210 protein-coding genes and 2 pseudogenes (2 of these 212 only partly in view) are annotated in these 226,771 nt (G+C 70.8%); 103 read left to right on the forward strand and 109 right to left on the reverse strand.

Annotated elements, in window-relative coordinates; translation table 11 throughout:
• Window positions 1–423 carry the start of a phosphotransferase family protein gene (locus tag FHR33_RS34610; protein WP_183656863.1) on the reverse strand. 609 nt of this gene lie to the left of the window's left edge, so the window shows 423 of its 1,032 coding nt (coding positions 1–423); its start codon is at window positions 421–423; its stop codon lies off the left edge, out of view.
• 165 nt (window positions 424–588) lie between these two features.
• On the opposite strand from FHR33_RS34610, the gene FHR33_RS34615 reads away from it, so the two are divergent.
• Both FHR33_RS34615 and FHR33_RS34620 read left to right on the forward strand, forming a co-directional pair.
• Window positions 589–1,671 (forward strand): GNAT family N-acetyltransferase, encoded by a 1,083-nt coding sequence (locus FHR33_RS34615; protein WP_183656866.1) that lies wholly within the window; start codon window positions 589–591, stop codon window positions 1,669–1,671.
• Window positions 1,668–2,783 carry a DegT/DnrJ/EryC1/StrS family aminotransferase gene (locus FHR33_RS34620; protein ID WP_183656869.1) on the forward strand — a complete coding sequence of 372 codons (1,116 nt, stop codon included), beginning with the start codon at window positions 1,668–1,670 and terminating at the stop codon, window positions 2,781–2,783. Before FHR33_RS34615 ends, FHR33_RS34620 begins: the two co-directional genes overlap by 4 nt.
• Window positions 2,784–2,796: 13 nt before the next feature.
• Here FHR33_RS34620 and FHR33_RS34625 read toward each other — a convergent pair whose 3' ends face one another.
• The 13 genes from FHR33_RS34625 to FHR33_RS34680 all read right to left on the reverse strand — a co-directional run bounded on the left by FHR33_RS34625 (window position 2,797) and on the right by FHR33_RS34680 (window position 18,418).
• Entirely contained in the window at window positions 2,797–3,603 is an 807-nt protein-coding gene (locus FHR33_RS34625) for an SDR family NAD(P)-dependent oxidoreductase (RefSeq protein ID WP_183656872.1), read from the reverse strand.
• Window positions 3,604–3,653: 50 nt separating this feature from the next.
• Window positions 3,654–4,841 carry a DUF418 domain-containing protein gene (locus tag FHR33_RS34630; protein ID WP_183660470.1) on the reverse strand — a complete coding sequence of 396 codons (1,188 nt, stop codon included), beginning with the start codon at window positions 4,839–4,841 and terminating at the stop codon, window positions 3,654–3,656.
• Window positions 4,842–4,890: 49 nt separating this feature from the next.
• Entirely contained in the window at window positions 4,891–8,307 is a 3,417-nt protein-coding gene (locus FHR33_RS34635) for an ICP22 family protein (protein ID WP_183656875.1), read from the reverse strand.
• Between the two features lie 32 nt (window positions 8,308–8,339).
• The gene (locus FHR33_RS34640; RefSeq protein WP_183656877.1) at window positions 8,340–9,662 is read right to left on the reverse strand and encodes a lipopolysaccharide biosynthesis protein; all 1,323 of its coding nucleotides are present in this window, start codon (window positions 9,660–9,662) and stop codon (window positions 8,340–8,342) included.
• Complete coding sequence (locus FHR33_RS34645) at window positions 9,655–10,458, reverse strand: polysaccharide deacetylase family protein (protein ID WP_183656880.1); 804 nt, start codon at window positions 10,456–10,458, stop codon at window positions 9,655–9,657. Before FHR33_RS34645 ends, FHR33_RS34640 begins: the two co-directional genes overlap by 8 nt.
• Complete coding sequence (locus tag FHR33_RS34650; protein WP_183656883.1) at window positions 10,455–11,396, reverse strand: glycosyltransferase family 2 protein; 942 nt, start codon at window positions 11,394–11,396, stop codon at window positions 10,455–10,457. The genes FHR33_RS34645 and FHR33_RS34650 overlap by 4 nt, the downstream gene beginning before the upstream one ends.
• Window positions 11,397–11,407: 11 nt before the next feature.
• Complete coding sequence (locus FHR33_RS50835; protein WP_246452276.1) at window positions 11,408–11,581, reverse strand: hypothetical protein; 174 nt, start codon at window positions 11,579–11,581, stop codon at window positions 11,408–11,410.
• A complete protein-coding gene (locus FHR33_RS34655; RefSeq protein WP_246452277.1) occupies window positions 11,538–12,245 on the reverse strand; it encodes a glycosyltransferase family 2 protein in 708 nt (235 codons plus the stop codon). The genes FHR33_RS50835 and FHR33_RS34655 overlap by 44 nt, the downstream gene beginning before the upstream one ends.
• Window positions 12,246–12,434: 189 nt before the next feature.
• Window positions 12,435–13,565 (reverse strand): GNAT family N-acetyltransferase, encoded by a 1,131-nt coding sequence (locus FHR33_RS34660; RefSeq protein ID WP_183656885.1) that lies wholly within the window; start codon window positions 13,563–13,565, stop codon window positions 12,435–12,437.
• Entirely contained in the window at window positions 13,562–13,930 is a 369-nt protein-coding gene (locus FHR33_RS34665) for a hypothetical protein (protein WP_183656887.1), read from the reverse strand. The genes FHR33_RS34660 and FHR33_RS34665 overlap by 4 nt, the downstream gene beginning before the upstream one ends.
• 264 nt (window positions 13,931–14,194) lie before the next feature.
• The gene (locus tag FHR33_RS34670; RefSeq protein WP_183656889.1) at window positions 14,195–15,778 is read right to left on the reverse strand and encodes an RNA polymerase sigma factor; all 1,584 of its coding nucleotides are present in this window, start codon (window positions 15,776–15,778) and stop codon (window positions 14,195–14,197) included.
• Between the two features lie 114 nt (window positions 15,779–15,892).
• A complete protein-coding gene (locus tag FHR33_RS34675) occupies window positions 15,893–17,647 on the reverse strand; it encodes a substrate-binding domain-containing protein (RefSeq protein ID WP_312895848.1) in 1,755 nt (584 codons plus the stop codon).
• A gap of 132 nt (window positions 17,648–17,779) precedes the next feature.
• Window positions 17,780–18,418: a cation diffusion facilitator family transporter gene (locus tag FHR33_RS34680; RefSeq protein ID WP_183656891.1), complete on the reverse strand. Its 639-nt coding sequence runs from the start codon at window positions 18,416–18,418 to the stop codon at window positions 17,780–17,782.
• Window positions 18,419–18,531: 113 nt separating this feature from the next.
• Between FHR33_RS34680 and FHR33_RS34685 the strand changes: the two genes are divergently transcribed.
• Window positions 18,532–19,284: a DUF4184 family protein gene (locus tag FHR33_RS34685; RefSeq protein WP_183656893.1), complete on the forward strand. Its 753-nt coding sequence runs from the start codon at window positions 18,532–18,534 to the stop codon at window positions 19,282–19,284.
• On the forward strand, window positions 19,277–20,116 hold the full coding sequence (locus FHR33_RS34690) for a TrmH family RNA methyltransferase (RefSeq protein ID WP_312895849.1): 840 nt from the start codon (window positions 19,277–19,279) through the stop codon (window positions 20,114–20,116). The genes FHR33_RS34685 and FHR33_RS34690 overlap by 8 nt, the downstream gene beginning before the upstream one ends.
• Here the strand turns inward: FHR33_RS34690 and FHR33_RS34695 are convergent.
• Window positions 20,113–20,889 carry a TetR family transcriptional regulator gene (locus tag FHR33_RS34695; protein ID WP_183656895.1) on the reverse strand — a complete coding sequence of 259 codons (777 nt, stop codon included), beginning with the start codon at window positions 20,887–20,889 and terminating at the stop codon, window positions 20,113–20,115. The genes FHR33_RS34690 and FHR33_RS34695 overlap by 4 nt on opposite strands.
• 85 nt (window positions 20,890–20,974) lie before the next feature.
• On the opposite strand from FHR33_RS34695, the gene FHR33_RS34700 reads away from it, so the two are divergent.
• Window positions 20,975–21,865: an alpha/beta hydrolase gene (locus tag FHR33_RS34700; protein ID WP_183656898.1), complete on the forward strand. Its 891-nt coding sequence runs from the start codon at window positions 20,975–20,977 to the stop codon at window positions 21,863–21,865.
• Between the two features lie 39 nt (window positions 21,866–21,904).
• On the opposite strand, the gene FHR33_RS34705 is transcribed toward FHR33_RS34700, so the two are convergent.
• Together FHR33_RS34705 and FHR33_RS34710 are read right to left on the reverse strand one after the other, a co-directional pair.
• Entirely contained in the window at window positions 21,905–22,591 is a 687-nt protein-coding gene (locus FHR33_RS34705) for a hypothetical protein (protein ID WP_183656901.1), read from the reverse strand.
• Between the two features lie 433 nt (window positions 22,592–23,024).
• On the reverse strand, window positions 23,025–23,882 hold the full coding sequence (locus FHR33_RS34710; protein WP_246452278.1) for a D-alanyl-D-alanine carboxypeptidase family protein: 858 nt from the start codon (window positions 23,880–23,882) through the stop codon (window positions 23,025–23,027).
• A 119-nt stretch (window positions 23,883–24,001) separates the two neighbouring features.
• Between FHR33_RS34710 and FHR33_RS34715 the strand changes: the two genes are divergently transcribed.
• Complete coding sequence (locus FHR33_RS34715) at window positions 24,002–24,193, forward strand: YegP family protein (protein WP_183656907.1); 192 nt, start codon at window positions 24,002–24,004, stop codon at window positions 24,191–24,193.
• 28 nt (window positions 24,194–24,221) lie between these two features.
• Here the strand turns inward: FHR33_RS34715 and FHR33_RS34720 are convergent, their stop codons facing one another.
• On the reverse strand, window positions 24,222–24,740 hold the full coding sequence (locus FHR33_RS34720; RefSeq protein WP_183656910.1) for a DedA family protein: 519 nt from the start codon (window positions 24,738–24,740) through the stop codon (window positions 24,222–24,224).
• 234 nt (window positions 24,741–24,974) lie between these two features.
• Here FHR33_RS34720 and FHR33_RS34725 point away from each other — a divergent pair, with 234 nt between their 5' ends.
• Complete coding sequence (locus FHR33_RS34725; RefSeq protein ID WP_183656912.1) at window positions 24,975–25,511, forward strand: hypothetical protein; 537 nt, start codon at window positions 24,975–24,977, stop codon at window positions 25,509–25,511.
• Here FHR33_RS34725 and FHR33_RS34730 read toward each other — a convergent pair.
• The 3 genes from FHR33_RS34730 to FHR33_RS34740 form a co-directional block, all read right to left on the reverse strand.
• Window positions 25,480–28,923 carry an ATP-binding protein gene (locus FHR33_RS34730; RefSeq protein ID WP_183656915.1) on the reverse strand — a complete coding sequence of 1,148 codons (3,444 nt, stop codon included), beginning with the start codon at window positions 28,921–28,923 and terminating at the stop codon, window positions 25,480–25,482. The two genes, FHR33_RS34725 and FHR33_RS34730, sit on opposite strands and share 32 nt — an antisense overlap.
• 63 nt (window positions 28,924–28,986) lie before the next feature.
• Window positions 28,987–30,030, reverse strand: a complete 1,044-nt coding sequence (locus FHR33_RS34735) for a lysylphosphatidylglycerol synthase domain-containing protein (protein ID WP_183656918.1) — start codon at window positions 30,028–30,030, stop codon at window positions 28,987–28,989.
• A gap of 64 nt (window positions 30,031–30,094) precedes the next feature.
• Window positions 30,095–30,907, reverse strand: coding sequence for a PIG-L deacetylase family protein (locus tag FHR33_RS34740; RefSeq protein WP_312895850.1), 813 nt, complete (start codon window positions 30,905–30,907; stop codon window positions 30,095–30,097).
• Between the two features lie 76 nt (window positions 30,908–30,983).
• Between FHR33_RS34740 and FHR33_RS34745 the strand changes: the two genes are divergently transcribed.
• Window positions 30,984–32,126, forward strand: coding sequence for a glycosyltransferase family 4 protein (locus FHR33_RS34745; protein WP_183656921.1), 1,143 nt, complete (start codon window positions 30,984–30,986; stop codon window positions 32,124–32,126).
• A 13-nt stretch (window positions 32,127–32,139) separates the two neighbouring features.
• Here the strand turns inward: FHR33_RS34745 and FHR33_RS34750 are convergent, their stop codons facing one another.
• Window positions 32,140–33,567 carry a DUF2079 domain-containing protein gene (locus FHR33_RS34750; RefSeq protein WP_221241375.1) on the reverse strand — a complete coding sequence of 476 codons (1,428 nt, stop codon included), beginning with the start codon at window positions 33,565–33,567 and terminating at the stop codon, window positions 32,140–32,142.
• Window positions 33,568–33,667: 100 nt separating this feature from the next.
• On the reverse strand, window positions 33,668–34,045 hold the full coding sequence (locus tag FHR33_RS34755; RefSeq protein WP_183656924.1) for a DUF8711 family protein: 378 nt from the start codon (window positions 34,043–34,045) through the stop codon (window positions 33,668–33,670).
• Between the two features lie 139 nt (window positions 34,046–34,184).
• On the opposite strand from FHR33_RS34755, the gene FHR33_RS34760 reads away from it, so the two are divergent.
• Window positions 34,185–35,507 (forward strand): APC family permease, encoded by a 1,323-nt coding sequence (locus tag FHR33_RS34760; protein ID WP_246452279.1) that lies wholly within the window; start codon window positions 34,185–34,187, stop codon window positions 35,505–35,507.
• 18 nt (window positions 35,508–35,525) lie between these two features.
• Here the strand turns inward: FHR33_RS34760 and FHR33_RS34765 are convergent, their stop codons facing one another.
• The gene (locus FHR33_RS34765) at window positions 35,526–36,119 is read right to left on the reverse strand and encodes a DUF1707 SHOCT-like domain-containing protein (protein WP_246452280.1); all 594 of its coding nucleotides are present in this window, start codon (window positions 36,117–36,119) and stop codon (window positions 35,526–35,528) included.
• A 204-nt stretch (window positions 36,120–36,323) separates the two neighbouring features.
• Here FHR33_RS34765 and FHR33_RS34770 point away from each other — a divergent pair, with 204 nt between their 5' ends.
• Entirely contained in the window at window positions 36,324–37,238 is a 915-nt protein-coding gene (locus tag FHR33_RS34770; RefSeq protein ID WP_183656930.1) for an anti-sigma factor RsbA family regulatory protein, read from the forward strand.
• A 146-nt stretch (window positions 37,239–37,384) separates the two neighbouring features.
• Here the strand turns inward: FHR33_RS34770 and FHR33_RS34775 are convergent, their stop codons facing one another.
• Genes FHR33_RS34775 through FHR33_RS34785 form a run of 3 tightly spaced genes read right to left on the reverse strand, consistent with a single transcriptional unit; the run spans window position 37,385 to window position 39,703 of the window.
• Window positions 37,385–38,500 (reverse strand): sensor histidine kinase, encoded by a 1,116-nt coding sequence (locus FHR33_RS34775; protein ID WP_183656934.1) that lies wholly within the window; start codon window positions 38,498–38,500, stop codon window positions 37,385–37,387.
• 55 nt (window positions 38,501–38,555) lie between these two features.
• On the reverse strand, window positions 38,556–39,491 hold the full coding sequence (locus FHR33_RS34780) for an aldo/keto reductase (protein WP_183656937.1): 936 nt from the start codon (window positions 39,489–39,491) through the stop codon (window positions 38,556–38,558).
• Window positions 39,488–39,703: a MerR family transcriptional regulator gene (locus FHR33_RS34785; protein WP_183656940.1), complete on the reverse strand. Its 216-nt coding sequence runs from the start codon at window positions 39,701–39,703 to the stop codon at window positions 39,488–39,490. Before FHR33_RS34785 ends, FHR33_RS34780 begins: the two co-directional genes overlap by 4 nt.
• A gap of 214 nt (window positions 39,704–39,917) precedes the next feature.
• Here FHR33_RS34785 and FHR33_RS34790 point away from each other — a divergent pair, with 214 nt between their 5' ends.
• Both FHR33_RS34790 and FHR33_RS34795 read left to right on the forward strand, forming a co-directional pair.
• Complete coding sequence (locus FHR33_RS34790; RefSeq protein ID WP_183656943.1) at window positions 39,918–40,604, forward strand: DUF998 domain-containing protein; 687 nt, start codon at window positions 39,918–39,920, stop codon at window positions 40,602–40,604.
• A gap of 57 nt (window positions 40,605–40,661) precedes the next feature.
• The gene (locus FHR33_RS34795; RefSeq protein ID WP_183643426.1) at window positions 40,662–41,576 is read left to right on the forward strand and encodes an IS982 family transposase; all 915 of its coding nucleotides are present in this window, start codon (window positions 40,662–40,664) and stop codon (window positions 41,574–41,576) included.
• Window positions 41,577–41,615: 39 nt separating this feature from the next.
• On the opposite strand, the gene FHR33_RS34800 is transcribed toward FHR33_RS34795, so the two are convergent.
• Complete coding sequence (locus FHR33_RS34800) at window positions 41,616–41,981, reverse strand: hypothetical protein (RefSeq protein WP_183656946.1); 366 nt, start codon at window positions 41,979–41,981, stop codon at window positions 41,616–41,618.
• A gap of 101 nt (window positions 41,982–42,082) precedes the next feature.
• Here FHR33_RS34800 and FHR33_RS34805 point away from each other — a divergent pair, with 101 nt between their 5' ends.
• On the forward strand, window positions 42,083–42,562 hold the full coding sequence (locus FHR33_RS34805; protein ID WP_183656949.1) for a universal stress protein: 480 nt from the start codon (window positions 42,083–42,085) through the stop codon (window positions 42,560–42,562).
• Between the two features lie 94 nt (window positions 42,563–42,656).
• A complete protein-coding gene (locus tag FHR33_RS34810) occupies window positions 42,657–43,913 on the forward strand; it encodes an APC family permease (RefSeq protein ID WP_183656952.1) in 1,257 nt (418 codons plus the stop codon).
• A 58-nt stretch (window positions 43,914–43,971) separates the two neighbouring features.
• On the opposite strand, the gene FHR33_RS50840 is transcribed toward FHR33_RS34810, so the two are convergent.
• Entirely contained in the window at window positions 43,972–46,227 is a 2,256-nt protein-coding gene (locus tag FHR33_RS50840) for a glycoside hydrolase family 6 protein (RefSeq protein WP_183656955.1), read from the reverse strand.
• Between the two features lie 232 nt (window positions 46,228–46,459).
• Between FHR33_RS50840 and FHR33_RS34820 the strand changes: the two genes are divergently transcribed.
• The 4 genes from FHR33_RS34820 to FHR33_RS34835 are packed head-to-tail and all read left to right on the forward strand — an operon-like array spanning window position 46,460 to window position 50,186.
• On the forward strand, window positions 46,460–47,845 hold the full coding sequence (locus tag FHR33_RS34820; protein WP_183656958.1) for a methionine--tRNA ligase: 1,386 nt from the start codon (window positions 46,460–46,462) through the stop codon (window positions 47,843–47,845).
• A gap of 43 nt (window positions 47,846–47,888) precedes the next feature.
• Window positions 47,889–48,866 (forward strand): phosphotriesterase family protein, encoded by a 978-nt coding sequence (locus FHR33_RS34825; protein WP_183656962.1) that lies wholly within the window; start codon window positions 47,889–47,891, stop codon window positions 48,864–48,866.
• Window positions 48,867–48,908: 42 nt separating this feature from the next.
• The gene (locus tag FHR33_RS34830; protein ID WP_183656965.1) at window positions 48,909–49,295 is read left to right on the forward strand and encodes an STAS domain-containing protein; all 387 of its coding nucleotides are present in this window, start codon (window positions 48,909–48,911) and stop codon (window positions 49,293–49,295) included.
• A gap of 9 nt (window positions 49,296–49,304) precedes the next feature.
• Window positions 49,305–50,186 carry a sigma-70 family RNA polymerase sigma factor gene (locus FHR33_RS34835; protein WP_183656968.1) on the forward strand — a complete coding sequence of 294 codons (882 nt, stop codon included), beginning with the start codon at window positions 49,305–49,307 and terminating at the stop codon, window positions 50,184–50,186.
• A 30-nt stretch (window positions 50,187–50,216) separates the two neighbouring features.
• Here the strand turns inward: FHR33_RS34835 and FHR33_RS34840 are convergent, their stop codons facing one another.
• Window positions 50,217–50,546, reverse strand: a complete 330-nt coding sequence (locus FHR33_RS34840; RefSeq protein ID WP_183656970.1) for a hypothetical protein — start codon at window positions 50,544–50,546, stop codon at window positions 50,217–50,219.
• On the opposite strand from FHR33_RS34840, the gene FHR33_RS34845 reads away from it, so the two are divergent.
• Window positions 50,539–50,784: a hypothetical protein gene (locus FHR33_RS34845; RefSeq protein ID WP_183656973.1), complete on the forward strand. Its 246-nt coding sequence runs from the start codon at window positions 50,539–50,541 to the stop codon at window positions 50,782–50,784. The genes FHR33_RS34840 and FHR33_RS34845 overlap by 8 nt on opposite strands.
• A 226-nt stretch (window positions 50,785–51,010) precedes the next feature.
• On the opposite strand, the gene FHR33_RS34850 is transcribed toward FHR33_RS34845, so the two are convergent.
• The 4 genes from FHR33_RS34850 to FHR33_RS34865 form a co-directional block, all read right to left on the reverse strand.
• Window positions 51,011–52,231 carry a hypothetical protein gene (locus tag FHR33_RS34850; protein WP_183656976.1) on the reverse strand — a complete coding sequence of 407 codons (1,221 nt, stop codon included), beginning with the start codon at window positions 52,229–52,231 and terminating at the stop codon, window positions 51,011–51,013.
• A 175-nt stretch (window positions 52,232–52,406) separates the two neighbouring features.
• A complete protein-coding gene (locus FHR33_RS34855) occupies window positions 52,407–55,007 on the reverse strand; it encodes a Tex family protein (RefSeq protein ID WP_183656979.1) in 2,601 nt (866 codons plus the stop codon).
• A gap of 685 nt (window positions 55,008–55,692) precedes the next feature.
• Complete coding sequence (locus FHR33_RS34860) at window positions 55,693–56,010, reverse strand: hypothetical protein (RefSeq protein ID WP_183656982.1); 318 nt, start codon at window positions 56,008–56,010, stop codon at window positions 55,693–55,695.
• A gap of 72 nt (window positions 56,011–56,082) precedes the next feature.
• A complete protein-coding gene (locus tag FHR33_RS34865; RefSeq protein WP_183656984.1) occupies window positions 56,083–57,012 on the reverse strand; it encodes an AraC family transcriptional regulator in 930 nt (309 codons plus the stop codon).
• Between the two features lie 221 nt (window positions 57,013–57,233).
• On the opposite strand from FHR33_RS34865, the gene FHR33_RS34870 reads away from it, so the two are divergent.
• From FHR33_RS34870 to FHR33_RS34895, 6 genes are all read left to right on the forward strand, one after another.
• Complete coding sequence (locus FHR33_RS34870; protein ID WP_183656986.1) at window positions 57,234–57,701, forward strand: anthrone oxygenase family protein; 468 nt, start codon at window positions 57,234–57,236, stop codon at window positions 57,699–57,701.
• Between the two features lie 97 nt (window positions 57,702–57,798).
• Complete coding sequence (locus FHR33_RS34875; protein ID WP_183656988.1) at window positions 57,799–59,430, forward strand: ABC transporter substrate-binding protein; 1,632 nt, start codon at window positions 57,799–57,801, stop codon at window positions 59,428–59,430.
• Window positions 59,427–60,443, forward strand: coding sequence for an ABC transporter permease (locus FHR33_RS34880; RefSeq protein WP_183656990.1), 1,017 nt, complete (start codon window positions 59,427–59,429; stop codon window positions 60,441–60,443). Before FHR33_RS34875 ends, FHR33_RS34880 begins: the two co-directional genes overlap by 4 nt.
• A complete protein-coding gene (locus FHR33_RS34885) occupies window positions 60,440–61,288 on the forward strand; it encodes an ABC transporter permease (RefSeq protein ID WP_183656992.1) in 849 nt (282 codons plus the stop codon). The genes FHR33_RS34880 and FHR33_RS34885 overlap by 4 nt, the downstream gene beginning before the upstream one ends.
• Window positions 61,285–62,091, forward strand: coding sequence for an ATP-binding cassette domain-containing protein (locus FHR33_RS34890; protein WP_183656994.1), 807 nt, complete (start codon window positions 61,285–61,287; stop codon window positions 62,089–62,091). Before FHR33_RS34885 ends, FHR33_RS34890 begins: the two co-directional genes overlap by 4 nt.
• A complete protein-coding gene (locus FHR33_RS34895; RefSeq protein ID WP_183656996.1) occupies window positions 62,088–62,951 on the forward strand; it encodes an ABC transporter ATP-binding protein in 864 nt (287 codons plus the stop codon). Before FHR33_RS34890 ends, FHR33_RS34895 begins: the two co-directional genes overlap by 4 nt.
• A gap of 64 nt (window positions 62,952–63,015) precedes the next feature.
• On the opposite strand, the gene FHR33_RS34900 is transcribed toward FHR33_RS34895, so the two are convergent.
• Both FHR33_RS34900 and FHR33_RS34905 read right to left on the reverse strand, forming a co-directional pair.
• Window positions 63,016–63,372 carry a DUF742 domain-containing protein gene (locus FHR33_RS34900; RefSeq protein ID WP_183656999.1) on the reverse strand — a complete coding sequence of 119 codons (357 nt, stop codon included), beginning with the start codon at window positions 63,370–63,372 and terminating at the stop codon, window positions 63,016–63,018.
• The gene (locus tag FHR33_RS34905) at window positions 63,365–65,287 is read right to left on the reverse strand and encodes a sensor histidine kinase (RefSeq protein ID WP_183657002.1); all 1,923 of its coding nucleotides are present in this window, start codon (window positions 65,285–65,287) and stop codon (window positions 63,365–63,367) included. The genes FHR33_RS34900 and FHR33_RS34905 overlap by 8 nt, the downstream gene beginning before the upstream one ends.
• Before the next feature lie 160 nt (window positions 65,288–65,447).
• Between FHR33_RS34905 and FHR33_RS34910 the strand changes: the two genes are divergently transcribed.
• Window positions 65,448–67,019 (forward strand): ABC transporter substrate-binding protein, encoded by a 1,572-nt coding sequence (locus FHR33_RS34910; protein ID WP_183657005.1) that lies wholly within the window; start codon window positions 65,448–65,450, stop codon window positions 67,017–67,019.
• A gap of 174 nt (window positions 67,020–67,193) precedes the next feature.
• Here FHR33_RS34910 and FHR33_RS34915 read toward each other — a convergent pair whose 3' ends face one another.
• A complete protein-coding gene (locus FHR33_RS34915) occupies window positions 67,194–67,358 on the reverse strand; it encodes a hypothetical protein (protein WP_183657008.1) in 165 nt (54 codons plus the stop codon).
• A 20-nt stretch (window positions 67,359–67,378) separates the two neighbouring features.
• Between FHR33_RS34915 and FHR33_RS34920 the strand changes: the two genes are divergently transcribed.
• Window positions 67,379–68,020: a hypothetical protein gene (locus FHR33_RS34920; protein WP_221242287.1), complete on the forward strand. Its 642-nt coding sequence runs from the start codon at window positions 67,379–67,381 to the stop codon at window positions 68,018–68,020.
• A gap of 342 nt (window positions 68,021–68,362) precedes the next feature.
• A complete protein-coding gene (locus tag FHR33_RS34925; RefSeq protein WP_183657024.1) occupies window positions 68,363–69,241 on the forward strand; it encodes an SGNH/GDSL hydrolase family protein in 879 nt (292 codons plus the stop codon).
• Here the strand turns inward: FHR33_RS34925 and FHR33_RS34930 are convergent.
• The 7 genes from FHR33_RS34930 to FHR33_RS52900 all read right to left on the reverse strand — a co-directional run bounded on the left by FHR33_RS34930 (window position 69,238) and on the right by FHR33_RS52900 (window position 76,529).
• A complete protein-coding gene (locus tag FHR33_RS34930; protein WP_183657027.1) occupies window positions 69,238–70,323 on the reverse strand; it encodes an ABC transporter permease in 1,086 nt (361 codons plus the stop codon). The genes FHR33_RS34925 and FHR33_RS34930 overlap by 4 nt on opposite strands.
• Entirely contained in the window at window positions 70,320–71,300 is a 981-nt protein-coding gene (locus FHR33_RS34935) for an ABC transporter permease (protein ID WP_183657030.1), read from the reverse strand. Before FHR33_RS34935 ends, FHR33_RS34930 begins: the two co-directional genes overlap by 4 nt.
• A 2-nt stretch (window positions 71,301–71,302) precedes the next feature.
• Complete coding sequence (locus tag FHR33_RS34940; RefSeq protein ID WP_183657033.1) at window positions 71,303–72,019, reverse strand: ABC transporter ATP-binding protein; 717 nt, start codon at window positions 72,017–72,019, stop codon at window positions 71,303–71,305.
• On the reverse strand, window positions 72,016–72,720 hold the full coding sequence (locus tag FHR33_RS34945) for a hypothetical protein (protein WP_183657036.1): 705 nt from the start codon (window positions 72,718–72,720) through the stop codon (window positions 72,016–72,018). Before FHR33_RS34945 ends, FHR33_RS34940 begins: the two co-directional genes overlap by 4 nt.
• Window positions 72,717–73,577 (reverse strand): ATP-binding cassette domain-containing protein, encoded by an 861-nt coding sequence (locus FHR33_RS34950; RefSeq protein ID WP_183657039.1) that lies wholly within the window; start codon window positions 73,575–73,577, stop codon window positions 72,717–72,719. Before FHR33_RS34950 ends, FHR33_RS34945 begins: the two co-directional genes overlap by 4 nt.
• The gene (locus FHR33_RS34955; RefSeq protein ID WP_183657042.1) at window positions 73,574–73,927 is read right to left on the reverse strand and encodes a GntR family transcriptional regulator; all 354 of its coding nucleotides are present in this window, start codon (window positions 73,925–73,927) and stop codon (window positions 73,574–73,576) included. Before FHR33_RS34955 ends, FHR33_RS34950 begins: the two co-directional genes overlap by 4 nt.
• Window positions 73,928–74,009: 82 nt before the next feature.
• A complete protein-coding gene (locus FHR33_RS52900) occupies window positions 74,010–76,529 on the reverse strand; it encodes a LuxR C-terminal-related transcriptional regulator (RefSeq protein WP_183657045.1) in 2,520 nt (839 codons plus the stop codon).
• A gap of 65 nt (window positions 76,530–76,594) precedes the next feature.
• On the opposite strand from FHR33_RS52900, the gene FHR33_RS34965 reads away from it, so the two are divergent.
• The 7 genes from FHR33_RS34965 to FHR33_RS34995 all read left to right on the forward strand — a co-directional run bounded on the left by FHR33_RS34965 (window position 76,595) and on the right by FHR33_RS34995 (window position 84,265).
• Window positions 76,595–77,638, forward strand: coding sequence for a phosphotransferase (locus FHR33_RS34965; RefSeq protein WP_183657048.1), 1,044 nt, complete (start codon window positions 76,595–76,597; stop codon window positions 77,636–77,638).
• A gap of 126 nt (window positions 77,639–77,764) precedes the next feature.
• The gene (locus FHR33_RS34970) at window positions 77,765–78,838 is read left to right on the forward strand and encodes a Gfo/Idh/MocA family protein (RefSeq protein ID WP_183657050.1); all 1,074 of its coding nucleotides are present in this window, start codon (window positions 77,765–77,767) and stop codon (window positions 78,836–78,838) included.
• A gap of 2 nt (window positions 78,839–78,840) precedes the next feature.
• The gene (locus FHR33_RS34975; RefSeq protein ID WP_221242289.1) at window positions 78,841–80,271 is read left to right on the forward strand and encodes a sugar ABC transporter ATP-binding protein; all 1,431 of its coding nucleotides are present in this window, start codon (window positions 78,841–78,843) and stop codon (window positions 80,269–80,271) included.
• Window positions 80,268–81,308, forward strand: a complete 1,041-nt coding sequence (locus FHR33_RS34980; RefSeq protein ID WP_183657052.1) for an ABC transporter permease — start codon at window positions 80,268–80,270, stop codon at window positions 81,306–81,308. Before FHR33_RS34975 ends, FHR33_RS34980 begins: the two co-directional genes overlap by 4 nt.
• Window positions 81,305–82,243: an ABC transporter permease gene (locus FHR33_RS34985; protein ID WP_183657053.1), complete on the forward strand. Its 939-nt coding sequence runs from the start codon at window positions 81,305–81,307 to the stop codon at window positions 82,241–82,243. The genes FHR33_RS34980 and FHR33_RS34985 overlap by 4 nt, the downstream gene beginning before the upstream one ends.
• On the forward strand, window positions 82,230–83,453 hold the full coding sequence (locus FHR33_RS34990; protein WP_183657054.1) for an ABC transporter substrate-binding protein: 1,224 nt from the start codon (window positions 82,230–82,232) through the stop codon (window positions 83,451–83,453). Before FHR33_RS34985 ends, FHR33_RS34990 begins: the two co-directional genes overlap by 14 nt.
• Window positions 83,405–84,265: a sugar phosphate isomerase/epimerase family protein gene (locus tag FHR33_RS34995; RefSeq protein WP_183657055.1), complete on the forward strand. Its 861-nt coding sequence runs from the start codon at window positions 83,405–83,407 to the stop codon at window positions 84,263–84,265. Before FHR33_RS34990 ends, FHR33_RS34995 begins: the two co-directional genes overlap by 49 nt.
• Before the next feature lie 194 nt (window positions 84,266–84,459).
• Here FHR33_RS34995 and FHR33_RS35000 read toward each other — a convergent pair whose 3' ends face one another.
• Window positions 84,460–84,873, reverse strand: a complete 414-nt coding sequence (locus tag FHR33_RS35000) for a DUF1664 domain-containing protein (RefSeq protein ID WP_183657056.1) — start codon at window positions 84,871–84,873, stop codon at window positions 84,460–84,462.
• Window positions 84,874–85,091: 218 nt separating this feature from the next.
• Here FHR33_RS35000 and FHR33_RS35005 point away from each other — a divergent pair, with 218 nt between their 5' ends.
• On the forward strand, window positions 85,092–85,682 hold the full coding sequence (locus tag FHR33_RS35005) for a cysteine hydrolase family protein (protein WP_183657058.1): 591 nt from the start codon (window positions 85,092–85,094) through the stop codon (window positions 85,680–85,682).
• Window positions 85,682–86,425, forward strand: coding sequence for an SDR family NAD(P)-dependent oxidoreductase (locus FHR33_RS35010; RefSeq protein ID WP_183657061.1), 744 nt, complete (start codon window positions 85,682–85,684; stop codon window positions 86,423–86,425). The genes FHR33_RS35005 and FHR33_RS35010 overlap by 1 nt, the downstream gene beginning before the upstream one ends.
• Window positions 86,426–86,427: 2 nt before the next feature.
• Here the strand turns inward: FHR33_RS35010 and FHR33_RS35015 are convergent, their stop codons facing one another.
• A complete protein-coding gene (locus FHR33_RS35015) occupies window positions 86,428–87,549 on the reverse strand; it encodes a serine hydrolase domain-containing protein (RefSeq protein ID WP_183660476.1) in 1,122 nt (373 codons plus the stop codon).
• 31 nt (window positions 87,550–87,580) lie between these two features.
• On the opposite strand from FHR33_RS35015, the gene FHR33_RS35020 reads away from it, so the two are divergent.
• Window positions 87,581–88,483, forward strand: a complete 903-nt coding sequence (locus FHR33_RS35020; protein ID WP_183657064.1) for a cyclase family protein — start codon at window positions 87,581–87,583, stop codon at window positions 88,481–88,483.
• Here the strand turns inward: FHR33_RS35020 and FHR33_RS35025 are convergent.
• Genes FHR33_RS35025 through FHR33_RS35035 form a run of 3 tightly spaced genes read right to left on the reverse strand, consistent with a single transcriptional unit; the run spans window position 88,461 to window position 90,974 of the window.
• On the reverse strand, window positions 88,461–89,060 hold the full coding sequence (locus FHR33_RS35025; RefSeq protein ID WP_183657067.1) for a TetR/AcrR family transcriptional regulator: 600 nt from the start codon (window positions 89,058–89,060) through the stop codon (window positions 88,461–88,463). The two genes, FHR33_RS35020 and FHR33_RS35025, sit on opposite strands and share 23 nt — an antisense overlap.
• A 39-nt stretch (window positions 89,061–89,099) precedes the next feature.
• On the reverse strand, window positions 89,100–90,512 hold the full coding sequence (locus FHR33_RS35030; RefSeq protein WP_183657070.1) for a glycosyltransferase family 39 protein: 1,413 nt from the start codon (window positions 90,510–90,512) through the stop codon (window positions 89,100–89,102).
• Between the two features lie 6 nt (window positions 90,513–90,518).
• Window positions 90,519–90,974: a MarR family transcriptional regulator gene (locus FHR33_RS35035; protein WP_312895852.1), complete on the reverse strand. Its 456-nt coding sequence runs from the start codon at window positions 90,972–90,974 to the stop codon at window positions 90,519–90,521.
• Window positions 90,975–91,153: 179 nt separating this feature from the next.
• Here FHR33_RS35035 and FHR33_RS52060 point away from each other — a divergent pair, with 179 nt between their 5' ends.
• Entirely contained in the window at window positions 91,154–91,279 is a 126-nt protein-coding gene (locus FHR33_RS52060) for a hypothetical protein (RefSeq protein ID WP_281388201.1), read from the forward strand.
• A 219-nt stretch (window positions 91,280–91,498) separates the two neighbouring features.
• Here the strand turns inward: FHR33_RS52060 and FHR33_RS35040 are convergent, their stop codons facing one another.
• Both FHR33_RS35040 and FHR33_RS35045 read right to left on the reverse strand, forming a co-directional pair.
• Window positions 91,499–92,968 carry an AMP-binding protein gene (locus tag FHR33_RS35040; RefSeq protein ID WP_183657073.1) on the reverse strand — a complete coding sequence of 490 codons (1,470 nt, stop codon included), beginning with the start codon at window positions 92,966–92,968 and terminating at the stop codon, window positions 91,499–91,501.
• Window positions 92,968–94,014: an LLM class flavin-dependent oxidoreductase gene (locus tag FHR33_RS35045; RefSeq protein ID WP_183657076.1), complete on the reverse strand. Its 1,047-nt coding sequence runs from the start codon at window positions 94,012–94,014 to the stop codon at window positions 92,968–92,970. The genes FHR33_RS35040 and FHR33_RS35045 overlap by 1 nt, the downstream gene beginning before the upstream one ends.
• 34 nt (window positions 94,015–94,048) lie before the next feature.
• Here FHR33_RS35045 and FHR33_RS35050 point away from each other — a divergent pair, with 34 nt between their 5' ends.
• On the forward strand, window positions 94,049–94,405 hold the full coding sequence (locus FHR33_RS35050; RefSeq protein ID WP_246452281.1) for a nuclear transport factor 2 family protein: 357 nt from the start codon (window positions 94,049–94,051) through the stop codon (window positions 94,403–94,405).
• Between the two features lie 16 nt (window positions 94,406–94,421).
• On the opposite strand, the gene FHR33_RS35055 is transcribed toward FHR33_RS35050, so the two are convergent.
• From FHR33_RS35055 to FHR33_RS35075, 5 genes and pseudogenes are all read right to left on the reverse strand, one after another.
• Entirely contained in the window at window positions 94,422–95,285 is an 864-nt protein-coding gene (locus FHR33_RS35055) for a haloalkane dehalogenase (RefSeq protein WP_183657081.1), read from the reverse strand.
• A gap of 12 nt (window positions 95,286–95,297) precedes the next feature.
• Entirely contained in the window at window positions 95,298–95,687 is a 390-nt protein-coding gene (locus tag FHR33_RS35060) for a pyridoxamine 5'-phosphate oxidase family protein (RefSeq protein WP_183657084.1), read from the reverse strand.
• A complete protein-coding gene (locus FHR33_RS35065) occupies window positions 95,684–96,499 on the reverse strand; it encodes an SDR family oxidoreductase (protein WP_183657087.1) in 816 nt (271 codons plus the stop codon). Before FHR33_RS35065 ends, FHR33_RS35060 begins: the two co-directional genes overlap by 4 nt.
• A 103-nt stretch (window positions 96,500–96,602) precedes the next feature.
• Window positions 96,603–97,389 (reverse strand): annotated as a pseudogene (locus tag FHR33_RS53445) (SAM-dependent methyltransferase).
• 306 nt (window positions 97,390–97,695) lie between these two features.
• A complete protein-coding gene (locus tag FHR33_RS35075) occupies window positions 97,696–98,325 on the reverse strand; it encodes an NAD(P)-dependent oxidoreductase (RefSeq protein WP_183657090.1) in 630 nt (209 codons plus the stop codon).
• 242 nt (window positions 98,326–98,567) lie between these two features.
• Between FHR33_RS35075 and FHR33_RS35080 the strand changes: the two genes are divergently transcribed.
• Together FHR33_RS35080 and FHR33_RS35085 are read left to right on the forward strand one after the other, a co-directional pair.
• Window positions 98,568–99,149 carry a TetR/AcrR family transcriptional regulator gene (locus FHR33_RS35080; RefSeq protein ID WP_183657092.1) on the forward strand — a complete coding sequence of 194 codons (582 nt, stop codon included), beginning with the start codon at window positions 98,568–98,570 and terminating at the stop codon, window positions 99,147–99,149.
• A 386-nt stretch (window positions 99,150–99,535) separates the two neighbouring features.
• Window positions 99,536–99,982: a GNAT family N-acetyltransferase gene (locus tag FHR33_RS35085; protein ID WP_183657095.1), complete on the forward strand. Its 447-nt coding sequence runs from the start codon at window positions 99,536–99,538 to the stop codon at window positions 99,980–99,982.
• A gap of 134 nt (window positions 99,983–100,116) precedes the next feature.
• On the opposite strand, the gene FHR33_RS35090 is transcribed toward FHR33_RS35085, so the two are convergent.
• The 7 genes from FHR33_RS35090 to FHR33_RS35120 all read right to left on the reverse strand — a co-directional run bounded on the left by FHR33_RS35090 (window position 100,117) and on the right by FHR33_RS35120 (window position 107,242).
• Window positions 100,117–101,535 carry an ATP-binding protein gene (locus FHR33_RS35090; protein ID WP_183657098.1) on the reverse strand — a complete coding sequence of 473 codons (1,419 nt, stop codon included), beginning with the start codon at window positions 101,533–101,535 and terminating at the stop codon, window positions 100,117–100,119.
• Window positions 101,532–103,181: an NAD(P)/FAD-dependent oxidoreductase gene (locus FHR33_RS35095; protein ID WP_183657101.1), complete on the reverse strand. Its 1,650-nt coding sequence runs from the start codon at window positions 103,179–103,181 to the stop codon at window positions 101,532–101,534. Before FHR33_RS35095 ends, FHR33_RS35090 begins: the two co-directional genes overlap by 4 nt.
• Before the next feature lie 73 nt (window positions 103,182–103,254).
• Window positions 103,255–103,992, reverse strand: a complete 738-nt coding sequence (locus tag FHR33_RS35100; protein ID WP_183657104.1) for an SDR family oxidoreductase — start codon at window positions 103,990–103,992, stop codon at window positions 103,255–103,257.
• Window positions 103,993–104,002: 10 nt separating this feature from the next.
• Window positions 104,003–105,049, reverse strand: a complete 1,047-nt coding sequence (locus tag FHR33_RS35105) for a serine hydrolase domain-containing protein (protein WP_183657107.1) — start codon at window positions 105,047–105,049, stop codon at window positions 104,003–104,005.
• Window positions 105,050–105,099: 50 nt separating this feature from the next.
• The gene (locus FHR33_RS35110) at window positions 105,100–105,972 is read right to left on the reverse strand and encodes an RNA polymerase sigma-70 factor (RefSeq protein WP_183657110.1); all 873 of its coding nucleotides are present in this window, start codon (window positions 105,970–105,972) and stop codon (window positions 105,100–105,102) included.
• Window positions 105,959–106,825, reverse strand: coding sequence for an NAD-dependent epimerase/dehydratase family protein (locus tag FHR33_RS35115; RefSeq protein WP_183657112.1), 867 nt, complete (start codon window positions 106,823–106,825; stop codon window positions 105,959–105,961). The genes FHR33_RS35110 and FHR33_RS35115 overlap by 14 nt, the downstream gene beginning before the upstream one ends.
• 45 nt (window positions 106,826–106,870) lie before the next feature.
• On the reverse strand, window positions 106,871–107,242 hold the full coding sequence (locus FHR33_RS35120) for an SSI family serine proteinase inhibitor (protein ID WP_183657114.1): 372 nt from the start codon (window positions 107,240–107,242) through the stop codon (window positions 106,871–106,873).
• Window positions 107,243–107,317: 75 nt separating this feature from the next.
• Between FHR33_RS35120 and FHR33_RS35125 the strand changes: the two genes are divergently transcribed.
• Complete coding sequence (locus FHR33_RS35125) at window positions 107,318–107,959, forward strand: ThuA domain-containing protein (protein WP_183657116.1); 642 nt, start codon at window positions 107,318–107,320, stop codon at window positions 107,957–107,959.
• On the opposite strand, the gene FHR33_RS35130 is transcribed toward FHR33_RS35125, so the two are convergent.
• From FHR33_RS35130 to FHR33_RS35175, 10 genes are read right to left on the reverse strand one after another with little or no spacing between them, the layout of a single operon-like run.
• Window positions 107,931–108,575, reverse strand: a complete 645-nt coding sequence (locus FHR33_RS35130; RefSeq protein WP_183657118.1) for a MerR family transcriptional regulator — start codon at window positions 108,573–108,575, stop codon at window positions 107,931–107,933. The two genes, FHR33_RS35125 and FHR33_RS35130, sit on opposite strands and share 29 nt — an antisense overlap.
• A 15-nt stretch (window positions 108,576–108,590) precedes the next feature.
• A complete protein-coding gene (locus FHR33_RS35135) occupies window positions 108,591–108,740 on the reverse strand; it encodes a hypothetical protein (protein WP_183657120.1) in 150 nt (49 codons plus the stop codon).
• A 27-nt stretch (window positions 108,741–108,767) separates the two neighbouring features.
• The gene (locus tag FHR33_RS35140; RefSeq protein WP_183657122.1) at window positions 108,768–110,546 is read right to left on the reverse strand and encodes a non-ribosomal peptide synthetase; all 1,779 of its coding nucleotides are present in this window, start codon (window positions 110,544–110,546) and stop codon (window positions 108,768–108,770) included.
• A 4-nt stretch (window positions 110,547–110,550) separates the two neighbouring features.
• The gene (locus FHR33_RS35145) at window positions 110,551–115,845 is read right to left on the reverse strand and encodes a type I polyketide synthase (protein ID WP_312895853.1); all 5,295 of its coding nucleotides are present in this window, start codon (window positions 115,843–115,845) and stop codon (window positions 110,551–110,553) included.
• On the reverse strand, window positions 115,842–119,252 hold the full coding sequence (locus tag FHR33_RS35150) for a non-ribosomal peptide synthetase (RefSeq protein ID WP_183657124.1): 3,411 nt from the start codon (window positions 119,250–119,252) through the stop codon (window positions 115,842–115,844). The genes FHR33_RS35145 and FHR33_RS35150 overlap by 4 nt, the downstream gene beginning before the upstream one ends.
• Window positions 119,249–121,543 (reverse strand): lantibiotic dehydratase, encoded by a 2,295-nt coding sequence (locus FHR33_RS35155; RefSeq protein ID WP_183657135.1) that lies wholly within the window; start codon window positions 121,541–121,543, stop codon window positions 119,249–119,251. The genes FHR33_RS35150 and FHR33_RS35155 overlap by 4 nt, the downstream gene beginning before the upstream one ends.
• Window positions 121,540–122,271, reverse strand: coding sequence for a thioesterase II family protein (locus FHR33_RS35160; protein ID WP_183657138.1), 732 nt, complete (start codon window positions 122,269–122,271; stop codon window positions 121,540–121,542). The genes FHR33_RS35155 and FHR33_RS35160 overlap by 4 nt, the downstream gene beginning before the upstream one ends.
• A gap of 2 nt (window positions 122,272–122,273) precedes the next feature.
• A complete protein-coding gene (locus FHR33_RS35165) occupies window positions 122,274–123,902 on the reverse strand; it encodes a beta-ketoacyl synthase N-terminal-like domain-containing protein (protein WP_183657141.1) in 1,629 nt (542 codons plus the stop codon).
• Window positions 123,902–125,236, reverse strand: coding sequence for a DUF6002 family protein (locus FHR33_RS35170; RefSeq protein ID WP_183657144.1), 1,335 nt, complete (start codon window positions 125,234–125,236; stop codon window positions 123,902–123,904). Before FHR33_RS35170 ends, FHR33_RS35165 begins: the two co-directional genes overlap by 1 nt.
• Before the next feature lie 16 nt (window positions 125,237–125,252).
• A complete protein-coding gene (locus FHR33_RS35175; protein WP_183657147.1) occupies window positions 125,253–126,302 on the reverse strand; it encodes a Rossmann-fold NAD(P)-binding domain-containing protein in 1,050 nt (349 codons plus the stop codon).
• Between the two features lie 507 nt (window positions 126,303–126,809).
• Here FHR33_RS35175 and FHR33_RS35180 point away from each other — a divergent pair.
• From FHR33_RS35180 to FHR33_RS35220, 9 genes are all read left to right on the forward strand, one after another.
• Entirely contained in the window at window positions 126,810–127,013 is a 204-nt protein-coding gene (locus FHR33_RS35180; RefSeq protein ID WP_183660479.1) for an MbtH family protein, read from the forward strand.
• Window positions 127,010–136,219 carry a non-ribosomal peptide synthetase gene (locus tag FHR33_RS52905; RefSeq protein ID WP_312895855.1) on the forward strand — a complete coding sequence of 3,070 codons (9,210 nt, stop codon included), beginning with the start codon at window positions 127,010–127,012 and terminating at the stop codon, window positions 136,217–136,219. The genes FHR33_RS35180 and FHR33_RS52905 overlap by 4 nt, the downstream gene beginning before the upstream one ends.
• Complete coding sequence (locus FHR33_RS35190) at window positions 136,216–140,097, forward strand: non-ribosomal peptide synthetase (RefSeq protein ID WP_183657151.1); 3,882 nt, start codon at window positions 136,216–136,218, stop codon at window positions 140,095–140,097. Before FHR33_RS52905 ends, FHR33_RS35190 begins: the two co-directional genes overlap by 4 nt.
• The gene (locus tag FHR33_RS35195) at window positions 140,069–141,343 is read left to right on the forward strand and encodes an MFS transporter (protein ID WP_183657153.1); all 1,275 of its coding nucleotides are present in this window, start codon (window positions 140,069–140,071) and stop codon (window positions 141,341–141,343) included. Before FHR33_RS35190 ends, FHR33_RS35195 begins: the two co-directional genes overlap by 29 nt.
• A gap of 1 nt (window position 141,344) precedes the next feature.
• The gene (locus tag FHR33_RS35200) at window positions 141,345–142,250 is read left to right on the forward strand and encodes a TauD/TfdA family dioxygenase (RefSeq protein WP_183657155.1); all 906 of its coding nucleotides are present in this window, start codon (window positions 141,345–141,347) and stop codon (window positions 142,248–142,250) included.
• Between the two features lie 287 nt (window positions 142,251–142,537).
• Window positions 142,538–143,599, forward strand: a complete 1,062-nt coding sequence (locus tag FHR33_RS35205) for a thiolase C-terminal domain-containing protein (RefSeq protein ID WP_183657156.1) — start codon at window positions 142,538–142,540, stop codon at window positions 143,597–143,599.
• 118 nt (window positions 143,600–143,717) lie between these two features.
• Window positions 143,718–144,674, forward strand: coding sequence for a hypothetical protein (locus FHR33_RS35210; RefSeq protein ID WP_183657157.1), 957 nt, complete (start codon window positions 143,718–143,720; stop codon window positions 144,672–144,674).
• 336 nt (window positions 144,675–145,010) lie between these two features.
• A complete protein-coding gene (locus FHR33_RS35215) occupies window positions 145,011–145,550 on the forward strand; it encodes an RNA polymerase sigma factor (protein ID WP_183657159.1) in 540 nt (179 codons plus the stop codon).
• Window positions 145,547–146,449 (forward strand): hypothetical protein, encoded by a 903-nt coding sequence (locus FHR33_RS35220; protein WP_183657161.1) that lies wholly within the window; start codon window positions 145,547–145,549, stop codon window positions 146,447–146,449. Before FHR33_RS35215 ends, FHR33_RS35220 begins: the two co-directional genes overlap by 4 nt.
• Here the strand turns inward: FHR33_RS35220 and FHR33_RS35225 are convergent.
• Window positions 146,446–147,591, reverse strand: a complete 1,146-nt coding sequence (locus FHR33_RS35225; RefSeq protein WP_183657163.1) for an N-acetylglucosamine kinase — start codon at window positions 147,589–147,591, stop codon at window positions 146,446–146,448. The two genes, FHR33_RS35220 and FHR33_RS35225, sit on opposite strands and share 4 nt — an antisense overlap.
• Before the next feature lie 60 nt (window positions 147,592–147,651).
• Here FHR33_RS35225 and FHR33_RS35230 point away from each other — a divergent pair, with 60 nt between their 5' ends.
• The 6 genes from FHR33_RS35230 to FHR33_RS35255 all read left to right on the forward strand — a co-directional run bounded on the left by FHR33_RS35230 (window position 147,652) and on the right by FHR33_RS35255 (window position 153,742).
• The gene (locus FHR33_RS35230) at window positions 147,652–148,521 is read left to right on the forward strand and encodes a MurR/RpiR family transcriptional regulator (RefSeq protein ID WP_183657165.1); all 870 of its coding nucleotides are present in this window, start codon (window positions 147,652–147,654) and stop codon (window positions 148,519–148,521) included.
• Window positions 148,518–149,258, forward strand: a complete 741-nt coding sequence (locus FHR33_RS35235; protein ID WP_312895856.1) for a sugar isomerase domain-containing protein — start codon at window positions 148,518–148,520, stop codon at window positions 149,256–149,258. Before FHR33_RS35230 ends, FHR33_RS35235 begins: the two co-directional genes overlap by 4 nt.
• 18 nt (window positions 149,259–149,276) lie before the next feature.
• On the forward strand, window positions 149,277–150,599 hold the full coding sequence (locus tag FHR33_RS35240; protein ID WP_183657167.1) for a cellulose binding domain-containing protein: 1,323 nt from the start codon (window positions 149,277–149,279) through the stop codon (window positions 150,597–150,599).
• 49 nt (window positions 150,600–150,648) lie between these two features.
• A complete protein-coding gene (locus FHR33_RS35245; protein WP_183657170.1) occupies window positions 150,649–151,899 on the forward strand; it encodes an extracellular solute-binding protein in 1,251 nt (416 codons plus the stop codon).
• Window positions 151,900–151,988: 89 nt separating this feature from the next.
• Window positions 151,989–152,924, forward strand: a complete 936-nt coding sequence (locus FHR33_RS35250; protein WP_183657173.1) for a carbohydrate ABC transporter permease — start codon at window positions 151,989–151,991, stop codon at window positions 152,922–152,924.
• Window positions 152,924–153,742 (forward strand): carbohydrate ABC transporter permease, encoded by an 819-nt coding sequence (locus tag FHR33_RS35255; RefSeq protein ID WP_183657175.1) that lies wholly within the window; start codon window positions 152,924–152,926, stop codon window positions 153,740–153,742. Before FHR33_RS35250 ends, FHR33_RS35255 begins: the two co-directional genes overlap by 1 nt.
• On the opposite strand, the gene FHR33_RS35260 is transcribed toward FHR33_RS35255, so the two are convergent.
• Window positions 153,743–154,693 carry an N-acetylglucosamine kinase gene (locus FHR33_RS35260; RefSeq protein ID WP_183657178.1) on the reverse strand — a complete coding sequence of 317 codons (951 nt, stop codon included), beginning with the start codon at window positions 154,691–154,693 and terminating at the stop codon, window positions 153,743–153,745.
• Window positions 154,694–154,936: 243 nt separating this feature from the next.
• On the opposite strand from FHR33_RS35260, the gene FHR33_RS52910 reads away from it, so the two are divergent.
• Genes FHR33_RS52910 through FHR33_RS35280 form a run of 4 tightly spaced genes read left to right on the forward strand, consistent with a single transcriptional unit; the run spans window position 154,937 to window position 159,004 of the window.
• Window positions 154,937–155,800 carry a MurR/RpiR family transcriptional regulator gene (locus FHR33_RS52910; protein WP_312895857.1) on the forward strand — a complete coding sequence of 288 codons (864 nt, stop codon included), beginning with the start codon at window positions 154,937–154,939 and terminating at the stop codon, window positions 155,798–155,800.
• Window positions 155,801–155,802: 2 nt separating this feature from the next.
• Window positions 155,803–157,293, forward strand: coding sequence for an N-acetylglucosamine/diacetylchitobiose ABC transporter substrate-binding protein (gene ngcE, locus FHR33_RS35270; RefSeq protein WP_246452282.1), 1,491 nt, complete (start codon window positions 155,803–155,805; stop codon window positions 157,291–157,293).
• On the forward strand, window positions 157,224–158,120 hold the full coding sequence (locus FHR33_RS35275) for a carbohydrate ABC transporter permease (protein ID WP_183657181.1): 897 nt from the start codon (window positions 157,224–157,226) through the stop codon (window positions 158,118–158,120). The genes ngcE and FHR33_RS35275 overlap by 70 nt, the downstream gene beginning before the upstream one ends.
• On the forward strand, window positions 158,120–159,004 hold the full coding sequence (locus tag FHR33_RS35280; RefSeq protein ID WP_183657184.1) for a carbohydrate ABC transporter permease: 885 nt from the start codon (window positions 158,120–158,122) through the stop codon (window positions 159,002–159,004). Before FHR33_RS35275 ends, FHR33_RS35280 begins: the two co-directional genes overlap by 1 nt.
• 52 nt (window positions 159,005–159,056) lie before the next feature.
• Here FHR33_RS35280 and FHR33_RS35285 read toward each other — a convergent pair whose 3' ends face one another.
• The 4 genes from FHR33_RS35285 to FHR33_RS35300 all read right to left on the reverse strand — a co-directional run bounded on the left by FHR33_RS35285 (window position 159,057) and on the right by FHR33_RS35300 (window position 161,903).
• Complete coding sequence (locus tag FHR33_RS35285) at window positions 159,057–159,335, reverse strand: hypothetical protein (protein ID WP_183657187.1); 279 nt, start codon at window positions 159,333–159,335, stop codon at window positions 159,057–159,059.
• A 119-nt stretch (window positions 159,336–159,454) separates the two neighbouring features.
• Window positions 159,455–160,330: a hypothetical protein gene (locus FHR33_RS35290; protein WP_183657189.1), complete on the reverse strand. Its 876-nt coding sequence runs from the start codon at window positions 160,328–160,330 to the stop codon at window positions 159,455–159,457.
• Window positions 160,327–160,878 carry an RNA polymerase sigma factor gene (locus FHR33_RS35295; RefSeq protein WP_183657192.1) on the reverse strand — a complete coding sequence of 184 codons (552 nt, stop codon included), beginning with the start codon at window positions 160,876–160,878 and terminating at the stop codon, window positions 160,327–160,329. Before FHR33_RS35295 ends, FHR33_RS35290 begins: the two co-directional genes overlap by 4 nt.
• Window positions 160,879–160,961: 83 nt before the next feature.
• On the reverse strand, window positions 160,962–161,903 hold the full coding sequence (locus FHR33_RS35300; RefSeq protein ID WP_312895858.1) for a LysR family transcriptional regulator: 942 nt from the start codon (window positions 161,901–161,903) through the stop codon (window positions 160,962–160,964).
• Between the two features lie 191 nt (window positions 161,904–162,094).
• Here FHR33_RS35300 and FHR33_RS35305 point away from each other — a divergent pair, with 191 nt between their 5' ends.
• Window positions 162,095–164,002 (forward strand): HelD family protein, encoded by a 1,908-nt coding sequence (locus tag FHR33_RS35305; protein ID WP_183657198.1) that lies wholly within the window; start codon window positions 162,095–162,097, stop codon window positions 164,000–164,002.
• Here the strand turns inward: FHR33_RS35305 and metE are convergent.
• Window positions 163,965–166,085, reverse strand: a complete 2,121-nt coding sequence (gene metE / locus FHR33_RS35310; protein ID WP_183657200.1) for a 5-methyltetrahydropteroyltriglutamate--homocysteine S-methyltransferase — start codon at window positions 166,083–166,085, stop codon at window positions 163,965–163,967. The genes FHR33_RS35305 and metE overlap by 38 nt on opposite strands.
• A gap of 46 nt (window positions 166,086–166,131) precedes the next feature.
• Between metE and FHR33_RS35315 the strand changes: the two genes are divergently transcribed.
• Complete coding sequence (locus FHR33_RS35315; RefSeq protein WP_183657203.1) at window positions 166,132–166,965, forward strand: LysR family transcriptional regulator; 834 nt, start codon at window positions 166,132–166,134, stop codon at window positions 166,963–166,965.
• Here FHR33_RS35315 and FHR33_RS35320 read toward each other — a convergent pair.
• Together FHR33_RS35320 and FHR33_RS35325 are read right to left on the reverse strand one after the other, a co-directional pair.
• Entirely contained in the window at window positions 166,907–167,632 is a 726-nt protein-coding gene (locus FHR33_RS35320; protein ID WP_183657207.1) for a DNA alkylation repair protein, read from the reverse strand. The two genes, FHR33_RS35315 and FHR33_RS35320, sit on opposite strands and share 59 nt — an antisense overlap.
• The gene (locus tag FHR33_RS35325) at window positions 167,629–168,294 is read right to left on the reverse strand and encodes a TetR-type transcription factor C-terminal domain-containing protein (protein WP_183657210.1); all 666 of its coding nucleotides are present in this window, start codon (window positions 168,292–168,294) and stop codon (window positions 167,629–167,631) included. The genes FHR33_RS35320 and FHR33_RS35325 overlap by 4 nt, the downstream gene beginning before the upstream one ends.
• A 98-nt stretch (window positions 168,295–168,392) precedes the next feature.
• Here FHR33_RS35325 and FHR33_RS35330 point away from each other — a divergent pair, with 98 nt between their 5' ends.
• Together FHR33_RS35330 and FHR33_RS52915 are read left to right on the forward strand one after the other, a co-directional pair.
• Window positions 168,393–169,529, forward strand: a complete 1,137-nt coding sequence (locus tag FHR33_RS35330; RefSeq protein WP_183657211.1) for an acetyl-CoA C-acetyltransferase — start codon at window positions 168,393–168,395, stop codon at window positions 169,527–169,529.
• Window positions 169,530–169,594: 65 nt separating this feature from the next.
• Window positions 169,595–171,475: a beta-galactosidase gene (locus FHR33_RS52915; protein ID WP_312895859.1), complete on the forward strand. Its 1,881-nt coding sequence runs from the start codon at window positions 169,595–169,597 to the stop codon at window positions 171,473–171,475.
• Between the two features lie 17 nt (window positions 171,476–171,492).
• Here FHR33_RS52915 and FHR33_RS35340 read toward each other — a convergent pair whose 3' ends face one another.
• The gene (locus FHR33_RS35340; RefSeq protein ID WP_183657214.1) at window positions 171,493–172,107 is read right to left on the reverse strand and encodes a hypothetical protein; all 615 of its coding nucleotides are present in this window, start codon (window positions 172,105–172,107) and stop codon (window positions 171,493–171,495) included.
• An 89-nt stretch (window positions 172,108–172,196) separates the two neighbouring features.
• Window positions 172,197–172,658 (reverse strand): MarR family winged helix-turn-helix transcriptional regulator, encoded by a 462-nt coding sequence (locus tag FHR33_RS35345; protein WP_183657226.1) that lies wholly within the window; start codon window positions 172,656–172,658, stop codon window positions 172,197–172,199.
• A gap of 80 nt (window positions 172,659–172,738) precedes the next feature.
• On the opposite strand from FHR33_RS35345, the gene FHR33_RS35350 reads away from it, so the two are divergent.
• From FHR33_RS35350 to FHR33_RS35365, 4 genes are read left to right on the forward strand one after another with little or no spacing between them, the layout of a single operon-like run.
• Window positions 172,739–173,152 carry a DoxX family protein gene (locus FHR33_RS35350; protein ID WP_183657230.1) on the forward strand — a complete coding sequence of 138 codons (414 nt, stop codon included), beginning with the start codon at window positions 172,739–172,741 and terminating at the stop codon, window positions 173,150–173,152.
• 13 nt (window positions 173,153–173,165) lie between these two features.
• Window positions 173,166–174,467, forward strand: coding sequence for an alkaline phosphatase D family protein (locus tag FHR33_RS35355; RefSeq protein WP_183657232.1), 1,302 nt, complete (start codon window positions 173,166–173,168; stop codon window positions 174,465–174,467).
• Between the two features lie 44 nt (window positions 174,468–174,511).
• Window positions 174,512–176,017: a glycoside hydrolase family 3 protein gene (locus FHR33_RS35360; protein ID WP_183657235.1), complete on the forward strand. Its 1,506-nt coding sequence runs from the start codon at window positions 174,512–174,514 to the stop codon at window positions 176,015–176,017.
• A gap of 4 nt (window positions 176,018–176,021) precedes the next feature.
• A complete protein-coding gene (locus FHR33_RS35365) occupies window positions 176,022–176,693 on the forward strand; it encodes a pentapeptide repeat-containing protein (RefSeq protein ID WP_183657238.1) in 672 nt (223 codons plus the stop codon).
• On the opposite strand, the gene FHR33_RS35370 is transcribed toward FHR33_RS35365, so the two are convergent.
• From FHR33_RS35370 to FHR33_RS35385, 4 genes are read right to left on the reverse strand one after another with little or no spacing between them, the layout of a single operon-like run.
• Complete coding sequence (locus FHR33_RS35370; protein WP_183657242.1) at window positions 176,680–177,708, reverse strand: NAD(P)H-dependent flavin oxidoreductase; 1,029 nt, start codon at window positions 177,706–177,708, stop codon at window positions 176,680–176,682. The genes FHR33_RS35365 and FHR33_RS35370 overlap by 14 nt on opposite strands.
• A complete protein-coding gene (locus FHR33_RS35375) occupies window positions 177,705–178,385 on the reverse strand; it encodes a CoA-transferase subunit beta (RefSeq protein ID WP_183657245.1) in 681 nt (226 codons plus the stop codon). The genes FHR33_RS35370 and FHR33_RS35375 overlap by 4 nt, the downstream gene beginning before the upstream one ends.
• Window positions 178,372–179,145, reverse strand: a complete 774-nt coding sequence (locus tag FHR33_RS35380) for a CoA transferase subunit A (protein WP_183660482.1) — start codon at window positions 179,143–179,145, stop codon at window positions 178,372–178,374. The genes FHR33_RS35375 and FHR33_RS35380 overlap by 14 nt, the downstream gene beginning before the upstream one ends.
• Window positions 179,146–179,153: 8 nt before the next feature.
• Window positions 179,154–179,885: an enoyl-CoA hydratase family protein gene (locus FHR33_RS35385; RefSeq protein ID WP_183657248.1), complete on the reverse strand. Its 732-nt coding sequence runs from the start codon at window positions 179,883–179,885 to the stop codon at window positions 179,154–179,156.
• Between the two features lie 45 nt (window positions 179,886–179,930).
• On the opposite strand from FHR33_RS35385, the gene FHR33_RS35390 reads away from it, so the two are divergent.
• From FHR33_RS35390 to FHR33_RS35415, 6 genes are all read left to right on the forward strand, one after another.
• Window positions 179,931–180,719: an SDR family oxidoreductase gene (locus FHR33_RS35390; protein ID WP_183657251.1), complete on the forward strand. Its 789-nt coding sequence runs from the start codon at window positions 179,931–179,933 to the stop codon at window positions 180,717–180,719.
• Window positions 180,720–180,738: 19 nt separating this feature from the next.
• Window positions 180,739–181,665 (forward strand): SDR family oxidoreductase, encoded by a 927-nt coding sequence (locus FHR33_RS35395; protein ID WP_183657254.1) that lies wholly within the window; start codon window positions 180,739–180,741, stop codon window positions 181,663–181,665.
• Between the two features lie 156 nt (window positions 181,666–181,821).
• On the forward strand, window positions 181,822–182,079 hold the full coding sequence (locus tag FHR33_RS35400; protein WP_183657256.1) for a hypothetical protein: 258 nt from the start codon (window positions 181,822–181,824) through the stop codon (window positions 182,077–182,079).
• Between the two features lie 87 nt (window positions 182,080–182,166).
• The gene (locus FHR33_RS35405; RefSeq protein ID WP_183657259.1) at window positions 182,167–182,427 is read left to right on the forward strand and encodes a hypothetical protein; all 261 of its coding nucleotides are present in this window, start codon (window positions 182,167–182,169) and stop codon (window positions 182,425–182,427) included.
• Between the two features lie 78 nt (window positions 182,428–182,505).
• On the forward strand, window positions 182,506–183,321 hold the full coding sequence (locus tag FHR33_RS35410; RefSeq protein ID WP_183657262.1) for an ATP-grasp domain-containing protein: 816 nt from the start codon (window positions 182,506–182,508) through the stop codon (window positions 183,319–183,321).
• Window positions 183,322–183,530: 209 nt separating this feature from the next.
• Complete coding sequence (locus FHR33_RS35415; protein WP_246452283.1) at window positions 183,531–183,872, forward strand: RNHCP domain-containing protein; 342 nt, start codon at window positions 183,531–183,533, stop codon at window positions 183,870–183,872.
• 7 nt (window positions 183,873–183,879) lie between these two features.
• Here FHR33_RS35415 and FHR33_RS35420 read toward each other — a convergent pair whose 3' ends face one another.
• Genes FHR33_RS35420 through FHR33_RS35450 form a run of 7 tightly spaced genes read right to left on the reverse strand, consistent with a single transcriptional unit; the run spans window position 183,880 to window position 189,855 of the window.
• Entirely contained in the window at window positions 183,880–184,626 is a 747-nt protein-coding gene (locus FHR33_RS35420; RefSeq protein ID WP_183657265.1) for an SDR family oxidoreductase, read from the reverse strand.
• Window positions 184,627–184,677: 51 nt separating this feature from the next.
• Window positions 184,678–185,979 (reverse strand): DUF2252 domain-containing protein, encoded by a 1,302-nt coding sequence (locus FHR33_RS35425; RefSeq protein WP_183657268.1) that lies wholly within the window; start codon window positions 185,977–185,979, stop codon window positions 184,678–184,680.
• Window positions 185,980–186,013: 34 nt separating this feature from the next.
• Window positions 186,014–187,054 (reverse strand): hypothetical protein, encoded by a 1,041-nt coding sequence (locus FHR33_RS35430; RefSeq protein WP_183657270.1) that lies wholly within the window; start codon window positions 187,052–187,054, stop codon window positions 186,014–186,016.
• On the reverse strand, window positions 187,051–187,407 hold the full coding sequence (locus FHR33_RS35435) for a PadR family transcriptional regulator (RefSeq protein WP_246452284.1): 357 nt from the start codon (window positions 187,405–187,407) through the stop codon (window positions 187,051–187,053). The genes FHR33_RS35430 and FHR33_RS35435 overlap by 4 nt, the downstream gene beginning before the upstream one ends.
• Window positions 187,408–187,436: 29 nt before the next feature.
• Window positions 187,437–188,216 carry an SDR family oxidoreductase gene (locus FHR33_RS35440; RefSeq protein WP_183657272.1) on the reverse strand — a complete coding sequence of 260 codons (780 nt, stop codon included), beginning with the start codon at window positions 188,214–188,216 and terminating at the stop codon, window positions 187,437–187,439.
• On the reverse strand, window positions 188,213–189,334 hold the full coding sequence (locus FHR33_RS35445; RefSeq protein WP_183657274.1) for an acyl-CoA dehydrogenase family protein: 1,122 nt from the start codon (window positions 189,332–189,334) through the stop codon (window positions 188,213–188,215). The genes FHR33_RS35440 and FHR33_RS35445 overlap by 4 nt, the downstream gene beginning before the upstream one ends.
• Window positions 189,331–189,855 (reverse strand): flavin reductase family protein, encoded by a 525-nt coding sequence (locus FHR33_RS35450; protein WP_221242297.1) that lies wholly within the window; start codon window positions 189,853–189,855, stop codon window positions 189,331–189,333. The genes FHR33_RS35445 and FHR33_RS35450 overlap by 4 nt, the downstream gene beginning before the upstream one ends.
• A gap of 171 nt (window positions 189,856–190,026) precedes the next feature.
• Here FHR33_RS35450 and FHR33_RS35455 point away from each other — a divergent pair, with 171 nt between their 5' ends.
• Both FHR33_RS35455 and FHR33_RS35460 read left to right on the forward strand, forming a co-directional pair.
• Complete coding sequence (locus FHR33_RS35455) at window positions 190,027–191,166, forward strand: thiolase C-terminal domain-containing protein (RefSeq protein ID WP_312895860.1); 1,140 nt, start codon at window positions 190,027–190,029, stop codon at window positions 191,164–191,166.
• Between the two features lie 3 nt (window positions 191,167–191,169).
• Entirely contained in the window at window positions 191,170–191,538 is a 369-nt protein-coding gene (locus tag FHR33_RS35460; protein ID WP_183657276.1) for a Zn-ribbon domain-containing OB-fold protein, read from the forward strand.
• A gap of 99 nt (window positions 191,539–191,637) precedes the next feature.
• Here the strand turns inward: FHR33_RS35460 and FHR33_RS35465 are convergent, their stop codons facing one another.
• On the reverse strand, window positions 191,638–191,988 hold the full coding sequence (locus FHR33_RS35465) for a hypothetical protein (RefSeq protein ID WP_183657278.1): 351 nt from the start codon (window positions 191,986–191,988) through the stop codon (window positions 191,638–191,640).
• Window positions 191,989–192,153: 165 nt separating this feature from the next.
• Between FHR33_RS35465 and FHR33_RS35470 the strand changes: the two genes are divergently transcribed.
• The 3 genes from FHR33_RS35470 (at window position 192,154) to FHR33_RS35480 (ending at window position 194,393) form a co-directional block, all read left to right on the forward strand.
• Window positions 192,154–192,876 carry a GntR family transcriptional regulator gene (locus FHR33_RS35470; RefSeq protein WP_312895861.1) on the forward strand — a complete coding sequence of 241 codons (723 nt, stop codon included), beginning with the start codon at window positions 192,154–192,156 and terminating at the stop codon, window positions 192,874–192,876.
• A gap of 186 nt (window positions 192,877–193,062) precedes the next feature.
• Entirely contained in the window at window positions 193,063–193,641 is a 579-nt protein-coding gene (locus FHR33_RS35475) for a GNAT family N-acetyltransferase (protein ID WP_183657282.1), read from the forward strand.
• A gap of 74 nt (window positions 193,642–193,715) precedes the next feature.
• Entirely contained in the window at window positions 193,716–194,393 is a 678-nt protein-coding gene (locus tag FHR33_RS35480; protein WP_183657285.1) for a copper homeostasis protein CutC, read from the forward strand.
• A gap of 6 nt (window positions 194,394–194,399) precedes the next feature.
• Here the strand turns inward: FHR33_RS35480 and FHR33_RS35485 are convergent, their stop codons facing one another.
• The 7 genes and pseudogenes from FHR33_RS35485 to FHR33_RS35510 form a co-directional block, all read right to left on the reverse strand.
• Window positions 194,400–195,545 carry a DUF6986 family protein gene (locus FHR33_RS35485; RefSeq protein ID WP_183657288.1) on the reverse strand — a complete coding sequence of 382 codons (1,146 nt, stop codon included), beginning with the start codon at window positions 195,543–195,545 and terminating at the stop codon, window positions 194,400–194,402.
• Between the two features lie 32 nt (window positions 195,546–195,577).
• A complete protein-coding gene (locus FHR33_RS35490; protein ID WP_183657292.1) occupies window positions 195,578–196,888 on the reverse strand; it encodes an FAD-dependent oxidoreductase in 1,311 nt (436 codons plus the stop codon).
• A 21-nt stretch (window positions 196,889–196,909) separates the two neighbouring features.
• A complete protein-coding gene (locus tag FHR33_RS35495) occupies window positions 196,910–198,100 on the reverse strand; it encodes a class I adenylate-forming enzyme family protein (protein WP_183657295.1) in 1,191 nt (396 codons plus the stop codon).
• A gap of 32 nt (window positions 198,101–198,132) precedes the next feature.
• Window positions 198,133–198,942: an AMP-binding protein gene (locus FHR33_RS50860; protein WP_246452285.1), complete on the reverse strand. Its 810-nt coding sequence runs from the start codon at window positions 198,940–198,942 to the stop codon at window positions 198,133–198,135.
• A gap of 16 nt (window positions 198,943–198,958) precedes the next feature.
• Window positions 198,959–199,594 (reverse strand): annotated as a pseudogene (locus FHR33_RS50865) (AMP-binding protein); the annotation flags it as partial.
• A 9-nt stretch (window positions 199,595–199,603) separates the two neighbouring features.
• Window positions 199,604–200,584 carry a phenylacetate--CoA ligase family protein gene (locus tag FHR33_RS35505; RefSeq protein WP_183657298.1) on the reverse strand — a complete coding sequence of 327 codons (981 nt, stop codon included), beginning with the start codon at window positions 200,582–200,584 and terminating at the stop codon, window positions 199,604–199,606.
• Entirely contained in the window at window positions 200,581–201,627 is a 1,047-nt protein-coding gene (locus FHR33_RS35510; protein WP_183657301.1) for an LLM class flavin-dependent oxidoreductase, read from the reverse strand. Before FHR33_RS35510 ends, FHR33_RS35505 begins: the two co-directional genes overlap by 4 nt.
• Before the next feature lie 160 nt (window positions 201,628–201,787).
• Here FHR33_RS35510 and FHR33_RS35515 point away from each other — a divergent pair, with 160 nt between their 5' ends.
• Complete coding sequence (locus FHR33_RS35515) at window positions 201,788–202,237, forward strand: hypothetical protein (RefSeq protein ID WP_246452286.1); 450 nt, start codon at window positions 201,788–201,790, stop codon at window positions 202,235–202,237.
• Here the strand turns inward: FHR33_RS35515 and FHR33_RS35520 are convergent.
• Window positions 202,234–203,154, reverse strand: a complete 921-nt coding sequence (locus tag FHR33_RS35520) for an acyl-CoA dehydrogenase family protein (RefSeq protein ID WP_183657304.1) — start codon at window positions 203,152–203,154, stop codon at window positions 202,234–202,236. The genes FHR33_RS35515 and FHR33_RS35520 overlap by 4 nt on opposite strands.
• A gap of 101 nt (window positions 203,155–203,255) precedes the next feature.
• Between FHR33_RS35520 and FHR33_RS35525 the strand changes: the two genes are divergently transcribed.
• The 3 genes from FHR33_RS35525 to FHR33_RS35535 all read left to right on the forward strand — a co-directional run bounded on the left by FHR33_RS35525 (window position 203,256) and on the right by FHR33_RS35535 (window position 206,652).
• Window positions 203,256–203,891, forward strand: coding sequence for a hypothetical protein (locus FHR33_RS35525; protein WP_183657307.1), 636 nt, complete (start codon window positions 203,256–203,258; stop codon window positions 203,889–203,891).
• A 57-nt stretch (window positions 203,892–203,948) separates the two neighbouring features.
• On the forward strand, window positions 203,949–205,688 hold the full coding sequence (locus tag FHR33_RS35530) for a proline--tRNA ligase (RefSeq protein WP_183657310.1): 1,740 nt from the start codon (window positions 203,949–203,951) through the stop codon (window positions 205,686–205,688).
• Window positions 205,689–205,779: 91 nt separating this feature from the next.
• Window positions 205,780–206,652, forward strand: a complete 873-nt coding sequence (locus FHR33_RS35535; RefSeq protein ID WP_183657312.1) for an alpha/beta fold hydrolase — start codon at window positions 205,780–205,782, stop codon at window positions 206,650–206,652.
• Here the strand turns inward: FHR33_RS35535 and FHR33_RS35540 are convergent.
• The 4 genes from FHR33_RS35540 to FHR33_RS35555 form a co-directional block, all read right to left on the reverse strand.
• Window positions 206,643–206,846, reverse strand: a complete 204-nt coding sequence (locus FHR33_RS35540) for a DUF4236 domain-containing protein (protein WP_183657315.1) — start codon at window positions 206,844–206,846, stop codon at window positions 206,643–206,645. The two genes, FHR33_RS35535 and FHR33_RS35540, sit on opposite strands and share 10 nt — an antisense overlap.
• Before the next feature lie 65 nt (window positions 206,847–206,911).
• Window positions 206,912–207,106 carry a DUF4236 domain-containing protein gene (locus FHR33_RS35545; RefSeq protein WP_183657318.1) on the reverse strand — a complete coding sequence of 65 codons (195 nt, stop codon included), beginning with the start codon at window positions 207,104–207,106 and terminating at the stop codon, window positions 206,912–206,914.
• 82 nt (window positions 207,107–207,188) lie between these two features.
• Window positions 207,189–207,650: a ferritin-like domain-containing protein gene (locus FHR33_RS35550; protein ID WP_183657321.1), complete on the reverse strand. Its 462-nt coding sequence runs from the start codon at window positions 207,648–207,650 to the stop codon at window positions 207,189–207,191.
• A 97-nt stretch (window positions 207,651–207,747) separates the two neighbouring features.
• Window positions 207,748–208,230, reverse strand: coding sequence for a hypothetical protein (locus tag FHR33_RS35555; protein ID WP_183657324.1), 483 nt, complete (start codon window positions 208,228–208,230; stop codon window positions 207,748–207,750).
• 239 nt (window positions 208,231–208,469) lie between these two features.
• Between FHR33_RS35555 and rimP the strand changes: the two genes are divergently transcribed.
• The 8 genes from rimP to truB all read left to right on the forward strand — a co-directional run bounded on the left by rimP (window position 208,470) and on the right by truB (window position 216,515).
• Entirely contained in the window at window positions 208,470–208,973 is a 504-nt protein-coding gene (rimP, locus tag FHR33_RS35560; protein WP_183657327.1) for a ribosome maturation factor RimP, read from the forward strand.
• A gap of 12 nt (window positions 208,974–208,985) precedes the next feature.
• Window positions 208,986–209,990 carry a transcription termination factor NusA gene (nusA, locus tag FHR33_RS35565; RefSeq protein ID WP_183657330.1) on the forward strand — a complete coding sequence of 335 codons (1,005 nt, stop codon included), beginning with the start codon at window positions 208,986–208,988 and terminating at the stop codon, window positions 209,988–209,990.
• Window positions 209,974–210,288 carry a YlxR family protein gene (locus FHR33_RS35570; RefSeq protein WP_183657333.1) on the forward strand — a complete coding sequence of 105 codons (315 nt, stop codon included), beginning with the start codon at window positions 209,974–209,976 and terminating at the stop codon, window positions 210,286–210,288. The genes nusA and FHR33_RS35570 overlap by 17 nt, the downstream gene beginning before the upstream one ends.
• Window positions 210,289–210,400: 112 nt before the next feature.
• Window positions 210,401–213,547: a translation initiation factor IF-2 gene (infB, locus tag FHR33_RS35575; protein ID WP_183657336.1), complete on the forward strand. Its 3,147-nt coding sequence runs from the start codon at window positions 210,401–210,403 to the stop codon at window positions 213,545–213,547.
• A gap of 281 nt (window positions 213,548–213,828) precedes the next feature.
• A complete protein-coding gene (locus tag FHR33_RS35580; RefSeq protein ID WP_183657340.1) occupies window positions 213,829–214,125 on the forward strand; it encodes a DUF503 domain-containing protein in 297 nt (98 codons plus the stop codon).
• 22 nt (window positions 214,126–214,147) lie between these two features.
• Window positions 214,148–214,618, forward strand: a complete 471-nt coding sequence (rbfA, locus tag FHR33_RS35585; protein ID WP_183657343.1) for a 30S ribosome-binding factor RbfA — start codon at window positions 214,148–214,150, stop codon at window positions 214,616–214,618.
• Window positions 214,615–215,658, forward strand: coding sequence for a DHH family phosphoesterase (locus FHR33_RS35590; protein WP_312895864.1), 1,044 nt, complete (start codon window positions 214,615–214,617; stop codon window positions 215,656–215,658). Before rbfA ends, FHR33_RS35590 begins: the two co-directional genes overlap by 4 nt.
• Window positions 215,655–216,515, forward strand: coding sequence for a tRNA pseudouridine(55) synthase TruB (gene truB / locus FHR33_RS35595; RefSeq protein WP_183657346.1), 861 nt, complete (start codon window positions 215,655–215,657; stop codon window positions 216,513–216,515). Before FHR33_RS35590 ends, truB begins: the two co-directional genes overlap by 4 nt.
• Window positions 216,516–216,518: 3 nt before the next feature.
• On the opposite strand, the gene FHR33_RS35600 is transcribed toward truB, so the two are convergent.
• Window positions 216,519–217,505 (reverse strand): TRM11 family SAM-dependent methyltransferase, encoded by a 987-nt coding sequence (locus FHR33_RS35600; RefSeq protein ID WP_183657349.1) that lies wholly within the window; start codon window positions 217,503–217,505, stop codon window positions 216,519–216,521.
• Window positions 217,506–217,630: 125 nt separating this feature from the next.
• Between FHR33_RS35600 and FHR33_RS35605 the strand changes: the two genes are divergently transcribed.
• From FHR33_RS35605 to FHR33_RS35650, 10 genes are all read left to right on the forward strand, one after another.
• On the forward strand, window positions 217,631–218,596 hold the full coding sequence (locus FHR33_RS35605) for a bifunctional riboflavin kinase/FAD synthetase (protein WP_221242308.1): 966 nt from the start codon (window positions 217,631–217,633) through the stop codon (window positions 218,594–218,596).
• A gap of 32 nt (window positions 218,597–218,628) precedes the next feature.
• Entirely contained in the window at window positions 218,629–219,186 is a 558-nt protein-coding gene (locus tag FHR33_RS35610; protein ID WP_183657353.1) for a DUF3841 domain-containing protein, read from the forward strand.
• Between the two features lie 160 nt (window positions 219,187–219,346).
• Entirely contained in the window at window positions 219,347–220,138 is a 792-nt protein-coding gene (locus FHR33_RS35615; protein ID WP_312895865.1) for a pentapeptide repeat-containing protein, read from the forward strand.
• Window positions 220,139–220,340: 202 nt separating this feature from the next.
• Window positions 220,341–220,610 carry a 30S ribosomal protein S15 gene (gene rpsO / locus FHR33_RS35620; protein ID WP_183657365.1) on the forward strand — a complete coding sequence of 90 codons (270 nt, stop codon included), beginning with the start codon at window positions 220,341–220,343 and terminating at the stop codon, window positions 220,608–220,610.
• Window positions 220,611–220,876: 266 nt separating this feature from the next.
• Window positions 220,877–223,222 (forward strand): polyribonucleotide nucleotidyltransferase, encoded by a 2,346-nt coding sequence (locus FHR33_RS35625; protein WP_183657378.1) that lies wholly within the window; start codon window positions 220,877–220,879, stop codon window positions 223,220–223,222.
• Window positions 223,219–224,529, forward strand: coding sequence for a M16 family metallopeptidase (locus tag FHR33_RS35630; RefSeq protein ID WP_183657379.1), 1,311 nt, complete (start codon window positions 223,219–223,221; stop codon window positions 224,527–224,529). Before FHR33_RS35625 ends, FHR33_RS35630 begins: the two co-directional genes overlap by 4 nt.
• Window positions 224,530–224,748: 219 nt before the next feature.
• Window positions 224,749–225,486: a 4-hydroxy-tetrahydrodipicolinate reductase gene (gene dapB, locus FHR33_RS35635; protein WP_312895866.1), complete on the forward strand. Its 738-nt coding sequence runs from the start codon at window positions 224,749–224,751 to the stop codon at window positions 225,484–225,486.
• 120 nt (window positions 225,487–225,606) lie between these two features.
• A complete protein-coding gene (locus FHR33_RS35640; protein ID WP_183657384.1) occupies window positions 225,607–226,080 on the forward strand; it encodes a GNAT family N-acetyltransferase in 474 nt (157 codons plus the stop codon).
• Window positions 226,077–226,736 carry a thiaminase II gene (tenA, locus tag FHR33_RS35645; protein ID WP_312895867.1) on the forward strand — a complete coding sequence of 220 codons (660 nt, stop codon included), beginning with the start codon at window positions 226,077–226,079 and terminating at the stop codon, window positions 226,734–226,736. The genes FHR33_RS35640 and tenA overlap by 4 nt, the downstream gene beginning before the upstream one ends.
• On the forward strand, window positions 226,727–226,771 hold the start of the coding sequence (locus FHR33_RS35650) for a PucR family transcriptional regulator (RefSeq protein WP_183657387.1). 1,608 nt of this gene lie beyond the right edge of the window; only the first 45 of its 1,653 coding nucleotides appear in the window; the start codon lies at window positions 226,727–226,729; its stop codon lies off the right edge, out of view. The genes tenA and FHR33_RS35650 overlap by 10 nt, the downstream gene beginning before the upstream one ends.

Here is a 226,771-nt window from a genome sequence, read left to right on the forward strand (position 1 = left end):
GGCGTGGATCTCGGCCAGCACCTCGGCCAGGCGCTGCGACAGCCGCCGCGTCTCCTCGGGCCCCGGGGTGGACAGTTCCTGCCTGTTGCGGACGGCGGCGCCCTCGACGTACCCCATGAGGTAGAACGGGGCGCCGATCACCTCCTCCTCGGCACAGAAGGCCACCGGCTCGGGGACCGGCACGGGGGTGCCGTGCAGGGCGGAGATCACGCGCCACTCGCGGCGCATGTCGTGCGCGGTGGGCAGCACGTGGCCGAGCGGAGGGCGGCGAAGGACCACGCTCCGCCGCGCCGTCTCCACCAGATACGTGAGGTTCGATCTGCCACCGGAGATCAGCGACACCGAGACCGGCTCGCCCGCCGAGGGGACATGCTCGCCCATCCACGCGACCAGCCGCGGCCAGTCAATGCCAGGTACCGTCATGGGACCCCATTAGAACTCGATTCGGTTCTCGCTGCCAAAAATTAGAGTTCCCTAAATTTGCACCGCATCGTGATCCCCCACCTCCATCCATCCTTTAACGTTGCTGTACATCGCCGTTTCCATGCTGACCGGCGATCGGGGAACCGCACACCCCAGTAGGAGCTCATGCGCATCACACTTGTACAACCCCGTGACCTGGGGCAGCCGGAAGTGACCCGGTGGCGGGCGTTGCAGGAGGCGGACGCCGCGTTCGACAATCCCTTCCTCTCGCCCGAGTTCACGATCACGGTAGGCGAGTTGCGCGAGCAGACCCGCGTGGCCGTCGTCGAGGACGGCGGCGAGCTGGTGGGCTTCTTCCCCTTCGAGCGCCATCCCCTCGGCATCGGCAAGCCGGTGGCCGCGGGGCTGACCGACGCCCAGGGTCTGGTCCACGCCAAGGACGCGGAGATCGACCCGCAGGCCCTGATCAGGGCCTGCGGCCTCAGCGTCTTCGAGTTCGACCACCTGGTGGCGGGGCAGCCCCTGCTGGCCGAGCGGCACACCCTCTACCCCTCGCCGATCATCGACCTGAGCGACGGCTGGGCCGCCTACACCGAGTTCCTCAAGGCCAACTCCGGCAAGACGTACAAGAGCACGCTGGCCAAGTCGCGCAAGCTGCAGCGCGACGTGGGCCCGCTGCGCCACGACTACGCCACCACCGACCCCGAGCCGCTGCGCGCGCTGCTGGGGTGGAAGACCGACCAGTACCGCCGCACCGGCCGCACCGACAGGTTCGCCATCAGGTGGATCGTCGAGCTGGTCGAGCGCCTGCTGGCCACCCAGACCGAAAGCTTCGCCGGCGTGCTCGACATGGTCCACGTCGACGGCGCCCCGGTGGCGGGCCACTTCGGCCTGCGCACCCGCACCACGCTGGTCGGCTGGTTCCCCGCCTACGACACCGCCTACGCGAAGTTCTCCCCAGGGCTGATCCACCACCTAGCGATGGCCGAGGCCGCCTCGGCCGCCGGCATCCAGATGATCGACATGGGCAGGGGAGACAAGGAGTACAAGGAGAAGCTCAAGACGGGCGAGCTCCAGGTCGCCGAGGGACGGGTGGCCAGGGCCAGCGCGGGCGCGGGCGTCCACTGGATGCTCAGGGTCCCCGTGCGCAAGGCGCGTGGCGCGGTCATGGCCAACCCGTTGCTGCTCAAGACGGCCGACAGGGCGCTGAAGACCTACGGCCGGCTCCGCACGGCGTTGTCGGCGTGAGCCCAGAACGGGCGTTCGCGGCACGCACCGGCTGTCACTGCCTGCTGCTTCCCTCCAACAGGCTCGGGCTCTACCTCGCGCTACGCCATTTCTGTTCGCCTGGGCAGCGGCTGCTCATGTCGCCGATCTCGGCAGACGAGATCCTCTTCCTGGTGCTCGCGGCGGGCCTGCGCCCGGTCATCGCGCCGGTGTCGCGCCGTACCGGCAACATCGACCCCTCACTGGTCGATCTCTCCACCGTCGACGCCGTCCTGACCACCAACCTGTACGGCCTGCCCGACGACGTCGAGGCGTTCGCCGGCAAGGTCCTCATCGAGGACGTCGCCCACGCGATGGAGACCACGGTGGCGGGCCGCCCGCTCGGCACGTTCGGCCAGGCGGCGGTCTTCAGCCTGTCCAAGCACCCAGGCGCGGGCTCGGGCGGCGTGCTCGCCCTCCAGGACGCCGCCGCCGCCAAGGCGGTGAAGCAGGACCTCGAGCGGCTGCTGCGGCCCGGCGCGCTGCGCGCCGAGCTGCTGAGCGTGGCCACCTCGATGGCGCGTCAGGTGGCGCTGCGCCTCGACCTGGTCCGTCCCGCGCTCGCGCTCGCGCGCCTGCTCGGCATGGAGGAGGAACGCGAGGGCTACCGCATCAAGCTCCGCGCCGCCGAGCTGGCCGCCGCCACGGCCCAGGCGCCCTCGCTGCCGCCCTTCGACCCATGGGTCCGCGCCGACCTGCACTCCTACAGGACCGCCAAGGGCCCCCTCGCCCGCTGGTACCAGTCACGCAGGGTGGCCAAGGTCGAGGGCGAGAGGCCCAGGCGGCTGCAGGGCGTGCGAAGCCTCGCCGCGCTGCCCAGCGTGGCGGAGGGCGTGCTCGACCAGCTGGACCAGCCGCTGTTCAGGGTGCCGCTGCTGGTGAAGGAGCGCGACCGGGCCATCGCCGCCCTCGAAAGGCGTGGCGTGGCCACCGGCTATCTGTACGACCCGCCCTACGACGACTACGCGCCCTCCTTCACCCAGCCCTCACCCTCGCCCTCCGCGGCCAGGTGGTGGGCGGGGCACGTGCTGCCCGTCGATCCGGTCTACGCCCACAGGGCGCTGCCGGTCCTGAAGGAGCTCACCCCCGCCTGACGGCCTCCGACGCTCAGATGCCCTTGAGGAACCCGCCGTCGACCGCGAACTCCGAGCCCGTCGTGCTCGCCGAGCGCGGCGAGGCCAGCAGGGCGATCACGTCGGCGACCTCCTGCGGCTCGACCAGCCGTCCGGTGGACAGGTTCATCATCTGCGGTGCCACCGTGTCCATCACGCTGTCCCTGTCGGAGCCCGTGGCCCCCGCGAGGATGTCGGCCGCGCCGCCCTCCTCGGTCCACCAGGCCGTCCTGACGGGGCCGGGGCTGACGGTGTTGACCCTGATGCCCTGCGGCGCGTACTCCTCCGACAGCGCCTTGGAGACGTTCAGCAGGGCCGCCTTCGCCGCCTGGTAGTCCACGTTCATCGGGCCGGGCTGGCGGACCATGCCGGTGGTGACGTTGACGATCGACCCGCCGCCGCGCGCCAGCAGGTGCGGGATGGCCGCCCGTACGGCCCGCACGACCGCGAACAGGTTGAACTCGAACATCGTCAGCCAGTCGGCGTCCGTCGGGGTGAGGAAGGCGAAGCGGGGCAGCTTCACGCCGGGCGGAGGGCCACCGGCGTTGTTCACGAGGATGTCGAGCCCGCCGTAGACCTCCACGGCGCGCTCCACCGCCGCCGCCGGGCCCTCGGGGTCCATCAGGTCCACGGCGGCGTGCGTGAGCCTCGGCCCCGCCAGCGCGTCGAGCTCAGGGCTGCTCTTGCGCGAGACGGCCACGACGGCGGCGCCCTCCTCCAGCAGGGTGGCGACGGTGGCGAGACCGATCCCCTTCGAGGCGCCGGTGACGACCGCGACGCGGCCGGAAAGCTGCAGGTCCATGGGAGAGCCTTTCAGTGTGTGCTGTGTGCACCTCTGAAACACCGCTCGCCTCAGGTCGGTTGCACCTGTTTCGCCGGAAGCCGCCCATGGGTGAGCGCCCTGAGGAACCACTCGACGGGGCCGTAGCGATGGCGGCGCAGCCACCAGTGGCTGAAGGCGGCCTGCGCGGCGAAGACGGCGAGCGCGACGAGCAGCTCGAGCGGCGGGCTCACCTTGTCCACGAGCGCCAGGCCGTACCCCGTGAAGATCAGCGAGCAGATCAGCGACTGGCCGAGGTAGTTGGTCAGCGCCATGCGCCCAGGGGGCGCGAGCATCCGGCCGAGCGGCGTGATCCTGGGCAGCAGGCGCAGGAGGGTGGCGGCGTAGGCGGCGGCCAGCAGCGGCGCCGTGACCAGGTCGACCGCCTGGCCCAGCAGGCGCAGCACGACGCCCGAGCCGCTCCACGCCGAGTAGGAGTGGAGCGCCTGTCCCGCGATGCCCACCGTGAAGCCCGCCCACTGCAGCGTGCGCAGCATCCGCGGGTCGGGTCGCTTCAGCGTCGCCCGCTTGCCGAGGGCCAGCCCCACCAGACACGCCGCCAGGACGGCGGGCACCTGGAACAGCACCCGCAGCACGACGATGACCGACAGCTCGTGCAGGTGCTCACTGACGATCGTGGCGGGCCCGCCGCGCAGCAGGATGTCCGCGCCGAGAGCCTGTGCCAGGCCGCCCGACGTGGCGCCGGGCACCCGCAGACCCAGCACGGCGGCCCCCGCGGCGGCGACGAAGGCCAGAGCGAGCACCGCGGTCAGCGCGACGGCCAGCATCAGGGCCGCCTTCGGGGTGATTCCGCGCAGCACCAGCAGCGCGAGCCCGACCACCGCGTAGGTGGTGAGGATGTCGCCGGGGAAGAGGAACACCGCGTGCGCGAGCCCGAGCAGGAACAGCCCCGCCAGCCGCCGCAGGAACATCGGCACGAACGCCGCGCCGCGTCTGGCGGCCGAGTCGAGCTGGAGGGTGAAGCTGTAGCCGAACAGGAAGGAGAACAGCAGGTAGAACTTGTTCTCCATGAACATGGTCACGAACCAGCGCACGCCCCAGTCGAGCCCGCTGTCGAACCCGGGCTCGGGCAGCCCGCTCATGCGGTAGCCCGAGGCGAGGAAGGCGATGTTGACCATCAGGATGCCGAGGAGGGCGAAGCCCCGCAGCGCGTCCACTGCGGCGATCCTGTCCTCGGGGGCGCGGGATGGTGACCACATCAAGAGGACATCATCCCGCACCCTGAGTGTTTCCTGTGACTTTCGCGACCTACTGGAACATGTTCAGACCGATGTAGAGGAAGCGCTCCACGATCACACCGACCGCGAGCAGGAAGGCGGGCACCGCCACCATCAGCAAGCGCCTGCGGGCCCTCGGCGCCTTGTTCCTGCCGTGCAGGCGGATCACCTCGTAGGCGAAGAGCGTCAGCCAGGTGACGCCGAGCGCGAGGACGCCGACCAGGTCCCACGGTGAGCCAGGATCACCCGGACCGCCGCTGACGTAGCGAGGGTCGGGGATCTCGGAGCCCTTGACGAACTTCTTCCACGTGTAGAGCGCCGCGTCGTCGTTGGAGTAAACCTTCTTGATCTCCTTGGACCTGTCGAGGGCGGCGACGAACCTGTCGTACCAGTCGGCGGGGAAGCCCTCGTTCAGCTGGAGATAGGCGGCCTGACCCCGCGTGACGGCGAGGAAGGTGTTGCGCTCGCCGGCCTTGAGCGTCGCGACCGCGTGGGTGATGTTGGCGGGGTCCTTGTGGACCAGCGCCTGCTGCGTGAAGTCGACCTTCTCGAAGTCCTTCTCGCCCCACGGCAGGATCGGCGTCGTTTCCGGGCCCACCTTGGGCACCAGGTAGAGCACTCTCGCGCTCGGCTTGTCGTGCGCGTAGACGTAGCGCATCGCGGCGACCTCGCCCGTGGTCACCCGCTCGAACTTCTCGTTGCCGTAGCGGGCGACGAGGAAGGCCATCGACAGCGCGAGCGCGACACACGCGGCCAGGACGATCGAGACGATCTTGGTGACCCGCGGGTTGAACCTGACGTTGCGCTGGCGGAAGGGGACCGTCTCCTCGCTGGCGTCCTCGCTGTCGGCCGGCAGGTTGGGGAAGAAGGCGTAGGCGGCCAGCAGGCAGGCGCCGGGCAGCATGAACATGTAGACCCGCAGGCCCATCTCGCCGCCGTAGCTCTGCAGGCCCATGGCCAGCACGGGGACGCACAGCAGCACCAGCGCGGCCCTGTCGAAGACGCCGCGCCGCAGCCGCCTGAGCAGTCCCACGGCGGCCAGCAGCAGGACCGTGGCGCAGATGCCGAGACGCGTCTGCAGCACCAGGGCGTGGATCGGGTCGCTGCCCTGGATACGGTCGCCGGTGCCGCGCTGGAGGTTCTCCAGCAGCCTGCCGATGCCGCCGAAGATGGACTCCATGTTGCCCTGCCAGAACCCCACGGTCTGGTAGCTGATCCACGCCAGCACCACCAGCCCGAAGAAGAACGGCAGCGCCCACGTCAGGGAGGTCCGCTTGACCAGCAGGAAGGCGGTCAGGACGCCCAGCATCATGAAGGGCGTGATCTGGTGCGAGGCCGTCGCGGCGAACAGCAGCGCGATCAGCATCAGCAGCATCAGCAGCTTGTCGGCCCTGAAGGTGCCGGTGATGGCCAGCTCGCCCGGCAGCATCGAGTCGAGCCTGGCCAGCAGTTTGCGGACGCGGCCCTTGTCGGGCATCGGCTTCGTGCGCGGATCGACCTTGCCGAACCAGCGCAGCAGGATCGCCACGAACGCCAGGTAGAGGGCGAAGGTGAAGCCCTGAGGGGAGAAGTAGTCCTGGCCGATCCACTGCACGAGGATGAACAGCAGCGCGGCGAACCACCTGGCCCGCGTGGTCGCCACCACCTGGCGCAGGATGAGCACGAACGGCAGCAGGTAGAGCAGGTTCGACAGCAGCGGCGTCCAGTTGAGGATCGTCGTGAAGTCGGTGATGCCCGCGGCCTTGCCCACGAAGGCGAACAGCGCGAAGAAGCCGGGCCACGCCATGCGGGCGTCGAGCATCGGCGCGGTCTCGCCGGTTCTCGAGATGAAGTCGACGAAGCCCGCGTGCACGTAGGCGGTGGGGAAGCGCGGCACGTCGGCCACGATCGCCCCCGCTCCATGAAGGGCGAAGGTGATCGCGGCGATCTGGAACAGCAGCAGGAACTTGCGGTCGGTGCTCTGGGTGACCGTGACGAAGAACGAGACGATCATGATGACGATCGCGAAGAACGCGCTCAGCGGCATCGCGGAGATCAGCCCGAGGCCGCCGATGTCGGCGGGGTCCACCCCGCGCAGCGGGCCGGGGGAGACTCGCAGCGCCAGGACGTACATGAGCAGGCCCTCGAGGACCAGCACGACAGGTAGCCAGCGCGGCGCCCCTCGCACCAGCGACGCCAGGCGCGTCTGCTTCCCCTGGGGCGCGGCCTGCTGCGGCCCCCTGGCGGGTACGGCGGGCGCCTCGGGGGCGTGACCGACCTTCACGGAGGCGGAGGGCAGCCGGAGCGCGACAGTGGTGTCAGCGACTCCCGGCGCCTCCTCGGCCTTGTCCTCGTCGCCTGTGGTGCTGCCGGCCTTCGGCGGCGTGGGAAGGCGTACGGCCGTGGTGATCTCCGTGACGTCCTCACCCGCGGCCGAGAAGTCGGGCAGACGCAGCGCGGGGTTGGTGTCCTCGTCGTCCACCTCGTACGACGCGCCGACTGCGGGCTTCTCCCCGCTCTCGGACGCTTCCTCGGCGGGCTCGGCGGGCTCGGCGGGCTCGGCGGGCTCGGCGGGCTCGGACTCTTTCTCGGCGGGCTCGGTGTGCTCCCGTGCGGCCGAGTCGGAGGCCGGCTCAGCGGTCAGGGGCCGGCTCGGAGGGAAGGCCAGCTCGGTCGTCTCGGCCTCGGCATAGGTCGTCCCGGCAGCCTGCGGCTCATCCGTCGTGGAGTCCGCCTCGGGGTGGTCCGGTGAGGAGTCAGCCTCGGGCTCCTCCAGTGAGAAGGCTGCCTCCTCCGAGGTGGAAGCCGCCTCTGGCTCACGTGTGGAGGAGGTCGCTTCGGGCTCATCCGGTGAGGAGGACGCTTCGGCCGGGTCGGGGGCCGCTTCGGCGGCCGTCTCGGGCTCGTTCGCAGCTGAGGTCTCCGCCGTCGCCTCGGACCCGGCCGGACTCTCGGCCAGACCCTCGTCCGAGCCGACCGAATCCTCGCCCTGCTCGGCAGGGTCCTCGGTCGGGTCGGCTGAATCCTCGGGCGGCGCTTCCGGGCCGGAGCTCTCGGAGGCGCCGGGGCGGGCCTCGTCGGAGGCCACCGGCTCAGAGCCCGTCGCCTCAGGACCTGTCTCGTCAGAGCCGGTCTCCGAGGCTTCGGTCTCCGCGGATTCGGTCTCCGCGGATTCGGTCTCCGCGGTGCCGGTCTCCGTAGTGCCGGTCTCCGTGGTGCCGGTCTCCTCGGAGTCCGTCGCGTCGGAGTCCGGCCGCTCGGAACCGGGTGCGTCCTGGTCGGTCGCGGCGGAGCCGGACTCTTCCTCGTCGGCGCTGGTGCTGGGGTCGGCCCCGGTGCCCACGGGCAGTGTGATCTTCGGGATCACACCGGTGGCTTCGGGGTCGAAGTCGGGGTCCACAGGCTCCTCGACCTCCTCCACATCCGAAGCACTGGAAGCCTCGGACGTGCCCGTCGTCTCCGTTGTCATCTCATCGCCCGCCGGTTGCCTCACGTTGACCATCATGCGGCCTCAGACGACCGCTGGGTGACACGATGCCGCCCGGTTTCGCCACCTTTGAGAACTTTACGGAGACTTCTGAAGATCAAAAGTGCGACCAAAAGTTCGCTGAAGAGCAGGCCGTACCCCACTGCATTCACGCCCACGAAGGGGAAGAGGGCCATGATCGACGCCAGCACCAGCGCGGCCAGTCCGATCTGCACCACGGCCAGCTTCCTCGCCTCGCCCAGCGCACGCAGCGAGCTGAGGTAGACCTCGATCAGCACCCTCGGCAGGACGGCCAGCGCCATCAGCCGCAGCAGCGTCGTGCCCTCGGTGGCGAATTCGGAGCCGAAGACGGCCAGGATGAGGGGGGCGGCGAGGCAGGCCACGCCGATGATCGGCGTGATGATCAGCAGGGCCCGTTTCAGCGCCTGCCTGGCGTTGGCGGCCAGCCGCGAGCGGTCGAAGGAGCCCTCGACGGTGAGCGAGATCGCCATGTTCATGGCCAGCAGCTCGATCATGCAGCCCAGCGTGTGGGCCATGGAGAAGCGTCCGAAGGTGGCCTCGCCCACCCTGGCGGCGATCAGCACGGGCACCAGGTAGACGATCGCCAGCATCGACAGCGTGCCGGGGAAGTCGCCGGCCAGGAACCTGCCCATCTCGCGCAGCCCTGGCGGCCTCGCCTCGCCCGCGGTCTCGCGGACGTGTTTGGGCACCTGGAGGCCGAAGATCAGGAAGTTGACGGGGATGAGCGCGATCGCCGTCGGGATCACCCAGGAGACGAAGATGCCGCCCTCGGGGAGCGAGCCCGCCAGCGCCACCAGTAGGCCCATCTTGACCAGGCCGAACACCAGGTTGTTCACCGGAACCCAGACGGCCTGGCGCAGGCCGGTGAGCGCGACGTCCTGCAGCGTGAACACCGACCAGACCAGCACCGCGCCCAGGAAGAACAGGCCGTGGCCGAGCCCGCCGAGCACGGAGTAGATCTCGCCCCACATGGGCAGCGTCAGCAGGAAGCCGATCGCGGCGACGCCGCCGGTCGCGGCGGCCATGCCGTACCCGCGCAGGATGACGTCGGCGGTGCGGCGCCCGGCGATCGGGATGTACCTGGCCAGCGCCCCCACGAAGCCCAGCGCGGTCAGGGAGGCGAACAGGCGCATCGCGGTGATGAGCGCCTGACCGCTGCCGAACTCCTCGGGGGTGTAGAAGCGGGTGGCAAGCAGCCAGTAGCCCATGCCGAGGACGGCGGTGATCCCCGTGTTCGCCATGAGCGCGTAGCCGTTGCGGAAGAGGGGGTTGCGCAGGTCTCGCAGGATCTTCTGCAGGACCGATCGGTCAGACATTCCCTCGTACCCGCCGCAATCCGTACCTCGTCCTTCTGACGACCGCGTAGCCCTTGGTGAGCGCGCGTTCCCGCAGGTAGATCAGCGGGATCGCGCTGCCCTCGACCGCGCGTCTGAACATGCTCATGGTGGTGTGGCGGCCGATGGTGAGGCGGGGGATGGCCAGCAGGTCGTGGCGGTCGGCCGCGAGGGTGTTGTTCACCGCGCACGCCGCCCAGTAGCCGGCCTTGCGCACCTCGCGGCGCACCCGCGCGCTGGAGTAGCCGTAGGGGTAGGCCATCGTGGCGACAGGTGCGCCGATCCGCTCCTCCAGCAGGCCCTTGTTCTTGCGCAGCTCCTGGCGGAGCTCGGCGTCGGGCAGCTGGTCGAGCTGGGGGTGGCTGTGACTGTGGCCGCCGATCTCGATGCCGGTCTGCGCGATCTCGCGGGCCTGGCCCCAGCTGAGCATGTCGTCCAGCGGCTTGCCCGCGGCGTCCCTGCCCGCGTCGGAGACCCATCCGCTGGTCAGGAAGACCGTGGCGGGGAAGGTGTACTGCTCGAGCAGGGGCAGCGCGTGGGTGTGGAAGTCGGCGTAGCCGTCGTCGAAGGTCACCACGACGGGCTTGTCGGGCAGTGACCTGCCGTTGTTCTTGTGCACGGAGGCGACCAGGTCGGCGACCGTCAGGGGGGTGAAACCGTTGGTGGACAGGTAGTCGATCTGCTCGGCGAAGTCGCTCGTGCGCACCGCGTGCGGCCTGGTGTCCTGGTTGGGCCTGTCGGTGATCGAGTGGTACATGAGAATCGGCACACGGATCATGAACGCACCAGCTTCAGCCGTACGGAACCCACCACGTAACCCCAGGTCGTCCAGGCGAGCCCGACGACGATCGCGAAGGCTCTGCCGAGCCCCGAGACGTCGCCGCGCACCGCCTCGCCGAGCCCGCGCAGCGCGCCGAGCGGCAGCGCCTTCAGCGCGTGGGCCCGCTCGCTCTTCAGCCCGTCCTGGGTACCCACGCTCTGCGTGACCAGGGCCTTGGACAGACCCTCGGCGTAGCAGCGGGAGCGGAAGTAGCCGAAGGTGGCGCGCTGGGCGGGCACCTTGTGCCCGATGAGCGCGGCCGGCTCGAACAGCATGACCGCGCCCGGCTTGCGCTGGGAGAGCCTGATGCAGAACTCGGTCTCCTCGCAGCCCAGCGGACGGCTCTTGCGCCCCTGGACGCTACGGCCGATGCCGCTGTGGAAACCGCCGACCTCGCCCACCGCCGTACGCCTGAAGGCGGCGTTGCCGCCCATGACGTTGCGGATCGGCGAGCGTACGGCGGGCATGCCGCGGTAGCTGCACCCCACGGTCCAGTCGAACTCGTAGGGGAACCACCGGGGCCGTCGCCCCGTCTGCCACAGCGGCTCGGTCCTGCCTCCGACGCCGACCACGGCGGGATCCTGGAAGCCCTCCTCCAAAGCCTCCAGCCATCCGGGGTCGGCCACGGCGTCGTCGTCGAGGTAGGCGACGATGTCGCCCGTCGCCACGTCGGCACCGGTGTTCTTGCCCCCCGACAGCCCCTTGTCATGGGTGTTCTCGACCACGACGACCCGCGGGTAGGCCTGCTTGAGCCTGAGCATCAGGTCCTGGTTGTAGTCGACGACCAGGATGATCTCGTGCGCGGGGCGCCGCTGGAGCTCGACGGACTCGACGGCCTGCCTGATGTCCTCCCAGCGGTCCTCGGTGTAGACGCAGATGACGACCGAACTCTTCATGACCGACCTTTTTACGCCACACCCCGGTCGGCCGCGGGGCGGCTGGCCAGCTCGGGAACGGGCTGCGTGGGACGGCGGCGCCGCTCGCGCAGGATTGTCTTGAGCACGCGGATGCCGTCGCGGACGGCGTGCAGGTTGCTCTCACCGTGGATGCGGCAGCGCTCGTGGCTCGGCACCTCGTGCACGCGCAGGCCCTGCCTTGGCGGCGCGCACGTTCATCAGCGTCTCCACCTCGAAACCGTCGCAGTCGAGGTCGAGCACGGGCAGGTGGCGGGCCCAGAAGGCGTTGTAGCCGTAGCAGAGGTCGGTGTACTTCGTCCGGTAGAAGACGTTCACCAGCGTCGTGAGGACCTTGTTGCCGAAGTAGCGGCTGAAGGTCAGGTCGTCGCTGCCGCCACCGGAGATGTAGCGCGAGCCCTTGACGAAGTCGGCGCCGGTGACCAGCGCGCCCACGAAGGAGATGATCTCGTGGCCGTCGGTGGAGCCGTCAGCGTCGATCATGACGATGATGTCGCCCGTGCAGGCGGCGAAGCCGGCGGCCAGCGCGTCGCCCTTGCCCTTGCCGGTCTGCGTTACGATCTTGACGTTGGGCCTGAGCTTGCGCGCCACGGCGACGGTGTCGTCGACGGAGTTTCCGTCGACGAGGATGATCTCGTCGATCCACTGGGGGATGGTGGCGAACACGTGCGGCAGGTTCTCCGCCTCGTTCATGGCCGGGACCACCACGCTGACCGTCGGCGAAATGGCCAGATGAGGTGTGAGGGGGGTGAACCGCTCGATCGGCGGCATAGATCGCAGGCCGGAGCCATTGATCTTGTGACCGTTGGTCTTGGTGATCTCGGGACTCATGGTGTGACAAATCCTTCCGGGACCTGGTGCTGCCGAACGGACCCGGGACCATCCGCGATCCTATGGATCATCAGGGATGGCAGAAGTGACGAACGGTGCATGAAGGGTCCAGTGGGGTGAGGGTGCCAATGGATGGTGCTGTGCTGCCTTGGTGCCGGGTGATGCTGCTGGTGCGAGGGGTGGAGCGCGTTACCGCGCTCCTGAGGGTTCCTTGACGACGGTGTCGGGCGGCGAATCGGACTGCAGAGTCGTGCGCACTCGCCCGAAGCCCTTCAGCACGCGATCGGCCACCTTATAGAGAGACGGTCGAGCCAGGACGATTGTTCGCGCCTTGTTGACAGGAGTCCTGCCGATCCAGTGGACGGCGGCCGTCGCGGACGGTCGGGAGACACGTCCTTCGGCGACGTAGAGGACGCCGCTCTTCAGCCAGTCCTTGTACTCCTTGCCGCCCTTGCCCATGTCGACGGCGTGCAGCCCGGCCTTCGCCGCGTGCTCGGCCATCTGCAGGTGGTGCACGATGCCGGGCGAGTACCGCGCGAACTCGGTGTCGTAGGCCGGGAACCAGCCGACCAGCGTCGTGGCCGTGCGCAGACCGAAGTGGCCCGCTACCGGAACGTCACCGGCGTAGAGCATGGTGAGGACACCCGCGAAGTCGTCAGAGCGCTCGGCATGCATGAGGTCGATGAGCTCGACGATCCACGGCTGGGCGAACCTGTCGACCCTGCCGGTCCTGCGGTACTGGTCGGACTTCCAGTTCAGCAGGGTGCGCAGCACGGCGGGGTCGGGCGAGGCGTACTCGAAGCGCAGCTGGCCCTGTTCCCTGCCGAGCTTGCGCTCCTTGTAGCGCACGGTCTTCAGGTTCTTGGGAGAGTTCGCCTTCACCTGCTCGAGCCAGGAGTCGAACCCCGCGGTCAGGTCCATGATCGGAGCGGGCCTGACATCGGTCTCGAACGCCGCGAACGTCGGCTGACCCGCGACCATGTGATCGAAGTCGAAGACGCTGAGCTTCGCGGCCCTGAGCAGGGCCTTCGTGTCGATCTTCAGCTCGGGAGCCGAGATCAGGCCATGACACGTGGTGAGAAAGCCGCCCAGCGGCTTGCCGATGCCGAAGCTGTGGCGCTCGTAGGGGAAGAAGCCCGCGATCGAGTCGCCGTCGTGGACGACGGCCACCCGCACGTAGTCGCGCAAGCGGTCCATGGCCACCGCGAACTCGACAGAGAGAAAGGGGTTGTCCAGCGAGGGATCCGCCTTCTGCAACGCCCGCCATCGAGACCGCTCGGAGTCTCCCAGCTCGCCTGGGCGAACAATCGAGATGTTCACCGTGGCCCCGCCCCCTGTTCGCTCTGCATGCTCTTCCCCCGATACAACACGCGCAGTACGTACATGAACCCAGCGAGCACGGCGACTGTCGCAACGCCGGCCCTGGGGGACCATGCGTCGAACAGAAGCATGGCTTGGGCAAGGAGAACGTTAAGAACGAGACTTGCCGCGGCACCTACTGATAGTGCGGCAAGAGGATCACGATCCCGCAACAGTCCGACTACCGCTGCCCCAGGAACGACCAGAAGGAACAGAGAGATCAGAAGCGGGCGCAACGGCGTCTGGATGTCGGCGAGCGCGATCACCGCCCCCGCGATGCACGCTGCCGCGAGCGCCCACGTGAGCGCCCTCCACTTGCTGCCCATCTCCCTGACTCCTGGCTACTCGCTGGCAAAGGCCGGTTGATCGCCGTATTCATGGGATCAACCCCGCCATGGGCCCGTCAATGCCGACGTCTGGCGACCACTCCAGGTTTACCGGGCATGACGAGATTCCCATGTGTTATTCAACACATAGTCAAGAGCATGCCACGGGGAGCGTCCCCAAGCCATCTAGCTTGCCCTATGGCGGAGGGTCAGCGAGGCCTAAAGTCCGGTTTGTCCGATCTTGTCACCAAAATGAGTTCTTAATCATCTTGCGTCTCGTGCGAGGTTGTGCTGCTCGCCACACCTGGCACCGGCGTCTCGGACGGGTCCTGCGAGGAAGGCGGGTCGTCGGTGGGCTCGGGCTCGTGACCGCCCTGGCCGTCCCAGGACAGGGCGCACGAACCGCCGCCGGCGTTGGAGCTGATCGTCACCGTTCCCGCGCCCGAGGAGCCGGGGTCGTTGACCGTCACCCAGACCGACGCGGACTGGCCGGCCTTGATCGAACCGGCGGAGGGGAAGACGTCGAGGCCGTCGGAGGCCCCCCGCGCTCCAGGAGATCGCGGCGTTGCGGGCGGCCAGCCGTACGGTGCCCGCGCCGGCGACGCCACCGGGGCAGGTGACCGAGAGCCGCGCCGCGGGCGCGGCGGGCCGCGTGCGGCTGGCGGTGGGCGTGGGCCTGGTGGTCGAGGGCTGCGAGGCGGGGCTCTGCACGGGCCTGGCCGCGGGCCGCGTCTGCGGCGCCTGCCCCGTACGGCTCGGCGCGCCCGTCGGCTCGGCGCTCTCCTCGATGTCGTTCTGCAGCTCGGGCTCGGTAGAGGGGTCGGTCAGGGAATCGGTCGAGGGGTCGGGCTGAGCCAGAGCGGGCTCGGAGACGCTGGGCGAGGCGGAGGGGGCCATCCGCAGCGCGGCGGGCTCGGACTCTCCGTTCATCACGATCATCGCGCCGGTGGCGGCGAGCACGCAGGCGCCGATGGTGAAGACCGGCGCGAGGCGTCGCGGGCGCCTGCGCGAGCGGCGCTCGACCATCACGGGGAAGCCGGTCCTGTCGAAACTGTCGCCCCGTTCGGTGATCAGCGTGCGGGTCTGGTCGCGCTCGGGGCTGGTGCAGGTCTCGACGACGCGACGGCGCAGCGAGATCGGCGGGAAGGCGACGGGCACCATGTCGAGCAGCCTGCTCGCGGAGACGTGGCGGTGACGGCCCTCGGTGCAGACCTCGCACCCGCCGATGTGTCCGGAAAGGCGCCTGCGCAGGATCGGGGTGAGGGGGCCCTCCCACGAGTCGACCATCGCCGACAGGTCGGGGCAGTGCGCCCGGCCCGTTCTGGCCAGGATCACCGCGGCGGCGGCGTTCTCCACGTGGTCGCGCGCCCTGCCGAGCCTGGTGGTCGCCTGGCGTGAGGTGAGCCCGAGCACCGCGCCGACCTCGGAGGGGGTAAGCCCGTGTCGCAGCGACAGTTCGAGCACCTCCCGCTCGCCCTTGCTCAGCTCGCCGAGCGCCTCGTGCACCAGCTCGGCCAGCTCGGGGTCCTCCGGATCATCGAGGACGGGAGGCGGGACACCCGGCGTCTTGGGCGTCTTGGCGATGCTCTGGAACCTGGTCAGCGCGTACAGCCACGCGCGCAGCCTGGAGCTCTCCTTGAGCTGGTCGGTACGGCCCTGCGCGGTCACCAGCGCGTCGTGCACGGCGTCGGCCGCGGCGTCGCGGTCGCCGGTCAGCGAACAGGCGTAGTCGTGCAGCCGTTCGGCGTAGGCGTCGTAGAGCCTGGCGGGGGCGTCGGTGTCGGCATGGCGCAGCGCCTCCACCAGTTGATGATCGTCGGCGCGGTCGACAGTAGGCCATCCGGGCACGGATCTTCCTCCCCGCAGCGAGCTCGTGTTGTCACAGCCCCACGCGGGTAGGACGCCCCCTTACGAAAAGGGGTTGTCCCGGCATAACGACCGGGTATCGCTCAGCGCCTCAGGTCAGCAGTTGGGCGCGCACAGGCGCCGCTTCATGCCCTGGACGAAGAACTTGCGCACGTCGAGGATGTTCGCCGCGATGTAAGCCTCACCGCCGCTGGCCTCGGCCATCGCGTCCATCTGCTTCTTGCCCTTGGGCGCGTCGGGTCCGAACGCGATGATCAGGAGGTTGACCGGCCGCTTGGGGTCGTACTCCTTCTTCAGGAACTCCACCATCTGCGCATTGGTGACCTTGCCCGTCGGGTCGTCGTTGCCCGCGCCGTCGGTGAGGATCAGGATCGTGTTGATCTTGTCGCGCTCGTAGGTGGACTTCATCTCCGCGTAGGCGGCCATCAACGTGTCGTTGAGCCCGGTGTCGCCGGTGGCCTTGGGCTGGACGGTGGCCAGCTCCTGGCCGAGGATCTGCTTGCGCGGGACGCCGTCGACCATCTCGCTCAGCGGGCCGACCGAGATCAGCTCCTTGTAGTCCTTCTGGCCGTCGAGCAGCGTGGAGAAGCTCCAGACGCCGATCTCGCTGTCGGCCTCGAACAGGGCGAGCCCCTCGCCCGCGATCTTGGTGATGGCCTGCATGCGGGTCATGCCGGTGCCGGGCACGGGATAGGCCATCGTGCCGGAGACGTCGAGCAGCGCGAGCATCCTGGTGCCGAGGTTCAGCCTCGACCACATCTGGGCCATGCTCGCGACGTTCTTGACGTCGGGCGAGGGCAGCGCCTGGGGCGCCGCCGCCGCGAAGCCCTTGTCCTCGGCCAGGGCGCTGCCGCCCTTGCCGTCGGGCGTGCGGAAACCGTGTTCGCGCAGCGTCTTCTGGGCGGCCTCGGTTCCGAGCTCCTGCTGGAAGGCGGCGGCCGCCCTCTGCTTGACAGGGTCCTTCGAGGTGATCACGACGGGGTAGTCCAGGCTCAGCGTGCCGTCCTCCGGATAGAGGGGCACGACGGGCGAGGCGGACTTCTTGGCGTTGTGCGCCCAGACGCTCTGCTCGGAGGAGACGCCGACGGGCACCTTGCTACCCGACTTGACGGTCAGGCTGGCCAGCAGGGCGGCGGGGTCGGCGGCGATCTGCTCGGAGAGCTTCTTCAACGCGCCGACCAGCTGCTCGTCACCGAGGCCCGCCTCCTTGGCGGCGCCGGCGGCGGCCACCAGCGCGCCCAGGCCCGCGGAGTTCTTGGCGGGGTCGAGCGCCAGCACGCGGACCTTCTTGCCCGGGCCGTCGGCGTTGGCCACGTTGGCCACGCTGATCAGGCCCTGCCAGCTGGGCTGCAGGCTCTTGGCGAGGTTGGCCGCCGCGCTCTTGGCGGCGACCAGGACGATGGGGGAGGTGGCGATCGAGCCCGACGGCGCGGGCAGCCCCGCTCCCGCCTCGCCCGCGCGCAGCCTGCCGACCATGAGGCTGGAGTCGGCGATCCACATGTCGGCGTCGAGCTTGCCGTTCACCAGGCTGTTGGCCGATTTGGCGGCCGACTCCCTGACGATCGTCACCGCGAGGCAGTGGCCGTCCACGGCCTTGCCCGTCTTGTTGAACGAGCCCGCGACCTTGTTCAGCGCGGGCGACAGGTCGGGGGTGGCGACCACGCGCAGCGCGAGCGGATCGCCCGTGCAGCCGCGTTCCCTGTTGAAGATGACGAAGGCGGCGACACCCAGCAGGATGGCAAGGGCGAGCGCGCCGGCCAACGGGACCAGCACCCTGCCGCGGCCGCTGCTGCTGCGTCGGCGGGGGGCGTGATAGCCGTCATCGAGCTCGTCTGTACGGTGTCGCCCCACGTTGCCCTCTTTGGTGTCGATACGTTCGGGTCACCATACCGGGGAGATACTCCGCGGTGCTCAGGAACGATACTGGGTGCGCTTGGTGTGGCAAAACCATTGATTTGGTGCAGTGATTACCCAGAGTGGCTGTCAATGGCAGCAGCCGTGACCGCGCCACGCCCGGGCGCCCTCACGCACGGCGACCCCCGCGAGCGCCAGCGCCACGGCCGGATCGACCCACCACCATCCGAGGGTGTTGAGCCACAGTCCGGCCAGCACGCCGCCCGCCATCGCCGCGCAGATGAGGTTCTGCGCCCCTTCGCCCCGGGTGGCAGCCGAGCCGAGCCGCGCGCCGATGCGCCGCTTGGCCATGCCCAGCAGCGGCATGCTCGCCAGACTGATGGCGGTGACCGCGATGCCGAGCGCGGTCGGCGCCGCGCGGTGCCCCGCGTCGAGGTCGTGCAGCACGTGCACGACCAGATAGGGGGCCAGCAGCCAGAAGCTCACCGCCACGGCCCGCTGGGCCTTCTCCTCCGCGTGGGAGGACAGCGTGCGCGCGCCGGTGAAGCGCCAGACCACGATCAGGCTGGCCAGCGCCTCGACGAGGGCGGACAGGCCCCAGCCGATCAGCGCGACCGAGTGCGCGGAGAACCCCGCCGCCAGGCCGAGCGTGCTCTCCAGCCCGAGCCATACCAGGGTGATCAGGGACAGCGCGCGAGCTGTGGCGGCGTCCTTGAGCCAGGTGGCCGACGCGGCCGGATGTGCGTGAACCTGCTGGTCAGACACCATGACCCGAACCACACCTCCCGGCTGACGACAGCGATCCGTATCTTAGTAGTCACAGAGAGTTATCTGGCTGTTTCTGTGCAAAGCTCAGCCAAACAAGACCAAGGGGAGGGTCCATGCCGTTCACGCTCAGCCATGTCGCCGCAGTCGTGCCGCTGCGCAGGCTCACCTGGCTGGACCCGTGGGCGCTCGCGGTCGGGGCGATGGTGCCCGACCTGCCGATCTTCCTGCCGTTCCTGCCGGACTACGCGCACTGGCACTCGCCGATCGGGGTGGTCACCATTGATCTCTTCTCGGCGCTCGTCCTGCTGGCCGCCTTCCACCTGGTCTTCAGGCTGCCGCTCGTCGCGCTGCTCCCCGAGCACCTGGCGGGAAGGGCCGCCACGCTGACCCCTTCCCCCAGGATCCTGCCCGTGGTGGCGGGCGCGGCCGTGGGCGCGGCCACCCATGTGCTCTGGGACTCCTTCACCCACTCCTACGCCAGCGGCGTGTGGGGCTGGAGCTGGCTGGATCACGAGGTGCTCGGCGTGATCCCGGTCTTCAGGGTCCTGCAGTACACCTCGTCGGTGCTCGGGCTGGCGTTCGTGGCCTGGTGGGCATGGCGCGGGCTGAGGAGGATGGCGGACGCGCCGGCGCCCGAGGGCCTGCCGCTCGCCGACGGCGTACGGCGGGCGGTGCTGTGGACGGCGGCCGTCGGCGCGGTGGTGGGCGCGGCGCTCTGGCCGGTGCTCGACCCGCCGGTGCCGGGCGCCGCCGGGATGATCACCAGGGTCGGGGCGGGCACCGTCGTCGGGCTGGTCGCGGTGCTGGTGGTCTACGCCGGGATCTGGCAGTTCAGGCGGCTCGTGGCAGGATTCGAGCGTGCCTGAGTACGTGACCGACGCCGATGACCCCCGCCTCGCCGACTTCACCGGGCTGCGCGACGTGGAACTGCGCAAGAGCCTGGAGAGCGAGCGGGGCCTGTTCGTCGCCGAGGGCGAGAAGGTGATCAGAAGGGCCGTCGGCGCCGGGTATCCGGTGCGCGCGGTGCTCACGACCGAGCGCTGGCTGGCCTCGCTGGCCGACGTGCTGGGCGACGCGCCCGTGTACGTGGTCTCGGAGGAGGTCATGCAGGGCGTCGCGGGCTTCCAGGTGCACAGGGGAGCGCTGGCCTCGATGGAACGCCTGCCGGTGCCCCCGGTGGCGAAGGTCCTGGAGGGCGGTTCTCGCATCGTGGTCCTGGAAGATCTGGTCGACCACGGAAACGTCGGCGCGATCTTCCGGTGCGCCGCCGCTCTCGGAGTCGACGGGATCATCCTGTCGCCGCGTTGCGCCGACCCTCTCTACAGGCGGTCGGTCAAGGTGTCGATGGGTGCGATCTTCGCGATCCCCTATGCCCGCATGGACAACTGGTACGACGGGCTGGAGGAGATCAGGGCGGCGGGCTTCCAGACGCTGGCGCTGACTCCCGATCAGAGCGTCATCCCGCTGGACACCGTCGAGATGAGTGACCGGGTGGCGCTGCTGCTCGGGTCCGAAGGGGACGGCCTGTCCTCGCGCTGGCTGCGGGAGGCCGACGAGCAGGTGTGCATCCAAATGAGCCCCACCGCGATGGAGGCGGGCGTGGACTCCCTCAACGTGGTGGCCGCCGCCGCGATCGCCTGCCACGGGCTCATGCGCGGCGCTGCGGATCCTGTTTCGAAACCTATATCTCAAAACTAGTTTTTGAGAACGCGATAGACGGTGGCCCTGGAGACGCCGAACCGCTCCGCGATCTCGTCGACCGCGTGGCCCTCGCCGTACAGCCGCCTGACCGTGACCGACTGCTCGTCGCTCAGCGCGGGCGGTCGCCCGCCCTCCCTGCCCCGGCTCCTGCCCCGCCTCCCCCCTGCCGGCGATCCCGTACGGCCGGCGGCCTCCTCGAGGCCGCCGCCGCCGCTCGGCCAGCCCCCGCCGCGGTCGTCGAGCAGGGCGTGGGCGCCGCCGAGGATGAGCTCGCGGAGCACGGCCACCGGCGCGTCGGGGAAGAGGACGACGGGATCGCCCAGCGAGGCGACGGTCTGGGCCGCGCGGACCCGCTGCTCGAGCCGCCGGTCAGGGCCGCAGACCAGGTCGTTGGCCAAGGCGATGACGGCCTTGAACCGTTCGCCCACCGGCGCCTGCACCAGCAGCGTCATGTCGCGCACCAGCAGGAGGAGCGCCTCCCTGTGGCGCAGGCAGACGTCCACGTACCCCTCGATCGCCGACCAGCGCACCCGCTCGGGGTCGTCGTGCGCCTCCGCCTGCTCCAGCGCGCCCTCCAACTCCTCGAGCAGCGGCTCGGTGAGCCTGTGCAGGAGGTCGTCCTTGGCGGAGAAGTGGTAGTAGAGCGCCGCCTTCGTGATGCCCACCTGCTCGGCGATGGCGTTCATCGACGTGGCCCGGTAGCCGCGGGTGGCGAACAGCGCTCCCGCCGCCGCCAATATCCGCTGAGGAGTCGCTTCCTCGTCGCGCATGACACTCCTGAGGGTTTTACCGTGAGTCAGCTCCAATGCTAGGTTACTGACCGACGGTCAGTATTCGTTCGAAGGAGTGGCGACCATGACGGAGCGGCGCAAGATCTCGTTCGAGTCCGGCGGCACCCGGTGCGTGGGCTACCTCCATCTGCCGGAGAACCTCGTGGAGAAGGTCCCCTGTGTGGTGCTGTGCCACGGGTTCAGCGGCACCATGGACCGGCTGTACCCCCATGCCGAGCGCTTCGCCGCCGCGGGTCTGGCGGCGCTGGTGTTCGACTACCGCAACTTCGGCGAGAGCGGTGGGCAGCCGCGCCAGTTCGTCGACGTCGGCGGCCAGCAGGACGACCTGCGCGGCGCCATCGGCTTCGCCCGCTCCGCCCAGGAGATCGACGCGGACCGCATCATGCTGTGGGGCAACTCGCTCGGCGGAGGACACGTCATCTCCGTGGCGGCCGACGATCCGGGCGTCACCGCCGTGGTGGCGCAGATTCCCTTCAACGGATTCGCGAAGGTGCGCGAGCGGTCCGCCTCCTCGACGCGCAAGCTGCAGGCCGTGATCCTCTGGGACGCCCTCCTCGGCAGGCTCGGCCTGCCACCCCACTACATCCCCATGGTCGGCGCACCGGGTCAGCTCGCCGTCACCGCCACTGCCGAGGCGGAGCAGCACATCAAGACGCTCAGCGGCGCCGGAGGGCTCTGGCGCAACAGCGTCGCGCCCCGCTCCCTCCTGACCATGGCGCGCTACCGGCCCGGCGACGCCGCCGCCAGGCTCCGCATGCCGCTGCTCGTCTGCATCGCCGCCGACGACACGGAGACGCCGGCGGAGACGACCACCAGCCTGGCCGAGCGGGCGCCACGCGGCGAGCTGAAGGTCTATCCGGGCACCCACTTCACCTTCTACAACGATCCTGAGCTGCGCGAGCGCGTGCTCGACGACCAGATCGCCTTCTTCCGCCGCCACCTCCCGCCTGCCTGATCGGCTCACCGCCCCTGGCTTGAGGGCCGGGCTCGTTCGTCATGCCTGTGGGGGCTCGGGCTCTTCGGATGCGCTTCCCGACGTCACGTCCGCAGCGACCGCGGTGGTGGCGGCCAACCCGGCCACGAAGACGGCCCAGAGGAAGGGCTGCCACCCGGGGAAGGCGTAGGTGTTCCCCATGAGGTGAACGGACCACGCTGCCAGCTCGACGATGATGCCGAGAGCGCAGGCCCCCGTCAGGGCGAGAGCGAAGCATCGCGCCACGTCCGGCAGGCCCATCTCGCCCGAGACCAGTTCGCCGGCGACGCGGGCGCACGCGTAACAGGTGAAGAGAAAGGCCATGAGGCAGCCGGCTGCCAGGAGGAGTCCGAGAACGGCTGTGGTCCAGGGACTCACGGCCGCGTCGGCGAGCCACGGCCACGCTGTCCGAACCCACCAGGCCGCGGTCGAATCCATGGCGGCGAAGACGAACACGCGACTGACGGGCGCCGCCACCGCGATGCCGAAGACGACCAGAAGATAGACGATCACCTTGAGGGGGCCGTGCGGACCGAGCGCCCAGAACAGGATCAGGAGCATGAAGGCCAGAAGCGACTGGTCAATCCACGGAGCCAGGTTCGTCTTCATGACCAGAGGCGGCGGAAGATAAAGAAGTGGCAGGAGGTCTTTCTCGCCGCGAAAGTACGGTATGAATCCCTGTGGGTTGCTCTGGTAGATCTCCCACATCTTCCACACCACATTGGTGACGTAGAGAAAGACGATGCCCCGGGCGAGTCGCGCACGCCGTGAAGACCGTCCTCGTGGAATCCACAAGAATCTGAAGGGCCATGCCGCGAAATCGACAATGAACGCTGATCGCAGCCGTCCCCGCCCCCTGGCGCGGGACGAACTGCTCCTGCCGCCCCAGCCCTTGCTTCCCTGCCATGAGGGCGACCGCTTACCCAGAGCCGACTTGACCACTCCCTCCGGCCGGGTCTCCAGGGCTCCGGTGTCACGCACGTGAGCCATTTCCAGAGTATTGCCTCAAGCGCGTGTGCGGGCAGGGACATTTGGGGTGGCTGCGCCATTCGGAATGTCGGTATATCGAAAAACGGTCAAGCGTGAAACATATTCATGGGGCAACGGAGAGGCGAAGTGAATCGACGTCGGGTCGTAGGTCTCACGGTGTGGTCGTGGCGATCTGCTCCTCGGCGAAGTCGAGCAGTCGGGTCGCGGTGGTGAAGCGGCGGGCGTCCTGGTCGCCGAGCAGGACGCCGACGACCCGACGTCCGTTCCTCTCCGCCGCGAACGCCAGGCAGAAGCCCGCCTTGGTGGTGAACCCGGTCTTCACCCCGAGCACGCCGTCCGCCTTGCCGAGCAGCTTGTTGGTGTTGGTCCAGGTGTGGGCTCGGTGGACCGCGCTCTTGGCCACCCGGTACGTCCGCTTGGAGACCACGGTGCCGAACGTCTCGTCCTTGAGGGCGATCCCCACGAGCCTGGCCTGGTCGGCGGCGGTCGAGTAGCCGCCGTTGCGGGGCGAGGGCAGGCCGTCGGCGTTGGTGTAGAGGGTGTCGCGCAGGCCGAGCGAGCGCGCGGCGGCGTTCATCTTGGCGACGAAGGCGCTCTTGCCGGGGCCGTACGTGCGGGCCAGCGCGTTGGCCGCGTCGGCGCCCGAGGGAAGCATCAGCCCGTAGAGCAGGTCACGGGTGGTGACCTGCTCGCCCGCGCGCAGCGCCGCGCTGGTGGCGCCGTTGTCGGCGGCGTGCCGCACATCGGCCTTGGTGACGGTGACGACGTCGCCGAGGTCGCCGTCGCGCAGGACCACGTAGGCGGTCATGACCTTGACCAGGCTGGCCACCGGGACCCTGCGGGTCTCCCTCTTGCCGAAGTGGACCGTTCCCTTCGAGTCGACGACGTACGCCGAGCGCGCGCCGACGTCCGGTGTCGTATCCCTTTCGGCCTGGACCGACGGCGAGAACCCCACGACGAGGGCGAACGCCGCGATGCCGGTAAGTAGCCGAATACCCCCTATACGCATGCCAGACATCGTGACAGGTGATCAACCGTTGATATGCGGAACTTGACCCTATGGCGGGGAAAACGTCCTCTTGGGCCGGGTAAATGATCACTACGACCGTCATATCGGGGGAGATCGCCATGGCAGGCAAGTTCGTCATCACCAAGGACAGGCGCGGAGAGTTCCGCTTCAAGCTGGTCGCGAGCAACGGTCAGACCATCGCGATCAGCGAGGGTTACACCACCAAGGCGGCGTGTGTGAACGGGATCGACTCGGTGCGCAAGAACGCGCCGGGGGCGGCGGTGGAGGACGACACGCTCGCGGCCGTCTGAGCCGGGAAGCCGATCGGCCGGGCCCTCGTCAGGTGACGAGGGCCTTCTCGCTCTTCCTGCGCCTGCGCCACACCACGAAGGCGGCGACGCCGCTGATCAGGATCACCGCGGCGACGGCGGCGGCGAGCGGCGAGTGCGCGGCCAGCTGGAGCCAGCCCCAGAGCACCGAGTAGAGCGCGAACGAGGTCACCGGCACCCAGGTCAGGCAGCCGAGCGCGCTGGCCACGACGTACCAGGGGTAGGAGATGCGCAGCGCCCCCGCCACCCACGGCAGCGTGTGCCGCAGGACGGGCACCCAGAAGCAGGCGTAGACGGCCAGCGCGCCCCACTTCTCCACGACCCGTTCGACGGAGCGGATGCGCTCGCGCGGGAGCTTCCTGCCGAACCTCGACTCGTAGAGGGTGTCGCCGAGCTTGTGGCCGATCCAGTAGTAGGCCTGGAAGGCGCCGAAGAGGGCGACCGCTCCGACCGCCACGATCAGCCAGTACGGCAGGCCGAACAGAGAGGCGCGCGTCGGGTCGGGGATGACGATCGCAAGATGCCGCATAACGGACATCACCCCCCAACCAAAACATTAGGCCAGCCTTACCTTATTTGATGGGCCTCTGTCGCGCCACCGTGCCCCACGCTACCGCCGAGCTCGGCAGGTGGTGTGTGCGGGAGGGCGATCCGGGTAGTGGGGCGGACATCTCGGCGATATCGCCCTGAACTGCAAGTAGGCATCAAGTGGACCTCAACCCCTTCCTTCTACAAATGGGGTGAACGAAGAGGGGTACAGATCATGACGAGAAGCGCAGCGGTCATCGGAACCGGTTCGGCCACGGCCGCCAAGCTGCTGGTGGGGGCCCTCGCCTTCACCACCGCCTATGTGGGCGTCTCGGCTTACAGCACCGCCAACTCCGCCCCCTCGGCCGCGGCTGAGGAGCAGGCGGCCGAGGAGCAGGCTGCCACGCAGACCGTCGCCCTGTCGGCGGCCGCCGTCCCGCTCACCGAGCAGACCGAGCCCGAGGCCGGCGCGATCGCCGTGAGCGCGCTGCCGGGCAGGGGCACCTGCGAGCAGACGTTCATGGCCCGTACCGTCGTGCTCAACCCGGAGGCGAGCAGCACCCTGCTCTACAGCTGGCGCCTGGTCAGGTGGAGCTCGGTCAGCAGGTCGTGGAAGACCTACCAGACCGAGTACGCCGGCTTCATGGGAGCGCGCAGGAACGTCAAGTGGGAGCTGAGCGTGCGCGACAACCCCGGGTGGTACCGCATCGAGCTGACCGTCGGCGGCGCCAAGAAGCCGATCAAGTCTGATCGACTCCTGGTGAGTTGCTGACCGCCCGCTGCGCCGCCTCGACCCAGCGCTGCACCCCCACCCGCCGCGCCACTTCGAGCGCCTTGTGGTAGTGGTCGCGGGCGGCCGCGGGCTGGTCGAGCCTGATCGCCAGGTCGCCGAGGGTCAGCGCCACCGGCCACAGCGCGACCACGCCGGTGCCCGCGCCCGCGATGCGGTCGGTGAAGGGCTTGAGCTTGTCGTAGCAGTCGACCATCCGCTCGCGGTCGTCGAGCAGCATGCCCGCCAGCGCCCGCCACGTCATCGCCAGCTCGTAGAGGAAGTCGGGCCGCACCGGCGGCCTGGTGGCGGCCACCGCCTTGGCGTCCTTGAGATGCCCCGCGGAGGCCAGCGCCAGGGCGTAGGCGTCGAGGGTCCACTTCGCGCCGCGCTGGTGCGCCTCGGCCAGCACGTCGACCATCTGCGCCGCCCTGCCGTCGACCAGGTGCAGGCAGAACGTCGTGATGAGCGGCAGGTCCTGGCGGCCCTCCAGCATGCCGGCCCTCGCGGTCATCCTGGCCGCGTCGCGGTAGGTGCGCTCGGCTCCCGCGTAGTCGCCGGCGATCATCAGCCGCTGCCCGTCGTACCAGGCGCAGACCGCGGCGGGGGCCGACAGGTCGTACTGCTTGGCCAGCCGTTCGGCCGCCCTCGCGTGCTCGTCGGAGACGGCGAACTCGCCGCGCGCCGCCGCGCACTCCAGCAGCACCAGGTGGGCCAGCGCCTGCACCGCCATCTGCCCCGAGCGCTGGGCCACCTCCAGCAGCTCGCGTCCGATGCTCTCGCGGGTGTCGACGGCGGGGATGTCGTAGGACTGGCGCAGCCTGCCGCTCAGCGCCACCGCCAGCAGCGTGGGGTCGCCGCTCTGCCTGGCCAGCTCCAGCGCCTCCAGCGAGGCCTGCCGTCCGCGCTCGGGCGAGGAGGAGCCCTCGAGCTCGAGCGCCAGTGTGGTGAGCAGGCTCGCGCGCAGCGTCTGCTCGCCCTCGGGCAGCTCGATCAGCGCCCGCTCGGCCACGTCGACGATCTCCCACGCGGTGTGGGTGAAGTCACGGGCGATGCCCTTGTGCGGTACGGCCAGCGCCGCCGCCACCCTCGCGGTCAGCACCGGGTTGTTCAGCGGGAGCGCCAAATCCATCGCCTCGCGCCGCTTCAACCTGGCCGCCGTCATGTCGCCGCACAGCGCCAGCGCCTTGATCTGGGCCAGCATCAGCTTGAGCCGCTCGGCGCTGTCGCCGCCCGTGCGGTCGAAGGCGGCCAGGGCCTGCGCCCACAGCGCCGCCGCCTCGCGGTGGGCGAACCTGCGCTCGGCCTGCTCGGCGGCGAGCCCCGCGTAGTGGACGGCCTTCTCCGCGGCGTCGGCGGCGAAGAAGTGGTGCGCGAGCGCGGCCACCTCGGCGGGCCGCCGCTGCTCGATGACCGCCGCCACCGCCGCGTGCAGCCTCGTACGGCGCAGCCTGGAGGCGTCGGAGTAGATCGTGTCGCGCACGAGGTCGTGGTCGAAGCGGAGCATGCCGGGCCCCGGCTCGGTCACCAGCCCCGCCAGCAGCGCCGCCTCGACGGCGTCGACCACCTCGTCGGTGCTGTCGACGCGTCCGTGACGCGGGTCGCCCGCCTCGCCCTCCCACCTCGAGCTCCTGCGCTCGATGCTGCCCGCCACCTCGACCAGCACGTCGACGTCGACGTCACGGCCGATCACGGCGGCCTGCAGGAGGATCTGCTGGGCCCGCTCGGGCAGGCGGGAGATGCGCCTGCGCAGCACGTCGCGCACCCCCGACGGCACCTGCGAGGCCACCTCGGCCGCGGTGGCGCGGTCGCCGCCGACCGCCTCGGCGTCGAGCAGCCGCACGGTCTCGCGGACGAAGAACGGGTTGCCCCTGGTGCGCTCCACGATCGACTCGACCGCGTCCTCGTCCACCTCGCGCATGCAGGTGGCCCGCACCAGCTCGGCGACCGCCTTCGGGTCGAGGCCCGACAGGCCCACCCGCACGGGGCCGAGCCTGGCCAGCGCGGCGAGCACGTCGGACTGCTTGTCGTCGAGCTCGCTGTCGCGGCAGGTCACCACCAGCAGCACCCTGCTGGTGGCCAGCAGGCTCGGCAGCGCCCTCAGCAGGGCGAGGGTCTGGTCGTCGGCCCAGTGGAGGTCTTCGAGCGTGAGGAGCACGGGGGACCTGCGTGCCACCCCCGCGATGTAGCCGCCGACCGCCCTGTGCAGGCGGAAGCCGCCGGAGACCTCGTCGTCGTCGGGGTCGGGATCGGCGTCGTCGAGCAGCGGGGCGAGCAGCTGGCCGTACTCACCCGCTCCTGTGACGCCCACCAGCGTGCGCAGGATCTCCACCCACGCCCAGCCCGGCGGGGTGGCGCTGGAGTCGGGACAGGCGCCCGAGGAGGCGATCCAGCCGTCGCCTGTCAGCCTGCTCTCCAGCTGGCGAAGCAGCGTGGTCTTGCCGGCGCCGGCGTCGCCGGTGACGATCGCCACCTCGAACCGTGCGGTCCTGGCGGCGGCCGTGGTGAGCCTGGCCAGCTCGGCGTCGCGGCCGACGAAGGGCTCGGGCTCGAGTGGCGGAGGCTCGACCGGGGTGGTCGCCCTCGGCGGCCAGGTGTCGGCGACGGTCTGCTGCGGCCTGGACTGGCGCGGCGCGGCGGCCAGTTCGAGTTCAGGCGACTGGGCCAGGATGTCGGACTCCAGCTTGCGCAGCGCGGGGCCGGGGTCGATGCCGAGCTCGTCGGCCAGGATGCCTCTGGCCCTGCGCAGTGCGGCGAGCGCGTCGCCCTGCCGTCCGCACCGGTAGAGGCCGAGGGCGAGCAGCCGCCAGCCCTCCTCGCGCAGCGGGTGCTCGGTGGTCAGCGCCTCGAGGTCGGGGACGGTCTCGGCGGGCATCCCCAGGCGCAGGCCGGTGTCGGCGTGGCGCTCGCGCGCCACCAGCCGCAGCTCGGTGAGCCTGTTGACCTCCGCCTCGGCCCACGGCTGGTCGGCGAAGTCGGAGTACGGCGTGCCGCGCCACAGACCGAGCGCCTTGCCCAGCCTGGCGCGCGCCGACTGCGGGTCGTCGCCTTCGAGATGTTCGCCTGCCGCCCGCACCAACTGCTCGAAGCGGAGCGCGTCGACCTGGTCGGGCGCCACGCGCAGCGCGTAGCCGGAGGCGACGGTCACCAGCAGTCTGTTGGGGCCGCCGCGGGGCCTGCCGGGCTCGAGGACCCTGCGCAGACGGGAGATGTAGACCTGCAGACCCGACTGCGCGCCCTTGGCCGCGTCGTCGTCCCACAGGTCGTAGAGCAGGGTGTCGACGGGAACGACCTGCCCTCGGGCAACGAGAAGCCGGGCGAGGACGGCCCGCTGCCGCAACCCGCCGAGGTCGAGTTCGTCGTCGCTGTCGCTTTCGTACGCCTCGACTGGCCCCAGAACCCGGAACGCCACCATGTCAGCCGCCACGCTATGCGTGCTTCCGAATCACGCACAAGGTCTTTGTTGGGTTCGCGATGGTCACGGCTGGGTTTCCAAGCTCTTACGTCGGGTCCTACGGTTCTTGCTCAGCAGCGCCCACCCGCCGAGAGCCAGGCCCCCGAAAGGGATCTCCACAGTGTAGGTCCAGAAGCCGAACAGCAGGGCCGTGGCCGTGGCGGCGGCGGTGTCGACGCCGAACGCGCTCGTCAGCAGCAGCACCACGCCGCCCTCCATCAGCCCTGCCCCGCTCGGCGTGACCACGACCGCGGTGAGCACCCTCGACAGGGCGAAGACGGCGATCGACTGCGCCAGGCCCGGATAGGCGCCGGTGGCCTGCATGCAGCAGTACATGATCAGCCACTGCAGTCCGAGGAAGCCGATCATCCCCGCCGACAGCCCCGCCCACCTGGCTCTGACGATCTCGGCGGTGTCCTTGCGGAGCCTGTCCAGCGCCTCCGAGACGGAGAACTTCAGCCGGACCAGCCTGGCCAGCGCGTCGAGGCCGCGGCCGAGCAGCGCGGCGGCGCGGTCCCAGTAGAGGGCGGCCGCGACGACGGCGACCAGCGCCAGGATCGACAGCGCGCCCGCCCAGCCCGCGCTCGCCACGGTGCGGTTGGGCACCTGGCCCGCCATCAGCAGCGCGATGATGCCCACGGCGGGCAGGACGAACCTGAACAGCGTGTTCCACACACCGCTGACCAGCGTCATCACCACGATGGGACGGTTGGCGAAGCCCCAGCTCCTGGCCATCGCGAACGTCAGCGCCACCCCCGCAGCGCCGCCGAAGGGCAGCAGGTTGCTGACCGCGCTGCCCGCCGCGTTGAGCGTGAGTCCCTGCAGGTTGTTCAGGCCAGGCAGCGAGTTGGTCAGCACGAAGGTGTAGGCGAGCAGGCTGGCCAGCCACACCGCGGTCATCAGCGCGATCATCCCCGGGCTCATGGCCGAGAACTCCGCGCCGATCTCCGCCCACGAGACCTTCTTGCCGGTGAGGGCCTGGACGATCTGCGGCAGGTAGACGACCAGCGTCACCGCCAGCGCGAGCGAGAGGACCGACAGGGTGATCTGGAGCCATTTGTTCTTCATCGCCACCAGCCTGCCCCGGCCGGAGCGTGTGGCGCCTCGTTCTGAGGGAGGAAAGCGTTCGTCATCACGGCGCCTCGTCGAAGGGATGTCGCAGGCGGGTGCCCGGCGGCAGGTCGCGCCGGACGTACCACTCGGTGCCGAAGACCAGGCGGTAGAGCGGGCCGGGGATCTTCAGCAGGACGGCCAGCGTCCTGTCGCCCTCGCCGCCGCTGGCCTGGGAGACATGGGCGGACATGCTGGCGCGCTTCTGCCATGCGTACTTCCTGACGTTCACCCTGTGGGTGATCTGGTCGCCCGCGGTGTAGGCGCTCTCGAACGTCCTGAGGTCGAACTCGGGCGGGAACCTGTAGAACCTGCCCGCGATCCGCAACGCCCTGATCAGCGGGTCCCTGTTGACCGTCGCCTCCAGCACGATCGGGGTGCCCGCGATCTGCGCGGCCCGCCTGCCCACCCTGTGCACCTGCACGTGGTCGGGGTGGCCGTAGCCGCCCGCGGGGTCGTAGATCGTCAGCAGGTCGGCCCGCTCCTCGTCGAGCACGGCGGCCAGCGCCTTGGCCGCCTCCTCCGAGTCGGCGTCGATGAAGGCGTTGTCGGGCCGCTCCTCGGCCACCCCTCCCGAAGGGCTCAGCCCGGAGTCGCCGTAGTCGAGGCACACCACGCGCGCGCAGCCGAGCGCCGCCGCCGACTTGTACAGCTCTCTCATCCTGGCTTCGCCGAGCGCCTCGCCCTTCTCCATCTCGGCCAGGCCGCGCTCGCCCGCGGTGGCCACGACCAGCACCACCCTGTGGCCCTCGGCCGCGAGCATCGCCATCGTGCCCGCCGTCAGCAGGGCCTCGTCGTCTGGGTGGGCGTGGAAGAACACAGCGGTACGTGGCACAGGGTCAGATTACTAACGGCGAGCACGGGACTCGGACCGCAGATCACGCAGGCGGGCCGTGAGTAGTCTGGGACGGGTGCGGATCCTTCACGTCAGCGACTGTTACCTTCCGCGGCTCGGGGGCATCGAGGTGCAGGTCGCCGACCTCGTCAGGATGCAGCGGGAGGCCGGCCACACCGTCGAGGTGGCCACGGCGACAGGGGGCGAGGAGTTGCCCCAGGTCCACAGGATGGTCGCCAGGATGCCTTTCGACCTGCCCGTCCACCCCCGGGGTGTGGGAAAACTCACCAGGCTCATGACCTCGAGCAGGCCCGACGTCGTGCACGTCCACGCGGGAGCGGTCTCGCCGTTCGCGTGGATGGGGGTGCGCGCGGCCGTACGGGCCGGGCTGCCCGTGGTGGTGACCGTGCACAGCATGTGGGATCCGGTCACCAGGGCGCTCTACACCGCTCTGCGCCTGGGCTTCGAGTGGCACAGGTGGGGCCTGGTCGCCACGGCCGTCAGCACCGCGGCCGCCGTCCCCATCCGCGCCGTCGCGGGGCGGGGCACCCCTGTGCACGTCGTCTCCAACGGGCTCGACATCTCGGGCTGGTGCCCCTCTCCTAACGAGCCGCCCGCCATGTCGGCCTCGTCACCGGGTGACGAGGTGCACCTCGTCGCCGTCGGCCGGCTGGCCCCGCGCAAGCAGCCCGTCAGGCTGCTGCGCCTGCTCCACGCGGTGCGCTCGCGCGTCCCCTCCTCCGTGCCGCTGCGCGCCACGATCATCGGGGACGGCCCGGCGCGCGGCTCGATGGAGCGCTTCCTCACCGCCAACGGCATGACCTCGTGGGTCTCGCTTCCCGGCCGCCGCACCCGCGAGGAGATCGCGAAGGTCCTCTCCTCGGGTGACGTCTTCATCGCCCCCGCGCCCCGCGAGTCCTTCGGCATCGCCGCCCTCGAGGCCAGGGCCGCGGGCCTGCCCGTCGTCGCCCGCAGCCAGAGCGGCGTCGCCGACTTCGTCAAGCACGGCGAGGAGGGCCTGCTCGGCCGCTCCTTCGACGACCTGGTCGCGGCGGTCGTCCGCCTGGCGACCGACGCGTCGCTGCGCGGGGCCGTCACCGCGCACAACCGCGCCACCCCGCCGGCCGCGGGATCGTGGCCGCTGGTGCTCGAAGGCTTCGACCGCTGTTACGCCGAGGCGCGTGACCTGGCCGCACGCCGGTGGACGGCCGCGCGCTGAGGCGAGGGATCCATCACAGGGGGTCGGGCGAGGCCGGGTCCGTGCGGCGCAGGACGACGTAGCCGTTGCGCTCGAAGACCCGGACGTAGCCGGAGCCCAGCAGCAGCGCGACACGCTCGGCCTGGGCGGCCGGCGAGCCGAAGGGATACTCCCACCTGGCCACGTCGGCCACGACCCATGGCGCCTGGCGCGGCGTGCCGTCCAGCAACAGGACGGTGGCGCGGGAGGTGAGCGCGGGGCCCAGGGAGTTGGTGACCTCCACGACCGCTCCCGAGGGGATCTTCGAGACGGCCGCGGCGGCCGCCCTCGTGCGTTCGGGGTCGGCGCGGTAGAAGCCCGGATGGGTGAGCTGGTCCAGGGCGAAGCGGGGGAGCAGGGTGAGGGCGACGGCGCACACGGCGACCGCCCACGCCGTCTTCACCGAGGGGGAGTCGGGCCGTTTGGCCCAGCGCAGGAGGCGGGCCAGGCCGTCCACGCCCGCGCAGAAGAGGATGACGACGGTGAAGGCGCTGTACTGGAAGTCGGACTGCCACCACGACGAGCGGTCGGACAGCATGCGCTCCAGCACGTGCGGCAGCGCGATGAGCGAGACGGGGGAGAGCAGGCACAGCAGCAGCGTGGGCCAGACCAGCAGGAAGAGCGTGTCCACCTTGGCCTCCTCGCTGAACGGCAGGAACAGCGTGCCGAGCGGGTCGCCGAGCATGTGGAGCAGGGCGCTCGTCGCGTCGGGACCGAGGTGCCCGTAGGCCCAGAAGTCCCCCGCGTCGCCGCCCGCCATCGGGATGAGGAAGCCGCGGGTCAGGACCGTCCAGGCCAGGCCGAGGGCGACGCACAGCAGGCCCTGCAGCCTGTCGCCGAGCAACGCCACGCACAGTCCCGCCCCGATCGCCATCAGGCCCATGTCCTCCTTGACGAGCAGGAGAGCGAGCAGGGCGAAGAGCGCGGGCAGGGGACGGCCCGCGTGATACCGCTCGATCATGACGGCGGTGAGCAGCGGGACGAACATCACCTCGTGCACGTCGAACGCGGCCGCCTGGGCGATCGGCCACGACAGCGCGTAGGCGACGGCCACGAGGTAGGCGGGGGCCGTACCGAGGACGCGGTGGGTGAACTTCCACAGGAAGGGGATGGCGGCCGCGAACAGGACGGCCTGGGCGACGATCAGCGTCGCGGGGCCGTCATGGATCCAGTAGAGCGGCGCGAGCAGCGCGTAGATCGGCGAGAAGTGGTCGGCCAGCTGCGGGTAGTCCATGCCGCGGCCGTGGAAGACGCCGACGGAGGGAATGTACGGCGGGCCGAAGCGGGCATAACCCCGAACCGCCTGATCCACGATGACCAGGTCGAACGTGGTGGCGCGGAAGGTGACCAGCTTGACCAGGCCGAGCAGGGCGTAGGCGAACGCGGCGGCCAGGGAGAGCAGGTAGATCCAGAGACGGGTCATCGGGCGCACGGGCGACAAGAGTAGACATCGGCAGGACATCCTGCCCACGGTCGCCGCGCCGCGCTGCCCCCCGCAGGCGGTGCGGCGACCGGGAAGTCAATCAGGAGCAGGCGCTCTGGATCTTGGTCGAGAAGCTCTGCACCTTCGTCATGGCGTCCGCGCTCGTGGCGTCGCTCTTGAGCGACTCGAACAGACCCGCCGCCTCGTTGAGGGCCTCGGCGAGCTCGCCGTCGTACTTGCCGGCGAGCGTCTTGAGCTTGTCGGAGGCCTCCTGGGCGGACTTCGCCATGGCCTTCTGCATCTCATCGGGGTTGGTGCCGATGTTGGTCATGCCCTTGGAGTACTCGGTCATGATCTTGGTGGCCTCGTTGTTGGCCTCGACGCAGTTGGCGGCGTTGCCGACCGCGCCGCAGGCGGTGAGGCCGGTGAGGGTCAGCGTGGCCGCGGAGATCGTGATGGCCCGCTTGAGGAAACGCATTCTGGTGCCCTTCGTTGGATGTCTAGCAGAAGGGACATTATGGAGCCCTACTTGATGTTCACTTACATCCCGCTTACATCATCGCCCCCACGTCGGGTAGGGGCCGGGTATGACTGTGGGTCAGGGACATCAGCCCGGCTTGAAGCGGGTCATCGGCCGCAAGGTGCTGCTGCTCTTCGTGGTGGGGGACATCCTCGGCGCGGGGATCTACGCGCTGGTCGGCAAGGTGGCGGGCCACGTCGGCGGGGCCCTGTGGCTGCCGTTCCTCGTCGCGTTCGTGCTGGCCGCCCTCACCGCCACCGCCTACGCGGAGCTGGTCGGCAAGTATCCCCAGGCGGCGGGCGCCGCCCTCTACGCCAACAAGGCCTTCCGCATCCCGTTCGTGACCTTCATCGTGGCCTTCTCGGTCATGATGAGCGGCATCACGTCAGCCAGCGCCGCCGCGAGGGCGTTCGGCGGCAGGTACCTGGCCGAGTTCGTCACGCTGCCGGTGATCGTGGGCGCGTTCCTCTTCCTCGGCCTGGTCACGCTGGTGAACTTCGCCGGCATCTCCGAGTCGGTGAAGGTCAACGTCGTCCTGACGATCATCGAGGCGTTCGGCCTGCTGGTGATCATCGCGATCGGGGTCTACGCGCTGCTCGCCGGTGACGGCGATCCCGGGAGGGCGCTGGAGTTCCATCCGGCCCACGGGGCGTTCCTCGGCGTGCTGGGCGGCACCGCGCTCGCCTTCTACGCGCTGCTCGGCTTCGAGGACTCGGTCAACCTCGCCGAGGAGGCGAGAGATCCGCAGAAGGACTACCCCCGCGCGCTGTTCGGCGGTCTCGTGGCGGCGGCGCTGATCTACATGGCGGTCGCCTTCACCGCCACCATGCTGGTCGACACCAGGACCCTCGTCGCCTCGACGGGACCGCTGCTCGAGGTGGTCAAGGTGGCGGGGTTCGCCTTCCCTCCCAAGCTGTTCGCCCTGATCGCCTTGCTCGCCGTCGGCAACACGGCGCTGATCAACATGCTGATGGCCTCAAGGCTGGTCTACGGCATGGCGCGCCAGCGCATCATCCCGTCCTTCTTCGGCGCGGTCCATCCCACCAGGGCCACGCCCTGGGTGGCGATCGTCTTCACGGTGGGCATCGCCGCGGTGCTGGTCGCCACCGGCGACGTCGGGCCGCTGGCCGACACGACCGTGCTCCTGCTGCTGCTGGTGTTCGCGCTGGTCAACGTCTGCGTGCTGCTGCTGCGCAAGGACCGCGTCGAGCACGCGCACTTCGTCGCGCCGACCTGGATGCCCGCGCTGGGCGCGGTGGTCTGCCTGTTCTTGGCGCTGCCCGTCACGGGCAGGTCGGGCGACGTCTACCTGCGGGCGGCGGTCCTGGTCGGCATCGGCGTCGTGCTCTGGTTCGTCAACAGGTTCTTCGTGGGCAGGATCGACGAGATCGACGTCACCAAGATCAACCCGCCCGGCTGAGCCGGTGCCGAGCGGGCATCACGTCTCGCTGCTCCACCACTGGGCCACCGAGCGCCTCGGGTAGCGGATCCTCAGCTCGCCGTACTTGATGTGTCCGGTGACGCGCACGTGCAGCAGACCAGGCCGAGGGCGGGCGGGGACGGACACCTTGACCTCGCCGCCCCATCCCGCCTGGTAGCCGTCCACGTTGGCGGTCGCGCCCTCCGGCAGGACGACCTTCGCGGAGCCGTACTTCAGGTCGAAGTCGAGGTCCACGACGGGATGGGCGACGCTCGCCTGCGAGAGGTCGAGGGCGGCGTTGCCGTACTTGGAGACGATTCTGAGCCGTTGGGGCACCAGCCAGTCGCCCGAGCGGCTCACGTCACCCGTCTTCGACTCCAGCACCACCTCCTCGGCCGGGTGAGCGGGCACGACGACGGGGACGATGGCGCCGGCGCCGGGCAGGTCGGACAGCAGCTCGGTGAGGTCGCCGTAGGTCTTGGACCCGAAGACGAGCTCAAGGCGTTCGTCCAGTTCCACCGGGGTGATACGGCCTTCGGCGAAGGCCTTCTGGAGCTGTTGCGCGGCCCGTTCGCGGTCGGCGTCGGACACGCGCATGCGGTGATCGGTCATGGGGGGCTCAAAGGTCATGGGGACTCAGAAAGGGAGGGGCCTGCCGGAGGGAGTGCGCAGGTCGAGGGGGAGGGGACGGCGGGGCAGCCGCGGACGGGGGACCAGCTGGAGCTTCTTCACCTAGTGGAATCCTTCCAGTGGGACGTACCTATGTAATACCCGATGATCAGGCGTAACTCACCCGGTGGAGGTAACCTGACTTTTATGGCGTTCGTGCATCCGGCGCTCTTCTACGAGAACGAGGCGGAGTATCTGTCGGGCACCGTGCCCTTCATCCGCGACGGACTCGAGGCTGGGGAGCCGGTGGCCGTGTCGGTTCCTGCGCCCAATCTCGAATTGATCAAGCACGAGCTGGGCGAGGCCGCCGAGCTCGTGAAGATGCTGGACATGACCGTCGTCGGCCGCAATCCCGGCAGGATCATCCCCGGCGTGCTGCGCGACTTCGCCGACCGCTTCCCCGACCGGCACGTGCGCATCATCGGCGAGCCGATCTGGGCCGGGCGCAGCGAGACGGAGTACCCGGCCTGCGCCCAGCACGAGGCGCTGATCAACCTGGCCTTCGCCGGGCGCAGGGTCACGATCCTGTGTCCCTACGACACCAAACGCCTCGAGCCCCTCGTGCTCGACGACGCGGCGCTCACCCACCCGGTCATCCAGGACGCCACGGGGGAGCGTCGCAGCCCTGTCTACTCCCCCTCGCGGGTCATCGACGGCTACAACCGGCCGCTTCCTGAGCCGAAGGACGCGGCCGTGCTCCGCTTCGACCACCGCAACCTGGCCCAGGTGCGCCATCTGGCCAACGAGTGGGCGATGGCCGCGGGTCTCAGCGGCACCCGCCTCGACGACGTCCAGCTGGCCGTCTCCGAACTCGGCGCCAACAGCCTCGACCACGGCGGGGGCTCGGGCACGCTGCGGCTCTGGCGCGAGGAGGGGCGCCTGGTCTGCGAGGTCAGCGACGCGGGGCACATCACCGACCCGCTCGTGGGCCGCTCACCCGTCGACCCCCGTACGGCGGGCTCGCGCGGCCTGCTGATCGTCAACCTGCTCAGCGACCTGGTGCGCATCCACACCGGCGAGGGCTCGACCGTGGTGCGCGCCTACTTCGACACGCCGGGCTGAGCCGGTCACACCCGCGCGTGAGGCGGTCGCGATGCGGGCACGGGCGACGGACGAGGCGCGGTGCTGCTGAGCGCGCCGGCCCTTCGGGGGCGATCCCGCTGGGCGCGCGGTGGTGGTGGCCGGCCTGGTGGCGGCCTCGATGCTGATCAGGCGGGAAGTGTCGCCCGCACGATGAAGCCGCCGCCCGGACGGGGATGGGCGTCGAGCCGGCCGTCGAACAGCGCCACCCGCTCGCGCATGCCGATCAGCCCGTGGCCGAGGCCGTGGCGCTCGGGTGTGGCGTGGCCAGGAGCGGGGCCCTCGTCGGCGATCTCCAGGGACAGCTCCCTGTGCCGGTGCGTGACCGTGACCGTCACCCTGGTCGGGCCCGCGTGCTTGAGCGCGTTGGTCAGCGCCTCCTGGATGATCCGGTAGGCCGACAGCTCCAGGCCAGCCGACAGCGGCGCGGGCTCGCCCCGCACGTCGAGCTTCACGTCGAGGCCGGCCACGCGCACCTGCTCGACCAGCTCCTCCAGCCGGGCCAGGCCGGGCTGCGGCGCCTTGGCCGCCGCCTCGGGGCCCGACCTCAGCACGCCGAGCATCCTGCGCAGCTCGTGGACGGCCGCGCGGCCCGACTCCTCGACGACCGTGAGCGCCTCGCGCTCGCGCGCCTGCTCCTCCTCCAGGCGGCGGCGGACCGCTCCCGACTGCATGACCATCACACTGACGCTGTGGGCGACGATGTCGTGCAGTTCGCGGGCGATCCTGTTGCGCTCCTCGTTGACCGCCTCCCTGGCCAGCAGGGCCCCGCGCTCCTGCGCCTGGGCGGCCACCACCCTGTAGCGCTGGACGGCGAGGCCCGCCCCGCCCGCGACGGTGGCCATCACCAGGGCGATCGCGATGTCGCCAGGACCCACGGGGCCGGTGTCGGTGAAGACGATTAGGCCGATGAAGCCGAGCGCGAGCGCCAGACCCGCGGGGGTACGGCGGTCGCGCAGCGGCACCTCGGCCATCAGCGTGAACAGCAGCAGCAGCTCCACGTAGAGCTGCCAGGCGCCGAGTGTCTCCTTCGACAGCGGGATCGCCGGGCCGCCGACCAGGGTGTAGACGGCCAGCGTGGTGAACGGTGCGCGCCGCCTGAACGCGACCAGGACCGCGCTGGCCAGCGCGAGCCCGGCCCACAGCCAGGGGTCGGCGCGCTCGGGCTCGCCGGTGCGTCCGCCGATCTCCTCTGCCAGCGAGAACAGGGCCACGATCGCGGCGATCGCCCAGTCGAGCCTCATGGTTTTCGACTGTAGAGCGTCGTCGCCCGGCGAAGAATCACCCGCTAGATGGACATCACTTCTCCACCGACGACATGTCGGGATAGCGGGCGCCCTGCACCGAGTCGGCCACCGTCGAGAGCGCGGCGAGCTGGTCGGCGGTGAGCGTGATGGAGGCGGCGGCGGCGTTCTCCTCCAGGTACTTCAGCCGCTTGGTGCCGGGAATCGGGATGATGTCCTCGCCCTGCGCCAGGAGCCAGGCCAGCGAGAGCTGGGCGGGGGTGCAGCCGACCTCGGTGGCGATGGCCTTGACCTGCTCGACCAGCTTCGCGTTGTGCTCGCCCGCCTCGCCCGAGGTCCTCGGCAGGTGCTTGCGGAAGTCGTCGTCGGGCAGCTGGTCGGCCGGCGGCAGCGCGCCGCTGAGCAGGCCGCGGCTGATAGGGGAGTAGGCGACCAGCTTCACGCCGAGCTCGCGGGCGGCGGGCAGGATCTCCTGCTCGATGCCCCTGGTGAACAGGGAGTACTCGCTCTGCAGGGCGTGGATCGGGTGCGTGGCGTGCGCCCTGCGCAGGGTGTCGGCGGTCACCTCCGACAGGCCGAGGTGACGGACCTTGCCCTGCTCGACCAGCTCGGCCATGGCGCCGACCGACTCCTCGATCGGCACGTCGGGGTTGCGGCGGTGCATGTAGTAGAGATCGATGTGGTCGACGCCGAGGCGCTGGAGCGAGGCGTCGCAGGCCTGGCGGATGTAGGCGGGGCTGTTGTCGATGCTGCGGGCGCCGCCGTCCCGCCTGATGCCGAACTTGGTGCCGAGGAACACCTCGTCGCGGCGGCCCTTGATGGCGCGGCCGACCAGCTGTTCGTTGTGCCCCTTGCCGTACATGTCGGCCGTGTCGAGAAAAGTCACGTCAAGGTCAAGTGCGCGGTGGATGACGGCGATCGACTCGTTCTCGTCGGCCGCGCCGTAGAACTCGGACATGCCCATGCAGCCGAGCCCGATCCTGGAGGTCATGACGTCTCCTTGCGAAGGTTGATCCTGTAGTCCAGGACCCCGAGGTCCTGGGAGAGCTCGGCGATCCTGGCGGTCACGCGCACGCGGTGGGCCTCGAGCATCCGCCGGCGCTCTCCGGTGTGCGGGCCCCTGCCTGAGCAGGCCGGCGTAGCGGCACCTGTCCGCGATCGGCATGCCGGTCCCGACCTGCGCGCGGCCTCCTGGATCGTCATGCCCACAGCCTCGCCCTTAGAGCGCGCTCGAAGTCAAATCATGACCGCTGACTGGAGGAACCCTGAGGGGGCCTGCCCTACCAGGGTCGTTCTTCGCGCAGGTCATCAGGGTGAGGCCGGGGATCTTCCTACCAAGGTCGTAGGGGTAGGTTCAGGGGCCGCGTGGGGCCGATCTCCGATACTGCGAAACGCCGTATCACGCGAGCTTGGAACCATGAAGGGTTTGCTCATCGGAGGATTCACGACGCTCGGCACCGGCACGGGCGCCATGCTCACGCTACAGACGCAGGCGGGGCTCGACCCGCTGCACACCTTGATCAGTGAGTACGCCTTCCATCCGATCGGGTGGCTGCTTCCCGCCTCGCTCACCCTCTTCGCGGTGGGCGCGGTATTCATCGCCGAAGGGCTGCGCAGGTCGGGCGCGGGGCGGATGGCGGTGTCGCTGGTGGCGGTCTGGGGGGTGTGCATGCTGCTGCTCGGCCTCTTCCCGACCGACAGGCCAGGTCTCGACCTGTCGATGTCGGGCGCGATCCACCGCTACGCCGGATTCGTCGCCTTCCTCGTGATGCCCGTCGCAGGGCTGCTGCTGGTCAGGGCGAAGGCGAACTACGCGCGGGCCATGAAGGCGCTCAGCGGCATCGCGCTTGGAGCGCTGGTCCTGGTCGTGATCCCCTACGTGGTGCGGATGGCCGGAGTCCCGCTCGACAACGCCGACATCCCCGCCGGTCTCACCCAGCGGCTGGTGGTGGTCTCCGAGGTCGGCCTGCTCCTGCTGCTCGCCCTCCACCTCGTACGGCTCCCGCACGCCGCGGGCCAACGTACGCCCAGGGTGGTCTCCGTCCAGCACGCCGCCGCCGTGGCGCCCGTCCCCGCGAGGACGTCACGGTCGCTGGCCGCCTAGATGAATGAGTCCAAGGCGTAGCTGCGGAGATAGGGCGAGGGCGCCCACCCTCAGTTTGTGACGACCAAGTTGGACACCCTCGCAACCGCACTGTATGTGAAGGTCGATGATCTACTGAAGGCCTCGCCAGGCCTGGCCCCGTGGCGGCCGAAGACAGGTATCGGGCCCACGCTCAGCGACGCCGAACTGGTGACCTTGGCGGTCATGTCAGCGTTGCTGGGCTTCGTCTCCGAACGACGCTGGCTGCGCTATGCCCACGCCGAACTGGGCGGGATGTTCCCTTACCTGCCCGGACAGTCGGGGTACGGCAAACGGCTACGGAAGGCATCGGGGCTGGTCCTGCACATCATCAGGATGTTGGCCGCCGACACCACGCTGTGGAGCGACGATGTGTGGGTCGTCGACTCCACCCCGGTGGAGTGCGGCCGCTCCCGCGATACCGCTCGGCGCAGTGACCTGGCCGGGTGGGCCGAGTACGGCTACTGCGCCAGTCACTCCCGCTATTTCTGGGGGCTGCGGTTACATCTGCTGTGCACCCTGGGCGGGCTGCCGGTGATGTTCGCCCTCACCGGCGCCAAGGCCGATGAGCGCCACACCCTGCTCGGGATGCTCGATGCCGCTCCCGAGGTGGTGGCCGGCCATCCGGGCCAGTCGATCATCGCCGACCGGCAGTACTACGGGCGGGACTTCGAGCACGCGCTGACCGAGCGTGATCTGCGCCTGCTGCGACCGGCCCGCCAGGGCGAAAGCGAGCGGGCCGGAGCGCGGCTGTTCAAACCGCTACGCCAGACCATCGAATCGATCAACCAAACCTTCAAGGGCCAGCTCGACCTGGAACGCCACGGGGGCCGGACCCCAGCCGGCGTCCTCATCCGCGTGCTGTCCAGGATCCTCGCGCTGACCACCGTGATCTGGCACAACGACAAGACCAGCCAGCCGATCAAACGATCCCTGATCGCCTACGACCACTGAACGTGACCATACGCCTTGGACTCATTCGTCTAGGCGGGCTCATCGCTCCCAGGGCGGTGTCTCATCCAGCTTCGCGTAGTACTTGGCGAGGTGGGCCTTGACCCGGTCCACCTCGCCTTTCGGGATCTTCACCCCTCCTCTGGCGCCCTGCAGCACCCCGCCCGCGGCCATGATCGCCCGGGGGACGGCCTTGAGCGTGCCGCCGATCACGTCGGCGATCGGCAGCTTGTAGGCGCCGAACTCGTCGGCCTCGTCACCGTCGTACCAGAGGTGCGCCCTGCGGTAGTCGGCGTTGGGACTGTCTTCGGCCTTCGCCCACGCGCGGACGCGTTTGTCGGCCTCGGCCGCGTCCCACTCCCTGTCGCGGTCGGCGAGAGGCAGGTCCTGGAACTGTGTCACGGTCATGCTCCTTGCCCTACCCGTCGGCCGATCCCGAAACGACCAAGGGCGTGAAACGCCCGGGGCGGGATAGAGGTGAAGGCGAGGCCGACTTAAGGGAGACCGAAATGACGATTTTGGTGGCGTACGACGGTTCTGACGACTCCAAGGCGGCGATCACCTACGCCGGTCACCTGCTCAGGGGACAGCAGGCGGTGGTGCTGAGCGTGTGGGAGCGGCTGGCGCTGGCCTCGATCAGGGGCTCGGCGGGGTTGATCGCGCCCGTCGACACCACCGCGGAGGACGAGGCGATAGAGGCGGCGACGAAGGAGCTGGCCGAGCAGGGGGCGCGCCTGGCACGGGAGGCGGGGCTCGAGGCCACGGCGCGCTGGGAGCCCGACTCCATGGCCGTCTGGTCGACGATCGTGGACGTCGCGGGGGAGATCGACGCCTCCCTGATCGTGACCGGCACCCGAGGGCTGGGCGGGGTGCGGTCGCTGCTGCTGGGGAGCACCTCCGACAGGGTGCTGCACCACGCCGGACGCCCGGTTCTGATCGTGCCGTCCAAGGAGGACGCGCAAGCGGGGGACGGCACGGCGACAGCGTGAGCGTGCACCCCGCGTACCCGGCCTGAGTTCCCCCCGTCCCTGTAGGGCACAGTGACACCTGCGGGTGTGGCGCCCGCGTACGGGAGGGGGTGCGATGGTGCCGAAGCTGGCGCGGCGGCTGGGCACGGCCGACGCCGTCGTCGTGGGGCTGAGCGCGATGATCGGCGCGGGCGTGTTCGCCGCCTTCGCGCCCGCCGCCTCCGCGGCGGGGCGATGGCTGCCCGCCGCGCTCGCCCTGGCCGCGGTCGTCGCCTTCTGCAACGCGACCTCCTCCGCCAGGCTGGCCGCTCTCTACCCCGACTCCGGCGGCACCTACGTGTACGGCAGGCGGCGGCTCGGCCCGTTCTGGGGCTACCTGGCGGGCTGGGGCTTCGTGGTCGGCAAGACGGCCTCCTGCGCGGCGATGGCCCTCACCTTCGGCGCCTACGTCGCGCCCGATCTGGCCAGGCCGCTCGCGGTGGGCGCGGTGGTGGCGCTGACCGTGCTCAACCTCTTCGGCGTGCAGCGGTCGGCGCTGGCGGCCAGGCTGATCGTGGCGTTCGTTCTCGCGGTGCTGGCGGCGGTGGTGGCCGCGGGGCTGCTCGGCGGCCCGGCGCTTTCGGCGCCCTCCGCACCCCTTCTCGCGCAGGCCGACACCCCATGGGACGTGCTGCAGGGGGCGGGCCTGCTGTTCTTCGCCTTCGCCGGCTACGCCCGCATCGCCACGCTCGGCGAGGAGGTGCGCGACCCGCGTCGCACGATTCCGCTGGCGATCCTCCTCGCGCTCGGCGTCACGTTCGTCGTCTACGTCCTGGTCGCGCTGGCCGCGCTGCGGGTGCTCGGCCCCGCGCGGCTCGGCCTGTCGCAGGCGCCGCTGGTGGACACCGTGACCTGGGCGGGAGCGGCATGGCTGGCTCCTGTCGTGAAGGCGGGAGCGGCGGTGGCTGCGCTCGGCGCGCTGCTCGCGCTGATCCTCGGGGTGTCGAGGACGACGTTCGCGATGGCCAGGGAGCGCGACCTGCCGAGCCTCCTCGACGCGGTGCATCCGGTCCGGAAGGTGCCGCACAGGGCGGAGCTGGCGGTGGGGGTGGCCGTCGTCGCGCTGGTGCTGGTGGCCGACCTCAGGGGAGCCATCGGGTTCTCGTCGTTCGGCGTGCTGGTCTACTACGCGGTCGCCAACGCCTGCGCCTTCACGTTGACCTCGCAGGAGGGCGCGCCGCCGAGGGCCGTCCCCGTGGTGGGGCTGCTCCTCTGCGCCGTGCTGGCCTTCACGCTGCCCATGGAGTCGGTGGTCGCGGGGATGGCCGTGTTCGCGCTCGGGGCGGGCGTGTGGGCGTTGAGAAGGCGCCGCAGGGGATCTCCGGCGGCCTGACGACGGGCCGCGCCCCGGAGGTGGGGGCTCCGGGGCGCAGCGGGTGAGGTGGAGATGGTCACAGGGCGGGGTAGGCGTTCTCGACCAGCATGCGGAACTGCGCAGGGAACCAGCCGCCCGCGTGGGGGGCGTTGTCGAGCGCGCCGGTCGGGGCGTTGTTCCGGGAGCCGGTGAACTCCGGGTCGCACATGGGGTCGTGCTGCTTGCCCTCCTCGTTCGGCCCGCCGGGGGTGGGTTCGCTGATGCCGTCGGACTCACCGGGCGGCTTGACCCAGACGTAGGCGTCGATGCCCGCGGCGGGAGCGGCGGTCGGACGGGCGCCGATGCCGGCTCCGGACTGGTTGCACCAGTTGCCGCGGTGCAGGCGGCGGTCGACGCGCGAGCCGTTGACGTAGGTGTTCAGATCGGTGGAGGTGCTGGCCGCCGTGGGACGGCCCGCGCCGCCCCAGCCGTTGCGCGAGGTGTCGACGAGCATGCCCAGGTCCGTGGAGAAGCCCTTGGCGACGAACGCGGAGCGCAGGGCGGTGGCGTAGTCGACCTCGTCGAAGTAGGGGTTCCACTCGTAGTACTTGGCCGACTTGATCGGCTGGCCGCCGACGTTGAGGTCGGGGTTGGGCAGGTAGGGCTCCTCGGTCGGGGTGTAGTTGGCGGTGTTGGTGATGAAGCCGTCGACGCTGTCGAACTTGGCGGTGGTGCGGTTGGCGACGCTCGTCATCAGGTCGACGGTCGGGCCGAAGTTGCTGCTCCAGCCGAGCCAGCCCGAGTGCGCGATGTCGACGTAGGTGTAGACGTTCCTGATCGCGTGGAGCCGGTCGAGGGCGTAGATCACGCCCTGCTCGTAGGCGCCGGTGCTCTTGGCCTCGGCGCACTTGGGGTAGCTGAGGTTGGTGATCAGGTTCGGCAGGGAGTCGGGCTCGATGATCGTGACGATGCGCAGCGAGGCGTACTTCGGGTCCCTGAGAATGGCCGCGATGGGATCGATGTAGAGCGTCTTGTACTTGTTCAGACCGTCATTGGCGATCGACAGCTCACCGTTGGAGGCCAGCGCCGAGCAGTCGCGGTTGGGCAGGTCGTAGATCACGATCTGGATGGCGACGGGCGTGCTGCCGCTCTGCTGGGCCAGGGCGGCGTCGAGGTGGCCGCGCAGGCCGCGGCCCGCGGTGATGGCGCCGATGCGGTCCATCCACACGGCGGTGGAGTAGCCGGCGACCTTGCGCATCGCGGTGCCGAGCGCGCCGCCCGTGGCGTCGGCCAGGTCGGTGACCTGCTCGGCGTAGTCGGGGTTGATGTAGCCCTTCGCGCCGTCGTAGGGGTTGGCGACGTGCTCGCCCGTCGGCGGGGCGCCGTCGTTGTCCACCTCGGTCGCGCTCACCTTGGCCGCGGTGTGACCGGGAGCTGTCAGGCCGAACTCGGCGCTGCCGTCGGTCTGGTCGGCGTCCTCGGCCGCCCTGATGGTGAGCGGCTGGGCGGTGTCCCAGGTAGAGGGGGTGAAGGTCAGTGTGGCGGGGGTGGCGCTCAGGTCGGCGTCGCCCGTGCGGGCCGCGGTGACGGTGACGTCGGCCGAGGGTGCGCTGGTGAGCTTGACGCTGACGGGGCTCTGGCCGCCCTCCTGGACGCTGACCGTGCCGGGGCTGACGGAGATGGCGGGGGTACCGGAGGCGGTGACCGAGATCGCCGTGGCGGCCGAGGTTTTGGTGGCCCCCGCGGTGTCCGTGGCCCTGGCGGTCAGCTGGTAGGCGCCGGCGGCGACGTTCGACCAGGTGGCGGTGTAGGGCGCGGTGGTGTCCTCGCCGAGCTTGGTCGTGCCGTTGAAGAACTCGACCTTGGCGACCGCCCCTGTGGCCTCGGCCTCCAGCGCGACGGTGGCCGGCGCGGTGAACGTGGCGCCGGCCGCCGGCTTGGTCAGGCTCACGGCCAGCGGCTGGGAGACACCGCCCGTGCAGGCCGTGCCGTTCAGGGTGAAGACGGTGGGCTTGGCGTTGGCGCCGGTGTGGTCGGCGTTGAACCCGATGCTGACCGACTGCCCCGACGCCAGCGCCTTGTTCCAGTCGAGGGCGGCGGCGGTGACGTTCGCGCCCGACTGCTGCCAGGTGGCGCTCCAGCCGTTGGTGATCTTCTGGTTGCCCGGGAAGGCGAAGCCGAGCTGCCATCCGTTCACGGGGTCGCCCAGGTTGGTGATCTTGACGCTGGCGGTGAAGCCTGTGGACCAGTCGGTGGTCGAGTACTCGACCGCGCAGGACACGGCCGCGTGGGACGGCAGGGCGGGCAGGAAGGCCGCCAACCCGACCGCGGCCGCCAGAGCGATGCGTTTCATGGGGTCTCCAAGGGAGTGGGAGCGCTCCCAAAAGACTCCGGAACGAGCCGAGCGCCTGTCAACACGGGCTCACTCCGGTGCAGCACGGCGGTGAAAGTTTCAGATCGCGGCTATGCTGAGCGACATGACGACGCGGCGAATGACGGCCCCCTAGGGGCTCGCCGACGTCTTCTTCCGAGGCCCTGCTCATCCGGGGCCTCTTCGCATGTCCGGGGCCCCTGTGGAGGTTCCGATGTACATCACGACCACCATCCCCTACGTCAACGCTCGTCCCCATCTCGGGTTCGCGCTGGAGATCGTCCAGGCCGACGTGCTGGCCAGGCACTACCGCAGGCGCGAGCCCGTGCGCTTCCAGACCGGCACCGACGACAACTCGCTGAAGAACGTGCTGGCCGCGCAGGCGGCGGGCGTGCCGGTGCAGGAGTTCGTCGACCGCAACGCCAGAGCCTTCGAGGAGCTGCGCGAACCCCTGGCGCTCTCCTTCGACTCCTTCGTCCGCACCAGCCGCGACCCCGCGCACCGGCAGGGCGTCGAGCGGCTGTGGCGGGCCACCGCGCACGACGTCTACCAGCGCCACTACTCCGGCCTGTACTGCGTCGGCTGCGAGCAGTTCTCCACCGAGGACAGCTGTCCTGAACACGGCGGCCCGCTGCAGGTGGTCGAGGAGAAGAACTGGTTCTTCCGCCTGTCCCGCTACCAGGACCGGCTCAGAGAGCTCATCGCGGACGGCCGCCTGCGCGTGGAGCCCGCCGCCAGGAGGAACGAGATCCTGGCCTTCATCGAGGCGGGGCTCGAGGACATCAGCATCTCCCGCTCGCAGGAGCGGGCGAGGGGCTGGGGCATCCCCGTGCCCGGCGACCCCTCGCAGGTCGTCTACGTCTGGTGGGACGCCCTGGCCAACTACGTCACCGCCCTGGACGACTACGAGCGCTGGTGGGCGCGAGGACGGAAGATCCACCTGGTCGGCAAGGGCGTCATCCGCTTCCACGCCGTCTACTGGCCGGCGATGCTGCTGTCGGCCGGTGAGCCGCTGCCCACGGAGATCTACGTCCACGACTACCTGACCGTCGAGGGCCGCAAGATCTCCAAGTCCTCGGGCTCCGCGGTCGACCCCGTCGAACTGGCCGCCCGCTACGGGAGCGACGCCGTGCGGTGGTGGCTGCTGCGCGAGGTGCCGCGCGTCGGCGACGCCGACTTCACCGAGGGACGGCTGGCGGCCAGGCACGACGAGGACCTGGCCAACGGCCTCGGCAACCTGGTCAAGCGGGTCGTCACCATGGTCCACAGGTTCCGTGGGGGCCACGTGCCCGACGTGCCCGCCGAACCGCTCGTGCCCGACGTCGAGGAGCGGGTCCACGCGGCGCTGGAGGCCTTCGACTTCCGCGCGGCCGCGTCGGCGGTGTGGTCGATCGTGGAGGAGGCCAACAGGTACATCGAGAGGGAGCGGCCGTGGCGGCAGGCCGATCCTGACGTGGCGCTGGCGACACTGGTGCAGGCGTGCAGGACGCTCGCCGTACAGCTGGAGGTCTTCCTGCCCGAGGCGGCGGCGAGGGTGGCGGCGCAGGTGGAGGGGGCGCGCCTGCCCGAGCCCTCGCCATTGTTCCCGAGGATCGTTTGACGTAGGTTGGCGCGAACAGACCAGCCGGTATGGGAGGTTGCGCATGCCCACCGTTCCCACCGTCCGCGGGCAGGTCGACGTCGGCGACCTCGGCCAGACCCTGATGCACGAGCACATCTTCGCGCTGTCGACCGAGCACAGGGACAACTACGGCGACGGGGACTGGTGGGACGAGGAGTTCAGGGTCGCCGACGCCATCGGCAAGCTCAAGGCGGTGGCCGCGAAGGGTGTGCGGACGATCGTCGACCCGACCGTCTGGGGGCTCGGGCGATACATCCCGCGCATCCAGCGCATCGCCGACGAGGTGCCCGAGCTCAACATCATCGTCGCGACCGGCCTGTACTTCTACGACCTGCCGCCCCACCCCTACAAGCACCGCGGGCCAGGGCTGCTCATGGACATGCCCGACCCCATGATCGACGACATGGTCCGCGACCTCACTCGGGGCATCTCCGACACGGGAGTCAAGGCCGCCTTCATCAAGTGCGTGGTGGACGAGCGGGGGCTGACCGAGGGCGTCGAGCGGATGTGCAGAGCCGCCGCCCAGGCCCACGTGCGGACCGGCGCGCCGATCACCGTCCACACCGACGCCCCGTCGCAGTCGGGACTGCCGGCGCTCGACCTGTTCGCCAAGGAGGGCGTCGACCTGCGCAAGGTCGTCGTCGGTCACGCCGGCGACAGCAACGACCTCGACTACCTCCGCAGGCTCGCCGACACCGGCGCGATCCTCGGGATGGACAGGTTCGGGCTCGACATGTACAACCCGACCGAGCAACGCGTCGCCACGATCGCCGCGCTGTGCGAGCTGGGCTACGCCGACAGGATGGTGCTGAGCCACGACACCGCCTGCTTCATGGACTATTTCGGCGGACAGTGGGACGAAGGTGTTCCTCTGGTGGCTCCGAACTGGCGTTATGACCACATCCACGATGACGTTCTGCCTGCGCTGCGCGCTTCCGGTGTAACAGATGCGCATCTGGAACAGCTCCTGGTTACCAACCCCGCCCGCTACTTCTCGTAAAGTAGCGGGATCTGACAGTGCTACACGGGTAGGTGGAGCTGGGTGACTGCGGAGCAGGCCTTGTCGATCAGCCTCGGACTGCAAGGTCCCTGCGTCATCGCGAGGCTCACGGGAGAGTTCGACTTCGGATCGGCTGCCGAGGTGCGTGATCGGGTCACCAAGGCGCTCGACCTCAGTCTGCCCCCGATGATCATTATCGACATGCAGGCGGTGAGCGTCTGCGACTCCTCGGGCCTGTCCGTGCTGGTCTACCTGCACAAGGCGGTGACCGCCTCGGGCGGACGGCTGCTGGTGTCCGGTCTGAACGGGCGGTGCAAGCACCTGTTCGCCATCACCGCACTCGACAGGTTCTTCGAGATCAGGCCCACTGCCGAACTGGCCATCGCCGAACTGAGTGAATCGGGGCATTCTCCGCCGTTTGTGGGGTAGTCGGGCGGCATGGCGGACCTGTTGGGTGACTACCTCAAGGAGATCGGCAGGGTCCCGCTGCTCACCGCTGAGGAGGAGGTCGAGCTCTCCAGGCGGGTCGAAGCGGGCCTGTACGCGCGGCATCTGCTCGCCCATGGCGACGACCGGCACGTGCTGCGCGTCGTCGCCATGGAGGGTGAGCAGGCCAAGGACCGGCTGATCCGCGCCAACCTGCGCCTGGTCGTCGCCGCGGCCAAGCGCTACGCGCACAGGGGGCTTCCCCTGCTCGACGTGATCCAGGAGGGCAACCTCGGGCTGATCCGAGCGGTGGAGAAGTTCGACTACCGGCGCGGGTACAAGTTCTCCACCTACGGCATGTGGTGGATCAGGCAGGCGATCGAGCGCGGCATCAACGACAAGAGCAGGACCGTCAGGCTGCCCGTGCACGTGGCGGAGGAGGTCTCGAGGCTGTCCAGGATCGCCAGGAGGCTCGCGTCGGACCTGGGCAGGGAGCCGTCGGAGGAGGAGCTGGCCGGATCGGCCGGCCGTACGGTGGAGCAGGTCGCCGGGTTGCGCAGGCTGGCGAGGGAGACGATCAGCCTCGACACCCCCGTCGGGGAGAACGGCGAGGCGAGCGTCGGTGACCTGATCGCCGACGAGGACCTGCTGCAGGTGCAGGAGCTGATGGAGCTGCGGGCGCTGTCGGCGGAGCTGCGCGAGCTGGTGCGGTCGCTGCCGCAGCGCGAGGCGTTCATCATCAGATGCAGGTACGGCCTGGTCGACGGCAAGGTCATGACTTATCAGGAAATCGCCGACATTCTGGGACTGACCAGGGAGCGCATCAGGCAGCTGGAGAAGCAGGCGCTGCGACGGCTCAGAGAGGGCGGGCCGCTCCTGGCCTGGGCGTCCTAGCCACGTTTGACAGGCGGGCCGGTATAGCGGTTAATCGTCGCGTCTGTTCGTCCGGGAATCTGGGGGTTTGATGTTAAGAAGTATCGCTGTCCTGACCGCGGCCGCGTCGGTGGTGTTCGTCGCACCCGGCGTGGCCTCTGCGTCTTCGGGGGCGGTGACCAGGACGGTCACCGCTCCGGCTGCGGCGCGGGTTCCGGTGTCCGCTGCGCCGGTGTCGTCGTCGGCGGCACTGGCCGGATCGGCGTCGTCGGCCGCTTCGGCTTCGTCAGGTTCTTCGGCGTCGTCGGCTCGCCCGAAGCTGCTGCGCGGTAAGCCGTACTTCGGGCGTTGCAGGAGCACGTGCAGGGTCAACGTGCGCATCAAGAACGTCTCCCGGCAGACTGTCTACAGCGTCAGGCTCACCGCCAAGCTGAAGGTCAACGGCAGGAGCGTCGGCAGCTGCAGCGACTGGGTCGGCACGATGCGGGCCGGCAAGGTGCGGGTCGCCTCGTGCACCGTCAGGACGGGCAAGCTCGCGGGAATGTGGCGCGACCGCTATGACTACGGACGCTGGTACGTCAGGGCGCACACCTCCGTGCGCTACCTCTACTACCGCTGACCCCACCGGGCGGGAAACGCCGAAAGCCCACGGACGGCTCCTGCGGGAGCCGTCACGCGGGCTGGTACCACGAGCCTTCGATCAGGCAGTGATCATGAGGGCGAGGCCGATGAGGACCACGATCGGGACCACCCACACGACAGCCTCGGCCGCGAACTCCTTGTACATGGTGTGCTCTCCCTCAATGGGCCGCAGATAAGGTCATTGCGCAGCATAGCGGCCGCGGTCAGTCCTGCGGCCCCTGGTGGCGCAGCTCGGCCAGCCTGAGCCGCTTGGCGAGGCTGAAGCGCAACTCGTCGGCCATCGCCTGCGGCAGGTCGCGGGAGTCGGCCTCGACGCGCTGGAGCACCTCGGGACGATCACCCAGATGGCGTGTCCATGCCCGCAGGACCTGCGGCATCGCGCTGACGGCCGCGTCGCTGAGTATGGCCTCCCTCGGCAGCCACGAGGTGAGGAACTGCGTGACTCTGGCCGGACTCCACCACGAAGGACGATCGCCGACGAACTCCACAAGTGTGGCGAACGCCTCATTCGCGCCGGGCAGGTCGGGCAGACCGGCGAAGCTCGTCACGGTGTCGTCGGGGGCGTGCCGGAGAGGGTGCTCGACGGCCCTGGCTCTGGCAAGCACGATCGCGCGGGCCGCCGGCAGCGTGTCGGCGACGGGGGCGCCCATGACGGCGTCGGTGAGGTCGAAGGCGTCGAGGATGCGCCCGGCCACCAGTGCGGGGTCGGCGGGACGGACGTCGAGGTCGTCGAGGAACTTGGGCTCCTCGATCACGGCGTCGACCGTGAAGCCGCCGTGGGCCTGGTCGATGGCCACGACGGCCAGGTGGGGCTCCTTGCCGTTGGGGTAGACGAAGGAGAGGATCGCCAGGGCCTGCTCGCCATGGAGGTCGGCCATGCCGTACCAGGCCCCCTCCACCCGAGCCCGCCCCATCAACCCCATCCACGCCTCCCCGCCTGCACCCTGGGCGTCGACACGACCTCCGGTTCCTGTGGAATCTTCGGGTCCGATGGGACCTTCGGTTCCTGCGGTGCCCCCGGCTCGCGTAGAACCTCCGGTTGCCGCGTGATCCTCGGCTCCTGTGGGCTGCTCGGCTCCTACGGAACCCTCGGCTTTCGTGGGAGTTCCGGCTCCCGTCGTTTCCCCGGTCTCGGGACGGCCCTCGGGCTTCTCCGCAGGATGTTCGGTGGTGTCGGCCTCGTCCTGGGGTTCGGGGGCCGAGGGGGACAGGGCGGCGAGTGCGGTCAGCAGGAGGCGCGCCTCGCGGGTGCGGTCCTTGGTCGCGCGGATAACGAGCGGCTCGGCCGTCCCCTCTGGTCCTGAGGCGGCGGCCAGCCTGCTCGCCCAGAGCTCGGCCCGCAACGGTGATCGCCACCTGAGCAGGTCACGTGCCTGGCGTACGGCTTCGCGGTAGAGGTCGCTGGTGTTGTCCTTGGCACCCACCCCATGACCGTACCCAGTAGACGGGCCGTCAGCGGCCCCCGTCCGCTCGCCGCTGAACACACCCTCGGCCAGGCCCACCCCTCAGCGGGCTGGTGAAGGTCCGGTCAGGGCTGCGGCGAGCAGGGGCCCTGGAAGGTGGGCGCCGCCTGACAGGATCGGCGGCGCCCATCGGTCGTCAGTGGTCGTCGCCCGCCAGGCCGGCCTTGCGCAGAGCCTCCGCCAGCGCGCCCGTCGGGGCGGGGCGGCCCTGGCGGCGCTGTCCGCCGCCCTGGCGGCCGCCGTCACCCCTGCCGCCACCGTTCCCACGGCCGCCGTCGGACCTGCCGCCGTCAGAGCGACCACCGTCAGAGCGGCCGCCCTCACCGCGTCCGCCGCCGGAGCGGGTGTCTGCCTGACGGCCGTCGCCGGAGCGCCCGCCGCCCGTACGCCCGTCGCCCGAACGGCCGCCGGTCCGTCCATCCCCGGAGCGGCCACCGCCCGAACGTCCGTCGCCGGGACGGCCGCCGCCGGAGCGCCCGCCGTCCGCACGGCTCTCGCCGGGACCTCGAGCCCCGCGCTCACCGCCACCGGCGCCTGAGCCGGTGGCACCGCCGGCGCCTCTGCCCTGGCGGGGACGGCCGTCGCCGCCCTGCGTGGCCTCATCCTCAAGCCGCAGCGTCAGCGAGATGCGCTTGCGGGGGATGTCGACCTCGAGGACCTTCACCTTGACGATGTCGCCTGGCTTCACCACGTCGCGCGGGTCCTTGACGAACGTGCGCGACATGGCCGACACGTGCACCAGCCCGTCCTGGTGGACGCCGACGTCCACGAACGCCCCGAAGGCCGCGACGTTCGTCACCACGCCCTCGAGGATCATGCCCGAGGCCAGGTCGGAGAGCTTCTCCACGCCCTCCTTGAACGTCGCCGTCTTGAAGGCGGGACGCGGGTCGCGTCCGGGCTTCTCCAGCTCGCCCAGGATGTCGGTCACCGTCGGCAGGCCGAAGGTGTCGTCGACGAAGTCGGCGGGCCTGAGCGAGCGCAGCGTCGCGGTGTTGCCGATGAGCGACTTGAGATCGGCGCCCACCGAGCTCAGGATGCGCCGCACCACCGGGTAGGCCTCGGGGTGCACGCTGGAGGCGTCGAGCGGGTCGGCGCCGCCTGGAATGCGCAGGAAGCCCGCGCACTGCTCGAAGGCCTTGGGCCCGAGCCTCGGCACCTCCTTCAGCGCCGTGCGCGACCTGAAGGGGCCGTTGGCGTCGCGATGCTGGACGATGTTGTCGGCCAGCGTCGCCCCGATGCCCGACACGCGGGTCAGCAGCGGCGCCGAGGCGGTGTTGACGTCGACGCCGACCGCGTTTACGCAGTCTTCGACCACCGCGTCGAGCGAGCGCGACAGCTTGGTCTCGGCCAGGTCGTGCTGGTACTGCCCGACGCCGATGGACTTGGGGTCGATCTTGACGAGCTCGGCCAGCGGGTCCTGCAGGCGGCGGGCGATCGAGACCGCGCCGCGCAGCGAGACGTCGAGCTCGGGCAGCTCCTGCGAGGCGTAGGCGGAGGCCGAGTAGACCGACGCGCCCGCCTCGGACACCACGATCTTGGTCACCCCCGGCATGTGCTTGACAAGCTCGCCTGCGAGCTTGTCGGTCTCGCGGGAGGCGGTGCCGTTGCCGATGGCGATCAGCTCGACGCCGTGCTTCTGGACCAGCGCTCCGAGGACGGCCAGCGACTGGTCCCACTGCCGCTTGGGCTCGTGCGGGTAGATGGTCGCGGTGTCGACGACCTTGCCGGTGGCGTCGACGACGGCCACCTTGACGCCGGTGCGCAGGCCGGGGTCGAGGCCCATCGTGGTGCGGGTGCCCGCGGGGGCGGCGAGCAGGAGGTCGCGCAGGTTGGCGGCGAAGACCCGCACCGCCTCGTCCTCGGCCGCCTGCCACAGCCGCATGCGCAGGTCGAGGCCCAGGTGGACGAGGATGCGCGTGCGCCAGGCCCAGCGGACGGTGTCGTTCAGCCACTTGTCGGCGGGCCTGCCCTGGTCGGAGATGCCGAAGCGGGAGGCGATGCGCAGCTCGTACTCGGGACCCTCCTCGGGCTCGAGCGCGACCGAGAGGATCTCCTCCTTCTCGCCGCGGAACATCGCCAGGATCCGGTGCGAGGGCAGCTTGGTGAACGGCTCGCTGAAGTCGAAGTAGTCGGAGAACTTGGCGCCCGCCTCCTCCTTGCCCTCGCGCACGGACGAGACCGCCCTGCCGTTCGACCACATGCGCTCGCGCAGCGTGCCGATCAGGTCGGCGTCCTCGGCGAAGCGCTCGATCAGGATGGCGCGCGCGCCCTCGAGGGCGGCGGCCGCGTCGGCCAGCCCCTCGACGACGTAGGGGCCCGCGGTGGCGATCGGGTCGAGCGTCGGGTCGGCGAGCAGCGCGTCGGCCAGCGGCTCGAGACCGAGCTCGCGCGCGATCATGGCCTTGGTGCGGCGCTTCGGCTTGTAGGGGAGGTAGATGTCCTCCAGGCGGGCCTTGGTGTCGGCCGCGACGATCTGCTCCCTGAGCTCGTCGGTCAGCTTGCCCTGCGACGCGATGGACTCGAGGATCGCCGTGCGCCGCTCCTCGAGCTCACGCAGGTAGCGCAGCCGTTCCTCCAGCGTGCGCAACTGCGCGTCGTCGAGCGCGCCGGTGACCTCCTTGCGGTAGCGCGCGATGAAGGGCACGGTCGCGCCGCCGTCGAGCAGGTCGACCGCCGCCTGCACCTGCCCGTCGCGTACGCCCAGCTCTTCCGCGATCCGCTGGTGAATAGAGAGCACTGATTCGCCTTTCGATGGTCCGCCGCTCAATTCTGCCGGACCGGGGGATGATGTTCTTCCTGTCTGCCGGGTGGTCGCTGTGTCTCCTCCTGTACGGCAAGCCCGTCCGGCGCCTCCGCCGGCCGCGTGGTGCCGTCCGCCGAGGGCGCGCGCCCAGCAGAACTTCGGTTCCCGCCGTCACGGCGAGCCTGAACCCGAAACCCTAAACCCAGGCACCGACGTTTTCGCCCCGGCCCCACGGGGCGGCCGAGGAAAGGCCAGGCCGAGGTCGGCCGGGGGGAGCCTCGCGGGGCCGGCTGGAGGTGAGGGCCGGGACAAGGTCGGCTGGGGGGAGCGGTCGGGCGGGGTCGGGCGTGGGGGCGTGCCGCCGCCGGGGTGCGCGGCGGCGGCACGGGTCAGCGGGCGACGGCGGCCCCGGCCGGCGCCTGACACTCAGGGCCCGGACAGGCGGGGCCCGAGCAGGCCGGGCAGGCGGGGTCCGACCAGGGCGCCGGCACCAGGTGGCCGCGGTCGCGCCAGGTCACCGCGCTCCGGCCGCACCCGTTGTCGACGTGCCATGCCTCATAGGTGTGCTTCCACTCCGCATGGCACAGGGCGCAGCGGTGCGTCCACGTCTCCAGGACGACGCAGGAATCCTTCATGGTCTTGCTCCGATCATGTGGTGGTACGGCGGGCACGGGCCCTGTCACGTACGCCACACGCACAGCAGCGTCCTGAGCGCCGTCTTCCGCACGCACGCGGGCGCGGCAGGCGTGGCCACCACGGGATCGTGCCGTCCGAGGAGGGAAGGCGGAGAAGGACGCCGGACGGGAAGCGCGGTTCTCCGTGAGGTGTCGTCGGAGACGGGGAGCCGTTCGACGGCGACGTTCTCGCCCTCGGCGGCGAACGCCTCGGCGTACGCGGGGCCGAGCCCTCCGACCTGAACGGTCCAAGCGAGGGCTGCCACCACCACCCACAGCCATGCCCGACCGCCGGGGGACAGTCGGGGCATCGCGATACTCACGCTGTGTAACATGTCCGCGCCAAAGCGCGGAGAATCGTCACACAGTGTAATATTCGTTCGACGTCAGGGGCGCTACACGGAGGTCAGGCGATACTCCTGGGGGCTCACTCCCCGCTCCCGTTTGAACGCCGTGCTCAGCGCGAACGCGCTGCCGTACCCCACTCTCCTGGCCACCGACCCCACGGTCGCGTCGGGCTCGCGCAGGAGGTCGGCGGCCATGGCCAGCCGCCACCCCGTGAGGTACGTCATCGGCGGCTCGCCCACCAGCTCGGTGAAGCGCCGCGCCAGCGCGGCGCGGGACACCCCGACGCGCTCGGCCAGCGTCGCCACGGTCCACGGGCTGGCCGGCTCGTTGTGCAGCACCCGCAGGGCGCGGCCCACGACCGGGTCGCTGTGCGCCTGGTACCAGGCGGGCGCGCCCGCCTCGGGACGGGAGAACCAGGCCCGCAGCGTGGCGATCAGCAACAGGTCGAGCAGCCGGTCGAGGAAGACCTCCTGTCCCGGCTGATCCTTGGCGATCTCGTCGCCGAGCAGCGTGAGCAGGGGGGAGTCGAGCGAGGGCACGACGAGGGAGGCGGGCAGAGCGAGCAGCAGACGCTGACTGATCTCGCCGCGCATCTGGTAGGTGCCGCTGAGCATGGCGGTGGGGCCGTCCAGGCTCTCGCCCCAGGTGCGGACGCCCAGGTCCATGGAGGCGCACAGCTCCACCCCGTCGACCGTGGTGCTGCGCTCTCCTGGGTGGATGAGGATGGTGGGCTCGGTGCCCGGGGCGTCGGCCACGTTGTACGCCTCGGGCCCCCGCATGATCGCGACGTCGCCCGGACGCAGGCGCAGGGGGTCGCCGCGGTCGGGCAGGACCCACGCCTCGCCGCGCAGCATCGAGACCAGCGTGAGCGGCGCGCGGTCGAGGATGCGGACCGACCACGGCGGTGTCATGATCGAGCGGAGCAGGAAGGCGCCGCGGGCGCGCGGGCCGTCGAGAAGTCCGGCGAGAGCGTCCATGAGCCGAAGCCTAGACGCTCGATGATGGGGCTGAGCGTGTGAGCCATGGCCCGTCTCGGTCGCCGCCGCCAAGCTGAGGACATGACAGATCTGGTCCTGGGCGGTGCCCGCACGACCGGGCGACTGCCGGTCGGTGCCGGCTCGCGGAACGGCACGCCCCCCTTCGACCGGAGCGACGAGTGCGCCGCGCGTGCGGCGGCGAGTGGAATGTGGAGTAGATCATGATGACGATGGCCTCGGCCGTGCTCAGTGTGCTGCTGCTGGGCGCGATGGCCGGACTGTTCTTCGCGTTCTCGACCTCGGTGATCCCCGGGCTCGACGCGATCGAGCCCGAGCGGGCCGTCGCGGCGATGAGGAGCGCCAACAGGAAGATCCTCAACCCGCTGTTCCTGCCGGTGTTCCTCGCGGCCAACGTCGCGCCGCTCGTGACGGGCGTCCTGCTCCTGACGCAGGGCCGCCCGTCGGCGGGCATCGCGTTCCTGGCCGCCGGAGGCGTCTACGTCGTGGGCGCCTTCGTGGTCACCATGGCGATCAACGTGCCGATGAACAACGCGCTCGAGGCGGGGACGGGCCCGGCCGAGCGGCTGTGGGCGGACTACTCGCCCGGCTGGCAGCGGTGGAACGTGATCAGAGGGCTGGCGAGCCTTCTCGCGCTGGGCGTCGCGGCGGCGGGCCTGCTGTTGTGGTGATACTCGCGAAGGGGGAGGCGTAAGTAGATACGATCTTGCGCGTCGGGTGAAACCGGGCGAAAGGCCCGGATCACCGCCTACGAAAGGAACTCCCCCCATGCGCTGGCACAAGCGTCTGCTCACCGCAGGGGTCGTCGGCGCCGTGGCCATGACCGCTTCCGCGTGCGCGGGCGGCCAGGTCCGTGGCGCCAGCCAGCCCCCTTCGGCCCCCGCCACCCAGCCTGGCGCGAGCGCGAGCACGAGCGCGGCCCCCGCCGCCGTCAACGACAAGGCCTTCGTCTACGCGCCCAACCTCGACGTGGTCACCGACTGGGACCCCGCGACCTCGTACTCCAACGAGAACATCGCGATGCAGAACATCTACGAGTCGCTGACCCGCTACAACGCCGCGAGCCAGAAGCCCGAGCCGCGCCTGGCCACCGAGTGGAGCTCGGCCGACGGCGGCAAGGAGTGGACGTTCAAGCTGCGCGAGGGCGTGAAGTTCCACTCGGGCAACCCGGTCACCGCCGAGGCCGCCAAGAAGGCCATCGAGCGGACCATGAAGCTGAAGAGCGGCGCCGCCTACATCTGGGACGCGGTCAAGAAGATCGAGGCGCCCGACGGCGGCACGCTGAAGTTCACGCTGAAGTACGCCACCCCGCTCGACCTGGTGGCCTCCTCCGGCTACGCCTCCTACATCTACGACACCAGCGTGGTCGAGAAGGTGAAGGACGGCACGACCGACGCGGGCTCCGGCCCCTACACGATCGACACCTGGGCCAAGGGCAAGGAGACCGAGCTCACGCTCAAGGCGTTCGACGACTACTGGGGCGGCTGGAAGCCGGGGCAGTACAAGAAGGTGGCCTTCCGTGTGACGCCCGAGCTGACCACGGCGTGGCAGCTGCTGAAGAACGGCGAGGTCAACTTCGTCCAGCGGCTCAACCCGCAGCTGTTCGCGCAGGCGGGCTCCACCCCGGGGGTCCAGGCGACGCGGACGCCCTCCTTCCAGAACCTGATGCTGCTGTTCAACACCGAGAGCGGCCCGCTCAAGGACGTGAAGGTCCGGCAGGCGCTGCAGAAGGTCCTCGACTACGACGGCCTGGCCGCCGCTCTGGAGGGCGCGGGCGTGAAGGGCTCGGGCCTGGTGCCGCAGGGCCTGCTCGGCTTCACTCCCGGCCTGGAGCCGAAGCAGGACCTGAAGGAGGCGGCGGAGCTGCTGGCCGCCGCGGACTACGGGCCCGACCTCAACGAGCTGAAGCTCAGCCTCACCTACGCCCAGGGCGACGCCGACCAGCAGCTCATGGTCACGCTGCTGAGCTCGCAGCTGAAGAAGCTGAACGTCACCCTGCAGGCCAAGCCGATGCAGTGGAACGCGCAGTGGGACCTCGGCAAGAAGAAGGGCCAGGACATCTTCGTCATGTACTGGTTCCCCGACTACGCCGACCCCTACTCGTGGTTCGTCAACGTCTTCCGCAGCGCCGACCCCGTCTCCTTCAACCTCTCCTACCTGAAGGACGAGGCGATCGACAAGGCGATCGACGCGCTGCCCCAGCTGACGGCCACCGACAGGGCCGCGGCCGAGCAGTCCTACGCCGACCTGCAGAAGAAGATCATCGAGGAGAAGGCCGCCGTGGCGGTGCCGTACGTGCAGACCTACCAGCGCGCGCTGACGGCGGGCGTGCAGGGGTACGTCGACAACCCCGCCTACCCGAACGTCGTCTCCTTCTACGATCTGACGCTCGCCGGGTGATCGGGTATCTGACGCGCCGGCTCGGCCAGGCCCTCCTGGTCGTGGCCGGCGTCGTCACGCTCACGTTCGTCATCATGCGGCTGGTCCCCGGCGATCCCGCCGTCGCCTACGCCGGGCCCAAGGCGACGCCCGAGCAGCTCGCGGCCGCGAGCCGGCAGTTCGGGCTGGACCAGCCGCTCCACGTCCAGCTCTGGAACTACGTCAGGGACCTGGTCACCGGCGACTGGGGCACCAGCCTGCGCACCAGGCAGCCGGTCCGCGAGGACCTGTTCACCGCCTTCCCCGCCTCGCTGGAGCTCGTGGGAGCGGCCCTGATCCTCGCGATCGTGGTGGGGATCCCTGTGGGCGTCCTCGCCGCCCGTCACAAGGCGAGGCTGCCCGACCTCGGCGTACGGCTCGGCTCGATGCTGGCCGTCTCCGTGCCGGTGTTCTGGCTCGCGCTCACCCTGCAGACCGTCTTCGCCAGCCACCTCGGCTGGTTCCCGGTCGCCGGCGAGTACGACGCCTCGCTCGACACCACCAGCCCGCTCACGCTCTGGACCAACATCACGATCGTGGACGCTCTCATCACCGGCAACTGGCCCATCTTCACCAGCACGCTCGACCACCTCGTGCTGCCCGCGCTGGTCGTGGCCGCCTACCCGGCGGGCGTGATCGCCCAGATGACCCGCGCCGCGCTCATCGAGGAGTCAGGCCAGGAGCACGTACGGCTGGAGCGCGCCCTGGGCTTCGGCGAGACGACCATCCTGACCAGGTTCGCGCTGCGCCCCGCGCTCAACCCCGTCCTGTCGCTGATCGCGCTCGTCTTCGCCTACTCCCTGGTCAACGGCTTCCTCGTCGAGGCGGTCTTCAACTGGCCGGGTCTCGGCCGCTACGCCTTCAACGCGATCACCTCGGCCGACACGCCGGGCATCGCGGGCGTCACCCTGCTGGTCGCCGTGGTCTACGTGCTGGTCAACCTGGTCGTGGACCTGCTGCAGGGCGTCATCGACCCCAGGGTGAGGACGCGATGACCGTCGTCGAGCCGCGCAGGCGGCTGCCCAGGATGCCCGACCGCCTGGCCGCCTTCGGGGCCGTGCTGCTCGTGCTCATCGTGGCGTCGGCGCTCTTCGCGCCGTGGCTGGCGCCGTACGAGGAGAACGACCCGAGGCCGCTCGACAAGCTGCTCGAGCCCAGCTCCTCGCACTGGTTCGGCACCGACCACGTGGGGCGCGACATCCTCACCCAGATCCTGTACGGCGGGCGCACCTCGCTGGCGATCGCCGCTGCCGTGCTGGCCGTCTCGGCGCTGGTGGGCGTCACGCTCGGCGTCGTGGCCGGATACGCGGGCGGCTGGATCCGCGACGTGATCATGCGGATCACCGACATCTTCCTGGCCTTCCCCGCGCTGCTGCTCTCGCTCGCGCTCGCCGTCGTGCTGCAGCCCAGCGTGACCACGGTGATCCTGGCGATCGCGGTGACCTGGTGGCCGTGGTACGCCCGCCTGTCGGCCTCGGTGGCCGCCTCGGTGTCCACCAGGAGCTACGTCGACGCGGCCCGCTGCCTGGGCGTGCCCGCGCCGGTGATCGTGTGGCGGCACGTGCTGCCGAACTCGATCACGCCCGTCCTCGTGCAGCTCTCGCTCGACGCCGGAGGGGTGATCCTGACCGCGGCAGCCTTGTCCTACCTGGGGCTGGGCGCTCACGAGCCGACCGCCGAGTGGGGGCTGATGGTGCAGCAGGGCCAGGCCCTCTTCACCACGAACTGGTGGGTGGTCACCTTTCCCGGCCTGGCCATCCTGGTGACCGCGTTCGCCTTCAACGTGCTCGGCGAGGGACTGCGGAGCGCGCTCGACCCGCGAAGGACGGTGATCAGGTGATCAGGGTGCGGGATCTGCGCGTCGCCTACGGCGACAGGGTCGTGGCCGAGGTCCCCGAGCTGGACGTGGGGCGCGGCGAGTGCGTGGCGATCGTGGGGGAGAGCGGTTCGGGCAAGTCCACCACCCTGCTCGCGCTGCTCGGCCTCACCGAGGGCGCCCGCGTGTCGGGCGAGGTGTCGGTGTGCGGGGTGGACGTCATGAAGGCGCGGCCCCGCGCGCTGCGTGCCGTACGCGGCGCCAAGGCGGCGCTGGTCATCCAGTCCCCGCAGGCGGCGCTCTCCCCGACGACCAGGCTCGGCGTCCTGATGCGCAGGGCGCTGCGACTCCACGGCGTCACGGGTGGCCCCAGCCTGACGGGCGGCGCCGGCTCCACGGGCGGTCCCGGCACCATGGGCAAGGGGGCGCGCGGGATCGACGCGGTGATGGCCCAGGCGTGCGAGGCGGTGCTGCTCGACCCGGCGATCCTGCGCCGCTACCCGCACGAGATCTCCGGCGGGCAGGCCCAGCGGTTCGCCATCGCCATGGCCATCGCGCTGGGCGCCGAGGTGATCCTGGCCGACGAGCCCACCAGCGCGCTCGACGTCACCGTCCAGGCCGAGGTCGTCGGCGTGCTGCGCGGGCTGCGCGAGGAGCGGGGCCTGGCCGTCCTGCTCGTCTCCCACGACCTCGCCCTGGTCTCCACGATCGCCGACCGCGTGCTCGTCATGAAGGACGGCGTGGTCGTGGAGTCGGGCCCCGCCCGCCACGTGCTGCGCGACCCCGACCATCCCTACACCCGCGAGCTGCTGGAGGCGCTCCCATGATCCTGCGCGCCGACGGCGTCACCCTCGGGTACGGCGGCCGCCCCGTCGTCCACGACGTCACACTCGACATCACCGAGGGGGGCGTCGGCCTCATCGGCGAGTCCGGCTCGGGCAAGACCACGCTGGCCCGCGCCTTCCTCGGACTGCTCAGGCCCATGAGCGGCACGATCACCTTCAACGGCAAGGACCTGCGCACGGCGGGCATGAAGGCGTTCAGGAAGGCCGTGCAGCCGGTCTTCCAGGCCGAGTCGCTCGACCCGAGGATGTCGGTGGCCCGCTCCATCGCCGAGGGAAGCCGCGACAGAGCCGCGGTGCCCGCGCTGATGGAGCAGGTCGGGCTCGACCCTGCCCTCGCCGCGCGCAGGCCCCACCAGCTCTCCGGCGGCCAGCGTCAGCGCGTGGTCATCGCCAGGGCCCTGGCCGTCCGGCCGGAGCTGCTCATCCTCGACGAGCCGACCAGCGCGCTCGACGTCACCGTCCAGGCGAGGATCCTCGAACTGCTCGAAGGGCTCGATGCCGAGCGGCTGCTCATCACCCACAACCTGGCGGTGGTGGAGCGGCTGTGCCGTACCTCTCATGTGCTGTTCGCCGGCAGGGTCGTCGAGTCGGGGCCGACGGGCGAACTGCTGAGGCGGCCCGCGCACCCCTACACGCTGGCGCTGCGCGACGCCGTGCCGAGGCTCGGAGGGCAGCCGCCGGTGGCGAGGGGGAGGACGGAGGCGGCCCCCGCGAGCGAGGGGTGCCCGTTCAGGCTGCGCTGCCCGCTGGCCGTACCGGAGTGCGAGAGCGCCCCCGAGCCGCGCGAGGTGGCCGGCAGGAAGGTCGCCTGCCACCGGGCCGAGCTCGTCCTCAGCGCCTGATGGTCGCGCCCGCCTCGGTCCTCGTTGGCTCGTGCCTCGCTCTCTCGGGCCCGAGCTCCTGCGCTCAGAGGGCTCGCAGCCCGTTGATCACCTCCAGCATCACCTTCGCGTCGGGCGCGGGAGGCGGCTTCTCGACCTCGACCAGTTTCTGCGCGTGCAGGTCGCCGACCAGCACGCGCACCACGCCGATGGGCAGGTTCAGCTCGGCGGCCACGTCCACCAGACGGGTGGGCTTGGTGCACTGCTGCAGGATGATCAGGTGTTCGGGGTTCAGCCCCACGGGCATCGCGAGACCGCCCGCCGTGATGATCACGGCGATGAGGGCGATGGCCTCGCTCGCGGGCACGGTGCGACCACGCGTCAGCAGGTAGGCGGGGACGATAGGACCTGCGTCCTCGTCCAGCCAGCGCTCCTCAGTCACTGGTCACCACCCGCATCCGCCGGGCAGGCTCGGGGTCGTGCTCCTGCGGGGCATCGCTCTCCTCCTCCGAGCTTGTTCGCTCGGAGACAAGCTCTCCTGGGATCAGCACGATGGCGGTGGTCCCTCCATATGGCGAACCGCGCAACGTCACGCGGATGTCATGCCTGGCGGCCAGGCGGGCGACGACGAACAGGCCGAGCCTGTCACTGTCGGCGAGATCGAACTCCGGCGGGTTGGCCAGCCGCTCGTTGAGATCGGTCAGCTCCTCCTCGCTCAGCCCGAGGCCCCTGTCCTCCACCTCGATCGCGAACCCGTGGGCGGCGAGCTCGCCGCGGACGGTGACCGCGGTGTGCGGAGGGGAGAAGACGGTGGCGTTCTCGATGAGTTCGGCGATCAGGTGGATGACGTCCCCCACCACGGGCCCCGCCAGCGAGTGGTCGGGCATGGGGGAGACGCTCACCCTGGTGTAGTCCTCCACCTCGGCGGACGCGCCGCGGACGACGTCGTGCAGCGGGACGGGCTTGCGCCAGCCACGCCCTGGGACGGCGCCCGACAGGATGATCAGGCCCTCGGCGTGACGGCGCATCCTGGTGGTGAGGTGGTCGAGGCGGAACAGGTCGTCCAGCGCCTGCGGGTCGGTGGCGGTGCGCTGCATGCCGTCCAGCTGGATGCGCTGGCGGTGCAGCAGTGTCTGGCTGCGCCTGGCCAGGTTGCGGAAGACCTGGCCGACGCCCGCCCTCAGCTTCGCCTCGCCCACGGCCGCCTCGACGGCGGTCTGCTGGACGGTGGCGAAGGCCTTGCCGACGTCCTGGATCTCGGCCGTCCTGCCCGGCACGGTCAGCGCGGGCACCTCGACCTCCTCGCCCTGACGCAGCTTGCGCACCACCTGCGGCAGCCTGGACTCGGCCACCTCAAGGGCGGCCTGGCGCAGCGTGCCCAGCTCCCTGGACAGCCTGTTGCCCATCCGCAGCGAGATCACGATCGAGACCACCACCACGACCAGCCCGGTGCCCGCCAGCACCAGCGCCCGCACGAGCACCGCGTCGGCGACCGGCTCGGCGCGCTCGGACAGCAGGACGCTGGCGCTGTTCTGCGCCTCCTGGATGGTGGTGGCCAGCGCGTCGGAGGCGGTGGGCCAGTCGGCGGGCGCGTGGCCCGCGATGATCTGCTCCTCCATGATCCTCAGCCGCTGATAGGCGGGCGAGGTGATGATGCCCACCTGGATCTCGCGCAGCGGCGCGTCCAGCTCGGCGAGGGCCTGGTCGATGAGGAAGCGGCGGTTGCCGACGAGCTGGGTGAAGAGCTTGCGCTCCTCCTCGCCAGGATCGCCGACCGCGATCGCCTGCTCCCTGGTCAGCAGCTCCTTGGCGTACCCGAGGTTGATGACCAGGCGCGACTGCTCGTAGATCGGGATGTCGTCGATCAGCGCCACGCTGCGTTGCAGGCCGAAGAGCGCGTCGGAGATCGCGTTGTAGGCCTCGATCGTGGGCAGGATCGGCGACAGGCCCGCGTCGATCTCACCTCTGATCCCCTCGAGGTGCGCCAGCTGCGTGAGCACCGTGTCGATCTCCGTACGGACGGCGGGCGTGGACGAGCCGCGCGAGAGCTCCGACAGCTGACGGAAGCGCTCCCTCGCGGTGTCGGTCCTGGCTCGCTGGGTGTAGGCCTCGGCCTGCTCGTCGGCGGTCGCGCGGTCGACGACCAGCGACGCCGAGGACAGGCGTTCGCGCTGGAGCTCACTGATCAGCTTGCTCGCCGGCTGGCGCAGGTTGGTCCAGCGCTCCTTGTACGAGCGAAGTTCGAGGCTCTCCCCTGCTGTCACCGCGACGATGATGACCCATAGGGTGACCATCGAGACAAGCGGGACCAACAGTAGGCCGACGATCTTCACCCTGATCGTGCGGCTTCGGGCCATGGCACCTCACTCCGGTCGGTCCCTGGCATCGGAACCCCGGATTGGGACACAGGAGAGCCTAGCAATAGGCCCACACAATTTCCCGATTTTTCGGGATTTTCGGCGCTGTTTCGTGATCTTGCAGTAAGTTCACCACAAGATCGGGGAGTGGGGGAGACAGATGCGCCGTCGGCTGATCGCGGCCGCGCTCGCGCTCCTCCTGGCCGGCTGCTCGGGCCAGCAGGCGCAACAGGCGCGGCAGGAGCCGCCGCCCGCCAAGGAGTCCACGTTCGTCTACGTGGAGAACCTCGGCGTGGTCACCGACTGGGACCCCGCCAGCTCGTACTCCAACGAGATCATCGCGATGCAGAACGTCTACGAGTCGCTGACGGTCTACAACCCGGTCACCAAGAAGGCGGGTCCTCGCCTGGCCACCTCGTGGCGCGCCAGCTCCGACGGCAGGACCTGGACGTTCACCCTGCGCTCCGGCGTCACCTTCCACACGGGAAGGCCGCTCGACTCCGCCGCGGTCAAGGCCTCGATCGAGCGCACCATGCGCTCCAAGAGCGGGCCGTCCTACATCTGGAACGCGGTCGAGAGCATCAGGGCCGTCGACCCGCTCACGGTCACCTTCACGCTGAGGTACGCCGTGCCGCTCGATCTCGTCGCCTCCTCCGGCTACGCCGCCTACATCTACGACACCGCCGCCTCCACCGACCTCAAGGCCTGGTTCGCCGCGGGACGCGACGCGGGCACCGGCCCCTACACGGTGGCCAGCTGGCAGAAGGGCAAGCGCGACGAGCTCACGCTCAAGGCGTACCGGCCCTACTGGGGCGGATGGGACAGGCCCCACTACACCAGGGTGAAGTACATCGTCATCCCCGACCTCGACGAGGCGTGGCAGCGGCTGCTGCGCGGCGAGGCCAGCTTCGTGCACCGGCTGAACCCCGCCCTCTACCGCAGGGCGGCCAGGACCGCAGGGGTGCGCACGGCCGAGATACCGTCGTTCCAGACCGCGATGCTGCTCTTCAACACCGCCTCGGGACCGCTGACCGACGTGCGGATCCGCAGGGCGCTGCGCAAGACCATCGACTACGACGGCACGCTGAGGGCCCTGCGCGGAGCCGCCTCGCCCGCTACGGGGGTGATCCCCGAGGGACTGCTCGGCCATCTGCCCGACCGCAGGCCCAAGCAGGACCTCCAGGGCGCCACGCGGCTGCTGACAGCCGCGGGATACGGCCCCGGTGGGCGCAACCTGCGCCTCACCCTCACCTACGCCCAGGGCGACGAGGACCAGCGCGTCTTCGTCCAGCGCCTGGCGGCCACGCTAGAACCGCTCAACGTCACGCTCGTGGCCAGGGCGATGCCGTGGGAGGCGCAGTGGGCGCGCGGCAAGACGCGGGGGCAGGACATCTTCCTGATGTACTGGTGGCCCGACTACGCCGACGCCTACTCGTGGTTCACGAACGTGTTCAGGAGCGCGGAGAAGGTCGAGTTCAACCTGACGTACCTGAAGGACCGGGTCGCGGACGGGCTGATCGACACCCTGCCCGAGCTGACTGTCACCGACAGGGCGGCGGCGCAGCGGGCGTACGCGCGGCTGGACCGCCGGCTGCTTGAGGTGCAGGCGGCGGCCGCGGTGCCGTGGGTGGTCAACTACCAGCGCGCCTACCTGGGCGGCATCCAGGGCTACAACGACAACCCGGCCTACCCCGACGTCGTCTTCGCCTACGACCTCCGCCCCGCGGGCTGACCCTTCGTCCGCAGAGGAGGATCAGCGAGGGACGCACCTCAGGAACATCCTGGACAAGCCCGGCGCCCGCGACCGCACCCGGGCGGCCGTTCTCGCCCACGAGTTCGGGCTCGTCTTCGCCGGAGCAGGCGGGCGCGCCTGAAGGGTGTCGCAGAGGAGGCGCTCCCTCACCCTTCAGGTCTGCTGTGGCGGGTTCTCGACGCGTTCGCGCAGGCGGCTACGGATCTCCTCCGGCGTGTAGGCACGGCGGCGGCGTTCGGCGCGGGCCATGACGACGCCGGTCGCGGCCACGCCCGCCATGCCCGCGAGGCCCAGAATCTTCCACCACTTCGTGCGCATGTGCCTAGGGTAGTGCTGTGCTGACTCTTGACGAGGCCGTGAACCTCACTCGGACAGGCGATCTGTGGGTGTTCAGGGGGCGTTCGGTACCCGACAGGGCCATCCAGACCGTGACCAACAGTCCGGTCAACCACGTGGGCATGTCGATCGTGATCGACGACCTGCCGCCGATGATGTGGCACGCCGAACTCGGCAAGTCGCTGCTCGATCTGTGGTCGGGCACCCACCAGCGCGGGGTGCAGCTGCACGACCTGCGCGAGGCGGTCACCGTGTGGGGCCAGAGGTACGGCCAGCGCGGCTGGCTGCGTCAGCTCGAGCCGCAGGCGACGCAGGAGATGGAGGACGCCGCGCTGCGCACGGTCGCCAGGCTCGACGGCACGCCGTTCCCCTCGACGGCGCGGCTGGCGGGGCGCTGGCTGCGCGGCAGGGTGCCGAGGCTGCGCAGGAAGGCGGCGGCGAAGGAGGGCGAGGCGACGCTGGAGCGGGCCTACTGCGCCGAGGTCGTCGCGGTGACCTACGAGGAGATGGGCCTGCTGCAGGCGGGACGCAGGCCCAACTGGTACGACCCCGGCAAGTTCTGGAGCGGCGACGACCTCGACCTGCCGGAGGGCTACCGGCTGGGCGGCGAGATCACCGTGGCCGTCCCGCTGACGGCGAGCTGAGCCGAAGGGGCGCCGACTGACGTCGGGGTTGACCCGACGCGGCGGTGACCGACGTCCGGGCTGAGCGGAGGCGGCGGTGACCGACGTCCGGGCTGAGCCGAGGCGGCGGTGACCGACGTCCGGGCTGAGCCGAGGCGGCGTCGTCCGGCGGTCTGCTGAGCCGAGGCGGCGGCGACGCGAACGGCGGCCCGCACGGAGAGGTGATCGGCGAGGCAGCGCTCGGCCAGGACTCCGCCATGAGCGCGCAAGGAGCGCGCGGTCGCCTGGATCCGAGGCCCGCGCCCGCGCCACAGTGCGTCCCTGGACGCGCCGCGCATGGCGGTCCTGGCCGAAAGGGACTCGATGCTCCGTTCCACCGTCGTGCTCTCCTCCGCCGTGCTCATGGCGCTCGTGGGGACCACGCCCTCTTCCGCGCGGCCCGCCGCGGCGCCCGGCGATGTCTACGTGGCGCTCGGCGACTCGGCCGCCGCCGGGCCGCTCATCCCGAACCAGTCGCTCGCCCAGCCTGGCTGCCTGCGCTCGAACCGCAACTATCCCTCGCTCACCGCCGCGTCCCTGGGCGTCACCGTCTTCAGGGACGCCTCGTGCTCGGGCGCGACCACCGAGGACATGTACGAGGGGCAGGTCACGCCCGCGGGCAAGGTGCCCCCGCAGCTGGAGGCGGTGACCGAGGACACCACCCTGGTCACCCTGCAGATCGGGGGCAACGACCTCAGGCTCACCGAGCTCGTCGTGCAGTGCTTCAACCTGCTGCCGCTCGTCGCCGACCCCTGCGCCGACGACGAGCCCGAGGACGGCGAGAACGGCTGGCAGGCCAGGATCCAGGCCCTCGCGCCCAGACTGGAAAGGCTCATCGGCCGCGTCGCCGAACGGGCGCCCATGGCCAGGATCTTCGTCGTCGGATACGCGACCTACCTGCCCAGGGGCGGCTGCTACCCGCGCGTGCCCGTGCTCGGCGAGGACGCCACGTGGGTCCAGGGTCTCATCACCCGCGTCAACCGCGTGCTCGCCGAGCAGGCGGTCGCGAGCGGCGCCACCTATGTCGACCTGGAGACGCCGAGCGCCGGTCACGACGCGTGCGCGGCCAGAGGCGTCCGCTGGATCGAGGGGTACGTTCCCACCTCGCGCGCCATGCCCTTCCACCCGAACGCCGCGGGCATGCGCGCCTTCTCGGACGTGGTCACCGCCGCGATCGAGGCCCAGGGGCGCGCCCTGCTCTAGGTGAGGGCGCGGCGAAGGCGCCAGGTGCCCAGGGCGAACAGGACCAGCGCCAGCCCCGTCAGCACGCCCAGCTGGGGCAGCACGTCGACGAAACCGGCGTCGTGCCGCACCAGCTGGGCGAAGGCGTCGTATCCCCAGGCGTGCGGGGTCAGGTGCGCGATGGTCCTCAGCGTCGGGTCGAACGACTCCAGCGGGACCGTCCCTCCGCCCAGCGCCGACAGCCCGAGGCCCAGGATCATGGCGAGGGAGATCGGCGGTCCAGGCGTCTTGAACGAGGCGCCGAGCAGCATGGCGGCGCCCGCGCCCACCAGGGAGAAGGCCAGCAGGGTCGCGACCGCGCCGAAGGGGTCGCCCCAGTCGACGCCGAACAGCAGGGCCGAGCCGGCCATGATGAGCGCCCCCTGCGCCAGCGCGATCGCGACGCGGCCGAGCGCCTCCCCGGCGATCACGGTGCCGACCCTGGTGGGCGAGGCGTGCACGCGCCTGGAGACGCCCAGCGCGCGCGTCTCCACCAGGCCGAGCGCGGCGGTGAGCGAGGTGAGGAAGGTGAACAGGAGCAGCAGCGGAGGCGCTGAGATGGCGAAGGCGCTGAGACCCTCGGGGAAGACGGCCCTGCCCGCGGTGCTCACCGTGACCGTCGCCGTGGGCGACACGCCGAGGACGCGGGCCGACTCCTGCCTGACCACCGAGCGCACCCATGTGCCGACGTCGTGGCTCCTCAGGTCGGTCCGCCTGATCAGGTAACGGACCGCGGCCGTGCGGCCGGCCGCGAGCGACGCGTCGTAGGAGGCGGGAAGCACCAGTCCCGCGTGTACCTCGCCGCGCTCCACCGCCGTCCTGAGCGCCGCCTCGTCGGCCGCGCGGGTGACCGTCACGCGGGTTCCCGAGCCGAGCGCGGTGACCAGGCGGTCGGCCAGCTGCCCCTGGGCGGCGACCACGCCGAGCCTGAGACCGTCCTGACCGCCGAAGAGCTGACCGAGCACCAGGATCAGCAGGAAGGGGGCGAGGAGCACGAAGAACACGTTGGTCCTGTCCCTGGCGAGCCTGAGCAGGCCGACCTGGGCGATCAGCAGCACCTTCATGCTCTCACCAGCCTTGCCGCGAAGGGGAGGGTGAGCGCGGCGACCCCGAGCAGCACCGCGAGGGAGGGCAGGGGGGACGCGCCGCCGTGCAGGTCGGCGAGGCCGCGCAGGAACCAGTGGTGCGGGGTGAGCTGGACGAACCACGAGCCCACGGGGAAGAACGAGCCGCCGAGCAGGCCGAAGGCCGTGGCCATGACCGACTGCCAGGTGGCGGCCTGCTCGGCTGTCCTGGCGAAGGAGGCCACGAACGCGCTGAGCCCCATGGCGGCCAGCACGCAGGCCACGCACAGCGCGGCCACGCCTGCAGGGTGACCCCAGCGGGCGCCCATGAGCAGGCTGGTGGCGCCGACCAGCACCGCCATTCCCGCCAGAGCGGCCAGCAGGCCGCTGAGCAGCTTGCCCGCCGCCACGCTCGCCCTCGGCACCGGGGCGGCCAGCAGGCGGGCCAGCGTGCCGGAGCTCCGCTCGGCGTACAGCCCCGTGAAGCCGAACAGCACGGCGAAGAACATGAAGAACACCGCCGAGCCGGCCGCGTAGTGGGTCGCGGGGTCGAGCTCGCGGGTGGCGGCGGTGGCGTCCTCGACGATCTCGATCGGCGGCGGGCCCGGCAGCGGCAGCGCGGCGGACTCGGCGATCTCGCGGGCCACCTGGACGGCGATCGGCGCGTCGACGCTGCCGATCACGTGGATGGAACCAGGGCCCGTCACGAACACCGCGTCCAGGCGGCCGCGTTCGACCAGCTCGCGCGCCTCCTGCTCGGAGGCGACGGGGACGACGGGCGGGAGCGCGGGCGACGAGGGGAAGGGGGAGGCGCCGACGGCGCCGTAGCGGGCGGCGACCGGCCCCTCGGAGCCCCCGATGACGAGGTCGAACATGAACGCCATCCCGAGCGGCAGCACGATCGCGAAGACCAGCAGCGTGCTGTCCTTCGAGCGGCGGCGCAGGTCCTGGGCGAGGATGAGCAGCATCGCGCGCATGGTCAGTCCCTCAGCGCTCGGCCTGTGAGGCGCAGGAAGGTGCTTTCGAGGTCGGGGTCGCCCAGCTCGGACGGCGTGCCCTCGGTCAGCATGCGGCCGTGGTCGACGATGCCGACCCTGTCGCAGAGCCGCTCGGCCTCCTCCATGTAGTGGGTGGTGTAGAGGACCGCGAGACCTTCGCCGGTGAGCCGCTGGACGCTGTCGAGGATGGAGGTGCGGCTCTGCGGGTCGACGCCCGCGGTGGGCTCGTCCATGACCAGCAGGCGCGGGCGGTGCAGCAGGCCGACGCCGATGTTGAGCCTGCGCGACATGCCGCCCGAGTAGGTGGCCACGGCGTGGTCGGCGCGGTCGGACAGGCCGATGAGCTCGAGGACCTCGGCGATCCTGGTCCGCGCCTGCGCCCGCCGCATGCCGTACATGCCGGAGAAGAACCTGAGGTTCTGGCGGGCGGTCAGGTCGGGGTAGAGGGCCAGTTGCTGCGGCACGTAACCGACCATGGCGCGGGTCGCGAGGTCGGGGGCCCTGCCGGCGACGCGGATCTCTCCCGCGTCGGCGTCGAGAACGCCGACGATCATCGAGATGGCCGTGGTCTTGCCGGCTCCGTTCGGCCCGAGCAGGCCGTAGGTCTCGCCCTCGTGGACGGCGAAGCCGAGCCCGTCGACGGCCACGATGTCCTTGTAGCGCTTGCGCAACCCCACGACCTCGAGTAACGCGCTCATGACACCTTGTTCCTCAACGGGACGTCACGGATGATCAGCCAGGTGAGGCCGAGACCGACCACGAACGCGCCCACGGCGGCGAGGACCGCGCTGAGCGCCGAGTCGGCCACGTCGAAGCCGATCCTGAGGCTGATGAACGGCAGCGGCGTCTTGTCGCCGATCGTGGCCTGGACGAACAGGACAATGGCGACGGCGGGGACGATGGCCAGCAGCCCTCCGCCCTGCCACCGGTAGAAGGCGGAGGAGACGAAGACACCGGCCACGAGCCATCCCACGAACATCACGGTGTACTCGAGGAAGATCATCGGAACCTGGGTGGGCGCGCTGAACAGGTGGGCCTGGCCGAGGGCCCAGGTCCAGCCGGTCAGCCCGTACAGCAGCGACTCCAGCAGGAAGCTGATCACCAGCAGGGCCGAGAGGAACGGCGCGAAGATCGCGATGGTGACGGCGGCCTGGAATCCGAACTGGCGGCGGCTCTGCCCGTGGGCGATGAAGAGCGGCAGGAACTCGGTGACCAGGGCGACGCCGACGAACAGCGCGTACCACCTGGTCAGCTGGACGGCCTTCTCCCACACGCTCTCGTTGAGCTCGCCCCAGACGCCGATGCCGACGGTGACCAGCGTGATGACCACGAGGTAGGCCAGCCACGCGAAGAGCGCGAACCATATGTTGGCGGCGAGGAGGCGGCTGGGGAATCTCATGAGGCGGGGCCTCCCGTCAGGTGGATGAACAGTTCCTGCATGGCGATGGGGCCGGTCTCCAGACCCGCCTTGCGGGCCTCCGCGTGGTCGAGCGGGCCGTAGACCATGACGGACCTGGTCGGGCCGAGCTGCTTGGAGCCGAGGACGGTCAGGTCGCGGGTGAACTCCTCGACCTGCTCGGCGGGTCCTGTGACGGCGCTTCCCATGGCCAGCAGTTCGTCGGCGGGGGAGTGCACGACGAGGCGGCCCTTGTCGATGATGACGACCTCCTCGAACAGGGAGCTGACCTCCTCGATGAGGTGGGTCGAGAGGATGATCGTGCGCGGATGTGCCATGAAGTCGGCGAGCAGGGCGTCGTAGAAGGCCTGCCTGGAGGGGGCGTCCATGCCGAGGTACGACTCGTCGAACATGGTCAGCGGCGCCCTCGACGCCAGCCCCACCACCACGCCCACGGCCGAGCGCTGGCCCTTGGACATCGACTTGACGTTCTTCTTGCGGTCGAGCTTGAACAGGTCGATGAGCTCCTGCGCGTAGGCGGCGTCCCATCGGGGGCGCACGTCCTCGGCGAAGTAGAGCGCGTCCTCCACCGTGCCGAGGTTGACCGTCTCTCCCGCGTCGCGGATGAGGGAGATCTCCCTGGTCGTGAGCCAGTTCTCGAAGATCGGGCTGTCGTCGGCGAGCACCGTTCCGCCGCTGTGCCTGCGAAAGCCTGCCAGCACGGACAGCAGGCTCGTCTTGCCGGCGCCGTTGCGTCCGAGCAGGCCGTAGATCTTCCCTGTGTCGAGCCGCAGCGACAGCGAGTCGATGGCGACGGTCTCGCCGTAGGCGACCTTGAGGTTGTCGATGTCGATCCTCATCGGCTGTCCCTGATCCTCTTGATCACGTCGTCCAGCGGGATTCCGATGGCCTTGGCCTCGGCCACCATCGGATCGACCACGTCGGTGAAGAAGCCCTCCCGGCGCTCGGCCCTGAGCGTGTCACGGGCGGCCGGACTGACGAACATGCCGATACCTCGTTTCTTGTAGAGAACGCCCTCGTCGACCAGCTGCTGGAACGCCTTCTGCGCGGTGGCGGGGTTGATGCGGAAGAACGCGGCGTACTGGTTGGTGGACATCACTTGCTCGTCTCCCTTCAGCGCCCCGCTCAGGACCTCGGCCTTGATGCGGTCCGCGATCTGCCGGTAGATGGGGCTCCGGTCGTCGAACATGGTTACTCGCTTCTATGGTTCATTACTCCTGTAATGAACCATAGAAGGCATGGGAGAGCGCGTCAACCGAGGGAGCGGGGGCTCAGCCGAGAAGCAGGTCGGCCAGGGCGGTGCGGTCGCTGACGCCGGTCTTCTCGTAGACGGCGTAGAGAGTGTTGGCGACGGTCCTGATCGACACGACCAGGCGCTCGGCGATCTCCCTGTTGGTCAGGCCCTGCGCGGCGAGAAGGGCGATCTCGCGCTGGCGCGGGGTCAGCTCGGGTACGTCGAGATCGAGCAGGGCGGGGGTGCGGGCGCCCTGGCAGCGGCGCGACAGCGCCCACGCCCTGGTCCGCGCGGCCTGGGCGGCGCGGGTCATCCCCCTGTCGCGGTACCGGCGGGCGGCCTGGGCGGCGGCCTCGGCGGCGTGCAGGATCAGGCCGAGGCGCTCGAACTCCAGGGACACCGCGTCGAGCTCGGCGCCGGTGCCCGCGCCGGCGTGCCTGGCGAACAGCGCGACCAGCGGGCCCTCACCGATGATGCGGGAGGCGACCAGCGAAGGGCGGCCCAGCCGTACGACGTCGTGGAGGAGGAAGGGCGTCTGGACGGGTAGCGCCTGGTCGGCCAGCGCGAGCAGGGCCGCGATGGCCCCCGCGACGTCGCCCCTGGCGGCCAGCGTCCAGGCCATGGCCTGACGCAGGGGGACGACCACGGGAGGCCCGAGCGGCAGCCCGGTGGCCTCGGCTCTGGCCAGCGCCTCCTCTGCCGCGTCGAGCTGACCGAGCAGGGCGTGCGCCTGGGCGAGCTCGCCCAGGCAGAACCCCGCCCACACGCCTCGCGAGGGCAGCCGGGCGGCCGCCTCGCGGCCGGCGGACAGGGCGTCGGCGACGCGTCCCCTCAGCCTGAGCGCCCTCGCCCGGTAGGTGCCGAACTCGACGACCGCCCGTGCCCACGCGCCGAACTCGCCGTCGAGCCTGCGCCCCTGGTCGGCGTGGTGCTCGGCGGTGTCGAGATCGCCCAGGTACAGCGCGGCCTGGGTGGCGGCGTCGAGCAGCGCGGCCCGCAGGCTCGGCAGCGCGTGGGCCGCACTGTCGAGCGCGGCCCCGGTGCGGGCGACCACCTCCAGACTCTCCGTGGCGCGCCCCTTCGCGGCCAGGATGGTGGCCTCCGTGGTGCCGAACGCCCTGACGTTGCGGGGCTCGACGCAGGGTCCCATCGTCATCGTCGAGCGGAGCGTGGCCGCGGCCTTGTCCAGATCCCCGACGAACGCCTCGATCGAGGCCCTGGTGCCCCGCGCCCCCTGCCGCGCGTCGAGCGCGGAGACCGAGTGCTCGGTCTCCTCCAGCAGCTCCAGCGCCCGCCCGACCTCGCCGAGCCCCCAGCAGAGGTTGAACGCCCTGTAGACCCCGCAGGTGGTGCGCGAGTAGTCGTCCATCTCGAGGCCCCACGCCGCGGCGAACACCTCCTCCGACTCGCGGTAGCGGTCGGCGTAGAACAGGACGGTGCCCAGGGCCATGGCGGCGGGCAGGCCACCGCCCGCGTCGGCCGCCGCGCGGGCCAGCCGCTCGGCCAGCTCCAGGTCGCGGACCATCCTGGCCCTGTCGCACGCGGCCAGCAGCAGGCCAGGCTCGGCGACGGGCCCGCTGTCGAGGCGCCAGACGGCCACTCTCACCACGTCCTCGCGACGGCGTAACCCCGTGGCCGTGACGGTGTCGGCCAGCCTGCGCAGCAGCTTGCGGGCACGAAGGGTGCCGCAGCCGTGCCTGATGACCTCGCCGTACAGCGGATGGGCCAGGCGCACCTGCAGGCGGCGGCCTTCGAAGTCGACGGTCACCAGCTGGCGCTCCTCCAGCCGCTCGACCGCGGCCGAGGCGGCCAGCTCGGACAGCAGGTCGGCGCCGAGCGGCTCGCCGTAGGCGAGGTACTCCAGCACCTCCCTTTCGTCCGGAGTCAGGCCGCCGATGCGGCCCGCGATCGTGTCGCGCAGCGAAGGCGTGATCGCCAGCGGCCCGCGCCACCGCCACACCCCTCCGCTCTCGGTCAGCACCCCTGACAGCACCAGCTCGCGCAGGTAGAGGACGTTGCCCCTGCTGGCCTGCCACAGCCTGGTCACCGCGCTCTGTTCCACGGTGCCGCCGAGCGCCCGCTCCAGGATCGCGGCGCTCTCCTGCGCGGTCAGCGGGGCCAGCTCCATGCGCGGCAGCAGGTCCTCCTTCCACAGCGCCCGCACCGCGTCGGGCACGGGCGTCTCCGTGCGCAGCGTGGCGATCACCCTGGTACGGCCCCGCGTCACCAGATGGTGGACGAGCGCGGCTGAGGCGCCGTCGAGCAGATGGGCGTCGTCCACCACGAGCACGGGCGCGCGCACCGCGTCGGCGGCCCAGCCGAGGGGGTTGCCGGAGGGAGGCGTGGAGGGCAGCAGCGCCGCGAAGGCCCCGAGCGGCAGCTCGGCCGCCGCCGCGGTGGCCCGCACCCAGGCCACCCCCTCCGCCTCGCGGACGGCCTGCGCCACCAGCCTGCTCTTGCCGACCCCCGGCGGCCCCACGACGACCAGGCCGCGGGCGGCCGACCTGATCTCGCTCAGCTGCGCCGCGCGGCCTGCGAAGGGCCACGACCGTGCCACTCTGGAAGGGTATTTGAGTAGGCCTTACTCATGCGAGGCGATCGCGAGGAGAGCAGGGTCGGACCATGGACGTCACGGAGTTGGTGAGACGGAGCCTGGGTGATCCGGAGGCGAGGATCGCCTCGCATCGCTCCGAGGCCCTCGCCCATCCGTCCGGCGCGCTGTCCACCGCCTCGCTGCGCCGCGTCAGCGGCACCACCACGGGCGGCGCCGCCTGGTCGTTCATCGTGAAGTCGATCAGGTCGGTGCGCCACCTGCCGGGGATCGAGGAGGTGCCGGAGGAAGCCAGGGAGGCGGCGATCGCCAACTTCCCGTGGCGCGCCGACCTCGACGTCTACCTGTCGGGCATGGAGCTGCCCAAGGGCCTGCGCCTGCCGCGCCTGCACCACCTGGAGGACCTGGGCGACGAGCGGTATGTGATGTGGCTGGAGGACGTCCCCGTCGACCGCGCGCCGTGGGACCTCGACCGCTACAGGGCCGCCGCCAGGCTGCTGGGGGAGCTGGCCGCCATGCACCCCGCCGCGGGCCCCTGCCCGGGGCTGCGGTACTACGTCGACGGGCCCGTCGCGAACGTGTTCCTGCCCGCCCTGCGCGACCCTGGCTTCTGGCGTCATCCGCTGGTGGCCTCCCACGCCGATCCGCTGCTGCGCTCGGACCTGATGGCGTTGACGGGGCGGATCGAGCCGCTCGTCGAAGCCGTCGGCGAGCTGCCGCACACGCTCTCGCACGGCGACGCCTGCCCCGCCAACCTGCTGGTCCCCGCCGACGGCTCGGCGGAGTTCGTGGCGATCGACTGGAGCTGGCCGTACCCGACGTGCGTGGGCTTCGACCTGAACCAGCTGCTGGTCGGCGGGGCGCACGCGGGCGAGCTCACGGCCGCCGAGCTGCCGGCCGTCCACGAGGCGATCGAGGCGGCGTACGTGGAGGGTTCGGGCTTCGACCCCACCGAGGTCGCCTACGGCTACGCGGCCACGCTGGTGCTGTGCAGCGCGTGGACGGCCCTGCCGTTCGAACGGCTCGGCGAGGAGCCCACGCCCGAGCTGCACGAGCTGTTCCGCAGGAGAGCGGGCCTGGCCAGGTTCATCGTGGACGTGGGCAGAGGGCTCTAGCGCAGGAGCCGGACACGGCTACCTCCTCCATGTGCGGCTCATCGGTGCATAGCGCCCTACTCTTCTGCCGTAAAGAGCGGACTTTTGCTTGACCGTCGTCATAATCACGATCTACGATCCCGAAACATGAGGGACATAAGCCGGTTATCGGCTGATAACCCCAGGGTAGGCATCATCGGGACCGGCTTCATGGGCGGCGTGCACGCCAGGTCCGCTCGCCTGGCCGGGGCCACGATCGTCGGCGTCGCGGGTTCGCGCCCCGGCAAGTCACAGGGTCCCCACTCCTCGGCGGACGAGCTCATCGAGTCGGGTGAGATCGACCTGGTTCACATCTGCACGCCCAACCACCTGCACGCCCCGCTCACGCTCAAGGCACTGGCCGCGGGCGTGGCGGTGATCTGCGAGAAGCCCCTGGCCACCGACGCCGAGACGGCCGCGCTGATGGCGGCCCGCGCCGCCGAGGCGGGCCTGGTGGCCACCGTCCCGTTCGTCTACCGCTTCCACGCGATGGTCCGCGAGGCCAGGCACAGGGTGGCGCGCGGCGACGTCGGCAGGGTCAGCCTGGTCCACGGCAGCTACCTGCAGGACTGGCTGCTGCGTCCCGAGGACGACAACTGGCGGGTCGACCCCGAGCTCGGCGGGCCGAGCCGCACCTTCGCCGACATCGGCTCGCACTGGTGCGACCTGGCCGAGTTCGTCACCGGCGAGCGCATCGCCGCGGTGTCGGCCCAGACCGGCGTGGTCCAGCGCGAGCGGGCAGGCCACGCCCCCGTGCTGACCGAGGACGTCGTCACGGTCCAGTTCCGTACGACGGGCGGCGCGCTCGGCTCCGTCACCACCAGCCAGGTCTCGCCAGGGCGCAAGAACCGGCTGTTCCTCGAGGTGTCGGGGACCGAGCAGAGCCTCGCCTTCGACCAGGAGGAGCCGGAGAAGCTGTGGGTCGGGCAGCGGAGCGGCTCCATGGCGCTCGTACGTGACCCCGCGACACTGTCACCGCAGGCGCTGCCGTACTCACCGTTGCCCTCGGGACACGCGCAGGGCTACCACGAGTGCTTCGACGCCTTCGTCGCCGACAGCTATGCCGCCCTGCGCGGCGAGCACCGCGACGGCCTGCCCACCTTCGAGGACGGCGCCCGCGCCGCCCGCGTCTGCGACGCGGTCCTCGCCTCCGCGGCGTCGGGGCGGTGGGCCGAGTGCTGAGCATGACCGGCATCGGCAAGAGCTTCCTCGGCGTCCGGGTGCTCGCGGAGGTGGACCTGGCCGTCGCGGCGGGGCAGGTCCACGCGGTGGTCGGCGAGAACGGCGCGGGCAAGTCCACGCTGATGAAGATCCTCGCAGGCGTGCACGCCCCCGACACCGGGACGATCACGATCGACGGCAGGCAGGTCTCCTTCGGGCACCCGCTCGACGCCCAGCGTGCCGGGGTGGCCATCATCTACCAGGAGTTCACCCTGCTGCCCGAGCGCAGCGTCGCGGAGAACGTCTTCCTCGGCAGGGAGCCGCTGCGGCGCGGGCTCGTCGACCGCGCGGCGATGGACACGGCGACCGCCTCGCTCCTCGCGGGCCTCGGCGAGGACTCCTTCGGCCCCCGCGATCCCGTCAAACGGCTGTCGGTGGCCCAGCAGCAGGTCGTCGAGATCGTCAAGGCGCTGTCGCTCGACGCGCGCATCGTGGTGATGGACGAGCCCACGGCCGCCCTCGCCGAGCACGAGGTCGAACTGCTCTACCGGCTGGTGCGCCGATTACAGGAACGCGGGATCGCGGTGCTCTACATCTCCCACCGCCTGCGCGAGGTCTTCGACCTCGCCTCCGAGGTCACCGTGTTGAAGGACGGCCGTCTCGTCTCCACCGTGTCCACCTCCGAGGTCACCTCCGACGACCTGGTCCGCCTGATGGTCGGCCGTGATCTCGGCACCTACTTCCCCCCTCGCGCCTCCTCCGTGGGTGAGGTGCGGCTGAGCGTCACGGGCGGCGGCAACGAGCGCCTGGACGACATCACGCTCGAGCTCAGAGCGGGCGAGATCGTCGGCGTCGCGGGCCTGCAGGGCTCGGGCCGCTCGTCGCTGGCCAAGGCGATGTTCGGCGCCGCGCCCTTCACCAGGGGGACGATGACGCCGCTGCGGCCCCGCTCGGTGCGCGAGGCGGTGGCCGCGGGGATCGGCCTGGTCACCGAGGACCGCAAGGCCGAGGGGCTCGCCCTTCGGCAGTCGGTGCGCGACAACGCGCTGCTGGTGACGCGGGCCATCGGGCGGAAGGGCTCCTCCGTCCGCGACCTGCTGGAGCGGGTGCGCCTCTCACCCGCCCGCCCCTCACAGGAGGTCCTCTACCTGTCGGGCGGCAACCAGCAGAAGGTCGTCCTCGCCAAGTGGATGACGCTCGCCCCCGACGTGCTGCTGTTCGACGAGCCGACCAGAGGGGTGGACGTCGGGGCCAAGGCGGCCATCCACGACCTCATGCGCGAGCTGGCGGCCGACGGCATGGCGATCATGATGATCTCCTCGGAGCTGCCCGAGCTCATCGGGATGAGCGACCGCGTCGTGGTCCTGCGCGACGGCCGCGTCGCCGGGACCCTCCCCGCCGGCTCGTCGGAAGAGGACATCATCCGCCTGGCCGCGAGCGAGGAGGCGACATGAGCGACAACCTGCACACCACGCCCGCGCCCGAAGGCGTGGCCTTACCCGGCTCCCCCGGCGACCGGAAGGTGGGGCGCGCGAGACCCGGCCCGTGGTCCGGCCTCGGCTCCACCCAGGTCGTCTACCTCGCCCTGCTGGCCACGATCGTGGTCGGCTGGATCCTGGTCGCGATCGACGGCGGCAACCTGCTCACACTCGAGACCGTCGTCGGTGTCCAGCAGCGCAGCGCCGCCCTCGGCATCGTGGCCGTGGGACAGACGCTCGCCATCCTCGCTGGCTCCCTCGACCTGTCGGTCGCCTACCTGATCAGCCTCTCGTCCCTGGTCGCCGCCGAGATCATGGAGGCGGGCAGCGTGCCGGGGGCCATCACCGCCGTCATCGCGGTCAGCGCCCTGGTCGGCCTGGTCAACGGCGTGGTCATCACCAAGCTGAAGGTCCACGCCTTCATCGCCACGCTGGGCGTCGCCCTCATCATCAAGGGCGTCGTCGACCACCTCTACGACGGCCCCGCGGGACGCGTTCCCGAGTCCTTCCAGCACCTCGGCTACGACAGGGTCGGACCCGTGCCCGTCTCGGCGCTGCTGTGGGCGGCCGTGGCCGTCGCCGCGTGGTTCCTGCTCAGCAGGACCAGGTACGGCTACCGCGTCTACGCCGTCGGCGGCGACCCCGACGTGGCCAGGCTCTCGGGCGTGCGCACCGACAGGGTCGTCATCGTCACCCACATCCTGTGCTCGCTGTGCGCGGGCATCGCGGGGCTGCTGCTCGCCAGCAGGCTCGGCGCGGGAGCCCCCACCGTGGGCACCGACGGCGGCTACGACCTGGAGTCGATCGCCGCCGTCGTCCTCGGCGGCACGGCGCTGGCGGGCGGCAGGGGAGGGGTGGCGGGAACCGTCGGCGGCGTCCTGCTGCTGGCCGTCCTCGACAGCGTCTTCAACCAGCTCGAAGTCAACTCCTTCTTCAAGGACGTGGTGCGCGGCGTGGTGATCGTGGCGGCGGTGGCCGTCTACGCCCGTCGTGCGGGAAGGAAGCGGCTGTGAGGCGCGCTCTGCCGATCTTCGCGGTCCTGGCCGCGCTGCTGGTCGCCATCGCGGTGGCCAACCCGTTCTTCCTGGAGCCCGCCGGGTTCTTCGCCTTCGTCAAGAGGGCCGCGCCGCTGGTGATCCTAGCGGCGGGCCAGTACTTCGTGATCGTCTCCGGGGAGTTCGACCTGTCGGTCGGGTCGCTGGTGACGGTCGAGGTGGTAGTCGCCGCCCGTCTGATCGACGGCGACGAGGCGGCCACCTGGCCCGTCCTGGCGCTGGTGATCGTCATCGGCCTGCTGGTCGGGCTGGTCAACGGGGCCGTGACGACGCTGCTGCGGGTGCCGTCGTTCATCACCACGCTGGGCATGATGCTCGTGCTGTCCGGCGCGGTCTTCCTCTGGACGGGTGGCGCGCCGCGCGGGGCGCTCTCGCAGGCCTTCAGGGTCTTCGGGCGCGACACGCTGTGGTCCACGCTCATCCTGCTGGCCGTGGGCGTCGCCGCGGCGCTGATCATGCGGGCTGACTTCGGCCGCACGCTCATCGCCACGGGCGACAACGAGCGCGCGGCGGCCCTGTCGGGGGTCAGGGTCACCAGGGCACGGATCCTCGCCTTCGTGCTCTCCGGGCTGGCCGCGGCGGTCGCGGGCATCCTGCTCGGCGGCTTCGCGGGGGTCTCCGCCCAGGTCGGCCAGGGGTTGGAGTTCTCGGCCATCACCGCGGTCGTGCTCGGCGGCGTGGCGCTCGGCGGCGGCCGCGGCTCGGTCGTGGCGGCCATGGCCGGCGCCCTCACGCTGGAGGCGCTGTTCACCCTGCTCAACCTGTACGGCATCTCGGGCGCGCTGGAGTTCACCGTGCAGGGCGTCATCATCATCGCCGCCGTGGCGGCGGGAGCCGTACGGCTTCCCTTCCCCCTCACCCCCCGAAAAGGAGACGCACATGTCGCGTCCTAAGCCCTTCCTCGTCGCCCTGGCAGGGCTCGCATTACTCGCGGCCGCCTGTACCAGCGACAAACCGGCCACCACCGCCACCCAGGCCGCGACCTCGGCCGGCGCCTCCGCCGCGCCGTCCTCGGCGGCGTCCGCGGCGGGGACGGGCGAGCAGTCGAAGTTCTTCGTGCAGGCCGACTACGACGCCCAGCTCGCGATGCGCACCAAGACCGCGCAGGGACCCGCCGACAAGCCGTGGGAGCAGGCCATCGACCCCCAGATGGTCAGCACCTCCCAGTACAAGAAGAGCGGCGGCTATCACCTGTGCTTCTCCAACGCGGCCGTCAACAACCCGTGGCGGCAGGTCGGCTGGAAGAGCATGCAGGCCGAGGTGGCCCTGCACAAGGAGTTCACCACGTTCACCGCCCTGGACGCCGAGGGCAAGGACGACAAGCAGATCTCCGACATCGCCGAGCTGACCGGCAAGGGCTGTGACGCGCTGATCGTCTCGCCCAACACCACCGCCACCCTCACCCCCGCGGTGAAGGCCGCCTGCGGCAAGCTGCCGGTGATCGTCTTCGACCGCGGAGTGGAGACCGACTGCCCCGTCACCTTCATCAACCCCATCGGCGGCTACGCCTTCGGCGCCGACGGCGCGGAGTTCTTGGTGGAGAAGGTGCCCGCGGGCGGCAAGGTGCTCGCCCTGCGCATCCTGCCGGGCGTGGACGTCCTGGAGACCCGCTGGTCGGCGGCCAAGGCCACCTTCGACAAGAGCCGGCTGCAGGTCGTCGGCGTGGAGTTCACCGACGGCGACGCGGCCAAGACCAAGAGCATCGTCAGCGACTACATCGCCCGTCATGGCAAGCTGGACGGTGTGTGGATGGACGCGGGAGCCACCGCCGTCGCCGCGGTCGAGGCGTTCGAGGACGCGGGCGTGCCCGTCCCCGCCATGGTCGGCGAGGACCAGCAGGACTTCCTGCAGAAGTGGAAGCAGAACAACCTGACCGCCATCGCCCCCACCTACCCGACCTACCAGTGGCGCACCCCGGTCATCGCGGCGCTCAAGATCCTCAAGGGCGAGGAGGTGCCGAAGACCTGGAAGCTGCCCCAGCCGAAGATCACCGCGGAGAACCTCGACACCTACCTGCAGCCCAACATGCCGCCGCTGCACTACGCGCTGTGCGGATGCGAGAGCCTGCCCGGCTTCCCCGAGACCTGGGGCGGCAAGAAGTGAACCTGGGTGTCAACACCTGGGTGTGGACCTCGCCGCTGACCGACGGCGACCTGGAGGCGCTCGCGCCCCGGGTCGCCGGGTGGGGGTTCGACGTCATCGAACTGCCCGTCGAGCAGCCGGGCGACTGGGACCCGGCCAGGGCGGCCGACCTGCTCGCCTCGCTCGGCCTGCGCGCCTCCGTGGTGCTGGTTATGCCGCCGGGACGCGACCTGGTCGCCTCCGACACGGTCAGGGAGACCCAGGACTACCTCAGGCACTGCATGGACGTGGCCGAGATCGTCGGCTCACCCGTCATCGCGGGGCCCGCCTACAGCGCGGTCGGCCGTACGTGGAGGATGTCCGCGAGCGAGCGCGCGGCCGCCTACGCCGAGCTGCGCCAGAACCTCAAATCCGTCATCGACCACAGCGAGGTACGGCTGGCGGTCGAGCCGCTCAACCGCTACGAGACGAGCCTGCTCAACACCGTCGAGCAGGCGCTGGAGGCGCTGCCCGAGCGCGCCGGACTGACCCTCGACATCTATCACCTGAACATCGAGGAGAAGGACCCCGCGGCGGCCGTACGGCTGGCCGCGGGCAGGATCGCGCACGTCCAGGTCTGCGGCACCGACAGGGGAACCCCCGGTCAGGACCGCTTCGACTGGCCCGCCTTCGTGGGGGCGCTGCGCGAGGTCTCCTACGGGGGGCCGCTGGTCATCGAGTCGTTCACCGCCCACAACCAGACGATCGCCACCGCCGCCTCCATCTGGAGGCCGCTGGCGCCCAGCCAGGACGCTCTCGCCGTCGATGGGCTGGCCTTCCTCCGCACCCTCTAACGGAGACCCGCCATGCGTCGTGTTCGTGCTGCCCTCATCCTGCCGTTCCTCCCCGGTGACGACCACCGCCTTCGCCCCGCCCAACTCCGCGGGCTGGAACAGCGGCGACGCCGACCCGGTCATCTCCACCCTCAAGTGACAGCGTGACGGAGCCCCCGGCCGGACGCGCGGCCGGGGGCTCCGTCATGTCGCGATCAGGCGGGAATCCTCCGCTGCAGGTCGATGAGGATCTCCATCGCGGTGGTGTTGAACTCGGTCTGGCTGGCCTTGAACTCCGTGAGTTCGGTCCTGACCTCGGTCACTTCCGTCTTGACCTCGGTCACTTCCGTCTTGACCTCGGCCACTTCGGTCCTGACCTCGGCCACTTCGGTCCTGACCTCGGCCACTTCGGTCCTGACCTCCGCCACTTCGGTCCTGACCTCGGCCAGGTCGTCCTTGAACTGGGCCAGTTCGGCCTTGACCTCGGCCTTGAACTCCTTGAGGTTGTTCGCCACCCCGTTGATCCGGTGGGTGACGTCCTCCAGCCCCTGCATCATGTCGGCCCTCGACGCGATCACGGCGTTCTCGATGTCCGTGACGAACTGGAGGCCGGATTCCTTGATGCCCATCATGCTCTCCCTCTACGGTGGGGGAGGGACCTGGACGGTAACGGCGTTCAGGTCCCCGTTCGTGTGTTCTAACGCTAGCGGATGACCGCGCGGCTCGACCGAGAAATGACGCGGTCTGTCATCGTGAAATCACCGCACGTCACCTCTTCTTCCACAAGGTAGGAGAGATGTTACTCTTGGCGCACCAAGCAAGCGCTCGAGCACGCGCGGAGGCGTCGATGGAACGCACGGCCGTCCTGGTGATGGAGATGCAGCGCGGCGTCGTCGGCGATGTCACGAGATTTCCCGAGCTGGTGGCGGTGTGCGACAAGCGGAGAGTGGTCGCCAACGCCGCCGAGGTGCTGCGCGGGGCGAGAAGCGCGGGCGTGCCGGTGATCCACTGCACGGCGGCCTTCCGCGCCGACAGGGCGGGCTCGCACACCCGCAACAGCCCCTTCCTCGCCCACCTGCTCAAGGACCCCGCCCACATGCTGGAGGGCACAGCGGCCGTCGAGGTGCTGCCCGAGCTGTGGGAGCCGGGCGATCTGGAGAGCCGCCGCCATCACGGGTTCTCGCCGTTCACCGGCACCAGCCTGGACATGACGCTGAGGTCGCTGGACGTGACGCGGGTGGTGGCCGTCGGGGTGTCGCTGAACCTCGGCATCCAGGGCCTGGCGATCGAGGCGGTCAATCTCGGCTACCGGGTCACCGTCGTCACCGACGCCGTGGCGGGCATCCCCGACGACTACGCGCAGGCCGTCCTCGACCACACGATCGGCCTGCTGGCGACCAGGGTGACGGCCGCTCGGGTCTGGGAGGCGGGCCGGTGATGGACGGTATGCGGCTGGACGGCAGGAGCGCGGTGGTCACCGGGGGAGCGGGTGCGATCGGGGCGGCCATCTGCGCCGACCTGGCCGCGCTCGGCGCCCGCGTGGTGGTCGCGGACGTCGAGAGGGAGGGCGCGGCGAAGGTCGCGCAGGCGCTGCCCGCGGGCCTGGGCACGGCGCGCCGCGTCGACCTGGCCGACCCCGCGTCGATCGAGGAGTTCTGCGCAGCGGCGGGCGCCGTGGACATCCTCGTCAACAACGCGGGCCTCTCGATCGTCGAGCCGTTCACCGGCAGCGACCCCGCGCACTGGGACCTCATGTGGCGGGTCAACCTGCGCGCCCCCATGCTCATGACGAAGCTGCTCCTGCCGGGGATGGTCGAGCGCGGGTGGGGGCGGCTGGTGTTCGTCTCCTCCGACGGCGCGAGGGCGGGCTCGGGCGGGGAGGGCGCCTACGCCGCGACGAAGGCGGGGCTGTTCGGGCTGGCCAAGACGCTGGCGAGGGAGGCCGCGAAGGGCGAGGTCACCTCCAACGTCGTCTGCCCGGGCCCGACGGACACCCCGATGCTGAGGAGGGTCGCCGAGCAGGAGCCGGGACTCGTGGAGAAGATCGCCAGGGGCATCCCGCTGCGCAGGCTCGGCGAGCCCGAGGACGTCGCGGGACTGGTGGCCTACCTGTGCACCGAACGCGCCGCCTACATCACGGGGCAGACGCTGTCGGTCAGCGGCGGGGTGACGATGCAGTGAGCTCAGAGCGCGTCGTAGACCGCCTTCGTCAGCTCCCACGCCGCCGTGCCGCCCGCGAAGGCCGCCGACATCTCGTTCATGGTGTAGGCGATGGCCAGGCCGCGCGCTGGGTCGGCCAGGCCGAGGAAGCCCCCCATGCCGGCATGGCCGAAGGCGGTGGGCGCGAAGGGCGCGAACCCCTCGGAGGGCAGCATGAACCCGAGCCCGAACGAGGTGTCGACCAGAAGGACCCTGTCGCGACCGGAGACCCTGGGGCGCAGGGCGTCGCGAAGGGTGCCCGGCTGGAGGATCTCGCCGGCGATGAGCGCCCGGTAGAAGCCGGACAGCGCCCTCGCCGTGGTGACCAGGCCCATGGCGGGCCAGCCCGCGCGCAGGAGGTCGGGGTGGTTGGCGCCGCCCTTCAGCCTGTGCACGCCGGGATTGCCGAGCGCCCTGTTCATCAGGCTGTTCGGATCGCGCGCCGCCTGCTCGGCCTCGCTGGGCGGCTCGCTCTCCGCGAGGGGCGCGGCCTCGGTGAGGCCCTGCTGGGACGGGCCGGAGCGAGGGCCGGCGGACAGGCGGGCGGCTCTGGCGATCACGTCGTCGGGCGCGCCGAGCCACAGGTCGAGGCGCAGCGGCCCCGCGATCTCCGCGGCCACCAGCTCGCCGACCGACTTGCCCGTCACCCTGCGCACCACCTCGCCGACCAGGAACCCGTAGGTCAGCGCGTGGTAGCCGTGGGCGCTACCCGGCTCCCACAGCGGCGACTGGCGCGCCAGCCTGGCGGCGATGGCGGCCTGGTCGCCGTACTCCTCGACAGGCACCCGCTCCTCGATCGCCGGCAGCCCCGCCTGGTGGGTGAGCAGGTGCTCCACCGTGACCTCGGGAGAGGAGAACTCCGGCCACAGTGCGGCCACCGGCGTCGACAGCTCGAACAGCCCGCGCTCGACCAGCAGCAGGGCGACGGTCGCGGTCACCGCCTTGGTGCAGGAGTAGGAAAGGACGGGCGTGTCCGCCTCCCACGGCCTGCCGGTGCGCCGGTCGGCGACGCCGCCCCACAGGTCCACCACCAGCTCGCCGTCGACATGGACGGCGAAGGCCGCACCCAGCCCCATCTGCCGCGCGAACACGTCGTCCAGTCGCATGGACACCTCTCTGATGAAAGGAAGCGCTTGCTTGGTAACCGAGCCTAACAACTGGGGCCGCTTCGGCACAGACGACCAGCGCGGCACGCTGAACCTGCTCACCCCGGCCACGGTGCTCGACGCCCTCGCCGGCGCGAGGACCGGCCAGGTGCTCAACCTGGCGATGCCGATCAGGGGCGCCACCTCCTCGGCCGCCCCCACGACCGTCCCGCACCTGCGCGGCCGTCCGCTGCCGCAGCACTTCATGTCCGTGGACGGCGGCGACTACGCGGCCGGGGCCAGGGCGATCGGGGCGGGCCTGCGGATGGCCGACGACGCGCTGATCGTCACCCACCACGGCACCACGACCCACATGGACGCGCTGTGCCACATGTGGGAGGGCGACCAGCTCTACAACGGCCACCCCGCCGCCAGGGTCCGCTCGTACGGCGCCGCCCGCTGCGGCATCGAGCAGGTCGGCGGGATCGTGGCGCGAGGGGTGTTCTTCGACGTGCCGCGCCACCTGGGCATGGCGCATCTGCCGGTGGACTTCAGGATCGGGGCGGCGCTGCTGGAGGAGATCGGTCCTGGGCTGCGGCAGGGCGACGTGGCGGTGATCCGCACCGGCTGGCCGCTGACCTGGCCCGACACCTACTGGAGCGGCCAGCCGGGCCTCGCGCCCGACGCGGGCCGCTGGCTGGCGGGGCGCGACGTGGCCGCGGTGGCCTGCGACAACGCCGCCATCGGCGGGCTGAACGCCGACCAGCTCGCCGACGAGAGCCTGGAGGACGACCTGCACCTCATCCTGCTCCACCGCCACGGCGTGCACCTGATCGAGATGCTGTGGCTGGAGGAGCTGGCTCAGGCGGGCCCCGCCGACTTCGTGCTGGTCGTGGCGCCGCTGAAGATCGAAGGAGGCACCGGCAGCCCGGTCAGCCCGCTGGCGATCCTGTGAGGTCGAGCACGCGAAGGGCCTGCGCGGCGGTGTCGCGCAGCCTGGCGGCGTCGTTCGACCCCTTGCCCATCAGGCGCAGCCCCTGCAGCACCGTGAGCAGGAACCTGGCCAGGGAGCGGGGGTCCTGGGCGCCGTCCAGCTCGCCCTGTTCCCGCGCCCTGGTCAGCGCCGCCGCGAGCGTGTTCTCGATGAAGTCCCAGTTGGACCCCACCCGCCTGGCCAGCTCCTCGTCGTGAGGGGCCAGCTCGACCGCGGTGTTGACCACCAGGCAGCCGCGGTGGGCGCTGTCGTGCGCGGCCTCGTCGGCGAACCTTCTCACCAGCTCCCGTACGGCGGGCAGCACCGGCCCCTGGCCGGACAGGAGGCCCTCGAAGTCGATGCCCTGCTCCAGGTAGCGCTCGTAGGCCTTCAGGTAGAGCTCGCGCTTGCCGCCGAAGGTGGCGTAGATGCTCGCCCTGCCGATGCCGAGGTGCTGGACGAGGTCGGACATGGAGGTGGCCTCGTACCCCCGCTGCCAGAACAGCTCCATAGCGGCCTGCAGCGCCTGGTCGGGATCGAACTCCTTGGTCCTGGCCATGGCCAGAACCTAGGCTTTATTGGAACGCTCTGTCAAATATCAGCTGTACTCCTGGAAGCGGGGCCAGGCCGTGCGCCATGGCGTCCTGAGGCCCTTGCACACCAGCACGGGCAGGCCGAGGAACTCGTTGTCCACGCCCGCCTCGTTGCTCACCCTGCCGTGCTCCACGCAGCTCTGGAAGAGCCTTTCCATGCGCCTGCGTGGATACTTCACCACCACGGCCACGTCGGCGCTCTCGGGCGGCGGGCCGTACAGGTGGAGCTGGTTGTGTCCGCTGTAGACCGGCGGCAGGTCGCCTGCCAGGTGGAGGGCGCCCGCCTCGCCGTAGCTGCCTGCAAGCAGCATCGCGCGGGCGCGCTCCTCGGGGGTCAGCGTGCCCACGGCGGCGCGGACCGCTCCGGTGAACTCCGGCCAGCCGATCGACTCTCTGACGACCTCGTTGACCTGCGGAATCGGGGTCATGCTCACCACCGACACCGGGATCACCGGCAGTGCGAAGATCGCGCAGAACGTGCCGTTGACCGCCAGCGAGGGGCCGAGCCCGTTCGTCACGCCCGCGCAGAACAGCAGGATGATCAGCCCGGCGGTGTAGTCGAACCGGCCGCCGCTGATCAGCGTCAGCGCCGCGGCGACCGGGTAGGCGAACGCGAGGCAGCGCAGCCGCTCGTCACGCCACAGCCGCAGCCAGCCACGCGCGGCGACGAAGGCCACCACGGGCCCGAACAGCACGATCTGCATCGGGACGAACAGCACGCGCATCTCCGCGCCCTTGTCCTCGCTCAGCGCGGCCGCCATCTCCAGCTGCGGCCAGCCGTTGACCGCCTGGAAGATCAGGTTGGGAGAGGCGATCAGCACCGCCAGCCCCGCGCCCGCCCACAGCCACGGATCGCGCAGGATCCTGCGCGGGCCCACCGCGAGCACACCCGCGGCCAGTCCGATGACCAGCAGCGCGATCAGGTGCTTGTTGTAGGTGGCCGCGCCGATGACCGCGCCCGCGGCCAGCCACCAGCGTCCCTCGCCTCTGAGCAGGACTCGCAGGACGAAAAGGATCGCCGCCGACCAGAGCGGCAGGTCGGCGCTGAGCGTCAGCAGCGAGTGGCCCGCGATCAAAGTGAACGCGCCGGTGCCGATGCCCGCCGCGGCCAGGATCTGCGCCCTGCGGTCGCCGCCCAGCTCGCGGCTGATCAGGCCGACCAGGAAGACGAGGATCGCCGTGCACACCAGTGCGGGGATCCTCAGCCCGGTCAGCGTGTCGCCGAACAGCGAGATCGACAGCCTGGCCAGCATCGGGGTGAGCGGAGGCTGGTCGACGTAGCCCCATGCGGGGTGCTCGGACAGCAACCGGAAGTACAGCTCGTCGCGGTGGTAGCCGTACAGCGGGGTGAGCGCGAGGAGCAGCGCCGACAGCAGGGCCGCGATGAGGGCGAGGGGACGCCAGGCTACGGGGGGCACATCGGATCAACGTAGCCGCCCACGCTGCCCTTCGGCCACCTGCTTGAAAACCTGCCGGAAAGCGGCATAGGCCTGCTCGCCCACGGCCTCGGCGTGCCGCCGTTCGATGGCCGCGATGATCGCGTCGGACTTCACCATCTGGTCGAGCCCCAGCTCGGTGGGCATGACCAGCTTGGCCCTGCGGTCTCGGGGGTCGGGCTCCCTGCGCACGTAGCCGAGCTCGACCAGCTCGTCGACCAGCGTGCCGATGACCTGTTTGTGCTGCCCGGACTGCTGGGCCAGGTCCGTGGCCCTGCTGCCCTCCTCGTCCAGGTAGGCCAGGACGGCGCCATGGCGGGGGCGCAGTCGTGGGTGGCCCTGCTCGGCGAGCGCGGAGAAGAGCTCCTTCTGCAGCGAGAACAGCACCTGGCCCGCCATGACGCCGAGGTCGGGGTCGGCCTTCTTGCGTTCGGCCCGGTTCACGAGCCCCTCCTCTTCGGTCACCAATATTGACTATCAGTGATAGTGATTGTAGCGTCTCCGCAAGGATGATCCACATCACGGGTGCGACGGGTACCGTTTCCATCGCTCTGCCGAGGTCCCTGCCTACCACGGACGGCGTGCGGGTCCAGGGGCGCGCCCCTTCGAGGGAGCCTTCGAGGGTGGGTGACCTCGCCGGGCCCGCGAGCCTGCCAGGCGCGTTCGCCGGTGCCGACACGCTGTGGCCGCTGACCGCGAGGGGGCCGCAGGCGCACGCGGGCAGGACGCCCGCCATCACGGGGTCCTGAGAGCATCTCCATACACCAGGCGGCGGCGGAGTTGTCGGCGACCTCCCGGCAGGCGGGACTCCGCGGCCCGCCTAAAGCGCGGCAGGGCCTGCTCGGAAGCGTGGGGCGACTACATCACGGGGTGACGTCGCCGAGGTCGTCGGACGGCCCGCACGCTCCTTCGCCGCGTTCGCCAAGGAGTGCGCGAGCCGCCTTCGTGCGGCGTCGGCGATTCCCTGCTCAGGCGCCCGGGTAGTTGCCGCCGCCGTGCGCCAGGTCCAGGGCGTCGTAGTCGGGGGCGAAGCCCTTCTTCGGGATCGACTCGACGAAGTCCACGTGCCTGGGCCTCTTGTAGGCGGCCAGCTGACCTCTGACGTGCTCGACGAGCTCCTCCACCGAGGCCTCTCCCTTGAGCGCCACCACGGCCTTGACCGCCTGGTGCCACCGCTCGTCGGGCACGCCGATCACGGCGGCGTCCGCCACGGCGGGGTGCGACCTGAGCGCGCGCTCCACCTCGGCGGGGTAGACGTTCTCGTTGCCTGACTTGATCATCCGCAGCTTCGGGCCGATGAAGGTGATGGTGCCGTCCTGCTCGCGCCTGCCGAGGTCGCCGGTGTGGTGCCAGCCGTACCGGGACTTCAGCGCGTTCAGCTCAGGTCTGGCGAAGTAGCCGGAGAAGAGCGTCTTGCCCCTGGCGCAGATCTCGCCGACCTCTCCTTGGGCGACCTCCGAGCCGTCGGGCGCCAGGATGCGCACCTGGACCAGCGGGGAGGGGCGTCCGGCGAACCCTGCGGCGCCAGGCGCGAGGCCGAGGAAGGTGAGCATGCCGCCCACCTCGGTCTGGCCGTATCCGCCCATCTTCGACCTGCACCATGGCGAGTCGTCGGGCGTGGTCATCTCGTCCCACTCCGCCGAGTGCGAGACGAACCGCAGCGACGACAGGTCGTACTTGCGCTCCGCGTTCGCCGCCGCGACCGCGTCGATCATCTGCCCGAACAGGAACGCCTGCGTCACCTTCTCGGCGTCGACGAGCCGGCAGACCTCCTCGGCGTCGAAGGAGGGCGTGAAGACGTTCGTGCCGCCGATCTGCAGCGTGGCCAGGCAGAACATCATCGTGCCCACGTGGAAGAGCGGCCCGTTGTTGAGGAAGGTGAAATCTGGCTCCATCTGCCTGACCACCAGCAGCGACATGCTGTGCGCCAGCAGCGCCGCGCTGCTGAGCATGGCGGCGTTCGGCCGTCCCTCGAAGGCGGCGGTGTAGAGGGCGAGCACGGGCGCGCCGTCGTCGACGGGCGGCAGGTCGGAGGGGCGGCCCTCCTCGACGAGCGCCGCGTGGTCGTCCACCCAGGCGTCGGTGGCCAGGGGAGCCGCAGCCTCGAACCGCTCCCACACCACCACCCTCGGCGACAGGTCCTCGACCACGAAGCGCAGCTCGTCGGTGGACTGCCGCCAGTTGGCGGGGCAGAAGAGCGCGCCGAGGCGCGAGCAGGCCAGCAGCAGCTCCAGGACGGCATGCGAGTTCTGGCCCAGCCACAGGACCCGTTCGCCCTCGCCCACCCCGCGCGCCGCCAGCGCGCCTGCCAGCCGTGAGACCCTGGCGTCGAGCTCGGAGTAGGTGAGCCGCAACGAGCCGTCGACCACCGCCGTCACCTTCGGGCGGCTGCGCGCGTGCTCGGACAGGACGTCGGAGAGTGTCAGCGAGTGGATCATCACGCCTCCTGGAACGCGGGTATCACCTCGGTCGCGAAGAACCGCATGACCTTCTTCATCTCCTCCAGCGGCATCGGCCTGGTGCTGCCGAAGTCGCACAGCAGCGTGGAGAAGCCCGCCTCCTTCAGCACGCCGATCTGTTCGATCACGCGGGCGGGGTCGCCGATGACCTCGAGCTGCTCCCAGCGGAAGTCGTTGGAGACCGTCCCGCCCTTGAGATAGCGGTCCTGGTAGTACTCGAAGCCCTGCGCGGCCTTGCCCGTCCTGTGGTCGATGGGCGCGCTGCGCTCGTTGAAGATGCGGGACCTGTCGAAGGAGGCCTCGAACCTCGCCTGGTCCTCGCGCGCCCGCTCGACGGTGGGCGCGACGTAGACGCTTCGCGCGACAACGAGATCGGCCTGCGCCAGGCCGGAGACCGAGCGCCAGGTCTCCGCGGCCTTCACGACCTTGCGGAACGGGGCAGCGGGGTCGGCGAGGATGGGCAGGCCGCGCTCGCCGTACATGGTGACGGTCTCGGGGGAGACGGCGGCCACGTGGATGGGCGGGTGCGGCGCCTGCAGCGGCCTGGGCGTCAGCGACACCTCGCCCGTCCGGTAGAACTTGCCCTCGTGCTGGAAGGAGTCCTGGGTCCAGAGCCCGAGGATCACCTCAAGCGCCTCGTTGAAGCGGTCGCGCGCCTCGGCCAGGTCGATCCCGAAGCCCTCGAACTCGAAGCTCTGGTAGCCGCGCCCGATGCCCAGGTCGAGCCGTCCGCCCGAGAGCACGTCGACCAGCGCCGCCTCCTCGGCCACGTGCACGGGGTTGTGCAGGGGGAGCACCACGATGCCGGTGCCCAGGCGGATCCGCTCGGTGCGGGCGGCGGCGTGGGCGAGCAGGGTGAACAGGTTGGGGACCACGCCGTAGTCGCGGAAGTGGTGCTCGGCCAGCCGTACCCCGTCGAACCCCAGCTCCTCGGCCAGCTCGATGAGCTCAAGGTGGTAGTCGTAGACGTCCTTGAAGCTCTGCCCTTCGAACCGGTGGAAGAGGTGGAACGTGGAGAACCTCATGCGTCAGCCCTTCGCCTCTGAACCAAGCGCTCGCTTGGGAGCGTATCAGCCGGGGGCGCGGCAGGCTACCTGGGCCGAGGCTGAGCACGGCCGCGCCGCCACCCCGTGGATCCGTCACCGGTCCACCCGCGCCGACGCCGCCGCCCACTATCGCCAGATCGGCGAGCATCACGTGCCCGGCAGCGCCGACACCCGGATCGAGCGCATCCTCGTGGACGGCGCCGACGCGGTGGTGCTCGGCGAGATCCGCCAGACCGCCCGCTCCACCGGACGCGCCTATCACGCGCGGTTCGCCCTGCACCTCACCATCGAGGACGGCCTGGTCACCCGCCACCACGTCTACGAGGACAGCCTCGCCGTCGCCCAGGCCTTCGCGCCTGCGGAGAGGTGACCCGGCGGTCTCAAATTCAACGGAGGCGATGGTCGTCGGCCCACTGCGCGATGGCCGCCGCGATCGCCAGAGGGTGATCCTCCGGGGTGTGGTGCCCGGCGATCGCGTCGTGGTGCCTGATCTCCAGAGCGGCCATGTTGGCCGCGCACCAGTCGACGAGCTCCCCGCCCATCATGCTCCCCGGCCCCGGCTCGAACGTCAGCAGGAGTTTGGGCACCTCCCCGCTGCTCGCCAGCCAGGCGCCGTACGCCTCGACCCTGGCCACCACCTCGGCGGGCTCCCCTCCCAGCGGCATCGACCGCGGCCACCGCAGCAGCGGCAGGCGACTCTCCCTGGTGGGGTACGGCCGGCGGTAGACGTCGAGGTCGTCCTGGCTGAGAGGGGTGGCGACGGTGGCGGGCAGGCCCTGTTCGAGGAAGGCGTTGTCGTCGAGGATCATGGCCTCGCCGACGCCCTTCGTCCTGATCGCCTGGAACAGCGGACGGCCCCCCTCGGGGAACTCCTCCCATGACATCGCCTTGACGATGGTCTCGGTGAACGCGACGCCGCGCACCCTTCCGGGGTGGCGGGCGGCCCAGTCGAAGGCCAGGGCGCCGCCCCAGTCGTGCCCGACCAGCACCACCTGGTCGAGTTCGAGCGCGTCGAACCAGGCGTCCAGGTAGCGCGCGTGGTCGGCGAAGGTGTAGTCGATCGGAGGCTTGCCCGACTCGCCCATGCCGATCAGGTCGGGGGCCAGACGGCGCCAGGGCTCGCCGACGGCGGGCAGGACGTGCCGCCACAGGTGGGAGGAGGTCGGATTGCCGTGCAGGAAGACCATCGGCGCTCCCGCGCCGAGCTCCTTGTAGGAGATCGTGGAGTCGAGTACGGGCTGAACGGGCATGGCAGGTCCTTGTCAGAGATTGAGGTTCATCACACGGTCCACCGCGATCTCGATCACGACCCGGTCGAGCGGGTCCGGCGGCGGGGAGCCGTAGCGTTCGGTGTAGCGTCGCGCCGCCTCGGCCACCCGTTCAGGGTCGGCGCTGACGGTGGCGACGCCTTCGAGGGTGACCCAGCGGAACCCCTCCGCCTGGCAGAGCGCGGCGCGGCCGCCCTGGCGGAAGGTCAGGTTCCTGGCCTTGCGCGAGGGTGCCCTGGTCAGGACGCGCGCCCGGCCGGCGGGGCCGTCCCAGGTGAAGCGCACGGGCACCACGTGCGGCGAGCCGTCGGGTCTGAGGGTGGTCAGGGTGGCCGGCTGCGGCCCGGACAGAAAGGCCTCGACCCGGCTCGGCGGTGCGCTCACCTGAAGGCCGCGACGTTGCGCGCGGCCCAGTCGGCGAAGGCGCGGGGCGCCCGGCCGAGAAGCAGCTCCACATCGGGGCTCACCTTCTGCTCCTCGGGGGTCGGCTCGCCCAGGATGGCCAGCGTGCCGTCCACGACCGGTTCGGGCATGAACGCCAGCATCTGCGCCCGCGCCTCCTGGCGGGTCTGCTCGTCGAACCGCACCGGCGCGCCCAGCGCGGCCCCGATCGCCTCGGCCCGCTCACGCGGGGTGATCGGTGCGGGTCCGGTCAGTTCATAGGTACGGCCCGCGTGGCCCGCCTGGCGCAGGACCACCGCCGCGACCTCGGCGATGTCGGCAGGGTCGATGGTCGGCAGCCCGACCTCGGCGAACGGCGCGGCAGCCGTGCGGTGCGTCCTGATGCTCTCGGCCCAGGCGTAGGCGTTGGAGTCGAAGCCGCAGGGCCGCAGGATCGTCCATTCCAGACCCGACTCGCGCACCGCCTCCTCGAAGGCGACGGGGTGGCGGTAGATGTGCGGCCTGGTGCCCGCGCCCTGGGAGGACAGCAGGACGACGCGCCGCACACCGGCGTTCTTGGCCTGGTCGAGGATGGCCTGCGGGTCCTCGCCCGCGACCAGCAGGAACAGGGCGTCGGCGCCTTGCAGCGCGGTCCGCAGGCCGGCGGGGTCGGCCAGGTCGGCCTGGCTGTGCCGTACGCCGGGCGAGACCGGGGCGGGCTGCCTGGAGACGGCGGTCACGCGCTCACCGGCGTCGGCGAGCACCTGCACCAGCTCGCGTCCGACATTCCCCGTGGCCCCTGTCACTACGAACATCTCATGCTCCTTTAACTGAGTTAGTTGGCTGACTAAGAAGTGACCTTAGTGGGCCTGGAGCCTTCGTGTCCATAGTGAGTCAGATGACTGACAAATCGGCGCCTCAGAGCTTCTTGGCCACGCCACCCAGGAGGTAGTCGCCGACGCCCTGCAGCGGGGCCAGCTCGGCCACCTCAGGCCGCCACTCGGCCACGTTCACCAGCCCGGGCTCCACGAACTCCAGCCCGTCGAACAGCGGCAGGATCTCCTGCCTGGTGCGCAGCCTGATGTGCGCGGTGGCCAGGTCGTAGACCGAGGCGATGTCCTCCGACTCGGTGGGGCCGGTTCGGGCAGGCGTGCGACAGCACGAGATGACTTCCTGGCGCCATGCGCTCCTTCAGCCTGCCCAGGATGCGGGCAGGGTCGTCGCCGTCCTGGACGAAGTGCAGCACCGCCACCACCAGGATCGCGATCGGCTGGTCGAAGTCGAGCAGCCTGCGCGCCTCGTCGCAGTCGAGGATCGCCTCGGGCAACCTCAGATCGCCCTGCGCCACGTCGACACCCTCGGACCCCGACAGGATCGCCCTGCCATGTGCCAGCACGATCGGATCGTTGTCGACGTAGAGCACGTGAGCGTCGGGACCCGCCACCTCGTGGACGTTGCCCTGGGTCGGCAGCCCGGTTCCGATGTCGAGGAACTGCCTGATGCCCTGGTCGGCCAGGTACCGTACGGCCCGCTGCATGAACGCCCGGTTCTCCCGCGCCGCCTGCCGCGTCTCGGGGACGACGGCCAGCACCTTCTCGGCGGCCTCCCGGTCTGAGGGGAAGTTGTCTTTTCCGCCCAAGTAGTAGTCGTACATCCGGGCCACGCTGGGGATGTGCGGGTTGATGCCGGGGAGAGCGTCATCCATAGATCATGATCATAGACGGTCTTCGTCCAGATTTGAGGCTTTTGCCCCTGGAGCGACGATGCCCTCCCGCGCCTCGGAGAGAGGTTGGTGTGGCGGCTTGGACGGCGGCAGGGATGCGGGGCGGTGGGGTGGAAGGCGGCGGGGAGAGCGCCCGAACGAGTGGGGCACGATCTGCCGGGCGTCGGGCGCCGAGGCCACGCCAAGGAGGTGTCCCGGTGCCCACTACGACAGGATCGCGGTCGAACGTACGTGCACGGCGCCCGCGCTGACCGGTGACGACGTCGTGGAGGGTGGCTCTGACGTTGGTCAGTAGGCGATGTCGACGGTGTGGCCGTGGGTGGCGGGGTCGGCGGCCATGGAGAGCAGCGCCGTGGCAAGATCCGATTTGGAGAGCGTCAGCCCACCTCTGACCCCCGTGTCGAACGCCATGCGGTATGCCCCCTTGCCCCTCCCCTCCACCAGGCGAGGCGGACGGACGATCGTCCAGTCCAGGCCCGACTCCCTGAGCTCCCGCTCGAACACGAGCCGGTCGGCCTGGGCCTCGCGGAAGACGCGGCGCACGATGCGACGGGTGGCCCGCTGGATCAGCGTGTCGTTCGGCTGGTCGACGAGGGCCGCTGTGACGGCGAGGATGCGGCGGGCGCCGGTGGCCCGCATGGCCTCGATGACATTGTGGCCGCCGGAGGAGTAGACCGTGCAGGGGCCCGTGGAGTGCGGCCCGACCAGGAAGACGACGGCGTCGGTGCCGTTGATCGGCTCCTTGAGGGTGTCGGCGCGCATGACGTCGCCCTGGTAGACGACCAGCCCGGGATGGCGGCGATCGGTTACAGCCTCGGGTCTTCTGACGACGGCGTCCACGTCGTGGTCGGCATCCAGCGCCTGCCGGACGAAGTGCACACCGGTTCCACCGGTGGCACCGAGGACGGTGAAGCGCATGAGGGCTCCTTTCGCTGGTGCAGCTCGAAGGGATGGGGCTCGGGTAAGGCCAGATGCTCAGCTTGAAGGGATGGGGGTCGGGTGGGGTCCGATGCTCAAGGCTCCGACGCGTCCGGATCGCCGTTTCGACCGAGCGGGGTTGATCAAGGGGGTGTGGGCCTGGTGAGTCAGACCGGGGTGGGTGAGTGCTTACTCACCCTATGATGGGTAAGCACTCACTCACCCGTCAAGGGGGCCCTCTCATGGACACGCGGGAACGGATTCTCGACGCGGCCACCCGTGCGATGCGCGACCTGGGGGTGGCCAGGGCGACGACCAAGGAGATCGCGAAGGCCGCCGACTGCTCCGAGGCGCTGCTCTACAAGCACTTCTCCAGCAAGGAGATGCTGTACAACGCCGTGTTCAGGGAGCGGATCCCGGTGTTGAAGGAGGCGTCGGCGCGCCTGCACGCCAACGTGGGTAAGGGCTCGCTCGAGGAGAACCTGACCGCGTACGCGCTCGCGGCCGTCCGGCTGTACAAGGACGTGCTGCCGCTTGCCGGAGGGATGTTCGCGGATCCGATGCTGCTCGACGTGATGCGGGCATCGTTTGCGAGCACCGGGTCCGGGCCGCACCAGGCGGTGCTGGCGCTGGCCAGGTTCCTGCGGGCCGAGCAGCGGCGCGGGCGGGTCCTGGCGCGGGCCGATCCTGACGCGGCGGCGGCGCTGCTGCTGGGGGCGTGCTTCCAGCGGGCGTTCTTCGAGCATCTGGTGGAGTTGCCCGACGACGCCGACCGGTTCGCCGCTGACCTCGTGAGCATGTTGGCGCCTGCGCTCATCGCCTGATCGGGGTTTCGGGTGGGCGGGTGTGCTCTTCGTCTGGGTGGGGTTTCGGGTGGGCGGGTGTGCTCTTCGTCTGGGTGGGGTTTCGGGTGGGCGGGTGTGCTCTTCGTCTGGGTGGGGTTTCGGGTGGGCGGGTGTGCTCTTCGTCTGGGTGGGGTTTCGGGTGGCCGCCTGTGCTCATCGCCTGATCGGAGCTTCGGGTGGGCGCCTGCGCTCATCGTCTGGGTGGGGCTTCGGGTGGGCGGGTGTGCTCGTGGTCTGAGGGGGCTTCGGCCGGGCGGTGGCTTCGGTGCCCGGTGTGCACACGACCCGGTTGGGTGACGGGATCAGCGACGTCGTGCCGCAGGGTTCGGGGATTTTTGTCGGTCGGCCGTGATCTAGTCTGTCCCGTGCCCAGACTTGAAGAGATCACCCCCGACAACGTCTCCGCTGCGGTCGACATCAAGGTGGGTCCTGAGCAGGAGGCCTTCGTCGCCCCCGTGGTGACCTCACTCGCCGAGGCCTACGCCTCCCGCCGTACTGCCTGGCCACGCCTGGTCTACGACGACGACCGCGCCGTCGCCTTCGTCATGGGGAATTTCGACCCTGACAACGAGACAGAGGCCTTCCGCTGCGGCATCTGGCGACTCAACGTCGACCGCGCCGAGCAGGGCAAGGGCTACGGCCGCTTCGCCGTCCTCGCCTTCTGCGAGGAGGCCAGGAGACGAGGTCACCGGCGCGTGACGGTCCTGTGGGAACAGGGCGAAGGTGGACCCGAGGCGTTCTATCTGCGGCTCGGCTTCAGGCCCACCGGCGAGGTGCTCTTCGGGGAGACCGTGGGGGAACTGCTGCTCTGAATGCGGTAGCGAGTCAGGCCACCGCTGGCCTTCAGGTCATGGTCAAGTGATGGAGAGTGGCGTGGGTTCAGGCGGGGAGCCCGATGAGCCTCCCCGCCTGCCACGACCATTCCGCCGGAAGAGCGCGCAGATCCTCAGGTGGGGCCGGGGGTCTCGCGGAGGGGGAGGCGGACCTCGAACCACGTGTCACCCGGCACGGAGCGTACCTTCAGCTCACCGCTGTGTCGTCCCGCCACGATCCGGTAGGAGATGTCCAGCCCCAGCCCGGTGCCCTTCCCCACGGTCTTCGTCGTGAAGAACGGCTCGAAGATGCGCTCCTTGATCTCGTCGGCGACCCCTGGCCCCGTGTCGCCGATCTCGATGATCGCCTCGTCCTCGTCATGGGCCGTCCTGACGGTGAGCGTTCCCTCCTCGCCCATCGCGTCGAGCGCGTTGTGGATCAGGTTCGTCCACACCTGGTTGAGCTCGCCGCCGTACGCCGGGATCGGGGGCAGCGACCTGTCGTAGTCGGTCACCACCGAGATCCCCGGAGGGATCTTGCCCCTGAAGATGGCCAGCGTGCTGTCCAGCAGTTCGTGCACGTCGACGACGCTGAAGGGCGCGCGGTCCATCTGGGAGTACTGCTTGGCCGAGGCGAGCAGCGAGGTGATCCGCTCGGTGGCCTCGGTGACCTCGCCGAGCATCTGCGAGATCTCGGTGGCCTCCGACAGCCAGCGCAGCGCGGCCCCTGCGTGCTCGTCGCCCACCTTGGTACGGATCTTGGCGAGCGTCTCGAGGGTGAATCCCGCGTTCACCAGCGACGGCGCCAGCTCCCACGCGTCCTCGACGCCGAGCTCCTCCAGCGCGTCGCCGATGGTGTCCTCGGCGTCGGAGATCTCCATCGGGCTGCGAGGGGGGAGCGTGCCGACGGCCTGGGCACAGGAGTCGGCCATCTCGACGAGGTGCAGCAGCTTCTGTGGCGCTATGCCGTCCTCGGCCAGCCCGGCCAGCTGGATGCGCGAGGCCCTGATGAGGGTGCGCAGCTCGCTCACCGCCCGTACGGCCGCCGCCGCGGGGTTGTTCAGCTCGTGCGTGAGCCCCGCGGTGATCGTGCCGAGCGCCGTCAGCCGCTGTCGCCTGTCGATGATCTCGCGCGCCGCGCGCCCGCCGTACGTCATGCCCTCCAGCAGGTGGAAGGCCATCGGGAACCACTCGGTGACGATGTAGCCGAACTTCTTGGCGGGAAGCACGAACATCCTGCTGGGCGCGGTGGCGCGCAGCGAGTGCTGGTAGACGTCGGGCGCGCGGTTGCCCAGGTAGGCCTGGACGGCGCCCGCGTAGACGCCCGGCTGCGAGGTGCGCGGCTGGGAGACGGGCCCCGCGCTGGTGTCGGTCAGCATCTGGACCTCGCCCTCGATGAGGACGAAGAAGTGCTCGGACGGCTCGCCCTGGCGCAGGACGTACTCGTCGCGCTCGTAGCCGCGGACCTCGCCCTTGGTGGCAAGCAGCGTCAGCTGCTCGTCGGTCAGCCGCTCGAAGAGGAAGAGCTTGCGCAGTTCGTCTATGTCGATCATTGTTTCTCCATGTAGCGGTGCACCAGAGCCACGGCCATGGCGCCCTCGCCGACGGCGGAGGCGACCCTCTTGATCGAGTCGGCGCGCACGTCGCCGGCGGCGAACACGCCGGGGATGTTCGTCTCCAGGAAGTACGGCTGCCGCCGCAGCGGCCAGTTGCGCGGCCGCTCGCCGTACGCCACCAGGTCGGGCCCCGTGAGGACGAAGCCCTTGGCGTCGCGCTCCAGGTCGTCGCCCAGCCAGGAGGTGTAGGGCTCGGCGCCGATGAAGACGAACAGCCACGACGCGTCGGCCGTCCAGGAGGTGCCCCTGGTGTTCAGGGACAGCTGCTCGAGATGGCCGTCTCCCGCGCCGCCCGTCACCTCGGTCTCGTAGTGGACCTCGATGGCGGGGATCGCCGCGATCTGCTCGATGAGGTAGTGGGACATGGACTTCTCCAAACCCTCACCCCTCACCAACAAGTGGACCTTGCTGGCGAATCCCGCCAGGTAGACGGCCGCCTGGCCGGCCGAGTTGGCCGCGCCGACGATGAAGACCTCGCGGTCCTGGCAGGAGGAGGCCTCGGTCAGCGCGGCGCCGTAGTAGACGCCCCTGCCGACGAAGTCGTCGAGCCCCGGCGCCTCGAGCCTGCGGTAGGTGACGCCGGTGGCGAGGATGACCGCGTGCGCGGCGATCTCCCCTCCGTCCCTGAAGCCGACGACCCTGGCCTGGCCCTTGGCCTCCAGGCTCATCACCTTGCGCGCGCTGAGCAGCTCGGCGCCGAACTTCAGCGCCTGCCTGCGCGCCCTGTCGGCCAGCTGCGCGCCGGAGACGCCGTCGGGGAAGCCGAGGTAGTTCTCGATGCGGGAGCTCTGCCCTGCCTGGCCGCCCGAGGCGTGCGCCTCGACCAGAACCGTGCGCAGCCCCTCGGAGGCGCCGTAGACCGCCGCGCCGAGCCCCGCGGGTCCGCCGCCGACCACGATGAGGTCGTAGAAGTCGGTCGAGGGCGTGGTGGACAGGCCCACGGCCGAGGCGAGCGTGGACTGGTCGGGCGCCTGGAGCTGCTCGCCCTCCGAGGTGATCACGAGAGGGAGGTGGCACTCCGAGCCCACGGCCGCGACGAGCTGCTTGCCCTCGGGGTCCTCGGACAGCATCCACTGGTAGGGGACGTGGTTGCGGGCCAGGAAGTCACGAATCTCGTACGACTGCGCCGACCAGCGGTCGCCGACCACCTGCAGCTCGGGCCTGATCTGCCTGTCGGAGCGCTGCCACGCGTCGAGCTGGCCGTCGATCACCGGATAGAACTTCTCCTCCGGCGGGTCCCACGGCTTGAGCAGGTAGTGGTCGAGATCCACGACGTTGATCGCCTGGATGGCGGCGTCGGTGTCGGCGTACGCGGTGAGCAGCACCCTGCGGGCGAACGGGTACATGTCCATCGCCGCTTCGAGGAACTGCACGCCGTTCATCTGCGGCATCCGGTAGTCGGCCAGGATCGCCGCCACCTCGTCGCCGCGCAGGCGCATCTCGCGGACCGCCTCGATCCCCTGCTCGGCGGTCTCGGCGCGGACGATGCGGTACTGCTGGCCGTACTTCTTCCGAAGGTCGCGAGCGACCGCCCTCGACACGCCCGGGTCGTCGTCAACCGTCACGATGACCGGCTTGTCCATGCCCCCGTCCTTCCCTTTTGGCTTCTACAGGAAGGATGTCATGGCTTGCGGCCTCAGCGGAAAGCGCGGACGCTCAGGCCACGATCCTGCTCTCGCCGCCGTCGACCAACAGCGAGACCCCGTTGACGAACGAGGCGCGCTCGCTGGCCAGGAACGCCACCACGTCGCCGACCTCCTCGGGACGGCCGATTCGCCCGATCGGCGTCGTGCCCGTGTGGCCGAGCGACCGAAGCCGCTCGGTGTCGATCGGTCCCGGCAGCACGTTGTTCACCAGGATGCCGTCGCCGCCCACCTCCCTGGCCAGGGTGCGGACGACGCCGGCGACGGCCGTACGGGTGGCGTTGGACAGCGCGAGCCCGTCGAGCACCTCCCGCACCGACCTGCTGGTCACGGTGACGATGCGGCCCCAGCCCCGCGAGCGCATGTCGGGCAGCACGGCCCGCATCAGCCGCACCATGCCGAGCAGGTTGCGCTGGACGGCCACCTCCCAGTCGGCCAGGCTCACCTCGACGAACGTGCCCGCTGGCGGGCCGCCCGCGTTGGCGACCAGGATGTCGATCGGTCCGAGCACCTCGCGCGTCTCCGCGACCACCCGCTCGGCGGCCGCGGGGTCCTCCACGTCGGCGAGTACGGCGTGCACGACGCCGCCGTACTCCTGCAGCTGCACCACGGCGTCCGCCAGACGTTCGGGGCTGCGCGCGCTGACGCACACGTGGCACCCCTCCTGTGCCAGAGCCTTCGCGGCGGCCAGGCCGATGCCGGCGCTGCCCCCTGTGACGAGTGCGACCTTGCCCGAGATGCCGAGATCCATAGGAGCGAGACTACCGATCGCAGAACTGCGCCGCCGCGATGCCCATGACCTGTTCGGTGGACGGGTTGGTGGCCGCGGGGTTGATCGACAGGGTGAGCGAGCGGCCGTCGTCGGAGCGGAAGGCGAAGGTGAGATAGCCGATCAGCTCACCGCTGTGCCCCCAGACCTTCGTCCCGCACGGCGTGGGGTAGGCCTGCAGGCCCAGGCCGTACTCGAAGCCCGCGCCGGTCTTGACGGTGGTCCGCATCGCCTTGAGCGAGGCGGCGCTGGTCAGCTTGCCGGTGAGGAGGGAGTCGAAGAAGACGTCCAGGTCGCGCGCGGTGGAGATCATCTCGCCCGCCGCCCAGTCGAGCGAGGGGTTCATCAGCGTGGCGTCGACCAGCTCGCCGCCGGGCACGGGCTCGTAGCCGCGGGCATGCGGCGCGGGCAGGCCAGGCCTGTCGCCCGGCACGCTGGTGTGCCGCATGCCGAGGGGCCGCAGGATCCTGCGCGCGACCTCCTGGCCGTACGGCCTGCCCGTCACCTTCTCCACCAGCATCCCCGCCACCACGTAGTTGGTGTTGGAGTAGTGCCAGCGGCCGTCGGCGGGCAGCTTCTTGGCGAAGGCCACCTTCAGCAGCGCCGCGGGGGAGTAGTGGCGGAAGCGGTCCTTGCCCCTCCACCGGTTGGTGGAGTAGCCGGGCTCGCTCATGTAGTCGTAGAGGTGGCTGGTGTGGTCGAGGATCTGCCGCACGGTGATCTTCTCGCCGTCGGGGACGACGCCGGGCAGGTAGCTGTCGACGGGCTCGTCCAGCTTCACCTTTCCCTCGTCGACCAGCTGCAGCACGACCGTCGCCACGAAGGTCTTGGTGACACTGCCGATCCGGAAGTGCCCCTCCGGTACGGCGGGCCGTCCCGACTTGAGGTCGCGCACGCCTGCCGCCCCCTGCCACGAGGAGTCGGCGTCGCTCAGCCTGGCGATCGCGGCGGTCTTGGGCAGCGCCTCCAGCTGCTCCTGCACCTGCGCTCCCGGGAGCGTCACAGCGGCGGCCACCAGCACGTTCAGAAAAGAGATCATGCCGAAGACGCTACGGAGCGGAGGGGTGGCGAGGTAATGAGGTGCGCCTCCTATCCCTCCTGTGGAAAACCACGCCCCAGCTTGTCGGGATTGCGCATGGCGTAGATGCCCCGGATCAGGCCGTTCCTGATGGCGACCGTGGCGACCTGGGGCTGGCCGCCTGCCATGATCCACAGCCCTGGCGCGCCGTTGACATCGACGATCCTCGTCTCCTCGACGCCGTAACGCCTGATGAGCCCGGCGATGAAGGCGGCCACCTTCTCGCGGCCCTCGATCGGATGGAGCGCCGCCCTGACCTTGCCGCCGCCGTCGGTCCACGCCGCCACGTCGTCGCTGAGCATCGAGGTGAGCGCGGCCAGGTCGCCGCCCTGTGCGGCGTCGAGGAAGCGCAGCAGCAGCCTGGCGTGGTCCTCGGGGCTCGGCTGGAAGCGGTCCCTGCCCTGGGCCAGCCGTACCGACGCCCTGTGGTGCATCTGCCGGCAGTTGGCGACGCTCGCGTCCACGATGGAGGCGATCTCGTCGTACGGCAGGTCGAACGCCTCGCGCAGGACGAACACCGCCCGCTCGGGCGGGGAGAGCCGTTCCATCAGATGGAGGGTGGCGTAGGAGAGGGTGTCGCGCAGTTCGGCCGTGTCGAGCGGTCCGACCTCGGAGGCGGAGACCGGTTCCGGCAGCCACGGCCCCGTGTACGCCTCACGCTTGACCCGCGCGGACCTGAGCTGGTCGAGCGCCAGCCGCGACACGATGGTGACCAGGAAGGCTCTGGGCTCCTTCACCGCCGCCTGGTCGGTGTCGCTCCAGCGCAGCCAGGCCTCCTGCACCACGTCCTCGGCGTCCCACATGCTGCCGAGCAGCCGGTAGGCCAGGCCGAGCAGCATGGGGCGATAGGTCTCGAAGTCCACGGTGGCATCATTCCTGGTCATCGAGGAAGGAGGCATGCCGGGGGCGCCAGTTCAGCACGAGCCTCGCCCTGCTGTTGTCGGCCCCCCGCAGCCTGGTCATGAACGCCACGCCGAACCCGCCGACCGCGAGCTTCGCCACGAAGGCGGGCACACGTCTGGGAGCGGGCGCGCCCAGCTTCCTGGCGAAGGCGGGCAGCCAGTCCCTGACCGCCATCGGCGTGTCGTCGACCACGTTGAGCACGCCGGAGGCGTTCCTGTCGAGCGCGGCGACCACGGCGGTGGCCGCGTCGTGAGCGTGGGTGAAGGAGAACACCGAGCCGCCGTCGCCGACGATCGGCATCCTTCCGGCCAGCACTGCGGCCGTGGTCGAGCCGTCCTTGTCGTAGATCGAGCCAGGCCCCGTCAGGTGGCCGTAGCGCAGCACCAGGCCCCCCGCCCCCACGGTCAGCCGCTCCAGCTCCACCATCGCCCGCACGTTCGGCGCGAACTGCGCGGGCGCGTCGCTCCAGAGCGGCGCGTCCTCGCCTGCCAGCCCTTCGGCGGGACGGTAGGCGAAGGCCAGTCCCTGCGCGATGTGCCTGGCGTCAGGGGCGGCCTCGAGGAGGTGGCGCGTCCCCTCGGTGCGCAGCCTGTTCGTCAGCTCGAAATCCCTGGCCAGGGTGCGCGGGTTGAGGGCCGCCGGAATGGCGGTCAGCATGTTGACGACCACGTCGGGCGCGATCCGCCTGACGGCCCTGACCGCGGCGTCGCGGTCGAGCATGTCGGGGCCGCCCGTCGACCTCGACAGCGTGATCACGTCGTGGCCGACGGCGGTGAGCAGCGGCACCAGCCGGCGCCCGATGACCCCTGAAGCTCCTGCTACCAGCACTCTCATGGTGACTGGACGAGACAGCTCCTACGCGTGTGACAGTGATCCGGCTCACAGATCGAAGACGGCGCCCGTGGCGAGGAGCATCACGCAGCGGTTGCCGAAGGTCCGCAGGTAGGAGACGTTCCTGCCGTTCCACGTCCCGCTCAGGGAGACGGTGTGCGGGTGGTGCTCCTTGGTGCACGCGCCGCGCTCGCCCGGATGGCGCGCCAGGTCGCCCTCCACGGTGGTCAGCAGCGCGCAGGCGGCCGCCGCCTTCGGATGCGTGCCGCCGTCCCACCCGCAGGTCAGCCGCGCCGTGGCGGGAGCCCCCTCTCCAGCCGTGACCGAGACCCGCAGGTTGGCGGTAGTGGTCGGGCACGAGGCGGCGGACGAGCAGAGAACGGCGGCGGCCACCAGGCCCACGATCTTGATCGACGTCATGCGCGGAGTGCTTCCCGCGATCACGTCAACGGACGCCCATGGATTTCCCAGGGTCATCCGTGATGAGGTTGTGACGTGGCGAGAAATCTGATCCTCTCAGGCGGCCTGTACCACGACTTCGATGCCACGTCCGCGGCCCTCGCGCAGGTGCTCGCCGACGTCGGGGTGGAGTCCGAGATCACCGAGGACATCGCGGGGGCGCTCAGCGAACCGTCGGAGTACCAGCTCATCACCGTCAACACGCTGCGCTGGCAGGAGAAGGGCTTCACCCTGCCGGCCCAGGCCCGCACCACCCTGCTCGACCACCTCGAGCGAGGCGGCGGCCTGCTGTGCATGCACGCCGCCTCCATCTGCTTCGACGACTGGCAGGGCTGGCCGCGCGTGCTGGGCGCCTGCTGGCGCTGGGGCAAGTCGCACCACCCTCCGCTGGGCTGGACGAGCGTCCGCGTCCTCGGCGGCCACCCGATCGTCGAGGGGCTGCGCGACTTCGACGTCGTGGACGAGGTCTACAGCGACCTCGAGGTGCTGCCCGATGTCCAGCCGCTGGCCTCGTCGATGGGACAGCCGCTGGTGTGGGCCCGTCCGGTACGGCGAGGCCGCCTCGTCTACGACGCCCTCGGGCACGACGTCCGCTCCTACGACAACGAGGTGCACCGCGCGCTGCTCAAGAGGGCGGCGCTCTGGCTGCTCAAGCGCCCTCTCGTCCTCGGGGACTGACGTTCAGCCTGCGGGCCGACTCCGACTCCTGAGCCAGCCGGCGTAGGGCGTCGAAGGCTCTGCCGTACAGCACGGTGCCGAGGACCAGCGCCTCCACGGCCGTGTCGCGCGGGCCCTCCAGCGGGAACGTGTCCAGCTCGACGTCGGTGACGAGCCGGTAGGCGGCCTCGGCGTAGGCGGTCAGGTCGGTGTTCAGCCCGAGCTGCCGGATCTTGACCAGGGTCTGGGCGAGCTCGTCGCGGGCGGGGGCGGTGCTGTAGACCTGCCAGCCGAGCTCGGTGAGCAGGTGGTCGACCTGCTCGCGGGCGGCCACCCACTCCTCGCCCTCTCCTGTCTCGACGGCGGGGCTGAGCGCGTAGTGGGCGGTGCCGAGCATGTCGTGGACGGACATGCTCTCGTCGTCGACCGCCTCGATCACCTTCTTGATGGAGGTGATCGGCAGGCGGCCCACCTCCAGCAGCGCCCTGATCAGCCGCAGCCTGCGCAGATGCGACTCGTCGTATTCGGCCCTGGTGGCCGCCACCTGCTCACCCTGGTGGAGGAGCCCCTCGCGCAGGTAGTACTTGATGGTGGCGATGGCGACGCCGGACTCGGCGCTCAGCTGGGACATGCGCATAGTTGGATAGTACTACTACCCAACTATGCGCACCGCTCCGAGGATGCCCGGCTTGACGAGGTCCACGTCGACGGGCACGGCCGGACGCCACGCTTGCACGGGAACGCTGCCCAGATCCAGCGGCTCCACACCCTTGAAGCAGCGGGCGAACTCGGAGGACGGCACGGGCGCCGCGATCTGGACCGAGTGGCGTCAGGATCGCCGGCGCCGCCGTCGTAGCGCCGCACGGGTCGCGGGGGCGTCGCTCGGCGTCCCCGCCTCTCCCGCCGTGAGGTGGCGCGCGAGGGAGACGACGGTGGGATGGGCGTAGAGGGTGGTCAGCGGGATACGCCGGCTCAGGACGGCTTCGAGCCGCTGCTGGACCTTCGCCATGAGCAACGAGTGCCCGCCCTGGTCGAAGAAGGATCGCTCCCAGTCCACCTCCCGCACCTCGAACACGGCGCCCCAGACGGCCGCGATCTCGGTGGCGAGCGCGGCCTCCGGCGCCGGCAGGGTCACCGCCCGTGCGGGAGCGGGTCCAGGGTGCGGGTCTGGCAGGGCGGCCGTGTCGATCTTCCCTGTGGGGGTCAGGGGCAGCGTGTCGACTCCGACGATCTCAGCCGGAACCATGAAGTCGGGCAGCACCTCGGCCAGCCGCTCGCGCAGTCCTGAGGTGTCGTCTCCCAGGACGTAGGCCACGATGTGCGGCTCGCCGCGGACCTCGCGGGTGACGACGGCGGCCCTGGGCACCAGCGTGGCCAGCACGGCCTCGATCTCGCCGAGCTCGACGCGGTGGCCGCGGATCTTCACCTGCCGGTCGAGGCGACCCAGGTAGGCCAGCCGGCCATCGGGAAACCATCGCCCCAGGTCGCCGGTTCGGTAGAAGCGCATGCCGTCAGGATCGACGCCGAACCTGGCCTGGTCGCGCTCGGCGGCGCCCAGATAGCCGGCCAGGTACGGGCTGCGGATGACGATCTCGCCCTCCGCCGGGTGCGGCCTGAGCTCGATCTCCACGCCGTCCAGGGGCCGCCCGATGGGCACGACCGGGTCGTCGCCCATCTCGGCTGCGGTCAGGTGGTTCTGGGCGACGAAGGAGATCTCGGTGGCCCCGTAGCCGTTGACGAAGACGCTGGAGGCGGGGAAATGCCGCTGGAAGCGGACGAGGTCGTGGCGGACGACCTCCTCGCCGCCGAGGATGACGGCCCGGACATGCGACAGCACCTCTCCCTCGGAGAGGGAGTCCAGCAGATAGCGGTAGACAGTCGGCGTCGAGTGATAAATCGTGACTTGTCCGCCGACGAGCGACTCCCTCAGCTGACCCAAGCCATGCAGCCGGAGGTCGACGGGCACCACGGCGGCCCCGTTGAGCAGCGCGGAGAAGCCGTCTGTCACCGCCATGTCGTAGCTGAAGGAGGATACGACGCTGATCCGATCAGCAGGACGGATCCGCAGGTTGTTGGTATGCGCCCGGATCTGGAACAACGCCCCCCGATGGGTCTGCACGACCCCCTTGGGCCGCCCCGTGGAGCCTGAGGTGAACAGGATGTACGCAGGGGAGCTCGGAGCCACGGCGACGGGACGGAAATCCGGCGCCGGCGGCATCGAGGTGAGGTCGACGAGGTCGCCGGTGAGCAGGTCCTTGTGCTCGGGCACGGTCACGACCAGCTCCGGCCGGGCCAGCTCGGACATGCTCGCCAGGCGGGCCGGCGGATAGGCCGGATCGAGCGGTACGTAGGTGGCCCCGGCCGTGAGCACGCCCAGGATGGCGGCGACCATCCTGGGGCCGTGCCCGACCAGGAGCCCGACCCGTGAGGCGCCGTGCACCGCCGCCGCCACGGCCTGGACCTCCCGTGCGAGCTCGGCGTAGGTGAGCGGGCCCTCCTCGCCGAGCACCGCGACCCGGTCGGGATGCTCGGCGACGACGGTCCAGAACCGGGCGGCGATGGACTCCTCCATCCACTCCGCCCGGAACTCGCGATGCTCGGCGTGCATCGGGCTACCTTCCTCGCGCTACGCGCGGGATCGTGGTGGCAGGGGCCGCCGGGGTGGCCGCCGGGGTGGATGCCGGGGTGGATGCCGGCGTGGATGCCGGGGTCGCCGGCTGCTCGGCGCGGATCTGCTCGACCCTGGCGGCCATCTGCCGCACGGACGGGGCCTCGAAGAGGGTGCGCATCGGCAGCTTGACGCCGACCGCGGCCCGAGCCTGCGCGATCAGCTGGACCGCGATGAGCGAGTTGCCTCCGAGCTCGAAGAAGTCGTCGTCGGCACCCACGTCGGGCACGCCCAGGATCTCGCTCCACACCCGGGCCAGCGCCGCCTCCACCTCGCCTTCCGGCGCGACGAAGTCCTCGGACCTGGCCGCCACCGTGGCCTGGGTCTCGAGGCTCTGGCGGGTCAGCCGCTCCCGCCGGGTGATCTCGGCGAGCGCGGTCGCGCTGACGACGACCTGCGGGCCGAGGTCGGCGGCGGCCAGCACGCGGAAGAACGCCTCGGCGCCGTCCGCAGGGCGGATGCCGGTGCCGGACTGCTGGTCGCCGGCGCCCAGCGACCCGGTCACCGCCGAGGCGTCGATGCGCCGCAGCACGAACTCCTCGATCTCCACGAGCACCGTGCCGGCCTCGTCCATCAGCGTCAGGTCGGCCGTGACGACCTCGGCGCCGCCGTCGCCCCTGCGCCGCAGGTGGCTGTAGAAGCGGTCCGGCAGCGCCGACCTGACCAGCAGCCGGCCGTAGCTCAGCGGCAGGTAGGCGCCGCCGCCGTTGCCCCGGCCGAAGGAGGTGGCCACGTCGAGCAGCGCGGGGTGCAGGCCCCAGTCGCCGACCTCCGCCGCCACCTGCTCGGTCCCCTCGACGAAGGCGAGCTCCTCGCCCTCGGCCCGCCAGATCAGCTCCGGCGAGCGCCACCGCGGACCGAACGTCAGCACTCCGGCGTACTCGCCGTCCTGCTCGGCCTCCGGCGTCATTCCGGCCTTCAGCGCCGCCACGTCCACGGCCGCGACCGGCGCGGGCCGTACCCATGCCGCCGCGCCCTGGGTGTGCAGCCGCTCCCCGGCGCGCACCTCGAAGGCCGAACCGTCGGCGAAGGAGACCACGAGCTCGGTCGTGGTGTCGTCCGGCACGGCCAGCGGCTCCAGGAAGACCACGTCGCGCAGCTCCACCGCGTGGCCCTCGCCCGGCGCAGGGACGACGGCCGCGAAGGCCGCCCTGGCGCATTCCAGCTGCCCGGTCGCGGGCAGGACCGGCACCCCGCCGATGCGGTGCTCGTCCAGCACCCAGTGGGTGTCCGCCGCCAGCGGCCCCGACGCCCTGTCGTGGGTACGGCTGCGCACGACCGGGTGGTCGACCGGCGTTCCCTCGGCGACGGCGGTGGAGCCGGCGGCGGCGGCCAGGCCGGCGGCGTCGGCGTTGGCGGCCATGCCCACCTCCAGCCACGCGCCCCAGTTGATGCTCAGGACGCGCGTGCCGTGCCGGGCGCGGGCGAAGGCGTCCTGGAAGGCGTTCGCCGCGCAGTAGTCGACCTGGCCGAACCCGCCGCTGACCGCGGTGACCGACGAGCACAGGGCGACGAAGTCCAGCTCGAGGTCGCCGAAGACGTCGAACAGCGCGGCGGTTCCTGCGACCTTGGGGTCGAGCACGGCCTGCGCGACGGCTCGTTCCTTGATCTCGGCCATGCCGCCGCCTGGCAGGCCGGCGGCGTGCACGATGCCGTGCAGTCCGCCATGGGCGGCCAGGACCTCCTCCCTGACCTCGCGCAACCGGGCAGGATCGGTGACGTCGGCGGCCATGACCGTCACCTTGCCGCCCGCCTGCTCGATCCTGGCGATCGCGCGCGCGGCCCTCGGCGTCACCGTGCCGCCGCGGCCGAGCAGCGCCACGCGGGCCCGCAGCCGGGTGCCGAGGTGCTCGGCGAGGGTGAGGCCGATACCGCCCAGGCCTCCGGTGATCAGGTAGACGCCCTCCTCGCGCAGCCCGGAGTCGCCCTCGCTCAGCCGTACCGGCTGGAACTCGCGGACCCACCGGCGCCCGCCCCGCAGAGCCAGCACGTCGCCCGCAGGCTCCCTGCGCAGCTCGGCCAGGACGCTCGCGGCGGGGGTGCCACCGGACTCGAGGTCGAGGTGGCGCACCTGGAGGCCGTCGACCTCCAGCGGGACGACCCGGGCGATGCCCGCCATGAGCGCGTACTCCGGCCGAGTCAGGTCGGCGCCGCCCAGGGGGTCCTCGGTGCCGGAAGTGAGCACGTCGAGGCGGACCCCGTCGGCTCGCTGCTCGGCGGCCAGGGCCTGGACCAGGAAGAGCAGGCTGAAGAAGCCGTGCTCCTGCGCCTGGGCCGGGTCGCTGTCCAGCGCCCAGGCGTGCACGATGCGCGAGGGCAGGGAGTCGCCGAGCGCGCTGATCAGGGCGTCGTAGTCGGCGCGCTCGCCGGGCCGTACGGTGAACTCGCCAGAGTAGCCCGCGCCGGGGCGGACCACGGTCACCTCGGCACCCTGTGCCCGGAGCGCCGTCACCAGTTCCTCGCCGCGCTCCCCGCTGACGAAGGCGAGGCAGCGGGTGACCGGCTCGCCGAGCGGGGAGGGAGTGAGCTGCCGCCACGCGGGGATCTCGAACCAGTCCTCCAGCGCGCGGGGGCCGGAGGGCTGCGGCGCCTTCGGCTTCGCCCCGGCCTCACCCGGCGAGATGAAGCGGTACTCCCGCTCGTAGGGGTAGCCAGGCAACGGCACCCGGTGGCCCTGGTCGCCGTCCACGGTGATCGGCACTCCGGCGGACCACAGCCGGGCGGCGGAGCCGTACAGCACGTCCAGATCGCCGGCGCTCTCGCCGGGGCCGGGCAGGCTGGCGAGCGGCGGCAGCACGTCCTTGGCGCCGCGCAGCTGCATGCGGGCGAGCTGGGCCAGCTGCTTGCCGGGCCCGCACTCCAGCATCACCCAGTCCTTCTCGGCCAGCAGCCGGGCCACGCAGTCGCCGAAGCGCACCGGACGGCGGATGTGTCCGGCCCAGTAGGCCGGGTCGACGGCCTGCTCGGGGGTGATCCAGTCGCCGGTCACGTTGGACAGGAACGGCAGGGCGGGCGTCTGCCGCGGCACGGCGGCCACGAGTGACTCGAACTCCGCCAGGATGGGCTCCATCATCGGCGAGTGGAAGGCGTGCGAGGTGCGCAGCCTGGTGGCCTTGACGCCCTTGCCGTCGAGCAGCTCGGCGAAGGCCGTGATCGCCTCATCCGTCCCGGCCACCACGCAGGTGCCAGGGCCGTTCACCGTGGCCACGCTCACCCCGTCGATGAGCAGCTCGGCGGCCTCCTGCTCGTCCTTCATCACCGCGAGCATCGAACCGGCGGGCATCGACTGCATCAGCCGCCCGCGCGCCGCCACCAGCCGCAGCGCGTCGGGCAGGGTGAACACCCCGGCGAGCGTGGCGGCGACGTACTCCCCGATGGAGTGACCGATCATTCCTGTGGGCTGCGCGCCGAGCTCCTGCCAGAGCCTGGCCAACGCGTACTCCACGGTGAACAGCGCGGGCTGGGTGAAGCGGGTCTCACGCAGCCTGTCGTCGCCGTCCTCGGCGAACATCAGCTGCCTGATGTCCTCGCCCAGCTCGGCACGCAGGAGCTCCGCGCACTCGTCGACGGCGGCGGCGAAGGCCGGCTGGGCCGCGTAGAGCGCGGCGCCCATGCCCGCGTACTGCGCGCCCTGCCCGGAGAAGAGGAAGGCCACCTTGGGCAGTGTTCCGCCCGCGTCCCCTGCCGGGTGCCGCTTGCGGTCGGTCAGCGCGCTCACCGCGCCGGCCAGGTCGTCGGCCACGACGGCGACGCGGTGCCGAAGCTCCGGCCGGCCCACCCGCAGCGTGTGGGCCACGTCGGCGACGGAGAGCTCGGGGTGCTCGGTGAGGTGCTCGGCGAGCTGGGTGCGCATGGTGTCGAGCGCGCTCTCGGTGCGGGCCGAGAGCCGCAGCAGCTGCGGCCCCCGCACGCTCGCGGCGGCGGCGGGGGGCGGCGCCTCCTGGAGGATCACGTGGGCGTTGGTGCCGCCGATGCCGAAGGAGCTCACCGCCGCCCGGCGCGGGCCGTCCTCCCACTTGGTGGGGGTGGAGACCACGTAGAAGGGGCTGGAGTCGAAGTCGATGGCGGGGTTGGGCCGCTCGAAGTTGATGCTGGGCGGGATCAGGCCGTGCTCCATGGCGAGCACCGTCTTGATCACGCCGACGACGCCGGAGGCCTGGCTGAGGTGGCCGATGTTGGACTTCACCGAGCCGATGCCGCACCAGCCGCGATCGTCGGTGCTGCGCCGGTAGACCTCGCTCAGGGCGGCCACCTCGATGGGGTCGCCGAGGGCGGTGCCGGTGCCGTGCGCCTCGATGTAGCCGATGGTGCGCGGGTCCACCCCGGCCACGCCGAGCGCCTCGGCGATCACCTCGGTCTGGCCCGCGTGGCTCGGCGCGGAGAAGCCGATCTTGTTGCTGCCGTCGTTGTTGATCGCGTTCCCCAGCACCACGGCCCGGATGTGGTCGCCGTCGGCCAGCGCGTCCTCCAGGCGCTTGACCACGAGCACGCCTACGCCGCTGCCCCAGATGGTGCCGTCCGCGCGGGAGTCGAACGGCTTGACGTGCCCGTCGGAGGTGGTGAAGCCGTCCATGGCCGGGTAGCCGGCGCCGTGCGGCAGCTCCACGCAGACCCCGCCGGCCAGCGCCATGTCGCACTCCCCGTTGCGCAGCGACTCGCAGGCCAGGTGCAGGGCGACCAGGGAGGAGGAGCAGGCGGTGGTGACGGTCATGGCCGGCCCGCGCAGGTTCAGCCGGTAGGAGACCGTGGTGGCGACGTAGTCGATGTTGTTGCCGATCGACATGCCGAGCTTGACCGCGTTGCTGTCGAGATCGGGGTTGGTCTGGAGGTTGAGCCACTGGTACTGGTTGGGCCCGGATCCGCCGTAGACGCCGATGGCGCCCTCGTAGGTGGCCGGGTCGTAGCCGGCGTCCTGCAGCGCGGCGTGCGACTGCTCCAGGAAGACCCGCTGCTGCGGGTCGGCGAGCTCCGCCTCGCGCGCGCTCATGCCGAACAGACGGTTGTCGAAGCCCTCCATATCGATCATGACCGGCGCGGCCTTGATGAAGGAGGAGCTGGCCAGGGTCTCCGGGGTCACACCCCGGGCGAGCTGCTCCTCGTCGGTGAAGAAGGTCACCGACTCCACTCCGTCGACCAGGTTGCGCCAGAACTGGCCGAGATCGTTCGCACCCGGTACACGGGCGCTCATGCCGATGATGGCGATGGGCTCGGCGCCCGAGTGGTTGGACAACTCTGTCACTGTCTCCTCCTGCGCTTGTCCCGCAGCTGGCGGCGTGTGTCGGCACGCCGGTCGGCGCGGCTCAGTTCCGGATTCGCGGCATCACCGTCGAGGTGGGCGGCCAGCGCGCGTACGGTCGGGTAGCGGAACATGTCCACAACCGTCACCTGGCGCCCGGTCAGGGCGGCCAGCCGGTCGCGGACCACGACGACGGCCATGGAGGTGCCGCCGACGTCGAAGAAATTGTCGGTCGCGAGCACCTCGGCTCGGCCGAGCACGTCTCGCCAGATCCCGGCGAGCAGCCGCTCGGTGTCGGTGGCGAGATCCGCGCGGAGCCCGGATTCCGGTCGTACGGCTTGCGCAGGCTCGTCCGTCACGCCGTGCGCGAGCGTGGTGACCTGCCTCAGCTCGAAGCCGGCCGCGGGGGCGCCGGGGGCGGCCACGGCCTGGTCGAGCAGGTCGGTGAAGGACCGGAGCAGCAGCTCGATGCGCTCGGCGGTGTAGAGGTCGGTGTTGTAGACGACATCGACCGCGTACCTCCCGTCCCGCTCGACGACGTAGACCGTCAGATCGAACGGGGAACCCGCAGGCGCGGGCACGATGCCGGTGGAGCTCAGCCCCTTCAGCTCCAGCCGCGGCTCGGGGAAGTTGAAGACGTTGAAGAGCACCTGCACCAGCGGCGCACGGCTGGGCTCACGGCGTATCGCCAGTGCTCCGACGATGTCCTCGATGGCGGCGCCGGGCCTGGCCATCGCGTCGATCATCGCATCGGCGCAGCCACGCACCCGCTCCGCGAAGGAGGCTTCCCCTGCCGAGCGCAGGCGGATCGGCACGATGTCGACGAAGAAGCCGATCAGGTCCTGGAAGGCCTCGTGCCTGCGGTCCGCCACGGGGGTGCCGACCACGATGTCGTCACGGCCGGTGACGCGCCGGACCAGCTCGGCGAAGGCGGCCAGCCACACGCTCGGCGCGGTGGTGCCCAGCCGTGCGGCCAGCTCGCGGACGCCCGCTGTGGTCTCCGCCGTCAGCGCGGCGGTGGCCAGGGCGCCGGCATGGCTCTGCACGGCCGGCCGCGGGCGGTCCCTGGGCAGGTCGAGCGTCGTGGGGGCGTCGGCCAGCGAGCGGGCCCACCAGGCCAGGTCCTCCCCGGAGCGCCTGCCGTCCCGCGCCGCTCGCCAGGCGGCGTAGTCGGCGAAGGTCGCCTCCGGCTCGTCCAGGACCTCGCCGGCGTAGGCGCGGGCCAGGTCGTCGAAGAACGGGCCCTGCGACCAGCCGTCGAAGACGGCGTGGTGGAAGGTCACCACCAGCACGTGGTCGTCCGGGCCCAGCCGGAGCAGCCTGGCCTGCCAGAGCGGGCCGCGGGCCAGGTCGAAGTGCTGGGCGCCGGCCCGGTCCAGCCAGGCGCGGACCTCATCGGGCAGGCCGTCCGAGCCACTGCCGGGCCCGTCCGGCCGGCTGCCCGGCGCGCCGTCCAGGATCTCGACCGCTATCCGCGCGGGTTCGGGCGCGGACACCTCCACGCGGGGCACGCCACCGTCGTCGGGCACCCGCCAGCGGAGCACCTCGTGCCGCTCGGCCACCGCGGTCAGCGCCCGCTCCAGCGCCACCACGTCGAGTGGACCGCGCAGGCGCTCGGCGAGCGCGATGTTGTAGGCGACGTTGCCGGGGAAGAGCCGCTCCAGGAACCACAACCGACGCTGCGCCGCGGTCAGCGCGGGCGGGCTGCCGGAGGGCAGTTCCTCGGCCACGGGAGGCGCGGCTTCCACCAGCGCCGCCAGCGCGCCGAGGGTGCGCGCGGCGTAGACGTCCTCCACCGCCACCTCACGCCCCAGTGCCTCGCGAAGGCCGCTGACCAGGCGCATGGCGCTGATGGAATGCCCACCGGAGGCGAAGAAGTCGTCCTCCAGCCCCGGGACGCGGTCGAGCACCCGAGCCCAGACCTCGGCCACGGCGCGCTCGGTCGACGATTCCGGCGGCGAGCCCAGGGCCGGTGCGTCAGTCACCAGCTCATGCAGCGCCTGGAGGTCGACCTTGCCCGACGAGGACATCGGCAGGCTGGGCAGGATCAGTATGTCGGCGGGGACCATCGCCTCGGGCAGCCGCTCCGCGCAGTGCTCTCGCAGCAGGTCCGGGCGCACGCCGTCCGCAGTGCAGAAGGCCACGAGCCGGACACCCGCCGGACCCTCGACCGCCTCCACCACGGCGTGCCCGACCTGCGGGTGCCCGCGCAGCACGGTCTCCACCTCGCCGATCTCCACCCGCTGCCCGCGGATCTTGACCTGCCGGTCGGTCCTGCCCAGGAACATCAGGTTCCCGTCCGGCTGCAGCACCACGAGGTCGCCGGTCCGGTAGAGCCGCTCGCCGTCGCCGCCGAACGGGTCGGGCACGAAGCGTTCGGCTGTCAGATCGGGTCGCCCCAGGTATCCGCGGGCCAGCCCGACCCCGCCGATCAGCAGCTCGCCGGGCACGCCCACCGGAACCTCGCGCAGCTCCTCGTCCACGACATGGACGCGGTTCCCGTGCTGAACGGCGCCGATCGGCAGCGGCCTGTCCCAGCTTCCCTCGGCCTCGAAGACGGTGACCGCCACCGTTGCCTCGGTCGGACCGTAGTAGTTGAGAAACCGCCTGCTCGCCCAGCGCTCCACCTGCTCAGGGCCGGGGGCCTCGGAGCCGGTGACCAGCACCCGCCACTCGGGCAGGCGCGCCGGATCCAGCACCGGCAGCAGGGAGGGCGGCACGACACCGGAGGTGATGCCGTGCTCCACGCAGAAACGCTGAAGCCGTACGGGGTCACGACGGTCGTCGTCGCCTGCCAGCATCACCGTGGCCCCGGCAGCCAGGTGCACGAACAGGTCGTGCACCGACACGTCGAAGCTGAGCGAGGCGAAGGCGAGGCCGCGCGTGTCCTCATCGACGCCCAGCAGCTCGAGATTGGTGAGCGTGTAGGCGCAGGCGCTGCGATGGGTGACCACCACGCCCTTGGGTGTGCCGGTGGATCCCGAGGTGTGCAGCACATAGGCCGCGTTGCCGGGTAGCGCAGGACACTGTCCGGGCGCGGCGGGCGGGCCTTCCACCGGGACGGTCCGCACCCCGTCGAACAGCTCCGTGGTGGACTCGTCCACCACGATCAGCTGGAGCCCCGCGTTCCTGATGATCTGCTCCCTGCGCGCGGCGGGGCCGTCGGGGTCGAGCGGCACGTACGCGCCTCCGGCCAGAAGCACGCCGAGCACTCCGGTGACCATGCTCGGCCGGCGTCGCAGGCAGACTCCCACCAGACGCTCCGGCCCCACGTCCGGCAGCCGCGCGGCCAGGCCGCCCGCCTGCTCGGCCAGTTCGCCGTACGTGAGCACCTCCTGCCACTGCCGCACGGCAGGTGCCCACGGGCGGCGCTCGGCCTGGGCCAGGACCAGATCGGGCAGTGTCGTCATCCCGCGCCTCCAGGAAGTGGATCGACCATGTGCATGCGCAGCTCCGTGAAGTAGCGGCGGCCCTCGGCGTCGGACAGCCAGGTCTGGTCCGGGCCGGGGAGCATCTCGGAGATCACCAACCGCACGTCCTGCCCGGCGGTGAGGCTGGCCGAGCGGACCATCGAGCAGAGCAGGTCGGCGAAGACCGGGCTGGTGAGGTCGACGTAGAGCGGTTTGATCTCCGTGGACAGCTTGACGAAGACCCGCTCGGGCAGGCCGAGCTCACGCCGCCAGCGGCGCACGGCCAGGTACCGTGCGCGCTCACCGCCGACGTCGGTCAGTCCCGTCGCGTCCACGGTGGTCCGCCAGGTACGGCGGGCGACGACCAGCCGGTCGATGGTGATCCTCGGGGTGTGCCGATCGCCTCCGACGAGCTTGAAGCCGTCCACGGCGTGGATCGACACCAGCTGCGAGAAGACCTCCAGCAGTGGCCGGCTCCTCCCGTCCGGCATGGTGGCCACCAGCTCCCCGCCCACCTCGTCGACCAGCACGCCCGTGGCGGGCACCAGCCGGTCGGGGTCGGCGCCCGGGGCGGCCGTCCAGCCCAGCTGAATGTCGGTCGGGTGGTCCAGCCCGTGCGTCACCCGGCCGGTGTAGCGGGGCCACTCCACCGGGTAGAGCGGCCTGACCCGGTCGGTTCCCAGGTCCTCGGCCAGCGCGTCGCGCAGCGCGCCGGGATCGGGGTGGGCGAGGCTGAAGACGGCGCAGTCGAAGGTCGCCCAGGCCGCGTGCATCTCGCCCATGACCACCACGTAGTCGCCGCGGTTGACCGCCTCGACGCTGTCGGCGCAGATCTGCAGGTCGGGGCTGTGCAACCGGCCGTCCGACCAGCCGGGTCCTGCGGTGGCGAACGCGTCGGAGGCGGCCAGCTCGCGGGCGGTGAAGGTCAGCTCGGCGGTGTCCGGGTCGACCTGGTCCAGGCCGAACAGCTCCGACCAGCGGCGGGCGAACTCCTCGGCGATGGCGTCCACGGGTCTGGGACCGGTGCCGAACAGCATGCCCTGGGCGAGGTACCACAGGTCGGACAGCAGCACCGGGCCGTCCGCGCGCAGCTCCTCGTACAGCTCGCGCAGCGCCTGGCCGTAGGTCGTCGCCAGCTCGGCCGTCAGCCAGCGGGCGGCCTGGAGCATGAGCGCCAGCGGCTCGGCGACGCCGTCGATCAGCGGCTTGCCCACGGTCACTCGCACGTCGCGCGTGGTGTCCTCGTAGACCAGGCCGCGGCCGGCGTAGGTCCGGCCGGTCCTGCGGACCGAGTCGGCGCCGGTGACCTCGCTGAACACCGTGCTGAGCGCCTCCATCGCGGCGCGCAGGGCATCCGGGTCGCCCGCGGCGCGCGCCACCTCCCGCTTGGCGGATGCCAGCCGCTCCAACCCGGCATGGGCCCGCTCGCGCACGGCCGGGTCCTCGATGCCGGCCAGCAGCCGCCGGAGGTGCTCCTCGGCGTGCGGGCTCTGCGGCACGTCACCCTGCCAGGTCAGCAGGCCGCGCCCGGTCAGGAGGTCGAGCTGCAGGTAGGCGTCGGCTTCGGTGCGGATGCCCGCCTGCCCGGCCACCTCGGCGGCCACGTCGACGGCACGGCGCCTGCCGTCGCAGCGCGACAGCAGCAGTGCCTCGGCGGCCGACACCGGGACGGGCGGCTGCGCCGGCCGCCGCACCTGGCGGCCGTCCAGGGTCAGCTGAGGCTGCAGGGCGGGTGGCAACCAGCGGCGCACCGCGGGGTCCTCGGCCAGCTTCGCCGCGTACGCGCGCAGCGCCCAGTCCTCGAAGAACACGCGCCGGTCCGACAGCAGCCGTTCGCCAGGCCGTACCTCCAGAGCCGGGCCGTCCTCCGAGCACCGAACCCAGGTCACCGGCCCGAAGAAGCCCACCGTCTCGTTCTTGGCGCTGTAGCGCTGCCAGTACTTGACGACGATGCGCTCCCGTTCGCGCCGCCTGCTGTGGCGGCGGCCGCCGGGGGTCAGGGCGTCCAGCGAGACCAGGGCGCCCCGGTTCTGCCAGGTGATCGCCTCGCGGAAGAGCGGGTCGGCGGCGATCTCGGTCAGCTCGTCGCCCAGCTCGTGGCCGGCCTCCTCGAGGATCTTGTCGAAGTCTTCCGCCGCGAGCTCGCCCGAGAGCAACGCGTCCGCTGCCTGCGCGCAGTCGGGGGCGGACAGGCGCGCCAGGCCGTCGGCGGGGAAGCCGGTGCTGCGCAGCAGCGCCTCGCTCCACACCCACCAGCCGGTGTCGCCGAGCGGCATGCGGTGGTCGCTCATGCGCGCACCCGGTCCAGGATGTGGTCCCGCCGCTCGCGCAGGAAGAAGTGGCCGCCCGGCTCGACGCTGAGAGTGAAGCCGGCGCTGGTGTGCCTGGCCCAGCCCCGCATGGCCTCGACGGAGATCGACTTGTCGTCGGCTCCCGCGAAGGCCTCGATCGGCACCTCGATCGGCGGCCCCGGCTGGTAGACGTACTCGTGCAACCAGGTGAAGTCCGCGCGCAGGACCGGCAGGAGGAGCTCGCACAGCTCAGGCTCGGCCAGCAGCTCCTCCGGCAAGCCGCCGAGCTCGATGAGCCTGCCGAGCAGCTCCTCGTCCGACACCTCCGACAGCTCGGCGAGCGGTTCGACGTGGTCAGGCGGCCGGCATCCGCCCAGGTACAGCCGCCGCGGCAGCGGTTGGCCCCGCCTGGTCAGCTCGCGGGTCACCTCGAAGCCCAGCCTGCCGCCCATGGAGTGTCCGTAGATCGCGTACGGCCGGTCGGCCCTGGCCGAGACGGCGTCGGTGAGTTCCCCGATGTCGATGCCGAAGGGTTCGGAGAAGCGGCCCTCCCGGCCCGGCAGGACCATGGGCAGCACCTCGAGCCCGGGCCCCGCCGCGGCGGCCCAGCCCTGGAAGGCTCCGGCCCCTGCGCCCGCCCACGGCAGGCAGAACAGCTGCATGGGCGCCGCGGGGCGGGGCTGCGGAACGGAGAACCAGCGGTCGAGCGAGCTGGTGTCGGGTCTCATGGTCAGACCTCCTGCCGTTGGAACGGGTAGGCGGGCAGGGAGATGATGCGGCCGTCGGCCGGCGGCCAGGCGGGCTCGTCGCCCGCCACCCAGGCCTCGGCCGCCCGCATCAGATCCTCAGGCGCGTCGTACGGCAGGCCGCGCAGCCGGGCGACGGCCTGGGACAGGTCCTGGCAGACGATCGCCGCCCTGTAGGCGAAAGCTCGGCGTCCCGCGGTCAGCGTGTGCGCGACGTCGTCCAGGTCGATCCGGGGAGCCGCCTCCAGGTGGTCGGCCAACCGCATGCGGGCCTGGCGCAACGCCTCGGGCGTCCGGGCCGAGACAGGCAGGACGCGCCAGCCGGTGGCGGCCGGGCGCGGCGGTTCGTCCGCGACCTGCTCGACGATCACGTGGGCGTTGGTCCCGCCCAGGCCGAAGGAGCTCACCCCGGCCCGCCGGGTCTCCGCCTCCCATGCCACGTTCTTGACCGGCACGTAGAAAGGGCCGAACTCGACGTCCGGATCGGCGCGCTCGAAGTGGAGGTTGGCAGGGATGACGCCGTGCCGTACCGCCAGGACGGCCTTGATCAGCGCCGCCGCGCCCGCCGCCGCGTCGAGGTTGCCGAGGTTGGTCTTGATGGAGCCCAACGCGACGGCGCTCGGTGGCAGCGGGTCGCCGGAGAAGGCCTGGGCCAGGGCGGCGACCTCGATCGCGTCCCCGACCGCGGTGCCGCTGCCGTGCGCCTCGACGAAACCGATCGCGCCGGGTGCCACCCCGGCGTCCGCCAGCGCCTCGGCCACCACGCTCGCCTGCCCATCGAGCCCCGGGGCGGCGAACCCGGCCCGGCGCGCGCCGTCGTTGCCCACCGCCCAGCCCCGGAGCACGGCGAGAACCTGGTCCCGACTCTCGACCGCGTCCTGCAGGCGCTTGAGCGCCAGGACCGCCACGCCGCTGCTGTAGGCGCCGCCCTGACCGGTGGCGTCGAAGGCGCGGCAGCGGCCGTCGGGCGAGACCAGGCCGCCGGGCGTGTGCAGGAAGCGGGGTTCCGTGACGCTCACCCCGCCCGCGAGCGCCAGGTCGCAGCGGTAGTCGAGCAGGTGCTGGGCGGCCACGCAGACCGCGGTGAGCGAGCTCGAGCAGGCGGTCTGCACGGCCATGGCGGGGCCGGTCAGGCCCAGCCGGTAGGCCACCTGGGCGGCCACGTAGTCGGGCGCGAAGCCCGGAACCAGCGGCTCGTCCGGATCTCCGGTGAACTGCCGGTACAGGAAGTGCCTGTTGACCGAGGCACCGGAGAAGACGCCGATCAGCCCGTCGAAGGCCGCGGGGTCGCAGCCCGCGTCCTCCAGCGCGGTCCAGGACTGCTCGAGGAAGAGCCGTTGCTGGGGATCCATGGCGGCGGCCTCGTCCGCTGTCACGCCGAAGAAGTCGGCGTCGAACGCGGCCACGTCGGGCAGGCGGCCGCCCGCCCGCACGTGCGCCGGATCGGCCAGCAGCCGCTCACCCACCCCGAGCGCGCGCAGCTCGGCCTCGGTGTAGTCGTGCACGAGGTCCACGCCGTCGAGCAGGTTGCGCCAGAGCGAGGGCACGTCGGGAGCGCCGGGAAAGCGCCCGGCCATGCCGACGACGGCGATCGCGTCCTCCGGGAGAGACATCAGCGGCAGACCACCGCGGCGACGTCCTCGACGGTCGCGACCTCGGTCATCGCCTCCGGCTCCAGCGGCCTGTAGTCCGCCGAGGTGTAGCGGCCCGACCCGTGCACCACCACGTCGCGCCAGTCGTCGGCCAGACCGCGGTCCACGGCGTTGAGCACGCCCGTCATGGCCATGACCAGGGACCACTCCCGGAGCGTGCGGAAGTCGGCGGGCAGCTCGCAGCCGGTCCCGGCCAGCAGCTCGCGCACCTGCGGGTAGCGGGCCACGCATTCGGCCAGTGAGACCACGATGCCGTCGCCGCCGGACCGCTCGATGATCGCGTTCATCGAGGGAGAGGTGGCGGGCCGGTGGGTGTAGAAGGTCGGGTCGAGCACCTCGTCCGGGTCGTAGGTCACCGCGGGGAAGCGCGGGTCGGCCGACTGGCGGTAGAGGCCGTCCGTCAGGGCGTACTGGGGCAGGCCGGCCCGGTCGAAGGAGCCGTTGCGGAGGTTGAGCACCATGTCGGGGGTGCCGAGGTGCTGCACGAGCAGGCTGGCGGGCCGGTGCTCCTGGCTCGACGCGCCGGAGCTCTCCAGCACATCCCGGCCGCGGTGGTAGCCGAGCAGCCCGAAGGCGCTGGAGACCGCGTGCGCGTGCAGCCGGGGCCCGGCGACGGGGGAGGCCGCGTGCTCGAAGTACGCCCTGGCGGTGTCGGCTACGAGGTAGTTGGCCAGGTCCAGCGAGTACCACAGGTTCTCGCCGTTGGCCCGCAGGTCGCCGGCGTACTTGTCGGCGAAGGCCCGGCCGAGCGCCTTGACCTGCTCCGGCTCGGGGCCGTTGTAGACGAGCATCGGGTTCAGCTCGCGCAGCTCGGGGTCGGTGGACAGCCGGCTGGAGCGGAGCTTGGCCAGGCACGAGCCGGGCGCGAGGATCACCGTGCGCAGCTGGTCGGGGCGGACCAGTCCGGCCTCGATCGCGCGCAGCACCGCGTCGCGCAGCGCGACGCCCTTGTTGGCCGACGTGGGCGAGAAGATCGTGACCGCTTCGCCGTACCGCCTGATGTACTCCACCGCGCGGGCGACGATCATCAGCGAGGCGAAGGTCTTGGTGGTGCCCGTGGCCGGGTTGCCCGTGAGGTCGAGCAGGGTCAGCCGGTGCTCGCCGTACTCGCCGAGCGGTTCCCAGCGGGCGGTGGCCACCGACAGGAAACGTTCCACGTCCGCGTCGAGGGCGGGCAGGTGGTAGCCAGGGGAGAAGCCGATGTCCGATCTGACCGGTTCGAGGTCGTCGACGCAGGCCGCGATCGAGGCGGGGAGGCGGTCGTAGTAGTCGATTAGCAGGTTCGCTGCGTGCATCGTCGGGCGCACCTCGTTAGGGGTAGGAGGGGAGGTCTCGGAGCCGGTCTCTGAGCTGGGTGAAGGCTTGGGTGGCAGAGTCCAGGTCCGCGGTGTGGAAGCCGTCGGCGAGGTCGGGGGCGACTCGGGCGAGCTCCTCCCGGGCGGCGGGGCCGAAGGTGACGCGCGTGCCCTCCACGACCACCCCGTCCTGTACGGCAGAGCGCTGGTTGAAGGCGATGGCTTCGGCACGGTCCAGGCCCGGCGGCAGGCGCAGGCTCAGCCGGCCGGCCGCGAGCCGTACCGGATAGCCGCCGGGCAGCCCGAGCGGGCCGGGCAGGGAGGTGTCCAGGTCGCCGCCGGTGAGCAGGCATCCCAGCACCCTGGCGGCGGTCAGGCCGGTGACGTGGTTGAGCTCGGTGCGCGGGGTGGCCCGCTGGGAGGCAAGGAGTGCGCCGACGTCGGAGAGCGCGCGGCCCTGGTGCCAGACCTGCGCCTCGTCCTCGGGGGAGGAGGGCGTGTACAGGTGGACGTGGTGGGCGAGCACCTGCAGCTCCCGCTGGTCGGCCAGGCCGAGGGCGGTCTGGATGCTGGCGGCCAGCAGGCCGGCGTTGCCGATCCCGCACAGCACCGGGACGCCGCGCGCGGCCAGCACGGGGTTGACCGCGTCGGGGAAGCAGGCGTTGACGAACCAGGACCCAGGGCTGGCCGAGGCGAGTGCCGTGCCCGCGCGGACGGCGGACTCGGCCTGGAACGGCAGGGTGAGTCCGAAGCCGCCGCGCCGGAGCAGGGAGGTCCAGGCCGAGGGGGAGCTGAGCGACTCCCAGGGGGACTGGCTGGAGGCGGCCAGCAGCACGCCTGCCGGAGCGGCGCTCGCCAAGGCCTCAGGCAGGGAGCCCGTCACGGGGCGGAAGGTCACGTTGGAGCCGGCGAGTGCGGCTCTGGCCATACCGACATGGCATAACTCGGCGGTCCGAGCCGGATCGCGCCCGATCACGGTGATGCGAGCCGACGGCCCTGTCACGGCCAGGGCATAACAAACGGCTCTGGCCAGGCCACCGGTGCCGATGACTGCCAGCTCGGTCATGGACCCTCCTCTGTCGGCCCCATGACCAGGTCACTGCGCCTATCGATGACCTCGACAAGCTCGGTCATGCTGCTCTGGCCGGCATCGGGAGATAACTCTGCACCGCCATGCTGGACTGAGCCTCTCTACATGCTGGTAAGCACGGGATTTAAGGATTACTCCCCAAAACGGACGGATTGCCCGTTATGACCCCAAACCGTGGTGGTGTGTTTGGGCCCGGCTTATATTCCACAGGGCATCGAGGTGCTGTCAATCTCGTTTGGGTCATGAGTACTGTCAGTGATCGTTGGATGCGGTTCTCCCGACATGTGTTGACTTGCCGGGTTCCTGTGGACTTCAATCGGCGGCACTTCGTCGAGGACGACTACTGGGGCTGTCAGGGCCGACAAGGTGCTCTGATGCTCCATTATTGGCCGTAACGTGTCGCGTTATGCGGTCTCAAGTCCCACATTGTTCTTTGGCGTGTCCGGCAACCCCTGGCGCGGCGAAAGGGAGATAGGCGTACCCATGCCCAGTGGCGACTACAAGGTAGTGATCAACCACGAGGAGCAGTACTCGATCTGGGCATTGGATCGCCCCACGCCGGCAGGCTGGCGGGATGAAGGGTTTTCGGGCGACCGTAATAGCTGCCTTGCGCACATCGACACGGTATGGACGGACATGAGGCCCCGCAGCCTGCGTGAGGCCATGCAGGAGTCCGAGCGGGCGTGAGCGCGCCTACCGATCAGGCGTCGGGTTTCGCGCTTCCTGCCTCTTTCGCGCAGGAGCGACTCTGGTTTGTGGACCAGCTGGAACCTGGGCTCGCCGTCTACAACATCCCGTTCGGCACCAGCCTGCCGGCCGGCGCCGAACCTGACGCCGTGACCGCCGCCCTGGCCAGGGTCGTCGCCCGCCACGAGGTGCTGCGAACCGCGCTGGACAACCGCGACGGCGTGCCGACCCAGATCGTGTTGCCCGAGGTCCCGATCGAGGTCGCGGTCACCGACCTGCGAGGACTCCGCGCCGATGAGCAGCAGGCACGGCTCGCCCAGGTGCGTGAGGCCGACGCTGCCCGCTCCATCCCGCTCGACCAGGCCCCGCTGTGGCGGGCGCGCCTGATCCACACCGGGGGCGAGCACGACCACCTCTTCTTCACCGTGCATCACGTCGCCTTCGACGCCGCCTCCGTGGCGATCTTCCAGCGGGACTTCCTGGCCTGTTTCGGCGAGGCCGACCTTCCCGAGCTGCCCATCCAGTACGGCGACTTCGCCGCCTGGCAGCGCGGCCGGTGGGAGGGCGGCGAGCTGACCGACCAGCTCGGCTACTGGCGCAAGCAGCTCGCCGATCTGCCCGAGCCGCTGCGTCTGTCGCCCAGGGCGCCCGACCCCGGCCTCCCGCGGCACGCAGGCGGAGACATCGCCTTCCAGCTGCCCGCCGCCACCGTGCAGGGTGTGCACCGGATGGCGCGGGAGCGGCGGACCACGCCCTTCGTGGTGTTGCTCGCCGGGCTCAAGGCGCTGCTGTCTCGCCTGGCAGGGCGGGCCGATGTGGTGGTGGGCTCCCCGGTGGGTGGGCGGCCGCTGCCCGAGCTGGAGCCCATGATCGGCAACTTCGTCAACACCCTGCTGCTGCGCACCGAGTGCGCGCGGGAGGCCAGTTTCGACGAGCTGGTCGACAGGGTGCGGACCTCGGTCTTCGACGCACTCGATCACGCCGAGGTGCCCTACGAGAGGCTCGTCGAGGAGCTCCGGCCGGACCGTTCTGACGGCGTGGGCGCGCCGCTGCACCAGGTCGTGTTCAACCTGCTGCCCTCTCTGGTGACCAATGGGCAGGTGCGCAACGGCACCGCCAAGGTGGACCTGCTGATCGACCTCGCCGAGGTCGACGGGCGCATCGACGGGCGCATCGAGTACGCGGCCGCGCTGTTCGACGAGGCCTGGGCGAGGGATTTCACCGCCCGCTACCGCAACCTGCTCGACGCCGCCCTGGCCGCGCCGCAGACCTCCCTGGCCGGCCTGCCGCTCCTGCTGCCCGGCGAGGAGGAGCGCCTCACCACGGCGCCACCACCGTTCGGCGCCGCGTTCGACACCGTGACGGAGGCCTTCGCGGCCCAGGTGGCCGACCGCCCCGACCAGGTGGCGGTGGCCGACGCCGAGGGCCGCAGCCTCACCTACGCCGAGCTGGACCGCAGGTCCAACCGGCTGGCCCACCGCCTGGCCGGGGTGGCTCGCCCGGACACCCCGGTGGCGATCTTCCTGGACACCGACGTCGAGCTCGCCGTGGCCGTGCTCGCCGTGCTCAAGGCGGGCGCCGCCTACCTGGCGCTGGATCTGGAGCACCCCGTGGAGCGGCTGCGCCAGCTGCTGGCCGACTCCGGTGCGACAGCCGTGCTCACCAGCGCGGAATTCGAGACCGACCTTCCGGTCATCGACGTGCGCGAGACGGACGAACTGCCGGAGACGGCCCCCGAGATCACCCGTCACCCGGACATGCTCGCCTACGTGATCTACACCTCCGGCTCGACCGGCCTGCCCAAGGGGGTGGGCATCGCCGACCGGCACCTCACGGCCTACGTGGCCGGGGTCAGCGGGCTGCTCGGCCTGGCCCCTGGGCTGCGCCACTCGATGGTGCAGCCGCTGACCTTCGACTTCAGCGTCACCGTCTTCCACGGTTCGCTCCTCACCGGCGGCACGCTCCACCTGGCTCCGCGGGAGCGCGCGACCGACACCGCGTGGATCGCCGAGCACCTCCGGCGCGACCGCATCGACCTGATGAAGATCACGCCCTCGCATCTGGCCGCCCTCCAGCTCGACCAGTTGCCCGCGCGCACGCTGGTGCTCGGCGGCGAGGCGTCTCGCTGGGATTGGGTACGGCAGCTGCGCGCGCGTCCGGACGGTCCCGCTGTCGTCAACCACTACGGCCCCACCGAGACCACCGTCGGCGTGCTCGGCCTCGCACACGATCAGGAGCCGGCCGGAGCGGGCGCGGTCACGCCCATCGGCTTCCCGCTGCCCCACGCCGAGGCCTACATCCTCGATGAGGACCTGCGCCCGGTGCCCGACGGGGTCGTCGGCGAGCTGTGCATCGGCGGCGTCACCGTCGCCCGCGGTTACCTGGGCCGGCCAGGACAGACCGCGGCCGCCTTCGTCCCCCATCCCTTCGGCCGGCCGGGTGCGCGCATCTATCGCACCGGCGACCTGGGACGGCGGCTGCCTGGCGGCGCCATCGAGTTCCTCGGCCGGGCGGACGGCCAGGTCAAGATCCGCGGGCACCGGGTCGAACCCGGAGAGGTGCAGGCCGTCCTGGCCGCCCATCCCGCCGTCACCGACTGCGTGGTGGTCGTGCGCGGGCAGGACGAGCCCGAGCTGGTCGCCTACGTCGTCGGCGACACCCGGCAGCTGCCCGGCTACCTGGCCGAGCGCCTGCCCGCCTACCTGATCCCCGCGCACCTTGTCGAGCTGCCCGCGCTGCCTCTGGCCGCGCACGGCAAGGTCGACCGGTCCAGGCTGCCCGACCCGCCCGACGCCGTGGAGGCCGAGCGGGTGCCTCCGCGCGGCCCGGTGGAGGAGCTGGTGGCCGGCCTGTTCGAGACGCTGCTGGAGACCGGTCCCGTCGGCAGGGACGACGGCTTCTTCGCGCTGGGCGGCCACTCCCTGCTGGCCATCAAGCTGATGGGCCGCCTGCGCAAGGCGTTCGGCGTCGGGCTCTCGCCCAGGGCGCTGTTCGAGTCGCCCACGGTCGCCGGGGTCGCCGCCCTGGTGGCCGCGGCGCAGGGCCGCGGCGCCGAGCAGGTTCCGCCGGTCGTCCCCGTGCCCCGAGACGGCCTGCTTCCCGCCTCCTACTCGCAGCGCCGGCTGTGGTTCCTGGACCAGCTCGAGCCGGAACTGGCCGTTTACAACACGCATCTGCGGCTACGACTGCGCGGTGCCCTGGACGTGGCCGCGCTGGAACGTGCCCTGGTGACGGTGGCCGCCCGGCATGAGACGTTGCGGTCGCGGTTCGTGCAGCGCGACGACGACCTGTTCGTGTCGGTGGCGGCCGAGGCCGTCGTGCCCTTCGAGGTGGTAGAGCCTTCCGCGCTGGAAGCCTGCGGTGCCCGCCGGTTCGATCTGACCGCCGAACCGCCGATCCGGGCTGCTCTGGCACCTCATGCCGTAAATGATCACGAGTTGCTGGTGACGCTGCACCACGTCGTCACCGATGCGTGGTCGGCGGTGCTGTTCGCCCGCGAGCTGGGCGAGTGCTACGCGGGCAGGGCGTTGCCGGAGCTGACCGTGCAGTACGCCGACTTCGCGGCCTGGCAGCGGGAGCGGGTCGAGGGCGAGCTGCGCGACACGCAGCTGGCCTACTGGCGCAAGCGGCTCGCCGGCATGCCGGAACGCCTGGAACTCCCGGCAGACCGCCCGCGCCCCGCTCGCCGGGACTACGTGGGCGCGAACGTCCCGATCACCATCCCAGGCCATGTCGTGGAGCGGCTGCGCGCCATGGGCGCGCAGGAGAACGCCTCCCTCTTCATGACCATGGTCGCCGCGCTCTCGATCGCGCTCTCCCGCGCGACCGGGCAGCGGGACATCGTGATCGGCACGCCGGCGGCCGAGCGGCCCCGGCCCGAGCTGGAGTCGCTGATCGGCTGCTTCCTCAACACGCTGGTGCTGCGTGCCGACACCTCGGGCGACCCCACCTTCCACGATCTGCTCAAGCAGGTCAGGACTACCACGCTCGAGGCCTTCGCCAACTCCGAGGTGCCCTTCGAGGCGCTCATCGAGGAGCTGCAGCCCGAGCGCGACCTGGGCGCGACGCCACTGGTCCAGGTGCTCTTCAGCCTGGAGGACGCAGACCGCCCTTCGGTGAGCTCGGGCGGGCTGACCATGGAGTGGCGGGGAACCGGCACCTCGACGGCCAAGTTCGACCTCACCATGTACCTGCGCAGGGAACCCGGCGGGGTCGGCGGCATCCTCGAATACCGCACCGACCTGTTCGACGAGGCCACCGCCCAGCGCATCGCCGCGCTCTACACCGAGGTGCTGGCCGCCGTCGCGGCCGGGCCCGAGCAGCCGATGTCGGCCCTGCCCGCGCTGACCGCCGCCGACGAGGCGCTGGTGGAACAGTGGAACGACACGGGCGCGCTGGAGGAGTACGCCTCCCTGGCCGAACTGCTGGCCCGGCGGGTGGCTTCGTCGCCGGACGCGCCGGCTGTCTGGGACGGCTCCTGGTTGACGTATGCCGAGTTCGGCGCGCGGGTCCGTGGGCTTGCTTCGGTCCTCCGCGAGCGGGGCGTACGGCTGGGCGATGTGGTCGGCGTCTGCCTCCCGCGCAGCGCCGACCTGGTCGTGGCCGTCCACGCGGTCGTGGCCGCCGGGGCCGCCTACCTGCCACTCGATCCCGGCTACCCCGACCAGCGGCTGGACTTCATGGTCGAGGACGCCCACGCCGGCGTGGTGATCACCGAGGAGCCTGAGCGCTTCCCCGGGCTCGTCACGGTGGCCCCGACCGCGTCCGCGGACGGGCCGCTCGACCTCGCGATCCCGCCGACCGCCCCTGCCTACCTGATCTACACCTCCGGGTCGACGGGCGTGCCGAAGGGCGTGCTCAACTCCCACGAGGCCATCGTCAACCGGCTGACCTGGACCGATCACGCCTTCCCTCTCACCGCAGAGGATCGGGTCCTGCTGAAGACGACCTTCACCTTCGACGTGTCGGTCTGGGAGCTGTTCTGGCCGCTCATCGCCGGAGCCGGGCTCGTGGTCGCCGCCCCTGACGCGCACCGCGACCCGGCCGCGCTGGTCCGCCTCCTCGCCGATCACGGCGTGACCACCGTGCATTTCGTGCCGTCGATGCTGGACGCGCTCCTGGACGAACCGGTCCTCGACCTGCCCTCGCTGCGCCGGGTCTACTGCTCGGGCGAGGCGCTGCCGTCCTCCCTGGTCGCCCGCGCGCACGAGCGGTTCCCCGGCATCGAGGTGCACAACCTCTACGGTCCCACCGAGGCCGCCATCGAGGTGACCTGGCACAAGTCCGAGCCGGACGAGTCCCGCACGCCGATCGGCGCGCCCATCAGGGGCATCAGGATCGAGATCCTCGACTCCGACCTGCGCCGCGTTCCCGTCGGCACCCCCGGCGAGCTGTGCATCGCCGGCATCGGCGTGGCCCACGGCTACGCGCGGCGTCCAGGGCTGACCGCCCGGCAGTTCGTACCCGACCCGTACGGCCCGGCCGGCGCGCGCATGTACCGCACCGGCGACCTGGCCCGCTGGTTGCCGAACGGCGAGGTCGACTACCTGGGCCGGATGGACGGCCAGGTCAAGATCCGTGGCATGCGCGTCGAGCCAGGGGAGATCGAGTCGCTCCTGGCCGCGCACCCCTCGGTCAGGAGCGCGGTGGTGCAGCCCGTGCGGGGCGTGCTCGCCGCCTACGTGGTCGGCACGGCCGACCCGGCGGCGCTCACCGGCCTCCTGCGCGAGCGGCTGCCCGAGCACATGATCCCGGCCTCGTTCACCTTCCTCGACGAGCTCCCGACCAACGCCAACGGCAAGCTCGACCGCGCCGCCCTGCCCGAACCCGGTCAGGAGCGGCAGGACTCCGCGGGCACCCCGCCGCAGGGTCCGGTGGAGGAGCTGGTCGCGACGCTGTTCGAGTCGGTGCTGGGAACCGGTCCGGTCGGCAGGGAGGACGGCTTCTTCGCCCTCGGCGGCCACTCGCTGCTGGCCATCAAGGTCGTCACCCGCCTGCGCGCCGCCTTCGGCATCGAGCTGCCGGTCCGAGCCCTGTTCGAGGCGCCGACCGTGGCCGGCCTGGCGGAGCGCATCGCCGCCGCCCGCACCGCCACCTCGGTCGAGGTCGTGCCCATCCCGCGTGACGGGTTGCTGCCCGTGTCGTACGGCCAGCGGCGGCTGTGGTTCCTGGACCAGCTGGAGCCGGAGCTGGCCGTGTACAACACGCAGGTGTGGTTGCGGCTGAGAGGCCCGCTGGATGTGGCGGCCCTGGAGCGTGCGCTGGTCGCGATGGCCGTCCGGCACGAGGTGTTGCGATCGCGGTTCGTGCAGCGGGACGACGATGTGTTCGTGTCGGTGGCGGGAGAGGCCGCTGTGCCGTTCGAGGTGGTGCGGTCGGAGCAGCTGCGGGCCTTCGGCGCTCGCCGGTTCGACCTGACGGTGGAGCCGCCGATCAGGGCTGCTCTCGTACGGCACGCGTCGGATGATCACGAACTGCTGGTGACGATCCACCACGTGGCCAACGACGCGTGGTCGTCCGGACTGTTCGCCCAGGAGCTGGGTGAGCTCTATGCGGGTCGCGAGCTGCCTGACCTGGCCGTGCAGTACGCCGATTACGCGGCCTGGCAGCGCGACCGGGTCGAGGGCGAGCTGCGTGACACCCAGCTGGCCTACTGGCGCGAGCGACTGGCGGGCATGCCGGAACGCCTGGAGCTCCCGACGAGCAGGCCGCGTCCCGCTCGCAGAGGGCACGACGGAGGCAACATCCCGTTCATGATCTCTCCGGAGGTCTCCGAACGCCTCAGGCTGCTCGGCGCGGACGAGAACGCATCGCTCTTCATGACGCTCCTGGCCGCCTTCACCGTGCTGCTCGCCCGCCACACCGGACAGCGGGACATCGTGGTCGGCACCCCGGCTGCCGAGCGGCCCCGGCCGGAGCTGGAGCCGCTGATCGGCTTCTTCCTCAACACCCTCGTGCTGCGCACCGACTGCTCCGGCGACCCCACCTTCCGAGAGCTGATCGGCCGGGCCAGGAACACCGCGCTCGAGGCCTTCGCCAACTCGGAGGTGCCCTTCGAGGCGCTCGTCGAGGACCTGCAGCCGCGTCGTGATCTCGGCAGCACGCCGCTGGTCCAGGCGCTGTTCAGCGTGGAGGACGCGGAGCGGTCCGCGCTGCGCGTCGGCGAGCTGGAGGCCGAGTGGGTGAGCTCGGGCACGACCACCGCCAAGTTCGACCTGTCGCTGTACGTCCAGCGCTTCCCCGGCCAGCTCGGTGGGATCTTCGAATATCGCACCGACCTCTTCGACGCCGACACGGTTTCGCGGCTGGCCGAGCACTTCGTCGCTCTGCTGTCCGCCGCCGTCGCCGATCCTGACCAGCCCGTCTCCGAGCTGCCCCTCCTGGCCGCCGATGTGGCGTCGGTGGAGGCGTGGAACGCGACGGGTGCGGCCCGGGAGTTCGTGGCGTTGCCGGATGTGGTGGCTCGGCGGGTGGCTGCGTCGCCGGATGCTCCTGCTGTCTGGGACGGCTCCTGGTTGACGTATGCCGAGTTCGGGTCCCGTGTGAACGCGCTGGCCTCGGTGTTGCGCGAGAAGGGTGTACGGCTGGGCGATGTGGTGGGTGTGTGCCTGCCCCGCGGTGCCGACCTGATCGTGGCCGTGCACGCCGTGATGGCGGCCGGAGGTGCCTACCTCCCGCTGGAGCCCGGCTACCCCGATGAGCGCCTGTCCTTCATGGTGGCCGATGCCGGCGCCCACGTCGTGATCACCGAGGAGCACGGGCGCTTCCCCGGGGTGACGGTGAGTCCGGCCGCGTCAGGGGACCCGGCTCCGCCGGGTGTCCGGATCCCGCCCGGCGCCCCCGCCTATCTGATCTACACCTCCGGCTCCACCGGCCGTCCGAAGGGGGTGCTCGTCTCCCATGAGGCGATCGCCAACCGGCTGGTGTGGATGGGGGAGGCCTTCCCCCTGGCCTCCGGTGATCGGGTCATGCACAAGACGCCGTTCACCTTCGACGTGTCGGTGTGGGAGCTGTTCTGGCCCCTCATGGAGGGAGCCGGCCTGGTGGTGGCGCCTCCTGGGGCTCATCGCGACGCGGACGCGCTGGTCGAGCTGATGCGACGGGAGAACGTGTCGATGGTGCACTTCGTGCCGTCGATGCTGGACGCGCTCCTGGAGGAGCCGGACGCGGCGGTGCCGTCGTTGCGGCGGATCGTGTGCTCGGGGGAGGCGCTGCCTTCCTCTCTGGTGGCTCGGGTGCACTCGGCGTGGCCCGGTGTGGAGGTGCACAACCTCTACGGCCCGACCGAAGCGGCGGTGGACGTCACCTGGCACGCCTGTCAGGTGGGCGAGGAGCGCACGCCGATCGGGGCGCCGATCAGGGCGACGCGCATCGAGATCCTCGACGCCGATCTGCGCCGGGTGCCCGTGGGCGCCGCAGGCGAGCTGTGCATCGGCGGAGTGCAGGTGGCGCAGGGGTATGCCGCGCGGCCTGGCCTGACGGCCGATCGGTTCGTCCCCGATCCGTTCGGACCGCCAGGGTCGCGGTTGTACCGCACCGGCGACCTGGCACGCTGGCTGCCCGATGGCGAGGTCGACTACCTGGGCCGCATCGACGACCAGGTGAAGATCCGCGGCATACGGGTGGAGCTCGGCGAGATCGAGGCCGTCCTTGCTCAGCACCCCGGCGTCCAGGCGGCCGCGGTCCGTCCGGTCGGTGGCCTGCTGGCGGCCTACGTCGTCGGCACGGCGGATCCGGAGGACCTGGCCGGCTTCCTGCGCCGGAGGGTGCCCGAGCACATGGTGCCCGCCTCCTTCACGGTGCTGGACCGCCTGCCGGTGACCGCCAACGGCAAGCTCGACCGCAAGGCGCTCCCCGAACCGCAGGCCCCCGTCGGCGTGCCGTACGAGGAACCGAGCGGTGAGGTCGAGCGGGCCCTGGCCGAGGTCTGGGCGGAGGTGCTGGGCGTCCCCACGCCCGGCGCCCACGACAGCTACTTCGCGCTGGGCGGGGACTCCATCAGATCGCTCAAGATCGTCGCGCGCCTCCGGGCCCGCGGATACACCCTCGCGCTCGAAGACATCTTCGTCCACCAGACGGTGCGCGAGCTCGCCCAGGTGGTCACCACCGGGACGGTGAACGAGAGCCGTGGCAGCGAGGCGTTCAGCATGCTCGGCGCCGCGGACCTGGACCGGCTGAAGCAGCGTTTCCAAGGAGGCAAGCGTTGACCGCTCCCGAACTCGAGGACGCCTACCCGCTGACCGCGTTGCAGTCCGGGATGCTCTTCCACAGCGCCTACCAGGAAGACTCGGCGACCTACCATGACGTCTTCACGCTGATCCTGCGCGGGCCGTACCAGAGCGACACCTTCCGTGCCGCCCTTCGCGAGGTCATGGCCCGGCACGCGGTCCTGCGCACCTCGTTCGACCTGACCGGCTTCGACGAGCCCATCCAGCTGGTCTGGCAGGACGTCGAGCCACCCGTCCAGGAGCTCGACCTGTCCGGGTTCGAGCACCCGGGGCAGCGCCTGAGCATCTGGCGCGAGCAGGAGAAGCACCGGCCCTTCGACTGGGAGGCGCCGCCGCTCTTCCGCGCCGTCATCCACCACCTCGACACCGACGAGTTCGCGCTCACGCTGAGCTTCCACCACGCGATCCTCGACGGCTGGAGCGTCGCCACCATGGTGACCGAGCTGCTGGACCGCTACGCCGCGGGACTGCAAGGGGTACCGCAGGCGCCGGCCGTACCGCCGCCCTCCACCTTCCGCGACTTCGTCGCCAGGGAGAAGGAGGCGGTGGCCTCGCCGCAGACCGAGCAGTTCTGGCGGGATGCGCTGGCCGACGCGCCGGTGACCGCACTGCCCAGGCTTCCCGGCTACCGCACGGGAGACGCCGAGGACACCGTTTCGCATGCCGTACCCCTTGATGATCAGCTCGTCCAAGGGCTGGAGCGGGCGGCGCGGCAGGCCAGGGTGCCGCTGCGCACCGTGCTGCTCGCCGGGCATCTGCGCGTGCTGGCGCTCCTGACGGGCGACAGCGACGTGGTCACCGGCATCGTGACGCACGGCAGGCCCGAGCACGAGGCGGCCGAGCAGGTCCTCGGGCTGTTCCTCAACAGCGTGCCGGTGCGGGTGCGCACCGACGTGCCGAGCTGGGAAGAGCTGATCAAGCGGGTCTTCGCCGCGGAGGTGGCGTTCCTGCCGCACCGGCTGTATCCGCTGTTCGAGATGCAGCGTCTCAGCCAGCGCTCTCCCCTGATCGACGTGCTCTTCGACTATCGCGACTTCCACGTCTACCAGGACCTCGGTCCCGGCGGGGTCATCCAGGTGGTGGAGAGCGAGTTCTTCGAGCAGACCAACCTGCCACTGTCCGCGAACTTCACCTGGTCGCCGCAGGCCGGCGGGCTGGAGTTGAAGCTCAAGTACGACATCACGCAGTTCTCCGCCGATCAGGTCGTGCGGGCAGGTGAGCACTACCGCCGGGTCTTCGCGAAGATCGCCGAGGATCCGGCCGCTGACCCGCGCGAGTCCGAGGAGCTCCTGGCCGCCGATGTGGCGTCGGTGGAGGGGTGGAACGCGACGGGTGCGGCCCGGGAGTTCGTGGCGTTGCCGGATGTGGTGGCTCGGCGGGTGGCTGCGTCGCCGGATGCTCCTGCCGTCTGGGACGGCTCCTGGTTGACGTATGCCGAGTTCGGGGCCCGGGTTCGCGGGTTGGCCGCGGTGCTTCGCGAGCAGGGTGTACGGCTGGGCGATGTGGTGGGCGTGTGCCTGCCGCGTGGCGCCGATCTGATCGTGGCCGTGCATGCGGTGATGGCCGCTGGTGGGGCCTACCTGCCGCTGGAGCCGGATTACCCCGACGAGCGCCTGTCCTTCATGGTGAGTGACGCCGGGGCTCGTGTCGTGATCACGGGGGAGCCTGGCCGTTTCCCGGGTTCGGTGGTGGTGGCTCCTTCCGAGTCGGCGGACGGGCCGGTTCTCGGCCTGGAGATCCCGCCGAGCGCCCCCGCCTATCTGATCTACACCTCCGGGTCGACAGGACGCCCGAAGGGGGTGCTCGTTTCCCACGCGGCCATCGCCAACCGGCTGGTCTGGATGGGGGAGGCGTTCCCTCTCGGGGCTGGCGACCGGGTGGTGCAGAAGACGCCGTTCACCTTCGACGTGTCGGTGTGGGAGCTGTTCTGGCCCCTGATGGAGGGGGCGGGGCTGGTGGTGGCGCCACCAGGTGTCCACCTGGACGCGGCCGCGCTGGTCGAGTTGATGCGCGCCCACAGCGTGTCGATGGCGCATTTCGTGCCGTCGATGCTGGACGCGGTCATGGAGGTCCCGGATCTGGACGTGCCGTCGTTGCGGCGGGTCGTCTGCTCGGGTGAGGCGCTGCCTGCCTCTCTGGTGGCTCGGGTGCACTCGGCGTGGCCCGGCGTCGAGGTGCACAACCTCTACGGCCCGACCGAGGCCGCCGTCGATGTCACCTGGCACGCCTGTCAGGTGGGCGAGGAGCGGACGCCGATCGGGGCGCCGATCAGAGCCACGCGGATCGAGATCCTCGATGCCGATCTGCGCCGGGTTCCGGTCGGGACCGCAGGCGAGTTGTGCATCGGCGGGGTGCAGGTCGCGCAGGGGTATGCCGCGCGGCCAGGTCTGACCGCGGAGCGTTTCGTGCCGGACCCCTACGGCGGGCCAGGGGCGCGGTTGTACCGCACCGGCGACCTGGCACGCTGGCTGCCCGATGGCGAGGTCGACTACCTGGGCCGCATCGACGACCAGGTGAAGGTCCGCGGCATGCGGGTGGAGCTCGGCGAGGTCGAGGCCGTCCTGGCTCAGGCCCCTGGCGTGCAGGCTGCGGCAGTACGGCCCGTCGGCGGCGTGCTGGCGGCCTACGTCGTCGGCACGGCGGAGCCGGAGGAGCTGGCGGGATTCCTTCGCCAGCGGCTGCCCGACCACATGGTGCCCTCGTCCTTCACCGAGCTGGACCGGCTGCCCGTCACCGCCAACGGCAAGCTCGACCGCAAGGCGCTCCCCGACCCGGCGCCGGTGGCCCGGGCTCCCTACGAGGCGCCCAGGGACGAGCTGGAAGAGACCCTCGCAGGGATCTGGGCGGAGATCCTCGGCGTGGAGCGTCCCGGCATCCGTGACGACTTCTTCGACCTGGGCGGACACTCACTGCTGGCGCTCCGTCTGGCCCTGCGGATGCGGCAGGCGCTGGGCAGGGAGATCCCGGTCGCCACAGTCCTCGCCGCGCCGACGATCGCCCAGCTCACCGAAGCCCTGGCGGACGAGGGCGACAACCCCGTCTCCCGTGGCCGGGTCGTGCCGCTGCGCACCGCGGGCAACCGTCCGCCCCTCTTCCTCATCCACGCCCTGGGCGGGCAGGTCTTCCGGTACCGGCCGCTGGCCCAGCACCTGGGTGACGACCAGCCGGTCTACGCCATCCCCGCGCACGGGCTGACCGAGGGCGACGCCGTCCAGACCACCATCGACGAGATGGCCGAGACCTACGCCGGCTACATCCGCGAGCTCTTCCCCGACGGGCCGTACTTCGTCGGAGGCTTCTGCATCGGCGGCAACATCGCCCTCGAAGTGGCCCGCAGGCTGCGCAAGGACGGCCACGACGTGCCGTACGTCTTCCTGGCCTGGTCCTCGGCGCAGGAGCCGGTCGTCGGCTCGACGCTGGAGGACGACACCGCGCTCATGGTGCACGCGTTGGCCGGCGGAGCCACCTCGCTCGACCCCCGCGAACTGAGCCTGATGGAGCCGGCCGAACGGCTGCTGGCCATCGTCAACGCCGCCACCAAGGAAGGCCAGCTCCGCACCGAGAGCACCGACCTCGACCAGATCCAGCGCTACGTCGAGGTCTTCCGCGCCAACGCGCACGCGGTGGGGCGCTACAAGCACGACACCTTCGACGGGCCGGCGATCCTGCTGATCCCCGAGGAGGACAACGCCCCGCCCGACGAGGACTACGGGTGGCGGGCGTTCGTCCCGAACCTGGAGACCGGGCTCATTCCCGGCGCGCGCTTCAGCGCGCTCTACAACCCCTACGTCACCCGGACCGCCAACGCATGGAGGAGGTGGATGGACCGTGGTCTCGAACACCGCGCCCGCCACTGAGGCAGCACCCACAAGCCTCTGGAAGCATCGCGACTTCCTCAAACTCTGGGTCGGTTACAGCACCTCCCAGTTCGGCGGCCAGATCACCGTCGTGGCCATGCCGCTGGTCGCCATCGTCGTGCTGGGCGCAAGCGAGGCCGAGGTCGGCACGCTGGGCGCGGTCGGGCGGCTGCCGTTCCTGCTGTTCCTGTTCGCCGGTTTCTGGGCCGACAGGTTCCGCAAGCGGCCCACCATGATCGCCGCTGACATCGGCCGCGCCCTCCTCCTCCTGGCGGTCATCGGCCTCTACGCCGCCGACATGCTGACGCTCTTCTGGCTCGGCGCGATCTCCTTCCTGTCCGTCGTGCTGTTCGTGTTCTTCGAGGTCGCGAACATGTCGCACCTGCCGTTCCTGGTGGGACGCGAGTTCATCGGCGACGGCAACGCCAAGCTCCAGCTGAGCAACTCCGTCGCCAGGGTCGCGGGCAACAGCGTCGGCTCCGTGCTGGTCAGCGCCTTCATCGCTGTTCAGGTTCTGATCATCAACGTGGTGACGCTGGTCGTCTCCGCGATCAGCTGCGCGCTCATCCGCAAGCCCGAGCCCGTGCCGGAGCGCAGCGAGGACCGGCCCGGCGTCTTCTCCTCCATCGCCGAGGGCCTGCGCTGGGTGCTGCGCGACCCGCTGATCCGCCCCAGCATGATCGCCGCAGGCTTCTACATGTTCTTCTTCACCGGCATCGAGGTGCTGCTGCCCATCTGGATCATCAAGGGCCTGGGCCTGCCGGTGTACTGGGTCGGCATCCTGCTGGCCATCGGCGGGCCCGGCGCCATCCTGGGCTCGCTGCTGGCCGTCAGGTCGATGAAGAAGATCGGCATCGGGCCCTCCTTCTTCTGGATGACCGTCATCGGCAACCTCTCGCTCTTCCTCATCGGCCTGGCCACCGGACCCACCTGGCAGATCGTCACCATGATCGGCCTCGCGCAGTTCCTGCTCGGCATCACCGGCCCCATCGCCATGGTGGCCAGCGGCACCCTCCGCATGGGCGCCACCCCGGAGCGCCTCCAGGGCCGCGTCATGGCCTCGCAGCGGGCCGTCGCTCTCAGCTTGGCACCGGTGGGCGCCCTGCTCATGGGCCTGCTCGCCGAAGGCATCGGCCTTCGCACCACCCTGCTCATCTGCGCCGCAGGCGCGGTGATCCCGATCATCGTGCTGGCGCTCTCCCCGATCCCTCGCACCAAGGGCATGCCGGACCCGCAGGAGCACTGACATGGACAAGATCACTTCTGGCGCGACGACCATCGCTGTTCTGGGCACTCCTGACCGCGACTCCGCTGATTCCCTGCTGCTTCAGCACGGCGCTGTCCTCTTCCGAGGGCTCGGCGTCGACTCGCCTGCCGCGTTCCACGAGTTCGTCAGGACCTTCGGGGAGCCGTTCACCAACTACCGCCACGGCAACTCGCCTCGCGTCGCCGTACAGGCCGGTGTCTGGACCTCCACCGAGTATCCGGCGGAGTACGAGATCTCCCTGCACAATGAGCTGTCCTACTCTCACCGGTGGCCTTCGCGGCTGTTCTTCTACTGTGATCAGGCCCCTGCCACCGGTGGCGCCACTCCTGTGTCCGACTCGCGTGCCGTGCTGGACGGGCTCTCGCCCGAGGTGCGTTCGCGGTTCACCTCTCGTGGGGTGGCCTACCTGCAGAACCTGCATGGCGGGTTCGGGCTCGGCAAGTCCTGGCAGGACACCTACGAGACCGACGATCGGGGTGAGGTCGAGCGCGCCCTCGCCGAGACCGGCGCCGAGTTCCGCTGGACGGACGACGATGACCTGCGCGTGCGGCAGGTTCGGCCGGCTGTTCGTCAGCACCCGGTGACGGGGGAGGAGGTGTGGTTCAACCAGGCTGAGCAGTGGCACGTGTCCAGCCTGCCTGCCGACGAGGCTGAGGCGTTGCTGGAGATGGCCTCTTCCGATGAGGAGCTTCCTCTTCAGGCGACGTTCGGGGACGGGAGTGCGTTGGGCGTGGATGACCTTCGTATGGTGCGGGAGGTCGCCAAGCGGAACGAGTGCTCGTTCCCGTGGGAGCGGGGGGACGTCATGATGATCGACAACCTCCTGGTGATGCACGGGAGGCACGCTTACACCGGGAGTCGGAGGATTCTCGTCTCGATGATCTGACCTCGATCGTGGGAGCGCGGGGGGTTCTCGCCAAGGCCGCCTCCACATCGTCGTGGGCCGACACACCCGTGCGCCGCTCCGGACGGCACCTACTCGGTCATGCCCGCATGGGAGACGAGCGCAAGCTTCTCCGCGAGAGCTAACCTAGCAAGCGCTTGCCTAGACGTGGTGCGCCGCACTACCGTGACGGGCGGACCGATCGGCTCGCCCGCACCGCCGTCCACCGACATCCGGCAGTCAGAGGTCCGAGGGTGACGACGCCACTCGACTCAGGGATCGGGAGGAGCATGCGCGGCACCATCGCAGGGATCGGGATGACACCGCTCACGCGGGCCTCCGGCAAGACGGAGCTGGAACTGGCGGTCGAGGCGTCCCGGCTCGCCTGCGCCGACGCCGGCCTGGACCCGCGCGAGATCGACGCCGTCCTGAGTTACCACCTCAACGACTCCGCGCCGGTCGTCCAGGTGGCCCGAGCGCTCCGGATCGACAGACTCGGCTGGCACAACGACATCTCCGGCGGCGGCACCCAGGCCGCGTCCATCCTCGGCGACGCGGCGATGCTCATCGGGGCGGGCCTGGCACGTCACGTGCTGATCTATCGAGCCCTCAACGGCCGCTCGGGCAGGCGCATGAACACCGTCTCGACGGGCCCGCAGGAGCGCTTCACGATCCCGTACGGCATGGCGGGCCCCATCCCGATGTTCGCGATGGCCGCCACCCGCTACCTCCACGACACCGGACTCACCGAGGAGCACCTGCACGCCGTCGTCGCGCAGTCCCGCGAGAACGCCGCCTCCAACGACAGAGCCCTCCGCCGCGGCCCCCTGTCACTGGAGGACTATCTCGCCAGGCCCTTCGTCTGCAGTCCCCTGCGTACGGTCGACTGCTGCCAGGAAACGGACGGCGCCTGCGCCCTGGTGGTCAGCGGAGTACTGCCAGGCCCACGGATCAGGGCGGTGGTCCGAGGCGGCGGACCCGGCTGTTCGACGATGGACCGCTCACCCGACGTCACCGCCGTCTTCTCGACGTACGTGGCCCCCATGCTGTGGACAGCATCCGGCATGCGTCCCACCGACGTGGACGTGGCCCTGCTCTACGACGCGTACTCGTGGCTCGTCCCCCGCCAGCTGGAGGACTTCGGCCTCGTGCCCCGACCGGACCTCGGGGCCTACGTGCTGGCCCGGGGACACGCCGGGGTCAATCCACACGGGGGACTGCTCTCCGAGGGATACGTTCACGGACTCAACAATGTGGCACAGGCCGTACGCGAGGTGAGGGGTGGCGCGGGCGTCGCCCTGATAACCGGCTTCGGCGGCTCATACGGCAGCGCCGCCCTCCTCACCCCCTGACCCCGACCCCGCCGCCTCAGCCCGGATCCCCCATGTCAGCCACCGGGCCGTCGGCGCGAGGTGCGCGTGGAGGTAGCTCGCGGGGCAGCATGGTCAGGGGGCCGTTCGGGAGGGGCTGATGACGGACATGTCGGTTGAGGAGTCATTCGAGGCGCTCGTGCGATGGCAGCACGACGTCGGCAGCACCGAAGAGCACGCGAGCAGCCTTGATACACAGTTACTCGAACACGCGCGGCGGCTCGTCGACGCCTATCGGGAGGAAGATCCCCGCGTCGAGGTGCTCGCCGTCCTGGCCGCTTTCCACCTGAGCCGGCACGTCGCACTCGGCCAGGAGAGCTCCGCGGACCGGTGGGCCGCGGTCGCGTTGCTGGCTCGCTGCCTGATCTACGGCGGTGAGCTGCCGTCCTCGCTCGCGCCCAAGCTGCGGGAGGACGTGCTGGCCGAGGCCGTCGAGCTGGCCACCGAACTGCTGAGGATGAGGGACACCGATCCGGCCGACGACCCGGCGCTGGCCGACAGGGCCGTGGACGCATGGCGGCGGATCAAGGACGCCACTCCCGCCGACCACCCCGATCGGCCCGGCCATCTCTCCTTGTTCAGCAAGGCGCTGCTGATGCGCCACGCGGACACGGGCAGGCCGGCGGATCTGGAGGAGGCGCTCGCCGCGGGGGCGGAGAGGGTCCGGGCGATCCCCGACGACCATCCCGGCCAGGACGAGGCCATGGAGGAGCTCGGGCACATGATGATGATGCGGCTCGACGTCACGCTGGATCACTCGGACGTCGACGAGCTGGTCTCAGGCTGGGAGCAGGCGTTGAACGATCTGCCCGAGGACGACCCCGGGCGGGTGGCGAAGTTGTCGAGCCTCGGGGCCGACCTGCTGATCCGGCACGCGAGGACCGGCGCGCTCGAAGATCTCGACAGGTCCATCGCGTTCACGCGGGAGGCGCTGCGGGTCATACCCGATGACCACCCCTACGGGGAGGGGCTCCAGCACAACCTCAACGTGGCCGTCGAGCTACGGTCCCAGCTGGTCGAGGGCGACGGACAGGCCCGAGGACCCGCCGTCCCTTGAGGAGCTCTGCGCCCGTGGCGGGGTAGACGGTGACCTCCTCGCTTGAGGTCGTGGGCCGGGGACACCTCGATGCGGCCCTCCGGTTCCGTCGGGAGCCTCGGAATCCTTGGTTTCGCAGCTCGGCCCGTCCTCGCATGCCGGCCGACAGGTCGAAGGGCCCGGAGCGCCGGTCGTGATCGTCTCGAGTGAAGGCGGCCGGCGTCACGGTGGACCGTGGGGGCGCGTGGCCGGGGTCCCGGGTCCGGTTCGGATGGCCGGTGAAATGGTGGCCGGGGTTTCGACATGGAGAGGTGTCCGACATTTCGTAACCCAGGAGGCTGATCGTGGGAATCGCCCGTGGATGAACGTCGCAGGTCCAGGTTCGAGGCCGTCTACGCCGACACCTACGAGCAGATCCTGGGCTACGCCGTACGACGCTGTGCCTCACCCGACGACGCGGCCGACGTGGTGGCGGAGACCTTCGCCATCGCCTGGCGGCGGATCGACCGGCTGCCGGGCGGGGACGAGGCCCGCCTGTGGCTGTACGGCGTGGCCCGCAACGTGCTGGCCAACCACCGCAGAGGTACGGCCAGGCACCAGGCGCGCACCGTGGAGCTCGATCTCGACCTGGCCGACCTCTACGCCACCACGCCGGACGCCTCGGTGGAGCGCGGAGTCATCGCCACGGCCTTCAGAGACCTCCCTGCCGACGACCGCGAACTGCTCGCGCTCGTCGGCTGGGAGGGGCTGGAGCGCGGCGAGATAGCCGCCGTGCTCGGCTGCTCGCGCAACGCCGTACGGATCAGGCTGCACCGAGCGCGTAAGCGCTTCGCCCGCGCGCTGGAGGCGGCGGGCGTCCAGGTCGACCGGGTAGCTCTTGCGGGGAGGCAACGATGACGAACATGAATGACCAGGTCGGCGCTCTGGCCAGGGTGCGTGACGAGGACCTGAGGGGACGGGCGTCCGGCGCGGGGGCGCGGACGCTGCTGGAGTCGATCGTGGAGGCCGAGCACGTCCACGAGCCCGCCGTACGGCCGCGCCGCGTGCGCAGGTTCGTGATGGCGGGGGTGGCGGTGTCGACGCTGGCGGCCGCGGCGGTGATCGGTCCGGGGCTGCTGACGGACGGGCCAGGGCTGGCCACGTCCTACGCGAACGCGGCCATGGAGATCGAGCGGCGGGGCGACCAGTGGGTGGCCAAGGTCAAGGACCCCTACGCCGATCACGCCAGGTACGCGGAGGCGTTCAAGGCGGTGGGTCTGGACGTCGGGCTCACGCTGCTGCCGTCGTCCCCGACCGGGGTGGGGAAGGTCGTGCGCATCGGCGGCTCCGGAGCCACCACCCCGGGCAAGGGCCTCGGCGGCGGCCTAGAGCCGGAGGGGTGCCAGATGGGCACCACCGGCTGCGCGCTGGCGGTCACGGTGGACGTGGGCTACACCGGCAAGGGCGTGGTCTACCTCGGCCGCACGGCGCAGCCGGGGGAGCGGTACGACAACTGGGCGCCGGCCACCCGCGAGGGTGAGGCGCTGCACGGGCTCAAGGTGGACGAGCGCACGGTGGGCGAAGTGCGCAAGGAGGCCGCCGAGCGCGGGATCAGGTCGGTGGTCACGGTGATCGACCCGAACGAGGGCGGCGGCTACGGGTACCACCCTGACAAGCAGCCGGACTCCGTCGGGGACGACTGGATCGTGTGGGAGGCCCAGGCGCTGTCGGCCGACGAGGTCAGGCTGCTGGTGACGAAGGAGCGGCTGGACAAGAACCCGGTCTACGACGGCCCCAAGCCGGCCGACTTGGGTTAGCCGACGAAGCGGGAGTGCAGCGCCGCCGCGCGCGCGGGGCCGAGCAGGTCCAGCGCGGCCAGCCACGCCGCCGCTCCCGCTCCGTCCTTCGCCACCGTGATCGGGGCCGCCGCCCACCGCCGTCCGAGCAACTCCCTTACCGCCTGCTGGACGGGGCCTCCGCTGGTCAGCACGCTTCCTGCCAGCACGATGGGGGAGCGGTCGAGGGGCTCGCGCACCTCGGAGGCGGTACGGGCCAGCCTGACGGCGGCGGCCTCGACGATCGACAGCGCGGCGGGGTCGCCGTCGGCGGCGGCCCTGCTCACGAGGGGCGCCAGCTCGGCCAGCGCGAGCGGCGGCCTGGACTGGACGGTGGCCGCGATCCTGTCCACCAGCTCGCCGACCTGATCGACCCTGCCCGGCCCCGTGGCGTCCCGGTGAGCAGCACCGGCGGAGTCACCTGGCAGGAGGTCCGACAAGGCAGGCGTAGCGGAGTCACCGGGCGGGAGGTCCGACAAGGCAGGCGTAGCGGAGTCACCGGGCGGGAGGTGCGACAAGGCAGGCGTAGCGGAGTCGCCGGGCGGGCGGGGCATGACAGGGGGCGAGGAGGGGAGGAGGTGGCCGGTGACCAGGCGGGTGAGCAGGCCTGGCGTACCCGCGTTGAGCTCCCGCACCGCCACCCTCGCCGCGGCCCTCCCGAGCCAGAACCCCGACCCCTCATCACCCAGCAGCCAGCCGTACCCGTCGGCGAGCCGCCCCTGAGCGCGGTCAATAATTCTTGCCGCGATCGCGCCCGTCCCCGACACCAGGACGGTGCCGTCGGCCGCAGAGGTACCCGCGGCGAACGTCACCACGACGTCCCCCGCCGCCCTGGGCACCACCGGAAGGTCGGAGAACACCGCCGCGAACGCGGCCATCGCCGACGGCTCGCGCAGCAGCCCCGAGCCGGCGAGGCCCACGACGCCCCCCTTGATCGAAGAGCGGTCCACCACGCAGAGAGCCTGTTCAACGGCGGTTCGGAGGTTGCCGAAGGCCACCCGGGCACCCGCCGCCATCGGGTTCCCGCACCCGGCGAGCCCCCTGCCCATCACCTCGCCTTCGAGTGACAGCACCGCCGCGCGGGTCGACGTCCCGCCCGCGTCCACTCCTAACACCATCGCCATGTCAAAAATTATTCTCCAGAACCCTTGACCCGTCGAGATGCTGAGCATAATTTTCATCGCGTGGAACTGCTGAGCCGTATCAGAGCGGAACAGGCCGACCAGCCGGAGGCGCTGCGCAAGGTGGCCGAGGTGATCCTCGCCAACCCCGCCGAGGCCGCGCGGTCGACGATCGTCGACCTGGCCGAGCGCAGCGGCACCTCGACCGCGACGATCACCAGGTTCTGCCGCGCGCTCGGCTTCGGCGGCTACGCCGAGCTGCGCGTGGCCATCGCCACCGAGACGGGCAGGACGGCGCGGCAGCGCTGGGAGACCGACATCGGCCAGGAGATCCTCCCCGATGACGGCCTGGACAGGGTGCTCGGCGTGGTCTCGGGCAACGACATCAGGCTCATCCAGCAGACCGCCGCCCAGCTCGACCTCGCCATGGTCGAGAAGGTGGCCGAGGCGATCGCCCACGCGGGCAGGGTGCTGCTGTTCGGTGTGTCGAGCAGCGCGGCGGTCTCCAGCGAGATGGAGCATCGCCTGCAGCGCATCCGCATCCCCACGTGGAGCAGGTCCGACGCGCACTCAGCGCTCAGCGACGCCGCGCTGCTCGGCCACGGCGACGTGGCCATCGGCATCTCGCACAGCGGCAGGACCCGCGAGGTCATCGAGGTGCTCGCCGAGGCGGGCAGCCACGGCGCGATCACCGTCGCGGTCACCTCGCACCCCAGCTCGCCGCTGGCCGAGGTGTCGGAGCTGGTGCTCGCCACGGCCAGCCGCGAGACCACCTTCCGCGCCCACGGCTTCGCCGCCATCCACTCCCAGCTGCTCGTCCTCGACGTGGTCTACGTCTCGGTCGCCCAGCGCACCTACGAACGCACCCGCGAGGCGTTCGACCTGACCGTCAGGGCCGTCGAAGGCCACCGCCTCTCAGAAGGAGAATCGTGAACCCGGCCGACTACGCCAGGCACATCGCCGACCTCGTCGCCGCCATCCCCGACGACCCCCAGATCCCCAGGGCCGCCGCCCTCTTCACCAAGGCGCTCGACAGGGGAGGCGTGATCCAGGCGTTCGGCTCGGGGCACTCCGAGGCCACCGCGATGGAGATCGCGGGCCGCGCGGGAGGTCTCGTCCCCACCAACAAGCTCGCGCTCAGGGACATCGTCCTGTACGGCGGAGCCGACCCCGCCGAGCTCGAACGCTACGACCTCGAACGCGACCCCGGCCTCGCCGCGCGCATCCTCGACCTCGCACCCGTCAGGGACGAGGACCTGTTCGTGATCATCTCCAACTCCGGCGTCAACGGCGTCGTCGTCGAGCTGGCCGCCCTGGTCAAGGAGCGCGGCCACGACCTGATCGCCATCACCTCGCTCACGCACAGCTCCGGCGTGCCGTCCAGGCACCCGTCGGGGCGCAAGCTGTTCGAACTCGCCGACGTGGTCCTCGACAACAGGGCTCCACGCGGCGACGCCGTCCTGCCGCTGCCCGAGGGCGGCGCCGTCGGCGCCGTCTCCACGATCACCTCGGCCCTGCTGGTCCAGCTCGTCGTCGCCGAAGCGGTGCGCGACCTGGTGAAGGCAGGACAGACGCCGCCGGTGTACCTGTCGGCGAACGTCCCCGAGGGCGACGAGCACAACCTCGCACTCGAGGCCCGCTACGAAGGCCGCATCAGAAGAGGCGGCTGACCCCAAGGAGATCAAGCCGTGAAGATCCTCCTCGCCTTAGCCCTTCCCTTCGCCGTCGTCGCCGCCCTGCTGGCCGCCCCCGCCAACGCCGCGCAGGGGCTGCGCCTGCAGTACAAGAACTCCTCGACCACCCCCACCACCGCCCAGGCCGAGCCCTGGTTCCAGCTGCTGAACGACGGGGCGTCGGCCGTGCCGCTCGCCCAGGTGAAGATCCGCTACTACCTGACCGGCACGGAGACCTACAGGTTCGCCTGCTCGTGGGCGGTGGTGGGCTGCTCGACCGTGACGGGCACGTTCGGCAACGGCTACCTGGAGGTGGGCTTCACCTCGGGGACGCTGGCGCCCGGCGGCAACACGCGCGACCTGCAACTGCGCTTCCACCGCGCCGACTGGCAGAGCTTCGACCAGTCGGACGACTACTCCTTCGGCGTCCAGACCGGCTACGCCGACTGGGAGAAGGCGGCCGTCTACGTCAACGGGCAGTTGGCCTGGGGCAGGCCGCCCGGCGGCGGCGAGCCGACACCCACTCCAACCCCGACCGACCCGCCCACGGGCTCGGCGGGGGTCCTGTTCGACGACTTCTCCTACACCGGCTCGGGCGACCCGCGGCTCGCACAGCGCGGATGGACCGTGAGGTCCAGCTCAGGAGGCCCGGGCGTGCCGGGGGCCACCTGGTCGCCCGCGGCCGTCACCTTCCCCGGCGGCGTGCTGCAGCTGGAGTCGTCCACCGACGGCACCGGCGCGGGCACCGTCCAGACCGAGCTCTCGACCGCCAACCGCAAGTTCTTCGAGGGCACCTACGCCGCCCGCGTGCGCTTCAGCGACGCCCCCGTGACGGGGCCCGACGGCGAGCACGTCGTGCAGACCTTCTTCACCATCACGCCGCTGCGCCAGAACATGGACCCCGACTACGGCGAGCTCGACTTCGAGTACCTGCCGAACGGCGGATGGGGCGAGCCCGCCAACATCCTCTACGCCACCAGCTGGGAGACCTACCAGGCCGACCCGTGGCAGGCGGTCAACACCCACACCGAGGAGAGGACCAGCTTCTCCGGCTGGCACGACCTGGTCGTCCAGGTGTCGGGAGGGCGCGTCAGGTACTACGTCGACGGGCGCCTGTTCGCCGACCATGGCGGCGTCTACTACCCCGAGACCCCGATGTGGATCATGTTCAACCAGTGGTTCATCGACCTGCAGGGCGGATCCACCAGGCGCGCCTACCAGCAGCAGGTCGACTGGGTCTACCACACCAAGAACGAGGTCGTCTCGCCCGCCGGCGTGCTGAGCAGGGTCAACGCCCTCCGCACCGCGGGGACGGCCTTCCAGGACACCGTCTCCTGACACTCGTACGGCCCCGCCGTACCCACCCTCCATTCGAAGGTGACCCCCCATGAAGTACCGCCTTCTGGCCCTCGCGGCCCTGTTCGCGGTGACCGCGTGCGGTTCCACGGACCCAGGGCCCGCCGCGAGCGCGGCCCCCGCCAAGCTGACCGTCTGGATCATGGACGGCAGCGTCACGCAGGAGCTGCTCAAGCAGTTCGAGACCGACTACGAGGCCGCGCACAAGGGCGTCGACCTCGACATCCAGATCCAGGCGTGGGACGGCATCGGCGAGCGCGTCACCGCTGCGCTGGCCAGCACCGACGCCCCCGACGTGATCGAGGTGGGCAACACCCAGGTCGCGCAGTACTCCGCCAGCGGCGGCGTGAGAGATCTCACAGGCAAGATCGCCGATCTGCGGGGCGAGGACTGGATCCCCGGCCTCGCCGAGCCCGGCAAGATCGACGGCAAGCAGTACGGCGTGCCCTGGTACGCCGCCAACCGCGTCGTCGTCTACAACAAGGACCTGTGGGCGAAGGCGGGCATCGAGGCCCCGCCGAAGACCAGGGACGAGTGGCTGGAGGTCACCGCCTCGCTCAACAAGGGGGGAGACCAGGGCATCTACCTCACGGGCCAGACGTGGTACGCCCTGGCGGGCTTCATCTGGGACGAGGGCGGCGACCTGGCGGTCAAGGAGGGCGACCGGTGGAAGGGCGCCCTCGACACCCCGCAGGCGCTGGCGGGCATGGAGTTCTACCGACGGCTCCAGGCGCTCGGCAAGGGGCCGAAGGACGCCGACGAGGCCAACCCGCCGCAGCACGAGGTGTTCGCGCAGGGCAGGGTCGGGCAGATCATCGCCGTGCCCGGCATCGCCGCCCGCGTGCTCGAGGTCGAGCCCGGCATGAAGGGCAAGATGGGCTTCTTCCCCATCCCCGGCAAGAGCGCTGACAAGCCTGGCGCGGTGTTCACCGGCGGCTCCGACCTGATCATCCCGGAGGCGTCGAAGAACCACGACGCCGCCTACGAGGTGGTCAAGGCGCTGGCGGGGGAGAAGTTCCAGACCGAGCTGGCCAAGGCGATGAGCTTCGTACCGAACAGGGCGTCGCTGGCCGGCGTGCTGAGCGGTGACGAGGGCACGGCCGCGATGGCGGCGGGAGCGGCCAACGGCAAGGCCACGCCCAACACGCCCAACTGGGCGGCGGTGGAGGCGACGTCGATCATCAAGCAGTACATGACGGCGGTGCTGACCGGCAACGACGCGGCGGCCGAGGCCCGCAAGGTGTCGGAGTCCATCACCACGACCCTCAACAGCGGTTCCTGACCTGCGAGCCCAGGACCGTCACCCCCTGAACCGCCCGCGGGGGTGACGGTCCCCGCCGTACACCCAGAGACGATCCCAGGAGGGAGCGCATGCCCGCCGCCACCCGAGCGCCCGCGCCGCCGCTCGCCCGAACGCCCCAGCAGGCGCGCAGGCGGGCCCGCCGCCGCACCAGCCCGTGGCCCTACCTGCTCATCGCCCCCGCGGTCGTGGCAGGCGTGCTGCTCCTGCTCTACCCGCTGATCAGAGCGGGCGTGATCTCCGTCCAGCACTTCAGGATGGGCGAGCTCATCAGGGGCGGCGCCACCTTCGTCGGCCTCGACAACTACCGGGAACTGCTCACGGGCGAGGAGTTCTGGAGCGTCCTGCTCAGGACCGCCGTCTGGACGGCCGTCAACGTGGTGCTCATCGTCGGCCTGTCGACCGGCGTCGCGCTCATGCTGCTGCGGCTGGGCCGCCGCATGAGGGTGGCGCTGATGAGCGCCCTGGCCCTGGCGTGGGCGACGCCGATCATCGCGGCCACCACCATCTTCCAGTGGCTGTTCCAGTCGGAGCTCGGCATCGTCAACTGGCTGCTGGACATCCGCGGTTACTCCTGGTTCGCCGACGGCGGCGCCATGTTCGCCGTCCTGGTGATCCTGGTCGTCTGGCAGTCGGTGCCGTTCGCCGCCCTCACCCTGTACGCGGGCCTGACGACGATCCCTGTCGAGCTGTTCGAGTCGGCCAGGATCGACGGCGGCACCAGCAGGCAGATCTTCACCAAGGTCGTCTTCCCGATCCTGCGCCCGATGTTCGCGCTGATCACCTCGCTGGAGGTGATCTGGGTCTTCAAGTGCTTCCCGCAGATCTGGGTCCTCAGCCAGGGCGGCCCCGACGGCGCGACCACCACGCTGCCCGTCTACGCCTTCAAGATCGCCCGGGTCCTGCACAGGTACGACCTGGGCTCGGCCGTGGCCGTCGTCACCGTCGTCATCCTCGCCGTCGCGCTGGTCGCCAACCTGCGGCGGATGCTCAGGCAGGAGTCGTGATGCGCAAGGCACTGCTCAACGGCGCGGCGCTCGTCACGCTCGCGCTGACGATCTTCCCCGTCTACTGGATGGTCGTCACCGCGTTCAAGCCGACCAGGGACATCCAGTCCGACACGCCGTCGCTGCTGCCCGTGAACCCGACGCTCGACCACTTCGCCACCGCGATGAGCGCCGAGGGCTTCTGGTCCTACTGGCGCAACAGCCTGATGGTGACGGGCGCCGCCGTCCTGCTGGCCTTGGTGGTGTCGCTGCTGGCCGCCTTCGCGGTCGCGCGGCTGCGCTGGAGGGGGAGGGGCGTGTTCGTCGTGGCGGTCTTCGCCGCGCAGATGGCGCCGTGGGAGGCGCTGCTGGTGCCGATGTTCATCATCGCGCGCGACAGCGACCTGCTGGACTCGCTGGCCATGCTGTCGGGCGTCTACTTCATGGTCACGCTGCCGTTCACGATCGTGACGTTGCGCGGCTTCCTCGACGCGGTGCCGATCGAGGTGGAGGAGGCGGCGCTGGTGGACGGGGCGACGAGGTTCACCGCGTTCCGCCGGGTCATCTTCCCGCTGCTCGCCCCAGGGCTCATGGCCACCTCGCTGTTCGGCTTCATCACCGCGTGGAACGAGTTCTCCTTCGTCAACGTGCTCATCATCAAGGACCAGGACAAGCGGACGCTGCCGGTCTGGCTGTCGACCTTCCGCGACGTCTACGGCACCGACTGGGGCGCCACGATGGCCGCCGCCACGCTGTTCGCGCTGCCGGTGCTGGTCGTCTTCCTGTTCCTGCAACGCAGGGTGGGCGCGGGCATGGCCGCGGGCGCGGTCAAGGGCTGATCAGCCGGTGAAGGCGGGATGCAGCCGCGCCGCCGCCGCCTCGGGCAGCAGGTCGAGCGCCGCCAGCCAGGCGGCCGCTCCCGCGCCGTCGCGCGCGACGGCGACCTTCGCCTCCCACCGCTGCTCCAGCAGCCTCTGTACGGCCTGCCGTACCGGCCCCTCGTTGGTCAGGACCGAGCCCGCCAGCACGATCGGGCCGCCGTCGTAGACCCTGGCCACCGTGGCGGCCAGGTGGGCCGCGGCCCGCTCGGCGATCTCCGAGGCCATCGGGTCGCCCTCGGCGGCGGCCCTGCTGACCATGCCGGCCAGCGGGCCGAGGGTGGTCCTGTCGGCCATGGCGAGCCTGACGATGCGCTCGGCCTCCCGGCGCGGGGTGGGACCTCGGTCGTCGCCGAGGAAGTGGGCGACGACCAGGTCGGACAGCAGCCCGCCCGGCTCGCCGCGGTCGAGTGCGTGGACGACGGCCTTGGCGGCCGCCCTGCCGATCCAGAAGCCGGAGCCCGCGTCGCCCAGCAGCCAGCCCAGCCCGTCGGACATCTCGTCGAGGGCGCGGGCGGTGAAACGGGCGGCGACCGCTCCCGTGCCCGACAGCAGCAGCGTGCCGGAGGGCTCGGCCGAGCCCGCCGCGTAGGCGATCGGCACGTCGTTCATCAGCAGGGGGCCGAGGGGCAGGCCGTGATCGGCCCACAGCTTGTCGAGGACGGCGCCGAAGGTGAGGCTGTTGCCCGCCACGCCCGCGACCGAGCGGGACACGCGCGAGGGGTCGAGCCCTTCGAGGGCCCGGGTCAGCGCCGCCCCGATCGCCGCGGACGCCGCCTGGGCCCCGTGGGCGCTGGGGTTGCCGCCGCCCGCCGTGCCGTAGCCCAGCCTGCCGCCGTCGAGGGCGTGCACGGCCACCCGCGTGGACGTCGCGCCCGCGTCGACGCCGACCACCATGTCACCGCGTTCCACGGCTCACCCATCCACTTCGTTCGCGCCGACCGTGCTGGAGGCCACCGTACCGCTCGGCCGTACGCCAAGGAGAGCCCAGCTCGCGGGCGCGGAAAGGGGCGGGAACGACGTGGTGCGCAGAGAGAGGCCCAAAACCCCGCCTGGTCTGATCGCCGTTATGCACGTGTCACATCGTGGGTCTTGACGTGACCCGATTGCAAGAATAATTTTCGCCGCAAGGTCCGATATTCGGAAGGAATATTCGTGACATCTGGTGCCCTCGGCCGCGTCGAGACAGAGCTGCCCGGACTTCCCGAGGCCCTGCGCAGGGTCGGTGAGGTGATTCTCGGCGATCCCGCCGAGGCCGCGCGCTCCACCATCATCGCGCTGGCCGAGCGGGCCGGCAGCTCGCCCGCCACCGTGACGAGGTTCTGCAGGGCGTTCGGCTTCTCCGGCTACGCCGAGCTGCGCGTCGCGCTGGCCACCGAGACCGGCAGGGCGGCGCAGGCCGGATGGGGCGCGGGAGTCGGCCAGGACATCGGCCCCGACGACCCGCTGGACGCCGCGATCGAGGTCATGGCCGCCGCCGACAGCCGCCTGATCCAGGACACCGCAGCCCAGCTCGACCTGGTCGTCGTCGGCCAGGTCGCCGACGCGATCGTGGCCGCCAGCAGGGTGCTGCTCGTCGGCGTCTCCACCAGCGGCGCCGTGGCCACGATGTTCGAGGGACGGCTGCGCCGCATCGGCGTGCCCTGCTGGAGCTCGGGCGACGCGCACGTCTCCCTGGCCGACGCGGCGCTGCTCGGCAGGGGCGACGTCGCGATCGGCATCTCCCACCGCGGACGCACCCGCGAGGTGATGGAGGCGCTGACCGAGGCCCGCACCCACGGCGCGGTCTGCGTCGCCGTCACCTCCTTCGCCCGCTCGCCGCTGGCCGAGCTGGCCGACCTGGTGCTCACCACGGCCAGCAGGGAGACCACGTTCAGGCTCGGCGGGCTCGCCGCCGTCCACTCGCAGCTGTTCGTGCTGGACGCCGTCTACGTGGCGATCGCCCAGCAAACCTACGAACGGACCAATCAGGCCTTCGAACTGACCATCAAGGCCGTGGAGAGTCATCGACTGGAGTAGCCATGCCGAACACCCCCCACACTCCTCACATCACGCGACGCGAACTTCTTCGCAGCGCCGTCCTCATTCCGGCGGCGGGTGCGCTCGCCGCCTGCGCCACGCCCGCGCAGGCGCCGGCCTCCTCCGCGCCCGCCGCGGCCCCGACCAGCGCCGCCAACCCCTTCGGGGTCGCGGCGGACAAACCGCTGGAGATCTGGATCTTCGACGGCGGATTCGGCCAGGCGTACGCCAAGGACATCCACCAGCCGCTGTTCGCCACGAAGTACCCCAAGGCGCAGATCAAGCACAACGCCACCAAGGAGATCACCAAGGTCCTGCAGCCGCGCTTCGCCGGCGGCAACCCGCCCGACGTCATCGACAACTCCGGCGCCAACGCCATGGACTTCGGCGCCCTCGCACAGGACGGCCAGCTGCAGGACCTCACCCCGCTGCTCGACGCGCCCACCTGGGACGACCCGTCGATGAAGGTGCGCGACTCCATCGACCCCGCCGTGATCGAGATCGGCACCTATGACGGCAAGTTCAGCGTGCTCGGCTATGTGAACTACATCTTCGGCATCTGGTACTCCAAGAAGGCCTTCGACGAGAACGGCTGGGCGGCGCCGAAGACGTGGGACGAGTTCACCGCGCTCTGCGAGACCATCAAGAAGTCCGGCAAGATGGCCCCCTTCACCTACGCGGGCAAGTTCCCCCAGTACCTCTACGAGGTCCTGCTGACCATGGCGGCCAAGATCGGCGGGAACGAGGTGCTCGTCAACATCGACAACCTCGAGGACGGCGCCTGGACCACCGAGGCGATGAAGGAGTCGGCCACCCGCTGGGCCGAGGTCGGCGCCAAGTACCTGATGCAGGGCACCGCCGGGCTCGACCACGTGCAGACGCAGACCTCGCACAACAAGTACGAGGTCGCCATGCTGCCCTCCGGCTCCTGGCTGGAGAACGAGCAGAAGGACACCACCCCCGCCGACTTCGCCTACCAGATGTTCGTCGTCCCCGACGTCACCGGCTCCGACAAGATGCCGTACGGCACGCTGCACACCCAGCCGGGCGAGAACTTCATCGTGCCGTCCAAGGGCGCCAACCCGCAGGCCGGCATGGAGTACCTGCGCGCCATGCTGTCGAAGAAGGCGGCCGGCGACTTCAGCGAGCTCGTCCGCACCGTCACCGTGGTCAAGGGGGGCCGGCGAGGGCAGGCAGCTGTCGCCCGGCGCCAAGAGCGCCTCCGACGCGGTGAGCGCGGCGGGCGCCAACACCGTCTACTACCGCTGGCAGACCTGGTACGCCCAGCTCAAGGACGAGGCAGTCGCCGCCACGGGCCAGCTGATGAGCGGCGGCCTGACCCCCGACAAGTACCTCGAGCGCATCCAGAAGAAGGCCGACGAGATCAAGAACGACTCGGCGATCAAGAAGTACAAGCGCTGACATGCTGCGTCGTCGCCTCTTCATCACCTCGTTCCTCGCGGCGCCGGTCACGCTCTACCTGGTCTACGTGATCGCGCCGTACGTGCAGGCGTTCTACATCGCGATGACCGACTGGCGCGGCGTGTCCGCCGCGCCGCGGTTCACCGGCCTGGAGAACTTCCAGCGGCTCTTCAGCGACGGGATCTTCTGGAAGGCGGTGTCGCACAACGCGCTGCTGCTCGTGCTGCTGCCGCTGATCACCATCGTCCTGGCGCTGTTCTTCGCCTTCCTGCTCAACGTGGGAGGCAAGGGCGTCACGGGGGTGCGGGGATCGAAGTTCTACCGGGTGGTGTTCTTCTTTCCCCAGGTGCTGGCCGTGGCCGTGGTCGCGGTGCTGTTCCAGCAGGTCTTCAGGCCCGACGACAGCGGCATGCTCAACGGCCCGCTCATGGCGCTCGGGCTGTCGCCCGTCGGGTTCCTGTCCGACCCCTCCGTCGCCTTCTGGTCGGTCCTCGGCGTCATGGTCTGGCAGGCGGTCGGCTTCTACGTCGTGCTGTTCTCCGCCGGGCTCGCCTCGATCCCCGGCGACATGTTCGAGGCCGCCCAGATCGACGGCGCGGGCCGCTTCTCGCTGTTCTTCCGCATCACGCTGCCGTTGCTGTGGGACACCGTGCAGGTGGCATGGGTCTACCTGGGCATCCTCGCCCTCGACGTCTTCGCCATCGTGTGGGTGATGACCGACCAGCACGGTGGCCCCGACTTCTCCACCACGGTCATGGCCGCCGAGATCTACCGCAACGCCTTCCAGTACTTCAGGTTCGGCTACGCGTCGGCGCTCGGCGTGATCATGTTCTTCTTCACCATCGGCTTCGCGATCCTGGCCCTGCGCCTCTCGCGTCGGGAACGAATCGAGTACTGATGTACCTTTCCCGGAAGTCGGTCAGAAAGGACCGGCGTACTCGGCTGGGGCCGCTGTCGGCGCTGAGTCACGTGGCGCTGGTGGTCTGGACCGTCCTCATGATCGTGCCGATCCTCTGGACCTTCCTGGCGTCGGTCAAGAGCGAGGAGGAGATCTTCGGTGACGCCTGGTCGCTGCCCGCCTCGCTGCGGTGGGACAACTTCGCCAGGGCGTGGGAGCAGGCCCACATCGGCCAGTACATGCTCAACAGCGTCATCGTGGTGTCCTTCAGCACGCTCGGCACCATGCTGCTCGGCTCGATGGCCGCGTACGTGCTCGCGCGCTATCCCTTCCGCGGCAACCGCGGCTTCTACCTGCTGTTCGTGTCGGGGCTGGCCTTCCCCGTCTACCTCGCCCTGACCCCGCTCTTCTTCGTCGTGCAGAACATGGGGCGGGTCATCCCCTTCATCGGGCTGAACACCCACGCGGGGGTGGTGCTGGTCTACATCGCCTACTCGATGCCCTTCACCATCTTCTTCCTCGCCGCCTTCTTCCGCACCCTGCCCACCGCGGTCGCCGAGGCGGCCCTGGTGGACGGCGCCTCGCACACCCGGATCTTCTTCCAGATCATGCTGCCGATGGCCCGTCCCGGCCTCGTCAGCATCACGATCTTCAACGTGCTGGGGCAGTGGAACCAGTACCAGCTCCCGCTGGTGCTGTTGCAGGAGCGGGACAAGTGGGTGCTGACCCAGGGCATCGCCGACATCTCCACCGCGGCGGGCTACGACCAGGACTGGTCGGCGCTGTTCGCCGCGCTGACCCTCGCGATCCTGCCCATGCTCGTCGTCTACACGGTCTTCCAACGTCAGATCCAGAGCGGGCTGACGGCGGGCGCGCTCAAATAGCGGCACCCGCCGTCCGCCGAGGCGGCGGGCGGCGGGTGCGGGGCGGCATGACTCAGTCCGGCGGTTCGATCCCCTCGTCCACGCCGGACTGCGCGGTGGACTCGTCCCACAGCGTCTGCCGGTGCTCGGCCTGCTCGGGATCCCCGTCCTCGGCGCCGCCCTCGTCTGAGTAGCGGCCGCGATCAGGGTGCACCGGCGCCGCCTCGGCGTCCGCCACGACCTGCGCGTCGCGCTGGTCCATCTCGTCGGGCGCCGCGTCGTCGTTCAGGGCCTTGTCGACGCGCTCGGCCGCCTCTTCCCCCGTGTACCTGTCATCAGGTGTCTCGCTCATGTCCGAGCAGCTACCCCGGCAGCACGCCCGGTCACCGTCGGAGGACGAACTTCTCCACCTGGAGGAGAGGGGCCCGCCCCCATGGGCCCCTCTCCTCCGGCTTCACCCGGGGGGCCGGGTCAGGAGCAGCCCCGCTTCCTCCATTCCATCTTCACGAGGTGGTCAGCCTTCGGCTCGGACCCCGCGACCAGCTTGGCCTTGCCGGGCATGACCAAGAAGCCGCTGGTGACGTACCACGAGTCGGGCACCGTGGCGACCTCCTTGACGTCGTCGGGGCCCTTCCCCGTCGCGAACCCCTCGATGGAGAGCCCGCGCTCGGCCAGGATCGTGCGCACCTCGCCCACCTTCTTATTGACGTAGGGCACGCAGTGCATGGGCTCACCCTTGGCGTCGAACCCGGTGAAGGCGTCGTACTTCTCGCCCTGCTCGGCATCGCGGTTCAGGTCCACCAGCGCCGTGCCCTTGTAGCCGACGGGGATCTTCAGTCCGATCGGGCAGTTTCCCACCTTGTCGCAGGGTCCTGGCCGGTCGATCGTCTTGAACTCCTCGACCACCTCGTTCGTGGGCGTGGTGGCGAAGAGGTTGCCGACCAGGCCGGGGGAGGCGGGGACCAGCCTGAGCGAGACGTCCAGCCCGAGCGCCTTGAGCTGAGCCTGGTACTTGGCAGGGTCGGCGCGCAGGTCGTTCACCTGGATGACGTAGTAGCCGTCCTTCTGCGTGATCTCCAGGGCGGCGGCCACCGGCTCGGGGCCGAAGACCGGCAGGGCGGAGGTCCAGCCGAGCACGGTCACCGAGGCGGCGAGGACAGCCACGGCCGGCACGGCGATCCGCCAGCCCATCCGCCTGCGTCGCCTGGCCGACTCGACGGTGGGCTGGAGGGCCGGCGCGGGGGAGGAGTCCATGATCTCTCTCATCAGGTCGTGGGCGCCGGGAACCAGTCCGGGGCCGGGGTCGGGGGCGATGGCGGCGACGACGCGGTCGAGGTCGTGGGTCATGAGCTCTCCTTGGCGAGCGCCACGGCACGCGAGCCGTACCGGTTGAGGTCGAGGTCGGCGGCCGCCAGCTCGGCGGCCAGTCGCTTGCGGGCCCTGTGCAGGCGGAGGCGCGCGGCGCCGCCCGAGCAGCCGAGGACCTTGGCGATCTCGGCGGTGTTGAGTCCCTCCCAGCCGACCAGCGACAGCAGCTCCCTGTCGTCGTCCGACAGCCGGGCGAAGGCTTCACGCGCCGCGTCCGTCTCGCGCTCGACCACGGAATGCGCCCAGCGGGTGAGGTCCGCCCGCAGCCGCACGGCCAGCGCGCTCCTTCGTGACTCGGCGCGGTAGTGGTTGGCGAGGATGCGTCTGGCCACGCCGTACAGCCACAGCTTGGCCTCCTCTCCCGACGGGATGTCGGCGAGCCGTCGCCATGCGGTCGTGAACGTCTCGGAGATGACGTCGGCGGTGTCGTCGGGAGAGTCGGTACGGCGGGCGATGTATCCGGACACGGCCGGATAGTGAGCCAGGTAGATCTCCTCGAAGAGCTGCCGCGGTTCAGGTGGTCCCACGCGGTGACTTCCTTTCCTGGGGTGCGTCACCTGGGAGATGTGCGGCTCAAGCGAGATGTTTCAGGACGGAAGCCAAATAGGTCTCAGCTGAGCAGCGACTCGTCCAGCGGGGGCAGCCAGGAGCCCGGCGGCCGGTCCATCCAGCCGTCCTCCTCGGCGATCGCCTGGAACAGCGCGGTCAGGCCAGGGTGGCGCAGCCCCTGACGGTGGACCAGGCTGACCAGTGACAGCGGCACGGGATCGACCAGCGGGCGGACCGCCGCGCCCTGGAGATCGGCCCAGCCGACGCTCGACAGCACAGGCTCACCGTGCCGCCGCAGGTAGACGAGCAGTTCGTCGAGCCCGACCGGGCAGGCGTGCGGGGCGGCCAGCGTGAGCCCGAACTCCTCCGCCAGCCGCCTGCCCAGGTCCGTCCACTCGGTGGTGGCCGGGTTGCCTGCCATGATGTCGAGGGGGAAGCCGGCCATCACGCTGAGCGGAACCTCGGGCAGCCCGGCCAGCGGGTGCTCGGGCGGCAGGATCACGGTCAGCGGCTGGAGCCGCACCGGCGTCTGCGCCAGCCGGGTCCGCACGTCGGGGTCCAGGCCCGCGAAGCGGCCGAACGACACGTCGGCCGCGCCCGCCAGGATCGCCGCCGCTCCCGCGGCCAGCCCGCCGTGGTAGCGAGCGACGATCTCCGCGTCGGGCGCCAGCTCTCTGGCCCTGATCAGGTGCCGGGGCAGCGCGGAGCCCGCGCTGTTGAAGTCGACGAGGAGCGGTCCCGCCGCGCCGCGGATCTGCGCGACCAGCTCGTCGTGGACGGCGAGCAGCCGCCGCGCCGACGGCAGGAGGTTCGCCCCCGCGGGGGTCAGCTGCACCTGCCTGGTGGAGCGCGCGAAGAGCGTCGCGCCGAGCTGCTCCTCCAGCCTGCGGATGTCTCGGCTGAGCGCCTGCTGGGCCACGTAGAGCCGAGCGGCGGCGCGCCCGAAGTGAAGCTCCTCGGCGACCGCCACGAACACCCGTAGGAGCCGGGGGTTGATGTCCACGCGCACACATTAACAACAGATACGCGTTAATCCTCATATTTCCGGTGTTGGACGCGATGTCCGGATCGGCGGGAGCCTGAAGGCATGTTCTTCCGGCTCACCCACGCCCAGGTCTTCCTCCTCCTCTCCCTTCACAGGGGAGGCTTCATGATGTGACTCAGTTAAAAAGATGACTCGGTTACACTATCTGCATGACCGAACTCGAGACAGAGCGCGCCTACGTCGACGAGTGCAGGAAAGGGCTCCAGCGCATGCTCGACGGAGCCCGCCACAACGTCATCGTCGGCGAGAGCGTCGCGGGCGACCGCTACAGCGCCGAGCGGCTGGGCCGCCACCTCAAGAGCCTGGCGAAGGAGCTCGGCGAGGCCCCCGAAGGGCCGCCGTTCTTCGGCCGCCTCGACCTGGAGGACGGCCACCGCCACTACCTCGGCCGCCGCCACATCTCAGGAGAGACGGGACAGCCGCCCGTCGTGATCGACTGGCGGGCTCCCGTCTCCACGGCGTTCTACCGCGCCCACGCGGGAGAGCGGCGAGGAGTGGCCATGCGCCGCAGGTACGGCTGGTCGGGCCTGACCCTCACCGGCTTCGAGGACGAACGCCTCGACGACGGCGAGCGGGTCGCCAGCCGGATCCTGGCCGCCGAGCTCGAGCGGCCCAGGGTCGGCCCGATGCGCGACATCGTCGCCACCATCCAGCCCGAGCAGGACGAGCTGGTCCGCGCCGAGCTGGAGGAGTCGATCTGCGTGCAGGGCGCGCCCGGCACGGGGAAGACGGCCGTCGGGCTGCACAGGGCGGCCTACCTGCTCTACGCCCACAGGCAACGGCTCGAACGGCACGGCGTGCTGATCCTCGGGCCCAACCGCGCCTTCCTCGGCTACATCGGCGCGGTGCTGCCCGCGCTCGGCGAGGTCGACGTCGAGCAGACGACCGTCGACGAGCTGCTCCTGCGTACCTCTGTGAAGGGCGAGGACAGCGTCGAGGCCGCGGCCGTCAAGCATGACGAGAGGATGGCCGCGGTGCTCAGGCGGGCGCTGTACGGGCGCATCACCAAGCCGGTCGAGCCGGTGGCGGTGCGCGACGGCGCGTTCGTGTGGCGCGTGGCCGAGGACGAGCTCAGGCGCATCGTGGACCAGGCGCGGCGGGCGGCGCTGCCGTACAGGATCGGCAGGGAGAGGGTGCTCTCGCAGACGGTCGCGCTGGTGCGGCGGCAGGCCGAGCTGCGGGGGCGCGCCGCCGACGCGCCCTGGCTGCGCAGGATGACCAGGGCGGTGACCCCCGCGGTCGAGGCGGCGTGGCCGAACGTGAAGCCGGAGGAGGTGCTGGCAGGGCTGCTGTCCGATCCGGCGCCGCACGCCGAGGGCCTCCTCAGCGCGCGGGAGCAGGCGGCGATCACCCGCCGCCGGCACGCCTGGACGGCGGCCGACGCGGTACTGCTCGACGAGCTGGCCGGGCTGCTCGACCATCCCAAGGGCTACGGTCACGTGATCGTCGACGAGGCGCAGGACCTGTCACCGATGCAGTGCCGCGCCATCGCCCGCAGGAGTGAGTACGGCTCGCTGACCGTCCTCGGCGACCTCGCCCAGGGCACCACTCCGTGGGCGGCCCGCGACTGGGCCGAGCAGATGAAGAACCTGGGCAAGCCGGACGCCAGAGTGATCGCGCTGACCACCGGCTTCAGGGTGCCCGCCGTGGTGGTCGAGCTGGCCAACAGGCTGCTGGACCAGCTCGGCGTGAACGTGCCGCCCACCCGCTCGTTCAGGTCCGACGGACGGCTGAAGCTGCGCGGGAGCGACGAGGTGGAGCTCGCCGTCAGGGAGGCGCTCGAGCACGAGGGCTCGATCGGCGTGATCGCCGCCGACGCCGCGCTGCCCGCGTTGGCGGCCAGGCTGGCCGCGCACGGCATCGACGACGAGCGGGTGAGCGTGATGCCGGCCAGCCTGGTCAAAGGCCTGGAGTACGACCACGTGGTGGTGGTCGAGCCCGCGGCGGTCGTCGCCGCCGAGCCGCGCGGGCTCAACCGGCTCTACGTGGCGCTCACCAGGGCCGTCTCCAGGCTCGACGTCATCGGAGCGCTTCCCGTACCCGCAGGGTCGCCCTGACGACGTTGGCGAGCGACGCCTCCACCTGCTCGTAGGTGCGCGTCTTCAGGCCGCAGTCGGGGTTGACCCACAGCCGCTCGGCGGGCAGCACGTCGAGCGCGGCCTTCAGCAGCGCCTCCACCTCCTCCGCCGAGGGCACCCGAGGGGAGTGGATGTCGTAGACCCCCGGGCCGAGCCCGCGAGGGAAGCCCTCCGGCGCGAGCGCGCCCGACCTGGCCGACTCGATCGTGGTCACGTCGGCGTCGAGCGCGTCGATCGCGGAGATGATCTGCTCGGCGTCGGAGTAGCACAGGTGGGTGTGGATCTGGGTGCGGTCGGCGGCCACCGAGGTGGCCCTGCGGTAGGCGGCGACCGCCCACTGCAGGTAGGACGGCTGGGCGGCGGCGCGCAGCGGCAGCAGCTCGCGCAGCGCGGGCTCGTCCACCTGGATGACGGAGATGCCCTCCGCCTCCAGGTCGCGCACCTCCCGCGCGATGGCGTCGGCGACCTGGAAGGTCACCTCGCGCAGCGGGAGGTCGTCGCGGACGAACGACCACGCGACGATCGTGACGGGGCCTGTCAGCATGCCCTTCACGGGCTTCGCGGTCAGCGACTGCGCGTACCGCGCCCATCTCACCGTGATCGGCGAGGGCCTGCCGACGTCGCCGTGCAGCAGGGGAGGGCGGGTGCAGCGCGAGCCGTACGACTGGACCCAGCCGTGCTCGGTCACCGCGAAGCCGTCGAGGTGCTCGGCGAAGTACTGCACCATGTCGTTGCGCTCGGGCTCGCCGTGCACCAGGACGTCGAGGCCGAGCCGCTCCTGGAGCCTGATCGCGCGCTCGATCTCCCCCTCGACCAGCGCCTCGTAGCTCGCCCGAGGCAGCGAGCGGTCGGCGCGGGCCGCCCTCAGCCGCGCGGTCTGGGGGAAGGAGCCGATCGTGGTGATCGGCAGCTTCGGCAGCCCGAGATGCTCGGCCTGCGCTTTCGCCCTGACCTCGTAGGGGCTGCGCGCCCTCGGCTCGGCCCGCTCGGCGCCCGCAGGAGCCGCCGCACTCGTGGGAGCGGGCGTCGCTCCCTCGGCGAACAGCCGCGCCAGGGCGACCACCTCGGCCACCTTCTCCTCGGCGAAGGCCAGGCGCTCGCGAAGGGCCGGCTCCAGCCGCTCCTCCACCGCGAGGCTGTAGGGCACGTGCTGCAGCGAGCACGAGGTGCTCACCACGACCTCGCCGGCCCGTACGGCACGCAGCGCCGCCAGCGCCTCCGCCTCGCGGGTGCGCCAGACGTCACGCCCCGACACCACCCCCGCGAACACCGTCCTGCCGGGGAGCTCGATCGGCAGGCTCCCGCGCACGAGGTCGACGCCGATCCCCTCGACCGGCGTGCCCGCCAGCACGGGCAGCGCCTCGCCCAGGTCGCCGAAGTAGGCCGCCACCAGCAGCGAGGGCCTGGACGGCCACGCGCACAGCCGCTCGTAGGCCGTCCGCACCGCCTCCAGCTCCTCCTTCGTCCTGTCGCAGACCAGCGCGGGCTCGTCGAGCTGCACCCATGACACGCCCTCGGCGGCCAGCGCCGACAGCAGCTCCTCGTAGCACCCGAGCACCTCGTCGAGCCGCTCCAGCGCCCCCGCCAGCAGCACGAACGTCACAGGCCCGAGCACCACGGGCCTGGTGTCGAACCCCAGCGCCCTGGCCTGGCGTACCTCGCCGACGGGCTTGGACGCGTCCAGCCGGAACACCGTCGAAGGGGAGATCTCCGGCACGAGGTAGTGGTAGTTGGTGTCGAACCACTTGGTCATCCGCAGCGGCGCCAGGCCCTGGGTGCCGCGCGCCATCGCGAAGTACGGATCCTCGGCCTCGCGGTAGCGCTCGGGCACCGCTCCCAGCATCACCGCCGTGTCGAGCACCTGGTCGTAGAGGGAGAAGGTGTTGGAGGGCAGCGCGTCGAGCCCCAGCTCGGCCAGCCGCCGCCAGGTCTCCTCGCGCAGGCCGGCTCCGACCTGGTCGAGCTCGTCACGGGTGATCCGCCCGTCCCAGTAGGACTCGAGGGCCCGCTTCAGTTCACGGTTCGGGCCGATCCTCGGATAGCCCAGCACGGTCGTTCTCATGCCGCCCACCCAACACGCGATCTCCGTCCGGATGCATCATCTATTCATGCTGCTTATGCTTCGGGAGATCCAGTGCTTCGCGAAGGTCGCCGCGCTGCTCAGCTTCTCGCGGGCGGCCGCGGACCTGGGCCTGTCGCAGCCCGCCGTGAGCCAGGCGGTCACCCGGCTGGAGAACGCCGTGGGTCTGCGCCTGTTCGACAGGACGGCCCGGCAGGTACGGCTGACGCCCGAGGGCAAGGCGCTGCTCGCCCACGCCCACCAGGTGCTCGACGGCATGACCGCCTTCAGCCGTGAGGCGGCGCGACTGGCCCAGCCTGTCATTCATCTGGCTTATCCACCTCTGGCGGGACCGCTCGTCGCCAGGGTGGCGAGACGGCTCGCGGCGAGGGGCATCGCCGTCGAGCTCACGACGGCGGGGCGGGGCGCGGCGGCGCGGGCGCTCGACGCGGGTGAGGTGTCGGCCGCGATCGTGGCCGTCCCCGCGCCGCCCAGGTTCGGCACGGGGGCGAGGTTCCATGTCACGGTGGACCGGCTGGCCGTACCCGTGGACCATCCGTGGCGCTCAGAGGTCACCGCCGCCGACCTCGGCGACCGTGACCTGCTGATTCCCGGCGGACGGTGGGCCGGACTGCCGGGCAGGCACCGGCAGGTGGCCGAGGACGACTTCGCCGCCGCGCTCGACCTGGTCGCCGCCGGCGCGGGGCTGCTGCCGATCCCGCAGCTGGTGGCCAGGACCGTGCGCCGCGACGACGTCAGGTTCGTGCCGCTGGAAGGGGCCGGCCTGCGCCTCACCTACACGCTGGCGTGGGCGGGCGAGAGCGTCAGGCCTGAGCTGATGGCGCTGGTGCAGGCGGTGCAGCAGGCGCTATGGACCCGGTGATGTTCTTCAGCGCCTCGCGGCGGCTCAGGCCGGTGATGCCCTTCGCGTCGACGTAGCGGACGACCTCGCGGGGATTGGTCTTGGCGTACTCGCGCAGCGCCCACCCGATCGCCTTGCGGGCGAAGAAGTCGATGTCGGACAGGCTCGGCTCGATGCAGGCGTAGAGCAGCGCGGTGTCGGTGCGCGCCTTGAACCTGTTCTGGCTCAGGATCGCGGTGCGGCGCTTCCACAGGTCGTCGCAGTGGGCCCACTCCAGCAGCAGCGGGCGCATCGCGTCGGGATAGGCGGCGAGCAGCCCGCCGATCCTGTGCGTGGCCAGTTCGTCGACCAGGTCCCACCAGGCGCCTGTGACGATCATCTCCTCGTACATCGGGACCGTGTAGAGGGACTGCCACGGACGGTAGTAGCGAAAGCCCGACAGCTCGATCGCGGCGTAGCGCTCCTCGCGGTATTCGGCCTCGCGCCACAGCTCCAGCACCGCGCGCCGCCACTCGGGAGCCGCCTCGAGGCGCTGCCCGGCGAAGACCCTCTTCAGGGCCGTCCGCCGCGGCCCCGCCTGCACGCCGAGGAAGGGCAGATCCGACTTCATGTACGCCTGCATGGCCGCGGCCTTGTCGGGCTCGGCGACCTCCTGCAGCGCGAGCCGCACCGCCTTGCGGAGGCTCATGCCTGCGGCTGCGTGGACCGCTCGCCGGTGGCCAGGCCGTCGAAGAGCACCGTGATGTAGTGCTCGGCCAGGCCGGTGGTGTTGAGCCTGCCGCCGGGGCGGAACCAGCGCACGGCGACCCAGATGGTGTCGCGGATCATGCGGTAGGTGAGCTTCGGGTCGACGTCGGCGCGGAACTGCCCCGCCGCCTGGCCCGCCTTGATCTGCCGCACCCACATCTGCTCCACGTCGTCCTCGGCCTTGACGAGGTAGTTGAAGCGGGGGAACTGGCGCAGGTAGTTCCAGTCGTTCTGCATGACCGTGATCGCGGCGCGGTGGGGCTCCAGCGTGCCGAACCCGATGCGCACCATCTCCGACAGCACCGCGCGTGGTTCGCCGCCGCTCTCGAGCGCCGCGCGGTAGCGGGCGATGAGGTCGTCGAGGAAGGTGGAGAGCACCTCGTCGACAATTGTCTCTTTTGAGTCGAAATGGTGATAGAGACTTCCGGAGAGGATGCCCGCCTCGTTGGCGATCTCGCGAACGGTCGTCGCCTGGAAGCCCTTGCGCGCGAAGATCTCCGCGGCGAGCTTCACGAGGTGGTCACGGCGCTCGGAGGCCGATCCCGACGCGGTGGCGCGCTTGGTCTTCGGGGGTGCGGCGGTGGCGTTCTTTCGCGTGGTCACCTCTCCATTATGAGCCCTTGCGCAATCGCTTGTTCACGCAACACCCGCAGCTCACACGCGGTTCCTATCTAAACCAAGCGCTTGCTAGTGTAGGTGTCATGAGCGAGGCCTACATCGTCGCCGCCGTCAGGACCCCCGTGGGGCGCAGGAACGGCGGGCTGGCGGGGGCGCACCCCGCCGACCTGGGCGCCCACGTCATCAACCAGGTCGTCTCGGGCGTCGACCCCGCCGCCGTCGACGACGTGATCTTCGGCTGCGTCGACACGGTGGGACCGCAGGCGGGAGACGTCGCCCGCACCTGCTGGCTGGCCGCGGGCCTGCCGGAGGAGGTGCCAGGCGTGACCGTCGACAGGCAGTGCGGCTCCTCCCAGCAGGCGCTGAACTTCGCCGCCCAGGCGGTGCTGTCCGGCACGGCCGACCTGGTCGTGGCCGGCGGGGTGCAGAACATGAGCATGGTGCCGATGTCCTCCGCCATGGTCTTCCCCGGGTTCGACACGCCCTTCTCGGGCTCCAAGGGCTGGGCCGCGCGGTACGGCACGCAGGAGATCTCCCAGTTCGCCGGCGCCGAGCGGATCGCCGCCGACTGGGCGCTGTCCCGCGAGGAGATGGAGGCGTTCGCCCTGTCCTCGCACGAGCGGGCGCTGCGCGCCATCGACACCGGGCGCTTCGAGCGGGAGATCGCGCCCTACGAGGGCGTCGCCGTCGACGAGGGGCCGCGCAGGGACACCTCGAAGGAGAAGATGGCCTCGCTGCGCACCCTCCTGCCCGGCGGCTCGCTGACCGCCGCGCTGTCGTCGCAGATCTCCGACGGGGCCGCGGCGTTGCTCGTCGCGTCGGAGCGGGCCGTACGCGAGCACGGCCTGACGCCCCGCGCCCGCGTCCACCACCTGTCGGTGAGGGGGGCCAGCCCCGTCGTGATGCTCGACGCCCCCATCCCCGCCACCGCGCACGCCCTGGCCAGGGCCGGCATGTCCATCTCCGACCTCGACGCCGTCGAGATCAACGAGGCGTTCGCCTCGGTCGTGCTGGCCTGGCTCAAGGCGACGGGCGCCGACCCCGCGGTGGTCAACCCCAACGGGGGCGCCATCGCCCTCGGGCACCCTCTCGGCGCGACGGGCGCGGTGCTGGCGGTGAAGCTGATCCACGAGCTGGAGCGCGTGGGCGGGCGCTACGGGCTGCAGACCATGTGCGAGGGCGGCGGCCAGGCCAACGTGACCATCATCGAGCGCCTCTGACTTGTGCCGGGCCGAGAAGAACGTTTTAATCCGCTGACGTCACACTTCGACGCAGAGGAGCTCACGTGATCGTCTACGGCGGCGACTGGAACCCCGAGCAGTGGCCGGAGGAGACCTGGTCCGAGGATGTCGTCCTCATGCGCGAGGCGGGGGTCACCCGCGTGAGCGTCGGCATCTTCGCCTGGTCGCACCTGGAGCCCGAGGAGGGCAGGTATGACTTCGCCTGGTTCGACAGGATCCTCGATCTGCTGGGCGAGCACGGCATCGAGGCCTGCCTCGCCACCCCCACCGCCGCCCCTCCTCCGTGGTTCGGCCACACCTATCCCGAGGCGCTGCCCGTGGACAGGGACGGGCGAAGGCTTCACCACGGCAGCAGGCAGGGCTTCTGCCCGAGCTCGCCGATCTACAGGGACAGGGCGCTGCGCATCGCGGAGAAGGTCGCCGACCGCTACCGCGACCACCAGGCCGTGGTCATGTGGCACGTGCACAACGAGTACGGCTGCCACAACGCGCGCTGCTACTGCGACGCCTCGGCGGAGGCCTTCCGCGCCTGGCTGTGTGAACGCTATCAATCGCTGGACACGCTCAACGACGCGTGGGGCACCGCGTTCTGGTCGCAGCGCTACTCCGACTGGGCGCAGATCCTGCCGCCGAGGATCACGTCCTTCCTCACCAACCCGGCGCACGAGCTCGACTTCAAGCGTTTCTCCTCCGACGCCCTCGTCAGCCTCTACCGGGCCGAGCGCGCCCTGCTCGGCCCCAAGCCGGCCACCACGAACCTGATGGCGGGCGCGCACTGGGACATGGACTGCTGGAGCTTCGCCGAGGCCGTGGACGTCGTCGCCACCGACCACTACCTCATCGGCGAGCACCCCCACGAGGACCTCGCCTTCGCCGCCGACTACGCCCGCTCGCTCAACGGCGGCAGGCCGTGGCTGCTGATGGAGCACTCGACGAGCGCGGTCAACTGGCAGGGCCTCAACCTGGCCAAGGACCCTGGCGAGCTGCGCCGCAACTCCCTCGCGCACCTGGCGAGGGGCGCCGACGCGATCATGTTCTTCCAGTGGCGGCAGTCGAGGGCAGGCGCGGAGAAGTGGCACTCGGCGATGCTGCCCCACGCGGGCACCGACACCAAGATCTGGCGCGAGACCGTCGCCCTCGGCGCGGAGCTCAAGTCGCTGCGCGACGTCTCGGGCAGTACGGTCGCCGCCGACGTCGCCATCCTGCTCGACCACGACAGCGTCTGGGCCCAGGACCACCCCGCCCAGCCGACGGACCGCCTGAAGCCCGTCGAGGTGATCAAGGAGTGGCACGCCGCGCTCTGGCGTGCGGGGATCACCTGCGACATCGCCAGGCCCGAGCACGACCTGTCCGGCTACCGGCTGGTCGTGGCGCCCTCGCTCTACCTGGTCTCCGACGAGGGCGCGGCCAACCTGGAGAGCTTCGTCGCGGCGGGCGGCGTGGCGCTGGTCGGGCCGTACTCGGGGATCGTCGACCCCCATGACCGCGTCAGGCTCGGCGGCTATCCCGGTGCCTTCCGCGACCTGCTCGGGGTGAGCGTCGAGGAGTTCTTCCCCCTGGCCGAGCCGATCGCGCTGGCCGGGGGAGGCGTGGGCAGGATCTGGAGCGAGCAGGCCCGCCTGACCACCGCCAAGGCCCTGGACACCTACCGCGACGGCCGGCCCGCCTGGACCCGCAACGAGTGGGGCGGCGGCACCGCCCACTACCTCACCACCCTGCCCGCCGACCTGTCCCCGATCATGGCCAGGGTCTGCGAGGAGGCGGGCGTCACCCCTGCGGCGCAGGCCCCTCCGGGGGTCGAGGTCGTCCGCCGCACCCACCCCGACGGCCGCTCCTACCTGTTCGCCATCAACCACACCGACGAGGACGCCGTAGTAGAGAAGGCGGTGGTACCCGCAGGAGCGGTGACGGTGATCCGCACCTGACCCCTGCGGAGCGCCTGTCACCACTTGTCCCACTGCCTGGTGGCCCACCAGCGCCCTCCGAGGTGCTCGAAGTCCACCGCTAGAGCAGGCTCCTGGCCGGTGGGCGACCACGCGAAGCCGACGGCGGTCTCCACCCCGAAGTCGGTGACAAGGAACATGGCTCCACCGGGCGCGGGATCTCCCAGCCAGTCCTTGCACGCCCGGTACAGGCCCACGCGTTCGCAGCCGGGATCCGGTTCCGCGCCGTGCGCGAGCTTCTGCGCGTAGGCCTCCAGGCTCGCCTCCGACAACGCGAACCGCACGTGGAAGGGTGCGTCCGTCGCGAGCACGCCGAGTGCGGCCGCCAGGATGAGCGGGGGCGCCAGCCAGCGCCCCCGCGCCCGCGCGCGGCTGAACGTGGTACTCGCCATCGCCATCGCCGCGATCCACCAGATCCACCAGATCGTCATGAGCGCCGTCCAGACGAGGCCTATGAAGAGGACAGTCTCGAGAGGCAAGAACGGCGCACTGGCCCACCAGAACGTGAACACTCCCGCGGCGGTAACCAGCGTGAGGAACATCCATCCCGGTGGGCGGTCGATCAGCTCCCGCTTCGCGGTCGAAGGCCGGGGCTGGCTGTCGTGCTCCACCATGGCGGCGAGCATCCCACGCCCCCAACGAGATCCGAAAGAAGCGTTCAGGCCTCCACTCGGCGACCTCTGCCGTCCGTCGGCGGAGAGGGCTAGGAGGACGGGCGCATGGCCTCCTGGGCCTTGCGCATGGCCGAGGCCATGGTCGTCAGCTCCTGCCTGGAGAGGAGGTCGATCAGGAACCTGCGCACCACCTCGACGTGCCCGGGGGCCGTCTTCTCAAGGTGGCGCATGCCCTCGTCGGTGAGCACCGCGAGCACGCCCCTGTCGTCGCCGGGGCAGGTGGTGCGCTCGACCAGGCCCCGCTTCGCCAGCTGGGTGACCTGGTAGGTGAGCCCGCTCTTGGAGACCACCACCCTGCGCGCCAGCTCGGTCATCCGCAGCCGGCGCTCGGGGGAGGCCGACAGGATGGCCAGGATCTCGAACTGCGGGTGCGTCAGCCCCGCCGCGCTCTTCAGCTGCTCCTCGATGCGTCTGTCCAGCAGGTGGGAGGCGGTGAGGAACGCCTGCCACGCCGACATCTCCTCGGCGTCCAGCCATCGCGACTCGCTCACCTTGTCAGTGTATGACTTGTTCGAAGTTGAACGACCGCTTATGGTTGTTGTTCAAACTCGAACGAAACTGTGAGGAACCAATGGCTCGATCCATCACGCTGCTGCTCGCCAGAGTGGCTGTGGGAGTGACCTTCCTCGTTCACGGCTGGATGAAGTTCACGTCCATGGGGATCTCGGGGACGACGGCCTTCTTCGAGCAGGTCGGCATCCCGCTGCCGGGTCTGGCCGCGCCCGCCGTCGCCGTGCTGGAGGTGGTCGGCGGCATCGCGCTCATCGTCGGCGCGGCGCTGCCCGTCTTCGGTGTCCTGCTCGCCCTGAACATGGTCGGCGCCATCGTCTTCGTCCACCTCGGCAACGGTTTCCTGGCCGACAAGGGCGGCATCGAGTTCCCGATGGCCCTCGCGGCGGCCTGCCTCGCGCTGGCGTTCACGGGCGGCGGCGCGCTCGCCGTCGACCGTCTCTGGCAGAAGAGCAGGGCCGACGTCGCCGCCTGACTAGCATCGGAGGATGCCGAATCCGTTCACTCTGGGGGTCGCGTCGGGCGAGCCCCTACCGGATGGCGTGATCCTCTGGACCAGGCTGACCGGTCTGTCCCGCCCCGCCGACGTGCGGTGGCAGGTGGCAGAGGACGACCGCTTCGCCAAAGTCATCAGGCAGGGTGTCGCGAGGGCGCAGCCCGCATGGGCGCACAGCGTCCACGTGAAGGTCGAGGGGCTGCGGGCCGCGACCGACTACTTCTACAGGTTCAGGTCCGGCGGCGAGCTCAGCCCCGCCGGCCGTACCAGAACGGCCCCCGGCCCGACATCCACGCAGCCGGTCAGGTTCGCCGCCGCGAACTGCCAGCGCTTCGAGCACGGCTGGTACACCGCCTACAGGCACCTGGCCGACGAGCGTCCCGACGTGGTCTTCCATCTCGGCGACTACATCTACGAGTACGCCAGGCCCGCCCACGGCGTGCGCCGCGTCGACCCCGCCGACGAGACCACCACGCTGGCGGGCTACCGCGCCCGCTACGCCAGCTACAGGAGCGACCCCGACCTGCGGGCCGCCCACGCCGCCGCCCCCTGGGTGCCGGTCTGGGACGACCACGAGGTCATGGACAACTACCACGGCAGGGGCGACGGCTCCGACCGCTTCCTCAGGCGCAGGGCCGCGGCCTACCAGGCCTATTACGAGCACATGCCGCTGCGGGTGCGCCCACGCGACGGCGGCCTGCAGATGTACCGCAGGCGCACCTACGGCGTGATCGCCGACTTCATGGCCCTGGACGTGCGGCAGTTCCGCGGCCCTGCCACCATGCTCGGCGCCGAGCAGGAGGCGTGGCTGGTGGCCAGGCTGGCCGCCACGCCCGTCAGGTGGCGGGTCCTGGTCCAGCCGCTCTTCTTCACCAGGAGGTTCGTGCCAGGCCCCGCGCCCAACCTGCGCAAGGAGTCGTGGGACGGCCAGCCCGAGCAGCGCGCCCGCCTGCTCGCCGCCGTCTCGCAGAACCTGGTGGTGCTCAGCGGCGACGTGCACAACGCGTGGGCGGGTGACATCGTGACCAGCGCGGGCGCGACGGTCGGCGCGGAGTTCGTCGGCTCGGCGATCAGCAGCAACCCGCCGGTCACCGACGGCCCGGGCGTCCTGGCGGCCAACCCGCACCTACGCTACTTCGACGCCCACCGCGGCTACCTGTCGGGCACGGCGAGCGCCACCGACTTCCGGGTCGCCTTCCGAGGGGTGGACCACGTCGACAGGAGGGGCGCCCCCGTCCGCACGCTCGCCGAGTTCGTCACGGAGGGAGGTGGAATCAGACGCGTTGACGTCTGAAAATGCCTCTAGAAAATAGGAAACTTTCCTATTAGATTTCGGTCATGCCCAAGCCTGGCCGCGACTTGCTTCGCCTTGCCGACTCCGTCATCCTTCCGGGTTTCGTCGGGACGGCGCCCCCCGACTGGCTCCGCCGCCGACTGTCAGAAGGCCTGGCGGGGGTGGTGCTCTTCTCCCGCAACATCACAGGGCCCGCCCAGGTGGCCGAGTTGACGGCGGCGCTGCGCGCGGAGAACCCCTCGGCGCTGGTGGGCGTGGACGAGGAGTCGGGCGAGGTGACCAGGCTGGAGGTCGCCAAGGGCAGCAGCCGCCCTGGCAACTACGCGCTGGGCGTGGTGGACGACGTCGCGCTCACCGAGGAGCTCGCCCGCGACCTCGGCAGGGACCTCGCGGCTGCGGGGATCAGCATCGACTTCGCCCCCTCGGCCGACGTGAACTCCAATCCGGGAAACCCCGTCATCGGGCTGCGCGCGTTCGGCGCCGACCCCGAGCTGGTGGCCAGGCACACCAGGGCCTTCATCAGAGGCATGCAGGCGACGGGCGTGGCGGCGTGCGCCAAGCACTTCCCCGGCCATGGCGACACCTCCGTCGACTCCCACCACGGGGTGCCGGTGGTGGCGGGCGAGATCGAGGAGCATCTGCGCCCTTTCCGCGCGGCCATCGAGGAGGGTGTCAGATCGATCATGACGGGACACCTTCTCGTGCCCCGCTACGACCCCTCGACCCCCGCCACGCTCAGCCCGCACGTGCTGACCGCGCTGCTCCGTGACGAGCTGGGCTTCGAGGGTGTGGTCATCACCGACGGGATCGAGATGGCCGCCGTCTCCGGCGCGTACGGCGTCGGCGGCGCCTCGGCGATGGCCGTCACAGCAGGGGCGGACGCGATCTGCGTGGGCGGTGAGCGGTCGGACGAGGCGACGGCCGCCGCGGTGCGCGACGCGATCGCGCTGGCGGTGATGGAGGGCAGACTGCCCGAGGAGCGCCTGGCCGAGGCCGCCGGCCGGGTGACAGGGCTCGGCGCGTGGTCGGCGGCGGCCCGCGCCGCCCACGCCCAGGCCGCCCGCGAAGGCGACGGACGCGTCGAGGGCGAGATCGGGCTCATCGCCGCCAGACGGGCGGTCAAGGTCACCCGCAGGTCCTCCGCGCCAGTCCTGCCGATCACCGTCGCCGCCCAGGTCGTGGAGTTCGCCCCCGAGATGAACCTGGCCATCGACAAGGGCACCCCGTGGGGCGTCGGCGAGCCGCTGGGCAAGCTGCTGCCGGGCACGACCGTCGCCCGCCTCACCGCCGAGGAGTCACGCGCCGCCGTACTGGAGGATCTGCTGCGGTCCTCTGCCGACCGCCCGCTGGTGATCGTCGCGCGCGACGCGCACCGCTACCCGTGGCAGGCCGAGGCGATCGGCCACCTGCTCAGCGCCCGCGGCGACGCCGTGGTGGTGGAGATGGGCCTGCCCGAGCGCTCCGACCTCGGGGCGGTGCACATCGCCACGTACGGCTCGGCCCGCGTCTGCGGGCAGGCCGCCGCCGAGGTGATCACGGGTACGCTCTGACGTCGTGAACTTCGACGGCGAGGACCTCTCCGGCACATCACTGACCGAGCGGCTGAAGGGCGACGAGCCACACGTCTTCCGCGAGTGCGACCTCACCGAGACCGACCTGTGGGGAGCGTCGCTCGCGGGGGCCAGGTTCGAGTCGTGCGTGCTGGAGCAGACCGACTTCCGTAAGGCCGACCTCGACGGCGCGGTGTTCACGGGCGGCGGCGGGCTGCGCACCAGGTTCACCGACGCCGACCTGCTCGACGCCGCCTTCACCGACGTCGACCTGTCCTCGGCGCACTTCGGCGGCGCGCTGATGACCGACGCCTCGTTCACCGGCTGCCGGATGATCGGCGCCTCGCTCACCGGATCGAGGGGCACGGGCTTCCGCCTCTCCCGTTCCAACCTGATCATGGCCAACCTCGGCGGCTGCACGCTGCGCGGTCAGCTGCTCGAAGGCATCAGGTTCGACGACGCCGACCTGTCGGGCTGCGACTTCACCGAGGCGGTCTTCAGCGACTGCCGCCTGACCGGCACCAAGGTACTGAGGGCGGTGTTCGCCAAGGCCGACCTGCGCGGCGCCGACCTCGGCGAGCCCGACGACGCCAAGGTGCGCGCCCTGGCAGGCGCGGTCATCAACCAGGCGCAGGCCAACGCCATCCTCGGGGCGCGCGGCCTCACGGTCGTGTGATGCGCCCCAGCGTCGCCTCCGCCTCGGCCATGATCCTGGTGATCAGCTCCTCGCACGAGGGCAGGTCGTCGAGCACGCCGACCACCTGACCCGAGGCCATGACGCCGAGATCGGTGCGGCCCTCGACCATGGCGGCCCTGAGCAGCACGGGGGTGTTGGCGGCCTGCAGCACCTGGGCCCAGGTCAGCTCCCTGCCCCGCCGCATCCTGCGGCCCTCACCGATCAGCTGCGCCCAGGTCAGCCCGGACAGCCGTTTGAAGCGGGCTCCGTTGACCACTGCGCGCAGCAGCCTGGTGCGTTCGAGCGAGGCGACGAACGGCGTGGCGAGCACCCGGTGCGGCACGCCGTCCACCTTGCGGGTCACGAGGGTTTCGGTGGAGTCGAGGTAGAGCCGCTTGACCGCGTCGGGGACGGGGGAGTCCTGGGTGAGCAGGAAGCGGGTGCCCATGGCGATGCCCGCCGCGCCGTACGCCATGGCCGCCACCAGGCCGCGGCCGTCGAAGAAGCCGCCCGCCGCGATGACGGGGATGTCGACGGAGTCGACGACCTGGGGCAGCAGCAGCGTGGTGGGGATCGGCCCGGTGTGCCCGCCGCCCTCGCCGCCCTGCACGATCACCGCGTCCACGCCCCACGCGGCGACCTTCTCCGCGTGGCGGCGCGCGCCGACGGACGGGATGGTGACCACGCCCGCCTCCTTCAGCCGCGCGATGAGCTCCCTTCGCGGGGCCAGGGCGAAGGAGGCCACGCGGACGCCCTCGCGGATCAGCACCTCGACCCGGTCGGCCGCGTCGGCGGCGTCGGAGCGCAGGTTGACGCCGAAGGGCTGGTCGGTGCGGTGCTTCACCTCGCGGATCGCCGTCGTCATCTGCTCGAGCGACATGGTCGCGGCGGCGATGACGCCGAGCCCTCCCGCGCGGGAGGTGGCCGCGGCCAGGCGGGCGCCCGCGACGTAGCCCATGCCGGTCTGGACGATCGGATGGCGGCAGCCGACGAGGTCGGTGAGCGCGGTCCTCACATCGCCTCGCGCAGGTTGCCCGGGTCGAGCGCCTCCAGGACGCGCAGCTCCTCCTCGGTGGGGCCGCGGCTGGTGGGCACGTCGGGCGGGATCACCAGCTCGAAGCCCGTCGCGTCGACCACCTCCTCGACGCTCACCCCCGGATGGACCGAGACCAGCCGCATCGAGCCGTCGGGCGTGCGCAGGTCGAGTACCGCCAGGTTCGTCACCACCCTGCGCAGCAGCGGCCCTCCCACGCCCGAGACCATGTCCACCCTCTCGACGAAGACGCGGGGGGAGTGGCGGGGGATCCAGTAGCTCGTGGGACAGCACACCGTGTTGCCCGGCGCCCCCCGCACGCCGAGGAGCTGCGCCTTCGGGCGCTCCCACGCGCCGATGCAGGAGATGTTGGTGTTGCCGGACCTGTCGATCTGCGAGGCGCCCATGAACACGTGCCGCCTGCCGGTCAGCACCAGCCACAGATGGTCGCGGAAGGGCAGCCAGCCCTCCGTCACCTGGGGATCGTCGCCCGTCAGGTGGCAGACCCCGTCGGTGGTCAGCAGGTCGGGCTCGAACGTCATCCTGGCCAGCCGCGCCCCCAGCGTCGTGATCGGCCCGCCGATCCCCGCCGCGAGGATCTCCCCGTCGCCCCTGAACGCCTCCGCGCAGGCGACGACGCACACATCAGCCCTGCTCATCGTGGTACTCCAGCCATGGGGTCGTCGCGTAGCGCCGCTGCTCGGCCTCGTCCCTGCCGTAGTCGGGCTCGCACGAGGTGAACCCGGCCCCTCCTGGCGCCTCGACCACCCCCGTGACGAACGCCCTGCTGATGAGCAGCGACTGGACGGGCCCCTCCTTCAGCAGGTCCGCGCTGTCCACGACCCGCTCGCAGGAGACGTAACAGCTCGTGGCGGCCTTGGCGTACAGATCGTCGAAGTAGGGGTCGGGGCCGAGGTACTGCGCGTTGCCCCGCCGGTCCGCCCTGTTGAGGTGCACCAGCGCCACGTCCATGGTCAGCGCGGGCACCGCCACCAGGTCCTCCTCCGTGTATGGCGAGCGCACCGTTCTCAGCCCCCGGTTGACCCGCATGACGTCGGAGCCGAGCCCTGCCCTCGTCGGCAGGAACGGCAGCCGGTGCGCCGCGGCGAGCAGGCCGAACATGAACATGCCCTCGTCGTACTCCACGAACTCGATCGAGCCCTGCTGCCGTGCGGCTCTGAAGTGGGGCTCCAGCGGGATGGTGTCGAGGGTGACGAAGGGGGCGACGACCCTGCGGACCCTGCCCGCCGCGCACAGCATGCCGACGTCGGCGCCGCCGTACGAGATGATCGTCAGGTCGGTCACGGGGGTGTCGAGCAGCGCTCTGACCAGGGCCATCGGCTTGCGGCGCGAGCCCCAGCCGCCGACGCCGACGGTCATCCCGCTCTCGATCCGCGCCGCCACCTCGGCGGCCGTCATGACCTTGCTCACCCCAGGAACCTCTCCCTGTGCTCGTCGCCCGCGCCCACGAGGTTGAGCTCGAAGGTGAGGCCCTGCTCGAATCGGTAGCTGCGCTTGACGTCCACGGGGTCGATGCCGTTGAGCGACTCCTTGGCCCGGCGGATCACGTAGGGGTCCTTCTCGGCGATGACCCGCGCGACGGCCAGAGCCGCCTCGCGAAGTCTGTCGCGCGGCGTCACCTCGAGCACCGAGCCGAAGGCGTGCAGTTCATGGGCGGTGACGTTCCTGCACGTGTAGACCATGGCGCGCATGAGGTGCTGCGGCACCAGCCTGGAAAGATGCGTCGCCGCGCCCAGCGCGCCCCTGTCCACCTCGGGCAGCCCGAAGTAGGCGTCCTCGCTGGCCAGCACGATGTCGGCGTTGCCCGCCAGGCCGACCCCGCCGCCCAGGCAGAAGCCGTGCACCGCGGCCACCACCGGCACCTCGCAGTCGTAGACGGCGGCGAAGGCCCTGTAGCAGCCCCTGTTCGCCTCGACCAGCGCGGTGTGGCCCCGCGTCGCCTGCATCTCCTTGATGTCGACGCCCGCGTTGAACCCGCGCCCCTCCGCCCGCAGCACCACGACTCTGGTCGCGGGGTCCTGCCCCGCCGTCTGTACGGCACGGGCCAGGTCGTTCCAGTCGCGCACGCGCAGGGCGTTGACCGGGGGGACGTCGACGACCACCTCGGCGATCGGCCCGGAGTGCGTCGTGATGGCCATGGCGCTCCTGTCGATACCTAACGCTTGCTTGGTACCGTAGCATCCGTGATCGCCTTCGACTACACCGGCAAGGTCGTCCTGGTGACGGGTGGGACCAAGGGGCTCGGCAGGGGGATCGCCCGCGCCTTCCTGTCCGCGGGGGCCACCGTGATCGTCTGCGCCCGTACCCCGCCCGACGCGCCCGTCACCGCCCCACCGTATCCGCGGGCCCCGGCTCCCGCGTCGGACGGCCGCACCGGCGTGGCCCGGTTCGTGCGGGCGGACGTACGCGATCCCGAGGACCTCGAACGGCTCTTCGCGGGCCTGGACCGCCTCGACGTGGTGGTCAACAACGCGGGCGGCGCGCCGTACGCGATGGTCGCGGGGACCTCGCCCCGCCTGCACGCCCGCGTCATCGAGCTCAACCTCATCGCCCCCCTGCTGGTCGCCCAGCGCGCCCACCCGCTCCTGGCCGCCACCCAGGGCACGGTGATCATGATCGGCAGCACCAGCGGCACCCGCCCCTCTCCCGGCACCTCCGCGTACGGCGCGGCCAAGGCGGGCCTGCACCACCTGGCCGCCTGCCTGGCCGCCGAGTGGGCCCCCGACGTCAGGGTGAACACGGTCGTCGTCGGCCTGGCCGAGACGGAGAACGCGGCCGAGCACTACGGGGGCAGGTCGGAGCTGATGAGCGCGACCATTCCCGCAGGGCGGATGGCCGGGCCGTCCGACGTGGGTGAGGTCTGCCTGTGGCTGGCGGGCTCCGGTTACGTGACGGGCGCGCAGATCCTCGTGCACGGAGGCGGCGAGACCCCTGCCTGGAAGTGGGTCGCATCTGATGGAATCTCCCGATAACCAAGGCGCAGGAGGCCGTGTGACAAGGATCTGCGAAGGCCGGGTCGTGATCGTGACGGGCGCGGGCCGCGGCATCGGAAGAGAGCACGCGCTGGAGTTCGCCAGGCAGGGCGCCAAGGTGGTCGTCAACGACCTCGGCACGGGCCGCGACGGCGGAGGGCGCTCGGGCGCGCCCGCGCTCGCCGTGGTCGAGGAGATCCAGGCGCTCGGCGGGTACGCGGTGGCCAACTGTGACGACGTGGCCGACTGGGACGGCGCCGCGAGGCTGGTGAAGATGGCCGTCAGCGCCTACGGCAGGCTCGACGTCCTGGTCAACAACGCCGGCTTCCTGCGCGACAGGATGCTCGTCTCGATGACCGAGCACGAGTGGGACGAGGTCATCAGGGTCCACCTGAAGGGCCACTTCCTGCCGTTACGCCACGCCGCCGCCCACTGGCGCGAGCGCTCGAAGGCGGGGGAGCGGGTCGAGGCGAGAGTGGTCAACACCTCCTCGGGCGCGGGCCTGCTCGGCAGCGTGGGCCAGGGCAACTACTCGGCGGCCAAGGGCGGCATCGCCACGCTCACCCAGGTCGCCGCCGCGGAGCTGGCGCGCTACGGCGTGACGGTCAACGCGATCGCCCCCGCCGCCAGGACCCGGATGACCGAGGAGGTGTTCGCAGGCGAGATGGCCAGACCTGATACCGGCTTCGACCCCATGGACCCCGCCAACGTGGCCCCGCTGGTCGCCTGGCTCGGCTCGACGGAGTCCGGGCACGTGACGGGAAGGGTCTTCGAGGTGGAGGGCGGCAGGATCTCCCTCGCCACGGGCTGGGCCCACGGTCCCGGCGTCGACCGCGGCGCCCGCTGGGACGCCGCCGAGGTGGGAGAAGCGGTGTCAAGACTCGTGGCCGAGGCTCCGGCCCCCGAGCCTGTGTACGGAGCGTCAGGAGGGTCAGGCGCAGAATAATCTTCTGATTACTCAGTGCTACCCTTTCTCTACCCTCGGTTATAAGCTCGCTTTGGCTTTGACCCCACCGGGTCAAGCGGAGTCAAAAGGGCAGTCGCGCGCCAGGGGCCCCACGCGCGCCTCTGCCCGCGACGCCACACTGGCGAAGGAGCTGAAGTGATCAAGAAGCTGTGCGCGACCGGTGCCGTACTGGCAGCGGCCACGGGCCTCACCCTGGTGGCGACCCCGGCACACGCCGACGACTGGACCAGCAACTGGAGCCGCAACATCGGCTCCTCGCAGTCCGGCAACAACTTCGGGAACGTGGCCGCCGTCAACCGCGGCGCCAGCGGTTCCACCAACGTCAACAACATCAACGGCATCGCGACGACTGCTTCCGACAGCAGCATCTCGGTGACCTACATCTTCTACTAAGCCGCCACGCCTTCCCCATACCTTCCCCGCCCGCCGGCTCCACCGTGCGGGAACGTTCCACAACCCGTGATCTGGAAGGAAGTCGAGATGCTCAAGAAGCTCTGCGTCACCGGAATCATCGTCGCCGCCGCCGGCGCCACCCTCATGAGCGCTCCCGCGAGTGCCGACACCGACACGCGCAACGCGAGCCGCAACAGCGAGGCGTCGCAGTCCGGCAACAACTTCGGCAACGTGTTCGCCGGCAACGTGGGCACGAGCCGTTCGACCAACGTCAACAACATCAACGGCAACGCCGTCACCGGCACCAACCGGAGCTGGGTCGGTGTCAGGGTCGCGATCGACGACTGACCGATCCCGATGAGCGTGCGAGCCGGGTCGTCCCAGGCCCGGCTCGCGCCGTTTGTCCGGCCCCGTACCATCCGTTGAGTGACTATCTGTGCATATGTAACCTTTGATGACCCTGATGGCAACGACGACGAGCGGGAGCTCGTCCTCGCCTCCTGGCGGGAGGCGGGCATCGAGGGCAGGGCGGTCAGGTGGGACGACCCCGAGGCCGACTGGAGCGCGTTCGACGCCGCCGTGGTCCGCTCGGTGTGGGACTACGTCGAGAGGCGGGCGGAGTTCGTCGCCTGGGCCCACCGGGCCGGCAGTGTGACGAAGCTGCTCAACCCGGCGGCGGTGATCGAGGCCAACACCGACAAGACCTACCTGCGTGACATGGGCGTGCCGATCGTGCCGACCCACTGGTCCTCGGGCGACTTTCCGCAGTGGGACGAGTACGTCGTCAAGCCCGCGATCTCCGCCGGCGCCAAGGCGACGATCAGGACGAGCGACAGGGCCGCCGCGAAGGCGCATGCCGCCAAGCTCGAGGCCGAGGGTCGCACGCCGATGATCCAGCCGTACCTCGACATGGTGGAGGCCGAGGGCGAGACCTCGCTGCTCTACTTCAACCGCGTCCTCAGCCACGCCGTACGGCGCAATCCCATGCTCGCTCCCGGGCAGACGCAGGCCGACCTGGCCCGCGCCGAACTGCGCACGCCCGCTCCCGACCAGCTCGAACTGGCCGAGAAGGTGCTCGCCGAGGTGTCGGGCGACCTGCTCTACGCCAGGGTGGACCTGGTCAGGCTCCCCGACGGCAGGCCCGTGCTGATCGAGCTGGAGCTGACCGAGCCCTACCTGTTCCTGAGCCACAGCGAAGCCGCGGTGGGCAACCTGACCAGGGCACTGGGCGAGCTCCTCTGAGAAAACCCGTTGCGACGGGCGGGCTCCGGTTGGTTGACTGCGGGCGAGCCTTCGAAGGGGGAATGTTGATGAACGCGCGCCACGAGGTCGCCGTCACGCGCCCTCGAGCGGAGCCGCACCCCCGCCGGAGCATCCGGCGGGGCTGAGTCCGCCTGGCGTGGTGACGGCACGCGTCGTCCCGTCCGTCATCGCCCGAAGGTGTTACTCCGTTGCCTCGTCAGAGCTCGTTTCGCTGTGTCAACTGCCGCCTCGACGTCTCCATGGACGCTCCAGGCACCCGCCACCGCAACCACTGCCCGACCTGCCTGTGGTCGCGCCATGTCGACCGCACGCCGGGTGACCGCGCCGCCGACTGCTCCGCGGGGATGGCCCCCATCGCCATCCACGTACGGCAGGGCGGCGAATGGCAGCTCATCCATCGCTGCACCTTCTGCGGCGAGCTGGACGCCAACCGCATCGCCGGTGACGACAACCCGCTCACCCTGATGCGCCTGGCGGTCGCCCCGCTCGCCCAGCCGCCCTTCCCCCTCGACTGGTTCGCCAGCCTGTGAGAGCCGTTCAGGCGGTGATCCCGCCGTCGACCGGGATCACCGTGCCCGTCAGGTAGGCGCCCGCCCGCGAGGACAGGAAGATCGCCGCCCCGGCCATGTCATCGGGGCGGCCGATCCTGCCGAGCGGCACGCCACCCGCGACCAGCTCGCGGGTGGCGGGGTCGTCCAGCGCGAAGGCCATCATCTTCGACTCGAACGGCCCTGGCGCGATCGCGTTGACCGTGATGTGCTCGGGCGCGAGCTGCCTGGCCAGGTGCCTCGTCAGCATGTGCACCCCGGCTTTGGTCGCCGAGTAGGCGTAGCTCTCCAGCGCGGGCACCCTGATGCCGTCCACGGAGCCGATGTTGATCACTCTGGCGGGATCGTCAGGGGTGGCCGCGGCGCGCAGGCGGGGGAGCAGGCGCTGCGTCAGGTGGAACACGCCCTTCACGTTGATGCCCCACAGCTTGTCGAAGGCGTGCCCTGGGTACTCCTCCAGCGGCGCGCCCCAGGTCGCGCCCGCGTTGTTGACCAGCACGTGCACGGGCCCCTCGACCGCCTCGGCCAGCGCGCCGACGCCCTCGGGCGTCGACAGGTCGGCGGGCACGGCGGTGCAGCCGAGTTCGGCGGCGGCCTTGTCGACCTCGGCCGTCTTGCGGGCGGAGATGTAGACCGTGGCGCCCGCGGCGACGAACCCGGCCGCGATCATTCGCCCGATGCCCCTGGAGCCGCCGGTGACGACGACCGTCTTGCCTTCCACGGAGAACAGAGTCATGCTCTGGGAGCATGCCATACCGACCGGTCGGTCGCCAGAGTCGGGCGTCTGTCAGAGCCCGGGGATGCGGCCGTTCCTGAACAGGTCGACGAAGGTCTGGTGATCCTGGCGGGCCTGCGCGCCGTACCGGTGGGCGAAGTCCACCAGCATCCCGACGAAGCCCCGCCTGTCACCGTCGACGACCGCCACGATCGCCTCCTCGGTCGAGAAGTCGACCAGGTCGTGGCTGGACTCGTCGTCGGCGACCGAGTGCATGCGGGCCACCGCCCTTCCGAGGTCCAGCATGATCGAGCGCAGCTCGCCTGGCTCCTTGACGTCCTCCCAGTCCAGGTCGGCGGAGTACGGCGAGACCTCCGCCACCAACTGCCCCACCCCTTCGAGGGCCGTGTAGCCGAGCCACGGATCGGCGTAGGCCTGCAGGGCCCGCTGCGACTCGGCCGTCCTGTGGCCCTGGTGCCTGAAGTAGGCCGCCACCCTGGCGTCGTCGATGTGCCTGGCCACGGCGGGCACCTGGGCCTGCTTCATGTAGAGGATGACGTCGTTCTCCAGCGCCTGCGAGCGTCCCTCCAGGAGCAGGTTGTAGGAGGGCAGCCCCGCCGAGCCGATGCCCACGCCCTTGCGCAGCGCCACGTCCTTGATGAGGTGCCTCATGGGATCGGCCTGCCCCGGCAGCGTGCCGAGGTAGTCCTCGAAGGCGTCGAGCACCGCGGCGCGCGTCCGGGCCGAGACCGGTTCGCGTCCGTCCATGAACGCGAACCGCCGGTCGTAGTCGTCGATCACGGTCTCGACGTCGAGCATGGCCACGCGGGTGTTGAGCCTGGCCGTCTGCAGCACCCTGTGCAGCACGCCCGAGGTGGTGGCCAGCGTCAGCGAGCCGATCGCGTCGTCGCCGCCCTTCGCGATGCCCGTCAGCTCGGTCAGGTAGGCGTCGCCGAAGTCGGTCACGAGGCGGGTGATCGCCTCGTCCGAGAGCGCCTTGCCGTAGCCGATCAGCGCCACGCTGGCGGCGAAGCGCTTGAGGTCCCAGGTGTAGGGGCCGACGTAGGCCTCGTCGAAGTCGTTGACGTTGAAGACCAGGACGCCCGAGGCGTTCATGTAGGTGCCGAAGTTCTCCGCGTGCAGGTCGCCGTGGATCCACACCCTGCTGGTCGGCCCGTCGAGGAAGGAGTCGTCGGCGTGGTCGCCGGTCAGGTCGGCGTAGAAGACGGCGGCGCTGCCCCGGTAGAAGGCGAAGGCCGAGCCCGCCATCTTCCTGAACTTGCGCTGGAAGGAGAGCGGGTCGCGCTCGATCGAGGGGCCGAACTCGGTCAACAGGACATCGAGCAGGTGGGACGCGCGGCTCTGTGACGCCATACCTCGCACAGTAGGCCGCGCGTCCCCGCTCTGACTAGGCGGAACGTCCCTGACCGACCCCGGGGACGCCCTCGACGCGCGGGAGGGCGCGCATGGCCGCGACGGTGAGCGCCACGGCCAGGACGGCGAGCACGGCGGCCTGGGCGAGCATGGTGAGGGCCATCGCCTGGACTCCGTCTCCTTGGGCGCCGAGGTAGTCGAAGGGAGCCCTCAGCACGATCATCGGCACCGCGGCGATGGCCAGGGCCAACAGGAGGGAGGGGTTGGCGTGCCTGGTCAGGCACACCGTCCCCGCCACCAGGAGCGCGGCGATGGTCACGCCCTGCGGGTCCAGCCACGGGGCCAGCCATCCCACACTCTCGACGGGTGAGCCCGCGACGCGCGGCCCGACGGTCAGGGCGAGCGCCTGGTAGAGCGCGGCCACCCCCAGGGGAGCCGCGGTCAGCGGGGCGGAGGGTCGCACCGGCGGCGCGTCCGCGTGGTAGGCGGACAGCAGGGCCACGACGGGCAGGGCGGTGGCGAACAGGAACCCGAGGAGGCCCCAGCCGAGGATCTCGGGCGTCATCACGCCGAGGACGGCGTACATGAGCACCGAGGCGGCAAGGCCCGTCACCGCGAGCACCTTGGCGGGCCGCACCCTGGCGAGCGCGAGCATGGCGAACGCCGCCGCCCACACCAGGCCCTGCGCGATCCACAGGAGAGCCCATGCCCACTGCTCGCCGGTGACGAGGTACTCGTCGGGCGCTGCGCGGACCAGGCCGAAGAGGACGAGCTCCGCGGCCACATTGTCCCACGCCAGCGCGGCGAGGTAACCGAGCCCTAGCAGCGCGAACAGTCTGACGGCGTCGCCCGTCGCCCTGGCGCGGGGCGGGGCGCCGAGGCCGCCGATCCTGGTCCTGACCGCCAGCCCGGCGACGGAGGCGACCTCCGGCAGACCGGGCCTGAGGTTGTCCTCGTCGCGGACGTCTCCGGCGGCGTCGAGGAAGGCGTCGACCATCTCCTCCTCGCGCTCTGCCCTGTAGGAGGCGGGCAGCATGCGCAGGACGAAGCGGTAGCGCTGTTCGAGCAGGCTCATGCGGCGCCTCCGGCGATCGAGGGGCGGACGGCGACGGCGCCCCTGCGGGCGCTCAGTCGTTCGGTGGCGGTCTGCAGGGTTCCCGCCAGCCTGGACACCTCCGACTGCAGGGCGTGTTCGCCCGAGTCGGTGAGGCGGTAGTAGCGGCGCAGCCGGCCCGACTGCACCTCCTCGCGGTCGAGTTCGACGAGGCCTTCGGCGGCCAGGCGGTCGAGGACGCCGTAGAGAGTGCCGATCTTGAGCTGCACCTTGCCCTCCGACAGCCGTTCGACCTCCTGGACGATGCCGTAGCCGTGGCGTGGCTCGTCCACCAGGGCGGTCAGAGCCAAGAACATGGGCTCCGTCATATTCATGACTCCACTATACCCTGTTAAGCAAGATATCAGGCGCGCTGGCTCGAAACGGAGACGACCTCTCCCGTCATGTAGCCCGAGTAGTCGCAGGCCAGGAAGACGATCACGTTGGCCACCTCCCACGGCTCCGCCGCCCTGCCGAACGCCTCCCTGGCCGTCAGGTCGTCCAGCACCTCCTCGGTGGTGACCTTGGTGAGGAACGGGTGCGTGGCCAGCGAGGGCGCGACCGCGTTGATCCTGATCCCGTGCTCGGCCGCCTCCAGCGCGGCGCACCTCGTCAGCGCCATGACCCCTGCCTTGGCCGCCGCGTAGTGCGACTGGCCGCGCTGGGCCCGCCAGCCGGCCACCGAGGCGTTGTTGACGATCACGCCGGAGCGCTGCGGCGCCATGTGCCGAAGCGCCGCACGGGTGCAGCGCATCGTGCCCGTCAGCGTCACGTCGAGCACGGCGTGCCACTGCTCGTCGGTCATCTCGCTCAGCTCGGCGGTGCCGCCGAGGCCCGCGTTGTTGACCAGCACGTCGAGGCGTCCGTGGGTTTCGAGCACCGCGTCGAACAGCGCACGCACCTGCGCCTCGGAGGTGACGTCGCACGGTACGGCCAGCGGCTTGACCCCCGTCAGCTCGGCCAGCGCCTCCGCCGCCTGCGCCAGACGGCGTTCGTGCCGGTCGGAGACGACGATCGTCGCGCCCTCCTCCGCGCAGCGTCTGGCGGTCGCGTAGCCGATGCCGGTGCCCGCCGCGGCCGTCACGAGCGTGACGCGGCCGTCGAGCAGGCCGTGCGAGCGAGGGTAGGGGGGCTGCGGGGTCATCGGGGCTCCGTCCTCGGCTCTTTCGGCAGTCCGAGAGCGCGCTCGGCGATGATGTTGAGCTGGATCTCGCTCGAGCCCGCGTAGATGGTGTCGGCGCGGCTGAACAGGTAGAGCCGTTGCAGGTCGTTGAGCTCGCCGACCAGGCCCTCCTTGCCGAGCACCTCCTGGGCCAGCTCGCCGAGGCGCTGGTGCCATCGCGACCAGTAGAGCTTGGCGATCGTCGGCTCGGTGTCGGGCCGCAGCGCGTTGAGCCGCATGATCCGCAGCTCCAGCCAGGAGCGGGCCAGGCCGTCCCTGACCAGCGGGTCGTCGAGGGCGCCGGTCCTTCTCGCGGTCTCGATCACCTTCGTGAGCTCGCGCTGGAAGCCGAGCTGCTGGCCGAGGGTGGAGGCGCCCCGCTCGTAGCCGAGCGTGGCCATCGCCACCCGCCAGCCCTCGCCCGGCGCGCCGAGGACGTTACCCGCGGCGGTCCTCGCGCCGTCGAAGAAGACCTCGTTGAACTCAGAGGTGCCGGTGAGCTGCCTGATCGGACGCACCTCGACGCCCGCCTGGCGCATCGGGACCAGCAGGTACGACAGGCCCTGGTGACGCCTCGAGCCCGGCTCGGTACGGCACAGCACGAAGCACCAGTCGGCCACATGGGCCAGCGACGTCCACACCTTCTGTCCCGTGACCACCCACTCGCCTTCTTCGAGCACCGCCCTGGTCTGGACGCCTGCCAGGTCCGAGCCGGCCTCCGGCTCGGAGTAGCCCTGGCACCACAGCTCGTCGCCGCGCTGGATCGGCGGAAGGAAGCGGTCCTTCTGCGCCCGGGTGCCGAATTCCAGGATGGTCGGACCGATCAGCCCCTCGCCGATGTGGCCGACGCGAGCAGGGGCGTCGGCCCTGGCGTACTCCTCGTGGAAGGCGATCTGCTCCTCAAGGGAGGCGGCGCGACCGCCGTACTCCTCGGGCCAGCCGAGGCAGGTCCAGCCCGCCCTGCCGAGATGGCGCTCCCACGCGTGCCGTACGGCGTGCCCCTCGTGCTCGCGGCCGGGGCCGCCGAGCCCCCTGGCGTGCGCGAACTCACCGGCCAGCGCCGACTCCAGCCAGGCCCTCGCCTCCTGCCTGAGCGTCATGGGATGAAGCGCCCGTAACCGCCGCGGTAGAACACCAGCGGGCTGCCGTCGGCGTTCGCGTCGAGCTGGTGGACCCTGGCGACGACGATCACGTGGTCGCCGGCCGGGTGCTCGGCCTCGATCGAGCACTCGAGCCAGGCCAGCGCGCCCTCCAGCAGCGGGTTGCCGCCGGGGGAGCGGGACCACGACAGCCCCGCGAACTTGTCGCCGCCCTTGGCCGCCAACTGCGCGCACACCGGCTGCTGGTGCTCGGCCAGCACGTTGACCGTCACCGTCTTGGCCGCTCGAAGCCTCGGCCAGCTGGTGCTGGTGTGGGCCACGCAGAAGGCGACCAGTGGCGGGTCGAGGGAGACCGAGGTGAAGGAGTTGGCGGCGAGGCCCGCGGGCTCGCCCGTGTCGGGGTCGAGAGCCGTGATGGCCACCACGCCGGTGGCGAACCTGCTCAGCACCGACCTGAAACGCCGCCCGTCCAGATGGCCGTTCCCCTGCATCGCGGCTCCGTTGACGGTGTGGTGCGGCATGACAGGCAGCCTGCCGTCACAGCTGTCCACCGCGATCAGCCGGGCAGCGTGTGTGCTCATGGGCGCCTCCTGTCCACCACTGTAGATTACCAAGCGCTTGCTTGGCACGGTAGGTGTCTTCTCGAGAAGGCGCGTTGACAGTCGTGCGGCGGCCCGCATAGCGTCGGAATTGTGGCCAAGCGCTTGCTTGAATTCCGGGACGCCACCGCCCTCGTGGGCATCGGCTACACACCCTTCTCCAAGGACTCGGGCGTCAGCACGCTCACCCTCGCCTGCAGGGCGGTCATGAGCGCTCTCGACGACGCCGGCCTCACCCCCGACGACGTGGACGGCATCGCCACCCACAGGGTCGGCGACTCGGCGGCGCCCTCGCTGGTCGGCCCCGCGCTCGGGATCGACGCGCCCACCTGGCACCTGGACCAGTTCGGCGGAGGCAGCGTCTCGCACGCGATCGTCGGGCAGGCGGCGCTGGCGGTGGCGGCGGGGATCGCGGACGTGGTCGTGTGCTACCGGGCGATCAACGCGCGCTCGGAGTTCCGCATGGGCACCGCGCCGAACCCGAGCCCGGAGACGCAGTACCTCGCCCCGTACGGCTACGGCGCGCCGGTGCAGCAGTTCGCGATGTACGCCCGCACACACATGCTGAAATATGGCACGAAGGCGGAGGACTTCGGGCGGGTGGCGATCAGGCAGCGCGCCTACGCGGCGAGCAATCCCCGCGCGCTGATGCGCGAGCCGATCACCATGGACGACTACCTCGCCAGCCGTCCGATCGCCGAGCCGCTGCGCCTGCTCGACTGCTGTCTCGAGACCGACGGCGCGTGCGCGGTCGTGGTGACCACCGCCGAGCGCGCGCGAGACCTGCGCCGCCCTCCCGTCCTCGTCTCGGGAGCGGCATGGGGCGGCGGCGACTCCTTCCTGGCACCGGGCGAGCCCACCGTCACCGCGGCCGCCGCGCTCGCCCCGCGCCTGTACGGCATGGCGGGCGTGGGCCCCACGGACATCGACGTCGCCGAGCTGTACGACTGCTTCACCTACTCGGTGATCGTTCAGCTGGAGGACTACGGCTTCTGCGCCAAGGGGGAGGGTGGCCCCTTCGCGGCCTCGGGGGAGGGCCCGCCGGTCAACACGCACGGGGGGTTCCTGTCGGAGGGATACGTCCACGGGCTCAACCACGTCGCGGAGGCGGTCTCACAGCTGCGCGGCGACGCGGGCGAGCGGCAGGTCGCCGGGGCGGAGGTGGCGCTGTCCACCGCCCAGCCCGGTCACATCCTGCCCGCCACGTCGGCGCTGATCCTGCGGAGGGGGTGAGCCGTGGACAGGGACTCGGCCGAGTGGTGGGAACTGGCGGCCACGGGGGTGCTCGCCGTGCAGCGGTGCGACGCGTGCGGGCTGACGCGCTTCCCCGCGCGGGCGTTCTGCGCCGCCTGCCGTACCGAGGGCTGGTCATGGGCGCCGCTGGCGCCGATGGGAGTGGTGGAGAGCTGGATCGTCAGCCGCTGGCGCGCGCCCGAGCCGTTCACCGTGGTGAGGGTGCGGCCCGCGGAGGCGCGGGGGTGCGTGATGTACGGGACCTGGCGAGGGGAGCGGGAGCCCCGCCAGGGGGAGCGGGTGGTCGCCGTCTTCACCGAGCGGCCGTCGATCGAGTGGCGCCCCGAGGACGCCGGCGGCCACGCCACCTGACTCGAAGGGGAGAGCGCGCCCTGGCGGGCGTGGGGGACCCGCCAGGACGCGCCTCCGTACCGTGCGCGTCGCCCCAGGACCCCGGCGAGGGATGGGGTCCTAAGCCGAGTGCTCGCGCACGGAGTCGGTGAGGGTGTGACCGTCTGCAGTTGGATGCCGATAACGCTCGGCGATGCGGTGCGCCGCGCCTACCGGATCGTCGATCGGGTGGGTGACGGGAGATCCATCCTCATTCCAGATGAATGATCCGTCTTTGCACCACACGGTCACCTCGGTCAGTACGGAAAGCACGGACATGCCATTCCCATTGCTCTGGTAGGTGTGGGTGAACCCCTGGCGGTGCAACGCGTAACGCAGTAAACGTGTTGCCTCGCGGGGATCGTGCCAGGGCAGGTAGCTTCGCAAGCTCGCTTGCGTCGCATACGGCGTGCCCGCGCGGACCGGCGACACCGGCAGTCACCCCCTCGCCCGACCTTTCGATGGATTTGTACCAACGAATGGATGATGGGGCTGTCAAGGCCGTGCGGTCAAGGGGTTGTAGCTAGCCAGAACCAGATCGTCTAAATTGTTGGAACAAAAGGGGTGAAAGTGGCACGGTCGTCGCTGTATCAGCAGGTGGCTTCGGATCTGCGAAGGGCCATCTACTCCGGCGACCTCGGCCCAGGGGCGCAATTGCCCACAGAAGCCACTTTGCAGGACAAGTACGGCGTAAGTCGCAATACCGTCAGACTTGCCCTGGGTGAGCTGGTGAACGAGGGCCTCGTCACCCGTGCTCCCCGGCGCGGCACGATCGTGCGCGACCGCAGGCCCCTGCTGATGTACCCCCAGCGGGAACTGGCCCCGCAGCCGACAGGTGAAGTGCGCGAGGCCTTCGCCTACGCCGTCTCCCAGGAGGGGCGCGAGCCCAGCCAGCTGATCGAGGTGCAGATCGTCAGCCCGGTCGAGGAGATCGCCAGCCGGCTGGAGCTCGGCGACGCCGACCTGGCCGTCGTGAGGCGGCGGCTGAGATTCGTCGACGGACAGCCCTACAACACCAACGACTCCTACTTCCCGAGAGACCTCGTCCGCGGCTCGGAGATCGAACGGCCGGGGGACATCGCCCGAGGGGCGAACAGGGTGCTCGAAGAGCTCGGCCACGGGCAGGTGCGCGTGGTCGACGACATCATGGCGCGGATGCCGAACCAGTCCGAGGCCGAGCGCCTCCAGCTGGAGCTCGGGACACCGGTCGTGGTGTACATCAGGGTCGGCTACGACAGCGGCGACACGCCCGTGCGCGTGGCGGTGTCGGTGCTTCCCGCCGACAAGCACTTGATCCGTTACGAGCTCGCTCTCCGCTAGGAGCGGCTCGCTTGGGGGTGATCCCTGCCATGGGGCGCGGATCGTTCTGCCGCGCTGGGCACTAGGGACTCGTGCATACTCCCCCAAATTGCATTCTTCCCCGAAATATCGCCACGAAAGCCGTGCGCCACCGAATGGACACGCTCCGTGTTCACTCCGTCACCCATCGGAACGAAGGGTAGAACCATGCACTCCAACACCCTGCTTCACCCGCTGACCCTCCGGCGTGCCGTACCCGCCGACCTCTCAGGGGTCCTCTCCCTCCTCGCCGACACCTCCGAGTGGCTGCACCGGCAGGGCGTGCGGCAGTGGCCGCGCGGCGGCTTCGGCCCCGAGCGCATCGAGCCGCTGATCGAGGAGCAGGTCCTCTACGTGCTGGAAGGTGACTTCGGCGCGACCGTCGCGACCATCGCGCTCGACGGCCACGCCGACGCGGAGTTCTGGACCCCCGCCGACGAGCCGGGCTCGGCCCTGTACGTCCACAAGCTCGCCGTCTCCCGTGCCGCCTCGGGCGCGGGGCTCGGTGACGCGCTGCTGGACTGGGCCGGCGCGAGCGTCGCGGCCTGCGGGCTCGACTGGCTCAGGCTCGACTGCTCCAAGGACAACGCGCGCCTGCAGCACTACTACCGGCGCCGCGGATTCCGTCACCTCCGCACCGTCGACCTGCCGCACCGTGCGTCGGGCGCGCTGTTCCAGCGTCCGGCGATGGTGCGCACCAGCACGGCGGACGGACTCTTCCGAACAATGGATCTTGTCAATGCCTGACAGGGTTTGTCAGAAATAACCCCTACCCTCCTCTCTGCCGGGAGGAGGGTGAAATAGGCGATAACCTCTGGTTCATGACCGGATCCTTGCTCGAGGTGATCGCGCTCGACCTGCGCGACGCCGTGGCCGCAGAACAGGGCGGCGCCGACCGCCTGGAGGTCGTCGCCGACATGGCGGCCGACGGACTCAGCCCCGCCACGGAGACGGTCGCCGCGATCGCCAGGGAGTGCCCGCTTCCTCAGATGGTGATGCTGCGCACGGAGGCGAACTTCAGCGCCGGCTCACTGGACAAGCTGAGCTCGCTGGTGAAGGAGCTGGCCGACGCGGGGGCGGCAGGGTTCGTGTTCGGCTTCCTCGACGCCAAGGGGGCCGTGGACCTGGCCGCCACCGAGGCGCTCATCCACGCGGTCTCGCCGCTGCCGTGGACCTTCCACAGGGCCGTCGACCACGCCGCCGACACCCAGGCCTCCTGGCGGGCGGTGCGGCTGCTGCCCAACCTGGCCACCGTCCTGACCTCGGGCTCGCCCAACGGCGTCACCGACGGCCTGCCCGTGCTCAAGGCCCGCGCCGAGGCCGGCGACGCGGGGCTGATCCTCGCCGGCGGCGGCCTGCAGCTGCGCCACATCCCGACCCTGCTCGACTACGGCGTGCGCGCCTTCCACGTCGGCAGCGCGGTGCGCGACTCGTGGACCTCTCCCATCGAGGCCCGCCTGGTCTCGCAGTGGCGCGCCCTGATCGACCGCGACCTCTGACGCGGGTCAGCCGAGCGCGGAGTCGGCGCGGCGGAGCGCGGCGACGAGGGTCCTGATCGTCGCGGGCTCGTCCATCACGCCGCCGCCGGCCTCGCGGCTGTCCTCCCACGCCCGCACCCTGGCCGCATAGGAGTCGTAGCGCTCCAGGTGGAAGGCGTAGACGGTGGCGAAGCGGGAGACCAGGTGCGAGGGGTGCATGTCCCATCCCTGGTAGAAGCCGTGCGAGAGCGAGTGCCTCACCAGCTCCGCGTGCCTGCGCCACAGCGCGTGGACGTCCTGCGTGGACGGCGAGGCGGGTGAGGCGGCCAGCGAGCCGTCGGACAGCTCCACTCCCGTTCCCGCGAAGGCGGTCTGCATGACATGGCGGGCGTGGTCGCAGGCCGGGTGGTCGAGCCGCTGCTCGTGCGGGGGCAGGCCGATCGCGGCGGTGTAGTCGAAGACGCCGAAGTGGGCGGCGGCGAGCCGTCCGCCCAGCGACTCGGCCAGGTCGGAGCGCAGGAACAGCACGGTCTGCGGCGCCTCGACCTGGATCTCGAACCGCAGCGGGGCCGGCAGGCCGAGCGCGCTGTCGAGCTCGGCCAGGACCTGCGCGAACTGCCCCAGATACTCCTCCATGAGCACCTTGGGGAAGGTGACCGTGAAACCGGGCGGCAGCGAGCCCGCCCTGGCGACGAGCTCGGCGAGGAAGAGCTCGAGCGTGCGGACCGAACGGGCGGGGTCGCCGTCGGCGAAAGACTTGACCCGCAGCCCCCACCGGCGGGGCAGCCTCCCCTCGGCGTGCAGGTCGGCGAGCGCTGAGGCCGCCGCCACCGCGTCGCCGTCCTCTGCGCCGGGCCGCACGCCGTACCCGTCCTCGAAGTCGACCCTCAGGTCCTCGACGGGCTCGGCGGCCAGCTTCGCGGCGACCCGCGTGTGCACGCCGGCCGCCAGGCCGGAAGGGACGCCGAACACCTCCGCCAGGGCCTCGGCGTCGGGCAGGTGCGTCTTCATCAGGTCGAGGGCCTGACCGCCCCACGTCGAAGGCGTCGAGGAGGAGAACCTGTCGGCCGGCACGTAGACCGTGTGGACGGGCTGCCAGCCCGGCTCCCGCACGGGGTAGCGGGCCTGCTGGATCCTGTGGACGTCCTCAAAACCACCGACGGTGATGCGCATCGTCACACGCTATCGAGGGGTGCGGGTCACGGTCACGGCGGCGCCGGGGTGACGCGGCCGCAGGCGGCCAGCATCGCCTCGAGCCCGACCAGCTTGACCCTCTCGCCCCTGCCGAGCGTGCGCGCGAGCGAGGCCTCCGCCTGCTCGATCGCCCTCCAGTCCTCGTAGGTGACGGGCCTGACGCCGCGCGCGGACAGCAGCTCGTCGATCGAGGCCACGCGGCCGTGCGGGTCGTCGGCGAGCAGCGTGCGGACCGTCTCGGCGGCGTCGGACTTGTTGGTGCCGATCACGCCTGTCGGCCCGCGCTTGAGCCAGCCCGCCACGTACTCGCGGTCGCGGACCCTCCCCTCGACGTTCGGCACGGTCATCGTCTCGCTGGAGAACGGCACGCCGGGCAGCGCCACGCTCTGGTAGCCGACCGAGCGCAGCACCATCCCCACGGGCAGCGTCTCGAACTCACCTGTGCCCACGACCCTGCCGTCCTGCGACAGCCTGGTGCGCTCCAGCCGCAGCCCCTCCACGCGGGTGGTGCCGAGGATCTCCACGGGGCGCAGCCAGAACCGCACGTCCAGCCGGCGCGGACGGCCGACCGGCGCACGCTCCGACCACGACCTCAGCACCTCGATGTTGCCCTTGACCTGCCGGGGGAAGTCGCCGCCCAGCACCACCGCCTCGTCGGGCCGCACGCACACGTCGGCGTTGACCAGCTCGCCGAGCTCGCGCAGCTCCTTCAGCGTGAACTTGGCGTGCTCGGGACCGCGCCTGCCGATCATGTGGATCGCCTTGACCTGGCTGTCGGCCAGCCTGGCCAGCACGTTGTCGGGCACGTCCGTGGAGCTCAGCTCCTCGGCGGTCTTGGCGAGCACCCGCACCACGTCGACCGCCACGTTGCCGACGCCGATCACCGCGACCTCGGGGCTGTCGAGGGTGAACCTGTCGGGCGAGACGTCGGGGTGGCCGCAGTACCAGTTCACGAAGTCCGTCGCGGCGACGCTGCCCACCAGGTCCTCGCCTGGGATGCCCATCCTCCTGTCGACCATCGCGCCCGTGCAGTAGACGACGGCGTCGTAACAGGCCAGCAGGTCGTCGACCGACACCTCCGAGCCGAGCGTCACGCCGCCGAGAAAGCGCACCTGCGGCAGCTCCAGCACCCGCTGGAGGTAGTTGGCGATCGACTTGATCGAGGTGTGGTCGGGCGCCACCCCGTATCGCACCAGCCCGTACGGTGTGGGCAGCCGTTCGAGCACGTCCACCTCGACGGGCCCTGCCGACTGCTTCACCAGTGCCTCGGCCGTGTAGATACCGGCGGGACCCGATCCGACGACTGCCACGCGCAATGACACGCTGCCTCCTCGGGGGCGACGCTATGTCCGTGATTGTGTACCCACTAGGTGCAGGCGGCCAAGGTCGTCGAGGAAACCCGTGTCGCCCGTCCTGACGAAACCGTCTCTCGCGAACACTCGTGCGTCGCCGTCTCCGACGTACCCGCTCATGACCGCGTGAGACCTGAGCAGCACCTCCCCTTCCCGGCCCGCCAGCAGCGGGCGCCCGGCCTCGTCGCGGACGGACAGGTCCACGCCCGCGCGCGGCCTGCCGACGGTGAGCTCGGCGGCCTCCGGCGGATCGTCGGGACGGGTGCCGAGGCCGAGACCCGCCTCCGTGCACAGGTAGCGGTTGCAGACGGGCGCGCCGAAGCGCTCCCTGAGCCGTCTGATCAGGCCGGGGGCGGCGGGCCCTCCGCTGGAGAGCACCAGCTCGACCGAGGGCCACTCGGCTCGCGGCTCCAGCAGGGCGGCCAACTGCTCGGGCGTGCCCTGCAGGACGCGCAGCCGCTTGTCGCACACCAGCCGCAGCGCCGACTCGGGGTCCCAGCGCGGCAGCAGGTAGGTGGTCCTGCCGGTCTGCAGGATCACCGGCAGTCTCGTGGCGAAGGCCATGTGGCTCATCGGGTGCGACAGCAGCCGCGCGTCGCCCCTGCCCCACCTGACGCCGGCCCCGTGCGCCCTGATGGCCTCCAGCTGCCTTTCGCCGAAGAGCACCGCCTTGGGCGGGCCCGTCCTGCCGGAGGTGTGGGTGATCACGACGGGCCGCCCGGGATCGGGAGGCAGCGGAGGAGGAGGGGGCTCGTTCCTGGCGAGGGAGCCCAGCCAGGAGGCGGGTGGGGGCACGCCGGGCGCGTCCGTGGTCATCCGCGGCGACGCCGGCAGGGCAACGACCTCGCGGCCGGGCAGCGAGGGGAGCAGACGAGGGGCGGTGACGACGAGAGCGGGATCGAGCCTGGTCAGCAGGCTGAGCCTGGCCTGGTGTCGCGCGTCGATCCCCGCCGTCACGGCGCCGATCTTGGCCGCGGCGAGGTAGCAGACGACGAACTCGGGCCCGCCGGGCAGGACGAGGGCGACCACGTCGCCGACGCGCACGCCGCGATGGGCCAGTCCCGCGGCCACCCGATCGGACAGGTGGTCGAGATCGGTGAACGACAGGCGGGAGGTGCCGGACTCGACCGCAGCGCGCGCCCCGAACCTGCGTGCGGCCTCTCCGGCCAGCAGGCGCAACATGGCTGGCTCCTGACGAAAGGCGCACTGTCTGTCTACCCGCCCCGCGCGGCCTCACGCAGGGCGTTCTTGTCGAGCTTGCCGTTGGCGTTCAGGGGGAGCTCCTCGACCACGCGCACGCGCAGCGGCACCTTGTAGTCGGACATGTTCGCCTTCGCCCACGCGCGCAGGCCCTCCTCGGTGACCTCGGCGCCCGCTCTCGGCACCACGAAGGCCCAGCCCGCCTCGCCCGAGCGCGCGTCGGGCATCCCTATCACCGCCGCCTGCGCCAGCGACCCCTCCCTGAGCAGCAGCGACTCGACCTCCGCGGGCGAGACGTTGAAGCCGTTGACGATGAACAGCTCCTTCTTCCTGTCGACGACGGACAGGTTGCCGGCCAGGTCGAGCAGGCCGATGTCGCCGGTGTGCAGCCAGCCGTCGCCGTCGATCACCTCGGCGGTCATGGCGGGTTCGCCCCAGTAGCCGCGCATGACGCCGTAGCCGCGCTGGAGGATCTCGCCCCGCTCGCCCCTCGGCACCTCCTTGCCCGCCGCGTCGACGATCTTGACCTCGATGCCGGGGACGGGACGTCCCGCCGAGCTCGCGATCACCTCGACCGGATCCTCCGCCCTGGTCATCGAGACGACCGTGCCCTCCATGAGGCCGTAGGCGTTGACCATGCGCTCCAGCCCCACCCGTTCGACCAGCCGGGTGACGAGAGAGGCGGGCACCGCCGCCGCCCCGCAGATGGCCACCCTGAGCGAGGAGACGTCGCGCGGACGCCTGTCGAGCTCGTCGAGGAGGCGGACGAAGAGGGTGGGCGGCCCCCGCCAGGATGGTGATCCTGCCGTTCTCGATGAGGTCAATGAGGCCGTCGGGGGAGAAGGAGGCGACGGGCATCATCGTCGCGCCGCGTAACACACAGGCCAGCAGCCCCGCGTTCAGCCCGAAGCCGTGGGCGAAGGGCGCGATCACCGGGTACCTGTCGCCTTCGCGCAGGGTGACGATCTCCGCCCAGTCCCCGTAGCCCCGCAGGATCTGGGCATGGTCCAGCATGACGCCCTTGGGGGTGCCCGTCGTGCCGGAGGTCGACATGATCTCGCACAGGTCCTCGCCCCGTACGGCCAGCGCCCTCTCCTCGGCCTCCTCGACACTCGCCAGCGCGTGCCGTACGCCCTCGAAGGGCCGGACGGAGGGCAGACGCCGCTCGCTGACCAGCAGGCGGGCGCCCGTCCTGCCGGCCAGGTCGGCGGCCTCGAGCTCCTTGGCGCGGGCGGAGATCGGCACGAGCACCGCGCCCGCGTCCCAGACCCCGAAGGCGTTGACCACCCAGGACAGGTCGTTGGGGCCCCAGATCGCGACCCTGTCGCCCGGACGGACGCCCTGCGCGATGAGCGCCCGCGCCACCGTCTGGGCCCGCTCCCGCAGGGAGGCCAGGTCGAAGTCGAGCGTGACGGCGGCGCGCGGAAGGCGCTCGGCCTGCTCCCGCAGCATCCGGGGGATCGTTTCCCACTGCATGACGGGCTCCTAGACGAGAGCGCGGTCCCTGCCGAGGTGGTGGCCGCGATGGTCGGTGACGACGCCTGGGGTGGAGCTCTCCGCGGCGTCGGGGGAGATCTCCACGGCGATCGAGATCGGCGTGAGCGCGGCGAGCGCCTGCTGGATGCGCGATCTCCACATAGGGTTCTTGACCAGGCTCTGCCTGGCGAAGGTCACGGTGAGCGCGGCGGCGTCGAGCGTGCCCTGCCTGCTGATCGCCAGCTCCCATCCCGACACGCCGTCGATCTTCGACAGCGCCTTCTCCATCCTGGGCAGCGACAGCCACACCCCGCGCACCAGCACGTGCTCACCGACGGTGTGCGCGAGCCGTCCTTCGACCGTGACCTGCCCCGTGCGCAGGACGGCGTCGCCGTACGGGATGACCAGCTCGCCGCGCCCCTCGTCGATCATGGTGTCCTTGCCGATGGAGGCCAGCCCGAGCACGCCCTCGGCCAGCGGCGTCAGCGGCTCGCTCTCGGCCGGCCTCCACGCCAGCGCGCCGCCGGAGAACGGGCTGGAGTAGACCTCGCTGACCCGCGCCTCGAACTCCGAGGCCAGGTGGCCGAGGGTTCTCCTCGAGGCGATCTCGCCGGTCAACACGATGTGCCGCAGGCCGAGGTCGAGAGGGTCCAGCAGGAACTCCAGGTGCAGCCTCGCCAGGAAGTCCATGGCGCCCGTGGGGGTGGCGACCAGCGTCGTGGCGCCCATCTCCTGGAGCGCGTGGTGCAGGCGCATCCTGCCGCGCGGCCCGACCGAGGCGGCGGCCTCGGCCACGGACGCGGCCGCCGACGCCCACAGCCCGCCGACCGGCTCGGCCAGCGCCACCACCACCCTGTCGCCCTCGCCGACGCCCGCCTGCCGCAGCGCCTCGGCCGTCAGCTCGGGACGCAGGGGCAGGCCGCCCGTGAGGTTGAGCAGCCCGGTGGCGCTCCTGGTCGTCAGATCGTCGCGGGTCAGCCATCGGGTCACTGCATCACCTCGGTCATGAAGAGGTTCATGGAGTCGCAGACCAGGTCGTGGGCGAGCCCGCCCACCTGGCACTGCAGGATCAGGTCCGTCGCGCCCGCCTCGGTGATACGGGCCACCGCCTTGCGCGAGCCCTCCACGTCGTCCACGACGACCATCAGGTGCTCGCGCAGCGTGGCCATGGCCTCCTCCGGCGGCATCCCCGCGGCGAGCTGGCCGAGCACGCGGTGGGTGGCGTGGCGGGCGTCGTAGTAGTCGGGCGGGGTGACCAGGTTGACCTGGCGGCGGATGTACCAGAGGACCGCGTCGGCGGCCTCGTCCCTGGCCTGCCCGACGTACCAGGGGATCATCAGCGCGACGCGGCGGGTGGCGGGGTCGAAGCCGTTGTCGGCCAGGCACTGCTTGTAGCCGGCGATGTCCTCGGCCACGTCGTCGATGCCCTTGAGCATGGTCATGCCGAGCAGGTTGTAGCCGTGCCTGGCGGCGGCCAGGTAGCCCTCGAGAGAGGTCGAGGCGACCCAGACGGGTGGGTGCGGCACCTGCGTGGGACGCGGGTAGACGGCCACGTCGGGGATCTCGAAGAACTCGTTCGACCTGCTGACCGGCTCGCCGTCGGCGCGCCAGATCTCCAGCGTCGCCTCCAGGCTGTCCTCCCAGATCTGGCGGGACTTCTCGAACGGGCGCTGGAAGGCCTGGTACTCCAGGGGGGAGGCGCCGCGGCCGGTGCCGAACTCCACCCTGCCGCCGCTCAGCACGTCGAGGGTGGCCACCCGCTCGGCCGTCCGGATCGGGGACTGGAAGGGCAGCAGCACCACGCCAAGACCCAGGTGAATGCGGCTGGTGCGCTGGGAGATCGCGGCCAGGACGAGGTCGGGCGCCGAGGAGTGGGAGAAGCCGCGGGTGAAGTGGTGCTCGACGAACCACGCGGTGTCGAAGCCCAGCCGGTCGCCGAGGACGACCTGGTCGATCACGTTCTGGAACGCCTGCCGTTCGACCTCGCGGGTCCTGCCGCGGACCTCCAGCTCGTATCCCAGGCTGATCCGCATCCACGCCTCCCGTTGATAAACCAAGCGCTCGCTTGGTTGAGCGTATCAGGCCATACCGACTTGCGGGAAGGGCGCGGGGAGATCAGAGTGAGTGTCCGTGAGCGCGGAGAAGCGGCGAAAGCAGGGGCTGAGGCGGCCGAAAGATGGCACGCTCGCAGACATGAGATTGCGTCGCGCCAGGGAGGCTCAGGACGAGCCGGTGCCGGCCAGCGCCCGCAGGTTCGAGGCGTTCGGCAGGGTGATGGCCGCGCTGGCGAGCGAGGCGGAGTTCATCGAGTCCTGCCGCGACCTCACCTGGTGGCGAGGGGCCGACCACAGCTGGCACATCTCGTGGCGCGACGGGCCCTACGCCTCCGAGGTGGTCACGCTGCTGGCCAGGCAGGTGCGCGAGCCGGGTCTCGACGCGGGCCTGGTCACCGTCGCAGGGTCGTGCAGCCCCTCCTCCGCGGTGCTCGACGTGATGGGGGTGCGCTTCGAGCTGCTGGCCATCGACCCGATGGGAAGGGCCAGGGTCGGCACGAGGCCCGGCTTCTGGCGCCTGGCCGAGGCGCTCGACACCACGCGCCGCACCAACGCCAGGCAGCCGTGGGAGGAACTGCTCGGCGGTTAGCCGATCTCCAGGCGCGCCCTGTGCGAGCGGGGCGGGCCGAACAGCCGCGCGTCCGAGGTGGCCCGCTTGAAGTAGCGGTGCGCCTCGTGCTCCCAGGTGATGCCGATGCCGCCGTGGATCTGGATGCTGTCGCCCGCCGCCTTCAGATAGGCCTCGCCGCAGTAGGAGCCGGCGATCGCCGCGGCCTGCGCCGAGGGGTCGCCGACCGCTCCCCACACCGCCGACCTGGCCGACTCCACCACCACCAGCAGCTCGGCCAGCCTGTGCTTGATCGCCTGGAAGGAGCCGATCGGCCTGCCGAACTGGTGGCGCAGCCTGGCGTGGGCGGTGGCCGCCTCCAGGCACCTGGCCGCGCCGCCCACCTGCTCGGCGGCCAGTGCGATCACCGCCAGGTCGCGGACCCGCTCCCAGGCGGCGCCGTCTCCCGCGTGCCGCGCCACGGCCCCGTCGAAACTCAGCGCGGTGAGCGGACGGCTGGCGTCCATCGTCTCGTACGGCACGCGCGCCGAAGGCTCGGCCGCCACCAGCGACCCGCCGACGTAGAGGAGGACCGCCTCGGCGTCCAGCACGTAGGGGGCCGAGCCGGTCAGGCGGTCGCCGTCCAGGACGCAGGAGTGCTCGCCCGGCAGGACGACGGTCGCGGTGAGCGCGCCCTCGGCGATGGCCCCGAGCAGTTCGGGGTCGTCGGTCGCGGCCGTCGCCATGACGGCGGTCTGGAGAAAGGGGTGAGGCGACAGCGCCCTGCCGATCTCCTCGGCCACGACGGCCAGTTCGGAAAGGCCGCAGCCGGCTCCGCCGTACCTCTCGTCGACCGCCAGGCCCGCGACTCCGAGTTCTCCCGAGAAACGCGCCCACGACGCGGCCGGATGGGCGGCGAGAAAGGACCTCACGACGGTCCGCAGCTCGGAGAGGCTCACGACCGACGATGCTAACCAAGCGATTGCTCAAGTAGCCAGCCTGACTGGGGGTTGACCGAAATTTACTTTTCCTGTATGTGCACATAGTCTGATTAGCGAATATGGAGAAGATTGCTATCGAGTATGCCGATTTCGCCGAATATGATCGGCGACAGCGCGGCATCCAACGTCACGTGCTGGCCGCCTTCCTCGGGGGACTGGTCGTCGGCCTCGTCGGTGTGGCCGCGTCCGAACTCCCCACGGACGTCCACTACGACCCCTACATCTACCTCGCGCTGGCCGTGGCCGTCGGCGCGACGGCGTCGGGCATCGGCTGGGCGCTGCTGACCACCTTCCTCGCCTCCGCCTCCACCGTGGTGGCCGCCATGGGCGGCAGCGCGCTGCGCGGCGACCTGAACTTCGAGGCCATCGGCGGCACCAGCTCGGGGTTGAACCTGGTCGTCGGCCAGCTCGTCGCCCTCGGACTGCTGGCCTACGTCAGCAGGAGGCTCGACGGCTGGGGCGATCTGGGCGCGGGCGTCGTCTCGGGCCTGCTGCTCGCCGACGTCATCGACAGGGCCACCCCCGGCGGCATCGACTGGGAACCCGCCTTCTGGCCGGTCGCCGCCGTCGCCGTCACCCTCCTCTCCGTCTTCGTGATCTTTCTCCTCAGGCGGACCACGGCGGGCAGGGTCAGGGCCGCCGCCGTCGCGGCCGTGGTCGCGGGGCTGCTCACGCTCGCGCTCCACGCCCTGTGACCGGGGAAAGTCGGTAGCCTGTATGTCCTCACATCCGGGCCCTAACTAGGAGTAGCCGTGTTGCTGCGCATGTCGTCGTTGTTGCTTCGCACCCTGCGGGACGACCCGGCAGACGCGGAAGTCCCGAGCCACAAGCTCCTGGTCCGCGCCGGCTACGTCCGCCGCGTCGCGCCCGGTATCTACTCATGGCTGCCGCTGGGCAAGATCGCCCTCGAGAACGTCACCCGCGTCGTGCGCGAGGAGATGAACAGGATGGGCGGACAGGAGGTGCTCTTCCCCGCCCTGCTGCCCCGCGAGTACTACGAGACCACGGGCCGCTGGACCGAGTACGGCGACAACATCTTCCGCCTCAAGGACCGCAAGGGCGGCGACTACCTGCTCGGCCCCACCCACGAGGAGCTGTTCGCCGACATGGTGAAGGGCGAGTACTCCTCCTACAAGGACTACCCCGTCACGCTCTACCAGATCCAGAACAAGTACCGTGACGAGGCGCGGCCCAGGGCGGGCATCCTGCGCGGCCGCGAGTTCCTGATGAAGGACTCCTACTCCTTCGACCTCGACGACGACGGTCTCAAGCGCTCCTACGAGCAGCACCGCGAGGCCTACATCAGGACCTTCGACAGGCTCGGCCTCAACTACAAGATCTGCTTCGCCACCTCGGGCGCCATGGGCGGCTCGGCCTCGGAGGAGTTCCTCGCCCCCACGCCCACCGGCGAGGACGCCTTCGTCAACTGCCACCACTGCGGCTACGCGGCCAACGCCGAGGCCGTCGTCACCCCGGCGCCCGCCGCCCGCCCGCTGGAGGGGCTCGCGGCCCAGCGGGTGCTCGACACCCCCGACACCCCGACCATCGAGTCGCTGGTGTCGCTGGTCAACGCCCGGTACGGCCTGAACATCACCGCCGCCGACACCCTCAAGAACGTCGTGGTCAAGGTCACCACCCCTGGCTCCGACAAGGAGGAGACGCTGGTCATCGGCGTCCCCGGCGACCGCGAGGTCGACTTCAAGCGACTCGAGGCCGCTCTGGCGCCCGGCGAGCCCGCCATCTTCGAGGACTTCCACAAGCACCCCGGCCTGGTGCGCGGCTACATCGGCCCGCAGGTGCTGAAGGACCTCGGCATCCGCTACCTCGTCGACCCCCGCGTCTCCACCGGCACCTCATGGGTGACCGGCGCCAACGAGAAGGGCAAGCACGCCGTCGACGTCGTCGCCGGCCGCGACTTCGTGCCCGACGGCACGATCGAGGCCGCCGAGGTGCGCGCGGGCGACGCCTGCCCCCGCTGCGGCAACGAGCTGTCCATCGACAGGGGCATCGAGATCGGCCACATCTTCCAGCTCGGCCGCAAGTACGCCGACGCCGCCGGGCTCGACGCCCTCGGCCCCGACGGCAAGCCGATCAGGATCACGATGGGCTCCTACGGCATCGGCGTCTCCAGGGCTCTCGCGGTGATCGCCGAGCAGAAGCACGACGCGCTCGGGCTCGTGTGGCCGCGCGAGGTGGCCCCCGCCGACGTGCACATCGTCGGCACCGGCAAGGAGAACCAGGTCGAGGTGGCCGTCCAGCTCGCCGAGGAGCTCGAGTCGCGGGGGCTTCGCGTCCTGGTCGACGACCGCCCCTCGGTCTCGCCCGGCGTGAAGTTCAAGGACGCCGAGCTGCTGGGCATGCCCACCATCGTGGTGATCGGCCGCGGCCTCGGCCAGGGCGTCATCGAGCTGCGCGACCGCGCGACGGGCGTCAAGGAGGAGATCCCGCTCGCCGAGGCCGCCGAGCGCGTGCTCGCCGCCTGCCGCGACTGACCCTGCGTCCGGGGGCGGCGGGTCGGCCTCCGCCCCCTGGCCGTACGGCCGAGCGCCGTTACATCGCCCGCTCGCGGGAAGCAGTGTCGCTGTGAAGCATCGACACATCGACGTAGACGGAGTGCGGACCTTCTACAGGGAGGCGGGCCCCGAGGGGGCGCCCGTCGTGCTCCTGCCGCACGGCTACCCGTCGTCCTCGTTCCAGTTCCGCCACTTCATGCCCGCCATGGCCGATCGCTGGCGACTGGTCGCGCCCGACTACCCGGGTTTCGGCTACAGCGCGACCCCCGAGGACTTCCCCTACACCTTCGACGGCTACGCCGCCTTCCTCGACAGGTTCGCGTCGGTGATGGGCCTGCGGCACTACGCCCTGTACCTGCACGACTACGGCTCGCAGATCGGCCTGCGGCTGGCGATGAAGGCGCCGGAGCGCGTCACCGCCCTGATCATCCAGAACGGCGACATCTACGAGGACGAGCTCGGCCCCAAGTACAAGCCGCTCAAGGACTACTGGGCCGACCCCACCCCCTCGGGCCGCGACCGGCTCAGCCAGGCGGTGTCGGAGGAGGGGTTCAGGGACGAGTTCGTCGGCGAGGTGGCCGAGCATCTCGCCGAGCGGATCAGCCCCGACCTGTGGGAGCTGTCGTGGCCGCTGATGGACACCCCCGCGCGCCGCGAGATCGCCGTGGGCCTGATGGAGGGGCTGAGGGAGAACCTCGGCTGGTTCCCTCGCTACCAGCGCTATCTCAGGGAGCACAGGCCGCCGACGCTGATCGTCTGGGGCCCCCAGGACGGGTACATGCCCGAGGGCGCCGCCCGCGCCTATCTGCGCGACCTGCCCGACGCCGAGCTCCACCTGCTGGAGGGCGGGCACTGGGCGCTGGAGACGAACCTGGACGAGATCGTCGCACTCACCCGCGACTTCCTCGGCCGCCTCGCGCCCGGTACCCCGCTTCAGCGGTAGTAGCGGTGGCGGCGACCGCCGAGAGACTTGCTGAGATGGAAGCCGCCGGGGAGTCTCACCGTGACGTGGCGGCGGCCGTCGGGGGTGGTGCTGACGTGGAAGCGGCGACCGCCGAAGCTGTGGCCGACTCCGTGGCGGGACAGGTTGATCCTGAACGGGCCCACCTTGATCGACTTACGGTAGTGCCAGCCCATCGAGCCTCCTCGGGAAAAGTCCGTGGTGCCCTGAAAACGAAGGGCACTACGGAGGAGTTCCCTGATCAGCGGCGTGCGCTGCCGCCCAGCGTCTTGCGCCAGTGGAAACCGCCAGGGAGATTGACCGACAGCGTGCGCCGTCCGTCGGCGGTCCTGGTGACGCGGAAGGCCCTGTTGCCCCAGCTGTGCCCGACACCACCGCGGGACAGGTTCAGCCGGAACGGCCCTATCTTGATGGACTTGCGATAACCCCAGCCCATTGATGCCTCCATTGGGGGATTGGCGACGCGTCCCCGCTACCCATCCGAGAAGGCGTGAATCCCGCTGAGGCCGCGTGCGCCGTCAGCCGCCGGGGGTGGCCGACGGCGGGGCCGTGGTCTTGGCGGGCACGGTCTTGGCGGGCATGCCGGGGAAGGCCGTGACCGACGGACGGAAGCCGTACGACCTGATCACCGACTCCTGCATGGCGAGCGCCGCCAACTTGCGTGTGGCGGCCCCCTGCGCCGCGCTGAGCTCGAGGTAGGCGGCCGTGACGCCCTCCTCCACATGGACGGCCAGACGGACGGCCTCCCTTGCGTTGCCGGGCACCACGGGCAGCGCGTAGGCGGCCTCGGGTTCGACGGGCCTGCCGCCGCCCGAGGAGATGAGCGCGCGCAGCTGGTCGCGCCTGGCCCTGTGGGCGTCGAAGGCCGCCGCCACCTTCGAGCGCAGCGACCCCCTCGTGCGGGCGCCCATCAGGCCGTAGGCGTAGACGGCGGCGTGCTCGGCGGCCAGCGCCTTGCCCAGCGCCTCGACGTCGCTCATGACAGTCCTTCCCTCGAAGCCCGGGCAGCCCCCACAGCCGCGCCCCCGCAGGCGCTCTGGTCTCGTCTCTCCGCGGCCTCGCGGGCGTGCGGGCCTCTCACAGCGACCTCGGCAGGGCGAGGGCGTGGAGGGCCTCGCAGGCCCCGATGCTGGCGATCAGCTGCGACAGCGGGGGAGAGGCCTTGCCGAGCTGGCGAGGGCGCAGCGCGGCGGCCTTGCGCTCCAGGTCGCGCAGCCTGTTCAGGGTCACCTTGGGCGGCGAGGGCGTCGGGGAGGGCGCGGCCGACGGCGCGGGGGAGGAGGGGGAGGGGGCGCTCTCGCGCGGCAGCCGTTCGCGCAGCGCGGCCAGGTGCTCCTCGTGACGGGCCAGGAACGGCGCGAGCTTCTCGCCGCCCCCCGCCACCAGCGCGGAGTAGAGGCCGATCGTGCGCTCCTTGTCGGCGATCAGCTCGCGCAGCAGCAGGTGCTCGGGGTCGGGGGCCTTCGAGACGACGGGGCCGGGTTCGCCCGCCGTACAGCCGGACAGCGCCGCCATCGCCGCGCCGCCCGCGAGCACGGCACGCCTGGACAGGGGACGCAAGGACAACCTCCGGTCACGTCGGGAAGGCACATAGCATCGTAAGGGCTGGCGCACGCCGTTGGCGCGTTCCGCCTGACCGTGCCCAGGTACGATATGGTCTCGCTCTCTTGAGACTCAGCCGCCCGACCCTGTCGAGTGGCGCTCTTCCGTGCCCTGGTACGGATAGGGTAAGAGCAGTCGTCGACTGAGCGGCCGCCATGTTCGGCGGCCATGGATCGCAACACAATAGGGAGGTCGATATGGGCAGCGCATCATCCCGCGACCACCTGATGAAGCTCCTGGAGCCCGTCGTCGCCACAGCAGGTCTCGACCTGGAAGACGTCACCGTCACGCGCGCGGGCAAGCGAAGCCTGCTGCGCGTGGTCGTCGACAAGGACGGCGGGGTCACGCTCGACGACATCGCCGAGGTCAGCCAGGGCGTCTCCGACGCGCTCGACGGCGACGACTCGATGGGGCAGTCGCCCTACACGCTGGAGGTCTCCTCTCCCGGAGTCGACCGCCCGCTGACCGAGCCGCGCCACTGGCGCCGCGCAGCCAAACGCCTGGTCAAGGCCGAGCTGCGCGACGGCGGCATGGTGGAGGGCCGCATCCGGGCCGCCGACGAGAGCGGCGTGGAGATCGACGTCGACGGCGCCTCGCGCAGGATCGACTATCAGGACCTGACCCGAGGACGGGTACAGGTGGAATTCCGCCGGTTCGAGGACGAGGAAGACGACCTCGACGACACCGGCGACGAGGGCTAAGGGGGAAGCCTCGTGGACATCGACATGAGCGTCCTGCGCAGCCTTGAGCGGGAGAAGGACATCTCCTTCGACCTGGTCGTGAAAGCGATCGAGGATGCGCTGCTGATCGCCTACTTCCGTACGGAGGGCGCCGCGGCCAAGGCCAGGGCGGAGCTCGACCGCGCCACAGGGCACGTCACGATCTACGCGGCGGAGCTCGACGACGAGGGTGAGATCGTCAGGGAGTTCGACGACACCCCTGGCAACTTCAGCCGCATCGCGGCCACCACCGCCAAGCAGGTCATCCTGCAGCAGCTGCGCGACGCCGAGGACGAGATCAACTTCGGCGAGTTCGCCAGCCGCGAGGGCGAGCTGGTCTCCGGCGTCATCCAGCAGGGCCAGGACCCCCGCGTGGTGCTCGTCGACCTCGGCAAGATCGAGGCCGTGTTGCCCCACAACGAGCAGGTGCCCGGCGAGGACTACGTCCACGGCGAGCGCATCCGCGCCTACGTCGTCCAGGTGAAGAAGGGCCACAAGGGTCCTTCCGTCACGCTGTCGCGCACCCACCCCGGCCTGGTGAAGAAGCTCTTCGCGCTCGAGGTGCCCGAGATCGCCGACGGCACCGTCGAGATCGCGGCGGTCGCGCGCGAGGCGGGTCACCGCACCAAGATCGCGGTCGCCTCCCGCAAGGCGGGCGTCAACGCCAAGGGCGCGTGCATCGGCCCGATGGGCGCACGCGTGCGCAGCGTCATGACCGAGCTGCACGGCGAGAAGATCGACATCATCGACTGGTCCGAGGACCCCGCCGAGTTCGTGGGGAATGCGCTGTCGCCCGCACGCGTTTCGCATGTGGAGGTCCTCGACCTCGCCGGCAGGGTGGCGCGCGTCACCGTGCCCGACTACCAGCTCTCCCTCGCCATCGGCAAGGAGGGGCAGAACGCGAGGCTCGCGGCCAGGCTCACCGGATGGCGGATCGACATCCGTCCGGACACCCAGGCCGACGATCCCGCCGGTTCCGTAGATGCGTCCAAGCGGTAAGCTGGAATATGGTGGCCAGGCGGCCCCGCTGAGAACATGCGTGGGCTGCAGGGTTCGCACGGCTAAGTCCGAGCTGCTCCATCTGGTGCTCGTCGGGGATCTCGTGATCCCTGACCTGCGAGGACAGCTCCCTGGCCGGGGTGCTTCGCTGCATCCCGACCTGAGCTGCCTGGAGCTTGCCGAGCGTCGCCGAGCGTTTCCGCGCGCGTTTCGCGTGCCGGGGCCGCTTGACATCTCGCGAGTGCGAGCGCACCTGGAGAAGGAGAACCACGAAATGTCATGTAGGACGCCGAGTTGATGGGCGGAGTCAGATTGCTATGAGCGCCTGATGAGCACGCGGCGATGAAGACGTCAAGTTAACGACGGTCCGGACGGCACTGCCAGCCTCCCGGGCCAAGTAAGGGAGTGCAGTGGCGAAGGTCCGGGTATACGAGCTCGCTAAGGAGTTCGGCGTCGAGAGCAAGGTCGTCATGGCCAAGCTCCAGGAGATGGGAGAGTTCGTCCGTTCGGCGTCCTCCACCATCGAAGCGCCGGTGGTCCGCAGGCTCACCGAAGCTTTGGGCGTATCCAAGCCCACGAAGGGCGGCGGTTCGTCGTCCAAGCCGCAGCCGCCGAGGGCTGCGCCCCGGCCGGCTGACAGCAGCCAGGCCGGCAATGGCGTCGCGGAGGCGCCCGTTTCCTCAGGCCCGCGTCCGGGTCCTGTTCCGAAGCCGGGGCCCCGCCCCGGTCCCGCAGCCGGTGGCACTCCGCGCCCGCCGGTTCCGATGCCCCACCAGCAGCCTCAGCCCGAGGCCGCCAAGGCCGAGGCTCCTCGCGAGGCTCCGCAGGCCCCTCAGGCTCCGCGTTTCGAGAGCCCCAAGCCCTCCGCGGCTCCGCGTCCTGGGCCGGCTTCCCGCCCCGCGGCCCCCGGCCCTCGTCCTGGCCCCGCCCAGCAGGGTGGTCGTCCCGCGGGTCCCGGTGGTCCCCGTGACGGTGGCGCCCCGCGTCCCGCCGGTGGTCCCGGTGGTCAGCGCGAGGGTGGCGCGCGTCCAGGCCCCAAGCCTGGTCCGCGTCCCGGGCCTCGTCCCGGGAACAACCCGTTCTCGTCCAACGCGACCGGCATGGGTCAGCGTCCGCCGCGTCCCGGCGGCCCGCGTGAGGGCGGTCCCCGCGAGGGTGGTCCGCGTCCCGGCGGTCCCCGTGACGGCGCTCCGCGCGACGGCGCGATGCCGCGTCCGCCCGCGAGCCGTGGTGGTCAGGGCGCTCCCGGCGCCGGTGGCCCCCGTCCCGGCCCCGGTGCCGGCGGTCCGCGTCCCGGTGGCGGCCCAGGTGCGGGCGGTCCCCGTCCCGGTGGTCCGCGTCCCAACCCGATGATGATGCCGCAGGGTCGCCCTGCCGGCCCCGGTGGCGGTGGCGGCGCTGGCCGTCCCGGCGGCGGTGGCGGTGGCGGTCGTCCCGGCGGCGGTGGCGGCGGTGGCCGTCCCGGTGGCGGCGGCGGTTTCGCCGGTCGTCCCGGTGGCGGTGGAGGCGGCTTCGCCGGTCGTCCCGGTGGTGGCGGTGGCGCGGGTCCGCGCACCGGCACCGGCGGTCCCGGTGGCGGCGGCGGCTTCGCCGGTCGTCCCGGTGGCGGCGGCCGTGGCCGCGGCGGCGGTACGGCAGGCGCGTTCGGCCGCCCAGGTGGTCGTCCCGCGCGTGGCCGCAAGTCCAAGCGTCAGAGGCGCCAGGAGTTCGACAACATGTCGGCGCCGGCGATCGGCGGTGTGCAGGTTCCTCGCGGCAACGGCGCGACGATCAGGCTCCCGCGCGGCGCTTCGCTGTCCGACTTCGCCGACCGCATCGGCGCCAACCCCGCCTCGCTGGTGCAGATCATGCTGCACCTCGGCGAGATGGTGACGGCCACGCAGTCGGTCAACGAGGAGACCCTGCAGCTGCTGGGCGCCGAGCTCGACTACAACATCCAGGTCGTCAGCCCGGAGGAGGAGGACCGCGAGCTTCTCGAGGCCTTCGACATCGAGTTCGGCGAGGACGAGGGCGACGAGGCCGACCTGGCCGCGCGTCCGCCCGTCGTGACCGTCATGGGTCACGTCGACCACGGTAAGACCAAGCTGCTCGACGCCATCCGCAACACCAACGTGGCGGCGCGCGAGGCCGGTGGCATCACCCAGCACATCGGTGCCTACCAGGTCGCGACCGAGCACGAGGGTGAAGAGCGCAAGATCACCTTCATCGACACCCCCGGTCACGAGGCGTTCACCGCCATGCGTGCCCGTGGTGCCAAGGCCACCGACATCGCCGTCCTGGTGGTCGCGGCCGACGACGGTGTGAAGCCGCAGACGATCGAGGCGCTCAACCACGCCCAGGCGGCCGACGTGCCCGTCGTGGTCGCGGTCAACAAGGTCGACAAGGAGGGCGCGGACCCGAACAAGGTGCGGGCCCAGCTCACCGAGTACGGTCTGGTGGCCGAGGAGTTCGGTGGTTCGACGCTGTTCGTCGACATCTCCGCCAAGAACGGCACCGGCATCGAGGACCTTCTCGAGGCGATCGTCCTGACCGCCGACGCCGAGCTCGACCTGCGGGCCAACCCGACGATGGACGCTCAGGGCCTCACGATCGAGGCTCGCCTCGACAAGGGTCGCGGCCCCGTCGCGACCGTCCTGGTCCAGCGCGGCACGCTGCGCGTCGGCGACTCCATCGTCTGTGGCGAGGCCTTCGGCCGCGTCAGGGCGATGCTCGACGACAACGGCGACCCGGTGGAGGAGGCCACGCCTTCGCGTCCCGTCCTGGTGATGGGTCTGACGGCCGTGCCGAGCGCCGGTGACAACTTCATCGTCGTCACCGACGACCGGATGGCCAGGCAGATCGCCCAGCAGCGCGCCGCGCGCAAGCGCAGCGCCGACATGGCGAAGTCGAGCCGTCGCCTGACCCTCGAGGAGCTGTTCAGCAACCTCGAGAAGGGTCGCGTCGACGAGCTCAAGCTCATCATCAAGGGTGACGTGTCCGGTTCGGTCGAGGCGCTGGAGGACGCGCTGCTCAAGATCGACGTCGGCGACGAGGTCAGGCTCCGTGTCCTGCACCGCGCCGTCGGTGCGATCACCGAGTACGACGTCAACCTGGCCGTCGCCGACGACAACGCGGTCATCATCGGCTTCAACGTCCGCCCCGAGCCTCGGGCGCGCGACCTGGCCGAGCGCGAGGGCGTCGACATCCGCTACTACTCGGTCATCTACCAGGCGATCGAGGAAATCGAAGCGGCGCTCAAGGGCATGCTCAAGCCCGAGTTCGAAGAGGTCCAGATGGGCACCGCCGAAGTCCGCGAGGTCTTCAAGGTGCCGAAGATCGGCAACGTCGCCGGTTCGCTGGTCCGTTCGGGCACGATCGTGCGCAACAGCAAGGCGCGGATCATCCGCGACGGTGTCGTCATCGCCGACAACCTCACCGTTTCGTCGCTGCGTCGCTTCAAGGACGACGCGACCGAGGTCCGCGAGGGCTTCGAGTGCGGTATCGGTGTCGGATACAGCGACATCAGGATCGACGACGTCATCGAGACGTTCGAGATGCGGGAGAAGCCGCGCGGCTAAAGCGCGGTCGGGCGCCCGGTGGAGTCTCCGCCGGGCGCCCCTCGCACGCCAGGGTGTCGTACGCATCACTGGCGTCACCTGCGCGGCGAGGACTAAGTCGCCGCGCGCGGGCGTTGACGAAGAAGGGCGTTGCCCATGAGGTCATGGGTGGCGCCGCGCCGTACGCCGGGGGATGGCCCCGCGCGTGCGGGGCGTACGAGGAACCGGGTAGGGCTCCCACCGCGGCCCTTCAGGACTGCCTCGCACGCTTCCGGCCACGAACCGAGCGGTGGATGCCAACGATGTATGTCGGTGCCTTGACCCTGGACATCCTGCTCGGCGACGTGCACTCGCTGAAGCAGAAGCGCGGCGTGGTGCGTCCCCTCGTCGCGGAGGTGCAGCGACGCTTCCCCAGCGTCGCCGTCGCCGAGACCGGCCATCTCGACCTGCACCGCAGGGCGGAGATCGGCATCGCCGTCGTCTCGGCCTCCGCGGGCAACTGCGGCGAGGTGATGGACGCCTGTGAGCGGCTGGTGGCCTACCGCCCTGATATCGAACTGCTGTCTGCCAGGCAGCGGCTCTACAACGACGAAGACTGACCGAACACTAGGGGGATCGAAGATGGTGGACGCCGCACGAGCGCGCAAGCTCGCCGACCGCATCCAGCAGATCGTCGCCGAGATGCTGGAGCGGCGGATCAAGGACCCACGGCTGGGCTTCGTGACCGTGACCGACACGCGCATCACCGCTGACCTGCGGGAGGCGACGGTCTTCTACACGGTGTTCGGCTCCGACGCCGAGCGCGCGGACAGCGCGGCCGCGTTGGAGAGCGCGAAGGGGGTCATCCGCTCCGAAGTGGGCAAGCAGACCGGTGTGCGCCACACACCCACGCTGACCTTCAAGCACGACCCGCTGCCTGACAGCGCCCGCCAGCTCGACGAGCTGCTGGCCGCCGCCAAGGAGCGCGACGCCGAGGTCGCCAAGCGGGCGGAGGGAGCCTCCTACGCGGGCGAGGCGGACCCGTACAAGAAGCCCGAACTTGACGAAGACGAGGACGCACCCTCCGACCGCGCGGGATACTCCGCAACGTGACGCCCGACGTGCGTGACGAGATCCGCCGTCCGGCCGCCGGGCCCGTTCAGGGTCCGGCGGACGGTGGTATTTCGCGTACGGCGATCGGCGAGGGCGAATGGGACAGGGCGCTGCGGCTGATCCACGAGGCCGACGAGGTGGCGCTGGCCTGCCACATCTCGCCCGACGGTGACGCCCTCGGCTCCATGCTCGCCGCCGCCAAGGCTCTCACGGCGATGGGCAAACGCGTGGTTGCCTCCTTCGGCGACCGCAGGTTCGTGGTGCCGAGGCTGCTGCGCTTCCTGCCCGCCCTCGACCTGCTGACGGTCCCCTCGGCCTTTCCCACCGAACCCGACCTGATGATCACCTTCGACGCCTCCACGCTCGAACGCCTCGGCGTGCTCGCCGCCACCGCGGGCAAGGCGCGCGAGGTGATCGTGGTCGACCACCACGCCTCCAACCAGGGCTTCGGCACGGTGAGCCTCATCGATCCAGGAGTGGCGGCGACGGCCGTCCTGGCCGAGGAGCTCATCCGCCGCCTCGGACAGCCGCTCGACCGCGACATGGCCACACTCCTGTACGTGGGCCTCTCGACCGACACGGGCCAGTTCAGGCACTCCTCGACCACGCCGGCCGCGCACCAGATGGCGGCCAGGCTGGTCGCCGCGGGGCTGCGCACCGATGAGATCGCGCGCGAGCTGTGGGACCGTTCCCCGTTCGCCTACCTCAAGGTGCTCGCGGCGGCGCTGGAGCGCGTGGTGCTCGAGGACGGCCTGGTCTGGACGTACATCTCCCACGCCGACAGGGCGGCGTACGGCCTGCCGTACGACGAGATCGAGGGCGTGATCGACGTGATCCGCCGCACCGACGAGGCCGACGTGGCCGTGGTGCTGAAGCAGGACGACGACGGCGCCTGGCAGGTGTCGGCGCGCTCGAAGGGCGGCGCGGACGTCGGGGCGATCAGCACGGCGCTGGGCGGCGGAGGTCACTGCTACGCTGCCGGGTTCACCTCGCACGACAGTGTCGAGGAGACCATGGCGCGCTTCAAGGAGATGCTGTGACTGAGAGCGGCTTGATCATCGTGGACAAGCCCGCCGAGTGGACCTCCCACGACGTCGTCGGCAAGATGCGGCGCATCGCGGGCACCAGGCGAGTGGGCCACGCGGGCACGCTCGACCCGATGGCCACGGGCGTGCTGGTGATCGGCGTGGAGAAGGCCACCAGGCTGTTGGGCCATCTGGCGCTGACCGAGAAGGTGTACGAGGCGACGATCAGGCTGGGCGTCACCACCAACACCGACGACGCCGAGGGCGAGGTCACCGCCACCTTCGACACCGGCTCGGTGACGCCCGAGGCGGTGCGCAAGGGGATCGAGGCGCTGACGGGGCGCATCATGCAGGTGCCGCCGCAGGTGTCGGCGATCAAGGTGAACGGCGAGCGGGCCTACAAGCGGGCGCGCGCGGGCGAGGAGGTCGAGCTGGCCGCCAGGCCCGTGACCGTCCACGACTTCGACGTCGCCTCCATCGAGGGGCCCGAGATCAAGGCCACCATCCGCTGCTCCAGCGGCACCTACATCAGGGCGCTCGCCCGCGACCTCGGCGCCTCCCTCGGCGTGGGCGGTCACCTCACCGCGCTGCGCCGCACCAGGGTCGGCCCCTACGACCTGTCGCTGGCCAGGACGATCGAGGAGCTGGCCGCCGACTGCGTGGTGCTGCCGATCGGCGAGGCCGTCAGCGCGGCCTTCCCCCGGCGCGACGTGGACGCCGACGAGGCGCGCGTCATCTCGCACGGCGGCCGCCTGTCCGCGGCCGGTCTCGGCGAGGGCCCGATCGGGGTGTTCGGGCCGGACGGCGAGCTGCTGGCGCTGGTGGAGGAGCAGGGCAGGTCGGCCAGGCCGCTGGCGGTCTTCGTCGGTTAGGTCCTACCGCTTGCGGGCGACCATGATGTCGCGGACGATCGCCTGGTCCACCCAGTGCTCGAAGTCGGGAAGGGCCACGACCTCGAGGCCGTGCGCGGTGAGGATCCGCGCCAGGTCGTCGCGCGAGCCGCCGTAGGTGTTCCACGAGATGCCGATCGCGCCGCCGGGGCGCAGCAGCTCCTGCCAGACGGGCACCGCCCTGCCGATCAGGTCGAGGGGGCTGCGCGACAGGCCGCCCCCCGCCTTGCTGCCGTGCTGCACGCCGTACGGCGCGTCGGTCACGATGACGTCGAAGGAGCGCGGCTTGAAGAACTCGCGGCTGCGCAGGGTGTCGGCGTTGACCACGGTCACCTGCTGCGCCTCGCCCGCCTTGTAGGCCTCCTTCGAGAGCCCGAAGCTCGCGTTGAACCGCCGTCCGACCAGCGCCCGCTCCCTCCTGACGGGCACGGTCTCCGCGGTGTGCTTGAGGCGCTTGTTCTTCAGCCAGGTCCTGAGGAAGCCGGTGTAGGCCTCGAAGTCCTTGCCGTCGATGTCGACGCCGTAGGCGTCGTGGCCGTACATGAGGGCCTGGTTGAGCGTGGTGCCGCGCCCGCACATCGGGTCGAGGACGGACAGGCGCGCGTCCAGCGGGAAGTCGGAGGCGAGCACGGTGACGTTCAGCAGCAGCTTGGTGAAGTGCTCGTTGGTCTTGCCCGCGTACTTCTGGATCGTGAGGAGGTCGCTGGACAGCCGGTCGAGCGGTGTCATCTCCAGGGGGCGCAGCAGGTCGCCCTCGATGCCGAAGATCGCGTAGACGGACGACAGGTTCGACAGCAGCGCGAGGTCGGGCGAGTCCGCCTCGAACGTCACGTACGGCACGCCGCCGATGCGCGTCTCCTCCACCTCGGAGACGTCGGCGAAGACCGCCAGCTCGCTCCTGGTCAGGCGGATGGAGCTCTCGCCGTAGACCCGGTTGAAGGCGGGCAGGATCAGCAGCGCGTAACGAGACATGCAGCGGATGGTACCGCCCGCGCGGTCGGGCCCTCCACGGCGCCTTGACGGAGGTCGGAGGGCGGACGGGCGGCTGCCGCCACCCTCGGTTGCGAGGAAGGCCGCCGGGCATGGCACGCTTGAGGATGGTTGATCCGCCAAGAGACGAATGGGGACCGGGCGTGCAGGAGTCGGAAAGATCCGTCGTCACGGTCGGCGTGTTCGACGGCGTGCATCGGGGCCACCGTCAGGTGGTCGAGCGCGCCGTCGCCGTCGCCCGCTCGCTGGAGCTGCGATGCGTCGCGGTGACGTTCGAGCCGCACCCCGCCGAGGTCGTACGGCCAGGCACCCAGCCGCCGCGGCTGACCACCCTGCGCGAGCGCACCGCCCTGCTGACCGGGCTGGGCGTGGACGAGGTCGTGGTGCTGCCGTTCACGATGGAGGTGGCGCGTCTGAGCCCCGCCGACTTCGCCCAGAGCGTGCTGGCCGAGCGGCTGCGCGCCGCCGCCGTCGTGGTGGGCGCGAACTTCACCTTCGGCCACCAGGCCGCGGGCGACCCGTCGGCCCTGCGCGTGCTGGGCGACAAGTACGACTTCACGGTGGAGGAGATCCCCCTGGTGTCCGGCGTTTCATCCACTCTCGTCCGTGAGCTCGTCGCCGCCGGTGACGTCTCGGCCGCGGCCACCCTGCTCGGCCGTCCGCACCGCGTCGAGGGCGTCGTCGTCCGCGGCTACCAGCGCGGCAGGCAGCTCGGCTTCCCCACCGCCAACGTGGAGACCCCGCCGAACACCGCCATCCCCGCCGACGGCGTCTACGCGGGCTGGCTGCGCTGCGTCGCCGTGGGCAACCTGCCCGCCGGTTACGACGGCTGCGTCTGGCCCGCCGCCATCTCGGTCGGCACCAACCCGACCTTCGAGGGCGTGCCGCGCACCGTGGAGGCGTACGCGCTGGACAGGGACGACCTCGACCTGTACGGCATGCACGTGGCGGTGGACTTCGGGGCGCGGCTGCGGGGGAACACGAAGTTCGACTCGATCGAGGCGCTCATCGCCCAGATCCACGCGGACGTCGACAGGGTCAGGGAGCTCACCTCCGGTCACGATAACCAGTAGATCGGCAGTTGCTCCGTTGCCATAATCGCCCGGTGCGATTGTGGACGGTCCAGCACCGAGTGGTTGTCGAGAAGCTGGAGCAGGCCGGTGAGGTGGTCGGGGACTGGACCACGGTGATGAGCCCCTCCTACGTGCCCGCCTACAGGGAGATGGTGGCGGAGATGGCGCGGCGCGGCATCGACTGCGCGGGCCGGCCGCCGCTGTGGGCCTGGCTGGGGCCGGACACCCGCGACGAGAGGGTGGCCGTGACGGCGGAGCTGCTCCTCTGCCCCGAGGGTCCCGAGGAGTACGCCCGCTACGTCGTCCTGGACCTGGAGGTCCCCGACGAGTTCGTGGTGCTCAGCTCGTACGGGCGCTGGAACGACTTCATGGAGGCGACCCTCTTCGGCCCGAGCTCACCGCGCATGGACTGGACGATCGAGCGGAGCGAGTTCGACGACGCCGGTCGCGTCCAGGCGTGCCTTCCGCGCCTGGCGGCCCCGTGGGTGCTGGGCGTCCGCCCGCTGGAGCCGTCGCTCGACGAGCCCGAGACGACGCTCGTCGAGCAGAGCTTCGCCCGCAAGGACGTCGCGGACGCATACGACGACTGAGGCTATCGTTGCACTGGGCGTCGAGAGCGGAGAGCGGGTCGACGAGCCGGCCGACAAGGCCCTCGTCCCCGGTGGCTCTCCCGCCCACGATCCGATGGGCGAAGAGTCCATGTACGGCAGGAGTTTCCAGGGCCCCTGACGGGCACGTGTGGGAGGTTGCGTGAATGGACCCGGCGGCCGTCGAGTCCTGACGAGCCTGCGCGCCGATTGCGGGCGGTGCCAGGGGCTGTGCTGCGTCGTTCCCGCCTTCGCCGCCTCGGCGGACTTCGCGATCGACAAACCGGCGGGCAAGGCCTGCCCCAACCTGGGCGCGGACTTCCGCTGCGGGATCCACACCCAGCTCAGGGACAAGGGCTTTCCCGGCTGCACGGTCTACGACTGCTTCGGCGCGGGCCAGCACGTCACCGAGGCGGGGGCCGCGGGAAGGGCCGCCGAGGTCTTCCCCGCCATGCGCGACCTGCACGAGCTGCTCTACTACGTCACCGAGGCGCTGGGCTGGCAGGCCGCCGCGCCCGTGCACGACGAGCTGGGCCGTACGGCGGGCGAGCTCGAGGAGCTCATCGCCGCGCTCACCGTCGTCGACACCGGGGCGCTGCGCGGCAGGATCAGCCCGCTCCTGCTGCGCGCCAGCGAGCTGGTGCGCGGACGCGGAGGGCGCACGATGAAGATGGACCTCATCGGGGCCAGGCTCAGGGGCTCCGACCTGCGCAGGGCCAACCTGCGCGGCGTCCTGCTGATCGGCGCCGACCTCAGGGGGGCGGACCTGCGCGAGGCCGACGTCATCGGCGCCGACCTCAGGAACGCCGACCTGAGTGGCGCGAACCTGACCGGCGCGCTGTTCCTGACCCAGTCGCAGCTCGACGCGGCCAGGGGAGACGCCTCCACGCGCGTCCCCAAGGCGCTCGGCCGTCCCGCGCACTGGGCGCGAGCCGAGCGGCCCGTCCGGCGGTGAGGGGGGAGCAGTGAGCGGGCGCCGCGCAGAGCCGACGATGAACGATGTGTCAAGGCACGGACCGCGATGGTAACCTTGCATGTCGGCTCTGTAACGGTGGCGCTGTGCGCTGCCCTGAAGGCCTTCTCGCGGCGACTGTAGGCACGCATGGTCGTTCGCACTCTCATCTCATTCACGCGTGTCCGTAGATTGAAGGAGAGCCGTGTCCCTCGACACCGCTGCCAAGAAGGCAATCATCAGCGAGTACGCGACGGCCGAGGGCGACACCGGGTCGCCCGAGGTGCAGATCGCGCTGCTCAGCAAGCGCATCAGCGAGCTCACCGAGCACCTGAAGACGCACAAGCACGACCACCACAGCCGTCGTGGCCTGCTGCTGCTCGTCGGTCGCCGGCGTCGCCTGCTGAAGTACCTGCAGAACAACGACATCGCGCGTTACCGTGCGCTCATCGAGCGCCTCGGCCTGCGCCGATAGAGTGGTGAGGGAGCGGCGCTGCGCGCCGCTCCCTTCTCATATGGGTCCCGGCGCGCCTAGCGTCGGACAACTGAATAACCGAGACACACTGATAGCCCCCGCGTCCGCTACAGCACCATGCGACCCGCGACGCCTGCGGGCCGGTCCTCGGTAGTGGCTTCCGGTCGGGATGACCGGGCGCTTCGATCGAAGACCGGCGCTGCACCTAACGAGGGTGCCGGTGAGAAAAGAGGGCGCGGGAGACCGACCAACCTAGGAGGTCCCCCGTGGAGGGTGTCCACACCGCTGAAGCCGTCATAGACAACGGCACTTTCGGCACGCGCACGATCCGGTTCGAGACCGGCAGGCTCGCCCGGCAGGCCGCAGGCTCGGCCGTCGCCTACCTCGACGGCGAGACGATGGTCCTGTCCGCGACCACCGCTTCCAAGAACCCCAAGGAGAACCTCGACTTCTTCCCCCTCACGGTGGACGTCGAGGAGCGCATGTACGCCGCGGGCCGCATCCCCGGCTCGTTCTTCCGGCGTGAGGGCCGTCCCTCCGAGGACGCCATCCTCACCTGCCGCCTGATCGACAGGCCGCTGCGCCCGTCGTTCGTCAAGGGCCTGCGCAACGAGGTCCAGGTCGTGGCGACCATCATGGCGCTCAACCCCGACCACCTCTACGACGTCGTCGCGATCAACGCCGCGTCGCTGTCCACCCAGCTGGCCGGGCTGCCCTTCTCCGGCCCGATCGGCGGCGTCCGCGTCGCGCTGATCGACGGCCAGTGGGTCGCCTTCCCGACCCACCCCGAGCTCGAGCGCGCCACCTTCGACATGGTCGTGGCGGGCCGCGTCCTCGAGGACGGCGACGTCGCGATCATGATGGTCGAGGCCGAGTCCACCAGGGAGACGCTCAAGCTCGTCGCGGGCGGCGCCGTCGCCCCGACCGAGGAGACCGTCGCGCAGGGCCTCGAGGCGGCCAAGCCGTTCATCAAGGTGCTGTGCGAGGCGCAGTCCAAGGTGGCCAAGGTCGCAGCCAAGGAGACCGCCGAGTTCCCCGTCTTCCTCGACTACCAGGACGACGTCCTGGCCGCCGTCGAGAGCGCGGTCAAGACCGAGCTGGCCGCCGCCCTGACGATCGCCGGCAAGCAGGAGCGCGAGAGCGAGCTCGACAGGATCAAGGCCATGGCGGGCGAGAAGCTCCTGGCCGACTTCGAGGGTCGTGAGAAGGAGGTCAGCGCCGCGTTCAGGTCGCTGACCAAGAAGCTCATGCGCGAGCGGGTCATCAAGGACGGCGTCCGCATCGACGGCCGCGGACCCAAGGACATCCGCGCGCTCAACGCCGAGGTCCACGTGGTCCCGCGGGTGCACGGCTCGGCGCTGTTCGAGCGCGGCGAGACCCAGATCATGGGCATCACCACGCTGAACATGCTGCGCATGGAGCAGGTCGTCGACACGCTCAACCCCGAGCGGACCAAGCGCTACATGCACAACTACAACTTCCCGCCCTACAGCACCGGCGAGACCGGCCGCGTGGGCTCGCCCAAGCGCCGCGAGATCGGTCACGGCGCGCTGGCCGAGCGGGCGCTGATCCCGGTCCTGCCGACGCGCGAGGAGTTCCCCTACGCGATCCGCCAGGTCTCCGAGGCGCTCGGCTCCAACGGCTCGACCTCCATGGGCTCGGTCTGCGCCAGCACCATGGCCCTCCTCGACGCCGGTGTGCCGCTCAAGGAGATGGTCGCGGGCATCGCGATGGGCCTGATCGGTGAGGGTGACACCTACGTCACGCTGACCGACATCCTCGGCGCCGAGGACGCCATGGGCGACATGGACTTCAAGGTCGCCGGCACCAAGGACGTCATCACCGCCCTCCAGCTCGACACCAAGCTCGACGGCATCCCCGCCTCGGTGCTGGCCGCCGCGCTGAAGCAGGCCAAGGGCGCCCGCCTGGCGATCCTCGACGTGATGGAGGAGGCGATCGACTCTCCCGCGGAGATGAACGCGACCGCGCCTCGCATCATCACGATCAAGGTCCCTGTCGACAAGATCGGCGAGGTCATCGGCCCGAAGGGCAAGATGATCAACCAGATCCAGGACGACTCGGGTGCGGAGATCACCATCGAGGACGACGGCACCATCTACATCGGTGCCACCGACGGCCCCTCGGCCGAGGCGGCGCGCAGCGCCATCAACGCCATCGCCAACCCGCACATGCCCGAGGTGGGCGAGCGTTACCTGGGCACGGTCGTGAAGATCGCCGCCTTCGGCGCGTTCATCTCGCTCATGCCGGGCAAGGACGGCCTGCTGCACGTCTCCCAGATCCGCAAGCTGCACGGCGGCAAGCGCATCGAGAACGTCGAGGACGTCATGGGCGTCGGCGAGAAGATCCAGGTGGAGATCGCCGAGATCGACTCGCGCGGCAAGCTCTCGCTCGTGCCCGTCGAGGTCATCGAGAAGGAGGCCGCCGACAAGGCCGCCAAGGGCACGGAGGAGCCTGCCGGTTCCGGCGACGCCCCCGTGGCCGAGGCTCCGGCGGCGGCGGCCGACGAGGACAAGGCGCGCGACGACCGGCCTCGCCGTACTCGCACCAGGGTTCGCAAGCCCGCCGGTGACGGAGAAGACCGCAACTCGTGACGACTACCACGCTGCACCCCGGCAAGGACGGTGCCGGGGTCGTCAGGCGCACCGTCCTCCCCGGTGGGCTGCGCGTGGTGACCGAGACCATGCCGACCGTGCGTTCCGTCGCGGTCGGCATGTGGGTCGGCATCGGCTCGCGTGATGAGGCCCCCGAGCACACCGGGGCCACCCACTTCCTCGAGCACCTGCTGTTCAAGGGCACGCCCACGCGTGACGCCATGGAGATCTCGGCGTCGATCGAGGGCATCGGCGGCGAGATCAACGCCTTCACCGCCAAGGAGTACACCTGCTACTACGCGCGGGTGCTCGATGAGGATCTGCCGCTGGCCGTCGACGTGCTGGCCGATGTGGTCACCTCGTCGCTCATCACCGAGGAGGACGTCGAGTCGGAGCGCGGGGTGATCCTCGAAGAGATCGCCATGCACGACGACGACCCGTCCGACGTGGTGCACGAGCAGTTCTCGGCGGCGCTGTACGGCGACTCGCCGATCGGCAGGCCGATCCTGGGCTCCGTCGAGTCGATCAACGCCCTGCAGCGTGACCGGATCGTCGAGTACTACCGCACCTACTACCAGCCGCCGCGCACGGTCGTCTCCGTCGCGGGCAACGTCCGCCACGAGCACGTGGTGGAGCTGGTGGCGCGGGCGTACGAGCGGTCGGGCTCGCTCACAGGGCCGAGAGAGAGTGCCCCTCCGCGCACCAGCGGCCCCGGCGCGCCGACGCAGTCGGGCGTGCGGGTCGTCGACAGGCCCACCGAGCAGGCCAACCTGGTGCTCGGCACCACCGGCATGGCGCGCACGGACGACCGCAGGTTCGCGCTCGGCGTGCTGAACGCGGCGCTGGGCGGCGGGATGTCCTCCCGGCTTTTCCAGGAGATCAGGGAGAAGCGCGGGCTGGCCTACTCCGCCTACAGCTACACCTCCGCCTACGCCGACACCGGCCAGTTCGGCATCTACGTCGGCTGCATGCCGTCGAAGATCGACGACGTGCTGAAGATCTGCAGGGACGAGGTGGCCAGGGTCGTCTCCGAGGGCATCACCGAGGAGGAGATCGTCCGCGGCAAGGGTCAGATGCGCGGCGGTCTCGTGCTCGGGCTCGAGGACACCGGCTCGCGCATGTCGCGGATCGGCAAGAACGAGCTGGTCTACGACGAGCTGATGTCGGTGGACGAGGTGCTGTCCCGCATCGAGACGGTCACCCCCGAGGAGATCGCGTCGGTGGCGGGCGACATCCTGAACAGGCCGATGACGCTGGCCGTCATCGGCCCCTACGCCGACAAGGACTTCTCCCACGCCATCAGCTGACCATCCTGTACGGCACTCCTTTTTCAGCCTGTACGGCACAGCGGCGTCACGGCCACCGGGGTCACTCGGTGGCCGTCCGTCTTTCACGCCACTCCAGCGGGACTCCGGTTCCCGCCGTCACGTCGGGCCAGTCGGCGTGGCGGCTTCGCCACCCGCTCAGGCGCTTTCCGGCCTGCCATGCCGCGTGAAGGGACAGGATGCACCGCTAAGGTGAGAGCTGTGATTAGAGTGGGCGTGCTCGGAGCACGGGGACGGGTCGGCGTCGAGGTGTGCAAGGCCGTCGAGGCGGCCTCCGACCTCGAGCTCGTGGCGGCGGTCGACAAGGACGAGCCGATCGATTCCCTCGACGGCGCGCAGGTGGTCGTCGACTTCACCCATCCCGACGTCGTCATGGGCAACCTCGAGTGGGCCATCGCGCACGGCATCCACCCGGTGGTCGGCACGACCGGCTTCGACGAGGCGCGCCTGGCCACCGTCCGCGGCTGGCTGGAGCGTTCCCCCGGCACGAACTGCCTGATCGCGCCCAACTTCGGCATCGCGGCCGTGCTGATGATGCACTTCGCCCAGCAGGCCGCCAAGTACTTCGACTCTGTCGAGATCGTCGAGCTGCACCACCCGAACAAGGCCGACGCCCCTTCGGGCACCGCCCGCCGTACGGCGGAGCTGGTGGCCGAGGCGCGCGCGAAGGCCGGCATGGCGGCGATGCCCGACGCCACCAGCTCCGAGCTCGAAGGGGCGCGCGGCGCCGACGTCAACGGGGTGCACGTGCACGCCGTACGGCTGGCGGGGCTGATCGCGCACCAGGAGGTGCTGCTCGGCGGCGACGGCGAGACCCTCACGATCAGGCACGACACGATGAACAGGTCGTCGTTCACCCCTGGCGTGCTGCTCGGCGTACGCAGGGTGGGCGAGCTGCCCGGGCTCACCGTCGGCCTGGAGCGCCTGCTCGACCTGTGAAAGAAATGTGCCCATGCCGGAGCATGGGCACATTCTGTGGAGAGGGTTCCGGCTCCGCACAGCCGGGCGCACGATCATCACACTAGTACCACACCGGATCAGCGGCGGAAAGGCGAGTGCGTGTCGGTAGTCCGTTGGGCCCGCGAAGAGGAGCTTCCCGCGCTGGCCGAGGTGGAGCGAGCCGCCGATGGGCTGTTCGAGCAGGTCGGCATCGTGTTCCCACCGGGCACCACGATGATCGAGGAGTGCGACGATCCCGGCAGGGTGCTCGTCGAGGGGCGGGGCTTCGCCGTGATCAGCATGGTCGACGGCAACGTGCACCTCGACCAGCTGGCCGTCCACCCCGACAGCATGCGGCAGGGCATCGGCGGCAGGCTGATGGCCGCCGTCCACGACCACGCCCTGGCCGTGGGCGCCCCGGGTGTGACGCTGACGACCTTCCGCGACGTTCCGTGGAACGCGCCCTGGTACACCAGGCACGGATTCGCGCCCATGGACGATCCCGGCCCCGAGCTGCGCGCCATCGTCCAGCACGAACGCGAGCTGGGCCTCGAAATAGCACCACGGATCGTGATGTACCGTCCCGTAGTGTGAGGTTTCGCGACGAGCTGTGGCGGGCGATGGACGGCATCTATCGCCAGATCCTGCGCCATCCCTTCCTGGAGGGCCTGACCGACGGCTCGCTGCCGCGCGAGGCCTTCCGCCACTACGTCATGCAGGAGGCGCACTTCCTGCCCGACTACGCCCGCGCGCTGGCCGCCTGCGCCGCGAGGGCGCCGCATCCGCAGGCGGTGCACAGGTTCGCCGCCGACTCGGCCAGGACCGTGGAGGTCGAGCACAGCCTGGTGGTGGAGCTGCTGGCCGCCTTCGGCCTCGACGAGGTCGAGGCGCTGAAGTCGCCCGCCGCCCCCACCACCGTGGGCTACGCCTCCTACCTGGTGCGTACCTGCTCGCTGGGCACCTTTGCGGAGGCGCTCGGCGCGATCGTGCCGTGCTACTGGATCTACGCCCGCGTCGGCGAGAAGCTGCTGGCCGAGTCGTCGCCCGACCCGCTGTACGCCTGGTGGATCGAGACCTACGGCGGCGAGGACTACCAGGACACCGTCGCCGGCGTGCTCGACCTGCTCGACGACCTCTCGTTGAGCGCCGAGGAGCGCGAGCGGCTGCTGGAGCGCGCGGTCACGACCGCCAGGTTCGAGTGGATGTTCTGGGACGCGGCCTGGCGCCAGGAGAGCTGGCCATGCGGCTGAAGGACCTGGTCCAGGACGATCACCTGGCGCTGAAG

The organism is Nonomuraea dietziae, assembly GCF_014195505.1.
In the GTDB taxonomy this organism is placed as follows: Bacteria; Actinomycetota; Actinomycetes; order Streptosporangiales; family Streptosporangiaceae; genus Nonomuraea; species Nonomuraea roseola.

Bases quoted from the DNA above. Each gene is read 5' to 3' on its own strand.
- FHR33_RS34875 (WP_183656988.1), top strand. From the start codon at position 57,799: ATGCGCTGGCACAAGCGTCTGCTCACCGCAGGGGTCGTCGGCGCCGTG.
- FHR33_RS34905 (WP_183657002.1), bottom strand. From the start codon at position 65,287: ATGGCCCGAAGCCGCACGATCAGGGTGAAGATCGTCGGCCTACTGTTG.
- FHR33_RS34765 (WP_246452280.1), bottom strand. From the start codon at position 36,119: ATGACCGATCACCGCATGCGCGTGTCCGACGCCGACCGCGAACGGGCC.
- FHR33_RS35205 (WP_183657156.1), top strand. From the start codon at position 142,538: ATGCGCGGCACCATCGCAGGGATCGGGATGACACCGCTCACGCGGGCC.
- FHR33_RS34685 (WP_183656893.1), top strand. From the start codon at position 18,532: ATGCCGTTCACGCTCAGCCATGTCGCCGCAGTCGTGCCGCTGCGCAGG.
- FHR33_RS34625 (WP_183656872.1), bottom strand. From the start codon at position 3,603: ATGGACCTGCAGCTTTCCGGCCGCGTCGCGGTCGTCACCGGCGCCTCG.
- FHR33_RS35255 (WP_183657175.1), top strand. From the start codon at position 152,924: ATGCGCAAGGCACTGCTCAACGGCGCGGCGCTCGTCACGCTCGCGCTG.
- FHR33_RS35495 (WP_183657295.1), bottom strand. From the start codon at position 198,100: ATGTTGCGCCTGCTGGCCGGAGAGGCCGCACGCAGGTTCGGGGCGCGC.
- FHR33_RS35005 (WP_183657058.1), top strand. From the start codon at position 85,092: ATGGAACGCACGGCCGTCCTGGTGATGGAGATGCAGCGCGGCGTCGTC.
- FHR33_RS35100 (WP_183657104.1), bottom strand. From the start codon at position 103,992: ATGGATCTCGGCATCTCGGGCAAGGTCGCACTCGTCACAGGGGGCAGC.
- FHR33_RS34715 (WP_183656907.1), top strand. From the start codon at position 24,002: ATGGCAGGCAAGTTCGTCATCACCAAGGACAGGCGCGGAGAGTTCCGC.
- FHR33_RS35430 (WP_183657270.1), bottom strand. From the start codon at position 187,054: ATGAGCCTGCTCGAACAGCGCTACCGCTTCGTCCTGCGCATGCTGCCC.
- FHR33_RS35375 (WP_183657245.1), bottom strand. From the start codon at position 178,385: ATGAGCAGGGCTGATGTGTGCGTCGTCGCCTGCGCGGAGGCGTTCAGG.
- FHR33_RS35360 (WP_183657235.1), top strand. From the start codon at position 174,512: ATGCCCAAGCCTGGCCGCGACTTGCTTCGCCTTGCCGACTCCGTCATC.
- FHR33_RS34755 (WP_183656924.1), bottom strand. From the start codon at position 34,045: ATGCGTTTCCTCAAGCGGGCCATCACGATCTCCGCGGCCACGCTGACC.
- FHR33_RS35090 (WP_183657098.1), bottom strand. From the start codon at position 101,535: ATGATCGACATAGACGAACTGCGCAAGCTCTTCCTCTTCGAGCGGCTG.
- FHR33_RS35420 (WP_183657265.1), bottom strand. From the start codon at position 184,626: ATGACTCTGTTCTCCGTGGAAGGCAAGACGGTCGTCGTCACCGGCGGC.
- FHR33_RS34750 (WP_221241375.1), bottom strand. From the start codon at position 33,567: ATGACCCGTCTCTGGATCTACCTGCTCTCCCTGGCCGCCGCGTTCGCC.
- FHR33_RS34640 (WP_183656877.1), bottom strand. From the start codon at position 9,662: ATGTCTGACCGATCGGTCCTGCAGAAGATCCTGCGAGACCTGCGCAAC.
- FHR33_RS34840 (WP_183656970.1), bottom strand. From the start codon at position 50,546: ATGCGCACGTTGACCCTGCACGTGCTCCTGCAACGCCCGAAGTACGGC.
- FHR33_RS34680 (WP_183656891.1), bottom strand. From the start codon at position 18,418: ATGGTGTCTGACCAGCAGGTTCACGCACATCCGGCCGCGTCGGCCACC.
- FHR33_RS35015 (WP_183660476.1), bottom strand. From the start codon at position 87,549: ATGCGACTGGACGACGTGTTCGCGCGGCAGATGGGGCTGGGTGCGGCC.
- FHR33_RS35485 (WP_183657288.1), bottom strand. From the start codon at position 195,545: ATGCGCATCACCGTCGGTGGTTTTGAGGACGTCCACAGGATCCAGCAG.
- FHR33_RS34945 (WP_183657036.1), bottom strand. From the start codon at position 72,720: ATGAGATTCCCCAGCCGCCTCCTCGCCGCCAACATATGGTTCGCGCTC.
- FHR33_RS35130 (WP_183657118.1), bottom strand. From the start codon at position 108,575: ATGCGCATGTCCCAGCTGAGCGCCGAGTCCGGCGTCGCCATCGCCACC.
- FHR33_RS35425 (WP_183657268.1), bottom strand. From the start codon at position 185,979: ATGGCGTCACAGAGCCGCGCGTCCCACCTGCTCGATGTCCTGTTGACC.
- FHR33_RS35440 (WP_183657272.1), bottom strand. From the start codon at position 188,216: ATGACCCCGCAGCCCCCCTACCCTCGCTCGCACGGCCTGCTCGACGGC.
- FHR33_RS34820 (WP_183656958.1), top strand. From the start codon at position 46,460: ATGTACATCACGACCACCATCCCCTACGTCAACGCTCGTCCCCATCTC.
- FHR33_RS35040 (WP_183657073.1), bottom strand. From the start codon at position 92,968: ATGATCCACTCGCTGACACTCTCCGACGTCCTGTCCGAGCACGCGCGC.
- FHR33_RS35280 (WP_183657184.1), top strand. From the start codon at position 158,120: ATGTACCTTTCCCGGAAGTCGGTCAGAAAGGACCGGCGTACTCGGCTG.
- FHR33_RS34915 (WP_183657008.1), bottom strand. From the start codon at position 67,358: ATGCGCACGAAGTGGTGGAAGATTCTGGGCCTCGCGGGCATGGCGGGC.
- FHR33_RS34650 (WP_183656883.1), bottom strand. From the start codon at position 11,396: ATGAAGAGTTCGGTCGTCATCTGCGTCTACACCGAGGACCGCTGGGAG.
- FHR33_RS35320 (WP_183657207.1), bottom strand. From the start codon at position 167,632: ATGAGCCTCCGCAAGGCGGTGCGGCTCGCGCTGCAGGAGGTCGCCGAG.
- FHR33_RS34700 (WP_183656898.1), top strand. From the start codon at position 20,975: ATGACGGAGCGGCGCAAGATCTCGTTCGAGTCCGGCGGCACCCGGTGC.
- FHR33_RS35045 (WP_183657076.1), bottom strand. From the start codon at position 94,014: ATGAGGTTCTCCACGTTCCACCTCTTCCACCGGTTCGAAGGGCAGAGC.
- FHR33_RS34975 (WP_221242289.1), top strand. From the start codon at position 78,841: ATGACCGGCATCGGCAAGAGCTTCCTCGGCGTCCGGGTGCTCGCGGAG.
- FHR33_RS35275 (WP_183657181.1), top strand. From the start codon at position 157,224: ATGCTGCGTCGTCGCCTCTTCATCACCTCGTTCCTCGCGGCGCCGGTC.
- rimP (WP_183657327.1), top strand. From the start codon at position 208,470: ATGGGCAGCGCATCATCCCGCGACCACCTGATGAAGCTCCTGGAGCCC.
- FHR33_RS34725 (WP_183656912.1), top strand. From the start codon at position 24,975: ATGACGAGAAGCGCAGCGGTCATCGGAACCGGTTCGGCCACGGCCGCC.
- FHR33_RS34835 (WP_183656968.1), top strand. From the start codon at position 49,305: ATGGCGGACCTGTTGGGTGACTACCTCAAGGAGATCGGCAGGGTCCCG.
- FHR33_RS35445 (WP_183657274.1), bottom strand. From the start codon at position 189,334: ATGACGCTCAGGCAGGAGGCGAGGGCCTGGCTGGAGTCGGCGCTGGCC.
- FHR33_RS35340 (WP_183657214.1), bottom strand. From the start codon at position 172,107: ATGGTGGAGCACGACAGCCAGCCCCGGCCTTCGACCGCGAAGCGGGAG.
- FHR33_RS35200 (WP_183657155.1), top strand. From the start codon at position 141,345: ATGGACAAGATCACTTCTGGCGCGACGACCATCGCTGTTCTGGGCACT.
- FHR33_RS34630 (WP_183660470.1), bottom strand. From the start codon at position 4,841: ATGTGGTCACCATCCCGCGCCCCCGAGGACAGGATCGCCGCAGTGGAC.
- FHR33_RS35095 (WP_183657101.1), bottom strand. From the start codon at position 103,181: ATGGACAAGCCGGTCATCGTGACGGTTGACGACGACCCGGGCGTGTCG.
- FHR33_RS34775 (WP_183656934.1), bottom strand. From the start codon at position 38,500: ATGAGGCTCGACTGGGCGATCGCCGCGATCGTGGCCCTGTTCTCGCTG.
- FHR33_RS35545 (WP_183657318.1), bottom strand. From the start codon at position 207,106: ATGGGCTGGGGTTATCGCAAGTCCATCAAGATAGGGCCGTTCCGGCTG.
- FHR33_RS35475 (WP_183657282.1), top strand. From the start codon at position 193,063: ATGCACTCCAACACCCTGCTTCACCCGCTGACCCTCCGGCGTGCCGTA.
- FHR33_RS35350 (WP_183657230.1), top strand. From the start codon at position 172,739: ATGGCTCGATCCATCACGCTGCTGCTCGCCAGAGTGGCTGTGGGAGTG.
- FHR33_RS35570 (WP_183657333.1), top strand. From the start codon at position 209,974: ATGCGTCCAAGCGGTAAGCTGGAATATGGTGGCCAGGCGGCCCCGCTG.
- FHR33_RS35515 (WP_246452286.1), top strand. From the start codon at position 201,788: ATGAGATTGCGTCGCGCCAGGGAGGCTCAGGACGAGCCGGTGCCGGCC.
- FHR33_RS35150 (WP_183657124.1), bottom strand. From the start codon at position 119,252: ATGACGACACTGCCCGATCTGGTCCTGGCCCAGGCCGAGCGCCGCCCG.
- FHR33_RS35315 (WP_183657203.1), top strand. From the start codon at position 166,132: ATGCTGCTTATGCTTCGGGAGATCCAGTGCTTCGCGAAGGTCGCCGCG.
- FHR33_RS34710 (WP_246452278.1), bottom strand. From the start codon at position 23,882: ATGCGTATAGGGGGTATTCGGCTACTTACCGGCATCGCGGCGTTCGCC.
- FHR33_RS35115 (WP_183657112.1), bottom strand. From the start codon at position 106,825: ATGAGAGTGCTGGTAGCAGGAGCTTCAGGGGTCATCGGGCGCCGGCTG.
- FHR33_RS35510 (WP_183657301.1), bottom strand. From the start codon at position 201,627: ATGCGGATCAGCCTGGGATACGAGCTGGAGGTCCGCGGCAGGACCCGC.
- FHR33_RS34930 (WP_183657027.1), bottom strand. From the start codon at position 70,323: ATGAAGGTGCTGCTGATCGCCCAGGTCGGCCTGCTCAGGCTCGCCAGG.
- FHR33_RS35170 (WP_183657144.1), bottom strand. From the start codon at position 125,236: ATGCACGCAGCGAACCTGCTAATCGACTACTACGACCGCCTCCCCGCC.
- FHR33_RS34870 (WP_183656986.1), top strand. From the start codon at position 57,234: ATGATGACGATGGCCTCGGCCGTGCTCAGTGTGCTGCTGCTGGGCGCG.
- FHR33_RS34935 (WP_183657030.1), bottom strand. From the start codon at position 71,300: ATGCGCGCGATGCTGCTCATCCTCGCCCAGGACCTGCGCCGCCGCTCG.
- FHR33_RS35525 (WP_183657307.1), top strand. From the start codon at position 203,256: ATGGAGAAGATTGCTATCGAGTATGCCGATTTCGCCGAATATGATCGG.
- FHR33_RS35180 (WP_183660479.1), top strand. From the start codon at position 126,810: ATGCCCAGTGGCGACTACAAGGTAGTGATCAACCACGAGGAGCAGTAC.
- FHR33_RS34965 (WP_183657048.1), top strand. From the start codon at position 76,595: ATGGACGTCACGGAGTTGGTGAGACGGAGCCTGGGTGATCCGGAGGCG.
- FHR33_RS34990 (WP_183657054.1), top strand. From the start codon at position 82,230: ATGTCGCGTCCTAAGCCCTTCCTCGTCGCCCTGGCAGGGCTCGCATTA.
- FHR33_RS34800 (WP_183656946.1), bottom strand. From the start codon at position 41,981: ATGACCGTGACACAGTTCCAGGACCTGCCTCTCGCCGACCGCGACAGG.
- FHR33_RS35105 (WP_183657107.1), bottom strand. From the start codon at position 105,049: ATGATCTCTTTTCTGAACGTGCTGGTGGCCGCCGCTGTGACGCTCCCG.
- FHR33_RS35055 (WP_183657081.1), bottom strand. From the start codon at position 95,285: ATGCCCGTTCAGCCCGTACTCGACTCCACGATCTCCTACAAGGAGCTC.
- FHR33_RS35080 (WP_183657092.1), top strand. From the start codon at position 98,568: ATGGACACGCGGGAACGGATTCTCGACGCGGCCACCCGTGCGATGCGC.
- FHR33_RS34790 (WP_183656943.1), top strand. From the start codon at position 39,918: ATGAAGGGTTTGCTCATCGGAGGATTCACGACGCTCGGCACCGGCACG.
- FHR33_RS34865 (WP_183656984.1), bottom strand. From the start codon at position 57,012: ATGGACGCTCTCGCCGGACTTCTCGACGGCCCGCGCGCCCGCGGCGCC.
- FHR33_RS34885 (WP_183656992.1), top strand. From the start codon at position 60,440: ATGACCGTCGTCGAGCCGCGCAGGCGGCTGCCCAGGATGCCCGACCGC.
- FHR33_RS34615 (WP_183656866.1), top strand. From the start codon at position 589: ATGCGCATCACACTTGTACAACCCCGTGACCTGGGGCAGCCGGAAGTG.
- FHR33_RS35305 (WP_183657198.1), top strand. From the start codon at position 162,095: ATGACCGAACTCGAGACAGAGCGCGCCTACGTCGACGAGTGCAGGAAA.
- FHR33_RS35540 (WP_183657315.1), bottom strand. From the start codon at position 206,846: ATGGGCTGGCACTACCGTAAGTCGATCAAGGTGGGCCCGTTCAGGATC.
- FHR33_RS35120 (WP_183657114.1), bottom strand. From the start codon at position 107,242: ATGACGTCGATCAAGATCGTGGGCCTGGTGGCCGCCGCCGTTCTCTGC.
- FHR33_RS35245 (WP_183657170.1), top strand. From the start codon at position 150,649: ATGAAGTACCGCCTTCTGGCCCTCGCGGCCCTGTTCGCGGTGACCGCG.
- FHR33_RS50840 (WP_183656955.1), bottom strand. From the start codon at position 46,227: ATGAAACGCATCGCTCTGGCGGCCGCGGTCGGGTTGGCGGCCTTCCTG.
- FHR33_RS34925 (WP_183657024.1), top strand. From the start codon at position 68,363: ATGCTCCGTTCCACCGTCGTGCTCTCCTCCGCCGTGCTCATGGCGCTC.
- FHR33_RS35605 (WP_221242308.1), top strand. From the start codon at position 217,631: ATGGTTGATCCGCCAAGAGACGAATGGGGACCGGGCGTGCAGGAGTCG.
- FHR33_RS34940 (WP_183657033.1), bottom strand. From the start codon at position 72,019: ATGAGCGCGTTACTCGAGGTCGTGGGGTTGCGCAAGCGCTACAAGGAC.
- FHR33_RS35550 (WP_183657321.1), bottom strand. From the start codon at position 207,650: ATGAGCGACGTCGAGGCGCTGGGCAAGGCGCTGGCCGCCGAGCACGCC.
- FHR33_RS35210 (WP_183657157.1), top strand. From the start codon at position 143,718: ATGACGGACATGTCGGTTGAGGAGTCATTCGAGGCGCTCGTGCGATGG.
- FHR33_RS34770 (WP_183656930.1), top strand. From the start codon at position 36,324: ATGGCGTTCGTGCATCCGGCGCTCTTCTACGAGAACGAGGCGGAGTAT.
- FHR33_RS34995 (WP_183657055.1), top strand. From the start codon at position 83,405: ATGCGAGAGCCTGCCCGGCTTCCCCGAGACCTGGGGCGGCAAGAAGTG.
- FHR33_RS35140 (WP_183657122.1), bottom strand. From the start codon at position 110,546: ATGCACGCCGAGCATCGCGAGTTCCGGGCGGAGTGGATGGAGGAGTCC.
- FHR33_RS34735 (WP_183656918.1), bottom strand. From the start codon at position 30,030: ATGAAGAACAAATGGCTCCAGATCACCCTGTCGGTCCTCTCGCTCGCG.
- FHR33_RS35165 (WP_183657141.1), bottom strand. From the start codon at position 123,902: ATGTCTCTCCCGGAGGACGCGATCGCCGTCGTCGGCATGGCCGGGCGC.
- FHR33_RS34825 (WP_183656962.1), top strand. From the start codon at position 47,889: ATGCCCACCGTTCCCACCGTCCGCGGGCAGGTCGACGTCGGCGACCTC.
- metE (WP_183657200.1), bottom strand. From the start codon at position 166,085: ATGAGAACGACCGTGCTGGGCTATCCGAGGATCGGCCCGAACCGTGAA.
- FHR33_RS35155 (WP_183657135.1), bottom strand. From the start codon at position 121,543: ATGAGCGACCACCGCATGCCGCTCGGCGACACCGGCTGGTGGGTGTGG.
- FHR33_RS35220 (WP_183657161.1), top strand. From the start codon at position 145,547: ATGACGAACATGAATGACCAGGTCGGCGCTCTGGCCAGGGTGCGTGAC.
- FHR33_RS34720 (WP_183656910.1), bottom strand. From the start codon at position 24,740: ATGCGGCATCTTGCGATCGTCATCCCCGACCCGACGCGCGCCTCTCTG.
- FHR33_RS35110 (WP_183657110.1), bottom strand. From the start codon at position 105,972: ATGACCAGGAATGATGCCACCGTGGACTTCGAGACCTATCGCCCCATG.
- FHR33_RS35065 (WP_183657087.1), bottom strand. From the start codon at position 96,499: ATGTTCGTAGTGACAGGGGCCACGGGGAATGTCGGACGCGAGCTGGTG.
- FHR33_RS35290 (WP_183657189.1), bottom strand. From the start codon at position 160,330: ATGACCCACGACCTCGACCGCGTCGTCGCCGCCATCGCCCCCGACCCC.
- FHR33_RS34730 (WP_183656915.1), bottom strand. From the start codon at position 28,923: ATGGTGGCGTTCCGGGTTCTGGGGCCAGTCGAGGCGTACGAAAGCGAC.
- FHR33_RS34785 (WP_183656940.1), bottom strand. From the start codon at position 39,703: ATGACGATCCAGGAGGCCGCGCGCAGGTCGGGACCGGCATGCCGATCG.
- FHR33_RS35250 (WP_183657173.1), top strand. From the start codon at position 151,989: ATGCCCGCCGCCACCCGAGCGCCCGCGCCGCCGCTCGCCCGAACGCCC.
- FHR33_RS35010 (WP_183657061.1), top strand. From the start codon at position 85,682: ATGGACGGTATGCGGCTGGACGGCAGGAGCGCGGTGGTCACCGGGGGA.
- FHR33_RS35450 (WP_221242297.1), bottom strand. From the start codon at position 189,855: ATGCCGCACCACACCGTCAACGGAGCCGCGATGCAGGGGAACGGCCAT.
- ngcE (WP_246452282.1), top strand. From the start codon at position 155,803: ATGCCGAACACCCCCCACACTCCTCACATCACGCGACGCGAACTTCTT.
- FHR33_RS34980 (WP_183657052.1), top strand. From the start codon at position 80,268: ATGAGCGACAACCTGCACACCACGCCCGCGCCCGAAGGCGTGGCCTTA.
- FHR33_RS35175 (WP_183657147.1), bottom strand. From the start codon at position 126,302: ATGACCGAGCTGGCAGTCATCGGCACCGGTGGCCTGGCCAGAGCCGTT.
- FHR33_RS34780 (WP_183656937.1), bottom strand. From the start codon at position 39,491: ATGACCTCCAGGATCGGGCTCGGCTGCATGGGCATGTCCGAGTTCTAC.
- FHR33_RS35405 (WP_183657259.1), top strand. From the start codon at position 182,167: ATGCTCAAGAAGCTCTGCGTCACCGGAATCATCGTCGCCGCCGCCGGC.
- FHR33_RS34970 (WP_183657050.1), top strand. From the start codon at position 77,765: ATGAGGGACATAAGCCGGTTATCGGCTGATAACCCCAGGGTAGGCATC.
- FHR33_RS34895 (WP_183656996.1), top strand. From the start codon at position 62,088: ATGATCCTGCGCGCCGACGGCGTCACCCTCGGGTACGGCGGCCGCCCC.
- rbfA (WP_183657343.1), top strand. From the start codon at position 214,148: ATGGTGGACGCCGCACGAGCGCGCAAGCTCGCCGACCGCATCCAGCAG.
- FHR33_RS35580 (WP_183657340.1), top strand. From the start codon at position 213,829: ATGTATGTCGGTGCCTTGACCCTGGACATCCTGCTCGGCGACGTGCAC.
- FHR33_RS35435 (WP_246452284.1), bottom strand. From the start codon at position 187,407: ATGAATATGACGGAGCCCATGTTCTTGGCTCTGACCGCCCTGGTGGAC.
- FHR33_RS34635 (WP_183656875.1), bottom strand. From the start codon at position 8,307: ATGACAACGGAGACGACGGGCACGTCCGAGGCTTCCAGTGCTTCGGAT.
- FHR33_RS34705 (WP_183656901.1), bottom strand. From the start codon at position 22,591: ATGTGGGAGATCTACCAGAGCAACCCACAGGGATTCATACCGTACTTT.
- FHR33_RS34810 (WP_183656952.1), top strand. From the start codon at position 42,657: ATGGTGCCGAAGCTGGCGCGGCGGCTGGGCACGGCCGACGCCGTCGTC.
- FHR33_RS34955 (WP_183657042.1), bottom strand. From the start codon at position 73,927: ATGTTCGACGACCGGAGCCCCATCTACCGGCAGATCGCGGACCGCATC.
- FHR33_RS34805 (WP_183656949.1), top strand. From the start codon at position 42,083: ATGACGATTTTGGTGGCGTACGACGGTTCTGACGACTCCAAGGCGGCG.
- FHR33_RS34655 (WP_246452277.1), bottom strand. From the start codon at position 12,245: ATGAGTCCCGAGATCACCAAGACCAACGGTCACAAGATCAATGGCTCC.
- FHR33_RS35600 (WP_183657349.1), bottom strand. From the start codon at position 217,505: ATGTCTCGTTACGCGCTGCTGATCCTGCCCGCCTTCAACCGGGTCTAC.
- FHR33_RS34665 (WP_183656887.1), bottom strand. From the start codon at position 13,930: ATGGGCAGCAAGTGGAGGGCGCTCACGTGGGCGCTCGCGGCAGCGTGC.
- FHR33_RS35355 (WP_183657232.1), top strand. From the start codon at position 173,166: ATGCCGAATCCGTTCACTCTGGGGGTCGCGTCGGGCGAGCCCCTACCG.
- FHR33_RS35480 (WP_183657285.1), top strand. From the start codon at position 193,716: ATGACCGGATCCTTGCTCGAGGTGATCGCGCTCGACCTGCGCGACGCC.
- FHR33_RS35330 (WP_183657211.1), top strand. From the start codon at position 168,393: ATGAGCGAGGCCTACATCGTCGCCGCCGTCAGGACCCCCGTGGGGCGC.
- FHR33_RS35380 (WP_183660482.1), bottom strand. From the start codon at position 179,145: ATGACGGCCGCCGAGGTGGCGGCGCGGATCGAGAGCGGGATGACCGTC.
- FHR33_RS35160 (WP_183657138.1), bottom strand. From the start codon at position 122,271: ATGAGACCCGACACCAGCTCGCTCGACCGCTGGTTCTCCGTTCCGCAG.
- FHR33_RS34910 (WP_183657005.1), top strand. From the start codon at position 65,448: ATGCGCCGTCGGCTGATCGCGGCCGCGCTCGCGCTCCTCCTGGCCGGC.
- FHR33_RS34695 (WP_183656895.1), bottom strand. From the start codon at position 20,889: ATGCGCGACGAGGAAGCGACTCCTCAGCGGATATTGGCGGCGGCGGGA.
- FHR33_RS35385 (WP_183657248.1), bottom strand. From the start codon at position 179,885: ATGGCCATCACGACGCACTCCGGGCCGATCGCCGAGGTGGTCGTCGAC.
- FHR33_RS34950 (WP_183657039.1), bottom strand. From the start codon at position 73,577: ATGAGGATCGACATCGACAACCTCAAGGTCGCCTACGGCGAGACCGTC.
- FHR33_RS35225 (WP_183657163.1), bottom strand. From the start codon at position 147,591: ATGGCGATGGTGTTAGGAGTGGACGCGGGCGGGACGTCGACCCGCGCG.
- FHR33_RS34645 (WP_183656880.1), bottom strand. From the start codon at position 10,458: ATGATCCGTGTGCCGATTCTCATGTACCACTCGATCACCGACAGGCCC.
- FHR33_RS35285 (WP_183657187.1), bottom strand. From the start codon at position 159,335: ATGAGCGAGACACCTGATGACAGGTACACGGGGGAAGAGGCGGCCGAG.
- FHR33_RS35075 (WP_183657090.1), bottom strand. From the start codon at position 98,325: ATGCGCTTCACCGTCCTCGGTGCCACCGGTGGAACCGGTGTGCACTTC.
- FHR33_RS35025 (WP_183657067.1), bottom strand. From the start codon at position 89,060: ATGGCCAGGACCAAGGAGTTCGATCCCGACCAGGCGCTGCAGGCCGCT.
- FHR33_RS35000 (WP_183657056.1), bottom strand. From the start codon at position 84,873: ATGGGCATCAAGGAATCCGGCCTCCAGTTCGTCACGGACATCGAGAAC.